Genomic DNA, 230686 nt, shown 5'->3' with positions numbered 1-230686 from the left:
ATGTCATTACATAAGTCGACACACTCATCGCAGATATATACGGACGGGCCTGCAATTAGCTTACGTACTTCGTTTTGATTCTTACCACAAAACGAGCAGTATAAAAGCTTGCCACCTTCGTCCTTGCCTTTGCCGTCGGCCATTCGCGTACCTCTATCACTGCGGCGGCTTACGCCGCCGGAAAAGCTCGTTAGAAAAGCAGAATCCTACCACGCTATCAGGATGTAGGCCGCTTATCCAGCACTGCGTCAATCAAGCCATATTCTTGGGCTTTAGTGGCGCTCATAAAGTTGTCACGGTCAGTATCCCGAGCAACAGTATCAAGATCTTGGCCAGTATGATGGGCTAAAATCTGGTTCAGTTTTTCACGAATACCTAAAATCTCACGGGTGTGGATCTCGATATCAGACGCTTGGCCTTGATAGCCACCCAGCGGCTGGTGAATCATCACACGGGAATTAGGCAAACAATAACGTTTACCTGCTGCGCCTGCTGTCAGCAACAGTGCACCCATGCTAGCCGCTTGCCCAATACATACGGTCGACACATCAGGCTTAATAAACTGCATGGTGTCGTAGATAGACATACCTGCCGTTACAGACCCACCAGGAGAATTAATGTAAAGGTGAATATCTTTATCAGGGTTCTCTGACTCAAGAAACAGCAGCTGCGCCACCACTAAGTTCGCCATGTAATCTTCAACTGGTCCAACCAGGAAAATAACACGCTCTTTTAGCAGGCGTGAGTAGATGTCATAGGCTCTTTCCCCTTTGGCGCTCTGCTCAACCACCATGGGCACTAAACCGCCGGCGTTTTGAATATCAAACTCACTCATTCGTGATTCCTTGCGTCCGGTAAGGGAAAGCGCACCCACATAGGGTGCGCCACGCGATGAAGTTAAGCGCTAGCTTGTTCGCTTTCTTCAACACCTTCATCTTGCTCGGCCTGTTGCTGAGCCGCTGCCAATGCCTGCTGGTATGACATTTCAACGTCTTTAACGTTCGTTTGCTCCAGCAGCTTATCAACAGCCTTCTCTTCCAAGATGGCAGACTTCACTTGGGTTTTGAGCTGCTCATTACCCATGTAGTATTCAACCACTTCGGAAGGATCCTGATACTGCTCTGCCAGCTCTTCAACCTTAGCTTTAATTGCATCATCATCAGCGTCTAACTCATTCGCCTTGATAACCTCGGCTAGCAGCAACCCTACCTGGACGCGGCCTTTCGCTTGCTCTTCGAAGAGTTCATTCGGCAGCTGGCTGACATCAAAGTCCTCACCCAGACCGAACTGCTGTGCTGCCTGACGCTTCATGCCATCAGTTTCTTGCTGAACAAGCGCACTTGGCACAGGAATATCGTTCGCTTTTTTCAGCGCATCCAACACCTGCTGCTTAACACGGTTATCTACCGCTTGGGCCGCTTCGCGGGTCATGTTCTTTTTGATTTCAGCGCGGAATTTCTCTTCATCGCCATCTTCAACACCAAAGCGCGCAATAAACTCAGCGTCTACGGCCGGCAGCGTTTGGCTACTGACTTTATGAACGGTGACTTTAAAGGTGGCTTCCTGGCCTGCAAGATGCTCTGCTTGGTAATCTTCAGGGAAGGTAACAGTGATGGTTTTCTCATCTCCCGCCTTCGCACCGATCAACTGCTCTTCAAAGCCTGGGATGAAGCTGTTAGAGCCAATAACTAAAGCATGGCCCTCAGCACTTCCACCTTCAAACGGCTCATCACCCAAGAAGCCCTGGAAGTCGATGGTAACTTGATCGCCATCAGCAGCGGCGGCGTCTACTTCTTCCCACGCAGCATTTTGCTTACGCAGTGTATCGATCATCTCATCGACATCAGCATCGTTAACCGCCACTACCGGACGCTCAACCTCGGTGCCTTCGATAGACGCAAGCTCAACCTGCGGGTAGATTTCCATAACCGCCACAAACTCTAGGTCTTTGCCAGTTTGGTTTACTTTTGGCTCAATCTGGGGGAAACCGGCAGGATTAAGGCCTTCTTCCGTGATGGCACGCACATAGCGCTCGCGCATCACTTCACCTACCACCTCATTGCGCACGCTGTCACCATAGCGCTGACGAACTACAGCCATCGGCACTCGGCCTTGGCGAAAACCATTCAGGCGAACGTTTTTCGCGGTGTCTATTAAGCGAGCGCTGACGGCCTCGTCGATTTCGGCGGCCGGCACCTGAATAGTGATACGGCGTTCGATCTGGGAGGTCGTCTCGACGGAAACTTGCATGAATTGTCCTCTAGCGGCTGGGCGTTATGTTGATTGCGTAAAATAAGTACAAGGGGGCAATTTTAAGAACCCTAGCGCATCGTGGCAAGCGCCATGCTCGCAAGATGGGGGCATAACCCGCAAATACAAGGGTAATCACTAGCAAAACGACCATTTTAGGTCGTTTTTTGACCACAATGCAGTCAAAATTATTTTTAAACGTTAGGTGAAGCCTTGTAGCCTGACTATTACTTCTAAAAGAGTGGCCTTTAATCGCGCTTCGCCCACCACAAAGAAACAGCATGAAATAGCAAACCACAGGTTGCTGCGTGGGAAATAAACACTTGCCAGCTAATCCAGTCAGTGAACAGGCCATGCCATGCGCCCATTACCAAGGCACCCACTAGCAGCATAAATAGCAAGCGCTGACATAATTTTGGCAGCGCTTTTCGTGCGTCAACCGACAGCATTTTCCACTGAACAGCGGCAGCACCCACCACAATGGCTAGCGCAATAAGTAACAATGTTTGGCGTGTTTCATGCCCTTCTACCATGTAACGAGGTATCGCGGCCAACATCACAATACAAAGCCCGAGAGCAACGCTAATACGTTCCGGAGAAAAAGGGACTCGCTGCATGGTTAAGCAACCTTCAGTTGCTGAGACTCAATCCACTCTTCTACCCACGGAATAGCGGCGTCATCTGCCATAAAAGTTTCCATAGCATCCACTTCCAGCCGCTCACCTAAACGCGTTGCACCATAATCCGCTAATAACGCATCGAGCGCCCTTCCCGCTCCACAGAACGTGTCTCCGTATGAGCTATCGCCCAACGCAATCAACCCATAGCGCAACGATGTAAGCGAGGGACTTTTTTCCTGCAGCCCGCGCACAAAAGAAACAAAATTCCCTGGGTAATCTCCACTGCCCGTAGTTGATACACAAAACAGCGTAAGATCTTGGCTATTGGTCAAATCGTCAATCGTCGGCTGCTCAGAAATATCAACCTTGTAGCCAGCCTGCTCAAATAACGGCTTTACTTGCTCTGCGACATCTAACGCGCCACCGTACATTGTACCGACTAGAATCGTTAGCGTTGGCATGGCCTACTCCTCTGCAATAGTGTCGCACTGTGCTTTGTTCAGTCGACAAATACCCGATGAATTTGGTCAAATATTAACACGACTCGCAAAAACGACACACGCCTTCTCATGAGGCACTATCAATCATTTAGTAGGAAATCTTATGCAGCAGCTCTTTGAGGCATGGATAACACCGATCATGGTCGGTGGCTTAATCGTGTTTATGTGCTTTATTATTTGGGACTTAGCTAAGAAATCCAACGCAGGCAAGTTTGGCACGATCATGCTTTTTGTCGTTCTGGGTGCTGGCATGCTGGGTTATGTCATTAAGGTAGTGATCACTTGGCTCATTGAAGGACGTGGACTTTAGTCCAAAACTTAAAAAGGAGCACCCGAAGGTACTCCTTTTCATTTGCTACCACTCTGCGCATCAGCTCAGCACAACTGTTCGACACACTCACCCACCAACCAGTGCATTGAAGCTTCCCCCACACGTAAGTTAGCTGCTTGTGTAGCGCTCTACCTGCTGCTTTAGCTTTTGACCGGGACGAAAAGTAACAACGCGCCGTGCAGAAATGGGAATTTCTTCACCCGTCTTGGGGTTACGCCCCGGTCTTTCGCGCTTATCACGCAAATCGAAATTGCCGAAACCCGATAGCTTAACCTGCTCATTTTCGCGCAAGCAGGCACGGATCTCTTCAAAAAAAGCCTCAACCATGGCTTTTGCTTCTCGCTTCGACAGCGCGAGCTCAGTGTGTAAATGTTCTGCTAGCTCTGCTTTGGTCAACGCACCCATAAGGCCCCCTCCATGTAGCAAACGCATTGCCAAGAACGTGATAAGCGTCGTGTCATGGCATTATTTAATTATTCACGTAACTATCCACCAAACCTAGTCGCAAATCCTGTCCACAAATCCTATCCACAAATCCTATCCACGTAGCTCAGCATCTAATTCTGTTCGCACTTGCGATACGATAGAATCTACCAACAGGTTGATTTCATCGTCATTTAGCGTGCGTGATCCGTGCTGCCACGTCAAGCCCAATGCAATACTCTTACAACCATCAGCTACGCCCTTACCAGCATAGACATCAAATAGCTTAATGTCTTTCAAGTAATCGCCAGCTTGTGCTTTTGCACAATCAAGTAGTGCCTGAACCGGTATCTCCGCCTTAACAGTGAAAGCCAAGTCACGGCGAACTTCCGGATAACGTGACAGCGGCTCAAAGGCCGGGATGAGACCTTCGCTCAGCGCATCTAAGCGAACCTCAAACATGACGGCATCTACTTTCAGCCCTAGCTTGGCTCGCACTTGAGGGTGCAAGGTGCCAATCCAACCGGCTGGCTTACCATTATGCAACAGCCTTGCAGTTTGCCCAGGGTGTAACGAAGGATGCTCACCCGGCTCAAAACGCCAAGCATCCAGCGCGCCACCAAGCGCCAACAGGCTTTCTAAATCGCCTTTTAGATCGTAAAAATCGACTTGGGCTTTAGCCCCGCACCAACCTTCAGCTTCACGACCTCCGCATACCAGCGCTCCCATCATCGGGACTTGCGAGAGGTTGTCCAAATGGCCATTAAATACCAAGCCGGTTTCAAACAGTCTGACACGGGTTTGCTGACGATTCAGATTATGCTCAAGCGCACGCACTAAGCCGGGGAACAGGCTAGCCCGCATCACCGACAGATCTGACGAAATCGGATTCGCCAACACTGGTGAAATAGCGTCCGGCAACATCACCGTCTGGAGATCAGGCGCAACAAAGCTGTAAGTTATCGCTTCCTGAAAACCGCGAGCTACCATTTGGTTACGCAGCTGGGCTTGGGTTAGCACCGCCTCGTTAGCCGGACGCAGTGCCAAACGCGCCGCAGGGCGCCGAACAGGTAGGTTGTTGTAACCATGAACTCTAGCAATCTCTTCAATGAGATCTTCTTCGATCGCCACGTCGAAACGCCAACTTGGCGCTGTGACTAACCAGCCATCTGCCTGCTTATCAACCGCAAGCCCTAAATGCTGCAGAATGTCAGTTACATCTTCAACGGGCAGCCGCTTCGAAAGCGCACTCTCTAAACGCGCCTCGCGCAATACAATGTTACGCGGTGCTGGCAGGTGTTCGCCACTGGACGACTCAGTAACAGGGCCAGCCTGACCACCACATATCTCCATTAGAAGCTGAGTGGCACGCTCAATCGCCACACTGGCAAGCGCCGGATCAACGCCACGCTCAAATCGATGTGATGCATCCGTATGGAGACCGTAAGAACGCGCCTGCCCTGCAATAGCCAACGGCGTAAAATAGGCAGCTTCCAAGAAAATCGTATCGGTTTTCTCACTTACCCCTGAGTTCTCGCCCCCCATAACACCCGCCATTGCTAGAGGCCCTTCATCATCAGCAATAACCAGTGTTTCAGGTCTTAGCGCTACTTCCTGACCGTCCAACAAGGTCAGACGCTCTTCTTTACGCGCTAAGCGAACGGTAATACCGCCGTGAAGATTGTCGCGATCAAACGCATGCAACGGCTGGCCTAGCTCTAGCATCACGTAGTTAGTCACATCAACGGCAGGGTCAATGGAACGAACACCGCTACGCCGGAGACGCTCCACCATCCACAGCGGGGTTTCGACGCTAATATCGACACCCTTAATAATGCGCCCCAGGTAGCGCGGGCACTGCTCCGGCGCTTCAATACGCACTGAAAAAGTATCGTCAATGCTAGCTTCAATAACCGCAATCTCAGGCCCACTCACCGGAAGACGATTGAGCACGCCCACTTCTCGAGCCAGCCCCTTGATACTTAGGCAATCACCACGATTCGGCGTGAGATCAACTTCAATGGTCATGTCATCGAGCTGCATATACTCTCGAAAACTTAGACCTACCGGCGCAGAGGCGGGCAGCACAAAAATACCAGGAGACGTCTCTTCCTCAAGGCCTAGCTCTGAGGCCGAGCAAATCATTCCGCGTGACTCAACACCACGCAATTTGGCTTTTTTGATTTTAAAGTCGCCCGGTAGAATGCCACCCACCTGAGCAAACGGAATTTTTTGACCAACATCGACATTGGCAGCACCACAAACAACCTGCACAGGCTCACCGGTACCATCATTAACAGTACATACGTTGAGCTTATCAGCATCTGGATGCTTCTCTTTAGTCAGCACCTCTGCAACCACTACGCCACTAAACGCGGACGCAACAGCCTCAATAGCATCGACCTCAAGGCCTGCCATGGTAATTTGATCGGCAATTGCCTGTGTATCAAGCTGCGGAGCCACCCAGTCACGCAGCCACTGTTCTGAAAATTTCATATTGATTCCCGTCGTTGGCAGCGGTCTTAGGTAAATTGGCGAAGAAAACGCAGATCGTTCTCAAAGAACAAACGCAGGTCATTGACACCGTAGCGCAGCATCGCAAGCCGCTCGGCGCCCATACCAAACGCAAACCCTGTGTAACGCTCAGCATCAATACCCGAATGCCGGAACACCTCAGGATGCACCATCCCACAGCCCATAACCTCCAACCAGCCGCTATGCGAGCAGACCCGACAACCATCACCGCTACACATCACACACTGAATATCGACCTCTGCGGAGGGCTCAGTGAATGGAAAGTAAGAGGGACGGAAGCGCACTGAAAGATCATCGCGTTCAAAAAACGCCTGGAGGAAATCTTCAATAGTCCCCTTAAGATCTGCAAAGCTCACACCTTCGTCAACCAACAGGCCTTCCACTTGGTGGAACATTGGGGTGTGGGTGAGATCTGAATCACTACGGTAGACACGACCGGGGCAAACAATACGGATCGGCGGCTCACTACTTTTCATGGTACGCACTTGAACTGGCGATGTGTGAGTACGTAACAAGCGTGTAGCATCGAAATAGAAGGTGTCAGCCATACCACGCGCTGGGTGATGAGCGGGTATATTTAGCGCCTCGAAATTATGGTAGTCATCTTCAATTTCTGGCCCTACAGCCACATCGTAACCAATCCTGGTAAACAAGCCTTCAATACGCTCAAGCGTGCGGGTGACTGGATGTAGGCCGCCATTCTCCTGACCACGGCCAGGCAGTGTCACGTCAATTTTTTCAGCTGCCAAGCGAGCGTTAAGCGCTTCACTTTCGAGTTGCTGACGCTTTGTATCAATTTCAGCTGCCAGGGTTTGTTTCGCCTGATTAATTTGCTCACCGGCGGCAGGACGCTCTTCTGCTGATAGCTTTCCTAAGCCTTTCAACAAGGCCGTCACTTCGCCCTTTTTACCCAAGTAACGTACGCGCAACTCATCTAGAGCAGGGACACTTTGCGCCGCATGAATAGCATCGCGAGCCTCTGACACCAGAGTAGGAAGATGGTCCATCCGATTCACTCCGAATTAAGCGATTTCCATCTCGAAAGATGGCTGGCATGTTGAAGGTGACAAAAAAACAGGGGAAGAGCGGCTGCTCTTCCCCTGCATGGGTCACACTGAAATGACCTCTGACACGTCACACTGATTTAACTCAGTGCAATGTGCCTTATTGGGCAGCCTTGGCTTTTTCCACGATAGCCGCAAATGCAGCTTTCTCGTGTACTGCCAGGTCGGCCAATACTTTGCGATCAATTTCAATACCGGCTTTCTTCAGACCGCCAACAAAGCGGCTGTAAGACATGCCATTGATGCGCGCACCAGCGTTAATACGCTGAATCCACAGAGCGCGGAATTGACGCTTGCGGTTGCGGCGGTCACGGTAAGCATACTGACCGGCTTTGATAACAGCCTGCTTGGCTACGCGGAAAACACGCGAACGGGCTCCGTAGTAACCTTTAGCCTGCTTCAATACTTTTTTATGGCGACGACGGGCAACTACGCCACGCTTAACACGAGTCATAACACACTCCTGACTTTATGACTGAGGCTAAATGCACTCAGATAAGAAAATTCGACCTTACAGATTCGGCAGCATGCGCTGAATCAGCGCTTTGTCAGAAGCATGGATCTGCTTCATACCACGTAGCTGACGCTTACGCTTGGTCGACTTCTTGGTCAAGATGTGGCTACGGAAAGACTGCTTGTGCTTGAAGCCATTGGCGGTCTTTTTAAAGCGCTTAGCAGCGCCGCTGTTGCTTTTGATTTTCGGCATGAGAAAACTCCGCTCGATATTTTTTAGAAAACCCAGGGCCGATCAGCGCTTTCACGCTGACCCGTTAGCTTCGCCGTTGGATCACTTCTTCTTCGGGGCAATAATCATGATCATCTGGCGTCCTTCCATTTTTGGGAAAGACTCTACCGCTCCGATCTCTTCCAGGTCTGCCGCGATCCGTTCCATTAGCTTACGACCAATGTCCTGGTGCGCCATTTCACGACCACGGAAGCGCAATGTGACTTTGCCCTTATCACCACCTTCTAGAAAGCGCGTCAGGTTTTTAAGCTTGACCTGATAATCGCCTTCGTCAGTGCCAGGACGGAATTTGACTTCCTTGACCTGAATTTGCTTCTGCTTTTTCTTTTGAGCCGCTTTCTGCTTCTTCGTCTCAAAAACAAATTTGCCATAATCCATAATCTTACAAACGATTGGATCGGCATTCGAAATTTGCACGAGGTCTAAACCGGCAGCTTCTGCACGCTCAAGCGCTTCGGTGGTGGGCACAACGCCCAACTGTTCACCTTCAGCATCGATCAAACGTACTTCTTCTTCGGTAATTCTCTCGTTCATTGGTGGGCGTTTGTCTTGTGGACGCCCGCGCTGATTGCTTCGCTTGATTGCTCCGTCTCCTTAGGCAATTGACGATGTCGCCAGGGCTGCTCGCTCTGCACTGCAACGTTCGATGAATTCATCGACTGTCATTGTGCCGAGGTTTTCGCCGCTGCGAGTTCGCACGGCCACTGAGTCAGCTTCGACTTCCTTATCTCCCACCACAAGGAGATAGGGAACTTTCTGTAACGTATGCTCACGGATTTTAAAGCCGATCTTCTCGTTCCTCAAGTCCGCTTTAACTCGTAAGCCATTTTTTTGCAGCCGTTGCTCCAACTCAAGCGCATAATCACGCTGCGCATCAGTAATGGTCATCAACACAGCTTGCTGAGGTGCCAACCATAGCGGCATCGCACCAGCATAGTGCTCAATTAAGATTCCCAAGAACCGCTCAAAAGAACCTAAGATAGCACGATGAAGCATCACTGGGGTCTTTCGTGTCCCATCTTCATCAACGTATTGCGCGCCTAAGCGCCCTGGCAAATTAAAATCTAACTGTAGAGTACCACATTGCCAAACACGATTCAGGCAATCACGCAGAGCGAATTCAATTTTCGGGCCATAAAAAGCCCCCTCTCCTGGCTGAAGCTCCCAATCAAGCCCTGTCGCATTGAGCGCAGCTTCAAGCCCCTGCTCTGCTCGATCCCACATCTCTGCTTCACCAAGAAAGTCCTCAGGTCGAGTTGACAGCTTGAGTTCAACATCCTCAAAACCAAGCGTTTTATAAACTTGCAGGGTAAGCGCAATAAATGCTTCTGCTTCTGCCTGAATTTGACCTTCGGTACAAAAAATATGCGCATCATCTTGAGTAAAGCCACGAACGCGCATCAGACCATGCAATGAGCCCGACGGTTCATTCCGGTGGCAGCTACCAAACTCTGCTAAACGTAACGGTAAATCGCGGTAGCTTTTCAGTCCCTGATTAAATACCTGTACATGACAGGGACAATTCATAGGCTTAACAGCATACTCACGTTTTTCTGACTCAGTGGTAAACATGAGCTCACTGTAGTGCCCCCAGTGGCCCGATTTCTTCCACAACGAAAGATCTACTACTTGCGGCGTTTTAATCTCTTGATAACCATGCGCTCGCTGAATTTTCCGCATGTAATCTTCCAATGCCTGGTACATCGTCCAGCCATTGGGGTGCCAAAAAACCATGCCTGGCGCTTCTTCTTGCAAATGGAAAAGATCCATCTTGCGTGCCAATTTGCGATGATCTCGCTTTTCGGCCTCTTCTAGGCGCTTCAAATAAGCTTTGAGCTGCTTCTTATCGCCCCATGCTGTACCGTAAATACGTGTCAGCATGGGGTTTGAGGCATCTCCACGCCAATATGCGCCAGCTAACTTTGTTAGCTTGAAAGCTTTCAGGTGACGCGTATTCGGCACGTGCGGCCCACGGCACATGTCGGTGTATTCTTCGTGATGATACAAACGTATTGTTGCACCCTCAGGTATATCGCGAACAATTTCCTGTTTGAACGTTTCGCCACGCTCAATAAACGTTTTCATCGCCTCGTCGCGATCAACGTACTCACGCACGACATCGTAATCACGCTCAATAAGTGCTTGCATGCGTTTTTCGATAGCTTCCAAGTCGTCAGGCGTTACCGACTTGCCGAAATCAATATCGTAATAAAAACCATCGTCAATTACTGGCCCAATGGCCATTTTGGCATCAGGATATAGCTGCTTAACCGCATGTCCAATCAAGTGGGCACAGGAATGGCGGATAATCTCAAGCCCTTCGGGGTCACGGGCGGTAATTATCGCCACTTCAGCATCTTGCTCGATCAAATCAGCAGCATCGACCAATACACCACCAATCTTGCCAGCCACACAGGCCTTGGCCAAACCAGGGCCAATGGATTCTGCAAGCTGCATGATAGAAAGTGGTGCTTCGAACGTTCTTTGGCTGCCATCCGGCAATGTTACTATGGGCATTAAGTATTCCTTGAGCGCAGTGGTGATCCATACCAAGGATCACATTTCGCTATCAATGATCGAGAGTATTAGGTGCTTTTTGAGGGTTGCCCAGCCTACCAGAATTTAGCAAGCCGTAAAATAAAACGGGAGGCATAAGCCTCCCGTTCCGTACTTAAAGGGCATTAATCACTGGCACAATGGCCCACCCCTTTAATGAAAAGCGATGCGTGACTTAGTTCCACTCATCCATTTCTACACGACGGTTTTGTGCACGACCCGCATCGGTATCATTGCTAGCAACCGGACGCTCTTCGCCGTAGCCAACAGCACGCATACGGTTGACACCTACGCCACGCTGGGCAAGGTAAGCAGCAACGGATTCCGCACGACGCTGCGACAGGTTTTTGTTGTACTGAGCAGAACCGCGAGAGTCAGTGTGGCCTTCAATACTCACACGCACATCAGGATTATTGACCAGGCGCTCTGCAACACCGTCCAGAACACTTCGTGCTTGGGCAGTTAACTGTGCAGAGTCAAACTCAAAGTTTACGTCCTGCAACACAACGCTGTCAGGGCAACCCAGTGAGTTAACTGCAACACCTGCAGGAGTATTGGGGCACTGATCGCGATAATCCGGCACGCCGTCGTTATCAGAATCGAGTGGGCAGCCATTTGCATTAACAGCTACACCAGCAGGAGTTCCCGGGCACTGGTCACGGTAATCTGGCACACCGTCACCATCGGAGTCCAGCGGGCAGCCTTCAGCATCAACTGCAACACCTGCGGGCACTTCCCCATAGCTTGGGCACTGCGGTGCTACTGGCTCAGGCGTACGGTCTGCACATAGCAGGCCACCGATCGCTGCACCAGCAGTTGCGCCAATAGCGGTATTTTCATCTTCGTCAGAATTGCCGCTAGTAGCGTAAGCAATACTGCCGCCGATAACACTGCCTGCCAATCCGCAAACGAAGGGATGTTGATACCAATCGCGGTCGCTACTTGCGCTGGTTTGACCAGATGATTGTGATGCTGAGCTGGCACAGCCTGATAAACCTACTACCAGTGCAGAACCGATTAGCAAGCCAGTCGTTGATTTTTTCATGCAAGACTCCTTCTTGATCCAATGCTGACATGGTCATAAGACCAAATCTATCCCAATGCTTCTAATTTGCGAGAGCATCCATTTTTCGCTGCTCAGCATCATGGCAATATTGTACTTTCACCATAAGGCTGAACGTTTGCCTATGATTAACGTTTAATCACCAGAAGGCAACAATGCCGAGATATCAACTTCTTGCCAATACCGACATTTTCAGCATAGCAAAATTGACGCAATAAGCGTCAAAAAACATAGGTTATCGTACTTATAGCCCCCTATGCTCGTTAAACAAGGTTAATGAAGGCCAGCAGATCCTTTAGACCTCCAGTCAATTACCTTTTTCGCTGCCTCAAGTACGGCAGGACGCATTTCATTCTCAACCGCAAGGCGCTCTTTATCTTCTTGCATTCGCTCTCGTGGCGTCAATTGCTTACGTGCAGAATGAGTTTTTAAATGCCGAGTACGATTGTATACCTCTGCAAACGCTTGAAAGTCTGGACGCTCTGTTAGGCTGGAATCAATAATCTCAAGCAAAACTTTGCATCGCCAAGACCCTTCTGTAATGTCAACTTGCTCTTGCACAAGCGCGCTAACTACAAAATCAAGATTTTCCAGGCTGTTTTGATGGGCACGACGCTCTTCATCCAGCCGAAATGCTTCTCGACGTTTAACCTCTTGGCGAAGTTTATAAGCATAAAAACCAAGCGCTGCAATGACAATAATTGCAACGATGAATAACAACAACGCTCCTGTGGAACTCATAACGCTCCTTTCACAACGGAGAGGTAGAAAGCTTGACGACAATTGTACTCCCTATTACCCCAATGAGACCACTCTCACTATTTCTTCACCTCTGCTTCCGCATAAAACTAAGGATTACACAGCAACGTTTTTCATTATCCACTCCGTAATAACCATTATTATTTTTGACGAAGCAAAACCTCTAGTTACCATCGTACGTCGAGAAAACCTGAGATGACTTTAGATAATTCACTTCATTAAGATGCTGATTAGAAGGATATTTCCAGCACCAGACAGCCCACCCCATACTCAAGGTCAAGGCAACCGCTCCAGCGGTATGTAACAAAGCCAGCCATAGAGGAAGCCACAACAACACATTAGCAATGCCAAGCGCGACTTGGGCAAAATAAGCAATTACCACCAAGGTGAGCGCTCGCCCAACAGACGCAGCCGCACGATATCGCCACCATAGCGCTAACAAGACAATTCCGAGTAGAAGCGCTCCAATACGATGTATAACGTGAATTGCAGTACGTGCATCGGCATGTAGCTGCCCGTGTAAATAATTAGGACCGACCGTTTGTGTTAGGTGGAAGCCTTCACTTATATCCATTTCTGGCCACCACTGCGTATTACAGGTCGGGAATCCTTGGCAGGCAATACCTGCATAGTTGCTGGTTACCCAGCCCCCTAAAGCAAGCTGCAAAACTAATATCAACACGCCTATTACCCAGAGCGCATTAGCATTCTTAAATAGAGAGGTATAACGTGTGGGAGAAGAAGTATGGTCGGTAGAGGTAGGTACAGGCCTTGTCAAGCTGAGCCGAATTCGCAAATGCACCCAAAAAAACAGCATCAGTACACTTAGCCCACCCAACAAATGTAAAGTAACCACTTGTGGCCAAAGCTTTAGCGTCACTGTAAAAGCGCCAAACGCGCCTTGAAGCAGAATAACAACGAGCAAGGCAATACTTACTTTCCATGGAAACCCTGGACGCTTGCGCAATGAAAAACCTAGCGCCACTACGCTTAGAACAATAAGCCCTAAAAAACTTGCTACATACCGATGAGCCATCTCTACCCATGCTTTAAAAGGCACAAGAGGTACATCAGGATGTCGTAGAGCAGCATGCTCGGCATCAGGGACTAACAGCCGCCCATAACAGCCTGGCCAGTCTGGGCACCCCAAACCAGCGTCAACTAAGCGCGTCCATGCGCCAACTAGAATCACTAACGCTGTAAGCACAGTGCCGACCAAGGTTAAACGTTTCAGCCATTGTAAGCGCCGCTCAGTAGAATATGGCACGTTGCTTCCTTACGACCTGCGAGGTCGAGCATGCAGAGTAACGGTATATTGTTCGCTATAGCGGATTAACCTTAAACAAATGACGTATATCATCGAGAATATCAGCTGCGGGCACTGCATTATTAAATGACAACGCTGGCCTGCCGAAAGGATCCATTAGCCAGACGCTATTTTCTTCTCGCCATGCAGGTTCCACTCGCCAACGACTAACCTTTTCACCTGGAAGCTCTTGCGCACTCCCGCCTATTCGCAGCCGCTCTAACCGAGGGGCTTCTCGACCTAACGCTCGATGCAGACGCCACAATTCATCCATGCGCTCATCACAAAGAGAAGTACAGTCAAACACTAGTGTCCATGCATCATTTTTTTCAGGTTGAGTACTCAGAGGCCAATCATCTAGTGCGGGTACGCTGACATGCACTTGACCATGGGCAGTATCTTCACTAGGTATGCCTATTTGCCACGTCAACATCATCCACGCAGTAACAATAGGCGCCGCGAATGCTGCAAATATAAGCAACAATTTAACTCGCGGATAACGAACTGGCTGGCGTTGCTCCATGCTTTCCCCTCAGTAACCTGTAAGACTATCTTTTGTAAGACTATCTTTGCGCAGGCGACGCCCCCCCAACACCATGACTACTGTCGCAGCAAGCGCCAACCCCCACCATTGAAAAGCATAGCCAAGATGGCGACTAGGAGGCATCACGTTAGCTTCCCACCAGGGTGCAAACACCCCCTCACCCTGGTCAGCATGTAGCCAGCCGGTGTAAGTGAAGGCTGGCAGTGTTGACTCCCACGGGGTTAAGCTGATCTGCTGCAGTCTTAGCCCTTCCTTGTTTTTGCCATATAGCGGTCCGCCGGAGCGCGCAACCTGCCACTCGCCTGAAACGGTTACGCTGCCCTCTGGAGTGTCCGCTTGTGGCGCCGCCCTACTTGGCCCTGTCTCAATAAACCCTCGCTGAATAAGCCACAACTGATCAGAACTGTCTCGGAAAGGCGTTAACACAGCCACGCCCAGGCGCCCGTCCACAATGCGGTTATCCAGATAAAGCGTGTGATTAGCAAGGTACTCTCCTTGTAAATGCAGCTCAGATCCCTCTTCTGGCATAGCAGTAGGCGATTTAACCAAAGGCGCTGCCTCCCGAGCGGCTAACAAAACTCGCTTGTCAGCGGCACGCTCCCACTGCCATAGTCCTAGGAAGATACCTAGCGAAACTAATACGCCCCAAAACACACACCAGACGTATAGACGTTGCGACCCAAAAGAGGTTTTCGTCATGTGGTTAAAGCTGCTCATTGGCCTAGTTTTTATTGGAATAGTCGCTAGCTTAGCGGCCGGCGCAGGTTTTTTATTAAAGGATGACAGCAGCTCGCGACGGCTACTAGCATCCCTTAAATGGCGCATTGGGTTAACATGTCTACTCATGGCCTTGTTAGTGTTTGGCTTCTGGTCGGGAGATTTAGGCTAATTGATTAGAAAACGTATACAAAAATAAATAACCCAACCCATACAACATCTACAAAATGCCAATACCAACAAGATGCTTCAAAACCAAAATGATGATCTTGGGCAAAGTGCCCTTTATGTATACGTATCAGCATGCTGGTTAAAATTAACGTACCTATAATGACATGAACGCCGTGAAAGCCCGTTAGAATAAAGAAAGTAGCGCCGAAGATCCCTGCTTCAAGCGTAATACCATAATGGTTGTAGGCTTCATAATATTCGACGCCCTGAATCATAATAAAACAGCAGCCCAGCAATACAGTACCTGCCAGCCAGTTTCTGCACGTCTTACGTTCGCCTAATTTCAAAGCTTCATGTGCAACCGTCAATGTAATGCTCGACGTTACCAAAATTAGTGTATTGACGAGCGGCAATTGCCATGGACTTAAGACACTATCCGGGCCAGCCACCGACGAATCAGGAGGGTTTAACAACGGCCACTGAGCGACAAAATCAGGCCAAAGCAACGCAGAAACACCTTTTGCTCCTTCACCACCTAACCAGGGTATAGCGAACGTTCTTACGTAGAACAGGGCACCAAAGAAAGCCGCAAAAAACATCACTTCAGAAAAAATAAACCAGCCCATCCCCCATCGGAACGAGCGATCCATCTGGGCATCGTACAATCCGCTCATTGACTCGTGAATAACATCTCTGAACCAAAACCCCATAACTGTAATGACACAAGCCATACCGATTAGCATGAGCGGGGTACCCGTGTCGTACACAAGTTTAATTCCTGTACCCACCATCATAGCCCCGAGCGCCAGCGAGCCTAGGATAGGCCATCGACTCGTTGCAGGAACATAGTAGCCGCCACTCATATCGAATCCCCTATCGTTTTGTTGTCATTCTTCGAGATGTCTTTTACTAAGTGATGAACCGGATACAAGGTATATACCAGCGTTATCGTATTAATATCCTCTGGAAGGTCACGCGCCAGCTGGAATATCAGAGGAATCGTCAAACGCTCATCCCCTTGAAGCTGCTGCTCCTGGAAACAGAAACAGCTTACTTTTCTTAAATGCGTCGTAGCGCTTGAAGGAGAAACGCTAGGTACAGCCCGCCCCCAACTTTCGACATGACTGTTGTTAGTAAACGTAAAATCAACTTCAGCTGTTTGGCCCGGATGCACTCGCATTTGGCGGTTTTCGACGCTCATTCGCCATGGCAACCCCGCGCTACCTCGGGTAATGAACTGCACGGTAATATAGCGGGACTGATCAACTTCTTCATGAATAATGGCTTTAGCCGTTGTATCCACTTTGCCATTAAGGCCCGTCACACTACAAAACACGTCGTAAAGAGGAACCAGTGCGAATGCAAAGGCAAACATCCCAATTAGCGCCGCCACTGTACGAATGACTGTCCGTTTAACCCCAAGTGATTGCACCGTATCGTTGACTGCCATATATCCCCCTAGACCATTTTGCTGATGGGCAGCTAATTAGTCATGGTGATGAGTACGGTTAAATACTGGCGGTGTTTCAAAGGTGTGCAACGGTGCCGGACTGGGGACGCTCCACTCTAGGTCTTCTGCACCTTCCCAAGCTTTTGCAGGTGCTTTTTTACCTCCTCTCACACACATCACCACAACCAATACAAACATCAGCTGTGACGCACCAAAAAAGAAGGCACCAATGCTGGAGAGCATATTGAAATCCGCAAATTGTAATGCATAGTCGGGGATGCGCCTTGGCATGCCCGCCAAGCCTGCGAAATGCATAGGGAAAAACGTTAGATTAACGCCAACAATAGAGCACCAGAAATGACATTGAGCAAGTCGCTCGTTAGGATAATAACCTGTCCATTTGGGTAGCCAATAATAGACGCCAGCCATAATGGCAAAAATAGCACCGGGTACTAGCACATAATGAAAATGCGCCACGACAAAGTAGGTATCGTGGTATTGGAAATCCGCAGGCGCAATTGCCAACATTAGTCCTGAGAAACCGCCTATGGTGAACAGAACCACGAAAGCCAAAGCAAACAGCATGGGCGGTTCAAAACTGATCGAGCCGCGAAACAGCGTGGTCACCCAATTAAACACTTTCACGCCTGTGGGCACGGCAATCAGCATGGTCGAGTACATGAAAAACAGCTCCGCTGTTAGCGGAAGACCGACGATAAACATATGGTGTGCCCACACTAAAAATGACAGCAGCGCGATAGCTGCCGTGGCATACACCATAGACGCGTATCCAAACAAAGGCTTACGCGCGAAAGTAGGTATGATGGCTGAGACAATACCAAAAGCTGGCAAAATCATGATGTAAACTTCAGGATGGCCAAAGAACCAAAATAAGTGCTGGAAAAGCACTGGATCACCACCACCCGCGGCGTCAAAGAAACTGGTACCGAAGTTAATATCCATCAGCATCATGGTAATAACGCCCGCTAGCACAGGCATTACCGCAATCAATAGAAAAGCCGTAATTAACCATGTCCATACGAACAGCGGCATATCCATCATGCGCATTCCAGGTGCGCGCATATTCAGAATGGTCGCAATAATATTTATAGCCCCAAGAATCGAGCTAATGCCTGCAATGTGCAGGGCTAAAATAAAAAATGTTGTGGAGGCAGGTGCGTAAGTCGTCGATAACGGCGCATAAAATGTCCAGCCAAAATTAGGCCCACCGCCCGGCATTAAGAGCGTAGAAAGTAGCAATGTAAACGCCACCGGAAGCAACCAGAAACTAAAGTTATTAAGCCTGGGCAGCGCCATATCCGGCGCACCAATCTGAAGCGGAATCATCCAATTGGCTAGCCCAGTAAACGCTGGCATTACCGCAGCAAACACCATGATTAATCCATGCATGGTGGTCATTTGGTTGAAAAATTCTGGCTCTATAAGCTGTAAACCAGGTTGAAATAGCTCGGCTCTCACCACTAGGGCAAATATGCCTCCAACAAAAAACATGGTGAGAGAAAAAATCAGGTAAAGAGAACCAATTTCTTTATGGTTGGTGGTCAGAACCCATCGCAGTATCCCTTTGGGCTGAGCCGCATGGTCGTGATGAGAATGACCGCCAGCCGCTGCAGTAGAGCTGTGTTGCAGCGAGTGTTGAGGAGGTAGTTTGGGCGCCATGAGCATCTCCGCCTGATTTATTGTTAGTACCTTAAATTATTGTGCGATACGTTCGGCCACCGTAGCTGGCTGCACCACATCACCTGTCTCATTGCCCCAAGCATTGCGGGTATAAGTAACAACAGCGGCTATTTCGACAGGGTTTAACGTACTGCGGAATGCCGGCATAGCAGCGCCAGAAACACCGTTAATAACCCGATTCATATGCCAATCTAAATCACTAATCAGTTGATTATTATTGGCTAGTGCAGGAAATGCTGGTGGCGCCCCCTGGCCTTCGCTTTGGTGACAGGAAGAACAGATAGCCTGATAAACGGTCTCTCCCCGCGCCATCAAATCCTCCATCTCCCACTCCCGGTCAACCCCCATAGCCTCTTGCTCTGCGGCTTCTTTTCGTTCTGCCAACCATGCTTCGAACTCTTCTTCTTCCATCGCATGCACAACCACTGGCATAAACCCGTGGTTAACGCCACAAAGCTCAGCACACTGGCCACGATAGATGCCCGGTTCATTAATTTTCACCCAATTCTCATTGATAAACCCAGGAATCGTATCCTGCTTAACGGCTAGTTCAGGCACCCACCAAGAGTGAATAACGTCATCCGACGTCATTAAAAAACGCACTTTACGATTAATTGGCAGTACCAATGGCTCATCTACGTCTAATAAATAGTGCTCATCTCTCGCCTCCTCGCCACGAATTTGTGCTCTTGATGTACTCATATTGGAGGTAAACGCAACATCTTCACCAAGGTATTCGTAGCGCCAGCGCCATTGTTGGCCAGTAATCATCACATCTAAATCAGCTTCTGAAGAATCGTACATACTCTTCAACGTCGCCGTCGCAGGCACGGCCATGCCAACCAAAATCAGAATAGGAATAGCGGTCCAAAGAATTTCAACAGAGGTGTGCTCATGAAAATTCGCCGCTTTTTCCCCTTTTGAGTGTCTGTATTTAAATAGTGAGTAAAACATCACCCCAAACACAATCACCCCAATGACCACGCATACCCAAAAAATCGCCATATGCAGACCAAAAATATCTTGGCTGATATCGGTGACCCCAACAGGCATATTCCAGCTATTAGCATGAGCTTGAGTGATACTGAAGGCACTGGTAATGGTTAGCAGCCATTGCCACGATAGATGCATAGAAACCTCCGTTATTATTGTTGTTCTCGCCAATCCGTTTACTTAGGTCAGGATTAACTGATTAACGTCAGTATAGAAAACATGTGGCATTCGTCACGCACAACTATCGTGGGGTGTATCAACGCTTCATCGCGACGCAATCACTGCAATCCCAACCAAGATCAAAACAAATACGAGCGTGATCACAATTCCCACTACAATAAAGGCAGCGGGGTTACCGCTAGAAAAATCCTGTTGCCGCTTGAGGTCATTTTGTACGCCTAGCAGTGCTGAAAGTACTGATTTAACGACTGACCACATTGAGCCTCTCCTCGTTATCACGTATCGCGTTGCCTAAATGAGCAACTCTTCTGCAGAGCTTTAGCTATAGTTGAAGATAGGAGAACCTGTGAAGAATGCCTCACAAATTGAAAAACTCGATAGGAACCTACTATGGACCATACAAACAAAAAGCAGCCCTCATCCGTCAACGACACGAACCAAGATATCGCAGCTTGGTGGCAGCATTACTGCCTATTGAGCACCATGCCAATGGTACGTTGTCAGATTGCGTGGCTTGAGAGCGTGACAGAAGCCATGCAGCTGGAGGCCGAGCTTTTCCAAGCTATCGCTAAAAGTAGCGAAAAACTGACGCTATGCCTGACTGATGACAAAGAAAACTGCAGCGCTAAGGAACTCACTGAGCATTACCAAGAAATGGTCAAAACGCTTACCGACGCTAACCTTGAGCGTTTTGCTAAGGTATCCCAGCTTTCCCATGAGTTTCGACGTAGTCTTTGGGAAGAAATCTAACAATTTGGGATTAAGCTTGCGACTTACTGTCGTGCCATTCACACTACGCACGCTTTGCTAAGAGCAGCTTTTGACTGGTGATGGAGCCTAATATGCCCAAATGTCGTGGATTTATTTCGTTGTTCTCATTAATGACCGTGGTCTTAGTATCGTTGACTGGCTGCACAACTTACACTTGGCCGGATGGCTCGCAGGAGACTGTGCTGGGTGTGCCTCCAGAAGAAGAAAACCGGCGTTATGAAGAGCAACGTGCCGACGGAGTACGCTATCGCGTGCCAGGTAAAATACCTGAAGAGCAAACGCAATGACCTTCTTCGATCTGGCTTCTCTTTAAACGGTGTTATTAACTTTACCTTCGTTTCGTAGATGCCGTTGCTTGAGCGGTAATTGGATCTTCTGGCCAGGGGTGTTTAGGGTAGCGGCCACGCATCTCTTTACGCACCTCTGGGTAGCCATTCAACCAAAAACTGCGTAAATCCTGAGTAACTTGAAGCGGCCTTTTTGCCGGTGAAAGCAGATGAATGACAACAGACACATGACCGTCCGCTACGGCGGGAGTATCCTGCCAACCAAACGCTTCCTGTAACTTCAAAGCAAGCACTGGCGGCCTTCCTGCTAGGCAGGACTCATAATCAATTGTTGCTTGATTACCACTAGGAGCCATTAATGCCGATGGCGTTAAACGCTCAAAACGGGTTTGCTCATCCCAGCTGAGTGTTGCCATTAAGTAGTTATGGAACGGCATTTTTTCTAGCTGATTGAAACGTGTAATACCCGTCATGTAGGGTGCCAGCCAAACATCTAAGCTGTCTAATAGCGCGCTTTCTGACCAGTCAGGCCATGCATTAGAATAAATACTCGCCACTAGCGCCATTCGCCCCTGTAATTGCTTAACCTTGCCATTAAAAAGCGCTGCTGGTCGTTGCTTTAGTGCTCGCAGCAACGCCTGTTGGACCGCCTCTCCTGATAACTCCGCTAAAGGCCGACTTGCCAACACAAGTTCACCATGGCGCTGAACAGCTTCACCAAGCAGCTTTCCTTGGGCATCTGACCAAGTAACACGCTCCTCCCACTGTTGAGTTGCCGGGTAAAGGTCATTAAGCGCTGTCTGAGCAATCGGTTCTGCCAGATAAATTGCTGCCTCACTACTGGCACTCTCTACGCTAACGGCGACGATAAATGCTTCATTCGCTAGGGGGTGGCTAACGGAGAGCGTGGCAGTTTTGCCATTGGCAAGCTTGAACCGACCTGGACTGATGAATTGACCAACGCGATCCGGGTAAGCCATCGCCAGCAGATAGCTAAGCGGCTCAAGCGGTAGCTTATGTGGCACCTGAAGGCTAGCCATGTCCATAAGACGCTTGGTTTCTCGTTGCCAGTGAGGAAATCGCCAGGGTTGGCTGAGCCGCTGAGCCAGCGCATCTCTTAGCGAGCCACTGACACGCTCTCTACCCTCTAGCAGAGCTGCTAAAGCACAGGCAAGCGGTAATGCATTCAATGACACTGCCTTTGACAGCATGACCGCTAAACGAGGTTCAAGCGGCCAACGCGCACTTTGCTTACCTAGTGGTGTTAATAAACCCGCTGTATCAAGAATGCCAAGCTGACGAAGCAAAGCCTGGCTACTTTGCCATGCACCGCTAGGCGGTGGTGTCATCCAAATTAACTCTTCAGGCGATCGCGCTCCCCATACGGCAACCTCAAGCGCAAGTTTTGATAAATCAGCTTGGGCAATCTCAGGTTCACCGTAAGCAACCAGTGGCTGCTCTTGAGACCACAAGCGATAACATACACCCGGCTGTTGCCGCCCTGCACGACCACGACGTTGATCAGCGCTGGCACGATTGACACGCCGAGTAGTTAGTCGAGTGAGCCCAGTTCGCGGCTGAAACAACGGCACACGCTCCAAGCCAGCGTCAATGACCACATTAACACCATCAACTGTCACGCTGGATTCCGCAATGGCCGTCGATACAATCACCCGCCGGCGAGTTTCGTGTAACTTCAATGCTGCTTGCTGCGCCTCGATAGGCATGCCGCCATGTAATGCGCACACCTCAATATCAAAGGTGCTATTTTCCAGCATTTGCACTAGCCGTGTTATCTCTGCCACCCCAGGTAAAATCACCAACACGTCGCGGCTATCGGCATTCGCCAAGGCTTCGGTTACCACTCGGTAAGCGGCAGTGTCTAACGCTTCATCACTGCTAAAAGGGCGATAATAGGTTTCAATTGGGAATTCACGCCCCGTACTTTCAATCACGGATGTATCGCTGCCCAATACGCTTTTTAACGCAGCAACATCTAACGTCGCAGACATCACCATCAGTCGTAAGTCATCGCGAATGCTTTGCTGAATATCCAGCGATAGCGCCAGCCCAAGATCTGCTTCTATGCTGCGCTCATGAAACTCATCGAAGATGATACCGGCGACGCCTTCGAGCAACGGATCGTCTTGCAACATACGCGTCAGGACGCCCTGGGTGACCACCTCCAAGCGTGTTTGCGGGCCCGCTTTGCTGTCCCCTCGCATACGATAGCCAACTGTCTTACCGACAGGCTCATCAAGCTGCGCGGCCATAAAGCTTGCCGCCAAACGAGCCGCTACCCGTCGAGGCTCTAACAACACTATCTTCTGGCCCTGCGCCCACTGGCTGTTCAGCAAGGTCAGCGGAACGCGGGTTGTCTTACCCGCTCCCGGCTGGGCGATTAAGATTAGGCGGTTATGTGCAGAGAGAGCCGCCTGAATCGGCTTGAGGTGCTGTTCAATTGGAAGTGTAGACATCGCCAATATGGGCATAGCAGCTAAACTGATGAGTCGTTTGATAAATGCGACGCTGAAATACCGCATCCTTTCAAAATAACATGCTCAAGGAAACGGCAAATAGACTCGAAATCCGTTTCGCTGAGCACTTCAGTCCCTAATATTCCCGTTACCTGCGCACTGTATTCCGTGTAATGTTGGGTAGCCGACCAAATCAAGAATATAAGCCAGCGTGGATCGACATCATCCATTTTCCCTAGCTGAGACCACTGGTGAATAATTTCTGCACGGGAAACTACCCACTCTTTCAACTCACCAGAGAGATAATTACTCAAGAAAGGCGCACCAGCCAAAATTTCGGCGGCAAATAGCTTTGAACCTTCGGGGTAACGCTGGCCCAGCATCATCTTGGTGCGAATAAAATCGCTTAATACCTTAGCTGGATCACTGTCAGGTGTTATGTCTTCAAGTACCGCATTCCAACGGTTCATCATTCGATTAAGCAGTCGTACATAAAGCAGCTGCTTACTGCCCATGTAATAGAGAATATTCGCCTTAGGAAGACCTGCTATATCGGCGATTGCCTGAAGGCTGGCACCACGATAACCATGTTGAGAAAACACCTGCTCCGCAGCGCTCAGTATGGTCTGTTCAATGCGATCTCTGCTGGCATTTTCATGGTTAGCGGTATCCGCTGTCATTGATTAAGCTCCTTTAATAAGCGCTTTTGATAAGCACCAATGGTCAGCCCATGGGACTTATTACATATAATTGGTTTATCTACGCCGGCCGCGTAAGTGCACAGACAGCCGCATTAGCAACAAATTCTTGCAAGGTGCGCTCTTTTGTCTCAAGCTAAACAATATTGACCGATCGGTCAGAACAATCATAACGGAGTTTGGCATGGCTACGATTGAGTTCCTGCTCAACGGCACCCCCAAGCAGTGTCATGTACCCCCTGACACCAGCATTCTAACGCTGTTGCGTGATCATTTGGGCATCACTGGCACAAAAGAAGGCTGCGCATCGGGTGACTGTGGCGCTTGTACAGTCGCAATCAACAATCCAAGCGACACGCAAAACCGCTTTTTAAGCGTCAACGCGTGTATTACCCCGGCTCATCAACTTCACGGTCAGCACGTCATTACCGTTGAAGGGCTTGCGACTGAAGGCAACTTGCACCCAGCTCAACGCGCAATGATCGAGTGCCATGGCAGCCAGTGCGGATTTTGCACGCCAGGAATTGTCATGTCCTTGTTCACCTTGCATGCCAACCAACAGCAGCGCCCCTCGCCTCTTACACCAGAAACACTTGAAGCCACATTAGGTGGAAATTTATGCCGCTGCACGGGATACCGACCGATTCGTGACGCCGCATTGAGTATGCAAGATTTCTCTTGGGAAGCACCGCAGTGGTTCGATGCGTCTCAGCCAGCCAGTCACCCGCTTCATGTACCGGAGTCAACCGCAAAGAGTGAGCCACTCTTTGTACAGCCAACCACCTTGGCTGAGTTGGCCGACGCAAGATATCGCTATCCTGATGCACGCCTTGTGGCTGGCGCAACAGATCTATGGCTGGAAAGCACTCAGCGCCTTACCGCATTGACCCAGCTTATTGATACCACGCGTGTGGCTGAATTGCGCCAAATTGAAGAGGCGACATTCCAAGCTCAACCAGGTTGGTGGGTAGGCGCTGGGGTTACGTACTCGCAGCTTGAGCCCTTATTAAACAGTCACTTTCCTGCGTTTGCACACCTCCTTCACAGGCTCGGCTCTCAACAAGTTCGTAACCGGGGAACGCTCGGCGGAAACATCGCCAACGCTTCGCCAATTGGAGATACGCCACCTGTACTACTGGCGCTCAATGCATGGGTAGAACTTACCAGCCACGTCAATACTCGCCAGCTCTTGCTGAGTGATTTTTTTATCGACTATAAAAAAACAGCGCTGGCGGCTGATGAAGTCATCAGCCGTATTTTTATACCTCAACTGGCTGAAACAGCCACACTAAGGGTTTGGAAGCTTTCTAAACGGCGCGAGGATGACATAACGGCGGTATTAGGTGCGTTTTGCTACCGTGTTAATCAGGGTGTGATGGAGGATGTTCGCATTGCCTTTGGCGGTATGGCTGCAACTCCCAAGCGAGCTAGTCAAACAGAAGCTGCGCTAGAGGGCCAGCCCGTTTCCAAAGCTAGCTTTCAAGCAGCCCAACAAGCCCTTGCTGAAGAGTTTCAGCCAATGAGCGATGTACGGGGCAGCCAATACTACCGAGAACAAGCCGCTCTCAACCTATTGGAACGCCTCTACTTATCGCTTTCGTCACCCAACCAGGAGGTGATGCTCCATGCGTACGCTCACTAAACTTGATGGCGACAGCAGCCGCGCTCGTCGAGAGTTACATAACCACATCCAAGGGTCAGGCCCACTTGCTCGCCATACTGTCGATAGCCACGGTCAGCGCCAAGCAGGCACCGCTAGCTTCCATGAAAGCGCTGAAAAACACGTTACCGGCAAGGCTGCCTACATTGATGACCTCAAAGCACCGGCAGATGCCCTGCATGTAGCTCTGGGGCTTTCTCCTGTCGCACACGGCACATTGACCGCACTTGATCTCGAAGCAGTTAAACAAGCGTCTGGCGTTGTCGATGTCATCACTTTTCACGATGTGCCCGGCCATACAGATATCGGCCCTGTGTTTCCAGGCGACCCCATTTTTGTTGATCAAGAAATTAGCTACGCAGGCCAGTGTATTTTCGCCGTTGCGGCTACCTCGCTTCAGGCTGCTCGCCGAGCGGTAACGCTGGCCAGGTTAAGTATCGATGAACAACCAGCAAGCCTCGACCCTGTTGCTGCTGCCGAACGCAATGATGTGGTTCGCCCTACCCACGTTCAGGAGAGAGGCGATTGGCAAGCGGAACTGCGCCAAGCCGAGCAAACGGTTGAGGGCGAGCTTTTCATCGGCGGACAGGAACATTTTTACCTGGAGGGGCAAGCATGCTTGGTTCTGCCCACCGAAGACGAAGGGGTCATTGTTCATACCTCTAACCAGCACCCTAGTGAGACCCAGAAACTTGTCGCTGAAGTACTGGGCATTCCCTTTCATGCCGTCACCGTTGAAGTGCGCCGAATGGGTGGCGGCTTTGGAGGCAAAGAAACCCAAGCATCCCCATGGGCATGTATGGCAGCCATCATTGCCCGCAGAACCGGAAAAGCCACACGTATACGGCTACCGAGAAGTGATGATATGCGCGCGACCGGTAAGCGTCACCCCTTTCATAATCGCTACCGACTTGCAATTGATTCGCAAGGCATCATCCAAGGCGGAGAGATAACGGTTATTGGTGACTGTGGCTACTCGCCGGATCTTTCGGACGCCATTGTTGATCGGGCAATGTTCCATGCCGACAACGCATACTCAATAGGCAATGCTCGCGTCACCGGTCATCGAGCTAAGACCCACACGGCTTCTAACACGGCTTTTCGGGGCTTCGGCGGCCCTCAGGGCATGATGATTATCGAAGCTGCAATGGATGATATCGCGCGCAAAGTCGGTGAAGACCCTCTCACCATACGCAAACGAAACTTCTATCGCGACGGGCGAGACGTCACCCACTACGGGCAGTCAGTGGATCAAAAGCAGTTGCTGCATACGCTGGTTGATACATTGGAAACCAATAGTGATTACTGGGCACGCCGTGCGGCGATTAAGGCATTTAATAGCAACAGTCCCATTATTAAAAAAGGGCTCGCGCTGACGCCAGTAAAGTTTGGCATCTCATTTACCGCCCAGCACCTCAATCAAGCCGGTGCTCTGCTGCATGTTTATACCGATGGCAGCATCGTGATCAATCACGGCGGCACTGAAATGGGCCAAGGGCTGCACACCAAGATTTGTCAGGTAGTGGCGCGCGAGCTTGGCTTGGATTTAGATAGCGTGCGGATTAGTGCAACTCGCACGGATAAAGTACCCAATACATCCCCTACGGCGGCTTCAAGCGGCGCCGACCTCAATGGCATGGCAGCGCGAGATGCCGCCAGTAAATTGCGCGAAAGGTTGTTCGACTTTGCCGCGATACATTTTGAGGGCGGATTAGATCGAGAAGGTATGCGCCTGGAAGATGGCATGCTGATTGCGGGGATTAATGAGAGCGAGCGTCGCATCCCCTGGGGAGAGCTTGTTCAAACGGCCTACCTCAACCGCATCTCGCTTTCAGAAAAGGGTTTTTATGCGACACCATTGATTCATTACAACCGTGCAACGGGCCAAGGCCGCCCTTTTTATTATTACGCGTTTGGAGCAGCCGTTGCCGAAGTAAGTGTTGACACATTGAGCGGCGAATATTTAGTTAACCGCGTTGACGTGCTGCATGACGTTGGCAATTCGCTAAACCCTGCCATTGATATTGGCCAAGTAGAAGGTGGCTTTATCCAGGGAATGGGCTGGCTAACCAGTGAAGAGCTTAAGTGGAGCGATAAAGGTGTGCTGGTTAGCGACGGGCCTGCGACCTACAAAATACCCACGTTTGGTGATCTTCCCGCTATTTTTAACGTTGAACTATTGGAAGGCCACCCAAATTCCATGGCAAGCCTATATCGTTCTAAAGCCGTTGGTGAGCCACCGTTTATGCTTGGTATCTGTGTTTGGTATGCACTACGTGATGCACTTTCAAGCTTAACCGATTACCAACAGTCTCCCCATCTCGACACTCCCGCAACCCCTGAGCGAGTGATGTTGGCTGCAAACGCAATTAGAGAAAAAGCGCTATGACACAGCCCTCAGCAGAAACTTGGCACGCGGCACTCGATCGATTGCAGCGTAGCGGTGTTCCCCACGTGTTGGCCACTCAGGTAACCAGCGCGGGCTCAACCCCGCGTGAGCCCGGCGCGCGCATGGTGATCACCCAAGAGGCTGTCTATGACACGCTAGGTGGAGGCACTTTCGAGTGGCAAACTATCCATGCTGCTCGAGACTTTTTACAGCAAGGCCGCGCTGGCTTTCACTTAGAGGCATTCTCGCTAGGTGGCCGCAGCGGCCAGTGCTGTGGCGGTTATGTCAATGTGCTGCTGGAAGTGTTTCCTGGTGCCGCTACCAATATCGCTTTATTTGGTGCTGGCCATGTCGGACGAGAGATCGTAAAGCTTAGCGAACCGCTACCCTGGCAAGTACACTGGTTTGATAGCCGAGCAGATGTATTTAACGAACGCGATCAGCAGCAATCCCGACTCAGCTGCCATACGCTGAGCAGTGCACAAGAGGGAACTTCAGCCCTGCCGCCCTACTGTCATGCATTGGTATTAACCCACAACCATGATGAAGATTACGCCCTTATCACCGCTTTACTACAGCGCCATGACATCGCCTCGATAGGGCTAATCGGCTCTGATAGCAAATGGGCAAGCTTCCGAGGACGACTGCAGCGCGAAGGCTACACCGCTGAAGAAATAGAGCGTGTACGCAGCCCCATTGGTTGTATTCATAACACTAAACTTAGCAACAAAACCCCCTATGCGATTGCTTTGACGGTGGTAACCGAACTGCTTTGGCTAACGGACAAGCCAGCCTCACTAGACATGCGCGGCCTTGAGCCGAACGCAATACGTGCACTTGTTGACGATACGAAAACGACTCAGAGTTAATATGAATTCCTCAATCGATACGCTCATCCGCGCTGAAATTGTCAGCTTTGCACGCGACCCAGGTAATGATGACCTACCTCAGCCAGGTAGCCTAGAGCATTATGGCGACGGGCTACTGTGGCTAAAAGGCAGTCATATTCAGGCTGTCGGCCACTATGGTGATCTCGCTGATCAACTGCCAAGTGACGCCCATGTTATTGATTATCGCGGCAAGTTGATTATGCCCGGTTTTATCGATACTCACGTTCACTATGTTCAGCTAGACATCATGGCTTCCTACGGCCGACAGCTGCTTGATTGGCTAAATGACTATACGTTTCCTGAAGAGTGCCGTTTTGCCAATCATGCGCATGCTGAAGCGCTATCGAACGCTTTTCTAGATGAAATGCTTCGCGCGGGAACGACAACAGCCCAAGTATTTGGCTCAAGCCATCCTGGCTCAGTGGATGCGTTCTTCACCGCCTGCCAAAAACGTCAGCTACGCATGCTGGTCGGTAAAGTATTAATGGATCGCAACGCGCCTGACGCCCTAATGGATGGCGTATCTGGAATTGCAGACAGTGAGCGGCTTATTCAAGACTGGCATGGCAATGGCCGACTAGGTTATAGCGTCACACCACGCTTTGCGCCCACCTCTACCAAAATGCAAATGGATGCTGCCGGCGCCCTCTTACGCAATGACTCTAGCTTGTGGCTACAAACTCATTTGGCCGAAAACAGTGGGGAATTAGACTGGGTAGCCGAACTATTTCCTGGTAGCCGCGACTACTTAGCCGTTTACGAAGAAGCGGGGTTAGTCGGCCCTCGCAGCACCTTCGCGCACGGCATTCATCTGAATAACGATATGCGTAAACGCCTAGCGGACCGAGGCGCCAATATTGCCTTTTGCCCAAGCTCCAATCTTTTCTTAGGCAGCGGATTATTTGACCGAGAGGCAGCTAAGCAGACCGGTATGGCATTTACCTATGCTAGCGATATCGGCGCAGGCACCGATTTATCAGGGTTTGGAACGCTTAAGGCAGCCTACCAAGTGGGCCAATTAGGGGGACAGCCTCTCACCGCATGGCAAGGTTTTTACGGTTTAACCCATGGCAATGCAAAAGCGCTTTCCCTAGATACCCATATCGGCCAGCTTGCCCCTTCGTACGAGGCTGATTTTGTAGTCATTGATCCTCATGCGACATCACTGTTGAAGCGCCGTATCCAACACAGCAAAACACTCGGCGAGCGTTTATTTGCGCTGATGATGCTCGCTGATGATCGCGCTATCTATGAAACTTGGGCCGCTGGCGAATGCCAGCACCAACGGGATTAATTTTCAAAGTTAACTCGTCATTCCCGCAGGCCCTTAGCGGGAATCCATGTTGAACTGAGAGGGTTCGGCCTGCTGCAGGTCAAGGTGGATTCCCGATAACCTCACTCGGGAATGACTGTGCGGTGCACGCTTCGGCAGGTGGCCGCTTTGTGATAGGGGCCAGGGGGTGCTTTTTTCTTCCGCGCAAACAAAAAACCCAGCCGATGGGCTGGGTTCTTTGTTAAATAAGTGCCTGACGATGATCCGGGCGGCGCTCCGCTACTCTCCAGGGGAGACCCCTAAAAAGCAAAACCCCGACCAAATGGCCGGGGTTTCTCAATAAGTGCCTGACGATGACCTACTCTCGCATGGGGATACCCCACACTACCATCGGCGCTAAGCGGTTTCACTTCTGAGTTCGGCATGGGATCAGGTGGTTCACGCGTGCTATGGTCGTCAGGCGTAACTTTTAATGCATATCATGCTGAACATGTTACTGATGTTTTGTGGCGTCTCTCGTTTCCTGTCGCTGACAGGAAGCGCGTATCCGGTTTTCATTATCACTACGACCAGACCCCTTGGGTGTTATAGGGTCAAGCCTCACGGGCCATTAGTACACGTTAGCTCAACGCCTTGCAGCGCTTCCACACCGTGCCTATCAACCAGCTGGTCTCGCTGGGCCCTTCAGGAGGCTCTAGGCCTCAGGGATGTCTCATCTTGAAGGGGGCTTCCCGCTTAGATGCTTTCAGCGGTTATCCCGTCCGCACATAGCTACCCGGCAATGCCACTGGCGTGACAACCGGAACACCAGAGGTGCGTCCACTCCGGTCCTCTCGTACTAGGAGCAGCCCTTCTCAAACATCCAACGCCCACGGCAGATAGGGACCGAACTGTCTCACGACGTTCTAAACCCAGCTCGCGTACCACTTTAAATGGCGAACAGCCATACCCTTGGGACCGACTTCAGCCCCAGGATGTGATGAGCCGACATCGAGGTGCCAAACACCGCCGTCGATGTGAACTCTTGGGCGGTATCAGCCTGTTATCCCCGGAGTACCTTTTATCCGTTGAGCGATGGCCCTTCCATACAGAACCACCGGATCACTAGAACCTGCTTTCGCACCTGCTCGACGTGTCTGTCTCGCAGTCAAGCACCCTTATGCTCTTGCACTCACTGCACGATGTCCGACCGTGCTGAGGGTACCTTCGTGCTCCTCCGTTACTCTTTGGGAGGAGACCGCCCCAGTCAAACTACCCACCACACACTGTCCTCGATCCGGATAACGGACCTGAGTGAGAACGCCAATGATGCCAGGCTGGTATTTCAAGGTTGGCTCCCCTCGAACTGGCGTCCGAGATTCAAAGCCTCCCAGCTATCCTACACAGGCAACATCAGCGTCCAGTGTGAAGCTATAGTAAAGGTTCACGGGGTCTTTCCGTCTAGCCGCGGGTACACCGCATCTTCACGGCGATTTCAATTTCACTGAGTCTCGGGTGGAGACAGCGTGGCCATCATTACGCCATTCGTGCAGGTCGGAACTTACCCGACAAGGAATTTCGCTACCTTAGGACCGTTATAGTTACGGCCGCCGTTTACCGGGGCTTCAATCAAGAGCTTCGGACGAATCCTAACACCATCATTTAACCTTCCGGCACCGGGCAGGCGTCACACCCTATACGTCCGCTTGCGCGTTAGCAGAGTGCTGTGTTTTTACTAAACAGTTGCAGCCACCTGGTATCTTCGACCGGTTCGGGCTTAGAGAGCAAGTCTCGTCACCCTACGCCGGCGTGCCTTCTCCCGAAGTTACGGCACCATTTTGCCTAGTTCCTTCACCCGAGTTCTCTCAAGCGCCTTGGGATTCTCACCCTGACCACCTGTGTCGGTTTGGGGTACGGTCGCACATGATCTGAAGCTTAGAGGCTTTTCCTGGAAGCGTGGCATCAATGACTTCCTGACCGTAGTCAGTTCGTTTCGTGTCTCGGCCTTAAGGCATCCCGGATTTACCTAAGATACCAGCCTACTCACTTTCACCAGGACAACCAACGCCTGGCTCACCTAGCCTTCTCCGTCCCCCCATCGCAATCATGTCCGGTACAGGAATATTGACCTGTTTCCCATCGACTACGCCTTTCGGCCTCGCCTTAGGGGCCGACTCACTCTGCTCCGATTAGCGTCGAACAGAAACCCTTGGTCTTCCGGCGAGGGAGTTTTTCACTCCCTTTATCGTTACTCATGTCAGCATTCGCACTCGTGATACCTCCAGCAGACTTCTCAATCCACCTTCATCAGCTTACACGACGCTCCTCTACCGCTCATCCTAAAGGATGAACCCGTAGCTTCGGTACCTGGTTTAGCCCCGTTACATCTTCCGCGCAGGCCGACTCGACTAGTGAGCTATTACGCTTTCTTTAAAGGATGGCTGCTTCTAAGCCAACCTCCTAGCTGTCTGAGCCTTCCCACATCGTTTCCCACTTAACCAGGATTTCGGGACCTTAGCTGACGGTCTGGGTTGTTTCCCTTTTCACGACGGACGTTAGCACCCGCCGTGTGTCTCCCACGCTTGCACTCACCGGTATTCGGAGTTTGCCTCGGGTTGGTAAGTCGGGATGACCCCCTAGCCGAAACAGTGCTCTACCCCCGGCGGTGATACGTGAGGCGCTACCTAAATAGCTTTCGAGGAGAACCAGCTATCTCCGAGCTTGATTAGCCTTTCACTCCGATCCACAAGTCATCCAAATCTTTTTCAACAGATCCTGGTTCGGGCCTCCAGTTGATGTTACTCAACCTTCACCCTGCTCATGGATAGATCGCTCGGTTTCGGGTCTATATCCAGCGACTGTGTCGCCCAGTTAAGACTCGGTTTCCCTACGGCTCCCCTAAACGGTTAACCTCGCCACTGAATATAAGTCGCTGACCCATTATACAAAAGGTACGCAGTCACAGAACAAGTCTGCTCCTACTGCTTGTACGCACACGGTTTCAGGATCTATTTCACTCCCCTCTCCGGGGTTCTTTTCGCCTTTCCCTCACGGTACTGGTTCACTATCGGTCAGCCAGGAGTATTTAGCCTTGGAGGATGGTCCCCCCGTCTTCAGTCAAGGTTTCTCGTGCCCCGACCTACTCGATTTCACATGATCAGATTTTCGACTACGGGGCTATCACCCACTATGGCCGCGCTTCCCAGCGCATTCGCCTAATCAGTCACATGCTTAAGGGCTGGTCCCCGTTCGCTCGCCGCTACTAGGGGAATCTCGGTTGATTTCTTTTCCTCAGGGTACTTAGATGTTTCAGTTCCCCTGGTTCGCCTCTTACGCCTATATATTCAGCGCAAGATACTCATCTTATGATGAGTGGGTTTCCCCATTCAGAGATGCCCGGGTCACAGGTTGTTTGCCACCTCGCCGAGCCTTATCGCAGGCTTCCACGTCTTTCATCGCCTCTGGCTGCCTAGGCATCCACCGTGTGCGCTTCATTGCTTGACCCTATAACCCGAAGGAGTCTGGTGTCTCGCAATGATAACGATTGCCGGATACGCTTGAGACGTATCACAAAACAATTACGTATAAACGTTTTAAAAAACGTTTATGTCAGCATGATATACATTGTTAAAGAGCGACTGTTCGATGAACAGTGATAAGGCAACGCAATTTCGGCGCTTGTCTTATCAATGGTCACAAAATATCAACAAACGGTTGGTAAAATACAACATAATGGTGGAGCCAAGCGGGATCGAACCGCTGACCTCCTGCGTGCAAGGCAGGCGCTCTCCCAGCTGAGCTATGGCCCCATTTTTTTGCCGACCTAACCTCTTGCCATTAATTTCTGTGAGACAAGGCAAAATGCAACGACGTATAGCCTGCTATACGAGGAGCATTTTAACGCAGTATCACAGAAATTTGGTGGGTCTGGGCAGACTTGAACTGCCGACCTCACCCTTATCAGGGGTGCGCTCTAACCAACTGAGCTACAGACCCAAGAGGGGATCGTGCTTAAACCGTTTGCTCTATTATCTGATCAGGTAATTCATTGTGAGCGCTTACCGCGAGGATGATGCATCGTTTAAGGAGGTGATCCAGCCGCAGGTTCCCCTACGGCTACCTTGTTACGACTTCACCCCAGTCATGAACCACACCGTGGTGATCGCTTTCCCGAAGGTTAAGCTAACCACTTCTGGTGCAGTCCACTCCCATGGTGTGACGGGCGGTGTGTACAAGGCCCGGGAACGTATTCACCGTGACATTCTGATTCACGATTACTAGCGATTCCGACTTCACGGAGTCGAGTTGCAGACTCCGATCCGGACTGAGACCGGCTTTTCGGGATTAGCTGACTCTCGCGAGCTCGCAACCCTTTGTACCGGCCATTGTAGCACGTGTGTAGCCCTACTCGTAAGGGCCATGATGACTTGACGTCGTCCCCACCTTCCTCCGGTTTGTCACCGGCAGTCTCCTTAGAGTTCCCGGCATTACCCGCTGGCAAATAAGGACAAGGGTTGCGCTCGTTACGGGACTTAACCCAACATTTCACAACACGAGCTGACGACAGCCATGCAGCACCTGTCTCTGCGTTCCCGAAGGCACCAAGTGATCTCTCACAAGTTCGCAGGATGTCAAGAGTAGGTAAGGTTCTTCGCGTTGCATCGAATTAAACCACATGCTCCACCGCTTGTGCGGGCCCCCGTCAATTCATTTGAGTTTTAACCTTGCGGCCGTACTCCCCAGGCGGTCGACTTATCGCGTTAACTTCGCCACAAAGTGCGCTAGGCACCCAACGGCTGGTCGACATCGTTTACGGCGTGGACTACCAGGGTATCTAATCCTGTTTGCTACCCACGCTTTCGCACCTCAGTGTCAGTGTCAGTCCAGAAGGCCGCCTTCGCCACTGGTATTCCTCCCGATCTCTACGCATTTCACCGCTACACCGGGAATTCTACCTTCCTCTCCTGCACTCTAGCTTGACAGTTCCGGATGCCGTTCCCAGGTTGAGCCCGGGGCTTTCACAACCGGCTTATCAAGCCACCTACGCGCGCTTTACGCCCAGTAATTCCGATTAACGCTTGCACCCTCCGTATTACCGCGGCTGCTGGCACGGAGTTAGCCGGTGCTTCTTCTGCGAGTGATGTCTTTCCTAATGGGTATTAACCACTAGGCGTTCTTCCTCGCTGAAAGTGCTTTACAACCCGAAGGCCTTCTTCACACACGCGGCATGGCTGGATCAGGCTTTCGCCCATTGTCCAATATTCCCCACTGCTGCCTCCCGTAGGAGTTCGGGCCGTGTCTCAGTCCCGATGTGGCTGATCATCCTCTCAGACCAGCTACGGATCGTTGCCTTGGTGAGCCATTACCTCACCAACTAGCTAATCCGACATAGGCTCATCCAATAGCGGGAGCCGGAGCCCCCTTTCTCCCGTAGGACGTATGCGGTATTAGCCTGGGTTTCCCCAGGTTATCCCCCACTATCGGGCAGATTCCTATGCATTACTCACCCGTCCGCCGCTCGTCAGCGGGTAGCAAGCTACCCCTGTTACCGCTCGACTTGCATGTGTTAGGCCTGCCGCCAGCGTTCAATCTGAGCCATGATCAAACTCTTCAGTTTAAAATCATTGTGATGCTTACTCGTCACTCGAAAACGTGATGTTTACGAACAACAAAAGCGCATCAAACTTGGCTCAAGGTTCAAACGAATTCATTCAACTATTGTTTAAAAACTTACGTTTAAAAACTGTCGTTCTCATGACCGCTTGCCTTGATATTTGGTGATTTATCACCCTCATCGGCAAGCGCCCACATGAATTACCTGATCAAATTGTTAAAGAGCTATCGAATGGCGTTGCCGTTCGATGTGGGGCGTATTCTACTCATTTCTATTTATTCGTCAACACTTTTTTATCTTGTTGAATGACCACCTAGAAAGAAGATATGCGACTACTTGAGAATACCGTTTGTCTAGTAGGAACTTCATTACGGGCAGCGACCAAACCTATGCTGGCCGACGGTGAAATGGGAAGCGATTTACATAAGCCATTATCAACACGAGGTCGGCGCTTCTTTCATACCAACTCAAGACGTTGCAAAAGTTCTTGGCGACGTGACTCATCAACAAACGCTTCTTCGATTGCATTACGGTTCAGCATGCGGAATACCTCCGCACCCCAGCCAAATGCTTCAGCACAGGCAACATGATTTGTCAGCAACCCACCTCCAAAATAAGCCGGGTCGTCTGAGCTAATTGTCACCTTAAGATTTTCTTTCAATAACTGGGGAAGAGGGTGATCTCGAAGATCATCAACCACTTTCAGACTGACATTAGACAGCGGGCAAACCGTTAGTACGATTTGACGCTCCCTGAGCCGTTTAACCACTGCGTCACTTTCGAGGCAGCGAACCCCATGGTCAATTCGCTGAACATCGAGAAGATCCAGTGCTTCAGCAATATATTCAGCAGGCCCTTCCTCTCCTGCATGGGCAACACGCACCAAGCCAAGTTCTTTGGCTCGCGCAAACAGTGCCTGGAACTTTACCGGGGGATTATCACGCTCTGCGCTGTCTAAACCAATTGCATCTAAAAACTTCCAGTATGGAGCAGCGTTTTCAAGCACGCTGAGCGCTTCTTCAGCCGGACGATCACGCAAAAAAGCCATAATCACACCAACAGACAGATCAAGCGTTGCCTCTGCCTCTTCTTTCGCATGAAGCAATCCCGCCATCACAACGTCAAGAGGAATACCACGCTGGAGATGGGCCTGAGGGTCAAAATGCATATCAATGTGCACTACCCCTTCCCCACGAGCACGCTTGAAATAATCCATCGCCAAGTCATAAAAATCCTGCTCTGTACGCAGCACATTCATGCCTTGGTAATAAAGATTTAGGAACCCCTGTAGGTCATCGAACTCGTAAGCTGCTTTTGCCTCTTTAACCGTAGCATAAGGAAGCTCAATACCATTTCGCTTGGCAAGCTCAAACATTAACTCAGGCTCTAGTGAACCTTCGATATGCAAATGAAGCTCTACCTTAGGCAGCTGAAGAAGAAATTCATGCATACGAAACTCCTGTCATTAGGATAAATTATTTCCAACATTATCAAGAGTATCCGTATTTAACTTCCCCCCAGCAAGTCGCCAGTGATAGTTAACGCCAGGCAGCAACGACGGGCATTCTACTTGGTGAATAAAATAGATCGCTGTTCGACCAGTGAGCCAATGATCAAGAGATTTAGCAATATGCATAGCGGTGAAGGCATCCACACCGGCAAAGGGCTCGTCCAAAAGCACGACTGCTGGATCACGCAAGAAAATACGAGCCAATGCCACTCTACGTGATTGCCCTCCTGAGAGCTGCTGCCCCTTTTCGCCGACTTGGGTCATAAGCTGATTTGGTTGCTGCTTTACCCAATCCTTTAGGGCAACTTGAGAGAGAGCTTCCCACAGTTGATCATCGCTTGCCTCAGGGTTCGCGATACGCAGATTCGCCGCTAACGATCCATCAAAAAGATCAATCTGCTGCGTGAGCAAAGCAAAATTCTTGGCACGGCTTTCCACAGTAACGTTAGAAGGCGCACAGTTGGCAACGCAAACCTGCCCCTCTGAAGGCGATATTCTACCCATAACAAGGTTAGCCAACGTTGACTTGCCTACCCCTGAGATACCTGTCACTACTGCTCGCTCTCCGGCAGGCAAGGTAAATGAAGTCTCAGACAGCACCGAATAGGCTGTTGCGGGATAACGAAAAGAAACATTCTTAAACGCCACTGAATGCCCGTGAGAAGCATCAGGCAAGGCCAACGACGGCGCCTCATTCATTATGCTGCTCAGTGCATTTAATCGCCGAGCAGCGCCATAGCTAGCACCGACTTTTAGAAAGGCGTTAGGCAGCGTAGTGAATACTTCATTTATACCCAGCACAGCGATAACCACCATAACAATGATAGGCCCCGACACGTGACCAGCCTCTACAATGAAGCTGCCCAGCCATAATACGCCCACCAACAACATACCGGTCACCGCTAATACTAACGCATTGCCAATGGCCGACTTATAAGCAAGCTGACGCTGATTACTTAGCGCCTGGCCTTCGTGTTGATTAATCCGTGTACGGTACCAAGGGTTGGTCTGGTAACTCATTAGCTCAGCCGACGCTTGTACTTGATCAAGCACTAGACGGCGTAACTCTTCTTGGTCGCTAACTTGCTGGTGGCTATTACCAAACCCCAACCATGCATAACCAAGCGTCACTACAAACCATAGTACGCTCAACACAGCGGCTATCAAACCACCCAACACTGGCACCCAAATAGCGATAAAGCCAGATATAACAAAGATGCTCAATAGCCCAACTAACGGAGGGATAAGCAAGCGCAGATACAAGTTGTCAAGCGTATCAATATCCGACGTTAAGCGACTTAGCCATTCACTCGCGCGGCGGCGCTTAAGGGTTGCTTCATCCAACCTTGTTAAATCCCCAAACACGCGGTAGCGCAAATCAGCTAACAATGTCAGTACGGTATTGTGGTTGTAAAGACGCTCCGCGTAACGCGCCACCGTTCGCAGCAGTGCAAAAAAACGAATACCGCCACCGGGAACATAAATATCCAAAGTAACGGGCAACCCAGCTGCCAACGCTATGCCAGCCAACGCACACGCGGTAATAAACCAACCAGAAAGCCCTAACAGTGCAAGACCTGCCAGGAGCGTCACCAACGCTAATAATGCACCTATAAAAAAGCGCTGACGACGGCGCAGCATTATGAGCAGCCAGGGTTTCATATCGCGATAAAACTGACTCATACCGTCGCCTCAATAAGCTGGCCAGCTTCACAAGTAAAATGGCGATTAGCAACAGCCACCACCGCAGAGTGATGCGTTGCAATAACTAGCGTACGGCCTTCCTTTGCCCAATCCAACAGTGCCTGAATGACAGCCTTCTCAGTGATAGCGTCTAGGCTTGCCGTCGGTTCGTCTAACAAAACCAGTTGCGCCTCGCTAAGGTAGACACGCGCCAGCGTAAGACGTTGCGCTTGGCCACCAGACAGTCCGACACCACGCTCGCCTACCAGACTTTCCAGACCATTAGGTAGCTGGGATAACAACTCACCCAGCCCTGCCCGTTGCAGTGCTCGTACCATTGACGCTTGGTCAGCCTCAGGAGCGGCTAAGCGCAGGTTATCGGCAAGACTTCCCTGAATAATGCAAGGCGTTTGATCCAGCCAGGCGACCTGACCACTGTGGCGATACCGGCACTCACCGCTGCTAGGCATCATAAAACCAGCCATTAAGGCTAGGATGGATGATTTACCGCTACCTGATTCACCGGTAATAGCAACCACGTCACCACGCCGGATGGTAGCGTTCAGGTTGGACAAGACCGTGGCACGCCCCTCATATCCAACACTAGCCCCGCAAAACTCAATAACTGCATTCTCCGAATGAGGCACTGACGTGGCTGAAGGGACCAGATCTGACTCGTTGAGTATTGCCACGATACTTTCAGCTGCCCCTAATGCTGCTGCGCGGTCATGATAGTGCTGGGATAGCGTTCGTAGAGGCTGAAAAAACTCTGGTGCCAGCAATAAAACGGCTAGCCCAGTGAAGAGGGTTAGAGAAGAGGATGGCCCATAGTCGATATAACCAAGTAGACCAAAACCGACATACATGGCCACAACTGCAATCGCCACGGATGCAAAAAACTCAAGCACCGCTGATGATAGAAACGCTAGACGCAGCGTGCGCATACTTAGTCGTCGATAGTCATCAGTGGCATACCAAACATCTTTTTGTGCTGACTTGGTATGGCCAAACAGCTGGAGCGTCGTCATCCCTCTAACTCGGTCTACAAAGTGAGCCGACAAACGCGACACGGCCATGAATTGATCACGATTCAAACGCTCAGCGCCCATGCCTACCAACGCCATAAATAGCGGGATAAGTGGTGCTGAAAGCAATAAAAAAATGGCCACGAGGTAGTCCAGCCATCCAGCAATGCAAAGGATAAGTAGCGGTAAGGCGACGACAATCCTCATCTGAGGATAAAAACGCGCGAAATAACCGTCTAACGCGTCAATATGCTCTACCGCCTGATTCGCTATCGCCCCACTCTGTTGGCGAGTAAGCCAAACGGGCCCAAGCATCGCCACCTTATTTAGCAACTCCTCTCGCGCATGCTGGCGAATACGAAGACTTGCCTCTGCACTACTGGCTTCTTGCATTGCTTGAAGTAGTGAGCGACACAGTACCACTGCCACCAACCCCAAGAAAAAAACTGTCAGTGATGCCGGTGAGCGACCATGAATTACAAGCTGATCAATGCACCATGCAAGCCCCACCACTAGTAAAACCGTAAGCCCCCCTGCAAGCACGCCACCTATTGCGGCTAGCGTGAGCTTTTTGTGCTCACGCCGAGCAAGAGATTTCAACCATGAGCGTGAAGTTAAGGGTATTACCTGATCTGATTGAGAGGTAGCCATAAGGTTAGTGGCACTCCGCACTTGATGGTCGCGCCTTGCCAGCAATGGATACATCCAAGCTAAAGACAACTGCACACACCTTTGTCCAAAATAGCGAAAGACGGTCCCAAGCTGGGTTTTGGGTTTTAAAGAAAAGCCCATGGAGTAATGCTATATAGGAGACCAGCCCGATAGTAAAAACTGGAAAAATTGCATGGAAATATTCCACAAAGGCGAACTGAATTCGCGATAGCACGCAGAGGGCAAGCTCCATCACACTCTCCTAAGACCTGGATAAGCATCCCACTGCGGGGCCACACAAGCTTAGTTAAGCCTTACTGGTGCTGCACTTTAGCAATGAGCATGGGCTCTAGGCACGATGCAGCAACACAGCAACTAAGCCTGAGATTCGAATGTGTTGTCATTTGATGCTGTGACAAACGTTATACACTACTAGCGCTTCTTCAAAACTGTGTCGCATTGACGCAGTTAGGACATCACGACGATGCTAACCATGTAGCCAGTGTAAGCAATGAACATAGAGAGCAGCACGCCACCCTCGATACGGTTTATACGCCGTGGGCGACCCCGCCAAGAGAAAGCAAAGAACACCATCATGAGGGTCATAAAAGTCATGACGCTCCAGTCACGAATTAGCACTTCGCGCCCTACTTCAATGGGTGTAATAAGGCCTGCAAGACCTACCACAGCCAAACTGTTAAACAGGTTAGAGCCTACGACATTACCCAGCACCATATCATGCTCTTTGCGCCGTAAAGCGCTGATAGAGGAAGCAAGCTCTGGTAAGGACGTTCCTATTGCTACGACGGTTAAGCCAATAATTAAGTCACTAACCCCAAAAGCCACCGCTATTTCGACCGCCCCCCACACTAAGATGCGCGAGCTAGCGATTAACAAAACTAGTCCAACTAACGTCCACATAAGCGCCTTGCCACGGGACATGGCTTTACTATCCAGCGCTTCTGAAACTTCACCCACTAGCGGATCATCTTGCTGCCCTCGTGAACGAACAATACTAACCCCGATAAAGAGCGCCAACGCGCCTAGCAGTAAGACTGCTTCTCCACGAGAAATCCAACCGTCATAAAGCATATAACCCGTCAGAAGCATGACACCTATCAACAGTGGCATCTCCTTGCGGATCACACCGGAGTGCACCGCTAAAGGAGCTAGTAACGCGACAAAACCTAAAACAAGGCCAATATTAGCGATATTTGAACCATATGCGTTACCTACCGCTAAACCAGGATTTCCTTGCATGGCCGCCAACACTGACACCATCATTTCTGGTGCAGAGGTGCCAAAACCAATAACCAGCATGCCAATTAATAGAGGCGATAGCCCTAACCACCTAGAGGTAGCTGCAGCACCATCGATAAATTTCTCGGCGCTCCATACGAGAAGCACCAATCCCAAAACTACAGCCAAAAAAGGGAGCAACATTATTTCATTTCCTTAATAACGTAATGTTAGGCACTATCATTAGGCACCATTGCCGAGGCATCCTTGTCTAACTAGTTGGTTAGGTCAAGTGCTGTTTTGGCGGGGCGAAGATAAATCTCGATTTGACAGTAGTATCTGCCCACCGTACTAATTTGGATTCCTCAACGTATTGAGAATTTGCTGTTGCCTCATTTTCAGTTTATTAAACGACCTTCTTTGCAGGTGAACTCACCACAGGTCGACTGCCATCCTCCCGAAACACGCGCCCAGCGTAGACGCTTACGCGCCTGTCACGAGTGTGACTGGGTTTCTGCACTTCCTCCGCTCGGCTCCGGAGAGAAAGCATCCTGCCCACGCTGTTCACATGTGCTGGTAAAGCGACATCGTTATCCTGCTCAGAGAAGCATGGCGCTAGCGCTTTCATCCTTGATAGCACTACTTGCAGCAGTGTCATTTCCGTTTGTGAGCTTTAGCATCAGCGGCATTGGTAATCGTATAGAACTTTCACAGACAGCCACTACGCTCATCTCTTTTCATCAGCCTGTTGTCGCTATCGCTGTCATTATGACCATTGTTGTGCTGCCCGCTATTTATCTAATCGGCGTGATCTGGCTTCAGTTTGGCTTACTTCGCGGCCATCCAATGCCGTTTAGTCGGGACATCGCTCGTTCACTAGCGAGGCTTAACCCATGGATGATGGCGGATGTCTTCATCGTTGGGGCACTGGTGAGTTTGATAAAAATAGCTGGCATGGCACAAGTTGAATTAGGCATCTCCTTTTGGGCATTCAGTGTATTTGCCATCCTCTTACTGTTAACGACACAATCCATTGATTCAGATTGGATGTGGTTCTCTTTAGAGAAAGAACCCCTCGCGCCAGAAGGCACTCTTACAGGAACGACAGCAGCAAGCCAGGGAGTAACCGGCTGCCCAACTTGCGGCCTAATTAATCGCCTTAGCGAGCATGGCACGGGGCACTGTCGGCGGTGCCAAGAAAAGCTCCACCCACGATTACCACACAGCCTACAACGCACCTGGGCACTGCTTTTTGCAGCAGCGGTGATGTATATCCCTGCTAATGTATACCCTATTATGACCACGACTAGCTTAGGGCACTCATCACCCTCAACGATCATTGGCGGGGTTGTCCAACTGGTTCAAATGGGCTCCTGGCCCGTGGCCGTGGTTATCTTTGTAGCGAGCGTTATTGTTCCCGTTGGCAAGCTAGTCGCATTGATTTGGCTCTGTATGGTTATAAAGCATAGCAACGAGCTAAACGCACAAAGCCGAACTCGACTTTATCGGCTGACTGAGTTTATAGGCCGATGGTCAATGGTTGACGTATTTGTGGTTTCAATATTAGTAGCTCTGATTCGCGCGGGGTCTTTAATGTCAATTACACCAGGGCCGGCAGCGCTCGCGTTTGCCGCCGTCGTTGTGTTCACAATGTTAGCAGCCATGACGTTTGATCCGCGCTTAATTTGGGACACACCAACTCCTCGCTCTACACGCCGTAAAACGGCCACCAAGGAAACTGTTGATGGCTAATGATTCAACACCAAATAAAGCCGATACCAACGACAACAACGATTTACATCGTGCGAAGTCATCACCGCAAACACGGCTCTCTCCGATTTGGATCGTGCCAATCGTTGCTGTTGTGATCGGACTGTGGCTTGTCTACGACAACTACGCCAGCCGAGGCACGCTCGTTACACTAACAATGGACAGCGCGGAAGGTATCGAAGCGGGCAGCACGCTTATTCGCAGCCGCAATGTTGAAATAGGCAGAGTCCAAAACGTTCGCTTATCTGATGATCTTTCCCACGCCGTTATGACCGCCCGCATCCAACCAGAAGCGGAAGCTATGCTTAGGGAAGATAGCCGATTCTGGGTAGTAAAGCCGCGCATCGGCCGCGAGGGCATTAGCGGGCTGGGCACGGTATTGTCGGGTGCCTATATTCAGCTAGAGGCAGGTAAGTCTGATGAACCTGAGCGCGAGTTTACGGTAAGTGATACACCACCGGTTGCCCCAGCTGGGCAGGCTGGTTTGCAAATCAGCTTAGTCAGTCAACTGGGTAACTCACTTCGTATAGGCGACCCTGTTTCTTACCAGGGCTATACCGTAGGACGAGTTGAAGATACTCGGTTTGACGCGGAATCTCGCACAATGCACCACCAAGTATTTATTGAAGAACCCTACGGCCAGTTGGTAACGGATAGCACTCGATTTTGGACATCGAGCGGTGTTGATTTTCAACTAGATGCTGATGGTGTACGTGTCAACGTGGAGTCTCTTGAAGCGTTACTGGGAGGTGGCGTTACGTTTGGCGTGCCAGAAGACTTGCCGATGGGGCAACCCGTAGAGCCCAATGCACGCTTTAATCTCTATGCGGATGAAAATACTGCCCGGGAAGGAACCTTCAATCAGTATTTAGAGTACGTGCTATTGGTTGATGATACCGTTCGCGGGTTATCGAAAGGTGCGCCCGTCGAATTTCGCGGAGTAAGAATCGGTACGGTTGCGTCGGTGCCCTGGAATTTTACCGCTCCACAGCCCGACTCACGTTCTCAGTTTGCCATCCCGGTGCTGATTCGAATCGAGCCTCAGCGACTGGGCATTGAGAATGCCGACATCGACATAGAACAGTGGGACTCGCGCTTTAAGCGCCTTTTCGGCTTAGGGCTGCGTGCATCACTCAAAAATGGCAGCCTATTAACGGGTGCACTTTTCGTTGATCTTAATTTTCAACGCGACTTGGCTGATGAATATGTCGCCGAAACGTTCTCCGAGCGGACAGTATTCCCTACCGTCGCTGGCGGCTTTGCACAGATCCAAGCGCAGATAACCAGCCTGCTTGAGAAATTAAACGCGCTTGAAGTTGAGCCATTACTTGCAGGTTTAGACCGAAACTTACAAGCATCTGAAAGTGTGCTCAACGAGATACGCCAAGTAAGCACTTCCATCAACCAGTTGCTGAATGATCCCGATACTCAGGCAGTGGGCGGAAACGTAAATGCGACTCTTGAGGAGCTACGTAACACCTTGCAAGGTGTATCGCCATCATCTCCAGCCTATCAGGATTTAACAACGGCTATTCAACGGCTGGATCGCTTAATGCGCGACTTACAACCACTTACTCGCACATTAAATGAAAACCCAAGAGCGCTTTTATTCGACAACCTGGATACTCAAGATCCCGTGCCTCGCGCACCACGCTAAGAAGGAGCTTACTATGCGCTGTAAGGCAGTCCGCTATTTATCACTATTTGGCCTTTGCATTCTGCTAAGCGCTTGCGCTAGCAGTGTCACACCACCCTCTCGCTACATGCTACCAAGCGAAAATGCAGTGAGTTCACCAAGCCAGCCGATTGGCACACTGCAGGTGCGATCACCACGTTTAGCACACTATCTAGATGTGGACGGTATCGTCATGCAGCTTGATGACATCACCCTAAATGAAGCCCGAGAACACCAATGGGCGGAAAGTATTGGACGCCAATTAGAACGTGCATTGCGTGCTCAACTATCCCAAGAGCTCGCGTCCATTCAGGTCGTTCATGCTGATGGCAATGCACCTGAAGCGCTCACATTACTACTTGAAGTTGATCAATTTCAGGGGCGGCACGATGGGCGAGCGGTCACCAGTGGCCAATGGCAGTTACGCGGCGCGGATAATAACCTACTTGCGCTAAAAAGTTTTTCTGCAGAGACCGAGCTACAGCAGGACGGCTACCCTGCTCTCGTTCGCTCACTTGGCGAAAGTTGGGATAAGGTGGCCCTGCAAATCGCCAATGAGATCCGCGAAGGAAATTATTTTCAGATGTGACATCAGTAAGGCATCCAACCGCTATGTTAAACGCTGAAATGAAGTATCCATGATATACTAAAGGAGTCATCTTTCAGCATCACCACGTCACCCCCGATTCGAGCCAATGTCTATTTCACCGTCTTGATCGGCAAAAAAATGACCATCGCGGCATCGTGCTTTATCTGGCAAACTTCGCTGCCGCGAAGGTGTACCATCCTCGCTTTTTGAACATTACGCTCAGTAACGACGGCGCCAAGCGACGTCACTTACTAAGCGATTGCGGAGAACGCATGAGCTTTTCTGAACTTGGTCTGCACGACGATTTACTACGCGCGGTTACCGCGCAGGGCTATACGCAGCCTACCCCTATTCAACAAAAAGCTATCCCCGTTGTACTTGAAGGTCGCGACATGCTCGCCAGTGCCCAAACTGGCACAGGCAAAACCGCTGGCTTTACGTTACCCATGTTACAGCGGTTAGCGAATGGAAAACGTCCCGGCAAACGCCAAGTACGCGCGTTAGTGCTCACGCCTACGCGCGAGCTTGCTGCCCAGGTAGGCGAAAGCGTAACCGCTTACGGCAAGCACCTCTCTTTACGCTCGCATATTATTTTCGGCGGTGTTGGCCAACAGCCACAAGTGGATGCACTCAAAGCGGGGCTTGATGTATTGGTCGCCACGCCAGGTCGGCTACTAGACTTGCATCAGCAGGGCCACGTGGATCTATCGGCCGTCGAAATCCTGGTGCTCGACGAAGCTGACCGCATGCTCGACATGGGATTCATCCATGATATCAAGCGCCTATTGCGTTTAGTGCCAAAACAGCGTCAAAATCTGCTGTTCTCTGCAACATTCTCCAACGACATACAATTATTGGCGCAACAGTTGCTCAACAATCCCGCGTTAATAGAAGTCGCACCTCGCAACACGACCGCTGAAAAAATTGAGCAAACCATTTACCGAGTAGATCGTGATAAAAAACGCGAGCTGCTGGCCCATTTAATTCAGCAGCATGGCTGGTTTCAGGTACTCGTTTTCACACGCACCAAACATGGCGCAAACCGCTTAGCAGAGCAGCTTTCTAAGCAAGACATACCTGCCATGGCCATCCATGGCAATAAGAGCCAAGGGGCTAGAACACGTGCTCTTGGTGCTTTCAAAAGCGGTGATTTGCAGGTACTTGTCGCCACTGACATTGCCGCTCGCGGGCTAGATATCAACGAACTTCCCCATGTCGTTAATTTCGACTTACCCAATGTGGCAGAGGACTATGTTCACCGTATTGGACGTACCGGCCGAGCGGGCAGCGATGGAGAAGCAGTTTCGCTCGTATGTGTCGACGAACACGGTTTGCTGAGTGGGATTGAGCGTCTTATCAAGCAAAACCTGCCTAAACGTATCGAACCCGGTTTTGAACCTGATCCCAACGCTAAGCCCGAGCCGATTGAAAATGGCCGCCGTGGTCAGAAGCAGCCCCGCGCCAAGCGTAAACCGGAAGGACAAGCAGCCAATACTGGCGGTGAACGTCGTCGTCGCGCCCGTCGCTAGCCCTTTGCTTAGGAATATGCGAAGGTTATCGCTTCGCGTATTCCGCTGGTACAGCTTAACTTATTCATGGAGTGATTATGGCGTCGTCTCAACTTATTAACGATTACCGCCAGTGGCTTACCTTTCAACGCCAGGAGCAACTAAGCCGTGAGCACCAAGGTATTTCACAGCGGCTAGAGGATGCCCGAGCATCGGCTGGGCAGGTACTGCAAGCGTATCGCAGCATGGCAGAAAAAGCCTCTACAGAGGGCGCTTGTTATCGCACTCTTTTCTTACGTGAACGTAATGATAACGAATCGCTACCCTGTGAAGGATGGTTATTTGTACGACGGGTACTTAGCGAAGAGAGCAGCACGCGAGTACGGGTAACGTTACTTGAAACCTTTACGCTGGAAGACGGCATTATTACGCCTGGGGATAAACCTGCACGTAAATTAACCCTCGAAATCTACGACAAGCTGAATATTGATAAGGGGATGCGTACCGAGGTGCGCGTAGACTGCTTAGACACGCAGCAAGATTATCATTTCATTACCCTGCTTGATGCGGTACGCGGCGACTTACGCCCCCACCTCAAGTAAATGCCAGCATGGCTTCTCGTCGCACATACACCTTTATTGTTCTGATGTTCGTAGTAGGGCTTAATTTACGCCCTGCTATGTCATCAGTTGCGCCTCTGCTTTCCCGACTGCAAGAAACTGCGGGATTAAGCCCTGCATCAGCGGGCATTTTAACCACATTACCCGTGCTTTTTTTAGGCTTGTCAGCCCCACTTGCTCCCCTATTGGCTAAACAGTTGGGCAGCGAACGGGCCCTGAGTAGTGCACTGCTTTTATTAACCTGCGGTTTAATCTTAAGAGGCATGCCAGTGCCTGGCGCACTTTTTATTGGCTCCGCAATGGCAGGCAGTGCGATTGGCCTTGCAGGCACCCTTCTACCAGCGCTTGTTAAACGAGAGCTGCCCCACAGCGCCGATCTGCTGACTGGTTTATACACCATGGCGTTATGTTTCGGCGGTGCATTAGGCGCTGGTCTTAGTGTTCCGCTAATGCAATGGTTAGGCAGCTGGCAGTTGAGTCTAATGAGCTGGTCACTGTTAGCATTAGTAGCCCTGGCACTATGGATGATCAGCATGCCAACGGCTCAACACACCCCGCTCAACCCAAGAACCTCTGCTTCGCTCGCCCAATTAATGCGTAAACCACTCACGTGGCATGTCATGCTGTTCATGGGCATTCAGTCTTCCATGGCTTACATTGTGTTTGGTTGGCTGCCCACCTTATTAGTCTACAGAGGTTATGATGAAGCTGCGGCCGGCTGGACAATGGCCATCTCAATCATGTGTCAGCTAGTTTCAGCACTGGGCGCACCTTGGCTAGCCCGCTTAACCCACGACCAACGCCCTGCCTTACTGCTAGTCCTTTTTAGCACCGCACTAGGGCTTTGGATGTTGCTTATTGCGCCATTAGCCTGGAAGTGGCCCGGCGCGGTACTTCTGGGCATTGGACAAGGCGGCAGCTTTAGCTTAGCGCTCAGTCTGCTGGTGTTACGAACGGCTAACTCACGTCTTGCGGGGCAGCTTTCTGGCTTAGTACAGGGTGGCGGCTATACGTTGGCAGCGCTAGGCCCATTTGGGGTTGGTCTAATGCTGCAAGCCGGAGCAGAGTTAGACCACATAGCATGGCTGCTTATTCTGCTAATTGTTATTTGTTGCGGATTTGCCTTATTGGCTGGGCGTAACCGCCAATTAGACGATCATAGTGGTGAGTTGTTAGTACATCGCGGTTAGCAGTCGCACATGGCAATACCTGCCTCAGTTTGCAGCACCTGCTTCAATAGCATACTGAGCCACGGACACTTAAGCACAGGCACTTAGGCACAAGTACTTAGACACAAGTACCTAGACGCTACGATTGAGAAGCACCCCTTTAGATTCGCCCAATTCAGGAAACGGCTATGAGCATCACTTCTCCCCTGGCAAACGCCGCCCCCACTCAAGAGCGTGTACTGGTCATCTATACTGGCGGCACCATTGGCATGCAGCCAAATGTAAAGGGACTAGCCCCAGGGGGGAACTTTCAAGATCGCATGGCAGACGCACTAAGCCAGCTTCCTATACTGCACCAACATGCCCTTCCCGCTTATGACGTGCTTAGTTATGCGTCATTGATCGACTCAAGTGCAGCGACGCCGCTGACTTGGCAACAGATTGCCAACGATATTGCAGCCCACTTAGCCAACTACCGTGGATTTGTCGTTATCCACGGCACAGATACCCTAAGCTGGACCGCGTCGAGTCTTGCCTATCAGCTACAGGGGATTGACCGCCCGGTTGTATTAACAGGCTCTATGCATCCTCTTGAAATGATTGATAGCGATGCGATCGGCAACCTTTACGGAGCATTAAGGTTTGCTGCAAACGTTGAATTACAGGAGGTGGCGATCTACTTTTCAAATCGCCTTCTGAGGGGTTCACGAGCGATTAAACAGCATACAGAATCCTTAGATGCATTTATCTCACCAAGCTATCCCTGTATCGGTGAACGCGTTGGCGAAGACTTCATTTATTACCCAAGTCGAGGTTTAGGATTTCAACAACGCGGCGCGCCCCGCTTTGAGCTTTCAGACTATCAAGCCGTCTCCGATGGCGCCGTTATCAGACTAGCATTGTGGCCCGGCATATCGCCTTGGCAATTGGAAGCTCTGCTCGGTGATTCGCGCGTAAAGGGGGCTCTACTGCAGCTTTGGGGAGCAGGTAATATACCCAACGACCCTGCACTCATTGATGTCATTGCTAACGCCAGTGGCGAAGGAAAACTGCTGGCCGCGATTAGCCAGTGCCCCCAGGGCAGCATTCATATGGGCGAGTACGCAGCGGGCCATGGCCTAGCAGAAGCGGGCTTACTGTCTGGAGATAACATGACGCCGGAAGCCGCTTTCACCAAACTCGTTCACCTATTGGCTCAACCCCTTTCCATGGACATTCGACGCCAGCGATTTTTAACGTCACTTGTCGGCGAGCGCTAAACGCCGCACGTCGATCAATTCGCACTGGCGTAGTCACTTATACACGCTATGTTTAAACATACGTTAATAACCAAAAAGGAAAGCAGCGTATGGAACGGCCTGTACACCATTTTAGCGAGCTATTTGAACAGCTCGGGCTACGCTCGGATGCAGAATCCATTGAGCACTTTATTCAGCGCCACTCCCCCCTACCTAAAGAAATGCCACTCGCAGAGGCTCCCTGCTGGAACGAAGGCCAAGCTGATTTTCTTCGTGAGGCCGTGGAAGATGATGCTGACTGGGCCGAAGTTGTCGACCACCTTGATGCCTCGATGCACAAACGAGCTTGATTGCTGTTAAACGTCTCTTTGCGCGCCGCTCACTAACGGCGCCAATGTAGCCATTAACTATTGAGGCGAGCTTCAACGCGCTCAAGAATTTGCCTGCTCACTTTTCCCACTAATGGCTTTGCAGCACGGTTCACCGCTTTTTCCACCAATCGATTACGGATTTCATAACTCAGCGTAAGTGATACCTCTGTCCCCTCCGGCACTTCACGCAATTGATAACGACCTTGATTTTTAACGCCTTCCAATGATTCCCATGCCAGCACATAAGGTGGCTTGATCTCGGTTACTGCCACATCAAATGACCAATCCATACCCACCGCGTGGACATGCCAGCGATAACGGTTATCGCCTAAGGTATCAATTGATCTAATCAGATCAGAATAGTCAGCAAAATCTTCAACTCGACTCAGCAGTTCAAACACCCTTTCAGGCTGAGCATTAATAATTTCGCTATGTTCTATGGTGGCCATGGATTCATCCCTTACGACTAGAAGGATTAGCTTAGCATGTTGACCCATGCACATACCGAACGGAAAATGGTACCAATTGCCGCTACCACTGGCCAGGCAAGCCCGCATTGCGTAAACTGCCGTCCTTCCGGACCGGACCCCGGAATCTCATTTAGCGCGACGCTAAAGCACTCAATAAATTCTCCGGCCAATGAGTAATTATTATGTCGTTACCCCCTACCTCTGGCGCAGACGCGTCATCTACCGTTGTGATTTATTCCGGCGGCATGGACTCCTATACCGTTCTTCACCGCGCAATTAAAGAAGGGCTCGAGGTTCATGCGCTCTCATTTGATTATGGCCAACGCCACGCCAAAGAACTGGACATAGCGAAAGCAGTTTGTAAGCAGCACAATATTCCCCATCAAGTCGTTGATATACGTGCTATTCACGGTTTAATTGATAACTCAGCGCTGACCAACCCAGATATATCAATGCCTGAGGGTGACTACGCTGCTGATAACCTCACTACCACCGTTGTCCCTAACCGCAATATGATTCTGCTTTCGTTAGCCATTGCTAAGGCAGTTAATATCGGGGCGGGGCGTGTCGATTACGGCGCCCACGGCGGCGATCATATTCTCTACCCTGACTGCCGCCCTGAATTTGTTCACGCAATGAATCAGGTCGCTGGCATCGCTAATTTTGAACCGATAACGCTGCATGCACCTTATCTAGCAGCGAGCAAAGCCGATATCTTACGCGATGGCTTAGCAATGGGCTTGAACTACCGTGATACCTGGACCTGCTATGAAGGACGCCCACTGGCTTGCGGCAAGTGTGGCAGTTGCCGTGAACGGCTGGCGGCGTTCGCAGCCAACAATACTTCAGACCCACTGGCGTATGAATCTACCCCTGCACAGGTTACCGGCTGATGTATCACGTCAAAGAAGCCTTTTATACCTTGCAGGGCGAAGGTGCACAGGCAGGCCGCGCCAGCGTATTTTGCCGCTTTAGCGGCTGCAATTTGTGGTCTGGGCGTGAAATCGATCGCGCCAGCGCAAAATGCTCCTTTTGCGACACCGATTTTGTCGGTACGGATGGCATTAACGGTGGGCGCTTTAACACACCACGTGAACTCGCTGATCACATTAAAGCCCTTTGGCCAGTTCATGCGGGGAGAGCAACGCCCTACGTGGTATTCACTGGCGGCGAGCCATTACTCCAACTTGATACCCCGCTGATCACGCTACTACACAGCGATGGATTTGAAGTGGCCGTTGAAACGAATGGAACGGTCATACCACCACCAGGAATTGATTGGCTATGTGTTAGCCCTAAGGGCACTAATCCACTGGTGGTCACCCATGGCGATGAGTTAAAGCTGGTTTTCCCACAATCTGCAGCGCCACCCACTCAATTTGCCAATTTGGACTTCAACCACTTTTTTTTGCAGCCGATGGACCACGGCATAGCGCAGAGAAATCACGCGACGGTTCAGGCAACCACCGAGTATTGCATGGCTAACCCCCAGTGGCGGCTATCGCTTCAAACGCACAAAATTGCAGGATTTGAGTAATGGCGTTATTTGTAAATCGTCTCAGCCATATTGATGTTTCACTGTGGTGCCCTACAAAAGGGTTGGTAGGCTGTAGCTGGCAAGTAGATGCTCAACTGGATGGGGAGCTAGGCGAAGGTGGTATGCTTTTTGACTTCGGGGAAGTTAAGCCTTGGATCAAACGCACACTCGATAGTGGCCTAGACCATACGCTGCTCGTACCTATCAACGCGCCCGGCATTAAGGTTACTGACTGCGCTGAAGGTATCTGCATTAGAACAGCGACTCCTTACGAAATGGAAGTTCGCGGGCCAGCCCAAGCATTTACCTTGCTCCCCTGGGATACCATCACTGTTGAGCGTGTCACCCACTATTTAAGCTCACAGCTGACAAAGCAAGAGCAACGGCCAGCCAATGTCCACAGTGTCACACTAACGCTTAGTGACGAGCCTATAGACGGCGCTGCCTATGGCTACACTCACGGACTGAAACGGCATCTCGGCAACTGTCAGCGGATTGCCCATGGCCACCGCTCGCGCCTGTTTATCTGGCAGCATCAGGCACGTCAGCCAGCGCTTGAGCAGCGCTGGGCAGCATGGCTGGATAATCGATATCTGCTTGAAAAGGCCGACATTGAAAGCCAGATTGATGAAAAGCTGACCTGCCGTTACCAGTCTGCACAAGGCACATTTTCGATCACGCTGCCTCAAGAACGCTGCTGTGTACTGCCCAAGCCGACAACCGTCGAGAATATTGCTTTATGGCTTGCCAAGAGTATTGCAGAGCACAGCGGCCATAAAACACTGGTTCAAGCATTTGAAGGAATTGATAAAGGCGCAACGGCAGAAGCCTCGCCATGAGTAGTCACGTTTTCGCAACAGACACCGCCGCCTGCCGAGCAGGCTGCGGTGCTTGCTGTATTGCACCGTCGATCACCTCTTATATACCCGGCATGCCAAATGGCAAACCGGCGGGCGTTCGATGCGCACAGTTAAGTGATGACAATCTATGTAGGTTATTTGGCGATCCTAGTCGTCCTGCCGTGTGTGAGCGGTTCGACTATGATGCTGATGTGTGTGGCGAACACCGAGAAGAGGCGCTCGCCACACTTAACTGGCTGGAAACAACAACTCGTTAGTCACCCAATCAGGTTTCGTTTTCAACACTTACCGCGTGGGGCAACCGTCTATCAAGCAGGCTAACCCAGCGAACAAGCACTGGCGCATCGCTATGGCTCACTTCACTTAATAAGCGTCTAAATGCCTCTTTGGCCTGCAAGTCGTTTGGTGCAATACGCGTCAACCAAAGCTCGAGCACTGCAAGCTCCTGATGGCGATTGCCATGCTCACGGGCCTGATTAATGGCCATTTCAGCCAGCGCTTTCACTTCATTAGCAGGGTGACCGAGCAAATCACGCACTTTAGCTAACTGTGTTGCCAACTCAGGTAAAAAGAGCGTTGTGCGCTCTTTGGCAATGACCAGGCACTGGTCCAGATAATCTTCAGCTGCTTTTAACTCGCCAAGCTCAATACACGCATCTGAGTACCACAGGACCGGACGCTGATAGCGATCACGTCCATTCAGCTCTGCCATCTGATCCAGGCTGTCCCGCACCTGCACCAAGCCCCCCTGATCGCCCGCAAGAGCTCGCTGCCAGCCAAGAATCCCCTGGGCAGAAATCTGCCACAGTTGCAAATCGGGCGTACCCGTCATTGCAGCAGCACGCTCAGCGTGTCGTGCTGCTAGATGTACATGGCCAAGCTGCCGATAAAGAGCGGCGGAAAACATCAACGCCATGGCAAGCGTACCGGGATGGCCAATTTTTTCAGCTAATCGGATGGCGGAAGAGATATGCCGCTCTGCGCGTTGGTAGTCACCACGCAAGCAGAGCGCCCAACCTTGGAAAGAAGCCGCGGTTACTTGCGGGTGATCAGAGAATGGCAGCCATTCAATCATCATTTGCGCATTGAGCGGGTCAATTTCGTCCAGATGGTCATGCGCTTGCTGAATGCGTCCAGCCCAGTATTCGCAATGCGCCCGCGCATAATCTGCCAGCCTTTGGTAGCGCGGATCTTCTAAACGCCCAGCAATGTCTGCCAGCGTCGAGGCAAGCGCAAATGCATCGGCGTGGGCATAGCGCTGACTTCGGCCAACCCATAAGCCCCACTTAACCAAAAATATTTGCTCAAGGTCTTCGGGATCTTCCGTGGCGGCGCCACCCGACTGGCGGAGCAACTCCCTCGCACGCACGAAGCTCTCATGCGCAGTGGGCGAACCATGTCCCTCTAAGGCGAAGGCCGCTTGGCCTCGCACGGTCAGCAGGCTCACTTCGCGCTCAACTTCATGATCCACATGACGCAGGCTAGCAAGTCCGAAGTCTGCCATGCGCAGTGCCGTACGGTTAGCACTCACCTTGAGGGCTTCCCGTGCGGCCAGTTCAAAGTAACGAGCACCCCTGGCGTAATGGCCACTGCGGCGTAGGTGAGTTGCAAAATCACCTGGGTGGCGGCTAATCCATACAGGGAAGCGCTCTTCAATCAGCGTGACTACCTGCTGATGAAGCTTAACGCGCACGTCCCTAGGACATGAAAGATAAGCGGCTTCTTGCAGCAGTTGGTGGCTAAACTGATGCTCCTGCTCGCCCCCGTCTTTATCCACTGGTTCGATAATTTCCAGTTGACGCATGTGCTCAATTGCTTGGGACAGCCGCAGCTTTTCCCAACCACTGCACTCTTGCAGAAAATCAAGACGGAAACGCTTGCCTAATACCGCCGCTACGTGGGCAATTTCCCGATCACCTTCCAACTGGTCAATTCGGCTAGCCAGCAGTCCTAATAGCCCTTTGGGCAGCTCATCAAACTGTACACTGCGACCTTCGCGGCGATCCATATCTAAACGCCGACAAATCTCTTGCATATACAGCGGCACCCCGTCGCAACGCTCAATGATTTGATTGCGTAGCCGCGGGCTTAAATGAATGCGATACCGGCGGGATAACTGAGAAAGCAAGCGAGACGACTGCTGCGCATCCAGCCTTCCAAGCGTAATTTGCTGATCCCAGTGCAATTTGACCGGCAGTGACTCTCGGCCATGGTGACTGGCGACCAGCATAAAGGCAGTATTGATCGGCAACCGAGCTTGTAGCCCTGCCAACACCTTGAATGAAGGTTCATCAAGCCATTGCAGATCATCAATCATTAGTACCAATGTCCGTGAACTGGCCAGATGATCGATTAAGCGGTGTAACAGCTTTACAACTAGCTCAATAGCCTCACCATTCTGAGTTAACTGAGCAACTTCTTGAACATCACGCACACCGAGCGCTTCTTCAAGCAGTTGCTGACGTTCATCCTCCAGAGGCTCTAAGGAGAGCGTTTCTTGCAGTTGGCGAACAGCTTCACAAGTTGGCGTAGCTTCAACATACCAAGCGAGTAGAGTACGTGCGACACCGTAGGGCTCTAGCACCGATAGCCGCGTCGTTGGCTGCCAACAAATGGCAGCATCACGACTCAGTTCTAACTGGCGAAAACCCACCATTAACGCAGATTTACCCATCCCGGATGCACCACGTACTAGCACGCTCTGGCGCAAGCCAATGCCTGCCCTCGCCAACGCGTCTCTTAGCGTGCGTAGTGATGTTTCTCGACCCACTAAACTGGGAGGTAGCGCATCCCTACCGCCCTCATTCACTCCCAGCACTAATGCTCTCAAGCGGACGCGGCCATCGCTAGCCACTAAGCGAGATACCAACCGCGGCTGCAAATCAAGTGCAGGCGGCATGTGCTGGCTGGCTTCTTGAGAAATTACCAACTCGCTACCTTCTGCGGCACTCATTAACTCCAGTGATACTTGGGTTACTTGGCCAAGCGGGTCAGCTAGCTGACGTTCAGGTAGATAAACCACTCTTCCGCTATTAAGACCTGCGGCGAGCTCAAATTTTGGAGGATCACCGTCACCGACCCAGTGACGCTGGGACTCTAAAGGCAACGCCAGGCGGCAGTGTTCATAAAGTGCAACCAGCTCTGCCAACTGATGAGCCGGACCATGGGTACCAAAGCAGGCCAAGCCAAGCCCACCTGTTGCGCCCGGCAACCAGAAGCCACCCAAGTGATGACACTGCTGTTCTAACCAGCGCAGTAGCTCTAATTGAAGCGCCAAACAGTTACGAGTAGCCGCGCGATCTTGCCAATCACCTTGTAACTTAAGCCGGATAGCCATCACAGATAACTGGCGCAGCTCAATTTCATCTTCGCGAAGAGGCTTACTATCCGCGGCCAACACGCGCGAAAAAGCGCCTTGCGGGCTCAATACACGCGGATCATGGTGACCATCTGACCAATAATTAGCTAACTGTAGAAAGCTCGGTTCGGGCTGCTGTCCAGAAAGTGCTAACAACTGTAAATAGCTGTTGTACTGTTCATGGGCAGCAGCCATCTGATTTTGCTCAGCCAACTGACGTACTAGGCGCTCATGGAATGGTCCGTAGCCAGAAAAGCGGCTGACTAAACCTTCCAATAAATTGTCAGGTACATCGGAGTGGGCATCTAACACCTGCTCAGCGAAACGGATAACACGCTGACGCCACTCGTTGCGCACCTGAACTAACCAGCGCTGAAATTCGCTGCAGTTGGCAAGCTGGAGTTCTTCTATCAAATCCCCCTGATAACACGACATCACCTCTTCAAGGTTCGCCAAATCTCGAGGGCCTTCCAACAATTGCTGTAATTCGTGCAAGTCAACCCGCCAGTGGGCGGGCAACTGAAAAGCGATGGTCTGGCGAGATACGTTCAACACTTGCTCGGCATTGTCCCCCATCGACTGACGCAGACAGTGAAGCGCATGACGTAGGTTGGTTCTGCCCGATGACAGCCCCTGGTCTGGCCAAAGTAACTCTGCGAGGGAAGCTCGGTTGACCGGCTGTCGGTGCAGCAACAAATAAACGAGCAGCGCTTTTACCTTGTCATAACTGAAGTGCGTCAGCACATCTTCTCCTTGTGATAAAGAGAAATGGCCAAACAGGGTCAGTTGGTCTGTCTCACGAGCATCGCGCATGATACATATCCTACCTAGACTAGCGGTGGCTTAAGCAGGCACACCGCTATGAAAACGAAAAGCCGTATCTGGCGAAGTAATCAACTCCGCTTCACGCGCCACAAAAAAGGCGATTCTGTCATCTATTGATGCCGATGTTTGCTGTCTTGCAAGCAGCAAATAGTCTTCAAAGTGACGGCCTTCTGACTTCACTAACGTGCGATAGAACTTGGCAAGCTCTTCATCTAAATAAGGAATTAAGCGCGCAAAGCGCTCGCAGCTACGTGCTTCAATGAGCGCACCAATAATTAACACATCAATTAAACGGTCAGGATCATTGCTACGCACATGCTTGCGCAAGCCTTCGGCATAGCGTGACGCAGTAAGGTGACTATACGCCACGCCTCGCTTCTCCATTAAGCCAACTACCTGCTCAAAATGCAGTAGTTCTTCTCGAGCCAGCTGCGACATCTTGCTTAATAGTAACGGCTGATCAACGTAACGATAGAGCAAGCTCATTGCCGTTGAAGCGGCTTTTTTCTCACACTGAGCGTGGTCAATAAGAAGTATCTCTGGGTTATCCAGCGCCCATTGCAGCCAAGCATCAGGCGTTGAGCAAGCAAGAAACTGATGGAGACATTCTGGCAGTAAATCATCCGCTTGAAGCGCATGACCTACAGGTTGCAACATATTTAATTGTATCGACATAACACCATTACCAAGCGCTTATCTCACTATTGTACAACATATAAACGCCCTGGGCGTTTGTTCCCTGCCATTACGCTCGCTGTTGAAAGAGCCGTAACAGCACTTTTTATATAGCACATATCTAATATAAAATTACGCTTATATTGCAGCTCCACACCACAATACCCGCGATTCAACTGCCGTAGTGATAATAATACGACGAAATAATCAAACAGTATGGTAACGCGGCATCACAATAATCACACGTGCCCTCACCCTCAATTACGCCTGTTCGGTAAAAAACTTCCACCCGCTGGGTTAATTAAGAAAAAAACGCGCTATTAAGAAACCCCACACCATCTCCTCAACATAAAGTACAAGGTCCTCAGGAGCTTGCCGCCTTAACATTGTCGACAGTTTCCCGTAGAATCCATTTCATCCACCAGACGCTGTTTGTCAAGCGTATGTCACGTGTCCGAGCACATACTCAATACCGTGTGGGTATGCGCTCGTCACCATTAAGAAGATGAGAGGGCCCCAACGTGCTTGAAGCTTACCGCCAACATGTCGAGGAACGCGCTGCAGAGGGCGTACCGCCCAAGCCCCTGAACGCCGAACAAGTCGCTGCCTTAATTGAGCTACTTAAAAATCCGCCGGCAGGTGAAGAAGAGTTTATTCTTGACCTAATCACCAACCGAGTACCCCCAGGCGTTGATGAAGCTGCGTATGTAAAAGCAGGTTTCTTAACCGCGATTGCTAAAGGTGAAGCCACCTCTCCACTGATCGATAAGATCCATGCCGTCAAACTTCTCGGCACCATGCAAGGCGGTTATAACATCGTCTCCATGGTCGAACTATTAGACAATGAAGAACTTGCTCGAGAAGCTGGCGAACAGCTCAAGCATACCCTTCTCATGTTTGATGCGTTCCATGACGTTGAAGAGCGCGCCAAAAATGGCAATGCGGTTGCTAAAGACGTTATTCAGTCTTGGGCTGCTGCAGAGTGGTTCCTCTCCAAGCCTGCACTGGAAGAGAAAATCACCTTAACCGTCTTTAAGGTTCCTGGCGAAACCAATACGGACGACCTCTCTCCTGCGCCTGACGCGTGGTCGCGCCCAGACATCCCGCTGCATGCCAATGCCATGCTCAAAAACGAGCGCGAAGGTATTGAACCCGAAGTGCAAGGCACGACTGGCCCGCTGAAACAAATTGAAGAAGTTAAAGCGAAAGGCTTCCCCGTTGCCTATGTAGGCGACGTCGTTGGTACTGGCTCTTCACGCAAGTCCGCCACTAACTCTGTACTCTGGTTCTTCGGCGACGACATTCCTTACGTGCCCAATAAGCGCGCTGGCGGCTTCTGTTTTGGTGCCAAAATCGCACCGATCTTCTTCAATACTATGGAAGATTCTGGTGCACTGCCGATTGAAATGGATGTTGCCAAACTGGAAATGGGCGACATCATTGATGTCTATCCATACGAAGGTAAAGTGTGCAAGCACGGTACCGACGAAGTACTGACAACCTTCGAACTTAAAACCCAACTGATTCTTGACGAAGTGCGCGCAGGTGGACGCATTCCGCTGATTATCGGTCGTGGTTTAACAGGTAAAGCGCGTGAATCGCTAGGCCTTGAGCCTTCTGATGTTTTCCGCCTGCCAGACCAGCCGGTTGATACTGGCAAGGGCTTCACCCTTGCTCAAAAAATGGTCGGTAAAGCGTGTGGCATGGACGGCGTACGCCCCGGCATGTACTGCGAGCCCAAGATGACCACCGTTGGCTCTCAGGACACAACAGGGCCGATGACCCGTGACGAGCTGAAAGACTTGGCGTGCCTTGGTTTCCAGGCCGACTTGGTCATGCAGTCATTCTGTCACACTGCGGCCTATCCAAAGCCTGTCGATGTGGATACGCACCACACACTGCCTGACTTCATCATGAACCGTGGCGGCGTCTCTCTTCGCCCCGGCGACGGCATCATCCACAGCTGGCTGAACCGTATGCTACTGCCCGACACAGTGGGTACCGGTGGTGACTCTCACACCCGTTTCCCGCTGGGCATTTCGTTTCCAGCAGGTTCTGGTCTGGTAGCGTTTGCTGCTGCGACTGGCGTTATGCCGCTGGACATGCCGGAATCCGTACTGGTGCGCTTTAAAGGTGAGCGCCAGCCGGGCGTGACTCTGCGCGACCTGGTTCACGCTATTCCCCTCTACGCCATCAAGCAGGGATTGCTAACCGTTGAGAAATCCGGCAAGAAGAACGCTTTCTCTGGCCGTGTATTGGAAATTGAAGGTCTTGAAGACCTGACCGTCGAGCAAGCTTTCGAGCTTTCCGACGCTTCAGCAGAGCGCAGTGCAGCAGGCTGTACAATCACGCTGTCTGAAGAAAGCGTCACCGAGTACCTTAAATCCAACATCACACTGCTGAAGTGGATGATTGCGAATGGCTACGGTGACGAACGCACTATCAGCCGTCGTATCGAAGGTATGGAAGCATGGCTTGAGAACCCAAGCTTGATGCGTGCTGACAAAGATGCTGACTACGCCGAAGTCATCGAAATTGATTTGAGCGAAATTAAAGAACCCGTTCTTTGTGCGCCTAATGATCCAGATGATGCTCGTCTGCTTTCAGACGTTGCCGGCGAAAAAATTGATGAAGTATTTATCGGTTCGTGCATGACCAATATTGGTCACTTCCGTGCAGCCGGTAAACTACTTGAAAAACAGCCTGCGGGCAGCCTGAAAACGCGCCTTTGGCTGGCGCCGCCGACCAAAATGGATCAGCACCAGCTTACCGAAGAAGGCTATTACGGCATTTATGGCCGTGCTGGCGCCCGCATGGAAATGCCGGGATGTTCACTGTGTATGGGTAACCAGGCACGCGTTGCAGCGAAAAGCACTGTTGTGTCTACGTCTACACGTAACTTCCCGAACCGCTTAGGTGATGGTGCCAATGTATACCTCGCCTCAGCGGAACTCGCAGCCGTCGCTGCCGTGGAAGGCCGCCTTCCAACAGTGGAAGAGTACCAGCGATACATGAGTGAATTTGACGCACTCGCTGGAGAAATATATCGTTACATGAACTTCCACGAAATCGAGGAGTATCAAAAAATCGCCTCGAACGTGATTCCGGTTGCTCAAGAAGCTTAATGCTCTTTGCAGTACCGTGAACTTATCGCCGATGCTCGCAACATCGCAAGAAGGATGACAATGTCTCCTTTTTGAGCCGATGACCGAACGCCCCAACCTGCTTGCAGGCTGGGGCGTTTTTTTATGGCCGCCTGACTTTCATCAATGGGTCTTCATGGGCTAATTTTGAAGATAATGCTTCATAGGAGCGTGTAATGACATATGCAACCCCTTTTGTCACACCAGATTTATGTGATGCGAATCCTGACGTAATAGTACTTGAACCGATGTTTGCTAATTATGGTGGCGTCGACAGTTTTTACGGCCCTATTCGTACCGTTAAGTGTTTTGAAGACAACTCAATGGTTAAGCAAGCTGTTGCCGAACCAGGTGATGGTGCAGTGCTAGTTGTGGATGCTGGCGGGTCACACCGCTGTGCCATGCTTGGTGATATGCTCGCCGAGCAAGCCGCTAAAAATGGCTGGGCTGGTGTGGTGATGTATGGCTGTGTACGAGACGTCGATATTCTTGTCACACTGCCACTTGGCGTTCAAGCGTTAGGTAACCACCCGCGCAAGAGCGAAAAGCGCGGCGAAGGACAACGCGATATACCTATTACCTTTGCAGGCGCCACGTTACACACTGGACAATGGCTTTACGCAGATAACAACGGCATTATTATCGCCGAAAAACCGCTTGAACTTTCCTAAGGCAAAGGCTTGCTAGGTGTGGTACTTAGTGCCACCCTGGTAATTCAACTCTGACAAAATTGTGACCATGCAGCCGCTTAACCAATTGGGCTACACCCTACTCCACACTCTGCGCGACCATCTTCGTCCTCTCATTGCCTATCACCTGCTCTTCACCCTATTAGCCTCTGCTCTTGTAGTGCCATTGATTGCGTGGATCTCTCGGGCCTTACTAGCGCAACTCAACCGAACAGTCGTCACCAATGATGCGCTGATTACACTGCTATTTAGTCCACTGGGCTTAGTTGCGTTGCTCGTGGGTCTTGGCTTTGCATTCTTACTGATTTATTGGCAACAAGCAGGCATGCTGCTGGTGGCCGTCAGACCTAAAGACAACCACTACCGACTCGCTTTTGAAGCACTGTGGTTAAGCACACGCCGTTTGCCAGCACTCGCGGGTCTGGTCATTCTTCAGGTAGGAGCCCACTTGTTGCTTTTAGCCCCTTTTATGATGGGCTTAGCGTGGCTTTATGATGTGTGGTTAAGCGGTATAGATCCCTACTATTTACAACAAACCCGCCCAGCCTCGCTGTGGTATTTTATTGCTTGCGCACTGCCGTTACTGGTTATCTGGCTTGGGTTTGCTGCGTGGCTCTACCTGCGTTGGTTACTAGCGCTACCGTTAGTAGCGTTGGACAACTGCCCCCCTTTCCAAGCACTTAAGCGTAGCGTGCGCTTAACTCGCGGCTGGCATCGTTCGATTGGTGTGGCGGTCTTGACACTGCTGATCGTCATTATCAGTCTGCCGATTATCTCTACATGGCTATTTGATAGTGTCGTGACGCCCCTGTTATGGGGACTACCCGAACATAATGCCGTGCTGATTCCAGCGATGTTGGCTTATTTAACCAGCTACGTACTGGTTACGTTAACCATTACATTTTTAGGTATTGCCACCAATGCCCTCCTATCAGCGTGCTTATACCTGCAACTGGCTTTTCGAGAGACACGCCCTTCGCCTCGGTCGGAACACGCCCATCCTGGTCGCCTTGCGTGGGCGATTGAACTAAGCGTACTGCTACTGGCGGGGCTACAAGCATGGTGGATACTCAACAGCTTTGAAATACGCGATAACGTAGCAGTCATCGCCCACCGAGGAAGCTCGATGGTAGCGCCGGAGAATACCTTATCCGCGATAAGACAAGCGCTTGAAGACGGTGCCGATGCTGTAGAACTGGATGTTCGCCTGAGTGCTGACAACCAGGTGCTTCTTTACCATGATCGCAGCTTGGCCCGGCTAACAGGCGATCGGCGAGAATTTGATTCACTCACTAGAGCAGAGTTGAGCAAAGTTGATGTCGGCAGCTGGTTTGGCGATGCCTTTCAAGACGAAAGGATTGCTGGTTTGGATGATGCTTTGGCGCTAGTGCGAGGACGCGCAGGCTTAATGATTGACATGAAGCCCTCGCCTGGCGACGAAGAGAGGCTTGCTCGCGCCGTATTAGCAACCCTTGAGACAGAAAGTGACATTCGTTATCGCTGCTGGGCAACCCAGGATAACGCGCTCAATGCGAACGCGAACTGCGGGTTTCCAAATGTATTCCTAGATATGCGCATGGCGACCATGTCACCCAGTATGGTGACTTATTTAAAACAGCAAGCCCCCGAATTACGCATTACCTTACTCGCCCAACTGATCTTGGCTGGCACGCTGGATCGACGCCAATTCGATGCTTTAGGCCTGCGTCATAACCGTATCACACCACAAGAAATTCGATTGGCGGCGCTTTATAACTACGAAATACACGCCTGGACAGTCAATGACCGAGCGCGCATGTCGGCACTGATTGATCTTGGGGTTGATGCGATAATCACTGACTATCCAGACCGTTTGAGCGAGCTAATAGAAGACCGCCGTGCGCTGAGCGACGGCGGTCTAATGCTGGTAAAACTGCGCAACTGGCTACGCCAATAGCAAAAATCTCTTTATGATTCCCAGTCGCCCGGCCAATGGCCGGGCGAAGATGAGCAACTCACCCCACTATGTCACTCACTGGTGTTGCGAGCCAGTCCTGCAAGCTGACAGTATTATTCGATGGTTTCACCCGCCAGCATAAACCAGGTTTCAAGCACCGCGTCTGGGTTTAAGGAGACAGAATCAATTCCCTGCTCCATTAACCACTTGGCCAGATCCGGATGATCAGAAGGGCCTTGACCACAAATGCCAACATACTTGCCTTGCGCTTTGCAGGCTTTGATGGCCATTGCTAATAGCTTTTTCACCGCTGGATTTCGTTCATCAAACAGATGCGCAACGATACCCGAGTCACGATCCAGACCTAGCGTCAGTTGGGTCAAATCATTGGAACCAATCGAGAAACCATCAAAGTACTCGAGGAACTCATCAGCCAGTAGTGCGTTAGCCGGTAACTCACACATCATGATAACTTTTAAGCCATCAGGATTAGACTCACCGCCCCGCGGTAAGCCATTAGCCGCTAACAACTCTACGACCTCGCGCGCTTCATCGGTTGTGCGGACAAAGGGCACCATGATTTCAACGTTATCAAAGCCCATTTCTTCACGAACCCGCTTCAGCGCTCGGCACTCAAGCTCAAAACAGGGCCTAAAGGCATCCGAGATATAACGCGAGGCCCCTCTGAAACCAAGCATTGGGTTCTCTTCACCGGGCTCATAAAGCTTGCCACCAATGAGGTTTTCGTACTCATTTGATTTAAAATCAGAGAGCCTTACGATCACTCGCTGAGGATGGAAAGCAGCGGCCAGGGTTGAGATGCCTTCGACCAGCTTATCAACATAGAAACTGACAGGATCATCGTAACCGGCAGTGCGCAAATCGATGACCTGCTGAAGATCAGCAGGCAGCGTGTCGTAATCCAACAGCGCTTTGGGGTGAACACCGATCATACGGTTAATGATGAACTCCAGCCTAGCAAGGCCAACCCCAGCGTGGGGTAAGCCAGCAAAGCCAAATGCACGGTCTGGGTTACCCACATTCATCATAATTTTGAAGGGGATCTCCGGCATCGCGTCGACACTTGAGACCTTGCAGTCAAATGCCAGAAGCCCTTCATATACGTGGCCAGTGTCACCTTCGGCACAGGACACCGTGACATCAATGCCTTCTTTAAGCTGAGTGGTTGCATCCCCGCAACCGACCACCGCAGGTATGCCCAATTCCCGCGCAATGATGGCCGCGTGACAAGTTCGTCCACCACGATTAGTAACAATCGCTGATGCACGCTTCATGATCGGTTCCCAATCCGGGTCGGTCATGTCGGTTACCAGGATGTCACCCTCTTGAACCTTGTCCATTTCTTCTGGGCTAAGTACTGTTTTTACCGTGCCACGCCCAATCCGCTGACCAATCGCCCGCCCTGTAATCAGCGTGCGTCCTTTTTCACGCAGGTGGAAGCGTTCTAACTTTCCTCCTTCCTGTTGTGAAACAACGGTTTCAGGACGTGCTTGAACGATGTAAAGCTGACCATCATCACCATCCAGTGCCCACTCGATATCCATCGGGCGCTGGTAATGTTTTTCAATGGTCATGGCTTGCCGTGCAAGATCCATGATCTGCTCATCGTTAATACAGAACCGACCACGATCATTAAACGGCACATCAACAGTTTCAACTGATTTACCAGCACTGGCATCTTGCCCATAGATCATTTTGATCAATTTAGAGCCTAGCGTCCGGCGAAGCACCGCGGGACGGCCAGCCTCAAGCGTGGGCTTGTGCACATAAAATTCATCAGGATTGACAGCCCCCTGGACGACGGTTTCACCAAGCCCCCAGGAAGCAGTGACAAACACTGCGTCGCGGTAACCAGACTCGGTATCCAGCGTAAACATAACCCCAGAAGCACCTGTCTCTGAACGCACCATCTTCTGCACACCCGCAGACAGCGCCACATTCTCATGGGCGTAGCCGCGGTGAACGCGGTAAGAGATCGCGCGGTCGTTGAATAGCGATGCAAACACTTCGTGCACCGCCTGTTTAATATTGTCAAAACCTTCAATATTGAGGAACGTTTCCTGCTGACCAGCAAAAGACGCATCAGGCAGATCTTCTGCCGTGGCCGAGCTGCGTACGGCAACTTTCAAGCTGGGATGCTTAGCCTGAAGCTGCTCATAGGCACCGCGTAAAGCATGTTCAAATGCAGGGGGAAGTGGCGTATCAATAATCCACTGGCGGATAGTCTTGCCAGCCTCTGCCAACGCCTTAACATCATCGACATCAAGGCGAGCAAGGGTGGCGTTGATGCGGTCATTTAGCCCTTCGTGAGAGAGAAACTCACGATAGGCATGGGCCGTCGTGGCAAATCCACCCGGCACTGTCACGCCCACACCTGATAAATTCGAGATCATTTCGCCAAGCGAAGCGTTTTTACCACCCACACGTTCGACGTCTGCCATACCTAGCTGATCGAACCATAGAATGTACTCTTCCACGCAACCCCCTCGCTTTTAGACTGCTTTGCGACCTGACAGGCCGACTCTAATTGACCATGTCACACTAGCATCGCCCTGCCGCATTCGCCATTGGTCTAATAGCGAACGGAGTGGAGGATTTTTACAACAAAGTGCAATAAAGGGCTTTTTATGTAGTCTTAATGAGGTAATTTTTATTAAATATGCGTTAAAACGAACTGCAATGTGAATGGCTTGGCAACGATTGTGCTAACCCACGCCTCACCCCACAATAGCAACTTTATTTATTGACGGATTTAGCGATGAAGCGAACAGCTTTTTTTATTTCTGATGGTACTGGCATTACGGCAGAAAGCCTTGGGCGTAGCCTGTTAGCTCAATTTAGTGATGTTGAAATTAATATGCTTACAAAGCCCTACATTGATACGCTGGAAAAGGCTCAAGCTTTAGCGGAAATAATCGACTCTACCGCCGTCCGTGACGGCCATCGGCCGATTATCATTGATACCATTGTGGATCAGGATATCCGTAACGTCATTCGACAGGCCTCAGGTTTCAAGGTGGATATCTTCTCTACCTTTTTAGAACCCCTAGAGCAAGAGCTAGAAACACACTCCTCTTACAGCGTCGGCAGAACGCACTCGATTGGTAGCGATGATGTCTACATGGATCGCATCCATTCCGTCCATTTTGCACTAGATAATGATGATGGCGCACGAACGCACCAATACGATAAAGCCGACATTATTCTGGTTGGCGTTTCACGTTGCGGAAAAACACCCACCTCTCTTTATCTAGCGCTTCAATTTGGTATTCGAGCAGCTAACTACCCATTAACTGAAGATGACCTGGATGAAGATGGCAGTTTAAAACTACCCAAGGCACTGGCTCCTCATAGACACAAGCTGTTTGGTCTGACAATTGATGCTCGCAGGCTAGCAGCAATACGCAACGAGCGCCGTCCAAACAGCCGCTACAGTTCAATGGATCAGTGTTTGCAAGAAGTTGAACAGGCTGAGTCGCTATATCGCTCGATGCACATCCCGTTTATCGATACGACACGCTTTTCAGTAGAAGAGATATCAACCCGAATGATTGCGGAGACAGGCCTAGCCAGGCGCTTCTCGCCCCGCTAGGCCAGAACATCACATGCCCTTGGGAGCAAATATTCCAGGGGCATTACGCCAGTAGCCTTTATAATCCATGCCAAAGCCGAACACGTAACGATCTGCAACCTCTAGGCTACAGTAATCGGCTTTTAAGCCAGGCACCGCTTTACGGTCATGCTGCTTATCCACCAGCACGGCCGTTGTAACGCTCGCCGCTTGGGCTTCCTCGCAGTAGGCAAGAATAGCGGCTAACGTAGAGCCTTCATCAAGAATGTCATCGACGATGACTACGTGGCGCCCTGCCATGGGAATTTCTGGAGAAACACGCCAAAAAAGTTCGCCACCACGCAACTCATTGCGATAGCGGGTCGCGTGCAGATAATCAACCTCAAGAGGGAAACCTAATCGAGTTAGCAGGTGCCCTGTAGTGATCAAGCCGCCATTCATAACACAGTAAAAAACCGGCAACTTATCCCCTAGATCTTTGCTAATTGCCTCGGCCATTCGATCCAGTGCGCGCTCAACTTGTTCTTGAGAAATTAAGCAGTCAGCGTTATCCATCAGCTCACGCATTGAGTCAAGCGACTCAAGCGCCTCTTTATCCAGTTTGGACATCGGGTTACTCCAAGAAGAGGTTAACTAGTCAGTGACTTAAAAACGAAATAATTTAAGAAAAGATGGGGTTAGTTCGCCAACGCTTCTAATTTGGCATGGGTACGACGCCAGCGGCCAAGCGCCGTTAGCGCATCCACATCTGGACGGGCTCGCCCATAGCGTAGCTTGATTGGTCGTTTGCTGTGTAATCCTTGGCATGCTTCAACAACGTCTAACGCTGCAGAGCGGTCATTACAGACCAATAGCATGTCGCATCCTGCGGCAAGGGCAGCACTGGCGCGCTCCTTCGGGTCACCCGCTTCATGAGCACCCGCCATGCTTAAATCATCTGAAAAGATACAACCTTTAAACCCCAGGGACTCTCTTAACATTCCCAACCAGCTAGGTGAGAAGCCAGCAGGACGTGAGTCAAACGCACTATAAATAACATGGGCAGGCATAACACCATCAAGCTGAGTAGCAAGCTGGCTAAACGGAACAAGATCGCGCTGTTTAATAAGCGCCAGCGGACGGTCATCCACAGGTAACGCCACATGGGAGTCAGCGGCAACGCCACCATGGCCAGGAAAATGCTTACCTACCGCCGCCATACCCGCTTCATGCAAACCGTTGATAAAACACTGACCCAGCGCAGCGACGTGTGCAGGGTCGGTGCTGAAGCTACGATCACCGATAACGCTAGAGATGCCACTTTCGACATCTAAAACAGGCGCAAAGCTGATATCCAGACCGCAAGCAGCCATTTCCATCCCCAGCAACCAACCCGCATCTTTTGCTAGTGCAAGACCGGATGCCGAATCCTCAGCGAATTGATCACCAATGCGTGCCATGGCTGGCATGCGAGTAACGCCTTCTTTAATTCGCTGAACGCGACCGCCTTCTTGATCAATACCAAGTAACAGCTCGCCGCGGACACGACGAATATCACTGCAAAGCTTTCTAACCTGGTAAGCATTCTCGACATTTCTAGCGAATAAAATGACACCGCCCACAGCAGGGTCCATCAAAAGATGTTTTTCAGCTTTGGTTAATCGCGGCCCTTCAAGGTCAAGCATGACCGGGCCTAAAGATTGAGTCATTGTGATGGATCCAACAAAAGGGCCGTCAATTTTAGTTGATCAATCTCTCGTGTCAAAAAATCAATAATAAGCTGCCTACGCTTAGCCATTATGAAGCCAAACAGGTGTGCCCGGCGGCGCATGCTCAAAAAGATAAAGCAGATCGTCATTGCGCAACCGAATACACCCATGTGAAGCAGCCACACCCATCGGTTGATCAGGTGGCGTGCCATGAAGGTAGATAAAGCGACGCTGAGTGTCGACATCCCCGCCGCGATTCCCTCCTCTCTCTAAACCACAGAGCCACAAAATGCGCGTTAATATCCAATCACGATGAGGGAATTCCGCCGCAAGCGCCGACGTAAACACCTCCCCAGTCCACCGTCGCCCCCGAAAAACAGCATTATCAGCTAAACCGCCACCTATCGATGCGCGGATATAATGCCATCCCAGGGGGGTTTGACCACTACCTTCCTGCTGTCCTACACCTTTCTCACCGGTGGATACAGAGCACGTGTACTGCAGCGTACGCCCTTGCCACCAGCATAGCTGCTGCTGTTTGATATTGATTTCTATCCAACCACCATTCTGCGGGGGTAGTTCAGCTAGCGTGGGCGTTCGCATAATGTCCTTCATCAGCAGCAGGCGGTAGCGGAGCATTCATGGCAGCAACCACGACAGGGCGTAAACGTCTTACCAAATCCCTGACGGTTACTTGCTCATTATAGTCTTTCGCAGCAATGTCTCGCAGCGCATCTAGACCCGACAGCGTAAAAATCACGGTGCCCAACATGAAATGCAGTCGCCAAAAACGCTCAGCATCAGGTAAATCTGGCGTTGCCTGGCGCACGAGTTCAGTAAAGCGGGTAAATACGTCTCCGTACTGCTGTTGGATATAACGGCGTAAATGCCCTTGTGCCTGGCTATACGCCAATCCTAGCAGACGCATAAACACCTTCAGGCTATTGCGCTCAGCAGGCACTGCCAGCACCGTGCTTGCCATTGTTTCCAACAGCACTTCAAGCGGAATCACATCACCGTTGTACTGCGCTTCCAGCTCATCAAGCGCCGTATGAAAACGTTGCGAGAAGGGGTCTAAATAGCGCGCAAACACCGCTTGGATAAGCGCTTTTTTAGAACCAAAGTGGTAATTGACAGCCGCCAAATTGACCCGCGCTTTACTGGTGATATTGCGTAGCGATGTTTCGGCAAAACCACGCTCGGCAAACAGCACCTCAGCGGTATCGAGGATACGTGTTACCGTATCAGATTGCGCCATAGCGCCCTCCAGAAAACGAGTGTTTAAAACATCGTTAAATACTATGCCATAACGCTATTTGGCTCAATCACTTATCTTTAGCTTTTTACCCAACGCTCAAATACACCCTAGGCCCCTATTCAAACGCCTGCCATCAGACGCTCCGTCGACAGAGCCCCTCAGACTTACCGTTCTTATCTCCACTCCTGACACCATTCGCATAACGACTCCCATGCCATAGCGAAACGCTCTAGCATGTACTGGACAGAGCAACATACTGTATACTTAACCACATACTGTTTAAGCCGACATGTAGCCACTGTCTTGTTTAATTTTTTGGAGTTTGTTATGTCGCGTCCACTTACTGCTCGTCAACAGCATGTTTTTGATTTTATTGTTAAAACGATGTCTGAATTTGGCTATCCGCCAACCCGCGCAGAAATTGCCAAAGCGCTAGGCTTTCGCTCCCCTAACGCTGCTGAAGAGCATTTACGAGCGCTTGAGCGTAAAGGTGCCATCCGCATCATTCGCAATACCTCGCGGGGGATTCGACTGCCTAATCAGGAACCGCAGGATGTCAGTGATGTCTCGGCAACAGCGCCTGCCGCCAACGTAGAACCACTACCCAATGGCTTACCTGTCATTGGCGAAGTGGCCGCAGGAAGCCCGATTCTAGCAGCGGAACACATTGATCGTTATTGCCCACTCCCCGCTGAATACTTTACCCCCAAAGCGGATTACCTTCTTCGGGTGCGAGGCTTGTCAATGAAGGATGTTGGCATACTGGAAGGCGACCTTCTTGCCGTGCATCGCACCGACCGGGTTCGTGATGGCCAGATTGTGGTGGCAAGGCTAGAAGATGAAGTAACTGTAAAACGCTTTAAACGACAGGGCCATACGGTGACGCTGATTGCTGAAAACAACGACTTTGCGCCCATAGAAATTGACCTACGCACGCAGCAGTTGGATATCGAAGGGGTGGGAGTTGGTGTCATACGTGGCGGTAACGGCCAAGCACTGGGATAAGCGAGTAAGTGTAAATGCCGGTGAGGCACTCGATAGAGATACTCACCGGCTATCGCAATGTTACTGAGAGTCTATATAGCGACGATCATTAAACGTAGCTACCCAACTCGGGTGATACACCAATAAAATACTGAGCAACATCCCTGTGATGAAAGCCTCGGAGGGCATTAACAGGGGTAAGAAGCGCGCATACTCTTGGGCTAAGTACACAGCTTCAGAGTCGGTACCCGCCACCATGATTAGCAAGACCGCCGACAACCCTCCTGCCAGTGTTGCCAGCGCTGCGCCAAAAAAGCCGCATACGAATAGAAAGATCATCAAGTTATCCGGCAGGCGCCGATCTACCCATCGCCATACCAAACCGGTAATGACCGCAGGTACAATGCCGGTTACCAATACATTAGCGCCTAGTAACACCCATTCGTTGCGGCCAATAGCTGACATCGCAACATTAATCAGCACATTGCTGATTAATGCGAGAGGCATTTTGAATACCAACGTCATTAAGACAGTGAATACTAAGTGCAGGGTTAGCCAATCGACTGCCTGAGCACGCAGTTGCCACATCAACACTACAGCGAGCGTCGCGGCTAACCACCGATGCTGAAGAGCCACATCGCCTATCAGTACTCGCCAAGGGCGCAGCCATATCATCCATGCAAGTACGCTCAACGATACCAACCACGTCAGCAACAATGCCCAGGGAGCTAAAACACTTTGCGCGAAAGACATGGATGCCCCTATCTACCCGTCAGCTAACGACAAGCCAGCTGTAAAATTGAATTGACTAAAAACTCTGCGTATCTAAACAACATGCTTAGCTGAACACCACGGTCTTATTGCCATGGATTAATACTCGGTCTTCTAAATGCCATCGTAAACCACGCGCCAATACCGCTTTTTCGACATCGCGCCCAAAACGCACGAGATCCGTTGGCGTGTGGCAATGACTTACCCGATGAATATCTTGTTCAATAATCGGCCCAGCATCCAGTTCTTCAGTGACATAGTGACAGGTAGCACCGATTAGCTTAACGCCACGCTGGTAAGCTTGATGATAGGGCTTAGCACCGGCAAAAGAGGGTAAGAAGCTATGGTGGATGTTAATCACCCGTCCCGCGTAACGTGAGCAGAGCGAAGGTGGCAAAATCTGCATGTAACGTGCCAGCACAACGCAGTCAGCCCTTGCGCTATCAATCTGAGTTTGCACCTGCTCGAAAGCAACCTGCTTGTTATCAGGATCTACGGGCACATGATGGTAAGGAATGCCATACCACTCAGTGAGTGATCGCATATCCTCATGGTTTGAAATAACCCCGACAATATCGCAATCAAGCTCCCCAGCCTGCCAACGATAAAGCAGATCAACCAGGCAGTGAGACTCCCGCGACACCATCAACACCACACGCCTACGCTTTTGAGTATCGACGAGCGACCACTGCATATTGAAGGCTTTAGCCACCGGCTCAAACGCACTACGTAACGCCTCCGCCGACATACCCAACGAATCTGCCAAAATTTCGTATCGCATGAAGAATCGGCCAGTCTCAAGATCAGAATGCTGGCTTGCTTCAGTGATAGAACCACCTTGTTGAGCAATAAAGCTTGAGACACGCGCCACAATGCCCACTTGATCAGGGCAAGAAACCACCAAACGGTAATAATGAGACATAAATAAACACTCTTGACATATTTTAACGGCACGTTCGACAAGCACCTACCAGCGGTAGGTAAGCGGTATATAGGCGAAATAGTGTACCTTATGCTTATCAAGGAAGCACCGCAGCCAAATGCCACGATGATTGTTACCCGCCCCTGCCTTCCCGTATAGTTAAGGCCTTACTTTTTAGGCTTTTCATTACTGATGCACCCACCACGCGTTCAACTTCGTCCCCGCCGTCGCCCTCCCCTGCGCCTACTGCCGCTAGGTGGGTGTGGTGAAATTGGAATGAATCTTACGCTGTATGGATACGATGATGAGTGGATCGCCGTCGACTGCGGCATGATGATTCGCCAAGATCTACCTAATTCTCCACTGCAGGTGCCCAATACAGATACATTAGCAGCACTCAACATTACCCCAAAGGCACTCTACATTACCCATGGCCATGAAGATCATATTGGCGCCGTGGCGTGGCTCTGGCCTAAGTGGAATTGCCCTATTTTTGCAACGCCGTTAGCGGCGGGATTGCTGCGCCATAAGTTTGCAGAACATCAGCTTAGTAGCGCCGCTATAAACGTTGTGGAACCGGGTGATGCAATGGAGCTCGGCCCCTTCACGCTGCGTTACCTTCAAGTTACCCATTCGATTCCTGAAAGCTGCTCAATCCTAATGCAGGCAGGCGACTATCGCGTGCTACACACCGGGGACTGGAAACTAGACCCTAACCCGTTAATTGGTTCGCCCATTAACGCTGCTCAATTTCGTGCGCTCGCGCCTATCGACCTCGTCGTAGGCGACTCCACTAACGCCCCGATGCCCGGCCATTCAGGCAGTGAAGGCGATGTTGCAAAAGCACTCGCTCACACCTTGAAGCAGTGCAAAGGCCGCGTGGTGGTATCTTGTTTTGCCAGCAACCTCGCCCGCGTATTAGCGATTGGGATTGCTGCCCAACAGTGCGGCCGACGCGTCAGTCTGATGGGCCGTTCAATGGAACGCATGGTGAGTGTCGCGAAGGGCCTAGGGTATCTAGACGACTTTCCGCCGCTAGTACCGCCCCATGACTTAGGTTACCTGCCGCCAGAAGAGGTGGTGATTATTGCTACGGGCAGCCAGGGCGAACCACGTGCAGCACTGCAACGCTTAGCACAGCGGAGGCACCCGTTTGTGGATCTTGAGCCAGGCGATAGCATCATTTTTTCTGCCAAAGCCATACCAGGCAACGAGCGCCCTATTGAACAACTGAAAAAACGCCTAGTGCAGCTTGGGGTGTCAATTTTCGATGAGATGAACCACCCAGAATTACACGCTACTGGGCATCCTGCCGAAGATGAGCTGAGAAAACTGTATCAATGGATTCGGCCGAAAACATTGCTGCCGGTGCATGGGGAGGCGCGCCATCAGGCTGCCCATCAAGAGATTGCCACCAGTCTCGGTATTAACGCCCCGCTCGCACCGGTAAATGGCGACATGTTGATGTTCGACAATCTAGGCTTACGCTGCGAAGCACGCTATCCCCAGCCGCCCTGCATCGTTAATCAGAACAGCGTCGTGCCTCATCCAGGGCTCGATACCGGCTCTCATTCATCGCGGCGCGGCAGTTTGTTCTTAGCGCTTCCCGTTACGGCTACCGACACTGGCTGGTGCCGCATTGGTCGTTTGATGCTGGATGCCAGCGGTACCAGCCCACTCGATGAAGATAGTTTCAGCGAATGGCTAGATGATCAGTTATTAGAAATAGCAGCAGAGACATTGGCCGATTTGCGTCAAGCACTGCAACCGAGGCTCATTCATTGGCTAGCCAATCACCTACAGCACATGCCAGACGTACATTTACAAATAATGGCAACCGAAATGCCCTCTTCAGAAGCCATTAGCGATAGTTAAAGCCATTGGCGATAGTTAAAGCCATTGGCGATATTAATGCTATTGGCAATATCGTCTACCAGCGTTCTGCAGCTTGCTGATCAGTATGCCGCTCTTTTACCCAGTAAGCCCCCTGACGGGAGTGCTCTTTCTTCCAAAACGGCGCCTGGGTTTTTAAAAAATCCATAATAAAGTCGCAGGCTTGGAAAGCATCGCGGCGATGAGCACTGGCCACCAGCACCCGCACAATAGGGTCTCCCGGCGTCAAATCACCAATGCGGTGAATAATCCGCACGGCCTGTAAATCCCAACGCCGATAGGCCTGCTCACCAATCTGCGTTAATGTGCGCTCGGTCATCCCTGGGTAGTGCTCAAGAGTCAGCCCAATAACATCAGGGGATTCATTAAAGTCACGCACAAATCCCGTGAAGGTAACAATAGCGCCGATATCGGTGCGCTTGCGCAGCGCACTTTCATAGCCATCATCCATTTTAAACGCTTCTTCTTGAACCCTGACAGCAATATCCAATTCAGTCTCTGTAATATCAGCCATCTGATTACCCACCCGTCACTGGAGGAAAGAAGGCCACTTCATCCTCATCGGTAAGGCGCGCACTATCGTTGGCCATCACTTGATTGATAGCACACAACGTGCGCTGCTCTGACAACACATTAAAGCGTGCATCCATAGCGCTTAACGCCGCTTTCAACCCCGCCACATCTCGACTCGGCAGTTGATCAAGCCCAATGGCAAGGTCACTCTCTTCCACCCGCTCACGCAACTCAGCAAGAAACTTAACCCGAACGCAAGGGGATGCACATCGCTCGCCTAAGCGAACCTCTCCCGCAACGCCACCGCCAGTCACAATTGGTTCTGGCACACCTCGTTGATAATCGCCACGAACACCGCCCCGCTTACTTTCCAATTGAATGGCGTCAATGCGCATCTCTTTATCCACCGCTTTACACATATCGTAAAGCGTCAGACAAGCTACTGACACGGCTGTCAGGGCTTCCATTTCCACCCCGGTCTGTCCGTTAAGGCGGCAAAGCGCGGAGACTTCAACACAGCCGTTAGCGTGATCAATATCGAAATCTACAGAGACTTTTGAAAGCGCTAATGAATGGCACAACGGGATCAACTCATGCGTGCGCTTTGCTGCCTGAATACCCGCAATGCGCGCAGTCGCCAGCACATCGCCTTTGGGCAACTCGCCATCACTCAACAGCTGCAACGTTTTAGGCTGCATAACGATACGCCCAGACGCTACCGCCTCGCGGCGAGTCTCTCGCTTATCTCCGACATCGACCATGTTGGCTTCGCCGTGTTTATTGAGGTGAGTTAGCTGCATATCGTTACCTATTTAATCAAGCCACGGTGTTATAAAAATACTGATTTGGGAGCTGCTAATTTAGTTAGCCACAGCATTGGGTTGAGCATTCATCCACTCGATTACCCACTCAGTGATCGCTTCAATATTATTCAGGTCCAGCCGCTTAGCTGTTGGGCGAATTGATGGAGGCAGCGAACCACTTGACGCTACCGCCTGTACCCAGTCACCACTGACAATGGAAACATCGCCAATTCCTGCACGGTACAGGACTAGCTTAGGAATTGGCCACGCCTTAAAGCCTTCGACAATGACCAAATCTGGCGCCTGGGTAATCATCAGTGACAAGAGGTAGCCAAGGTCCGGTTCTGCTTGGCCAGGTGTCTCTTGCATCATGGCAAAACGCTCTCGGGATGCAATCAACATAGGCGCAGCGCCAGCCTTACGAAGTTTATAGCTATCTTTTCCTGGCTGATCGACATCAAAGCTATGGTGGGCATGCTTTATCACCCCCACCCTGAGCCCCTTTTCGCGCAGGCGAGGCAAAAGCTGCGCTAACAGAGTCGTCTTACCAGTCCCACTCCACGCGGCAATGCCGAGTACAGGAAATGGACTATCAATTGCCTCTTCCATTAACAACTCCCAATGACCAACCGGTAGGTATGATTGAGTGGCTATTCGCCCTCTTTCTCAGCGGGTAACAGCCAGTTTAGCGCAATGCCAACTAACGCAGCTAAACTCACGCCCTGGAGGGTGAACTGACCACCTCCAAACTGCATTCCACCTATCCCAAATACTAAAATTAACGAAACCACCACGAGATTACGCGCCGCAGTTAATGACTGGCCTGCACGCACCAGGGTATTCATACCAACCACTGCGATCGAACCAAACAGCAGCGTCATAATACCGCCCATTACAGGGCCTGGAATAGTTTGCAGTAACGCGCCCAGCTTGCCTACAAAGGCCAGTACAATCGCAATCACTGCGGCGATGATCATGTACATGGGGTTGAATGCCTTAGTCAGCGTCACTGCCCCCGTTACTTCTGAGTAGGTTGTGTTGGGAGGACCACCAAACAGCGCAGCCGCCATTGTCGCCAGCCCATCGCCTAACAAGGTGCGGTGAAGACCTGGCTTCTCTAAATAGTTTTTGCGTGTCACTGAGCCTATCGCCACCATATCGCCGATATGTTCCACCGCAGGAGCAATCGCGACAGGAATCATGAACAAAATAGCCGCCCAGTGAAAACTCGGCGCGGTAAAGTTTGGCAATGATAGCCAAGCAGCATCACGCACCACAGTGAAATCGACAACGCCCATAACAAGCGCTAAGCCATACCCCACTGCGATACCACCCATTATCGGCACCAAGCGAAGAATGCCACGCCCGAAGACAGCTAATATCAGCGTTACCAGCAAACTGGCCATGGAAAGAAAGATCGCTTGACCATAGCCAATGTTATCGCTTGTCTCTCCTGTTGCCATACTGACAGCGACTGGCGCCAATGCTAAACCAATCACCATAATGACTGGCCCGACAACAACAGGCGGTAACAGCCTGTGCAGCCAAGCAGTGCCTTTAACACGTACTACTTGAGAAATGGCAACGTACACCACCCCTGCTGCCATTAAGCCACCCAGCGTGGCTGACACGCCAAAGCTTGCTATCGAGCCTTGAATGGGAGCAATGAACGCAAATGATGACGCCAAGAATACCGGCACCGTCTGCTTGGTAATTCCGTGAAACACCAGCGTACCAATACCCGCGGTAAATAGTGCGACACTGGGATCTAGACCAGTCAGCAGTGGAACCAATACCAGTGCACCAAAGGCTACGAATAGCATTTGCGCACCTGTCAGCAGCATTTTGGGCCAAGACTCATGACTTGCTGAATGTCTCATCTAAACGTTTCCAATGTTTTCGTTGTCGGTGGTTAGCCAAAAAAATGCCCCCAACGCGAAGCGTAAGGGGCATTGTTAGTCGGAGTGCTTAGCGCGTTCCGAAGATCTTATCGCCTGCATCTCCCAAACCAGGCACGATGTAGCCATGCTCATCTAGCCGGTCATCAACGGATGCGGTGTAAATCTCAACATCTGGGTACGCATCCTGAACACGCTTAATACCCTCAGGGGCAGCTACCAGCACGATGACTTTCATATGCTCACAACCACGCTCACGCAACATATCTAACGTCGCCACCATTGAGCCACCGGTCGCAAGCATCGGGTCGATGACAAGTGCCATGCGCTCTTCAATATCATTGGCGAACTTGGCGAAATAAGGCACTGGCTGAAGAGTCTCTTCATCACGATAAAGACCCACTACGCTGACGCGTGCGCTAGGAATTAGATCAGTTACGCCCTCCAGCATACCTAAACCAGCTCGCAGAATTGGCACAACCGTTACTTTTTTTCCCTTCAAGCGACGCGTCGCAATAGGCTCGTTGTTCCAGCCTTGAATCTCATGATCTTCGAGCTCTAGCCCCTTTGTTGCTTCATAGGTCAGCAGCTTAGCCACTTCACCAGCCAGCTCTCGGAAGCTCTTGGTGCTTAAATCAGCTTCGCGAAGCAGTCCCAGCTTATGTTGAACAAGCGGATGATTAATGGCGTAGACACTCATGGGACTTCCTCGCTGCATGGGATTCAGGATGGCGACCTAAGTCGCATCGACAAGCTTACAAAATTGCGCGCCATTCTACCCGCAACTGACCAGTAGGTTAAGGGGTTTCCGGCAATTGCCACTCAATCGGTGAACGCCCATGCTCTGCTAAAAACTGATTGGCACGGGAAAAGTGATGATTGCCAAAAAAGCCTCGATGCGCCGAGAGTGGCGAAGGATGCGGGGATTCCAACACCAAGTGGCGCGACTGATCAATCAGGACTTTCTTCTGGCGCGCATGACTACCCCACAACAAGAAAACGCACGGTTCAGCGTACCGACTGACGGTTTCAATCGCGCAGTCGGTGAAGTGTTCCCACCCCTTGCCACGATGAGAAGCGGCATTACCCTGCTCAACCGTTAATGCGGTGTTCAGCAGCAGCACACCCTGGTTTGCCCAAGACTCCAAAAAGCCGTGTCGCACGGGCGTAAACCCCACATCAGCAGCTAATTCTTTATAAATATTGACCAAAGAGGGGGGCACTTGGATACCCGGCTGCACCGAAAAGCACAACCCATGAGCTTGATTTGGGCCGTGATAGGGGTCTTGCCCTAGAATAACGACTTTCACAGAGGCTAAAGGTGTCAACTCAAAAGCGCGAAACCAATGCGATGAGTGCGGGTAGATAACTTTTTTGGCTGATTTTTCTTGGGCCAAAAATGCTTTCAGGGCTGACATATAGTCAGCCTGAAATTCTTGCCCAAGCCATTGATTCCAATCGTCGGGTAGCGGGTTAGCCATATTACTTCTTCAGTTGATCCGCCAGCGGCTCAACATAAGCAATGCCCATATCCCAAGGGAACTGGATCCAACACTGCTGAGCCACTTCGGTAAGGTATTGGTCAACCAGAGGGCGCCCTTCTGGTTTGGCATACATTGTCACGAAATGCGCCTTAGGCAACATTTCACGAACGGCACGGGCAGTTTTACCGGTATCTACCAGATCATCAACCAATAGCCAACCATCACCATCATGGTCAACGCCCTTCATGATGTCTAAACCGCCTTGATCCATATGATCATAGCTTTTGATACAAACGGTATCGATCAAGCGGATATTAAGTTCACGGGCGATAAGCGCCGCAGGTATTAATCCACCACGGGTAATCGCGACGATACCTTTGAAATCTCGTTCAATTAACTGATGGCAAAGTTGACGCACGTCGCGGTGCAGTTGATCCCAGGAAATGGTGAAGTGCTGATGATAGCGTTCGCTGCTCATAAGAGGCGTTACTCGTCTTCGGTGAATGAACATACCGCGAATACGCTATAGCCAGCGTCGCGAATTTTCTGGGAACCGCCCAGCTCAGGCAGCTCAATAATAGTTGCAGTTTCCACCACGTGCCCACCAGAGCGTTGAATTAGATTCGCTGCTGCAAGCATAGTACCGCCAGTGGCTATCAAATCATCCATCAGCAGGATACGGTCATTTTTCTGGAAAGCATCGGCATGAAGCTCAACTTCAGAGTGGCCGTACTCAAGCGTGTAAGTCTCACTGATCGTCTTGAAAGGCAGTTTGCCCTTCTTGCGAACGGGCACAAAGCTGCAGCCCAACTCATAGGCCAAGGGCGCACCAATGATGAAGCCTCGGGCATCAATCGCCGCGATGGCATCTAAGTTCATTTCCTGGTAGCGATGCACAAAGCTATCAATCAGCTTACGAAAGGCAGCACTATTTTGCAGTAGCGGTGTGATATCACGAAAATTTACGCCCTGCTCTGGCCAGTCAGGAACCGTGCGAATAACGGACTTAATGTAGTCGCCGTAGATGCTCATCGCGTCTCTCATTGATTAAAGATAAAGCGGGTAATTAACCCAGGAAAAGAAATTTTGCTGCAAACAGTAGCGCCAGCGTTATGACGGCGGGGTTCAAATCGCTGAACCGTCCCGAAAGCGCTTTAATCGCAACATAGCTAATAAAGCCAAGCGCAATTCCCTCAGCAATTGAGAACGTCAGCGGCATAGCCAGGGCAGCGATCAGTACCGGCGCAGCGTCGGTTGGGTCTTCCCAGTTTGCGTGGGCTAAGCTACCCGCCATCAAAACGGCCACGTAAAGCAGCGCCCCTGCTGTCGCATAGGCCGGAATAGAACCTGCTAACGGCGCAAAGAAAAGGCTAATTAAAAACAGCACACCAACCACAACCGCCGTTAACCCCGTACGACCACCGGAAGCGATACCCGCAGTTGATTCAATATAGCTAGTCGTTGTCGAAGTACCCAATGCAGCACCCGCCATAGACGCGGTACTGTCGGCCATCATAGCGCGACCAATGCGCGGCAGCTTGCCATTTTCATCCAGCAGTTTGCCGCGGTGGGCCACCCCTACCAACGTGCCTGACGTATCAAACAGATCCACAAACAAGAAGGCAAAAATGACGCTTAGCATGGCCACATCCAGTGCGCCCATTAGATCCATTGCCATAAAGGTAGGTGCAATCGAAGGCGGCATCGACATAATACCGCCATACTGGTTATGGCCGAACAGCATCGCAAGGATCGTGATACCCAAAATACCGATCATTACCGCACCGGTCACACGCAGATAAGAAAGCGCCGTAATAACGAAAAAGCCCAGTAAGGCGTAAAGTGCGGGTGGCTGGGATAGATCACCCAGTGCCACATAGGTGGCTGGATTAGCGACCACAATACTGGCATTTTTGAGTGCGATCATCGCAAGGAATAAGCCAATACCCGCGGCAATCCCCAAACGCAATGAGAGTGGAATAGAATTAATGATCCACTCGCGGATTTTAAAAATACTTAGCAGGAAGAACGTCAGGCCGGAGAAGAAGACAGCCCCCAATGCCGCCTCCCAGGTATAGCCCATTCCCAGCACCACCCCGTAGGTAAAAAAGGCATTCAGCCCCATACCTGGTGCTTGCGCGATCGGATAGTTTGCCCAAAGCCCCATGACAAAACAGCCAATGGCAGCGGCGATACAGGTAGCCACAAACACCGCGCCGTAATCCATCCCCGCTTCCGAGAGAATGCTCGGGTTGACGAAAATGATATAAGCCATCGTAAGAAACGTGGTGAATCCAGCGATCACCTCGGTCTTTACGTTGGTCTTCTGCTCGGTGAGCTTGAAGTAGTTGTCCAGAAGTTTCATGTCGTTTTTATCCTTCGCGCTTACGCTGAATGCGTCCCTTGATGCGAGAAAAGCCGCACATACTACCTAAAGGCTCTACGCGTTGCGAGTGCCCCGTGTGCCGCTAGCGTTGATGGGAACTCCCCCACCTATCTATTATGAATAGCAAACTTCAGGCCATGAGCTAACCGATCGGTCAACGGTAAGACAAAAAACACGACTAAAGACGACTCGCTAACACCCTTTCAACTGTTTCAACAATCACCTGGGTTTGCGGATCAATCTCGATATTGACCCTGTCGCCTAGCAACCGGTCTTTTAAAACTGTACGCGCCAGCGTCTCTGGTATCAGATTGACGCTAAACTCCACCCCCGCACTATCGCTGGCGGGACGTACGTCACCTACCGTCAAGCTGATACCATCAACACCAATGTACCCTTTCTCGAATACAAACTTAGCGACTCTCTCAGGCAGTGAAAACCAAAGCCGACGATTGTTGGGTGCCTCTTCGATTGCCACCACATTGGCCATACAAATAATGTGGCCTGACATGGAGTGCCCACCAATTTCATCACCAAAACGCGCCGCGCGCTCTATGTTGACGCACTGACCTGGTGCAATTGCACCAAGATTTGTCAAACGCAACGTTTCACGCATCAGATCAAAACTGACATTCTCACCTTCTATCGCGGTTACCGTCAGGCAAACACCATTATGGGCTACCGACGCACCAATAGTGAGCCCTTCACGCAACGCCTCCGGCAATGCGACTACGTGGGTGCGAAACTCTTCCAGCTCTTTAACAGCGACGACCTCAGCCACGCCTTGCACAATGCCAGTAAACATATTGCTACGCCCTCTTTCTCAACGCATTAAAGTCAAAACAGGTCCTAAAATTCTGTGCAAGCTTACTACTAATACCCAACCCGTGTGCAGCCAGAAGCCTTGCTACAAACGTTGAAACGGCTTTTTTCTGATAACAAGCGCCGCATTAGCACTCATCAGAATCAATCACTAACAAAAATCATTGACTCAGAAAATAAACCTGAATTATCGCATTAAAACATGAAATAGAACGGCGCTAATTGACAAGACACCCACCACTCTTTAGACTTTCGCCGCAAATGTAATGACGCCGATTTGTACCCAGATTGCGGGCGTCCACCAAGCCAATGGCTTGGTGAAGTGCAGCTAAAAGGGTGTGTCCAGCGTTGATGGCCACCCGCAAGGGTGGCCTTTTTTTATTTCCCGCCCTACGCTTGCTCCCTCGCACTCCGTCTTCGGCCTACCGTTAAGGCAGACGCTATGATTGAAATTAGCAACGTTAGTAAAACCTATGGCACTGGCAATAGTGCCGTTCATGCCCTAAAAGATGTCAATTTAACGATTCCCAAAGGCACCATTCACGGCGTTATTGGTCTTTCGGGCGCAGGCAAGTCGACCCTTATTCGCTGTGTCAACCTACTTGAACGCCCAAGCACTGGCAGCGTATCAGTCGATGGCCAGGAAATGACCCGCCTTAGTCGCGGCGAATTAAACCGTGCCCGACACCGCATTGGAATGATTTTCCAGCATTTCAATCTGCTAACAACGCGTACTGTATTTGATAATGTGGCACTTCCCCTTGAGTTAATGGGCGAAAGCCGCAGTGCTATAAAGGATCGCGTATTGCCGCTGCTGGAGCTGGTGGGCTTGTCTGATAAAGCCAAACAATACCCAGCCCAGCTTTCTGGTGGTCAAAAGCAGCGTGTCGCCATCGCCCGCGCCCTGGCCAGCAAACCCAACGTCTTACTGTGCGATGAAGCCACTTCCGCACTAGACCCCCAGACCACCAGTTCGATTCTTGAGCTGTTGAGAGAAATTAATCAGCAGCTCGGCATCACCATTTTGTTGATCACTCACGAAATGGAAGTTGTGAAGTCTATTTGCCATCGAGTAAGCCTCATCTCCGATGGTGAGCTAGTAGAAGACGCCGAGGTCGGTGATTTCTTCACTGCGCCTATCACACAGCTGGGTAGGGAGTTCCTGAACGACTTTTTGCAGCTAAGCCCACCTAAAGAACTGATCGAGCGTTTAAGCGATACACCGAGCGAACATACTCATCCCGTCGTTCGGCTAACGTTTTCCGGTGATGCTGTTTCGACGCCGCTTATTTCACGCTTAGCGCGGGAGTGCAGCGTTGATGTCAGCATCCTCCAGGCAAAGGTCGAGTCCATTCAAGACCGCACCCTAGGGCTGATGATTGCAGAGCTGCTCGGCAGCCCCGCTCAAACTCAGGAAGCAATGGCTTATTTAGAAGCACATCAACTACAGGTAGAGGTACTTGGTCATGTCCAGCGCAATGTTTGATCTTATTTTACAAGCCACGCTGGATACGCTCTACATGGTGGCTATTTCAGGCGTGATCGCCACCCTGCTCGGCCTGCCACTTGGCGTCATGCTCTACGTGACTCGCCCTGGTCAGATATTAGCGATGCCAGCACTCAATCAAGTACTAGGCATTGTTACCAATGTTGGCCGCTCAATTCCGTTCATCATTTTGATGGTGGCGATTATCCCGTTCACCCGCATGCTGGTCGGCACCTCTATTGGTATTAATGCCGCCTCAGTGCCGTTAACTATTGCTGCTATTCCATTTGTAGCTCGGCTAATCGAAGGTGCGCTTAACGAGATATCCCCGGGGCTTATTGAGTCTGCTCAATCAATGGGCGCAACGCCTTGGCAGATCATTACCAAGGTACTGATCCCTGAGGCAAGGGGCGGCATTATCACGGGGCTGACGATTACGTTAGTGACACTGGTCAGTTACTCTGCCATGGCGGGCGCCGTAGGTGGCGGTGGCCTGGGCGATTTAGGCATTCGCTATGGCTATAACCGCTTCAACCCCACCATTATGTTAATTACCGTCGTTATACTGGTGGTGATGGTTCAAGGTTTCCAAAGCCTGGGCGACTATTTAGTGCGTAAAAGTGATCGCAAGTGACGATAGTCTGCACCTTTTATCGGCATAGTCGAATATAACCAAAACGCATTAGAATTTTATTTCTTATTGCCGCATAATCACATCCAACATTTACTGTGCCACAGGAGTGACACCATGCAAAAACTACTTATCGGCAGCCTGACTGCCTTAGCCCTTGCAGTTAACGTTGCCAACGCAGAAACACGCACCATCAAAATGGGCACTGTGGCAGGTCCGGAAACCGAAGTCATGGAAGTGGCAGCGCGAATTGCCAAAGAAGAGTATGACTTAAACGTCGAGATCATTGAGTTCACCGACTACGTCACGCCGAATGCTGCCCTCTCCGATGGCAGCTTAGACGCGAACGCTTATCAGCACGAACCGTACCTGCAGGCTATGGTCAATGACCGTGGATATGATCTTGCCATTGCGGGCTACACTTTTGTTTACCCGATCGGCGCATACTCTGAGAAATACGACAGCATTGAAGAACTGCCCGACGGCGCTCAAATCGCGCTGCCCAACGACCCATCTAATGAAGGGCGCGCACTCATTCTGATGCACAACCAGGGCCTGATCACACTTAATGATCCGAGCAACCTGGAAGCTACCCCCATCGACATCGCTGAAAATCCCCGCAACTTCCGTTTCCGCGAAATTGAAGCTGCACAACTACCCCGTGTACTACCAGACGTCGACATGGCGTTCATTAACAATACGTTCGCCCAACCGGCTGGCTTGAGCCTGAGTGACGCGATAATCAAGGAAGGCCCTGAATCTCCCTACGTCAACTTGATTGCGGTACGGGGCGGAGACGAAGATCGCGAAGAAATCCGTCAACTTGTTGACGCTTATCAGCGCGACGAGGTCATCGAAAAAGCAGAAGAATTGTTTAAGGGCGCAGCTGTACCCGGCTGGATCGAATAAACAGTACGGTTTTCTCTATCGATATAATCAGGCCAGCCTTAGGGCTGGCCTGATGTGTTTAATCCTATAAGGAATTCGTATGCATAGTGTTGATTATGCGTTGCTTAATCGGCAGCTTGAAGCTCTGCTAGACACACGTGATTGGCTAACCAACAGCGCACAAACCTGTGCCTTTATTCAACATGCCCTGAGCGACATCAACTGGGTGGGGTTCTATTTGCAGCGCCAGCCCAACCAACTCAGCCTTGGCCCATTTCAGGGCAAACCTGCCTGCCATCCAATCCCCTTCAGCAAAGGCGTTTGCGGGGCTGCTGCCCGCCAACAAGCTACCCAACGGGTTGATGACGTTCACTCTATTGCTGATCACATCGCCTGCGATGCTGACTCTCGCTCAGAGCTCGTTGCTCCCATCGTGATCGACAGCTATCTCTGGGGAGTGCTCGACCTAGACAGCCCCCAGCACGCACGCTTTAGTCAAGAAGATCAGGCGGGTATTGAGGCACTGGTGGCTACGTTTATTCGCCAGACTGACCTCCCTCTCTTTATCGACTAGCTTTATCGGTTGGCCATAAAAAAAGCCCCATGCTAAGAGGCATGGGGCTTTTAAGTATTTGGTAGGACCAGGCGGATTTGAACCGCCGACCTCCACGATGTCAACGTGGCGCTCTAACCAACTGAGCTATGGTCCTAAATATAACTAATCAGCTGCACGTAATATGGTAGGACCAGGCGGATTTGAACCGCCGACCTCCACGATGTCAACGTGGCGCTCTAACCAACTGAGCTATGGTCCTGCTGTGCAACGGATGCGTATTCTACGGCTTCATAGCTGAATTGCAAGTAGTTTTTAGCATTTTGAAATGACGTAAATGAATTAACTCCCCTCAATTTTAATGTCTTATCGACACTTATCTACGGTTACCGCTAAGCTAAACGTAGATTAACCACTATTCACGGTTAAACCAGGAGGCAAACCTTGCTTGGGCCTTTGCTAGGATGCATCGCCATCTCATTGTTACTCGCCACACTGATTGCCCGCGTGCCTATGCGCTGGTGGTGGGTGCGCAGTTTTGAATTTCCCCGACTGCAAATTGCCGTAATGGCTTTAGCGTGTGGCTTAGCTAGCCTGTGGTTACTAGACCCAGGGCCGTGGCGAGTTACCGCGACACTGGTCTCACTCGCCACGCTAGCGCTTCAACTGCGCTACATTTTGCCATGGACAAAGCTCTGGCCTGTGCAGGTAAAAGCCGCCCATAATGCCCCTAAAGACCAGATGATTACGCTGCTAATCGCCAATGTACTGACACCAAACCGTCAGTCAGAAGAATTACTGGCGATGATAACGCGCCACCAGCCCGACATGATTCTCACGTTAGAATCCAACCAATGGTGGCAAGAACGACTTGACCCAGCATTAGATGCGCTGTGGCCTTATAGCGTTAAGATCCCCCTAGATAACCTTTATGGCATGCACCTCTATTCTCGCCTAGCACTGAAAGATACTGAGATTAAGTGGCTTATCCAGGATGACATACCTTCGATTCACACCCAGGTAGAGCTTAAAAGCGGCCAGCATATTCGCTTATTTGCCGTTCACCCAAGACCACCAGCACCCAATGAAAGCGAAAAATCTTTATGGCGTGACGCAGAGCTGTTGTGGATTGGCAAAGAGATACATCGACACCCAAAGGCCACTATCGTTGCCGGCGACCTGAATGATGTTGCCTGGTCACGTACAACACGCCGTTTTTGTCGCATAGGGGGTATGCTGGACCCACGCCGTGGTCGCGGCTTGTACAGCACCTTTCACGCTAATTACCCCCTATTGCGCTGGCCTCTCGACCACGCGTTTGTAAGCGAGCATTTCACCCTCGTCAACATGCAGCGACTTGGGGCGTTCGGATCTGACCACTTCCCTATATTAGCCACTTTTTGCTATCGGCCTTCGCGTCAAAATGAACACGAAACGCCCGACGCCAGTGCAGAAGAGCGTCAAGAGGCGAACAAAACCATTCAAAAGGGCAAAACGGAAACGCAAGAAACCTAACCGCCTACCCTCTTAATATCTCAATAGAGGCTACTCAGGTACGCCTCCTTGCGTTAGTACTGCAGGGTCTAGCAAACGTTCGAGCGTTGAGCGATCTAGGTCGGTCTCTTCCTCCGCAACGTCGATGATTGGGCGCCCAGCTTGATAGGCTTTTTTAGCCACCGCGGCGGCGGCGTTATAGCCAATCACGCTATTAAGAGCCGTGACTAAAATAGGATTCCGTGCGAGCGGCCCCTGTAAATTATCGTCACGCACTTTGAATGTGGCGATAGCACGCTCACCCAACAAGGTGGCTGTGTTACTCATCAATCTAATCGATGTGAGAAGATTCGAAGCCACTAGCGGCAACATCACGTTGAGCTGGAAGTTTCCACTCTGACCCGCCACTGTTACCGCGGCATCCAAACCGATGACTTGCGCTGCCGCTTGGGCGGCCGACTCAGGAATCACAGGATTTACCTTACCCGGCATAATGGAACTACCAGGCTGTAGTGCCTCAAGTTCAATCTCGCCCAGCCCCGCCAACGGCCCCGAATTCATCCAGCGTAAATCGTTAGCGATCTTCATAACCACACAGGCCAACCCTTTCAACTGCCCCGATAACTCTACGGCAGCATCCTGGGATGCCAAACTGGCAAAAAAGCTATCATTAGGCACAAAAGGTAGGCCCGTTTGCTGACTTAAATCGCTAGCCATTAGCTCGGCAAACCCCTCAGGCGCGTTAATACCGGTGCCCACCGCCGTGCCGCCTTGCGCTAATCGACACAGCCTTGTCATGGCGCTATCAAAACGCTCGATGGCCTGCCCCACTTGGCTCGACCACGCTCCTAGTTCTTGATCCATACGCAGCGGCATGGCATCCATCAGATGAGTACGACCTGTTTTAACAACATGGGCCAGCTCACTCGCCCTACGATCAATCGTGGCCTGCAGCGTCACCAATGCGGGACGAAGCGTTTCATTAACGGCTATCGCTGCCGATAGGTGAATGGCCGTTGGGATAACGTCGTTACTCGACTGCCCCATATTAACGTGATCATTTGGCGTTACTTCGACCCCTTTACGACTGGCAAGCGTCGCTAGCACTTCATTGACGTTCATATTGGTCGACGTACCAGAGCCTGTCTGGAAAACATCGATAGGAAAATGCCCATCATGCTGGCCACTAATCACCGCCCGAGCCGCATTCTCAATCGCCTCCGCGCGGGGTTTATCTAACAAACCCAACTGACAGTTACTCCGCGCAGCAGCGAGCTTTATCCGCGCGACAGCGTGAATAAATGCCGTGGGCATGGGGGTATGCGAGACAGGGAAGTTGTTGATAGCCCGTTGGGTTTGAGCGCCATAAAGCGCATTTGCAGGCACATCGAGCTCACCCATGCTATCCCGTTCAATACGTGTGTCCATCCTGGCACTCCTTTTTAAAAACGGCTTAGCTAACGCCACTCACATCACTAGCGTCACGTTTCCCAACGATTATTTTAGTGATAACGGTTATCTATACGCTTAGCCTAGCCCTACCGGCGCGTTAGGTAAATCCGCGCGTATCATCGACTCACACAGCCACACTCACACGATCCTTAAATTCACTTCACCACAATGTTGCACTGCACAAAAACCCCTGTTATGCTGCAACGCAAGATAACTAGATATCAGCTGCGGTGGATGCTTAACAAAACCGTTGCTGATCAACCAACACTAACGGCACCGTCAATCAATGGGCCGATTAGTGGGCAATGGAACAGGAGTGTTTACCATGCAAACATTTAACACCAACGAAATGACTCAGCAGTTCGACAACATGTTCATGGCACCTGTGCGTGCATACATGACGCTAAGCATCGATTACTCTGAAAAAATGCTTAACGCACAGTTTGATGCCAACAAATCTTACGTAGATACCGGCATCGCCCAAATGCGTCAGCTGATGAGCGTGAAAGACGCCAACGGCCTGCGTAGCTACATGGAAGGCCAGCAAAAAGTGGCTAAAGAACTAGCTGAACGTGTAAAAGGCGATGCAGATAAAGTCGTTGCTCTTCAGCAAGACTTTTTGCAGAAAGGCCAAAAACTGACAGAAGATAATGTTAAGCAAGCGCAAGCTGCTGCTAGCAAAATGAGCAAAACTGCTTAATCCTGTTAGTTATTGACTTGCTGTCATTAAAACGCCCCTGCCAGATCACTGGCAGGGGCGTTTTATCAATTGCGCTTTACCAATTAAGGGCAGACTTAACGAAAGGAATAGTCAGCTTCCGTTTAGCGGATAACGATGCTTGATCAAGCGTTTCCAGCGCATGGCACAAATCCCCCAACTCCCTCGGCCCGCGGTGCATAATGTAGCGCCCTACGTCATCAGGCAACTGCATTCCACGTACGTTGGCGCGAAGCTTTAACGCTGCTAGGCGTTCGTTATCATCCAACGGATGCAGATGAAACGTAACTCCCCAGGTTAGCCGTGACGCCAAGTCCGGCAATGCAACGTCTAATTGACGTGGGGACGTATTGGCGGCAATCACTAAGGCTTTTCCCGCATCACGCAGCCGATTAAAGGCATGAAACAGAGCCTCTTCCCAACGCTTACGCCCTATCACATATTCAAGATCATCAATGGCGACGAGATCCAAACGTTCGATATCCTCCAGCATCAGCGGTGGAAAATGACCAAGGTCTGCCAATGGAAGATAAAGTGCCCGCTTATCTGCATCCGAGGCGGCATGACACGCCGCCTGTAAAAGATGGCTACGGCCACTGCCCGGCGCGCCCCATAAATATAAGAACGGCTCAGCATCTGACTTAAGCTGCCGGCTCAGGTACTCCATTAATGAAGCGTTTGCTTGTGAGGCATAGTAATTATTAAATGTCGCGTCGTCTCGCAACCCTACCCCAAGCGGTAGCTGTGCCGGTAATCGGCTCATGGTGACTCCCTTTCGTCGTGACGACCCAGTCCATCATTGTAATGTTGCTGTTCTTGCGGACGTTGCTCGGCATCATAGAGAGCACTGCCTTTATAGCGGTCTTTAATTTCCCTTAAAAGCACCATAATGACCGCTGCGGCAGGCAATGCTAAGAGTACGCCCGTCAGACCGAAAAGATGACCGCCCGCCAGTACCGCAAAGATAACCGCAACAGGATGCAAACCTATCTTATCGCCTAACAGCTTAGGCTGAAGTATGACACTTTCTGCCGCCTGACCGATACCGAATACCGCGATCACGCCCAGCACAGCCCACCATGTATCAAATTGGAAAAGCGCCACGATAAGCGCCACCACTAACCCCACAATAAAACCAAGGAACGGCACAATACTGACAAGCCCAGACACAACACCAATCAGCAGGCCGAAGTTCAGCCCCATCAACGTTAGGCCCGCCGCATATATAATGCCTAAACACAGCATGACCAGTAACTGCCCACGTAGAAACGCTGATAGAACTTCATCACAGCGCTGAGCCAAACGGGAAACATCGCTTGTCCATTGACGAGGAACTAAATCAGCAAGACTAGAAATCAGCCTGCTCCAATCAAGTAGTAAATAGAACGTTACGACAGGAATCAGGGCGACGTAGGTAACCCAGGAAACGAAAGCCATCCCAGAACGGCCTATTTGACTTAACGCCTGAGCTGCATAGCTACCCGCATCACGCCAGTTTTCGATCAAAGTTTCTCTAACGTTCGTTAGCTCAGCGCCCAAATCGTAACCCGTCCACTCCTGAACTTGCGGCGCTAATATGTTCTCAATCCAGTTGAAGACACTCGGCAACGCCTCTCCCAGCTGTTTTGTCTGCTGCACAACCAGCGGGATCAAAATAAGCAGGCTTAAAATAAGGATCAGTAACAGGACAAAAAAGACGCTACTAACTGCCCAGGGCCGCTTCATGCCTAACCGCTGGAAATAATTAGCAAGCGGGTCAGCCAAATAGGCCAAAATTAAACCCGCAATAAATGGCATCAGTACCGCATCTAATAAGTAGAGGCAGCCCACCAATACCACCAAAAAAACAACGCCCCACCATGAATGTCGCATGCTCTTTATATCCCTCCTGGAAAGATGGTTAGCGCCCTTAGCGTACTGAATAGTAACAAAAGTAGCGTATTGAACATCGGTTAACGCCGCACATCGATGCGACTTACGTCTCTGGGTGTTACAATCCGTTCCGTTATCGCCCCAGCACTGGCCATTTCGCCAGCACTACCCGTATTGCTATAGGCTTCACAGGATCTGTCATGACCGATACCTCCACTTCTCAGGCCACTCCCTCACTCAGCTATAAAGACGCAGGTGTCGATATTGATGCCGGCAACGCGCTAGTTGATCGCATCAAACACGTTGCCAAACGCACGACACGCCCTGAAGTCCTGGGTGGCCTTGGCGGGTTTGGCGCACTGTGTGAGCTTCCCGCTGGTTATAAACAGCCAGTCCTGGTCTCCGGCACGGATGGTGTCGGCACTAAACTGCGTCTTGCCATGGACCTTGGTAAGCATGACACCATTGGCATTGACTTGGTCGCTATGTGTGTCAACGATTTGATCGTTGCCGGTGCTGAACCACTGCTATTCCTTGACTACTATGCCACGGGTAAGCTGGATGTGGATATCGCTGCAGATGTCGTGACCGGCATTGGCGCTGGTTGCGAACTGGCTGGTTGCGCACTAGTAGGCGGCGAAACTGCGGAAATGCCCGGTATGTACGAGGGCAATGACTACGATTTGGCAGGCTTCTGCGTTGGCGTTGTTGAGAAGGCCGATATTTTAGACGGCAGCAAGGTAGCCGAAGGCGATGTACTGCTGGGATTGGCCTCTTCTGGCCCGCACTCCAATGGCTATTCACTGATTCGCAAAATTCTGGAAGTTAGCAACGCTTCACTCAATGATACTGTGGATGGGCAGCCGCTTGGCGACGCGTTAATGGCGCCGACGCGTATTTATGTGAAGTCGTTACTGTCGATGATGCGCGACACAGATATTCCCGTTCACGCGCTCTCCCATATTACGGGTGGTGGTTTACTGGAAAACATTCCCCGTGTTCTACCCGATACCCTCGCAGCCCACGTTGATCTTTCTACCTGGCAACGCCCAGAAGTATTTAACTGGTTACAAGCCCAAGGCAATGTCAGTGAAACGGAAATGCACCGCGTACTGAACTGCGGCATCGGCATGGTGGTTGTAGTTCCCCAGGCCCAAGCTGAAGACGCTATGGCGCATCTGCAAGCTCAAGGCGAGACCGTATATCGAATTGGTCAGATTATTCAGCGCCAGGAGGAAGCCGTCGTTTTGGAGAACCTTCGCGCATGAGCAGTACCGACTTCAATAGTGGCACGTTCAACGACACCATAAACGACATGGCGCCAGAACCAGCAGCGGCGCGACGTATTGTGGTGCTAATTTCTGGCAGTGGCAGTAATTTACAGGCGCTGATTGATGCACAAAGCCATGATCGACTCGGCGGGGAAATCGTCGCTGTTATTTCCAATGAGCCGGATGCCTATGGCTTGAAGCGCGCCTTAGAAGCGGGTATTGAAGCCGTTGCGCTACCTCATCGCGAATATGACAGCCGCGATGCTTACGACGGAGCGCTAATCAAAGTCATCGAACGTCATGAGCCTGACTTGATTGTTTTAGCAGGCTTTATGCGCATTCTGACGCCCCGCTTTGTGCAGCGTTTTTTAGGCAAAATGCTCAATATCCACCCCTCACTGCTGCCCGCCTATCAAGGGTTAAATACCCATGCTCGAGCGCTGGCAGATGGTGTCAAACAGCATGGCTGCAGCGTGCACTTTGTCACTGAAGAGCTAGATGGTGGGCCTGTTGTGCTGCAAGCAGAACTGAACGTTACAAATGAAGATACCGTTGAGACGCTGAAGGAGAAGGTGCACGCTCGTGAACACCTAATTTTCCCAATTGCCGTGCAGTGGTTTCTGCAAGGCCGCCTGCAATATAGCGCTGAAAACGCCACCATGGATGGGCATCCCCTGCCCCCCCATGGTATGCGGCTCTCCCACACAGATGCTGCAGAAGAGCTAGACGAAGAGTTTGACGAAAACACGTAAACGTCACTGTTCTGACCATAAGAAACGCCTTACCGCTATTAGCGCGTAAGGCGTTTTTCGTTTAGCTTGCGGATATTAAGTGCGAGGCAGCGTAACGCCTCGTTGACCCATATATTTACCACCGCGATCTTTATAAGATGTTTCGCACATCTCATCAGACTCAAGGAATAGCATCTGAGCTACCCCTTCATGGGCATAAATCTTGGCAGGCAGGTTGGTAGTATTTGAAAACTCAAGCGTCACATGCCCTTCCCACTCTGGCTCAAGCGGCGTTACGTTGACAATAATGCCACAGCGCGCGTAAGTGGATTTTCCAAGGCAAATCGTCAGCACACTGCGCGGAATACGAAAATACTCAACCGTGCGTGCTAATGCGAAGGAATTCGGCGGGATAATACACACATCCCCCTTAACATCGACAAAGCTTTTGTCATCAAACGCTTTGGGATCGACAATAGCCGAATGTATGTTGGTAAACACTTTAAATTCATCGGCACAGCGAACATCGTAACCGTAGCTCGACGTGCCATAAGAAATAACGCGCTGATCATTCACATAGCGCACCTGCTCAGCTTCAAACGGTTCAATCATGGCATCGCTTTGTGCCATGCGACGAATCCACTTATCAGATTTAATACTCATTTGTTACGTCATCACTCGCTAAAAGAAATAGTGGGGCCGCCGCTATGGCTGGCATTTACCGATTGCGCCACTTGTTTGGCAATATCTGCAAACGTGCGACTCACTGAGCTATCGGGTTCGGAAATCACGCTGGGGCGACCAGAGTCAGCTAGCTCACGAATAGAAAGCGTTAACGGCAACCGCCCAAGAACTGTCGTATCATACTCTTCCGCGATGCGATCGCCGCCACCGGTACCAAAAATAGCCGCTTCGTGGCCGCAATTTTCACAATGATAAAGACTCATGTTCTCTACCACGCCAAGCACTGGCACATTGACCTTACGGAACATCTCAATGCCTTTGCGGGCATCAAGGAGCGCAATATCCTGAGGCGTGGTGACAATCACGGCGCCTGAAACAGGCACTTTTTGCGCCAGCGTCAGTTGGATATCGCCGGTACCTGGCGGCATATCAATCAGCAGGAAATCCAGATTATCCCATTGGGTTTGTGTCAGCATTTGCTGAAACGCACCCACGACCATCGGGCCACGCCAGACCATCGCCTCACGGGTATTAACCATAAAGGCCATCGACATCGCTTGAAGGCCGTGCGCTTCTAGCGGCAGAAACTTATTGTCCTCCGTCGCCTGAGGCCGTACGCCTTCTTTAACACCCAGCATTTGCGCTTGGCTAGGGCCGTAAATATCAGCATCCAGTACGCCAACACGATACCCCTGGGCAGAAAGCGCTAGTGCCAAGTTCACAGTAACGGTCGATTTGCCGACCCCACCTTTCCCCGATGCCACTGCTACTATATGTTTTACACCGTCCATCAATGGCACTCCTGTCTATTGCGACTAATCTATCCGTGGTTTGAATGATACTCCTAGGCGGCCTATTTCTAAACCAACATACAATCTAAACCAACATACAAAAAGCGGATGCAGGGGGTACCTACATCCGCTTTATTACGCTAGCAATCAGCGCACGATCAAGTGTATAGATCAGTTACTGTTTTGTTGATCCTGCTCTTCAGAACTTGCTTCTTCAGCTTGCTCAGAACCATTTGAATCAGCGTTGTCACTCTGCTCATCAGTAAGAGAAGGCACTTCGTCATTCGCCGCATCGCTTACATGCAAACGACTCTCCAAAGATGAAAGCTCGTCACGCCAATCACTAAGCTGGGTTTCCAAGCGTGCAAGCTGCTCTTCACGGGCTTCAATATCACTTTCAACATTGGCTACTTCTTCACGACCAATATCCAGCGCGACCATAAGATCATCCATCTCGCTGCGCACTTGGTCGAGGCTCTGTTGCTCTTCTTCACGCAGTTGAGTTAACGAATCAACCTCGCTTTGCAACTCATCCCGCTCACTGGTGAGCGAGTCACGCTCGCTTTGCAAATTATCTAATTCACTTTGAACGGCTGACACCTCTTCCTCAGTACCGGACAGTTGTTCGCTAGCTTCACTAATCTGGGTTTCTAAACCCGACAGTTCCTCTTGAGCGGCACTAAGCTCGTCAACGGCCTCCTGACGCTCTTGTTCAGCTTGCTGACGTGCCGACTCCGCTTCTTGGCGGGACTCTTCGGCACTTTGACGAGCTTCTTCAGCTTCCTGGCGAGCAGACTCAGCTTCGTCACGCGCGCTTACCACTTGATCACGTTCTTCTTTGAGTGCTTGCAAATCGGTTTCAGCGCTTTCCACTTGCTCACTTAACGTATCGACTTCTTGCTGAAGTGCATCACGCTCAGCTTCTAGTTCTTCAAGACGCGATTGCACCGCACTTGTATCACGCTGAGCGGACTCTAGATCGCTTTGTGCCTGAGCCTGCTGCTCTTCCAGCGATGCCATTTCCTCACGCATTACACTTAAATCGGTCTCAGCTTGCTCGACTTCTGCAATCCGCTGGCTAAGCTGGTTATTATCTTGCTCGACGCTGGCTAACTGGCCTTCTAACGTTTCGACACGCTCTTGCCGTGTGCCCGAGTTCGATTGCGCCATAATTGCCCAAATAACAGCAATGGCGGCAATACCAGCAATGCCTTTGACACGGTTGTCTTTAAAAAGCGTTTTCATGCCTGGCTTACTCGCTGACGCTTGATTATCCGAGTGGTTTGCTTCTGGCATACTGCGTCCCTCTCTTCTTTTTTAGGCTACCGATATCAGCAGCGTTGATAGACATTTAGCACCTGACATTCTTTTACTAGCATACACATCTAGCAACATCTAGCCAGCGATCAACGTATATGACTAACGGCCCATACGGTTACCCGTTTGCTGGTTAGCCTAGTGTTTACTTTCCTTAAAGCCTATCGCATCGGCAGCGGCAACCTCAAACCAAGAAAGCGTGGCATGTAATGACACAACACTGCCAATAATCAATAATGTAGGCGGTGTAATCTCACCTTGGTGAAATGCCTCAGGCAGCTGTTGCAAAGAACCAATATGCGTACATTGGTGCTGTGTTGTGCCCTGTTCAATCAGCGCCAAAGGGGTACTGGGTGCGAGACCATGGTCCATCAAAGCCTGGCAAATGGCCTCTAAGTTACTCAGCCCCATATAAAATACCAAGGTTTGTCCAGGGCTAGCTAACGCTTGCCAATCAAGCGTGCTCTCTCCATGTTGCAAGTGGCCCGTGACTAAGCGAATTGACTGCGCATGATCTCGGTGTGTCAGAGGAATGCCCGCATAAGCTGCACAACCGGATGCCGCGGTAATACCCGGGATGACTTCTACCGCCACATTTTCAGCCATGAGCGTTTCTAATTCTTCTCCACCTCGGCCAAAAATGAAGGGATCTCCCCCCTTGAGACGCACAACTTGCTTACCTTGCCTGGCCCAAGCCACCAATGTTTGGTTAATTTCATTTTGAGGGACGCTGTGCAACGCCTTCGCCTTGCCAACGTAAAATCGCTCAGCCTTAGGCCCTATCAGGGCTAGCACTTCATCGCTAACGAGGCGGTCGTAGAGCACCACTTCTGCTACCTGAAGCCGCTTATACGCTTTCAACGTCAATAGCTCTGGATCCCCTGGGCCAGCACCTACCAAACTTACCAAACCACCGCCAACTTTTTGAGCGCTAGCCGAATGGCCTGTCTTTATAGTGGCTGCCTTTACTTCGCTCAAAGAAACACCCCGACAATAAAAAATGATCCAATCTATTAAAATGCAATAGGCCTTCCCGTGTCGCGCCAAAGTTTCTATGGAAGACACTTAACGTCACACTAAAATTCTTTTATAGAATATATATAGATCAATTGATTTTAAAAAAAGCAAGCATTGTCAGTAATGGCTTACATATTAGTTACGTTTTTAGGGCTAACCTTTACGATTAACTTTTATTTGGCATATGCTTTGGAGCTTCACGCATGCTCGTGAATGATACAGCCCCAGTACCGCACAGTACTGATAGTCTGATATCCCAGATACCAGGGGTTATTTTTCAATTCTATCGATCACATTGCGGCCGTATGCACTTTCCCTATCTGGAAGGCGGGGGCGAGGCGCTGGCACACATCGACCGACAACAATTAGCGCATGACGCTGGCCAACTTATTGAACACCTAACCGGTCACGATCACCCCAAAATCATGTCGTCTATTGAGCGATCTGCACGCTGGATGCTACCGCTCACAACTCGCTTCCGCCTCCCCTTCCCTAAAGGAAAACCGCACTGGATTGCGGTAAGTGCTAACCCTTCCCCGGCATCCAATGGTGTTCGCTGGAGCGGCATCATGATGGATATTACTGATCAAGTCGCTGAAGAGCAGCGACTAAGAAAACTCTGCGACACCGACCCTTTAACGGGATTGCCTAACCGTCGCAAACTCATGGTGCACTTAACGCACCTAGCCTCATTAAGCACGCGGCATGGGACGCCTTTATCTATCATGATGGTAGATATAGATTATTTTAAACAGCTCAATGATCGTTGGGGACACTTGCAGGGCGATAGCGTACTTGAACAACTTGCCGTGCAAACTCAGCAACTCCTGCGCTGCGAAGATATGGTGGCAAGACTTGGAGGTGAAGAGTTTATGGTCGTGTTGCCGCTTACACCGCTGCAACAATGCCATAAACTCGCTGACCGTCTCCGACATGCCATCGCAAGCTACGATTTTGGAATCGGTGCCGGCCAAGTAACCGTGAGCATTGGTGTAGCGGAGTATCGGTGCGGTGAGCCTTTAGCCAACTTAATAGAGCGCGCTGATCAAGCTCTATACAGCGCGAAAGAGGTTGGTCGCGACTGTGTATGCCTTCTACCCTAATAAGAGCAATTTTAAAAGGAGGCAACACATGACAACGCTTGCTCAGAAAACCTGTGAACCTTGCAGTAGCAACGCCATACCGCTCACTTATAGCGCATGCCAACCCCATCTAGAAGCACTTTCAGAGTGGCAGATTGTTGACCACGATGGCATCATGAAGCTGACGAGACAGTTTACGTTTCGCAACTTTGCCGATGCCCTGGCATTCACCCAGCGCGTTGGCGATATAGCAGAGCAGGCTGGGCACCATCCTGTCATTGTTACTGAGTGGGGTAAAACCACCGTGACATGGTGGTCTCATGCAATAAAGGGCCTGCATCTTAATGATTTCATTCTTGCCGCCAGAACCGACGAGGTAGCCGAATAAATGTTTGAGCAAATTGAGCGAGTCCCAGGAGATGCCATTCTCGGGCTGATCGAAGCTTTCAAAAAAGACACCAATCCCCAGAAAGTCGATTTAGGGGTTGGCGTATATCGCGATGCACAAGGCAATACGCCGGTCATGCGCGCTGTCAAGGAAGCAGAAGCTCGCCTGCTCAAGAATGAAACCACCAAGACCTATATTGGCTCTCACGGTGCCCCTGCTTACGGTGATGCTGTGCTGCCTATGGTATTAGGTACAGATTCTTCCGTATTGAAAGCCAACCGCGCGAGCGCTACCCAGTCTCCTGGTGGAACAGGTGCACTACGCTTAGCCGCTGACTTTATTGCTCACCAGCTTCCTGGAAAAGGAATCTGGGTCAGCGATCCTACTTGGCCAAACCATCACGGCATTTTCACCGCTGCAGGTATCGAACTTCACAAGTACCCCTACGTTGATGCTGACAACCGCCTTGATTTCGATGGTATGTTAGCAGCACTGAAAAAGATTCCTGAAGGCGACGTTGTGGTACTTCACGCTTGCTGCCACAACCCGACCGGCTTTGACCTGTCCAAAGATCAGTGGCAAGAAGTAATGGCGGTACTGAGCGAGCGCAAACTACTGCCATTGGTTGACTTTGCTTACCAAGGTTTCGGGGAAGGCCTGGACGAAGATGCCTATGGTGTTCGTCTGCTGGCCGAAAACCTTGATGAAGTTATCATCACCAGTTCCTGCTCAAAGAACTTTGGCATTTACTGCGAACGCACTGGCTGCTTGATCCTGATTGCAAAAGACGCCGAGCAGATGGAGAACGTTCGCTCTCAGGCTGCCATTGTGGCCCGTGAGAACTACTCTAACCCTCCCGCCCACGGCGGCGCGATTGTTAGCGAAATTCTCCACGACGCTGAGCTGTCTGCAATGTGGCGTGAAGAGCTGACCGAAATGCGTGATCGCATCAATACGCTGCGTCGCGACTTCGTTGAAGCCCTTAAGCCTTACGGCCTTGATGAAAAGTATGCATGCGTTGCAGAACAGCGTGGCATGTTCTCTTACACCGGTTTAACCCCCGAGCAAGTAGACCGCCTGCGTGACGAATTCGGTATTTACATGGTGCGCTCTGGCCGTGCCAACGTTGCAGGATTCTCACACGAGAATTTACCTTACCTCGCTAAAGCCATCGCTGCCGTTAACGAATAACGCCAGTGAGTTGTTAACCTTAGTGTCAACAGCTAAAACGCCCAGGCAAATTGCCTGGGCGTTTTTGTAGATGAATTGAAGATAAGCCACTGAACAGGCAAGCGATTGTTATGTACAATTGCCCGCTTGCCGCCAGAGCCTGGGGCGCCCGTGCGGCGTCCGCTACAACGCAATGCTTGACCGATCAGTCAAATCTTCGGCACACTCAGCATAGCCTTGTATACAACACACCATAACTAAGAGGCCTATCATGGCGGCTGTCGGCACTCACTATCCGTGGTACAAAAAAGAAGATACCGACGCGTTCTTCGCGCTGTTTCAAAACAATATTGCCAACTTTGTCATTATCGCAATTACCATGCTGGGCATGGGGTTCCCCACATCCATTGTGTATGGTCAGGTGTTACCTGGTGCCGCAGTGGCAGTCATGGCAGGCAATTTTTATTACGCATGGAGTGCCGCTAGGCTCGCACGCAAAGAAAACCGCAGCGATGTCACCGCGCTCTCCTACGGCATCTCCACACCGGTCATGTTTGTGTTTCTATTCGGCGTATTGCTCCCCGCCAAGCAGTTAACCGGTGACGCGGAATTAGCCTGGAAAGTTGCCGTGGCCGCCTGCTTTATTAGCGGCGCAATAGAAGCCTTGATTAGCATTATTGGCCGCTGGGTGCAGTATCACCTCCCACGGGCGGCCATGTTGGGCGCTGTTGCTGGCGTCGCACTCACCTTTATTGCCGGTGAGATGCTATTTAAAACCCTGGAAATGCCTATCATTGGACTTCTGGTGCTCGGCATTATCATTGTTGGTCTTGTGGCCCGCGTCAGCATGCCATTTAAGCTACCGACATCGCTGTTTGCCATTGTGGTCGGTACTGCGATGGCATATTTGATTGGCGATGCGGGCAGTGAACGCTTTAGCGATGCTTTTACACATTTAGGGTTCTACCCCCTACTGCCTAATTTGGCATGGTATGAAGGGCTAGGCTTGCTGTTTACCGGCATGCTGGCCGTACTTACCGTCGTGCTCCCCATCACCCTCTATAACGCTATTGAAACCATGAATAACGTTGAAGCGATGGAAGCGGCTGGCGATAAATACGATGTGCGCGAGTGCCAGGCAGTGGATGGAGCAGGCACGATGATCGGCGCTCTATTTGGCGGCGTATTCCCGACAACTGTTTATATCGCAACGGTGGGCGCGAAGTGGATGGGGGCAGGACGAGGCTACAGCATTTTAAACGGTGCCGTTTATGCCCTCGCCACCATGTTTGGTCTGATCGCTGCCTTAGCGGCCATTATTCCGGTCTCAGTAGTGGCCCCTATCTTGGTATTTGTCGGCATGTCGATGATAGCCACTGCATTTCAAGCGAACGATACCCGCTATTATCCGGCCATTGCGCTGGCGATGCTGCCCTACTTTGCCAACTACGTAATGACACGCTTCAACCGGGGTGCTGGTGACGTCGTCAGCGATATTTCCAGTGCCATTGTTGTCATGGGACAAGGTGCGATGTTTATGGCCATCTTCCTAGGGGCCATGACAGTATCGGTGATCGATCATCAGTTCCGGCGTGCAGCCGCATTCGCCGCCATTGCGGCAGGCTTCTCATTTGTAGGACTGATGCACGCCCCAAAACTGGCCTTCAACGCGGCGCCTGAATTTGTCATGGGTTACTTGGGCATGGCATTACTGTTTATGTACTTCTCGTTCCAGGAAGCCCCCAAGAAGCACTAAACTGCATTACTTGCTGAATCCCGCCTGCCGATGCGGGCGGGATAAAATGCGCTTGAGCACTATCCAAGCAACCATACCTGCCAACACGTTACCCAATGCCGCACCAGCGGCTAAGCCTGTCCAGCCAAACAACTGCGCACCCAACCATAAACAAGGTAGATAGCAAATAAACAAGCGTGCGCTTGAAAGCAGCATTGCTCTAAGTGGCCAGCCGAGAGCGTTACCTGCAGACACCACCAGCATACACACGCCCAGCGCAGCATAACTTGGCAACAAAAAGCGAATTAGCAGCGCGAGCTCACTTTGCACCTCCTGGTTCCCGGCTAACACCATAGCCACCCAGGGTGAAGCCAGCGCCAGCAACAGCCCCAGGCTAAGCTGCCATATCAACGCGACATTCACTGCCAAGCGCATCAGTTGCTGAATCTGTCCCCAGTCGCCCGCGCCATAGCAACGCCCAAGCCATGGTGGTAGCGACATCGTCATCGCCAATATCACCATCAGCGAAACCGTTTCTAGGCGGCTGGCAAGTCCCCAAGCCGCCACTTGGGTATCTCCTAGGCTAGCAACAGCCGCAATCGCCAACATCGCCGCCAGTGGCGGCATCAACTGGCTAACCATAGCAGGAGCAGCAATACCGGTAAAAAGCCGCCACGAGCGCCTAGCTTCTTGCCATAGTGCGGTATTCGTCGTCCACTTTCGATGCTTTAGTTTAATACTGCTGAATAACAGCCCCACAAAAAATGCAATGGCGGTCGCCCAAGCCGCGCCCGCTAGCCCCCACCCCTGCCAAGAACCAATACCAAAAATAAATAGCGGATCCAATCCCAGATTAACAAGGCTACTAAGCACCATCATCTTACCTGGCAGCCGTGTATCGCCGTGAGCACGAAACACGCTATAGATAAAATAGAGCAGCGCGCCTAGCCAAGCCGAAAATAGCTGTGGCCCCCAGTAAGCGCGAATATAGACCAGCGCGCTATCATCGGCACCTAGCAACCTGAATATGGGTACTTGAAGAAACCAGAGCACTACAGTTAATAGACCGATGACAAGCCCACCGGCAATTAGCACCAGACTACCTAACCGCTTCGCTCTACTCTCTTCTCCAGCCCCTAGAGCTCGGGAAATCAGCGCCGCAATCGCGATCCCCATTCCCACTTGAATACCAATAATCAGAAATGACAAAGGAAAGGTAAACGACTGAGCGGCCAAGGGCGCTGTTCCCAAACGGGCAATAAAAGCACTATCTACAAGCTGGAAACCCAATAGCGCCAACACGCCAATGGCCATCGGCCACGTTTGACGCCATAAGGTTATCGCCAGCTCGCGTTGCTGCATAATGACCGCTGCCAAAGAGAAATCCTCAAAACAGAGTAGATAACGGTGAACGCCACCTAGTTAACAATACTTACAACCTACGAGATGTAAGTTGTTTCTAGTAACTCCCAACGCAAAAGCGCCATCACCCAGGCAAGGGTGATGGCGCTTTTTGCTTACACTCGCTTACTGACGAATGCCTTCAAACGTCACGTAAAGCTCCAGCTCGTGCATTGATTCTGGGAAGTCGCTCATATCAATGCCGAAATCACCCAGTGTTAACATGGTGCTGCCTTCAAAACCTGCACGGTAATTGCCCCAGGGGTCATCACCTTCACCCATTAAGGTAACAGGCATTTCAATTTCTTGTGTCTCACCATGAAGCGTTAGCTCACCGGTTACGACGCCTTCATTTTCACCCGTTGATTCAAAACCTGTTGAAGTGAAAGTTGCCGTAGGATATTCGCTGGCATCAAGAAAATCGCTGCTCAAGAAGTGACGATCACGCTCTGCATGATTAGTGTTCAGGCTGCTCACCTGCACTTCCATTTCTACAGAAGAGGCCTCTAAATCTTCTGGGTCATAAGAAAATTGACCGTCAAACTCTTCGAAAGTACCCAGAATATAGGAAAAGCCGAGGTGGCTAATTTTGAATTGAACAAAGGCGTGCTGGCCTTCAGTGTCAATTTGATATTCTGCTGCTTGCGCTTGGCTGAACGTAGCTAGCGAAGCGGCGGCAATTGCAGTAGCAAAAGCGGTTTTCTTTAACATCGTGGAAATCTCCTTTATTTTCCTAATAAACACTACGAGCAAACTATCAGCGCAGTGGACAAAAAAATTCCATTACCGCTTGCGGCCATGAGCAGGGTTAACCATCCGCACGAGTGTCGAGTGGCGATCCCACCAATGGTGCTTCATCGCGGCTAGCGCGTGCCCTGCGGCCAATACCATAAGTGCCAGGGCGCTGTACCAGTGAACATCGCCTGCCAGACTAGCTTGATCAGGAAGCCCGTGGAGCAGCGCTGGCACTTCAAACCAATCAAACACACTAATTCCGCGCCCGTTGGCAGTAGAAATCAAATAGCCACTAACAAGCACTAACAATAACAAGACATATAACATTATATGCCCAGCATGGGCAGCTAGACGTTCAAAGCGACTACCCTCTGCATGAGGCGTTGGTTGAATCAAGCGCCATAGTAAGCGAGCAAAAGTTGCTATTAACAACAAAATACCAATCGAGCGATGTACCCACGGTGCTTGGTTATACCATGTATCGTAGTAGCCAAGATCTGTCATCCACCAACCTAGAGCAAACAACCCTACAATGGTTAATGCACTAAGCCAGTGAAGAGCAATACTAATGACTCCCCATCCACTCTGCGTGTTCCGCCACATCCTTGCTTTCCTCGTTCTAAACAGCGATTGTTCATGCCCGCTGTAAGCACATTGCTATATAAAGCATACCGTCTTAATGATCAAAGCACTGCTGAAAAAAGCAGAACATACCATTCGTAAAAAACGTTTGTTAAAAACATTCCTAAAGTCGTAGTTAAAAAACGCCGTCAGCGAAGCAAGCAATAAAAAACCGGCCACTGATGGCCGGCTTATCAAAACGCTATTTGAATCGCTCAGCCAGCCGCCAAAGCATCCAACCCAGTAGCAAGATCGCGCTGAATGTCAGCCTGGCTTTCCAGCCCCACCGCTACGCGAATCAGCCCTGGCATGATGCCCGCAGCATCTTTCTGCGCATCAGAAAGACGCCCATGGGTGGTGGTAGCCGGATGGGTAATCGTCGTTTTAACATCCCCTAGATTGCCAGTGATGGACAGCATGCGCGTTGCATCAATCACTTGCCAGGCTCCCGCCTGCCCTCCTTTCACTTCAAAACCCAACACGGCACCAAACCCTTGCTGCTGTTTTTTGGCAAGCGCATGCTGAGGGTGGGCTTCTAAACCACTGTAATACACTTTATTAACGGCCGGGTGTTGGTCTAACCAGAGCGCCAAAGTCAGCGCATTTTCGCAATGCGCTTTCATGCGCAACGACAAGGTTTCAAGACCTTTGGTGAAAATCCACGCATTAAAGGGACTCAGGCAAGGCCCGCAAGTACGTACCACACCAAACACTTCTTCCAATACGTCGTGTTTACCAACCACCGCGCCACCCACAGCACGTCCCTGGCCATCCAGATACTTCGTTGCTGAATGGATAACCAAGTCAGCGCCAAGTGCAATTGGCTGCTGAAGTGCCGGTGTTAAGAAGCAGTTATCAATCGCCAAAAGTGCACCACTACGCTTAGCAAGTTCAGCTAATGCTGGAATATCTGCGACTTCAGACAGTGGATTGGAAGGTGTTTCCGCAAACAACAGTTTAGTATTTGGGCCGATGGCCTCTTCCCAGGCAGAAACGTTAGATAGCTCTACATAACGAGTCGTGATGCCAAATTTTCCCAGGTATTTGTCAAACAAACTCACGGTAGAACCAAACAGCGACCGAGATGCAACAATTTCATCGCCGGCACTTAGCAGTGCCAACGCCGTCGATAAAATGGCCGACATACCCGAACTTGTTGCCACGCACCGCTCACCACCTTCAAGCGCCGCCAAACGGCGCTCGAACGTATGCACAGTAGGATTAGTAAAGCGCGAATAGACGTTGCCCGGCTCCTGCCCCCCAAACTTGCGCGCGGCTTCAGCCGCGCTTTCGTAAACAAAGCTTGAAGTGGGAAAAATGGGCTCGGCATGCTCTTGCTCAAACGTACGGTGATGGCCCGCGCGAATGGCAAGGGTCTCTAGCGACCAATCATCCTGGTGACTATCATCATGCATGGCTGAGCACCTTTTAAAACGTCAATAAAAGTTGTAATACGAGCTATTAAGCGGCATTAGTCGTCAAGATCATCATCATCTTGGTTATGCATATCCACTAGCGCATGGTCGCCCGCACTTTGATCTTTAGCCGCGTCATTACGACTCGCTTCAAGCACCGCCAAGTAGGCATCATCAATATCGCCAGTGACGTAGTTACCGTCGAAGACTGAGCAATCAAACTCATCCATCTCAGGATTAACCTCACGGCAAGCTGCTTTCAAATCTTCCAGGTCTTGATAGAAAATTCGATCTGCACCAATCAGTTGGCCAACCTCTTCTTCTGTGCGGCCATGCGCAATCAGTTCTTTTGCTGCTGGCATATCAATGCCATAGACATTGGGGTAGCGAACGGGCGGAGCAGCAGAAGCGAAATACACTTTACGAGCCCCTGCATCGCGAGCCATCTGAATAATCTGCTTACAGGTGGTTCCTCGCACAATAGAGTCATCCACCAGCAGCACATTTTTGCCTTTGAATTCGACATCAATGGCGTTCAATTTTTGACGCACCGATTTTCTACGCTGCGTTTGGCCCGGCATAATAAACGTACGGCCAATATAGCGGTTCTTCATAAACCCTTCGCGGTAGGTCACACCCAAGTGCTGAGCCATCTCAAGGGCAGAGGTGCGCGACGTATCGGGAATTGGAATGACAACGTCAATATCGTGATCAGGCCATTCGTTAAGAATGCGGTCGCCAAGTTTGCGTCCCATCTGCATACGCGTGCCATACACGTAGGCACCATCAAGAATAGAGTCGGGGCGCGCCAGGTAAACATGCTCAAAAATACAGGAAGTCAACACAGGTCGATCAGCACACACCTGGGTGTGAATCTGTCCCTGCATGTCGACGAAAATCGCTTCACCTGGTGAAAGGTCACGCTCCAGCTCAAAGCCACCTACATCTAGGGCGACGGATTCCGAAGCAATCATGACCTCCTGGCCCTCGTCACTTTGGCGAGTACCAAATACCACGGGACGAATACCATGAGGATCCCGAAATGCCACCATGCCAAAACCGTTAATGATCGCGACCGCCGCGTAGCCGCCTTTGCAGCGCCGGTGCACTCTACGAACGGCATCAAAAATATCCTCGGCTTCCAGGTGCAGACCCTGCTTACCCAGCTCATGGGCAAATACGTTTAGCAAAACTTCAGAATCAGAGCTGGTATTGATGTGACGAAGGTCAGTCGAGAAAAGTTCTTGCTTTAACTGCTCAGAGTTAGTCAGGTTACCGTTGTGAGCCAGCGCAATACCGTAGGGAGAATTGACATAAAACGGCTGAGACTCAGCTTCACTAGAGGAACCAGCGGTTGGATAACGTACGTGACCAATGCCAAGGTTACCTTTTAGGCGAGCCATGTGGCGGGTATGGAACACATCTCGCACCAGCCCGTTACTCTTGCGCAGTAGGAAGCGTCCCTCGCTCCAAGTCATCATGCCGGCAGCGTCCTGGCCCCGATGCTGAAGTACGGTCAGAGCATCGTAGATTCCCTGATTTACCGCCTGCTTGGCCAGAAGGCCCACTATACCGCACATTCAAGTTACCTCGCTTTAGTGCCATGGTTCACCGTAGCAAACCCGTACGTTCATCAAACGAATGTGAGCCACTGCCTATTTTTCGATCGCAAAAGCGGGCATTGGTAGACAGCGGCTAACTGTATTACTAACTAAACATCACGTCGCGTTGAGCCAACATTAAGCAGTGTCTCACTGGCCACCATTCTCAGATGTTGGCGTAAAAGGCTGTGGAACTAGCTCTTCCTGAGCGCGGAAATCTGGCAACGAAATATCGCGAAGCGAGTCAGGTGCTTGTGGCAGCTCCCGCTCCCATTGATCTAACTGGCTTACCGCCCAATCGCGCAGCTCAATAAACGTCGGCCGTAGCTCAGCTTCTTGCCAAGCCTGTAGCTCAGCTAAGGGCGTTAGTGTAATAAGGACGGTTGCCACCAATAAAATGACAGCGCCACGAGCAAGCCCAAAGGCAGCTCCCGCAAAGCGGTTAAGCAACCCCATACCGACCCACTCTACCGCCGCATGAACAAGGCGGATCACAATCCCACAAAGTAAAATGACTGCAAAAATCACTAAAATAAATGCCAACACTAAGCGCGCATCGAAACTGTCGATGAACCCGCTCATTAGATCCGCCACCGGCTCTGCCAAGACCCGCGCTACCAACAAGGCGACTACCCATGCGGCCAGCCCAAGAGCTTCCCTGACAAATCCGCGCGTAAAGCCGGCCAACATGGAAAGTGCCAGCACCGCCAGGAAAAGCGCGTCTATCCAAGTAAGTGCCATAAGTTAATTTCTCACTCGCACTAACAAGCCCTGTACATTGGCACGCTGCTTAATAATCGCCATCGCAGACTCACCATCTTCAGACGTCGCATATGGCCCAACATAAACAGAGGTGAGGTTATTATCACGCTCGCGTAGATAGGCACTAAACCCCGCCTGAGTAAGCTGATCACTTAGCCGCTGCGCGTTATCCGCATTACCAAAGCTTCCCACTTGAACGGCCCACTCGCCTTGGGAAGAAGATGTTGGACCAGCAGCATTCGATGATGTGCTAGAAGAGCTGGCAGAAGAACTTGTAGACGCGTTATCACGGTTATTTGCAGCCATTAACTCAGCAATTGGATCATTTGCTCCAGCACTCTGCGCGTTAGAGCTACTGGCTTGACCGGTTTGAGGCTGCCTTGGATTGGCATCAATTGGCACACTATTGACCGCGCTATCTACAGAACGACCTTCACTTGAGGACGTGTTGATGGATGACGGCATTTGCGGAGCCGGAACATCTTGCTGTGTTGCCTCTACAGGCCGTTCAATAACAAACGTAGGCTGAGGGCGCTCTTCTCGGGGAGCAGGATCACTCATCAACCACGGCACGAAAATCGCCAGCAACGCGAGTAAAATGACAATACCACTGATGCGTTCCGTTTTACCGTATTTCATATCCCTCTCCATCAAGCTTAGCGAGCACAACGGTTAGGCCGATTAAGCTTGCGGCAGTGTTATTTCCAACAAGGCCGCAACTGTAAAAAACGAGCCGGTAACTAACACCCGGTCGGAGGGTGCCAACTGCTCAGCCATTATCTGTACTCCGGCCTCTGGGGAACTGGCGCAAAGATGCACACGTCCACCCAAAGATGTGATACGCCCCGCCAGCTCGGCAGCTGACCGACCACGCTCGCCCTCCAACGCCACGCATACCCAGTCAGTAATGCGGGGTAGCAAAGCACTAATAACACCATCAGCGTCTTTATCATTGAGCATGCCGATCAACGCCCACTGCCGACCACCCTCAGGCACCGATGGGAGTCGCCTAGCGACATAATCGGCTGCATGAGGATTATGCCCGACATCCAAGCACCACTGCCCTATCCACTGCATACGTCCTGGCACTTGCACCCCATGAAACGCACGGCGGCATGCGTCTGCATTCACCACTAATCCGCTAAGTGTCAATGCTTGGAGAGCCGTTGCTGCATTATCAATTGGCAAACCGGGATCAGGAAGGCCTGCCAGAGAAATAACCTCTCCCTGGCAGTTCAGCCCACTCCAGCTCCATTCAGACAGGCTATCAGCGGCAGAGTCATCAGTAATTGAGTGGCTAAAAGCTTCACCAAGACAGTAAACAGGAGCGGCAATTGCATTGGCAGCCTCTGCTACACTGCTGGGAAGCAGTCGACTGCCCAATACAGCGGGTTTTGCAGCACGAAAGATGCCTGCTTTTTCTCGGCCAATTTGGGCAATATCAGACCCCAAAAAATTGGCATGATCCTGAGCAATGGTGGTAACAATAGCAACGTCTGCATCAATGATATTGACAGCATCTAATCGCCCACCCAGACCAACTTCGAGCAGCGCTAAGTCGAGGTTTTCCTGTGCTAGGCACCAGAGGGCGCACAGCGTTCCCGCCTCAAAATAGGTTAAGCTAATTTCAGGCGTTTGTAGCCTAGCTTCCTCTACGCGAGAGAAACCAGTCATTAGCCGCTGGTCGTCAGCATGGTCACCATTGATCGTGACACGCTCGTTATAGCGTACTAGATGGGGCGAAGTATAAGTCCCCACCCGCAAACCGTGCGTGCGTGCGACAGCATCCATCATGGCAAGGGTTGACCCCTTGCCATTCGTACCTGCCACCGTAATCACCTGTGGTGCAATCGGGCTGTTTAGTAACCCCATGCGCTTGGCAACTTCTGCTACGCGCTCAAGCCCCATATCAATCCCTACGGGGTGTAGGGTTTCAAGGTAGTGCAGCCATTCGGCTAAAGACCCTGGAGTTAAAGAGTCAGAAGCTAAAGATTCAGGGGCTATAGACTTAGGCATTGCGGGTCGAATCGTCGCTCTTAACGGTGCTGGCTTCGCTATGCGTTTCAGGCGTATCAACGTCTGTTGCATCTACAGCATCGGCTATTGGCGCTTCATCAACCAACGGCTCGTCAATCGATGCGTCGTCACTGACATCACCTTCGGTAGGTAGCGCGATATTATGAGTCAGCTTACGCAGCACACCACCAACACGAGCACGCATTTCATGACGATGCACAATCATATCTACGGTGCCGTGTTCCAGCAGAAATTCACTGCGCTGAAAACCTTCCGGCAGCGTTTCACGGACGGTTTGTTCAATAACGCGCGGGCCAGCAAAACCAATCAAGGCATTGGGCTCGGCGATATTTAGATCGCCCAGCATCGCTAGCGATGCGGATACCCCGCCAAACACTGGATCTGTCAGAACAGAAATGTAAGGCACACCCGACTGCTTAAGCTTTTCAAGCGCTGCCGAGGTTTTGGCCATCTGCATGAGTGAAAACAGTGCTTCTTGCATCCGTGCCCCACCAGAAGCGGCAAAGCAGATCAGCGGAAGTCGCTCTTCAAGGGCAATGGTTGCCGCGCGGACAAACTTCTCGCCCACAACCGCCCCCATTGAGCCACCCATAAAGGTAAATTCAAAGGCAACAGCCACAACCGGGAGCCCGTCTAGCTCACCACGCATAGCGACCAGCGCATCTTTTTCACCGGTCTCTTTTTGGGCAGCCGTTAAGCGGTCTTTGTATTTTTTAGAGTCGCGAAATTTCAAGCGATCATTAGGCTCAATCTCAGCCGCGATCTCTTGTCGCCCCTCTTTATCCAAAAACCAGTCCAAACGTTTACGCGCGGTCAACCGTAAATGGTGGTCGCACTTGGGGCAGACGCTGTGGTGCTTCTCAAGCTCAGGGAGATAGAGAACCGCTTCGCACTTGGGACATTTACGCCAGAGGCCATCGGGCACGCTGGCGCGACGGTCTTTACGCTGGATACGCCCCATGGAGGGCACAATCTTGTCTAACCAGCTCATATCAAAAAGTTTCCGTATACGTCATGCTTAGCAACGCCAAGCTTGATGAGTGTCGTCAATCAATTCAGTGTAGACGATGAGGGAATGCGCTTAGGCATCCATCGCGGTGCGCATTTCGCCCAACACGCTTTTAAGCTGACCAGCAATGGTTTCAGGTGCGTCAACGCTCTCTGCAATGCGGTTCACTAGCGCACTGCCAACAATCACACCATCAGCGACTTTCGCCACTTCAGCGGCAGTCACACCATCGCGGATACCGAAGCCAACACATAATGGCAAATCGGTCATTTCGCGCAAGGGCGCGAGATGCTCTGCCACATCGTCAGCATTGAGTGTAGCAGCACCGGTAACGCCCTTAAGCGAAACATAATAGAGATAGCCCTCACCGTGGGCGCATATTGTAGCGGCACGAGCATTGGAAGTGGTAGGCGCAACCAAGAAAATCGCTGCTAAATCGCGGGCTTTTAACAGCGGGCCGAACTCATCAGCCTCTTCAGGCGGCATATCTACCACGAGCACGCCATCAACGCCAACGCTTGCCGCTTTATCAGCAAACGTTTCATAGCCAATCCGCTCTATCGGATTGAGATACCCCATCAACACGATAGGCGTTTTAGCATCCACTTGGCGGAACTCAGCGACCATATCCAGCAGGTCAACCAAGCGAGTGCCCTGCTTAAGCGCGCGCTCACAGGCCTTTTGAATCACCGGGCCATCGGCCATTGGGTCTGAAAACGGCACGCCAAGCTCAATAATATCAGCCCCCGCCTCTACTAGGGCATGCATAAAGCCCACAGTGTACTGAGGCGCAGGGTCACCGGCGGTAATATAAGGAATCAGGGCCTTACGACCCTGCTCTTTTAATTCGGAAAAACGCTGGTCAATACGGTTCATGCTAGCCCTTAAAACTCAATGCCATCGATGTTCGCAACGGTCATGATATCTTTATCACCACGACCAGAAAGGTTGACCACGATATGCTGGTCAGGGCGCATGGTCGGTGCCAGCACCTTCGCATGAGCAAGCGCATGGGCCGATTCCAATGCTGGCATAATCCCTTCCATGTGCGTCAGTTCACGAAACGCTTCCAGCACTTCTTTATCGTTTGCGGCTACGTAGTTAACTCGCCCAACATCTTTCCATAGCGCGTGTTCAGGCCCAACCCCTGGGTAGTCGAGGCCAGCAGAAATCGAGTGCGTGTCAGACACTTGTCCCGCTTCGTCAGACATCAAGTAAGTTCGGTTGCCATGCAAAACACCACGCGGCGCATTAGTCGAAAGCGGCGCGGCATGTCGGCCTGTTTCGATACCATCGCCACCGGCTTCGACACCGTACATCGCCACCGCATCATCTTCGACGAAGGGATAGAATAGGCCCAAGGCGTTGGAACCACCGCCCACACAGGCAATTAGCGCATCTGGCAAACGCCCAATTTGCGCTAATGACTGTTGGCGCGCCTCACGCCCCACTACCGAGTTGAAATCACGCACCAACTGCGGATAAGGGTGCGGACCCGCCACGGTGCCGATAATGTAAAACGTGTTATCAACATTGGTGACCCAATCACGCAAGGCTTCATTCATTGCGTCTTTAAGCGTACGAGTGCCTGATTCGACCGGAATTACACGTGCACCCAACAGGCGCATACGATAAACGTTCAGCTTCTGGCGCTGAACGTCTGCCGCCCCCATATAAACGTCACATTCCAGGCCTAAGCGAGCTGCCACAGTCGCCGTAGCAACACCGTGCTGGCCTGCTCCGGTTTCAGCAATAACCCTGGGCTTGCCGGTTTTTTTGGCTAACAGCGCTTGGCCAATGGTGTTATTAACCTTGTGGGCACCTGTGTGGTTCAAGTCTTCACGCTTCAACCAAATTTGCGCGCCACCTAACGACTGTGACCAACGCTCTGCATGGTAAAGCGGCGAAGGACGCCCCACATAATGGGCAAGATCACGGTCAAACTCAGCCTGGAAATCGGGATCATCACGCAGACTCAGGTAGGTCTGCTCTAACTCTTCCAGGGCAAAGCTCAGGGTTTCCGACACAAACCGGCCGCCGTAGGGGCCAAAATGACCACGGGCATCCGGCATTCGGGTCAGGTCGCTGAACTTGGTTTCAGTCGCTGAGACAGTCACAGGCATACCTCACAAGATCGCCAGAACAGGCAAACAATAAATGAACTAACAATGAGGCGTAGTCACCCTGTCGGGTACGCTACGCAATGAGCTTAATGGGCGCAGGCTAACGCCACATTTTGAACAAAAGATGCCATTAACTCGGCATCTTTTATGCCATGAGATATTTCTATACCACCAGAGACATCAATAGCATAAGGCATTACTTGGTTAACCGCAGAAGCCACATTATCAGCCGTTAACCCACCAGCCAGGATAACAGGTTTTTCTAAGGTTGCGGGGATTCTAGACCAATCAAACGTCTCTCCCGTTCCCCCTGGGATACCAGGTCGATAGGCATCTAATAGCAGCGCCTGCGCAAGCGAGTAGTCAGCCGCCGCCTGATGCAGGTCGATATCATCACGCATGCGCAGTGCTTTAATCCAAGGCCGTCCAAACTGCTGACAGAACGAGGCAGGCTCTTCACCATGAAACTGAATTAAATCCAAGTAAGGTAAGCACTGCTCAATGAATTCAGCGGGCTGATTAACAAACAACCCCACACGCGTCACAAAGGCAGGTACTTCCACTGCCAACTCTTCCAGCACAGCAGGCGTTATGCTGCGGGCGCTCTTAGGCCACATCACGAAGCCAAGCGCATCCACACCAAGCGATGCTGCCAGCGCGACGTCCTCATGGCGAGTTAAGCCACAGAATTTAATCCGTGTACGACCAGAACGCGCGTTCATAATGGGGTCTCCTGCTGCTCTGAAGGCGCTGACTCTTGGTTTAAAGGCGTCTGACTCTTAAACGTCAACTTGCGCCGTGCCGCAATGCGCGGATTATCAGGTAACTGACGTTCCCCGGTCCACTCACCGGTAAATGCGAGCAGGTTGGGGCCTAACGGCTCTTTGGGCAGATCAAATCGTTCGTCATAAAGTGAGTCTACGAAATGAAGGCCACAGGCTGGTGCAGTGACATCGCCTTTTCGGCGATTCTTCAGTGCCAGCAGGCGCGCAATGTGCCCTTCATCTTGTGAGCCGCGCCCTACGCTGACCAGCGCCCCCGCAATATTGCGAATCATGTGGTGCAAAAAAGCATTGCCCTGAATATCAATGACCACTATTGGCCCATAGCGTTTCACTTCTACAAAGTGCATTTGCCGCCAAGGCGTTTTGGACTGGCAGCCCGCCGCTCGAAAGCTGCTGAAGTCATGTTCGCCTACTAAAGCCTGTGCCGCCCGATGCATAGCATCGGCATCTAGCGGATCTCGACACCAAGTTACGTTGTGGCGTTCTAACACCGGACGGCTAATTTGATTCAACAAAATATAACGATAGCGACGCCCAAGTGCGCCCAGGCGGGAATGGAAGTCATCGGACACAGGTTTTACCCAGCGCACAGCGACGTCTCTAGGAAGGTTGGTGTTGCTGCCAAAAATCCAGGCTTTTTCAGAACGCTGAACAGGCGGGTCAAAATGGATGATCTGACGGGTGGCATGCACGCCAGAATCGGTTCGACCACTGGCATGAATACGCACTGGGGCGCTGGCCACTTTTTCCAGCGCATCTTCCACCGCTTGCTGAACTGAAGCTGCGTGCTTCAAACGCTGAAAGCCGCAAAAGCGCGTACCATCATATTCAATGCCCATCGCTAGGCGCCCCGTTAAGGGCTTTGTTTCGTCAAAATGGTAAAACAGCGTCATGAAGCCACGTCACATAGAAGATAGTTAGGATGTGCCATTATCCCGACGTCGTGGCTCAAATGCCACCTCTTCGATTTCCCAGCGTTCCTCGACGCTCTTCCGCCCATATTGGCTGCTCCCCATGACTGAAGGCGAAGACGTCTCCTGCCGTTCGGCCTCAACTATCGGTACTGGCTTACTGTTAGCCGGTACTGTATCGGCTGTTGATGAATCCCGCGCTGGTGGTTCTGTAGTAGATGAAGACGTAGTAGGTGAAGACGTAGTAGGTGAAGACGTAGTAGGTGAAGACGTAGTAGGTGAAGACGTAGTAGGTGAAAACGTAGCAGTTGGCATCGTATCAGCGTTATAAACTGATGAAGTGGGCGGAACATCTTCCCACTGCCGTTCGCGACGTCTGCGAGACCATACTAGCGCTCCCAACAAAAGCGCTAACGCAGTACTAGCAAGCGGCCATTGATAGGCGGTAATGCGCTCAACAATCGTGTCTGACGCACTCTGCGAACGGTTCAGGTTAGGCATCTCGTTAGGTGTATGGCTGTTTGCCATCAGCGCGGCACTCCCCGCCAGCGCATCTGATATTTTTTGAGCTTGCTGAAGCTCGCGCTGAGACGCACTCAATGCTTGTGTTAGCGACACCACCTCTTGACGCAGCATGACTAGCTCATCACGCATTTCTTCGCGCTCGTCAAGCGCCGCTAGCAGCCTATCCTGGCCCTCCAACAGCTGTTCAGCGAGCACTTGCTCGATGGCGACAGCACCAGATGCTCCCTGGGATGGATTAGCGCCTTGATCGTCACTTTCCAGGGTTGGCTCGCCCGCCTGCTCCGGGCTCGAATCACCAAGATCTTCAGGCATTTCTTGAGGCTCAACCTGACGGCCTAAAGGCTGACGCATCGCTTGAATCGCCGGGGCAGCATTGCTGGACGTTCGTGACGCAACCTGTTGACGGGTAGGGATATTGAGCGTCTGGCCCGCACGGAGTTCATCCACATTGCCAGTGGGAAACGCAGCGGGATTAGCTGCTAAGAGCGCCGTCATCATTTGTTGAATGGTTACATCGGCTGGCTTCACCCTTGCGGCAACGCTCCAAAGAGTATCGCCACTGGCTACGTAGACAATATCGCGTGCGGCCGATGCCATAGAAGCGGCTGCGCTGCTGGTCGCTTCGGCCGAGTCAATGGCGTCAACAGGGCTGCCTAACGCGTATTCAGGTGGATCAAACAACAGCGTTAAAGCGCGCGTCTGCCGCCCTTCTGGCGAAGAAATCGTTAACAGTAGATCCAACCATGGCTCATGAACTGCCTGGGAAGAGCGCAGCAAAAGTCGATGCCCAGCTGGCTGCTCTTGAACCTGAACACTGATACTTGCCGTAAGGGGTGTCCACTCCAACCCCAGCGCTCTAAACGCCGATTCGTTTGCCAGGTCGACACGTAAATCACTCAGCGCGAAATGCTCGCTTTCCTGAAGCGGCACAGTGGCCTCAAGCGGCGCATCTAACGGCGAACTTACCGTTGCCTGGCCCAACCCAAGCGCCACTGCCAGCGGGCTAATAGCGCTCAGCGATAGCCCCAACATCCCTGTTAACTGTTTTCTCATAAAGGCCTCTGCTGCCTTTTATTTGGTTGCGGCCAAGCCACACTTTCTTACATTTACTTAGCAAAATCACACACTGCCTCCTTTTTACCACACCCAGAGAATAAAAAAACGGGAAGCTGCGAACAGCTTCCCGTTTTAATCAACGCTTTTATTTAAGCGTGGCGAGCTCTACTGCTCGCGTAAAATCTTCAGCATACGCTTGAGCGGCTCGGCAGCACCCCATAACAACTGGTCACCAACACTGAAAGCTGACAAATATTCGCCGCCCATATTCAGCTTGCGAAGACGACCGACCGGTACTTGCAGCGTGCCAGTCGCAGCAGCGGGCGTTAGGCCAGCAACTGTAGCGTCTTTGTCGTTCGGGATCAGCTGAACCCACTCATTATGCTTAGCAATACGATCTTCGATCTCATCAAGCGGCACATCCTGCTTCAGCTTAATAGTGAACGCTTGGCTGTGAGAACGCATTGCACCGATGCGCACACAAAGGCCATCGATGGGGATCGGGTTGTTTTGCAAACCTAAGATCTTGTTAGTCTCAACGCTGCCCTTCCACTCTTCACGGCTTTGGCCGTTATCAAGCTTGGTATCGATCCATGGCAGCAAGCTACCCGCTAGCGGTGCACCGAAATTATCCGTGGGGAAGTCACCACTGCGCATCGCAGCAGTCACTTTACGGTCGATATCCAGAATCGCGCTAGAGGTATCTTTAAGCTCTTCGCCTACGCTGTCGCGCAGTTGACCCATCTGGTTCAACAGCTCGCGCATGTGCTTAGCGCCTGAACCGGAAGCTGCTTGGTACGTCATGGAAGTCATCCACTCGACCATGTCTGCTTCGAACAAGCCACCCAAGCCCATCAGCATCAGGCTCACGGTGCAGTTGCCGCCGACAAAGGTTTTAGCACCCTTCGCTAACTGGTTATCGATCACCTTACGATTGACCGGATCCAGAATAATGGTCGCTTCGTCTTCCATACGCAGGGTGCTGGCCGCATCAATCCAGTAGCCTTTCCAGCCCGCCTCACGTAAGTCTTTATAAACCGGCTTGGTATAGTCGCCACCTTGACAGGTCACCACCACGTCCAGTGCTTTTAACGCATCAATATCAAACGCATCTTTCAGTGGAGGCACGTCCACGCCGATATCGGGGCCAGGCTGACCAACTTGGGAGGTGGTGAAAAATACCGGTTCAATACCGTTAAAATCACCATCTTCCTGCATGCGCTGCATCAGCACTGAGCCAACCATGCCACGCCATCCCACGAAACCGACTTTCAACATGTGAAGTCCTCCAACTAAGAATGAGAGCGATATTATACACAAATATTAGACACAACGTCGGCCACCCTTAGGGTGGCCGACTGTTAATACCTTTCAGCGTCAATTAGTTAGCACGCTTTACACATAATTTAATTTTTTGCGAAGGCCGCCAATACGGCATCACCCATCTCATCGGTAGAGACACGGCGCGTTCCTTCAGAGGCGATGTCAGCAGTACGCAAGCCATCATCCAACACACTGCCAACAGCGGCTTCAATGCGCTCAGCCATGGCGGTTTCATTCAATGAATAGCGCAACATCATCGCGACCGACAGCATCATCGCTAACGGGTTAGCAATATTCTGCCCAGCGATATCCGGCGCGCTACCGTGGCAAGGCTCGTACATGCCCTGCCCACTCTCGTTTAGCGATGCTGAAGGCAACATGCCAATAGAGCCGGTAAGCATGGCAGCGGCATCGGAAAGAATATCGCCAAACATATTGCCCGTCACTACCACATCAAACTGTTTCGGCGCGCGCACCAGCTGCATGGCGGCGTTATCCACGTACATATGGGAAAGCTCAACATCCGGGTACTCTGGTGCCAAACGCTCCATCACTTCACGCCACAGAATAGTGACTTCCAACACGTTGGCTTTATCTACCGAGCAGAGTTTTTTGCCGCGCTTCTGAGCCATTTCAAAGGCGACGCGACCAATACGCTCAATTTCGCTTTCAGAGTAGATGTAGGTGTTAAAACCCACCCGCTCGCCGTTGCGCTCTTCAATGCCACGTGGCTGGCCGAAATAAATGCCACCGGTAAGCTCGCGGACAATCATAATATCCAGCCCAGCCACTAACTCCGGCTTCAAGCTAGAAGCGCTAGCCAACTGCGGATAAAGCATGGCCGGACGCAGGTTGCCGAACAAACCTAAGTTTTTCCGCAGACCTAACAGGCCTTTTTCAGGACGCTTGGAAAGGTCTTCGAGTGTATCCCATTTGGGGCCACCAACAGCGCCCAGCAAAATAGCACTGGCTGCCTTGGCTTTTTCAAGAGTTTCAGCAGGCAGTGGCTCACCGTGAACATCGTAAGCAGAGCCACCGACAAGGCCTTCTTCGACGTCGATATCCAAACCAGCTTCCTGGCAGGCCTTCAGCAAGCGAGCCGCCTGGGCCGCAATTTCAGGGCCAATACCATCACCCGGCAGCAGTAATACCTTATGAGTCATGCAATTTCCTTAGCATTTCAAACGTTAAAGGTGAATGAACACTTACGCAGGCTGACGGAACAACCACGGGCGCTGCTGGCGGTGTTTTTCTTCAAACGCGCGAATTGCGTCTTCGTCCTGCAGAGTAATACCAATATCGTCCAAGCCGTTCAGCAGGCAGTGCTTACGGAACGCATCCACCTCAAATTCGAGAATTTCGCCACTGGGCGTAATGACCCGCTGATTTTCTAAATCTACGTCTAATTGATAGCCTTCACTGCCTGCCACTTCCGTAAACAGGCGGTCAACAACATCTTCTTCCAAGGTAATCAGCAGGATGCCGTTTTTGAAAGCATTGTTGTAGAAAATATCGGCAAAGCTTGGCGCAATCACTGCTTTGAAACCAAAATCTTCCAGCGCCCACGGGGCGTGCTCACGGGAACTACCACAGCCAAAGTTGCGGCGCGCCAGCAATACTTCAGCACCTTGGTAACGCGGTTGGTTCAACACAAAATCTGGGTTCAGCGGACGCTGCGAACAGTCTTGTCCTGGCTGGCCTTCATCCAGGTAGCGCAGTTCATCAAACAAGTTCACGCCAAAGCCTGTGCGCTTAATCGACTTCAAAAACTGCTTCGGAATAATCAGGTCGGTATCGACATTAGCACGGTCAAGCGGCGCTACGATTCCTTCTAAACGTTCAAACTTTTTCATGGCTTAGGCCTCCTGCGCGTGGCTAGTGTCGTTAGCGGGTAAGGTACGTACATCAACAAAGTGACCAGCAATCGCTGCCGCCGCGGCCATCGCAGGGCTCACCAGATGTGTGCGACCACCGTAACCCTGGCGACCTTCAAAATTGCGGTTAGACGTTGATGCACAGTGTTCACCAGCGCCCAACTTGTCGGCATTCATTGCCAAGCACATTGAACAACCCGGCTCACGCCACTCAAAGCCAGCTTCAATAAAGATTTTATCTAAGCCTTCTGCTTCTGCCTGGCGTTTCACCAAACCAGAACCCGGCACCACCATGGCAAGCTTAATAGAGCCAGCAACTTTATTACCTTTCGCTACCTTGGCCGCTTCGCGTAAATCTTCAATACGCGAGTTAGTACAGGAGCCGATAAATACTTTATCGAGCTTGATATCGGTAATTTTCTGGTTTGCCTGCAAGCCCATATATTCGAGGGCGCGCGCGTGACTGCGCTGCACGGTGTCATCCAACGCGGCTTGGGGGTCTGGCACTTGGCCGGAAATACCGGTGACCATTTCCGGGCTAGTCCCCCAACTGACCTGGGGCTCGATCTCTTCAGCTTGCAGAGTAACCACTTTATCGAACTGCGCGTCGGCATCGGAAACCAGAGTGCGCCAGTCGGCTACGGCGGCTTCCCACTGCTGTGCGGTGGGCGCAAAGGGACGCTCGGCCAGATAATCAATCGTCGTGTCATCGACGGCAATCAGGCCTACACGGGCACCCGCTTCAATGGCCATGTTGCATACGGTCATGCGGCCTTCCATAGAGAGCGACTCAATCGCACTACCGGCAAACTCAATGGCATAGCCCGTACCACCAGCGGTGCCAATCTTGCCAATAATCGCCAACACCACGTCTTTAGCGGTCACGCCCAGGCCAAGCTCACCTTCTACGCGCACCTGCATGTTCTTCATTTTTTGCGCCAGCAAGCACTGGGTCGCCATAACGTGTTCAACTTCTGAGGTGCCAATACCATGGGCCAAGGCACCAAACGCACCGTGGGTAGCGGTGTGGGAGTCGCCGCACACCACGGTCATACCGGGCAACGTTGCGCCCTGCTCTGGGCCTACCACGTGAACGATACCCTGGCGCGGGTCGTTGATTTTGAACTCTTCGATGCCGTACTCAAGGCAGTTATCGTCCAAGGTTTGTACTTGGATTAACGACACCGGGTCTTTAATACCGCTATTGCCTTCAGCGCGCTCTTTTACCGTCGTAGGCACGTTGTGGTCAGGCGTTGCCAAGTTAGCATCCAAACGCCAGGGCTTGCGATTAGCCAAGCGCAGTCCTTCAAACGCCTGGGGCGAGGTGACTTCGTGAAGCAACTGGCGGTCGATATAGATCAACGCCGTGCCGTCGTCACGCTGTTTCACCAAATGTTGATTCCAGAGTTTGTCGTAAAGCGTTTGACCTGACATGTTGCTCTCCTGGGCATTGCCCTGCTAGTTCGGTATGGCAGCCTCTGCGTGCTGCTTATGTGGCTATATAGGCAGTGTCACGCGAGTCGCGCATAAAAGCAATTCATGTTATTCATAGATTAGATTCCAAACTGGAATACTTATTCAGTAGCACCTATTAATTACCTAGTTAGAAATACCTGTTCAGGGAGTCGCAAGTGGATACTCAAAGCCTGCAAGCATTTTTGGCCGTTGCCGAAACCCAGAGCTTTTCCCGCGCGGCGGAACAGTTGTATTTAACGCAGCCTGCAGTAAGCAAACGCATCGCTACTCTGGAAGACCAACTTGGCACTCGGTTATTTGACCGCATCGGGCGGCGCATTGCGCTGACCGAAGCGGGCAATGTATTACTTCCCAAAGCACAGCACATACTGTTTACCGTGGAAGACAGCCGCCGAGCACTCGCCAATCTTTCCGGCCAAGTAGGCGGTAAGCTAATGCTAGCCACCAGTCACCACATCGGCCTACACCGACTGCCACCGCTTTTAAAGCAATACACTCATCGCCACCCGGAAGTGGCGTTAGACCTGCACTTTCTGGACTCAGAGCTAGCCTACCAAGGCGTGGTCGACGGCACGCTGGAGATGGCAATAGTCACTCTCGCCCCCCACCCCGTTGAACAGCTTCACGTGGTAGAGCTATGGCGCGACCGGCTGTGTTTTGTCTGCGCCACCGACCACCCACTGGCGCAGCGTACCCGCCACACCAGCAGCCCGCTCAGCTTGACTGAATTATGTGAATTCAATTGCGTGCTGCCAGGTGCAAAAACCTTTACTCGCACCTTGATTGGCCAACGTTTTGCCGAAGTGGGCCTACAGCTTCCCGTCAGCATGGCAACAAACTATTTAGAAACGCTGAAAATGATGTGTAGCGTGGGCCTGGGCTGGAGCCTGCTACCTGAAAACATGATCGATAGCGAACTCATAGAGCTCAATGTAGACACCGCCCCCATCCAGCGCCCGTTGGGATATCTCGTCCACACCAGTCGTACGCTTTCTAATGCCGCTAAAAAAATGATTGAAGAGCTGGAAAGCGCCCGCCACGCCACTCTCAACATTTAGCCGCACGCACCAGTGTTGCGGGAAAGCGATACGCGAGCCTACCAGGCACCTGTGAGGCGATGCCTGGACAACTACAAAGCGCCACTCGTATCAATGGCATCTCTGATCACACTTCCCAGTTCAGCTATCGCGGTATTTCGTTCTTCAAAGGATGCGTCAGTTTCGGTGATATAAAACGCCACAATGGTAGGCTCGCGCTCAGGCGGCCATATAACAGCGGTAATCGATCTTGAACCAAAACCACCGGCTCCCGTCCGATCTCCAATCACCCACTCATCAGGCATTTGTGACCTAAACAAGCCATCAGCCACTTCATTATTAACCAACCATTCACGCAGTTGGTTTTTCGACTGGGGCGATAACGCGTTTCCCACTACCAGCTTCTCAAGGTTACTTACCATTGCATTGGGCGTGGAGGTATCACGCTCATCATGTGGAGCAGCCTCGTTTAACTCTGTCTCCCAACGGTCCAAGCGCGTGACACTATCCCCCAGCTCTCTAACAAACTCCGTCACGGCCTGTGGTCCACCAATCGCCTGTAAAATTAGGTTAGCCGCCGTATTATCGCTAGTTGTCATCGTCGCTTCACAGAGCTCAAAAAGCGATATCTCCCGATTATCCGCATACGCTTCAGTAACGGGTGAATAAGTGACAATGTCAGAAGCAGATACCTTCACTCGTCTTTCGAGTTGCTCATTTCCTTCATCTACACGCTGCAGCAGCGCTGCACATGCTAAGGTTTTAAAGGTGCTGGACATGGCGAACAGCTGGTCTGCGTTGTATTCCCAACGCTGCCCAGTTTCCAAGTCATAGGCTGCAAAACCAACGCGTGCATCCAACTGTCTCTCTATACGATCAACCTCTGTAAGCAAATTATCATCCTGAGCCATCAACACAGAAGGAACCGCTATTAAGCAAATCGATATAACCCAGCGCGAAACTCGTTGTTTGCAATCCACTTTCATCATCCTTTTAAAATCATAAAATCTATAACGAGAGGTAAATTGATCACTTCGCCTATCTATATGGCCTATAGAGAGCTCTCTAAGGCCTCCAGGATAAAACCCGCTTTGGCAGCCGTATATGCTTCTCTATCTGACTTAAATTCTGCCGCCCATAACCGCTTATTCTTCTCATACCGTTGGGCTAGCTCAGCATTGGTAAGTAGTATGTTTCGAAATGCCAAGCGCTGATCCCACTCACGGCTACCGTAGACCATGAGGTGTAAGTGATGCGTCCTACGCCCCTCGGCCCACCGCATAAGCCAACGCCGACCAACTAGCGAAGCGTTGAACGCCATTGATGTTGCATAGCCTGCGCGGCACAACGGTTCCATTAATTTGTCGGCACGTGACATCGAATCCACGCCAGCCAAGATATCGATAACTGGTTTGGCAGAAAGCCCCGGTACGGCTGTACTCCCAACGTGTTCGATCGCCAAAAAATCATCTGGAAACAAATCAAAGAGACGCTCTCGCTCCTCCTCGAACATTCGTTGCCAGTTAGCATCAGATGGGAAGATTACCACTTCCTCATTAATCGCCCTGTTAAGGGACTCTGCTTCATCCATCGTCGCTATCCCTTGCTCTATCAACCTGATCAAAAATCACCATGGCCATGCACTCCCGTCCGGTCACTGTGGCGCCGAACCAGCCCCACCAAGGCTCCTGCGTTGGCACTTAGTGCCTTAATACGGTAGGGCAAGTGTTTTTGTTCAGGCTATCCAAAGCCGAGCTGTGAAATTTGCAGCAGCTCGACCTCATAGAGCTTTCTCTTGGCTGGCACAGCCACGTTGTTAAAAACACGGGTGTTGGTAATAGGACAAACATTTGACAAACACCAAGCCAAATAACCAGGTTCCCAGCCATTTGAACAAGCAGCCTTCACTTATGAAGGCTGCCATTAATGTATCTCTTCAACATCCACAATTGCTACAGCCCTATTTTCAGAAGAATCCCTTTTCACAGCTTACATAGTGATCCGGTAGTATCGGCCATACTCTTCATCCTTGGTCGCGCTATGCACTACCTGCCAGCCTAGCTTTTCGGCTACTCTCATACTGGCCGCATTATCCTCTGCGATGAAAACCTGGACAGTCTCCCAATCAACCTCGGTGGCTAGCTTTTCCACGACCAGCTCACAGGCCTTGGCGGCGATACCCTTCCCCCAAAACTCAGCTCTAATGAAATAACCGAAATCCATGACACCGTTCATCTCTTTGATGCCGCAAAATCCGATGAATTCATCACTATTTACATCTGCGATAACAAAGCGAGATGGGTTGGCAAGCGCACGCTTGAACCATAAATCAGACTCGTCCTCTGTAAGAGCACGACGAGGCCCCAGAAACCTCATCACTGTAGGATCTCCCAGCATAGATATAACTGCCAGCCTATCTTTTACGTGAAGGTCTCTAAGTTTTACTAAATCCATAATCAAAAAATTCGAATTAAAATCGATAATAAAACAACATACACAACATAAAGTTCAATTTTATCAAATGCTTGCGAATGCAGATAATAAAACCGCAACACAGCTATACCCTACTCCTACCACTGCAGGCAGTGTAGACATTGCAAACCCTGGCGCTCTCCATAACACATTACGCCTGTAACCTATCCAAAACATGACGCGACCAGCAACAAAAGATGGGCAGCAAGCTCAATAATTGATAAGGAATTAAAACAGATAGCGCCAGTATATTAATAGCGAATATCATAAGCTGTTCATGAGTATTAGATAGAACTCTTAGATCAACCTTCATCCCCTCTGTATTTGCTTCACACTTAGTGGGATCCGCTGACGGGTTTCCGTAACGTTGAGAGCCGATTCTAACAATCATCAAAAAAAACAGTGCAACAGGAAAAACAAGGCACATTATTGCGAGCTTTAGTCGCTCTACTACGACAACCTCCTCAGCAACTTGAGGCAAAAAACTATAGAAAGAGACAAACACCACTATTGTTCCAACAAATCCTAGCAGCATCCCCATTTTAACTGTTCTATTATCGCTTTCTTGAGTCATACTCTAGTTCCTTTTAGGCCATAATGAGACTTTAAGCATATGACTTCAAAGCACTAGCAACGCGGCTAAAACGGTACCAAAAGCATCTAAATCGGCAATATGGAGTTTATGTCAACGCCCGCTCGACAACCTCGACATTGAATCCCTCAGACTCTTCAGGTGACTCAAAGAAACCCGTTACCATCCTGAAAACTTCCTCGGTATCGAAGCTCGCCCGCTCAGGCTGCTCCCTTTGGCGCTGTTTCAGCTGTTTTAGACAAACCTCGTCTTCTGCCATCACATAGTACAGTTCGTGAGATATCCCTCGTTGCGAGTAGATATCCTTGAACCATGCCCTTTGCTTCCTGGTATTGCCGGGGAAATCTAGAACCACAGTGGTGCCTGCCAAGAGTATTTGCTCAACGTGTTTCCTAAGCAATGGCTTAAGGCGTGACGAGTAACTGATGTAGTCGTTGAAATCGTTGATTTCGCCTGGGAAAAGAGTAGCTAACCAGTCGTCCTCTGAAAGAAGCACGGCGCCGCGCTCACGCGCAATGCTGACAGACAGCGTGCTTTTTCCAGCGCCCATCTTTCCACAGAAGAATATCAACGTTCCGTAAGAACTCATTATCTGCTCCTTTAATTACGCCTACTGCGTTTCTAATCCCTGCATCCATAACAGGCTTAATTGCTCAGCAGAAATGCCTAAAGTCGCTGACTGAGACTCAAATTGTGTTCCAAAAACTCTCTCGGCTACCTGTCTTCCAACGGCTTGAGCTGAGGACGTCTTAACTATTCGCTGTTGATAAAAACTTGTCAGAACACTTTCCAACTCACCTTGCTCTCCCAAAAGCCTGACAAAATGCCACGCATCTTCCAGCGCCTGACATGCTCCCTGCCCAGATGTTGGTAAAGACGCATGGGCCGCATCTCCAATAATGACAACATTGTCTTGATGCCAATAAGGCAGGGGATCAAGATCATGAACAAAAATGCGATTGAGCGATGCTGCATCATAGAATTTCAGCACGTTGCGTACCGGGTCAGGCCAGCACCGAAAACGCTGATGCAGCTCATCATACCAAGTAGATAAGGGCCGTTGTTTATCAATATCGGCATTCCATGCGCCAGCCCAGAAACATAGCCCATTATTCACAGGGACAATTCCAAACCGCTCACCCAAGCCACGAAAATCATGGATGGCGTTATCTAAAACCCCCTCATTCAACTGACTGATACCAATGATGTTAATGAACCCTTGGTAACGGGGGCTCACCTTTTCGGCATATAACGTGTGACGCACCACCGAATTCATTCTCCCATCGGCTCCTACTACCACGTCAAACTCTTGCTTTAATCGGTCAATATCCTGCGCCGTCATTGGGCAACCAAGGTGTATTTTTACACCCAAATCATCCAACCTCTTGGCCAGTATGCCCATAAGATCACGGCGCAATATTGTTATACTGGGGAAACCACTCAGCAGGTTCACTTCCTCAATATCAAGCTCACCCTGCCAAACGCCAAATTGATCAAACTGACGCATTAAACGGGGAGCACCACCCAGGCGTTTTAGCTCTTTTTCCACCCCCATCTGTTGCAGTACAAAAATTGCATTTGGCCATAAAGTCACGCCAGCACCAATGGACGAGACCTTACTGTCACGCTCATACACGCTCACTTGATAGCCTTGTTGTGTGGCGAGTATTGCCAGCGCTATTCCAGCAACCCCTGCACCAACAATGGCAATACGATTAGTGTTTTTCATCGACCCTACCTCAATAGTTAAATTCGGTAGAGATTGTCACAAATCCACTCACAGGGATAAACACGCTATTATTGCGTTATTAATCCCATTTTCTGAGAGAATCTATGATTGAGAAAATCGAACTTCAATGGCTACTTAGCTTTCAGGCGGTATATGAACAACTAAGCTTTAAGCGTGCAGCGGAGCAACGTCAATTGCCAACATCCAATGTCAGTCGCCATGTCGCGTTATTGGAACAACAACTTAGTTTGCGACTATTGGAACGCACCACCCGTAAGATGATTCCAACCGCCGCAGGCAAGCAACTTTATCAGGCCATCACGCCGCTCACACTGGCGATGAATGACGCACTTGAAGAAGCCTCACTACACGGTGACGCCCTATCCGGCCACCTTAAGATCATCATGCCTGACCTCCCCTTTCTGGCCGAAATCACCGCAAACTTTTGCCTCCAGCATCCTCAAATACAACTAAGTTGTGACACCCAATTAAACCCTTCGGAAGGTTTGTTAGAAGGATTCGACCTGGTGTTACGCTTCGGTAGAGGGCCATTGGAGGATTCTGGCTGGGTCGCTAAAGAAATCCAACGCTGGCCGAGTTGCGTAGTTGCCGCACCGCAACTTCTTGAGCATCACCGATTGCCGGGCTCACTGGATGAACTGAGCAAAGCGCCCTGCATTACCAGCCTGTCTGTCCTACAAGGCATGCCCTGGCGATTCAAGAATAACCAGACCATTCAGGTGCAATCCAGCTATAAGGTCAACAGTGGCTACATGGCTAAAGCTGCCGCGCTGAAGGGGCTTGGCTTTGCTATTTTACCCACTCATGCATGCCAAGCAGATATAGAAAATGGATCGCTTATCAAGATTGATCTTAACTGCCAGCCAGAGGATCTCGTGTTATATGCGTTTTACTCGGGAAAAAAATACCCGCTGGAAAAAGTGAGAGTATTTTTGGAACACCTGAGATTAGCAATTATGGATCTTGATTCAGATGGAAATAAAGTCTCGTGATGACCTCACCCATATCAGCTTCCACCTGCTACTCAACGTCAGCCTGAAGACATATGTATGGTAGTGACGCTATAGCCACACCCAAAAGCCAGCGACTGGGCTGCCATCATAAACGGCGCGTGGAACAAGCGTCCGGCGGCGAACTGATGGCTTTGCCAGCACTGATACTACTCCGCAACCTCTTTTAGCAGCGCGGGGAATGAGTAACTCGTAACCACAGTCCGCGAACTGCTGTGTCTGGTTAAGTTTCAGCCGTCCAGACTTCAAACTCATCACCATTGACGATAATGGCTTGCGTATTACTAATTGGGCAAAGGTCTATTTTTTCATCATAGCTAGTGATTATGCCTTCAACGACTTGCTCGAAAGGAGCGTTGGTATGGTGTGGCACTGGATAAAAGCCAACCATGCCTAATGATGAAAAAGAGCCTACATTAGGTGCCGCCGTGAAATCGTCCATATCTTTCACATACTCGATGTTACGCGACATAACAATAGAGCCGGCAGACTCTCCGATATACATTTTCCCTGAACTTATTTGTTCCTTTATTATTTTATCTGCACCAGTTATCTTCAGTTCTTGAAGTAAAAAGAAAGTATTTCCACCAGTGACATAGATATAGTCATTTTTTTGAAGCTTGCTGTTTATTTCTTCACTTGGAGCAGTTGAAATCTCAAGCTCATCAACAATTAGTCCACACTTCTCGAGTGCTTTTCTACCTGCGGCCACATAAAAATTGACCTCTTCGACTAGGCTTGCAGTAGGAATGAATGTAACCGTTTTTCCTACACATTTTGCGCTGGTAAATTTCACAAATAGGTCTGCAACATCTACGAAAGATGAAGCTAAAAACATTTTTTTCATTCGACTTCCTTACTGTCTAAATGCTGTCATTATAGTGGCTCAACAGGCTGTAGAAAATCCATTTTCGAGCCATATCTGCCACCTTCCATGTTGGTTAGTTTTGGGGGAAAGGTCATTGATTAACGATCATCCTAAGAGAAGCTCAATAAGCCTTTGCTATCAGATACGATCCGGCTCCAACCATTAAACCACCAGCCGTCACTTTAAATGCTCGTTCTGCTCTATGGTTAGTGCCAAATGACGCAACGACCCCCGCAAAATATGCATAGCCTAATTTGACACCACCAACGGCGACTATGGTTATCATCGCAATTGCTGCGATATCCAATGTCCGGATAGTGGCCAAATCAACAAAAGTAGGGAATAAACTCGCGTAGAAGAATATTGCCTTTACATCACCAAGGGTGAGAAGTAGACCAGAGAAAAAGCTTGCTGATAATTTCGATACTGATCGGCCGGAATGCTCCACCTGCAATGGAGCTTTCGATCTCATAAGACTTATACCAAACCAGATCAAATACGCGCCTGCCAAATATCTCAGTATCAAGAAAAAACTACCCACAGCTTCTGCCAGCGCAGTCATCCCTAAAACAGCTAGCAATACCAAGATAAGATCACCGGCTACAATTCCCGCCGCAACGGCACAGCCGTTCGAGAATCCGGCAGAAGAAGCGCGAGCAACGACCAAAGCGACACTAGTGCTGGGAACTAGCGCTAAAGCTGCCATCACTGTAAACAGAGCTAATATTTCAACTAAACTCATGGCAATTCCAGGTCTAACGCTTGGCTTTGCGACTTGCCAGAGCGCAACGTAGGTGCATCTGCCAACAGCCGCTGGTTATGTGATGATAGCTCAATCTGGCAGCCCCTCGAACTTTGGCACCTCCCCTAACTCCCCATCCCAAGCAGCTTTGCTAGATAAAAAGATGTGTGCAGTTGGCAACATAGTGATTTCAGTGTCCAAACACCCAGCAGGAACGACGAGCAAACCCGCGATCTGAGTATTGGGTAATGCTGAACCACACAACTTACAAAAACTCTTATTATGACGAGAGCCTGGAAGCGCAAAGGAAGTCACTGCATCGGCACCTGACTGCCAAACCAATTTAGCTGAATTTGAGAATAGATTTGCCGCATGAGCCGAGCCTGTATCTTTTTGACAGTGCTGACAATGACACAGGTAAAAGCTGTCAAACTCGCCTTTTACCTCAAATCTCACGGTGCCACACAGGCAAGAACCAAAATAATCAGTCATAAGAACTCCTTTCACGGCCTCACATAACGCCGTATTAATGTGTGACCAGCGCTTGCCATACTTGAGCGAAGCGAAGCCGACAAGCATTTGAAACCACTCCTAAACGCCTTGTTTTGCGATTTTACGTGCTTTAATTGAGTACAACAGTAGAACCTGTAAAGTAACCCTCTGTTTGAATAGGACAGATGCTGGTTAACCGATGAATGTCTAGTGCCCCAGACCAACTTGCAGGGAGCAACCCGGTCTGGCAGTGATTAACAATCACACCAAGAGAGCCTCAATAGGCGACCGAAGGAAGTACCCTTGCGGTATTTTTGCTGTAAGCCACCAACAGCCAACGATGATAGATGAACTAGGATCAATGGCTCAGGGACTTTATATTGACCGCTTACGCGGCCAATAAAAATACGGTGGGCCTATTAACGAGCAGAAAGCTCATAGGGGTTAGGCTTACATTGCTTATAACCTCTAGGACTCATCGTCCTTGCCATCCTTCCTTATATATCTATTAATTTTTTTGAAGATTTCATAATCGTCTTCCTGAATTCTTTTCTGTAATTCAAGTATTTTCCTCAACTTTTCAGCATCAAAGGATGATATTGTATTTGCACGCTCTGTAAACTCATTGATTCTGTCTCTGTCAAATGAGGAAACCCTATTTACACTTTCTAAGATCTCTCTCATTCTATCACTATCCAAGGAGGATAGCTTATTCGCACGCTCTACAATCTCTCGTAGTTCTTCACTGTTGAATGTTGAAGTTCTATATTTGTCGGCCATCTCAGAAAGCTGCTTCGAAGTTAAATTATTTGAGCTTTCGGAAACGTGCGGCGTACTTGCATCCTCAATCGAACTTTCACTTACATCAACAGCCAAGTTAGACTTCCCATCCTCTAAGAACATCGAGGTGCTGTACGTATGAAAGTTTCTAATGTTGGACTTTCGGTATATTTCGGACTGAAGCTCAGCTAGAGGCCCAATAGTTTTTTTACCATTTGAGCTAATTTTATACCACCAATCGTCTTTGGCATCATCAGTGATAAAAATAATATTTTCAACAATTTCACTTTTTCCTTATGAATTATTTGATATCATAAGATCAGGTCTCCATATTGCCTTTCATAATACAATCCATCATTATAAAAGTGTGTATCATCGTCATTACTTTCTTTTCCCGAATCTTTAAACCCAGGGGGAATTTTCTTTTTAAAGCGCTCCTCTCCCTCTTTGTAAAAATCGTCTAACCACTTTTGGTCTTTAGGTTTATCGCCAACTTTTCCATCAAAGAAATCATTAAGTTTGTCTCTTATCTCATCGTGATGATCTTATACATGGTTGCTCACTATCCCAGCACTGGACTGACTTCCTATAATTTGATATGGATTTATTTATTTCTTTTTCTAATTTTTCAGTATTTTCAAACAACTTTGGAAAACGTCGCTTAAGGGCTAATTTTTCAAAACCACCCTTGAAGACTTTCTGAATTTTTTCCAAGTTGCTTTCAATGTCATTAAATACAATCCTTTAATTCCTAATAATATTTAATCTACGCCTTTGATATTCCAACCCAACGTGATAAGGAATCCATAACTTTTCATTTATAGCTTGAAGAATACTGAAAAAATCCTCTCTTGTTTGTTTAGCATATCCATACAAATTAAGAAGAACATTTGTATCAAACACAAAAATAGTTTTGTCATCTTTCCATAGCTCCTCCAATACGGATTCGTCTATATTGTAATACCCCTTAAATCGTCTTTCATCTACAGTCCTTGATAAACTCTTTTTGGTGAATTTGCTAAGAACACTCTTAATGCCCCATTGTAAGCCTAACGAGGCTGTAGAAAAAACCGATTTTGGACCATCTCCACCTCCTGTGATCCTAATTCATTTACTCAGTCAATAATCTCGCTGAGTAATCTTAATATCGGCATTTAGCCACTTGGACGCCCAGATAAAGCTTGTTGAAGACGGCCTTTTGCTCTTAAAAAGCAACTTACCCCGCTCTAAGCCCTTCATGACGCGGCCAAATGACCACCATTCGCCAACTTCTCAATATTATGCACCAAGCAGTTGAGCTGACACTGACCTTGCACTTTTTTCTTACCCCGTAGACTGAACCGGTTCAGTCTTTACGTCGTGCTAATATTGCCGAATATCGGCTCCACTACCGATATGCGATGTTTGTAGATCTACTTTCCCTGGGAGTGGAACTGCATCGCAAGAAATGACTTTGAAAATGATATTAGTCTCGCAGCATCACTGCTTCTCGCGGCTGGAGGTGATGCCTTTGGAGTAGGAAAACAGGATGGCCGGATCGTAGGCCAGCCGACCCGTCGTATCGCTGCGGTACTGGGGATGGAAAACTGTCAAGTCGAGCTTATGTTCGTTCAGGTAGTGCACAGCGTGTTCAAAGGTGCCTGGCTGGAGCTGATCTTGGTAGTTGATCACCACCTTGGTGTTCTGATCGTAGTTATAAGCCTTGAAGCGCGGCATGCTGACCACTCCTCGTATGTTTCCTCGATCCTACCAAAACTTAGCCGTCAGCGGATTTTTATACGGCCTCAACGCTCACAACAAGGTCTGGCAAACGCGCTAGCGTTTGACAGCCCCAGCAACTGCAGGCTGCGATTGCTTGTTCTTGTTAGGAGCCGTTCTACGCTTGAGCTCATTGTAAAAGTAACCTTCTTCAGGTTCTTGACCAAAGGCAATGTGTCTCATCATATTTATCATCATGATGGTGCCTACTTGAATGCCACTTTCATCAATTTCTTGGTCATCATAATCAGGGCTAAGACTTAGCTCATAGCTGACAACCCAAAATACGCCAATTTTATGTGTTGCTTCTAGTAGCGTGCTAAATATATGGCCGTTAACTTCGTGGTTTGGGTCTGATATGAACACAGACATATTGTTTGCAATTTCATATCTATGTTCTCGTGCTTTATCAAATTTATATATGTCTTGATCATTTATTGCACCTAGCTCTTTGAACCAGAGTAAGGATGCTTTTAGAGGTCTTTTATTAAAGCTCAGGACATCATTAAAGTATTCTTCGTTTAATACCCCCCTTTCCATGCCCCAATTATCTGTGAAGAAGTCCTTTGGCTTGGAGACAGTAAATTATCTGCACAACTCATATGCAGAAATGTAAACGGAGGCACTAATCAGATTTTCCCGAAGCACAGTTGGATTAGTTAATTTTTCCCAGGACTCCATAGTGTGTGCTCCTAACTATATGCATCGGACTTTACCATCATTCTTAGTGGCCATGATCGGCAGAGAACGACCGACATTCGCAAAGGCTGGCGCCTTCCATTGTTGCAGTTTGTTGCGACATAGAAGCAGTTCGAGCCTGCCTCTATGTGGCGTTCAGTTTTTGAGTGGGATGTAAATTTCGGTCACGCTATCCGGGTGCATGGGGCCTAGGAAGCGCTCACCGCTGTATTCGAACTCCACCCCTTCGTCTGGCTCCATTCCGGCAGCAGGCAGCCATTCACTGTAAGCGGCGCGGAAGGTTTCCGGCAGCGTAGTGACTGCGCCGTGATGCTCTACCTTTGCGTAATAGCGAGCGGGTATCTGCAACTCCACCATACTGGGCACCAGTGGTGCTTCGGCATTCACAGGCAAACCTGCGACATAACGCCATTGACCGTCATCCAATGGCTGACAGACACCGAAGGTGCCGACCGGATCGTGCAAACGATCAATTTCCTTCTCCCGTGGAAAGAAGCGTTCCCACATCTGGCCAATAGTGCCTTCGTCTTGCTCTTGCCAGCTCATCCCCATGATTCGCAGCGATGGATAATAGATTCGCTCAGGTGTTTGCATCGCCGGCATGCAACGTTCCGGCTGAGCCAGGTAGCGAATGAGTTGGTCGAGCACTTGCTGGTCGCGGGCGATGGAACTCTTGAGCTTGCGAGCATGCACTTCCAGGGACTCACAGAGGCTTACGACACTGTCCAACCCGCCACTGTTCGCCAGTATGCGGATATCCTCCAGTGGCATACCAAGTTGCTTGAGCCAGACAATTCGCCCCAGGGTAATGATCTGTTCGGGCCGGTAATAACGATAGCCGTTGTCGCGTCCAGTCAAGGTCGGGGTGAGCAAGCCAATACTGTCATAGTGGCGAAGCGTCTTGGTAGTAAGCCCATGACAACGGGCCATTTGTCCGATGGTAAGCATGGTAACTCCTGTTTCCACTGGTAAAAACGTAGCTTATTCCTTACCCTAGGGGAAAGCTCAAGCCCCCATGCTTCGCTCTCCCTGGATTATGGCTGGCGTCAGACCTTAACTTTACAGATTTAGCATTGACCGACTATCTAGTCCGCTCTTTGGCTGTCGTCTCTTGTGCTTGTAATGGCCTACCGGATACAAACGGTGGTCACCACGAACGCACATATCTGGTCAGTGGCAATGCAACTGGGTGGTCATGTGCGATGCAATTACGCATCCATGCATGGTCATTGCTCACTAAGTTCGACCTTTCTCCCATCAGGGTCTTGAGCAACGTAGATCTGCCTGCCGTTTAATTCATGCTGGCTGACAGTTTTCACATGGGAGAGAACCTGTTGTGTACCATTTAACGAAAAACCGACTCTGGAATTGTCCAATGCCTCGTTCTTCGCCAATGGATAAAGCTCAAACACAAAACCTGCATCTTGCGAAGAGTAGTGCGTAGGTCCGTCGCCGTGCCTCTCCTTGACGAAGTTGAACCCTAGCAGTTCATAAAACTGCTTACTCGCTTCCAATTCTTTGCACCGCAAGACGAACAGGTTGATTTTCATTGCTCACCCTAAAGACCATAACGAGACTGTAGAAAAACCCGATTTCGAGCCGTTTCCGCCGCCTATCATCCTATTTTATTTACTCAGCAAGTTATCTTTCTGAGTCATCCTAATATCAGCACTCAGCCATTTGAGCGTCCACATTAAGCAAGTTGAAGACGACTTTTTGCTCTTGCAAATCAACTTATCTCGCTCTGGGTCTTTCATAACGTGGCCAAATGACCATTATTCGCCAACTTCTCAATATTATGCACCAGCCAATATAACTGCCACTGTCTCTGCACTTTTTTCTCACCCCGAAGGCTGAAGCGGTTCAGTCTTTTCGTTGTGCCAATATTGCCGAATACCGGCTTCACTACCGACATGCGGTAGCTGTAGGTCTGCCCTCCCTGAGAGCGGAACGGCATAGCAGAAAAGAGCTTTGAAAATAATGCTGGTCTCGCACCACCACTGCATCCCATGGCTGGTGGTGATGCCTTTGGGCAAACAGGATGATCTTCAACAGGATGGCCGAATCGTAGGCTAGCCGTCCGGTCGCGTCGTTGCGATACGTGGGATAGAAAACTGACAAGTCGAGTTTATGCTCGATCAGGTCATGTACTGCGTGCTCAAAGGTGCTAGGTGAAGTTGATCACCACCATGGCATTTTGGTCGTAGTTATAAGCCTTGAAGCGCGGCATGCTGACCACTCCTCATCTTTTTTCCCAACCCTATCGAAACCATCGTGCCGTAAACACTTGAAGCAATTCAAACCCAAAATGCCAAGCGTTGGAAATCCGTCTTAAATGCTTTGTTATGGGAAATTTAGACGCGCCTGATCATCTTAATGTGAGGGACTCCCGTACTCTTAGCAACGTAGGATTGGCCTGAAGCCTTAAAGCCCAACTTTTCATACATTGATACGGCATGTAGCCTAGCATTTAAATAAATTTCTTCAGCTCCCTTTTCAAGCGCTTCATGTGTCAGTTTCGTTAGGACACTTGTACCTAAGCCCTGCCCTTGCATGTCTGGACGGACTACCATCTGAGATATCTTAAAGATTCGTGGAATTTCTTCGCTTAGTCGACCATATGCGCACAACGAACCATTCTCTATTGCAGCGATATGAAAACTACTACTCTCGAGTGCATCAAACAATATTTCTCGCGGAAGGCCAGAAGCTCGGAAAAATAAGTCATACCGTAAATCCAATGCATCTTTGTATAGCTCGTCCGTGCTTTCTAAGTATATAAATTCCATTTTGTCTCCCTTGCCCATAACACCTGAGTTGAGTGGCGTTTGTGAAGCAGACGCAGCCTGCGGAACAAACAACCGTTTCCAACGATTTGATACTCATTGAGCCTTCTCCCTCTCTCAGCCTGCTTGGCTAAGGTTTACCTCCTGCTCCCAACAGATCAAGTACAAAGCCGAATCGGATAGTAAGACCTATGGCACACCCAGGGTAACAAAATTGGTAATGCTCATCTCAAGTGGGCTTTTTCTGAGGCTACTGTACTTTATCTACGCGGCAATCCAGGTACACAGGAGCTATTGCAACGCCTCCAGAAACGCGTGAGTAACGCCAAAGCCTTATCGGCTCTGGCTCATAAGCTGGGTGTACGGTCTATTTCATGTTAAAAAACAATAAGTAACTTCAGTCTCTAAACTCGGCTGCTACTGAAGATGGGGTGACGTCGTCTGGTTCAACCAAATGGTAGACTTCTGCTTGCAGTTTCAATATCTCAGGCCAAGCTGTTTCCACGATAGATTCTATTGACATATTCTGACCTAAAATACTTTGGACATAACAGCGTGTTCTAGCTCATTAGTCCGAGGATATGCACTTGATGACGTCACTCAGGTACAGCTTAGAGCTACCGCAGCGCTTTCGGCTTGTTAAAAAAAGCACGCTACCGCCCCGGTACAACTGGGCTGCGTTAACATGCTCCACTGGCGACCGTCTGTATTTTTCTTGCCTGATACTGCGTTAAGCAAACTATATATTTTTGACATTACTCAGTTTTCTTCGACATGGCAAAGTCCTTTCGCGGGTGCCTCATTCACTCGTTCCTCGCGATACTCGTTACCGCGCGCTACAAGTTGCTTTGATTGGTTATAACGGCGCGGCTAGTGTTGGCGGCATTATCATCGCGCGCTGAAGCGCCCTCCCACAATAATTCGAGGCCTATGGGCAGCAGCACGCACCGCACTACATGAATGCACTTATTGTTACGTTTATGCGAAGTTTCCCGCGCCTTCCGCTAGCCAATTGTTGAAAAGCCGATTAGCCTGCTAACTCAACCAGCAAGGGATTGAGATGCAAGAGACAACGATGCGGCAGCGGGTGGCGGGTGTTTTGATTCTGCTTGGGCTGTTTGCTCAAATTATTGGCTTTATCGGCGTGGTGCCGACGGCGCAGGCAGTGAGCTATGTGCTGTGGGCAGCGGTGGCGCTGCTGTGGCGGGACATTCCGCGCCGTTCGCGCATTCAGGCGGGGGTATTGATTACCATTGGAGTGCTGATGCTAGTGGTGGCACGGGTGATTTATGGTGCCAATGTAAATTGGCCTGCCATGCTTCAAGGCAATGTGTTTGTGGCCACGATGCTGGTGGGCGTTAGCTTTATTTCGTTGATTGGCACCCAGGGTAATAAGCGCCCACCGGGCAAACGGGTGACCGGTGCAGATGGCGTGCTGCGCACGTGGCTGGGAGTGCACTTTCTTGGCACTATTCTGAATCTTTCGACGATTTTTATGGTGGGCGACCGCTTAGCTAGGCGCTCTCCGTTAACCATGCCCCAGCTGTTGGCCTTAAATCGTGGGCTTTCAAGTGCGGCATTGTGGTCACCCTTCTTTGCCTCTATGGCGGTGGTGATTGCCTTGGCGCCTGAAGTTCAGTACGGCCAGATTGCGCTGATAGGGTTTCCGTTGGCGATGCTATCGGGGCTATTAACCACCCTAGAGTTGAGGCGTCGGTTTGATTTAACCGAGGTCGACGGCTTTTCACTTTCGCCACGCAGCCTGTTAATGCCGGCGAGCATGGCAGCACTGGTGATGCTGTTTCATTTTTGGCTGACGCCGTCGCTCACCATTGTCAGTATTATTACCTTTTTACTGCCAGTGGTAGCGGTGCTGAGCAACTTACGGGAAGGCACACGCTTTACCCTGCGGCGCATTCGCCAACACACCACCACACGACTACCCGCCATGCGCGGGGAAATTTCGCTATTTTTAGCGGCGGGCTTATTAACGCTGGGGCTTTCTACCCTGGTAGCGGCCGCAGCAGGTGACGAATGGACGCTATTTGCTACCTTTGGCATGTGGCAAGCCATGGTAAGCTTTGCGGCGATTACACTGAGTGCGCTGGCGGGATTACACCCGATCATTGGCGTTTCCGTGCTGGCATCTATTTTGAATTTAGCCAGCGGTGAGCAAACGCTGTTTGCCTTTGTTGCGCTGAGCGCTTGGGCGGTGGGTACCAGCGTTGGGCCGTTATCTGGCATAAACCTTTCGCTGCAGGGGCGCTACGGAATCAGCGGCTACCGCATGATGAAAAACAATTTACTGTATGCCGCCATGATGAGCCTGCTCTCGCTGGGCGCGATCGCAGGCCTGAGCATCTGGGTCAATTAAGTGATGAGTGCGCTAGCCTCTTAGGTTTCGACGATTTTACTGGGAAAGCGGTAGAAATAGCGGTGGCCACACTGGTGGCATGGTTCCAGGCGCGAGACGCTTTCTAGCATCACCTGGGCATCGCAGTGTACGCACGCCATCAGGCCCGGCGCAGCAACTTCACCTTCGCAGTAGTCGGCGCGGGCGGCTTCCAGGTCATCTTCGAAGCGTTCGCGCTCCACCACGCTGCGGTCGGCGATTGAAAGCAGCGATTCCGCCACACGCCGTGAAAGGCTGTCGATATCAATGCCCAACCAGCTAGCAACCTGCTTACCGGTATCTGCCATGTAGTAGCGCATATCTTTCAGGTCACGCTCTACCCAGGCACGCAGCAGTGCTAGCTCGTCTTTGGTGTACTCTTCCAGCTCCGCTTCAAAAGCAACGGCGTCGTCCAAATCCTTTTGTAGATTATCCCAGGTAAGATCGTTGGCCCCGTCCTGCATGCGTTCTAGCAGGCGCTCGTAGCCTTCGCGCAAACGGTGATCGTTATGTTGTTCCATGGTACCTCTCCTTTTGTCGACCCAAGGTGCGGCCTATCATCGGCTAACCGTTCAAGGATACACCTGCATAGGATACAATCGACGTTACTTATCTGACAGCCGTCATCCATTATTCACTTTGCGCCCTTTTTGGGCGAATTACCCCAAGGCATTGAAAACACCGATGGACGCACATTACAGCCCCCGTGAGATTGAACGTGACGCTCAGCAGTACTGGGATAAACACCAGTGCTTCAAAGCAGTAGAAGACGCTAACCGCGAAAAGTTCTACTGCCTATCCATGTTCCCCTACCCCAGCGGCAAGCTGCATATGGGCCACGTGCGTAACTACACTATCGGCGACGTTGTGTCCCGTTTCCAGCGCATGCAGGGTAAAAATGTCATGCAGCCCATGGGCTGGGATGCGTTCGGTATGCCTGCGGAAAATGCCGCGATTCAAAACCAGGTACCGCCCGCGAAGTGGACCTATCAAAACATTGATTACATGCGTAACCAGTTGAAGGCACTTGGCTTTGCCTACGACTGGAGCCGCGAATTCGCTACCTGCGATACCAGCTATTACCGCTGGGAGCAGTGGTTCTTTACCAAGCTGGTCGAAAAAGGCTTGGTCTATAAGAAAATGTCCACGGTGAACTGGGACCCGGTTGACCAAACGGTACTGGCTAACGAGCAAGTGATTGACGGCTGCGGCTGGCGTTCTGGTGCACCGGTAGAGCGTAAAGAAATCCCGCTGTGGTTCTTGAAAATTACCGACTACGCCGACGAGCTGTTGGCAGATCTTGATAATGTCGAGTGGCCCGAACAGGTCAAAACCATGCAACGCAACTGGATTGGTAAATCCCGCGGCGTTGAGATGACCTTTGATATTCAGGCGGAAGACGGCAGCGCCTGCGAGCCGTTGGCGGTGTATACCACCCGCCCGGATACGCTGCTGGGTGTCACCTACGTGGCCGTCGCCGCTGGTCACCCCCTGGCCAAGCAGGCTGCCGCACAAAACAGCGAACTGGCGTCATTTTGTGACGAGTGCGCCAAAGGTGGCACGTCGGAAGCCGAAATGGCTACCAAAGAAAAGCTGGGCATGCTCACCGGGCACAAAGCGATTCACCCGCTTACCGGTGATGAAGTGCCGGTGTTTGTGGCCAACTTCGTATTAATGGAGTTTGGCACCGGTGCGGTTATGGCGGTACCTGCCCACGATCAGCGCGACTGGGAATTTGCGACCAAGTACGGCGTAGAACTCAAGCCTGTGGTGGCCGATGCCAACGGCAACCAGCCGGATATTTCCGAAGGTGCTTATGTTGAGCACGGCACGCTGATTAACTCAGGCGAATTTGATGGCCTGGAATTCCAGGCGGCGTTTGATGCGATTGCCGCGAAGCTTACTGAGCTTGGCCGCGGTGAAGTAAAAACCAATTACCGTCTGCGTGACTGGGGTATTGCACGCCAGCGTTATTGGGGTGCGCCAATTCCTGTGAAATACGGCCCGGAAGGCCAAACCGTGCCGCTCTCTGATGATGAGCTGCCGGTAGCACTGCCCATGGAAGTCACCGTGGATGCTTCTGGTTCACCGCTGAAGAAGATGCCCGAGTTTTCTGAACTGGGCGATGGCTGGGTGCGCGAAACCGATACCTTCGATACCTTTATGGAATCGTCCTGGTACTTCGCCCGCTTCTGCTGCGCGGATAACCACGAAGCAATGTTGGACGAGCGCGCCAATTACTGGCTGCCCGTTGACCTGTATATCGGCGGTATCGAACACGCGATTCTGCATCTGCTCTACGCCCGCTTCTTCCATAAGCTGCTGCGCGATTTCGGCATGCTGGATTCCGATGAGCCGTTCCAGCAACTGCTCACCCAGGGCATGGTCATCGCGGAAACCTTCTACCGCTTTAAAGATAACGGTGGTAAGGAGTGGTTCAACCCCGCTGATGTAGAAGTAAAACGCGATGAGAAAGGTCGTCCGTTAAGCGCTGTTCTAATCAGCGACGGCCTGCCGGTGGAAATGGGCGGCATCGAGAAGATGTCTAAATCGAAAAACAACGGTGTTGATCCTCAGTCGATGATCGACAAGTTTGGTGCCGATACTGTCCGTCTGTTTATGATGTTTGCCGCACCGCCCGAGCAGTCACTGGAGTGGTCGGATTCAGGCGTTGAAGGTGCGCACCGCTTCTTGAAACGGATTTGGCGTCAGGTGACCGAGCACCTTGCTGCTGGTACACCGGGCGAACTGACCCTTGATGCGTTGAACGACGACCAAAAAGCACTGCGTCGTAAGACCCACGAGACTATCAAGAAAGCCAGCGATGACATTGGCCGCCGCACCACCTTTAATACCGCCATTGCCGCAGTCATGGAACTCTCTAACGCAGTGGCCAAGTTCGACGATACGTCCGAGCTCGGCTTAGCGGTCAGTCGCGAAGCGCTTGAGGCATGCGTGCTGCTGCTAGCACCCATTACACCGCACCTGTGCCACACGCTGTGGCAACAATTAGGCTATGACCAGCCCGCCATTGAAGCTCAGTGGCCGAAGGTAGATGAAGCCGCGCTCACCCGCGACAGTATCGAACTAGTCGTGCAAGTGAACGGAAAACTGCGCGCGCGCCTAGAAGCCCCGGCCAGCGCAGATAAAGCCGCCATCGAGCAACTGGCGATGGAGAACGAAAACGTCCAGCGCCATCTGGAAGGTAAAACGGTTCGTAAAGTCATCGTTGTACCCGGTAAGCTGGTTAACATTGTGGTGAGTGGATGAAACCATCCCAACACGTTACACGCCGTCGTTTCCTCGCTACCAGCATCGCCGCCTCAGCGGCGGTGCTGCTCAGCGGCTGCGGGTTTCGCCTCCGCGGTTTGGATTCAATGCCGCGCTTGCCTGCCCTGTCACTAGAGGGTGACGACAAAAGCGCCCTGGCCCAACAGCTACGCATCCGATTACTACAGCAAAGCAGCGAGGTTTCTGATGGCGCCCCCTGGCGGGTCACGCTGGGCTCACCAACGCTTCGCCAACGCCGTATTGGCAGCGAAGGACGCGCCAGCCAAGAACATGAGCTAACGCTAAGCACGTCTCTCTCCGTACAGCAGCGAGAGGACAATGCTTATGTGCTTAATAATGCAACGATAACGACCGATACACGCATTCGGGTCAGCGATGATGATCTGCTCAATAGAGAAACCCTCTTTCAAGAAGCTGAACAAACGCTAACGCGACAATTGGCTGAGCGCATTATCGAAAGACTGGCGAACCTTGAGGCCATTCAGTGAAGGTATTTTCGGATCAGCTTCCCGCGGCCTTAGCAAAAAAATTGCCTAAGGTGGTGATTGTTGCCGGTGATGAGCCACTGCAACATCGTGATGCCTGTGATGCCGTGCGCTCAGTCGCGCGGCAAGCGGGTGTCGAAGAGCGGGAAGTGCTTGATGTAGAGCCTAATTTTGCCTGGGGTCGGCTGCTGGAAACCGCCAGTAACCTCTCTTTATTCGCCTCTAATAAGCTTCTGGAACTTAGGCTGGGGACGCACAAACTCGGCCAAGATGGCAGTAAAGCACTGGCAAAGTATGCTGAATTGATGGATGGCAGTGACGACTTACTGCTGATCAGCATGGGCAAGTTAGACGCCAAGCAACAAAAAAGCGCTTGGTTTAAAGCACTCGATAAACACGGTTTATTTGTACCTGTATGGCCCGTTGATGCTTCGCGCTTAGGCTACTGGCTGAGGGATCGCGCATCGCTGCATGGTTTGCAAATCGACCTAGAAGCGGCTCGCTTATTGGGTGAGCGCACCGAAGGTAATCTGTTGGCCGCTGATCAAGAGCTGCAAAAACTCGCGCTGATTCATCCACCTAACACTCGCCTTAATGTTGAAAGCATTGCCCAAGGCGTGGAAGACAGCACCCGCTTTGATGTGTTTAACCTTGCGGATGCCTGTTTAAAAGGAGAGCCAAGCCGTACCTCGCGTATCGTTAATGGGCTGCGCAGTGAAGGGGTTGAAGCTCCCATCGTGCTTTGGGCACTCAGTCGCGAACTACGCACCCTGCTATCGCTACACCAGCATTTGGATCAGGGACAAAGCTTTGAGCACGCGTGTAAAACCCAGAAACCAATGATTTTTGATAAACGCCGCCCCGCTTACCAAAAAGCGATCAGTCGCCTATCAATGAAACGTTTACACAAACTCCTGCTGATGGCCCAACGGTTAGATCTTGCTGTGAAAGGGGCTTCTGCGGTGCCCTTATGGCCAGGACTACATGACCTAGCCATGACCATGGCGGGTGGCAAGGGGCTTTTAGCTGAATCCCCTTGGACCTACCGCATTAGTGCAAATAATTAGCACTTTTCGTTTTCGCCTTAAATCCAGTACGGTTTATTTCTATACTATTGATTCAGGTTACAAATTAGTTTGCTCCCCGATACGTCTAAGGATGAAGACAATGAAAAAAGTGCGCGCTTACCTCTCAAGCTTACTGATCGCTGCGTTAGTCATTACCAGCCTACCTGTTGCCGCTGCGCCCACAGCCCCGCAGAGTATGGACGCTACCTCTACAGACTTAGTCTCTACAAACTTGGTCTCTACAAACTTGGTCTCTACGCAATCTGTTTTAGCAGGCGACCGCGCAGGTGCTGACCGCGAGCGTATTAATGAAATTCTCGCCCGTGCAGATGTGCAAGAAGAGCTCCTCAAGCAAGGTGTTGATCTAGATGACGTTGAAGCCCGCGTTGCCGCACTAAGCGATGCAGAAGCGCAGCAAATGGCCGAACAACTCGAACAGCTGCCCGCCGGCGCCGGCGTGATTGGCGCCCTGTTTGCGGTATTCGTTATCCTACTAGTGACTGACATTCTCGGCCTGACCGATGTTTATCCGTTCACTCGCTAATTTGACTGCCATGATGAAACACCTTTTAAACGCCCGCTTTGCGGGCGTTTTACTGCTTGCCCTACTGCTGCCCACTCTGCTTAGCGGCTGCGCCCGCAGCCCGGTGCTACTAGAAAGCACTAAAGCTAGCCTAGCACCGCAAACTGAGCTTACCGAAGTACCGTTTTACGCCCAGACGGCGTATCAGTGTGGCCCAGCAACGCTGGCAATGGTGCTCAATCACCAGGGGGTAGATGCAGGGCTTGAGCAGTTAATCCCACAGGTATTTCTGCCTGGGCGAGAGGGTAGCGTCCAACCTGAAATGCTAGCCACTGTGCGCCGTTATAAGCAGTTAGCGATCCCCGTTCGTGGCACCATGGATGCATTGCTTGGCCACCTGGAAGCAGGTGACCCCGTGGTGGTGATGCAAAACCTCGCTTTGCCAGCTTTCCCGATGTGGCACTACGCGGTGGCCATTGGTTTTGATTTACCTAATGAAACGCTGATTTTACGTAGTGGCGAAATCGAACGACATACGATGTCGTTTAGCCGCTTTGATGCTACCTGGGCACGCAGTGAGCGCTGGGGATTTGTGGTTAGCGAACCTGGCAGCCTGCCCGAAGGCGTTACCGCCCGCAATGCACTGGAAGCCATTAGCGCTTACGAGGAGCAGCATGGGCCTGTTGCAACACTTTCCAGCTGGCAAGCTTTTGTAGAACGCTTCCCAGCCAATCCGCTGGGTCAATTTGCACTCGGCAATGCGCTATACGCAGCTCAACAACCTCAAGCAGCGCTGGAAGCCTTCGAATCAGCCACACAGCTTGACCCTGCCATGGGCGCTGCATGGCTCAATGTAGCCATACTCAGGCTTCAGAAGGAAAATAGGGAGGGTGCGCGCGAAGCACTCACTCAGGCTGCCACCTTAGACGGTGACTGGCAACCACGCGCGCAGCAACTGCTGGATGGTTTGTGAGGCGTGAGTATGGGGGCATAGCCCCCATGCTTAAAACATTTTAAAACACTCGGTTTAAGCCATTTTGCGCCGCCACCCGGTACGCTTCGGCCATGGTGGGGTAATTGAAGGTCGTATTGATGAAGTACTTCACGGTATTCGCATCCCCTTCCTGCTGCATAATGGCCTGGCCGATGTGCAAAATTTCCGACGCCTGGTCACCAAAGCAATGGATACCTAAAATCTCCAACGTATCTTGGTGGAACAAAATCTTCAGCATTCCCACCGTATCGCCGGTGATTTGCGCACGAGCAGTATCTTTAAAGAAGGCCTTACCCACTTCGTAGGGCACTTTGGCTTCGGTCAGTTCACGCTCGTTGGGGCCGAAAGAGCTGATTTCGGGAATAGTGTAGATCCCGGTGGGTACATCGCTAACGAAGCGATACTCTTTTTCCAGTAACTCGTTACAGGAGTTTAATCCCTGGTCGTAGGCAGCACTGGCGAGACTCGGCCAACCAATCACATCACCTGCAGCGTAAATATGCGGAATCGCGGTGCGGTAGTGCTCATCAACGCTAAGCTGGCCTCGGCCGTTTGCCTCTAAACCAATGTTCTCAAGTCCAAGGCTATCGGTATTACCGGTACGACCATTCGCCCAAAGAAATGCATCGGCGCGGATTTTCTTGCCTGACTTCAGATTTACGGTTACGCCGGCTTCATCACCTTCGACACTTTTATAGTCTTCGTTATGGCGGATCAGCACACCGTGTTTACGCAGATGGTAGGAAAGCGCATCACTGATCTCATCATCCAAAAATGACAGCAGACTATCGCGGTTGTTGATCAAATCAACCTTAACACCAAGACCCGAAAAGATAGAGGCGTACTCGCAACCGATCACACCTGCCCCAAAGATCACCAGTGTCCGCGGGGTATGGGAAAGGCTGAGAATCGTATCAGAGCAGTAAATACGTGGATGACGAAAGTTAATATCCGCCGGACGATAAGGCCGAGAGCCGGTAGAAATAACAATTTTCTTGGCTACCAGCTCTTCCACGCCTTCCTGCCGGTCTCGCACTACCACGGTATGCTCATCTTTAAAACGCGCCACACCATGAAACAGATCAATGCGGTTGCGCGCGTAAAACGTTGTGCGCATTTCGACCTGTTTATCGATGGTGCCACGCGAGCGCTCCATCACTTTAGGAAAAGAAAACCAGCGGGGTTCACCGATATCGCGGAACATGCGGTTGGTATTGAACGCCATGATCTGTTTGACCTGATGGCGCAGCGCTTTTGAAGGGATTGTGCCCCAGTGGGTGCAGTTACCCCCCACCTGGGCCTGCTTTTCAATAATCGCCACTCGCTTGCCATGCTTTGCGGCGTTAATAGCAGCGCTTTCCCCAGCGGGACCAGTACCTATCACCACAACATCGTAATTGTGAACGGCCATACGACTTGGATCTCCTTATTCCTGACTTAAAAGCGCTCTCAACAATGGCATTTACATAAACGCTCGCGGTGAGCGAGCGTCTGAGCAGCCAATTGCTAGATTAACGACGCGTTGCGTCATAACCTAGGTCAGCTCCACGGCTTTCATCGCTACGCCGACGTACACTTCCACGCTTGCGGTTTTCTTCTTCACAAACCTCATCTTTGCCGCCGCAGATGTCACAGCCTTCTTTTAGGCCTAACTGATTTAATCCACCACAGGAACCGGCAATAGGCTTGCGGCCCATTAATACGCCAACGGCCATTGCCGTCATTACCAGCGCCATAAAACCAAATACCAGTAGCCAGATTGTCATGTTCACCTCCCAGCATTGCATTAACTGCTCACCTGCCGACAACGGTCATGTCGTTAAGTGCCGTAGAATTTTAATGCCTATTGTACCTCAGCCACTTCAAAATGATCAGGCAACTCATCGTTTTTCAAACATTCACATACAAACGGGGCTGACCAAAAGGCCAGCCCCGCTCATGCCCGAAGGCAACTTACACAATCACGTTGTTAACCGCCGAAGTCATCCAGCAGGATGTTTTCCGGCTCCACGCCCATATCGAGCAATAGCTTGATAACAGACGCGTTCATCATGGGCGGCCCACACATGTAGTACTCACAATCTTCAGGAGCTGGGTGGTCCTTCAGATAGTTTTCGTACAATACATTGTGGATAAAGCCTGTCGGCCCTTCCCAATTATCTTCTGGCTGCGGGTCAGAAAGCGCCAGGTGCCACTCAAAGTTCGGGAACTCTTCGGCTAGCTGATCATACTCTTCGTTGTAGAAGGTTTCACGCCAGGAGCGCGCACCGTACCAGAAAGTAATTTTACGATCTGACTTCAAGCGTTTGAGCTGATCGAAAATATGGCTACGCATTGGCGCCATACCCGCACCACCACCGACAAAGATCATTTCCGCATCTGTGTCTTTGGCAAAGAACTCACCAAACGGCCCCATAACGGTAACCTTGTCGCCAGGCTTCAAACTGAAGACATAGGTCGACATAAGGCCCGGCGGGTGGCTTGTACCCGGAGGCGGCGTCGCGATACGAATGTTGAACTTGAGGAGGCCCTTTTCATCCGGGTAGTTAGCCATGGAGTAAGCGCGAATAACTTCCTCGTTATTCTTATGGGAAATTTTGAACATATCAAATTTTTCCCAATCGCCACGATACTCTTCTTCGATGTCAAAATCGGAGAACTTAATATCGTAAGGCGGCGCTACCAGTTGCACATAACCACCGGCGCGGAAGGCAACTTCCTCACCTTCGGGCAGCTTCAGGTTCAACTCTTTAATGAAGGTCGCGACGTTAGGATTCGCGGTAACTTCACACTCCCACTTCTTAACGCCGAAGACTTCTTCAGGCACTTCTACTTTCATGTCCTGCTTCACAGGAACCTGACAAGACAGACGCCAGCCTTCTTTCTTTTCACGCATAGTGAAGTGAGACTCTTCCGTCGGCAAAATAGAGCCGCCGCCCTCTTCTACTCGGCACTTACACTGAGCGCAAGAACCGCCGCCACCACAGGCAGAGGAAAGAAAGATTCCGTTTGCAGCTAGGGTGTTAAGAAGCTTACCACCAGCCTGAGTCTGCAGGGTGTGCTCGGGGTCGCCGTTGACTTCAATCGTCACGTCCCCGCTACTCACTAGCTTGCTGCGCGCTGCCAGAATGATCGCCGTTAAGCTAATAACGATGATCGTGAACATGACAACACCGAGCAAGATGACAGATGTATCAACCATGTCGGTTTCCTATTGCTGAAGGTTTTCTATACCTCGGCAGCCTGAGCTGCCGAGAAAACCGGCTCCGATTAAAGCTGAATGCCTGAGAAGGACATAAAGCCCAACGACATTAAGCCAACGGTAATAAACGTGATGCCAAGACCCTGAAGACCGCCAGGCACGTCGCTATACTTCAGCTTTTCACGGATACCAGCCAACGCTGTAATCGCAAGCGCCCAGCCAACACCAGAACCGAAACCGTAGATTACGGATTCACCGAAGTTGTAGTTACGCTCAACCATGAACAGTACGCCACCTAGGATGGCGCAGTTAACGGTAATCAGCGGCAGGAATACGCCCAGCGCGTTGTATAGCGCAGGAACATATTTATCGAGAAACATTTCCAGAATCTGAACAAGTGCGGCAATAACGCCGATGTAGCTCAGAAGACCCAGGAATGAAAGATCGATGTTTTCAGCACCGCTTATGCCAGTCCAAGACAAAGCGCCTTCAGCCAGCAGCAGGTTGAACACTAGATTGTTGACCGGAACCGAGATTGTCAGTACGACAATAACGGCAATCCCGAGACCAAATGCAGCGGAAACCTTCTTAGATACCGCAAGGAATGTACACATCCCCAAGAAGAAGGCCAGTGCCAAGTTTTCAACAAAAACCGAAGCAACGAAAAGGCTTAGATAGTGTTCCATGTTACACGGCCTCCTTCGGCTTGGTGTTGTGCTTCATTTTGAACTCGTTCTCTTCTACCTGCTCAGGATTGACTGAACGTAAAACCCAGATCAGCAAACCGATAATAAAGAAGGCAGAGGGCGGCAGGAGCAGCAGACCGTTGGGCACATACCAACCACCATTCTGCACTGTTGGCAGGATGGTAAAACCAAAGATACTGCCAGCACCCAGTAACTCACGGAAGAAGCCAACGACCATTAAGATAAAGCCGTAGCCCAAGCCGTTTCCGATACCGTCAAGGAACGACATGCCCGGCGTATTGGACATCGCAAAACCTTCCGCACGACCCATTACGATGCAGTTGGTGATGATCAGACCCACAAATACTGACAGCTGCTTAGACATTTCATATGCGTAAGCTTTGAGGATCTGGTCAACCACGATAACCAGCGACGCAATAATGGTCATTTGAACAATGATACGAATCGAAGACGGAATATGGTTCCGGATCAGCGATACGAACAGGTTCGAAAAGGCCGTCACAAAAATAACCGCTAGCGCCATTACCAGCGATACGCTCATGCTGGTGGTAACCGCTAGAGCAGAACAGATCCCCAAAATTTGTAGCGCAATGGGGTTGTTCTTAAAAATCGGCGCCGTTAAAACACTTTTTGCATTTACATCCGCCATGATCAGGCCCCCTCAACGTCGTCGAAGTCGGTATCGGTGTCTTCGGCATCTTCTGGTTCAGTACCACTACGGAAGTTAGCCAAATACGGAGCGAAAGCCTCTTCGCTGAACCAGAACTGCAACATGTTGGTCACGCCGTTACTGGTTAGCGTCGCACCAGAAAGCGCATCAACCTCGTACTCGTTGCTTGCGCCGCCTTTGGTCAGGTGGATTTCCGGTGAGAGGTCGCCCTCTTCGTCGTAAATCTTCTTACCTTCCCATTGAGCTTGCCAACGCGGATTATTTACCTCAGCACCAAGACCCGGCGTTTCGCTGTGGTCGTAGTAAGTGATACTGACGATGGTGTTACCGTCGCCCTCAACCGCGAGGAAGCCCATCATGCGGCCCCAGAGGCCCTGTCCACGAATGGGCAGAACAATCTGCTCGGGATTTTCAGCATCACCGACAAGATAAACAGTCGCGAAGTTTTCAACACGAGACAGACCTGCAATGTCGCGATCGCCGGATAGCGTACGACCCGTTGCAGGATCACTCGAGGCTTCGAAACCATCGAAGGTTGCTGGGTCGAACTGATCGGTGTACTCACCAGTATCAAGCTCAACTACACGTGCAGTAATTTGCGTGCGGAACGCTTCCTCAACATCCATGCCGGGCTCATAAAGACCTGCCACGTTAAGAATGTTGGTTTTACGATCCAATTCCTGGTTGAGCTGCTGCATAGGGCGCAGCGCAACGGCAGCCGTCGAAACGATTACCGAGCACACGATACACAGCGAAAACGCTACGATCAGGATCTTCTTGATGGAGTTGTTACCTTGTGCCATTAGGCATTCTCCTCGGCCGCTACGCCAGTCCGCTTGAGACGGCGTCTAATATTGGCCTGGACGAACATGTGGTCAATCAGCGGTGCAAATAAGTTAGCGAACAGAATGGCCAGCATGATGCCCTCAGGAAAGGCCGGGTTTACCACGCGGATCAGCACGGTCATCACACCGATCAACGCACCAAACACCAAGCGCCCCTGGTTAGTCATGGAAGCAGACACAGGGTCCGTTGCCATAAACACCATGCCGAAAGCGAAGCCACCAATCACCAAATGCCAGTACCAGGGCATTGCAAACATGGGGTTGCTGTCAGAACCAATCAGATTAAACAGCGTACTGGTGACGACCATGCCCAGAAGAACACCCAGCATGATTCGCCATGATGCAATACGCGTCCACAACAGCACTGCCGCACCAATGAAGATCGCCAGTGTCGAGACCTCACCCACTGAACCAGGGATAAAGCCAAGGAAGGCATCCCACCAGCTCATGGTATCAGTCAGCGCGCTCATACCGTCTTGGAACGCCATGGAGAGCGCCGTTGCACCCGTATAGCCGTCGGCTGCTACCCATACCGCGTCACCGGAGATTTGCGCTGGATACGCGAAGTAGAGAAAGGCACGGCCAGTCAGCGCAGGGTTCAAGAAGTTCTTACCCGTGCCGCCGAAGATCTCTTTACCGATTACCACACCAAAGGTAATACCCAAGGCAACCTGCCAAAGCGGAATCGTGGCCGGCAGAATCAGCGCAAACAGCACGGAGGTCACGAAGAACCCTTCGTTAACCTCATGGCCGCGCTTGATGGCGAACAGTACTTCCCAAAAACCACCCACCGCAAACGTGACAAGATAGATAGGCAGGAAGTAGGTCGCACCTAGGACAAAGTTAGCCCATAAACTGCTGGGGTCATGTCCACCCGCCAGGGTCATCATGATCGCTTCACGCCAACCGTTCATTGATGCATAGCCTGCATCAATGGCGGTGTTGGCCTGCCAGCCAGCGTTCCACATACCGAAGAACATCGCCGGGAAAGTACACAGCCAAACGGTGATCATGATGCGTTTTAGATCGATACCGTCACGCACGTGGGCGGTGGTTTTTGCAACACTGGGGGGAGAGTAGAAAATAGTATCTACCGCTTCGTAGAGCGGGTAGAACTTTTCGTACTTACCACCTTTATGGAAGTGCGGCTCGAGATTATCGAGTGTTTGTCGAATACCCATCATCAGGCCTCTTTCTCGATCATGGTGAGATTGTCACGCAGGATAGGGCCGTACTCGTATTTGCCGGGGCAAACATAGGTACACAGTGCCAAATCCTCTTCGTCTAACTCAAGACACCCAAGTTGCATGGCAACTTCAATGTCACCCACGATCAGCGTGCGCAGCAGCTGTGTTGGCATAACATCCAGAGGCATAATGGCTTCATATGCACCGATCGGCACCATGGCACGTTCAGAGCCATTGGTTGACGTGGTTGGTGCATAATTGCTCAGGCCTTTAATCTTAGAAATGTAAATGCCCATGACTGAGTGCCGATTAGCGCCCGTAGACATCCATCCCAAGAAGGTGCGCTTGTTACCTTCCTCAAGCAAGCTTACTTGGTTATGGAAACGTCCCAAGTAAGTCAAGCTCCCTTCAGCAGAGGCACCAGAGAACACAGAACCTGAAATAACACGGGTGTCATCGGGTTTGATGACCTCACCTGCTAAGAGTTCCTCCGTACTGGCACCAATACGGGTGCGCAATAAACGAGGATTTTCAGCACGCGGGCCGCCGACAGCAATGATACGGCTCGTATCAAGCTTGCCTTCTACAAACAGCTTGCCGAACGCAATCACATCCTGATAACCGATGTGCCACACTTTTTTGTGCAGGGCTACCGGTGAAAGGTAATGAATATGCGTTCCTACCAAACCTGCCGGATGCGGGCCAGCAAAGCTCTCAGTCTTTACGCCGCTGACATTACCACCAGGAATGGAAGCATTAGCTCCCGTACACAGAAAAACGTTGCCCTCGGTCAGGCGGGTTAGCACCTTGAGGCCGTCTTCAAATGCTTGGGAGTTTTCGTTGATCACTACCGCAGGGTCAGCGCTAAGTGGATGAGTATCCACAGCAGTAACAAAAATATCGGTAGGTGTGCTGTCGATAGCTGGCGTGCGAGAGAAAGGCCGGGTGCGCAAAGCAGTCCAAAGCCCTGACTCAACCAGTTGATCAACAACAGATTGACGTTCAAGCTGCCCTAAAGCGTCACGATCATGAGAAGCAAATGTCATCGCTTCTTCATTTTCATCGACTTTAATAACGACAGACAGCAGACGTCTCTTTTCGCCACGGTTAATAGCAACTACTTCACCGCTGGCGGGCGCTGTAAAGCGTACACCATCAATTTTCTTATCGGTGAAGAGTAATTGGCCCAGTTTGACCTTATCCCCTTCCTGAACTTCCATCGTCGGCTTCATGCCAACGTAGTCGGTGCCCAGGATTGCCACGTGGCGCACAGGCCGCGCATCTTCAATACGCTGCTCGGGCGCTCCCGTGATGGGGAGATCCAGGCCTTTTTTGACTTCGATCATAGTCTCGCCCAGTTGATGGATCGGATATACGAAGGTAAGGGGTTCGAATGCTTATTTCTGTTCAGTAAATTTTTATTGTCTGTTCAGATTGTTACCAGTCAGGCTCAAGCACGCTTGAACCACCCCGAAAAATCCATCGTATTATAAAGATAAGCGCGGCCAATGACCACATCCCTGACAGCCTCCTAAAGTGCTATAGACGCTTGAGCTGATCTCGCTTTCAACACAAAAAAAGCCACCCGGAGGTGGCTTTTGGCACAACTTAGCGGTTAAAAGCGCATTAACTGCTGCTTAAACGCCATTAATGCTCAAACAGCTTAATGCGGCAGCTTCAAAAACTTCACATTAGACATATGCTGAAGAATACGAATAACTTGGCAACTATAGCCAAATTCATTGTCATACCACACATAAACGACGGCGTGGTTACCGTTTGCGATGGTGGCTTTAGCATCGACAATACCCGCATGGCGATTGCCAACAAAGTCAGATGATACAACTTCTGCTGAATCCACGAAGTCAATCTGCTTCTGATAGGAGGAATCAATCGATACGCGACGCAGATAATCGTTCAACGCCTCTGCATCAGTGCCCTTTTCCAAGGTTAAATTCAAAATAGCCATAGAAACATTGGGCGTAGGCACGCGAATGGCGTTACCTGTGAGCTTACCTTCAAGTTCAGGTAGCGCTTTTGCGACCGCTTTTGCTGCACCTGTTTCGGTCAATACCATATTCAGCGCCGCACTACGCCCACGACGGTCGCCTTTGTGGTAATTATCGATAAGGTTTTGGTCGTTGGTGTAGGCGTGCACGGTCTCTACGTGGCCTGTCACTACACCATATTCATCATTTAGCGCTTTTAGCACTGGCACGATGGCGTTGGTAGTACAGGACGCTGCCGACACGATACGGTCATTATCGCCAATCGTTTCATGATTAATGCCGAATACGATATTTTTGATATCGCCTTTGCCGGGGGCCGTTAACAATGCTTTCTTAGCGCCCTTGCACTCAAGATGCTGACCCAATCCAGCCTCGTCGCGCCAGATACCGGTGTTATCAACAATCACCGCGTTGTCGATACCGTAAGCAGTGTAATCAATTTCACTAGGCGAGTCGGCGTAAATAACCTGAATCACGTTACCGTTGACAATAAGTGTACGCGCTTCAACATCGACAGTAATTGTGCCGTCGAAAGGCCCATGTACCGAGTCACGACGCAGCAGACTGGCGCGTTTCTCAAGGTCTTTTGCCACATCGCCGCGGCCACGAACGACAATGGCTCGCAAGCGCAACAGATTGCCGCCGCCCGCTTTTTCGACCATTACACGTGCCAGCAAACGACCGATACGACCGAACCCGTACAGCACAACGTCTTGAGGCTCACCTTTGCTGCCGTTTGGCTGAAAGCCATCAATGATCTCAGCAAGTTCTTTACGCAGGAAAGCATCAAGGTCACCACCGCCCTGGCGTTTAAAATTAACCGCCAACTTTCCAACGTCAACATGGGCAGGGCCGAGGTTCATCTCACTCATCGCTTTTACGATGGGGAACGTATCTTCAACAGATAGCTCAGTGCCTTCAATTTTGCGTACAAAGCGGTGATCTTTGAGGATGCGAATGACGGACCGCTTAATCAAGGAACGACCAAACATAGTGGCGACAACATTATTTTGGCGATACAGCTGACCCACTAGCGGAATCATTTGCTCAGCCAGAGCTTCGTTGCTTTGCCATTCCTGAAAAACGTTTTCGAGAGCTTGCTGACTCACGTGCGGCCTCATTGGGTAGTGAAAAGAAATTTCCTGGAGCATTATCCTGGGCTTACCTACATGCCGCAATGAATGGATAGTCGCACAACATGTAGGGGTATTACAGAAAAAGCGGATTGACTACAAACCACAATAGTGTATCGGAACCACAAGGCTTACTTAACTACTAGTGGTTGCTTTGCGCAGGCCTCTGCCTGAAAGTACTGATCGTGTATGATCCAGATTCCGTTTCAGCGCAAAACGATACCGTGACTATGTCCTCTTTTTCTCTGCTCGAACCGCCCCAACCCAAAGGGATTCGCGACACGCTCTACCTAACAGCGCCGCCGGGCAGTGCAACTGCCCTGGCGCTGGCTCAGGTCGCGTTAAGCGCACCATTATTGGTTATTACGCCGAACACTGCCAGCGCACAGCGCCTGGAGCAGGATCTGGCATTCTATAGCAATGTTCCCGTTCTACCCTTTCCAGACTGGGAAACACTGCCTTATGACAGCTTCTCCCCGCACCAGGATATTATCTCGTCACGCCTACGCACGCTGCGCTTACTGCAGGATGGCGTACGCGGCATTGTGCTGGTGCCAATCAATACGCTGATGCAGCGTCTGCCTCCCGTATCATACATCGCTGGGCGCGTGATGACGCTAAAAGCGGGCGCTAAGCTAAATCGGGAAACATTTCGCGAATCACTATCGCGGGCAGGTTATCGTGCCGTAGAAACGGTCTACGAGCCTGGCGAATACGCCATGCGCGGCGCAATTATCGACCTTTTCGCCATGGGTATGGATGAGCCAATTCGTATCGATTTGTTTGATGACGAAATCGATACGCTACGCCATTTTGACCCTGGCAATCAGCGCTCGACCAATAAAGTCGATGTGATTGAGCTACTCCCAGCTCATGAGTATTCACTCAGTCGCAGCGCTATTGCTTGCTTCCGAGAACAGTTTGAAACGCTTTTTGATGTTGATCCGCGCCAGTGCCCTCTCTATAACGATGCACTGAAAGCCATCCCCTCCCCGGGCTTGGAACAATATTTGCCACTGTTCTTCGACGAAACCGCTTCTTTATTTGAGCACGTTACCGATGACACCCGTGTAGCACTGTTGCCTAGTGTATTCGAAGCAGCTGAGCAACACTGGCAGTCCATTGAATCACGCTACGAGAATTTGGGTGTTGATCCAACACGCCCCCTTTTACCACCGCTTCGCGCGTTCATTCCCGTTAATGACGTTTTTTCGGCGATAAAAGCCCGCCCCCGAATCGAACTAACCGAAGACAACACGCAACGCCATGCCCTGGCGCCGAAGGCCCAAGCACTACCCTCGCTGGCAATTAACGCTCGCGCCAAGCAACCCCTTAACGAACTGGCTACCTTTCTGGATGCACAGCAAGCTACGCGGGTACTGTTTGTTGCCGAGTCACGGGGACGCAGAGAAGCGTTAGAAGAAGTATTGGCGCCGCTTAAATTAAGCCTGCCCCATATTGACAGCTTCCAAGACTTTTTAAGCAGCACTGATCGCATTGCCATTACTGAAAGCTTGGTAGGCAGCGGCTTGTGGCTTACCGAACCGAATGTCGCGGTAATCAGCGAGACTGAGCTCTTTGGCGATGTCGTGCGCCAGAGTCGGCGGCGAGAAAAAGCGACCGACGACAACGAATTGGCCGTGCGCCATTTATCTGAGTTACGAGAAGGCGCACCGGTTGTTCACCAAGCACATGGCGTCGGCCGCTACTTGGGGCTGGAAACCCTTGAAGCTGGCGGTCAAGCTAACGAATTCCTGGCGCTTTCATATGCCGACGGTGCCAAACTTTATGTCCCGGTCGATAGCCTGCATCTTATTTCTCGCTATAGCGGCGCTGATGACGAACTCGCTCCGCTGCATCGGTTAGGCTCAGATCAGTGGGAAAAGGCACGCCGTAAAGCGGCTGAGAAAATCCGCGACACTGCCGCTGAGCTACTCGACATCTACGCCCGGAGGGAGGCTCAGGAAGGGTTCATTTATGATACGCCGGGCGATGAATACGTTCGCTTCTCTGCCAGCTTCCCATTTGAAGAAACCCCTGACCAGCAGGCAGCCATTGAAGCAGTAATAAGCGACATGATCTCTCCTCAGCCAATGGATCGCGTCGTTTGTGGCGATGTAGGGTTTGGCAAGACCGAAGTCGCCATGCGTGCTGCATTCCTAGCCGTTCAGACTGGTCGCCAAGTAGTGGTGCTTGTGCCCACTACGCTATTAGCTCGCCAGCACTTTGAAAACTTCCGCGACCGCTTTGCCGACACCGCTGTGAATATTAGCCTTATTTCACGCTTCACAGGCGGCAAGGAAATGACGCAAACCTTGGAAAGCATCAAAAATGGCCAAACCGACATTGTAATCGGTACTCATAAACTGCTGTCTAAAAGCGTTGAGCTGCCCAAAATGGGGCTTTTGATTATCGACGAAGAGCACCGCTTTGGGGTCGCGCAGAAAGAGAAACTCAAAACGCTGCGCGCCGAAATCGACATTCTGACGCTAACGGCAACACCGATTCCGCGCACCTTGAACATGGCCATGAGCGGCATCCGAGACCTGTCGATTATTGCCACCCCACCAGCACGGCGCTTATCGGTCAAAACGTTTGTGCAACAGCGAGATAGCAGCGTCATTAAAGAAGCCCTGCTGCGTGAAATATTACGCGGCGGACAAGTCTACTTTTTGCACAATGAAGTCAAAACGATTGAAAACGCTGCCGAACAAATCCGCGAACTGGTGCCAGAGGCACGGGTTGCTGTCGCTCACGGCCAATTACCCGAGCGCAGCCTTGAGCGAGTCATGTCAGACTTCTACCATCGTCGCTTCAATGTGCTGGTGTGCTCTACCATTATCGAAACCGGCATTGACGTGCCCAGCGCCAACACTATTTTGATTGAGCGCGCCGATAAGTTCGGCTTGGCCCAGCTACACCAGCTGCGTGGCCGTGTTGGACGCAGCCACCATCAAGCATACGCTTACCTACTAACGCCGCCCCCCAAGGCAATGACACGAGATGCCGTGAAACGTCTGGAAGCGATTAGCGCCTCTGATGATCTCGGTGCTGGCTTCACCTTAGCAAGCCACGACATGGAGATACGTGGCGCAGGCGAGCTTCTAGGCGACGAGCAGAGCGGCCAAATGGAAACCATCGGCTACACGCTTTACATGGAAATGCTGGATCGCGCGGTGAAGGCTATCCGTGCGGGCAAAACGCCTAACATTGACGCCCCCTTCAACACCGGTGTCGAGATTAGCCTCAATCTGCCGGCGCTGATTCCTGACGACTATATTCACGACGTACAGCAGCGCCTGGTGATGTATAAACGTATCGCCAATACCCAGAGCGACGCTGAGCTTAAGGAGCTACAAGTCGAGCTTATTGATCGCTTTGGGCTCCTTCCTCAGCCCTTGAAGAACCTGATACGTCAGACTAGGCTTCGCCACCGCGCTGAAAAACTGGGTGTAGCGCGCATTGAAGCCGGTGAGAACCGTGGACGAGTGCTTTTCAACGGCTCTACCCAGGTCGATCCGTTAACCCTTGTGACGCTCATTCAAAAATCGCCACAGCACTACCGACTGGATGGCTCAGACACTTTACGATTTGAATTCCCAATGGAAACCACCGAACAGCGTTTTGATAAAGTCGAAGCTCTGCTTACAACACTCAATCAAAAAGTAGCGGCGGCGTGAACCTTGGGGCAAACTTGTATGAAAGCCCTACGCACGGCCCTCTAACTGCCGCCCTTGACAATGCTAGTTTGCAGCAATGTGGCGCATAAATTAATTAGGAACCACCATGAATATTCGTAAGTTATATAACGCCTGGGGCCCGACGAGCTTAGCTGTCTTACTTACAGCAAGCCTCTCTACCCCTATTTATGCACAGTCTTCAGCCGATACAGCTGAAGGCTCAGCCCCTGCTACAGAAGAGGCGCTTACCAGCGCTGACCAGCTCGCTGAGCAAAGAGAACTACCCCGCGGCCATTTTCGTCTTCCTGAAGAAGGCGACATTATTGGAGAACACTACACCGTCGTCGTAGAAGATCCTGAAGACACACTCATCGATATAGCGCGACGCCATAACATTGGCTACGAAGAGATTCGCATGGCCAATCCAGGCGTCAGCATGTGGGTACCTGGGGAAGGCACAGAAATCGTTATACCTGCGCGCTATATTTTACCGCCTGCACCCCGCGAAGGCGTGGTCGTAAATTTGTCTGAACTGCGACTCTATTATTATCCGGCTGACAACCCTGGCATTGTTGAAACCTATCCCGTCAGTGTTGGCCGTGAGGAATTTGCCACACCGATCGGCATTACCCGCACGACAGTGAAGGTAAAAGATCCTGCCTGGGCGCCGCCAGCCTCTATGCGTCGTGAAGCAGCTGCACGTGGCGAACCAGCCCCTTCTATTGTGCCTGCTGGCCCCAACAACCCGCTGGGTCGTCACGCTATATTGCTGGCGATGCCTAGCTACCTGATTCATGGCACCAACCGCCCTGAAGGCGTGGGCATGCGGGTCAGCCGCGGCTGCATCCGCATGTTCCCCGAAGATATCAAGTCGCTCTACGAGCGCATGCCTACCGGCACTCAAGTCAACTTGATGGATGCACCGTTTAAAGCAGGCTGGGCAGCGGACGGCACACTGTTTGTGCAGTCTTACCCTCAGCTTGAAGAAAACGTTGGCGATTTTGAGCCACTGCTTAATGCCATCGAACGAGTAAGCGAGCTTGCTGAAGACCAAGCAGAAGTTGACTATGCCCAGGTAAAACTAGCAGTAGAAAATCCGGATGGTCGCCTTATAGCGCTTTATGGCCCCCAAGCACCAGCACCAGCCCCTGTTGAAGAGCCTGTGGAGCTTGATGGATTATTAGAAGAAATTGAGCTCACAACAGCGACACAAGCCGAGGAAGAAGCATAACCTTAGTCAAAATAAAAAAACCCCGCCGAGGCGGGGTTTTTTTACATCTACAGCAACCCTAAGTTTTAACACTTAGAGCCCAGGCAGAATTACTTCTGCATGGAACGCTGGAACATGCGGTTCATTTCTTCACGGTTCTGCTGAGACATCTGCAGAGCAGCTTGCGCATCGCGCTGAGCTTGGTTAGCAGTGTTCATTGCTTGTGAAGCCATGCTGCGTGCTTCTGCGGCGTCAGCCTGTGCAGATTCAGCAGTCATGCGAACTTCTTCCAGGGCGCTGGTAGAAGCACAGCCAGCCAGGATTGCCAGTGAAGCAGCAGCGGCAGTCATCTTCAGAGCAGTCTTCAGAGTCATAATGTTCTCCTTGAGTCTTCCTTGGGTACAACGTTAAGGGTATGACAAATTTAAGGCTAAAGCGTTAGCTCAATTTTGTCTACCTGCGGTGCAGGTTCTTTACAGCGACTTGTACCATGGCATTACACCAATGCACGCAAGTCAAACGCTGTTTTATAATAGACCACAGCGGTTGTCTATAGCCACGTATTTAAAACCTTTAACTTCCTTCAACGACATAGCTTATCGGATCACTACGCGAGTGCCAACACCTACCAGCGACGCAACGCGTTCAATTTGCTCGTTGGTGACAGCAACACAACCCTGAGTCCAGTGGTACTGGCCATGAATATCTGGATCACCCTCGCCAATACCATGTATGCCAATGGCACCGCCCAATGCCGTATTCTGCGGCGGTGAGCCGTGGCGCTGATAGTGATCAAAATAAGCATCATAATCCGCTTGGGAATAAATGCCTTTTTCGAGCGCCATCCTCGCATGAGGTGGCGTAGGATAATCGATACCAATAAAGATATGCCACTGACTTTCGTAATTAAATCGATTAATTCGAAACTCGCCAAGTGGTGTCACATTATCACCGCGGATCCGCTGGGTTTTCGCCCCACCTCGCCCAAGGGATATGGGCGCGTAGTGCTCAACCAACGCATTACCACGGTAGACACTCAACGTGGCGTCTTTATCATCAATTAATACCCAAAGTTCATTGCTGTGACGCGGAATACTCGCACGCGAAAGCAGCGTCTCAACCAGATCTGTGGGCTCATAATTATTTAAGGTACCGGAAGTCGCTGCACTGGCCACAGCAGGCCAGCCCAGCGCCAACGCTAAAAAACGGCGACGGTTTACAGGCATCATTATCGTTCTCTATATAGGCCAGCATCACCAGCCAACAAAGCATTTGTGGCGGTTGTTATACCTTATTCTCACACCAAATGTCAGTGCTTTCAAAAAAGCAAAAAAACAAGCCAGTGCGCCAATATGGCAACCGCGCCATTATTAAACGCTATCTAAATCACTTCAAATGCCTGCCTAGATATCTTCGAATTCTTGCATACTCGTTACTAGCTTGCGCGCTTCAGCATGATGCCCTTCCGCCAAGGCGTTAAAAAAAGTTTCCTCTGGCTCTATTTTTGCCCGTGATGCACGATGCTCATAGAGATCCTGTAGCTTGCGATGCGACTCAACCGCTACACGAGTCAGCTCATCAATTGAGTCTGCAATCGTTTGTTGAGCAAGTGCCTCAAGGGCTGGAGGCTGAGGAAAGTCATTAGGGTCATCAAACCATATTTCCAACACTTCTTTATGATTAAAGCCATCACTAAAAAGCGCCTCCAGCCCAGTCTTCATCCGGAGTTCTCTGTCGGCTAAATACGTTAACGCCATGACAAGACGTTGTTGGTCGCTTGAATTAGCTGCAGCACGATACTGACGCGCCATGCGCCCATGATAATCCGCGGCCCATTCAACGAAGTCTTTGACTTGGTTATAGCGCATCTATATCTCCTCTTGCGATTGACTCTCTCTAGGCAATACGTTTGTCGTTATAATTACCACTCTTGGCTAGTTTCACGTAACGCAGCAATATCCCGTTTTGCAGCATGAAGGTTAGCTAACAGCTGGTCAGCAACACTCACTTGGCTGCCGACAGCGATCATTGAGGGGTTCTGCACTGCGCGTTTACTAGCCCCCTCGTCACTGTGCAGTTTCTCAATTTGCCCTACCAGCCAGTGCAACCAGCTATCCGGCTGGTGCAACATATCTCTTAAGCGCTGCAGCTCAGCAACGGCAGGCCCCTTCTCATTAAGGAGCACTTGCCAGCCATGCTCGTTAAGACGCGCATGCTCGGTCACTTCTTTGAGCAGCGAGTTTAATGCCAGCTCAAAGAGCGCCAAGGCGCTCTCTTCAATCGCCATTTGACGAGCCTGAGCATGTTCGTCATTACCTGCTGGAAGACCAACCAAAAGCTCAGCTTGATAAAGCAGTTGGTTGGTACGAGAACGTGGGCTCACTTGCGCTTATCCTCCACGTGCCATTTACCCGCCTCAAATGTCGCCTTCCAGCCGGTTGCTTTACCTTCTTCATCGGTCATCACGTACTGCTCTTTATTTTTCCGTGAGTAGCGAATTTGCGCAGGACGGCCATCCGGGTCTTCGCTGGGCGCCTTTAAGATAAAGTGATACTTTTTCGGTAGTTCGTCGGCGTGGGCTTTTAGCTCTTTTACCAGCGGCGGACGGGTTTCACGATTTTTAGGAAACTTGCTGGCCGCTAAGAACAAGCCACTGGCACCATCACGCAGCACGTAGTGATCCTCTACCTTCTGGCAGGCCAGTTCCGGCATGGGAATGGGGTCCATTTTGGGCGGTGCCACTTCACCACTACGAAGCAACTTGCGGGTGTTTTTACACTCACTGTTGGTGCAGCCGAAATATTTGCCAAATCGACCTGACTTAAGCTGCATCTCAGAACCACACTTATCGCATTCGATAATGGGGCCGTCGTACCCTTTGATTTTGAACTTGCCCGCTTCCACCTCATAACCATCACAATCAGGGCTATTGCCACAAATATGCAGTTTGCGACCCTCATCGATGAGATAGTTATCCATGGCGGTTCCGCACTTCTGGCAACGACGCTTGGCACGGAGTGCGTTGGTTTCTGCTTCTTCGCCTGCATCTTCTGCAACAGCTTCTTCACCAGGGATTAAATCAATGGTGGTTTTACAGCGCTCTTTGGGCGGCAAGTTATAACCACTGCAACCCAAGAACACACCGGTGGAAGCCGTCCGAATTTGCATTTTGCGACCGCAACTTGGGCAGTCAATATCCGTAGGAACCGGCTGATTAGGGCGCATTCCTTCGTCGCTTTCGGCTTTGCTAAGCTCCTGACTGAATTCACCATAGAAAGCATCCAGCAAGGCTTGCCAGTTACGCTCGCCTTCCGCAACTTCATCCAGGCTATCTTCCATCCGAGCCGTAAACGAATAATCCATCAAATCGGGGAAAGACTCTTTCAGCCGTTCGGTGACAATATCACCCAATTTTTCAGCATAAAAACGGCGACTTTCTAACTTCACGTAACCACGATCCTGAATCGTGGAAATGATGGCAGCATAGGTAGAAGGACGGCCAATGCCCTGCTTCTCGAGCTCTTTTACTAAGCTGGCTTCCGTATAACGCGGGGCCGGTTTAGTAAAGTGCTGTTGCGGGTCAAGCTTTTCAAGCGCCATCGCCGTGCCCTTCGGCAAATCAGGCAGGCTTTGGTCTTCATTTTTACCTGATGGCTTCATCACCCGCGTGTAACCATCAAACTTGAGCACTCGCCCTTTGGCGCGCAAGTCGTAGCCATCAACCTCAACACTCAGCGTACTGGAAAGGTACTCAGCAGGCGTCATCTGACAAGCCACAAATTGACGCCAAATCAGCTCGTAGAGACGCTCTGCATCACGCTCCATTCCAGAGAGGTCACTGGCCTTGCGCTCAACGCTAGAGGGCCTGATCGCCTCGTGGGCTTCTTGGGCGCTCTCCTTGCTGCTGTAACGGTTAGCAGAGTCTGGTAAATAGCGTGCTCCGTACTCATCACCAATAAACGAGCGAACACTCTCTACCGCATCCTTTGAAAGATTGGTGGAGTCGGTACGCATGTAGGTAATGTAACCAGCCTCGTAGAGACGCTGAGCCATGGTCATGGTTTTCTTAACAGAGAACCCTAACCGGCCACTGGCAGCCTGCTGCAATGTTGAGGTAATAAACGGCGCAGTAGGCTTGGAGCTCGTCGGTTTGTCTTCACGGGAGGTAATCGCAAGCTTGGCTTTGCGCAGTTGCTCAATGCGTGCAAGCGTGTCCTTTTCGGAGGTAGGACGGAAGGGTTTACCATCCTGACGCACCAACGCAAATCTAACCAGCTCGCCATCCGGGGAAGCGAGATCTGCATGGACATCCCAAAACTCTTCAGGAATAAACGCACGAATTTCGCGTTCACGCTCAACGATCAAGCGAACCGCGACAGATTGAACACGACCTGCTGATAAGCCCCTGGCAATCTTGGCCCACAGCAACGGTGAAAGCATAAAACCAACAACACGATCCAAGAAGCGGCGCGCTTGCTGCGCTTCTACCCGGGGAATATTTAGCGCCCCTGGCGACTTAAACGCATCCTGAATGGCATTTTTGGTTATTTCATTAAATACAACGCGCTTATAACGACTGTTATCACCACCAATCGTCTCGCGCAAATGCCAGGCAATTGCTTCCCCTTCGCGGTCCAAATCCGTTGCGAGATAAACAGCATCAGCTTTTTCAGCCAGCTTCTTTAATTCAGCAACGACTTTTTCCTTACCAGGGAGCACTTCATAGCGCGCTTCCCAGCCGTTATCCGGGTCAATGCCCATCCGCCGAATTAACTGATCATGAGCCTTACGTTTTTTGTACTCTGCTTTCTCTTCCGCCGACATCTTGCGTGTTGCCGCAGCCTGGCGAGCGCGCTCCTTCGGGTCGGAGGCTGCCTTACCTGAGCCGCTGGTCGGCAGGTCACGGATGTGACCCACGCTCGACTTTACGATGAAATCGTTGCCGAGATACTTATTGATCGTCTTCGCTTTCGCAGGCGACTCGACGATGACCAGTGACTTGCCCATAGTGCTCCACTTTCCTAATGCTCAGGCGCTATCGCCCATGCTCTGAATACGTTGTCGCCTATCGTTACCACTTGACGACCATGAGAAAAATGCGCCTACCCTACCCCAGGCCTGCAACAAGCGCCAGTAACAACCGACGCATAAGTAACAAACTAATGCTGAAGCGCAAGGTGTCTATCCGTACTATTTTTCATAATGAAGTAGCTAGACACTAGACTGCCAATACGCAGACGGCAACCCAAAATACGGAAACAAAAAAACGCCCCTGTATCAAAACAGGGGCGCAGACAAACGCTACAAAGCTTAGCGCTTGCGCGGTGATTTCCTACGCGACGCCGCTCTTGGCTGAGGCTTGCTTGCTTCTTTAGCTGCATCTGCTGCTACATTATTAGTAGCAGGAACACTTTCAGTAGATGCGCGTTGGGTAGCCTCCTTTTCCGTCGATACTGTCTCTGTCGACACGCTTTCAGCTAGAGAGCTTGCAGCGGTTTGCGTATCAATAGCCGCCTTCTGGTCACCTGCTTGCTTAGTGTCAGTAGCGGGTGCGCTCAAGGCTTTTGGCTGAGTAGATTTTGGTTGAGCGGCTTTCGGCGGCCTCGCTTGATCAAATAGCATCTTCACCTGCTCAAAACGCTCTGCTGCGTGCTCGGATAATTCACCACTCGCAGCGAACACATGTTTAAGGTGCTCGATATGCCCGTCGATGTCACTGCTGCTTTGCCCTTTTAACAGCTCGGGCAATGACGATAGCGCTCGCTCACGATCTAATTTCAGGATAAAGAACTGATCGCGTACCAAACGCTTAAATTCACTCAACGTTGAACTAGGCTCTAACTCAGCACGGGAAGCACGTAACCGTTTGAAATTGCGCTCATCTGTCGCTGGCGCTCCACCTAGCACATAGATAACTGAGCGCATGACGGCTTCATGAGCGCCACCCTGGGCTATTTTATTGCGCAGCTCATTTTTGCGGTTTTCAACAAAACGTTGATGCTCTGGCTCGGCTCCAGGACGACGACGATGCACATGCGCATCGCCATACAAACCTACCGCTGCTTGCAGTAGTGGCTGTCCGTAAATGTCCATAAACAGCCTTTCCGTCGTGCTATCGCGCCAATCTCGCACTGCATTGAGATTGGCGACGATTTGATCGGAGCACATCGTTTCTAATGCTTTGAAAACATTATCTTGACCTACTTGCTGACGATTGCAGCGTACTGCTTCAGCCATCACCGGCAGCGGAACAGTCAGCGGATTACGATCAGATAGAAGCTTGTAGCCTAACCGGATAGGATGCATACGACGAATCCAGCGTGCCGCTTCTGGCGTCATCATGGCCTGCACCCAGGGTTGAACGTATAACCGATAGAAACCAAGGTTGATTTCGGAAATACGTGCAACCGTTGCAAACCGACGATCATCCTCTGGGATATGCATTACATCCTGATCCAGCTCCTCAAAGTTACGCGATGTAAACTCAAGCAAATAATCACGCTCAAGTAACTCCGCATCATCTCGCTCGCTGACATGCGAGACCGTTGTCTCATACAGTCCGGGCGGCATAACATCGATATAGTCCATGTTGGCCGTGAACTCAGCATGCTCTTTGCGCGACACACTACCGGAAACAAAGATCCCTAAGTGCCCTGTTGTGTCGTGCATGCAGTACACGATCGTCTGCTCGTTGGCGATGATATCTTCTTCGCCTTCGTATAAATCACGAATCCAACCCAGTGCCTGGGGCGGAGGCGTTATATCGTCACCACGCGAGCAGAATACGACAACAGGTGAGCGCACATTGCGAAGATCAATACGGCGGCCATCGCGAGTCACCAGCTGGGCCGTTGAGAGACGATTACCAACAAATAGGTTATCGACAATATATTGGATCTCTTGACCACCTAAAACAACGTGACCACCCCACCAGCGCTCGAACTCTAAATAGCGTTTGGATTCGGTATCAATGTTGTCATACAGATGGTATTGCTTTTTCCAGTAGGTATTGGCTGGATTGAGACGCTCGAAGTTCTGTACTAGCCAAGCACCATCAAACAGGCCGTTACCAATGTCGCTAGTTAAAGCAGTAATCCAGCTTCCACCGGTCATGCCACCGGTATAGCGCATGGGCGCTTTACCGTGTTCCCCGGCCCAGTAAGAAAGCGGCGCACCGGCAATAAGAATCGGACCAAACACATCCGGCTCAAGTGCCGCAGCCATCATTATTTGCCAACCCGCCTGACAGTTCCCCACCACCATTGGTTTTTCAGCTGTTTCTGGGTGCAGAGCGATAACATGACGCAAAAACGCAATTTCCGCTTCTACCACATCCTCAACGGTTTGCCCCGGTTCAGGAAAAGGCAAAAAACCAATAAAATAGCAAGGGTGACCAGCCTTTAGAGCAACCCCAAGCTCGCTATCAGGCTTGAACCCGCCGATACCAGGGCCATGACCTGCTCTGGGGTCCACGACAACAAACGGTCGTTTCTCAGGATCAATCTGAATATGGCTGGGGGGAAGAACTCTCAGCAGCTCATAATTGGTTGGATGGGGAAGCGTGCGTCCATCCATGAGCACCTCTGTATCAAATCCAAGCACGTTCGGCTTGGTTTGCTCCATATGCTCAAGATATTGATTTCCGCGTTCGCGCATAACATCCCAATACAGGACGCTACGCTCAATACTGTCGCGCCAATAGCCCGCTGCTGCCCGTCCGAATCCGAACGGATCTACCATGCTAGCAAAGGCCTCGCCGACCGGTAATGGAGCCATTTGATCAGACGCTCCTGACCACAGGCTTTTCAGCGCGCTGCCAGGCAACAAAGGATGAGCGAGAAAGTTCATAAATTCTCCCATTGGGTTGATGCAAAGCATCCGTCCCGAAGCGTTGATGCTGCAATGCAATATAGTTTAGGCCACTCGCTGCATAACGTCGATGCTTACCTTTGCAAATTCATCATTGTTGTCATAAAGACGCCGCACATCATCGGTGGTAGCATTTCCAGCGTAATGCTGAGACTTTTTGTTTTGTGGCACTTTCTATCTTCGGAGGGTGTATACCTAGAGGTTGTTATGTCATCCCTTACACTACTCAACCGTTTGACCTTCCGACAATTACAGGTATTCCAGGCAGTTCACCGCCAGCGCTCCTACTCGCGCGCAGCCGAGCAGCTAGGACTTACACAACCTGCGGTTAGCGCACAAATTCGTCAGTTAGAACTCGCTCTTGGTCAGCCGCTGTTTAAATATGCCGGTAAAACTCTGCACGTGCTACCTGCCGCGGATACCCTAGCGCTCTCCACACGCGAAATTTTCGGACAGCTCTCTAGACTGCAAATGAATCTCTCGGAGATTAATGGCAGCATTAGCGGTGAGCTGAACATCGCGGCAGTCTCCTCAGCCCAGTATGTGGTGCCTTATTTACTAGCACGGTTTCGAGCACGCTATCCCGACGTACGTATTCGTCTAAAGGTATGCAACCGCAGTCAAGCGCTGGAAAGACTGGCAGAACAAAAAGATGATGTCGTGATTATGGCCATGGTGCCTGAAGACGACGACCTGGTAGTCATGCCCATTCTTGAAAATGAACTCATCGCTCTCGTATGGCCAGACCACCCACTACTTCACATGGAAGCACCAACATTAGCCGACTTTGCGCGCCATTATGTATTGATGCGTGAGCCAGGTTCTGGGGTGCGTATCGCATTTGAGCAACTGGCTGTTGACCAAGAAGTCGGCCTTCCCCACCGCATTGAATTAGGCACTAATGAAGCCATTAAACAAGGCGTTATGGCCCACTTAGGCGTTGCCGTCTTGCCCCGCTTGGCGGTTCAACTTGAACTAGAACAAGGGCTGCTATCAGCGCTCCCGCTACCTAACTTCCCTATTCGGCGCTCGTGGTGCACGGTGTATCGTCGCGATCATTTTCCGACACCAGTCGCTGATCTTTTTTTACGCTTTACACGGGAACACCTGCCAGATTTTCGTCGGTATTTCCAAGCCCCATCTAGCCCACTACCTAGCCACGGCGTTTCCTGCCTACCTTTACTGTCACTATAGTGGGCTATCGATTGGCTGGACTGTCTGTTTGGCGGTTCGATGAAGAGGGCTTAGTGTCTTGTTAACCAACAGATATGTTACATTAGCCTACTACCTACGTATCATTCAGAATCTTCAGGGTTTGGCATGTATTCGCGCAGGCGATCCAACTGTCAACGCCATGGCATTTAAACGCCATCGCCACAGCATATGGTTAGACGCCACGACGTTTGGGCATTGCCTGCCGCACAGTAGAGAGGCTCTTTCCTATGAGCAATAACCCCACAACGCGCGTCCCTAGCGGCGAAAAATTCCGCAATGAGCATGGCATGTCGGTCATTAAAGACGGCATGAAACAGCGTAAAACGTCGTCAGATGAGGCGTCTCCCAGTCTTGACCGTAAACCTAAATGGTTGCGCGCACAGATCCCTGGGGGCGAACGCTTCGAAGCCGTCAAAAAGAATGTCTCTACACACCGTCTTAGCACTGTTTGTGCAGAGTCGCACTGCCCTAACATGGGCGAATGCTGGAGCAATGGCACCGCCACCATCATGTTAATGGGGTCTGTATGCACACGCGCCTGCCGATTCTGTGCAGTGGATACAGGCAATCCGAAAGGCTGGCTGGATCTAGATGAGCCGGAAAACACAGCAAAATCAGTCGAGTTGATGGGGCTGCGCTACATCGTATTGACCTCCGTTGACCGAGACGACCTGGACGACGGCGGCGCTACGCACTACGCCAACTGTATTAAGGCTATCAAATCCCGCACGCCGGAAGTAGTTGTAGAAGCCCTAACACCCGACTTTGACGCTGATAAAGCCGCCATTGAGCGGGTAGTCGATTCGGGCTTGGAAGTGTTTGCACAGAACGTAGAGACGGTAGAGCGACTAACCAGCAAAGTACGCGACCCACGTGCAGGTTATCGCAAAACGCTGAATGTCTTAGCGCATGCCAAACAGTATCGGCCAGATATAATTACCAAAACAAGCTTGATGCTTGGATTAGGTGAGACAGACGAAGAGATTCTTAAAACCTTTGATGACCTGAGAGAGATTGGCGTTGATATCGTGACGCTTGGACAATATTTGCGCCCAACCAAAAACCATCTAGCCGTAGAGCGCTGGGTCACCCCAGAAGAGTTTGATCGCTATCGTGTGCTTGGTCTTGAAAAAGGCTTTATGGAAGTGCCGTCCGGGCCGCTGGTTCGCTCTAGCTATCGCGCTGACCGTGTTTTTGAGAAAAACAATCTTGGTCTCGCGTCGCCTGCTGCGGTTCCTGGTCATGAGCCTGACGCTAACCGCATTCCTGCGTTTAACGTCGGATAAATCGTCTAGGCTAGCTGCACGCAATTGGCACAGCTAAATCAGTTCCAACAGTGCCTTGCGTGCAGATCGCTTATTATTGGGTAAAGGATACATCCACCAACTGACGATCCAACCGCTGAGCTAATGCAGACGCTAGTTGACTCCCCACTTGGTGAGCGACAGGCAGCGCCACTAAATCAGCCAATCGCGTTACCTGCATACCTGCATAGCCACAGGGATTGATGCGCCCAAAGGGGGATAAGTCACCGTCTACGTTTAGCGCAACCCCGTGATAGCTTGCGCCCCGCCGAATTCGTAACCCTAGCGAGGCAATTTTCGCCTCACCTTGCTGCGTGTCGACATAGACGCCAGGTGCATCTGGTTTCGCCCAGGCAGAAACGCCATAAAGCGCAAGTACGTCAATCACCGAATTTTCTAGCGCAGTTACTAGCTCACGAACACCAATCTTGCCACGCCTAACGTCCAGCAATGGATATAATACAATTTGGCCTGGGCCATGGTAGGTTACCTGCCCCCCACGATCCGTTTTCACGACAGGGATATCACCTGGCATTAACACATGTTCGGGCTTACCCGCCTGCCCCTGAGTAAAAACGGGATCGTGCTCAACTAGCCAGAATTGATCAGGCGTTGTCTCGTCTCGCGTGTCGGTGAGTTCGCGCATCGCGCTCCACACAGGCAAGTAGGCACGATGGCCAAGCTGATGCAACTCAATAGGTTGACTAGCCAAGGTCATACCACCATGTGTACGCGACCTGTAGCCTTCAGATCATCAAACAGCTGGCGTAATTGCTGTTCGCCAGTGGCTACAATAGTGACACGCACAGATTGAAAACGGCCGTTACGGCTGTCGATGACTTGAAGCGACGTCTCATCAAACTCTGGGGAATGTTTAACAATCACTTGGCACACGCAGGCTGGAAAATCATCAGCAGCATCGCCAACCACTTTCAATGAGTAATCACAGGGAAAAGTGATTTTAGGTGGCTCGTTTACTTCAGGCTGACGTAAATCTCTTAGCCCATTTTTCGCGCCTTTTTTCATAGCTCGCCTTTACACGGGAATATATAGATACTTCTGCTCAGGGTACGAGTGCAGTACAGCCTTATAAGATTAATAACTTAAGCGCAAAATACTAAAAATCCTGCGCTTAAGCTAGTGGCTACTTATCAGTAAAGTTGCTAATCAAACCACTGAAGAAACGCCTTACTTGGTCAAATAGGCGCTTAAACAAGCCACCCTCTTCAACATTTTCTAGCGCCACTAGCTGGCGCTCACCAACCATTTCTTCACCTAAATATACTTCTAACGTACCGACATCATCACCCACGGCAATCGGCGCTTGAAGATCGCTATCCAGGTTCAAGCGAGCACGCAACTCTTCATTACGGTTGCGCGGAAGTGTCATAAACACTTCATCATCAACGCCAACACGCAACTCATTACTATCACCGCCCCATACCCGTGGCGTTGCAAGCACTGCACCACGCTCATAGAGCTTCATCGTTTCATAGAAACGGAAGCCGTAGCTGAGTAGCTTTTGCGTTTCCTGCGCTCGCGCCTCTTCTGAGTTAGTGCCCATCACAACTGAAATTAGCCGCATGCCATCACGCTCGGCCGAAGAGACAAGACAGTAGCCCGCCTCCGTTGTCCAACCGGTTTTCAAACCATCGACACTCGGGTCGCGCCATAGCAACCGGTTACGGTTTGGCTGGTCGATGCCACCAAACGCGAAGTTGCGTTGAGAGTAAATAGTATAGTGCTCAGGGTAGTCGTTAATAATATGCTGTGACAACAACGCCATATCGTGAGCGGTGGAGTAGTGATTATCGCCAGGAAGACCTGTCGGATTTTGGAAATTAGTATTGTGCATTCCTAAGCGCGTAGCATGCTGATTCATCAAATCGGCAAATGGCGTTTCGCCACCAGCTAGATGCTCTGCCATCGCCACGCTAGCATCATTACCCGATACAATAATAATGCCATGCAGCAGATTATCGACCGAGACTTGATCGCCTACCTCGATGAACATCTTGGAGCCACCGGTACGCCAAGCTTTCTCACTGATATTAACCATATCAGTCAAGCTAATTGTGCCGCGATCTAACTCACGCTCGACCAAATAAGCGGTCATGAGCTTGGTCAGGCTGGCTGGCGGTAAGCGTTCATCAGAATTATGCTCAGCAAGAATACGACCGCTGTTGGCATCCATCAGAATCCATGAGCTCGCCGCTAGCTGAGGAGCGGAGGGAATAATCGTTTGCGGCTGAGGTATCACCTGAGCTACGGCCGGTGAAGACACCACGGCAAAAACCGCAAACAAACAAAGCCCAGCGGTACGGCGAATAGACATCAATACATTCATCTCTTACTTCTCACAACAAAGAAAAAACGTCAACGAAGCACGTTATTTTAGCTAATAAATGGGGTGAACTATCTCACGATAAACACTTGTGGGAAGCCCGCCCGACGGAGTTCTTCACGTGCTTGGGTTTCCTGATTAGGGCTCACTGGCCCAACCTGCACACGATGCACATCTGCATCACTCATCACCCGTACTTTGTGCGGGAGCTCACTAACCAAACGTTGCTGCAACTGCTGGGCTCCTTCTTCACTGCCCAGTGCTGCAATTTGTAGATAAATCGCGTCATCCGCTGCCATTGGTCGCTGAACAGCAATATCTGGAACAGGGCGTGCATTCATAGTAGAAGATGCCGAAGGCACCTCATCGACTGGACGGCTACTCCTACCTTGCTGAGCCAGCCATTGTTCAGGCTCGATAGCCTCAACCCGGACGGCGCCAGTACCATTATCTAAAAAGCCTAGCCGTGCAGCCGCTGCATAGGAAAGATCTATTTCACGGTCGCTATGAAAAGGCCCCCTATCATTGACGCGCACGATAACAGATTGACCGCTGTCTAAACTGGTGACACGGGCAAATGTTGGCAGTGGCAACGAACGGTGAGCCGCAGACATTTTATACATGTCATAAATCTCACCGTTTGATGTGGCATAGCCATGAAATTTTTCACCGTACCAAGAGGCCGTCCCTTGCTTCACGTAGCCCGCAGCATCTGGCAGCACATGATAGGTTTCCCCCCACACTTCATAAGTGGAGCGATTACCGGAACGCGATGGCGGCTCTATGCGAGGCTCAGCGTTTGGCACCTTGCTCACATCCGGCGGCTCTAACGGATACGCGTCGCCCGTCATTGCATAGCGCTCCCCGGACGACGATGCACCGCCACTACTTGCTCCACTGCTGAGCGCCCCGCTCGCACTTTCAGCAGGCTTACTAGCAGGCTGATTGGCGCTATTTTGTTGAGCTTCATGGCTGGCACAGCCGCTAACCAACGCCATGATGATCACCGCACCACCTATGCCACGAGCCTCAGACAGCACTGTTCTCATATTTAGCCCTCAACCTGCCGTGCAATCGCTTCTGACAGCTCTGTCACCGCCATTGCATAGAGATGGCTGTGGTTATAGCGGGTAATAACGTAAAAGTTATATTCCCCCAATCGATATTGGATACTATCATCGGCAAGCTCGAGCCTTAAAGGCACCACAAGTAACTCTGGATCAAGCGCACTTTGTGGTTCAATGCCAGCTTCAATCGCCTCAGATACAGTCACATCAGGCTTACTGGTTTGGTTAATAGGAAGCGTTTCAGGCGCTGAATCAGGGCCATCGGCCTCATGATAAATTGCCCCATCACGCTGCCAACCATGTACAGCAAAGTAGTTCGCCACGCTGCCAATGGCATCAACCGGATTCTCCCATAAATCTCGTTTACCATCACCGTCAAAATCGACGGCATAGGCTTGATAACTCGTGGGAATAAACTGGGGATACCCCATTGCGCCTGCATACGAACCATAAAGCTCGTCAACCTCAACGCCTTGCTCATGAGCGATTTTCAAAAAAGCCGCCAGTTCGCCCCGGAAAAAGCCACCACGGACAGGATGGTTGAAGGCTAATGTTGCCAATGAGTCTAATACAAGGTGACGCCCTTTATGCTTACCGTAATAGGTTTCAACACCAATAATGGCAGCAATGATCTCTGGTGGGACACCATACACATCCTCAGCCCGAGCAAACGCATCCTCATACTCACTGATGAAGTCGGCTCCCTCCTCAATACGTTGCTGAGTTAAGAAGATATCGCGATACTCATACCAACGTAAGCGACGTTCAGCCGCACCTTCCATCGCGTCCAAAACAGATTGGCTAAAGCTGGCTTGATTCAGGGCATCTGTTAGCCATTGCCGAGGAATTCCTTGTTCTGCTAACTCGTCAACTAGCTGTTGAGTACCTTCGTGCTGCTGAGGATCAAAAGGCGACGCGTCGTCAGCCCATGCAACCGTGTAAGCACACGCCAGTAACATAGCCGCCATGCAGCCGCTTGCTTTATTTCGGGCCCATTTCATTAACTAACCACTCCTGTGAAAAAGCACCGCTACTTATCTATTCGATACTAGCGCGGCAACAACCGCCGATGGGCATGTATTGACATGAGAATACCGAACCCTGCCAGCAAGGTCACGCTAGAAGTCCCGCCATAGCTCACTAGCGGCAGCGGTACGCCAACAACTGGCAAAATACCACTTACCATGCCGACATTGACAAACACATATATAAAAAACGTCAGGATAATACTGCCTGCAAAAAGTCGCCCGAAGGTGTCCTGAGCAGAGGTTGCCAGCCAAAGACCTCGCCCCACAATCATGACATAGAGGGATAGCAGCACGAGCATTCCCACCAGACCAAACTCTTCACCCAGCACGGCAATAATAAAATCCGTATGGCGCTCAGGCAGGAATTCTAATTGAGACTGAGTACCCTCAAGCCAGCCTTTCCCCCATAAGCCACCGCTGCCTATCGCTGTTGTTGATTGAATAATATTCCAACCCGACCCTAAGGGGTCGCTATCTGGATCCAGGAATGTTAAAACCCGTTGACGCTGATAGTTGTGCATATTCATCCATAGAACAGGAAGCCCTGCTGCAATTAAGGCAGCAATCAAACCAATTAGGCGCCAGGACAAACCTGCCAAAAGCACGACAATAACCGCCGCGCTGGCCACTAAAAGCGACGTCCCAAGATCCGGTTGAATAGCTGTAAGCACCACCGGCAAGCCGATTATCACCGCGCATACAAAAATATGCTTGAAACGTGGCGGTAATTGGCAACGATTCAGATAGGCAGCCACCATCAGTGGCACCGCTAATTTCATCATTTCAGATGGTTGAAACCGAATAACACCCGGTATTTCAAGCCACCGCTTTGCCCCCATACCCACATCACCCGCTATTTCAACTGCCAACAACATAGCTAGACCCAAGCCGTAAGCCAAGGGAGCCCAGCGCAGAAACGTGGAAGGCGATAATTGGGCAATAACCACCATAACAGCGATGGCAACACCAAAACGTATAGCTTGAGCAATCACGGTATCAATACGCTGCCCGGAAGCGCTATAAAGCACTAATAGACCACCACCCATCAGCAACAGCAGCAAACCTAACAGCCACGGATCAAGGTGAATCCGCTCCCAGATGCTTTTGCGCCGAGCAATACCACTATCGGGTGGGCGTACTGGATAACGACGTAATGGGCGAGAGAGGGTTTGCCATGACCTCATTAGTTACCCTCCACGTTGGCAGTATCTTCTTCCAATACTTCTTTAACTTCTTCAACGTCTGGCGCATCGTCTCTTAATATCCATGCATCGGTCATCGCACGCGCCAAATGAGCGGCATGCGTACTCCCGCCTCCAGCATTTTCAACAATGACTGAGACCGCAATTTGAGGGTCGTCGATTGGCGCAAACGCCATAAAAAGAGCGTGATCGCGTAAGCGCTCCTCAAGTTCTGCGGCGTTGTAACGCTGATCTTGTCCAAGCGAGAACACCTGGGCGGTGCCTGATTTCCCCCCCATACGGTACTCTAGCCCTACTCCCGTACGGCGTGCTGTACCTTCATTACCGCTAATAACTTTTTCCATGCCACTGAAAACACGGTCCCACCAGTTGTCATTATCCAACTGAATATCGGGCAGCGTATCCGGCAAATCCAACGCTAAGGGCTCTTCACCTATTGCTAACGCAAGACGTGGCTTTACCCAATGACCGCGATTAGCCAATGTAGCCGTTGCACTAGCCAGTTGTAACGGAGTTACTTGCCAGTAACCCTGCCCAATTCCCACAGAGAGTGTTTCACCGGGATACCAAGGCTGATTAAAGCGTGCCCGCTTCCAGTCACGAGACGGCATCAGGCCAGTGCTTTCACCTTGCACGTCATGAGCAACACGTTGGCCAAAACCAAAGTTGGTCATTTGTTCATGCAGATTATCGATACCCAAATCATGAGCTAAGGTGTAATAGTAAGTATTGTTTGAAACAGCAATAGACCGCTCCATGTCTACCCGACCATGCCCCCAACGCAACCAATTACGATAGCGACGAGAGTCATTGGGTAACTGATAGAAACCAGGATCATTAATCGTGCTATCGGGAGTGATAACACCCTCGACCAGCCCCGCAAGCGCCAAAAAAGGTTTAATGGTCGAACCTGGCGGATAATGGCCACGAATTGCTCGATTAAACAGCGGGAGGTCGATATTTTCCTGCAAGCCGCGATAAGAAGCGACATCAATTCCCGTCACGAACTGATTACTATCAAAGCCAGGCGTCGATACCATGGCGAGGATTTCACCCGTCCCAGGAACGATCGCGACGATAGATCCACGCCTGCCATCTAACAGCTCGTAAGCCAGCATTTGCATTGACTTATCAAGCGTTAAAGTAAGGTTTTCCCCAGGTACCGGATCAGTACGACCAAGCTCTCTAAGTACACGCCCACGTGCATTCGTTTCAACTTTACGCAGCCCCGCCTGCCCGTGCAGTTCCGTCTCGTAAAAGCGCTCAATCCCTGTTTTACCAATAAAGTGTGTTCCCGCATATCGCCCAGCATCTAGGGTTTGCATCTCTTCTGCGTTGATGCGCCCTACGTAGCCCAGTGAGTGGGCCATCATTTCGGCATCAGGATAATAACGAAGAAGCTGTGCCTCTACTTCAACCCCTGGTAGACGATGCCGATTCACCGCTAACCGTGCGATTTGGTCTTCGCTCAAATCACTCATTAAAAGCGCAGGCTGAAACGGGCGTTGGCGTTGCCGGGAACGGACATTGAACGCTTCAATATCATCTTCGGGCAAGTCTAGAAGCTCAACTAACAGCGCCAGCGTTTCATCTAAATCATCAACGCGTTCGCGCACCAACGTGAGGTTATAGGTAGGGCGATTTTCGGCAAGGAGGACGCCATTGCGGTCATAAATCAAACCCCGATTGGGGGGCAGCGGTTCGACACGGACGCGGTTTTTTTCGGAGCGAGTACTGTATAAATCGTGCTGAACGATCTGCAAGTATGCTAATCGTCCAGTCAGCAATCCCGTCAAAACAACCACCACCAAAACGGCAAGTAGCGCCCTGACACGAAAAATACGCAATTCTTGCTCAGGGTTTTTAAGCGTGTCACGGCGCTTAGGCATGGGTAACGATGACTCTCAAATCAGACAAAAAGCAATTATCGATGATAGGGATGACCTACTAACAGTGTCCACGCCCGGTAAAGTTGCTCAGCCAGCATTATGCGTACCAGTGGGTGCGGCAACGTGAGAGGCGATAAAGACCACGCTTTATCCGCCATTGCTGAAAGGGATGGCTCTAAGCCATCTGGTCCTCCCACCAACAACACAATATCTTTGCCCAACATGCGCCAAGCGTCGGCTTCGTCAGCAAGTTGTTCGGTACTCCAGGTCTTACCCTTAACCTCAAGTGCCACGATATACTCGTCGCCACGAAGCTTGTCACGTATACGCTGAGCCTCTTGCGCACGCGCTTTGGCTATATCAGCATTTTTGCCACGCAGACCGAGTGGAATCTCTTCAATTTCAAGCGAGAAGTCTCGAGGCAGCCGTTTGCGGTAGGTCTCAATGCCCTCCTCAACCCACGCAGGCATTTTGGTGCCCACCGCTAACAGCCGGATCTTCATGACATCGTGGCTCGCTCTTCAAACCGTTTGAGCGACTCACTAATAGCCCCAGCGTCATTGGGTAGGTCTGCCCATAAGCGCTCAAGATCATAGAGGGCTCTCGCTTCAGGCAACATAATATGGACAACCACATCGCCTAAATCGACCAATACCCAGTCAGCATTATCGCCACCTTCAACACCTCGGGGCGCAAGGCCTGACGCTTTGGCCTTTTCCACAACATTTTGCGCTAAGGCAGCCACGTGGCGAGTAGACGTACCACTGGCGATCAGCATCAAATCAGTAACTTCAGTCAGTTTGGAAACATCTAACTGCGTAATATCTCGTGCTTTAAGTTCTTCTAGGGCATCAACCGCTAGATTTTTAAGTGTATCGATGTGCATGGCTCCTAAAGGCAACCCCTTGTTGTCGTAAGCTCAGCAAAAGCAAGCTCAGTGATATTCAGTCAATTAGCCGGCCATTGTAACGGCTTCTTTCCTGACTGCCAGCGCTATTCACCAGAATGATAGAAACCATGCCGCAGAATGGCTTCCTCGACGGCCTCAGGCAGTAGATAACGAACGCTTTTGCCCTTTTCTAAACGCTCTCTTATATAAGTAGCCGAAATCGCCATCATGGAGGGCAAGGCCAGCGTCAGAACATTACCATTAGGGCTTCGCATCAGTTCATCCACACTATCGACTTCACGATTACCCACCAGTTCCCTTAATTCCTCAGGCCACCGCGCGTTATAGCCAGGTCGAGCGATCACAACGAGATGTGCTAAAGAGAATATCTGATTAGCTTTGTGCCATTTGGCTAACCTTAGAAAAGCATCGAACCCGATAATCATCACTAGACTCGCGCTATCGCCATACGCTTGCCGCAGCTCGGCAAGCGTATCCACGCTATAAGAAGGCCCTTCGCGGCGCAGCTCCCGATCATCAGCCATCACACCTGGCGTGTCGCTAATACCTAGCCTTAACAACTCAAAACGCTGTTCCGGTGACACCTGAGGCGTATCACGCAGAGGCGGCTGAGGTGCGGGAATCATGTGTAAACGATCAAGCTCCAGGGCTTCACGAACCTCAACGGCACTTCGCAAATGCCCCAGATGTACAGGATCAAATGTGCCCCCCAGCATGCCTATTCGCATGGGTGTTGAACTCATTGCCTGATTTGCCCATCACCAAAGACGACATATTTTTGCGTTGTAAGCCCTTCTAATCCAACCGGCCCTCGCGCATGCAGCTTATCGGTTGAGATACCAATTTCTGCGCCCAGTCCATACTCAAAGCCATCAGCAAAGCGCGTAGAAGCATTTACGATGACTGAGCTTGAGTCGACCTCAGCCATGAAGCGTCTCGCTAGACTGATGTCTTGAGTCACAATGGCATCAGTATGATGGGAGCCATATTGCTCGATATGCTGAATCGCCTCATCCATACCATCGACGACTTTAATCGCTAAAATAGGCGCAAGGTACTCAGCGCCCCAGTCTTCTTCGGTGGCCAACGCCACTTGGGGCAGCAATGCTCGTGTACGCTCGCAACCACGTAGCTCTACATGGTGCTCGGCGTAGGCACGAGCCAACTCTGGCAGCACGATATCAGCAATCGGCGCATCCACCAGCAGCGTTTCCATCGTATTGCAGGTGCCATAGCGATGCGTTTTCGCATTTACCGCGATGGCCAGCGCTTTAGCGGGATCTGCCGTAGTGTCGATGTAAACGTGACAAACCCCATCAAGGTGTTTAATAACCGGCACCGTTGCTTCGCGGGAAATGCGTTCGATCAGAGACTTACCACCTCTTGGAATAATGACGTCGACGTACTCGGGCATACTAATCATCGCACCCACCGCAGCGCGATCGGTGGTGGCAACAACCTGCACTGATTCAGCTGGCAAGCCAGCGTCAGCTAGCCCCTCTTGGATACAACTACTAATCGCCGCATTTGACGCACTGGCCTCAGAACCTCCGCGCAGCAAGCAAGCATTACCCGATTTTAAGCACAGGCTTGCTGCCTCAAGGGTAACGTTTGGGCGAGATTCATAAATAATGCCAATAACCCCTAGAGGCACGCGCATTTTGCCAACTTGAATTCCGCTTGGGCGATAGCGCATATCGTCAATTTCGCCAACGGGATCAGGTAGTGCAGCCACTTGGTGAAGACCTTCGACCATGGCATCAATTCGCGCATCATTAAGCGCCAGACGATCAAGCAATGCAGCGTCTAGGCCGGTTTCTTTGCCACGCTGTAAATCAAGCGCATTAGCTTCTAGTATTAATTGTTTAGATGCCGTCAGGCGCGATGCCATTGCTTCAAGCGCACGATTTTTCAATCCTGTATCAGCACGACGTAGCTCTCTGGCGGCTGCCCTAGCGCCTTGACCGAGCACCTGGATATAAGCGGGCACATTCCCCGCAGCTAATTGCTGTAGGGCTATGTTTTGGTGTGCGTTTGAACCGCTCATACTTTCTCCCTGTCTTATTGCGTATGCAAGGCAAGTTGCATTCTATGGTAGTGGTACTAGGTGTTTGGCAGTATGTTACGCCATTAGGGCGTTATACTGACGCTACTAATGATTACATTTCGACGCCCACGCCTAGTCAAAGTGCTCCATGGGCAATCCTGAATTAAAGGTGAATAGTAAGCCACCATGCAAAGCAAGTACAAAATACGCCTATTAAGAGCCAACTTGTTCGCAGCGGCGTTAGCATTAGCGTCCTGGACATATATGGCGCAGCCCGCGGCCGCGCTAGTACTTTGGTTATCTGTAGGCTGGCTTTTTGTTACTGCACTATTGCTCGATTTTAGCCATCGTCGTTCTAAAGGCCTACCTTGGCAAGCACTCTCCGGGGCGCTACTGCTGGGGCTTATTGCCGTGGCTCCAGAGCGCCATAGCTTTTTAATATGGGCTTGGGCGGCAATGTTTATGCTGCCTCAGAAACGCTGGGTGGCCGTGTTCAATACCTGCGCTGCGTTGATTAGCTGGTCATTCATTGCCCCCCTTCTTAACTTACCCGAAGCGCTACTACTGTTGGCGGCATTGATCACGCTAGGTGTGCTGTCCAGTGCAAAAGCGTGCCAGTTAATCGATATTAACGGCTCCATTCGCAAACGCCTTCGGCTAATCCCCGGATTAAATCTATGGCCAAGTGGACAGCTGCTGAGAGACCTGAGCCGAGAACAAACCCGATCTGAACGTGAAGCCATCTATGCAGAGTTGTTAATTATCCAAGTAAAACGCCATCAGCTTTGGTCGGCGGCGCAAAAATTATGCAACCTCATATACAGTTTTGAACACGTTTATCGCTTAAATAATCAGACGCTTGCCGCCTTGACCTTGTCGCATAACCCAAAGGAAGCCGCCCACCGCCGCAAGCTTCTCTGTGCAGGCCTCCCAGAAACACAGCACTCCCACCATCTACCACTAATGGATATAGAGCTATCAGGCCTATCCATCGAAACGCTGGTTCAGCCCCCGCCTCAACAACGGGAAGGTAACGATGATTGATCAACCGCGGCAAAGACACCTGATGGCTTTTGCCTACACTGCCAGTGTGATCCTAGTAGCGGGGTACACATTCTGGCTTTATGGCATGGGAAAATATCACGACCTTTTAGTGCCAATGTTTGTGACACTGCTGCTACTTACTGCGTTGCTAATGCACCACAGTCAGGCGTTAAACCCTGTTCTTCCCCGTGCTATTTTGCTGGGTAGTAGTTATATCATTACCCTGGCTGCCTTCTACAGTCATCCTAGCATCTCGACAATTTGGATCGGACTGCCCACGGCCGCTGCATTTTTTTTACTACCGCTATCGAACGCTTTCTTGCTAACGGTATTTTCCAGCCCCTTGTGGTGGCTACTAACCCGTCACAGCGATGCATCCTCAGAGATAATTATTGCTTATACCGCTCTCATTCTGCTGATGGCCTTACCACCATGGGAGCACGCACGACAAAGAGCATTGCTGAGGGCGACAGACCCAAACGACAATGATTGCAATGCTTACCATATTGATACGCTAAAAGAGCGGCTTCACAATGAGTTTCTGCGCGCTGCAATGCTTAACAAACGCTTGGCAGTCTTAGTGATGCATTTACCTCAGCTTGATATGGCGGAAGAGCAATTTGGCTCACGCGCGCAAACGGCACTGTTGGGCGCTCTCTGTAACGAAGTCAATAGCCGTTGCCGCGACCACGATCTGTTAGGCCGGGCAGACAACGCCACGTTCTGGCTAGTACTGCCCGACACAAGTGAGAGCGGTGCTATGTTGGTGCGCGAGCGGCTTCAACGCGCACTATCACAACGTGTTCTAGTGGAAACTGGGCAGCTAGAAACCCGCATTGCTGTTTGCCTACCATGCCGAAATGAGAGCTTTGAACGCTATATAAATCGCTTGGAAGCTCGTGCAAAAGCATTATCTATCGCCTAATGCGGATTAAATGGAGCAGTATTTTTCATGGCTGATACGCTTTTTGCCCTGCCACTCTCGCCAGTCATGTTATTACTGCTGGTTGCACTGATTTCACTGCTTGAATCCCTTGCGCTGGTTGGCTTATTGGTCCCTGGTGTTGTGTTAATTACCGCAGCTTCGTCCGTGGCGGGACATGAAGCCATTGGCCTGCCATGGCTAATCGGTGCTGCGTTAATAGGCGCAATTTTGGGGGATAGCATTAGCTACCTGCTTGGCTATCACCATCGTGAACAGGCCACTAACCGCTGGCCTTTATCCATGCACCCAGAATGGCTGGAACGCGGCGCACGTTTTTTTAACCGTTATGGTATCCATTCAGTATTTATTGGCCGGTTCGTAGGCCCAGTCCGCCCCATTATTCCACTTATTGCAGGTATGATGCGGATGCCAAAGCGCACTTTTTTGTGGGCTAATATCACCTCCGCAGCCCTGTGGGCCCCCGCTTATGTGTTGCCTGGCTACTTACTAGGAAGAACCTGGCAACAGCACCTCAACCTCCCCCCAAATATAGAAACGGCAATCATTACATTAAGCGTCAGTATCGTCGTGCTTGCAGTGATTTTTTCCTGGGGAAGAGCCCAGGTTGGACGCCACGGCGTCATCTACTTAGCGACAGCACGTCTTATTCGCCGCATCCCCTTTATGCGTCGGTCATGGCTCTCAATGAGCCTTAATGATGAAGTGCCGCTAGCCTCTCTACTGCTGTTTTTGATCACGTTGGCAAGTGTCTCAGCCTGGACTCTGCTAGTAATCAATCATCAAGGTCCGCTGGCAATAGACCTACAAGCACAGCGACTGTTTAGCTGGTTAACCAATGAACCACTTCAGTTAATCAGCTTAGTCTTAGCTAAAATAGGCGATGCACTTGGGGTTAGCGCACTACTTTTGCCTTTGGTAGTTTGGCTGATCCATCATAAACGCATCGATGCTCTCTGCCATTGGGTCTTTGCCATCGGTGGCGTTGCGCTGCTCAACACAATAGGAAAAATGGTTTTTGAGCGTGCTCGACCAGTAACACCGGAGTACTTAATTGGCTCATTTTCATACCCAAGTGCACACACCTCCACGACGGTTGTTGTTGTAGGGCTAGCAGCGGCTTTCATTGCAGCAGAATTGCACCGCAAACAACGAGTTTGGGTTTATTGGCTGGCCATTATCTTAGCAACACCCATGGCGTTATCGCGCTTGATATTAGGCGTTCATTGGCTAAGTGATCTCATCGGCGGCGCGCTCTTGGGCTTGCTGGTATGCGCCCTCATTCGGCTGAATTGGCAGCGACGCGTTAGAGCTCCTTTACCTCATTGCCCGTGGGGCAGACTAATGGCATCCACCATCGCGCTGGTAGTCCTGCGAATTATCCTGATGCCACCTGTCTAGCCATTCGGTGCTATCCCAGGGCCAGCCAGACACCCACCCCAATCATTAGTGTCCCTGCAATACGGTTAAGCAACCGTACATTGCCGCTTTTGCCTAGCACGTTACGCAGCGTTTTCCCCCCAGTGGCGTACACCAGCATGCTGGCAAACTCGATCACTAAAATAACCGCAATCAGCAGGGTTAACTGAGGCGCAAGTGGCCGACTGCCATCTAAAAACGGCGGCAACAGCACCATGAAAAAGGCCCAGCCTTTAGGGTTGGCCACTGCCGTGACTAATCCCTGAGTAGCCAACTGCACTCTCCCTGCAGCAGGTCCGGCATTCAGTTCGGCAGGAATAGCCATACGCCCTCTAGAGCGCCACATCATAATGCCCAAATAAGCTAAGTAAGCGCCGCCTACCCACTTAAACGCAATGAACAGCTCTGGCTGTCGTAGCATTAACGCGGCCACACCAGCACCTGCAGCGGCGGCCACAATACCAACACCAACTAACTCGCCTATCATCATCCACAGCGTTCGCTTCACTCCCTGGGTCATGCCCAGCACCATGGCCAGCGTCATACACATTCCCGGCGTTAGTGAAACGAACAAAAAAGTGGGTACAAACACTGACAGCGTCGCCCATGACATCATCATTACTCTTCCGTGCTGTTTACTTCGTTATCTGTATCGTTCGACGTGGTTTCATGGCCCTCTCCCCAACGCGGTACAAGGCAGTGGGCAATACCTAACTGATTGAGTATCCGGGCGACCACAAAGTCGATCAAATCTTCTATCCGTTCTGGGCGATGATAAAAGCCGGGGGCCGCAGGCAAAATCACGACACCCAGGCGGCTTAGCGCCAGCATGTGCTCTAGGTGAATAGGGGAAAATGGACTTTCACGCGGCACCATGACTAATGTCCGCCGCTCTTTGATGGCAACGTCAGCGGCACGCTCAATTAAGTTATTGCTCGCGCCAGTTGCGACGGCAGACAACGTACCTGTAGAGCAGGGACAAATTACCATCGCAGAGGGAGCGCCGGACCCCGATGCCACGGGCGCCATCCAGTCTTCACGCCCAAAACAGCGGATTTGACTGGGCTTGGCACCACTCTGCTCAGTAAGCGCCTCTACTAAGCGTTTTGGCTGAGCGGGTAACGACACATCCGTCTCAGTGGCAATAACCATGTGTGCCGCTTTGGAGATCATTACCCACACTTCATGCCCTGAGGCCACCAGTACGTCGATCAAGCGCAGGCCATATTGCGCCCCTGAAGCACCTGTCAGCGCCACCGTCACCGGAGGTTTAAAGTCTGTCACTCAGTTTGCTCCTTGGCAGATAGCGCACTCAATAGACGCTGGTGAACGCCCTCGAAACCACCATTAGACATAACAACAATACGGTCGAGTGGTGACGCTTGAGTAACAACCGCCTTAACAAGTGCATCTATATCGCTATATAGCTCAGCGCTCTCGCCTTGTTCAGCCACTAACGCCTCCATTGACCAATCAAGCCCTGCCGGTTGAAACCAGAACACTGCATCCGCATCAGCAACGCTCTCGTTTAGTCGGGCACGTAGAGCGCCTAAACGCATGGTGTTGGAACGAGGCTCAATCACCGCGAGTAGTCGCCCTTTGGTGGTGGCTGCGCGCAACCCTTTTAACGTCGCTGCAATTGCTGTTGGATGGTGGGCAAAGTCATCAATAACTTGTACGCCGTCCACTTCACCGATGATTTCCTGACGCCGACGGGGCGTTTTAAAACGCGCGAGAGCGGCACAAGCGCGAGCGAGATTCACACCGCAACGGCTCGCTGCAGCAAGTGCCGCGAGTGCATTGCGCGCGTTGTGCTCACCAGTTAACGCCCACTCGACCACGCCGTCCTCTTCGCTGTTTGCCCCGATGTGGAGTACCTGAAAACGACTACCATCAGCACGTTCCAAACGCAGTTGCCACTCGCTGCTCTCTAACGTGCCGAAATGCTCGACCGACGACCATGCCCCCATTGCCAGAACACGCTCCAGCGCTGGCTGTTGATCAGCAACCAGCAAGCAGCCTTGGCTCGGCACAGTTCGCACCAAATGGTGAAACTGGCGCTCAATCGCTGCAAGGTCAGGGAATATATCGGCATGGTCAAACTCCAAGTTATTCATCACCGCAATCTGGGGGCGGTAGTGAACAAACTTAGAGCGCTTATCAAAAAACGCCGTATCGTACTCGTCAGCCTCGACAATAAAGGGGCTGTCGTGATGACCTAAGCGTGCCGACACGCCAAAATTACGCGGCACGCCGCCAATTAAAAACCCAGGCGTTAAGCCAGCGCTTTCCAATAGCCATGCTAAAAGGCTGGCAGTGGTGGTCTTACCGTGAGTACCTGCAACAGCAATGACTTGCCTGCCAGGCAGTACATGTTCAGCCAACCACTGAGCACCTGAGGTATAGGGCAAACCGCTATTTAGCAGCGCCTCGACTTCGGGATTACCCCGCGATAGCGCATTTCCTACAATGACAAGTGCAGGTTGCTCAGCAAGGTTTTCGGCGCGATACCCTTCCATCAAGGTGATCCCTGCCTCTTCCAACTGGGTACTCATGGGAGGATAAACGTTCGTATCTGAGCCGCTCACCTGATGCCCTAACTCCCGCGCTAGCAAAGCCAGGCTCCCCATAAAAGTGCCGCAGATACCCATAATATGCAGACGCATAGGTGAAGCGCTCCTTACTTAACCAGTTAACTAAGCTGCTGAGACTAGCATGCAACGTTAACTTGCTCATCTAGTTCAAGGCAGGTCTTGGCTTTAAAGCTAGCGCCTAAGCTCGTTCAGAAGTGACAAAACGCCCAGTTTGATGCAGGATGCGGCTACCTTTTTGCTCATGATCTTTTAGATACGGTCATTCATACACATCCTAGCGCTGACCAATTTCAGTGTTGCCGAGGGAGCTTACAATGCGTGTTTTAATTCGCTATTTCTTCAGAGGTGTTCGCCTTATTCTAGCCCCCGTCATGTTGATCTCAGAGAAGCTTTCAACCCCGAAATCGGTCGAGCGTACCGAGGAAGAGCAAGCGAAAGTCGATGCCGCCTGTGAACACTTGGCCCTCTACCAGTTCCGGACATGCCCTTTCTGTATCAAAGTACGCAAAGAGATTGCTCGGCTGGGCCTAAAGATCGAATTGCGCGATGCTCAGCTAGATCCTGTCCATAAAAAAGCCCTTCAAGAAGGCGGTGGCAAAGTCAAAGTTCCCTGCTTAAAAATTAATCATGAAGACGGCCGGGAAGAGTGGCTCTACGAGTCAGATGCCATTAACCGCTGGTTACACCAACATTTCGCTTAAAACACATTTATACAGATGCCGCTATTGAACAGAAGCGCCTAAATAGCGGCTCACACTCCCTACACCTTCGTCTAATCTCCTTTCCTCTTAATGCCGTGCCCAGCCCTGTCATTCAGCAGATGAATGATACCTCTCATTATTTCGATTGTATGACGCGCCCCCCACTCTCTATGTTTAAAGAGAACAGAATATTGTTAGAACAGCTTGCAAGCTGACCGTGTCTGTTTTGCTGGTTTTCAAACGCAGCTGGTTTTTAAGAACACTTAGTTTTTAAACACACTAGCTTTGGCCAGCAAAGTGAACAATAAACAATACAAAGGGAAACATTATGACGTTTAAGAAAACGCTACTGGCTTCTGTTATTGGTGCTGTGGTTGCAGGCACGACGATGCTGCCCATGACCGCGAGCGCAGAAACCCTGCGCATTGGTTACTCTGCCGATCCTGAAACCCTCGATATCCACGAGCAGTTATCTGGCGGCATGTTGCGCCTTTCACACTTAGCGTTTGACCCATTGGTACGTTGGACAAAAGATTTCGAGTTTGAGCCGCGCCTGGCGACCGAATGGGAACAGGTAGACGAAACCACGACACGCATGACGCTGCGTGAAGGCGTCAAGTTTCACTCAGGTAACGATTTCACCGCCAAAGACGTGGTATGGACCATTGAGCGCCTGAAAGAGAGCCCCGATTATCGCGCTATTTTTGAGCCCGTCGCAGGCGCCGAAGCAGTTGACGATTACACTGTCGAAATTACAACCACTGAGCCCTACCCGCTACTGCTCAACCTTGCGACTTACATTTTCCCGATGGATAGCGAGTTCTACACGGGAGAAACGGACAGCGGCAATGAAAAAGCAGAAATCGTCAAAGCGGGCAACTCATTTGCATCGCGTAATGCATCGGGCACAGGCCCATTTATTATCACTGAACGCCGCCAGGGTGTCCGCGTTGATTTTGAACGCTTTGAAGATTACTGGGATACCGAAAGCGAAGGCAACGTTTCTAAAATTGTCCTGACACCTATTGCTGAGAATGCTTCACGCGTGGCGGCACTACTGTCAGGCGGCGTTGACTTTATCGATGCCGTACCGCCCAACGACCTGGACCGTGTTCGCGAAGCCGATAACGCCAACCTGGTAGAAGTGGATGGTACGCGCATCATTGGCTTCCAAATGAACGAAGAGCGCGTTGAAGCCTTCCAGGATGCACGTGTGCGTCAAGCTGTTGATCTGGCGATTAACCAAGAAGGTATTGCCGACCGCTTAATGCGCGGCTTCGCGACGCCAGCAAGCCAGTTCTCTCCCGCAGGCTATTCCGGCCACAACCCTGACTTAGTGCCTCGTTATGACATTGAACGTGCCAAAGAGCTGATGGCAGAAGCGGGCTACGAGGAAGGGTTCAGCGTTGACATGATCGCGCCCAACAACCGCTATGTGAACGATGCTCAGATCGCTCAAGCAGTGGCAAACATGCTGGCACAAATTAACATTAACGTTAATCTGCGCACGATGCCCCTCGCTCAATACTGGCCTGAGTATGACGAGCGCGCTTCCGACATGGCGATGATTGGCTGGCACGCTGACACCGAAGACACCGCCAACTTCTTCCAATACCTCTCTTTCTGTATTGATGAAGAGACTGGCGCTGGCCAGTACAACTACGGCAGCTACTGCAACGAAGAAATCGACGCACTTGTGACTGCGGCAGATAGCGAAACCGATCTCGAAAAACGCAATGAAATGCTGCGTGAAGCCGAAGCCATGCTTTATGAAGACGTGGGCTACATCACGCTGCATTGGCAAAACCTCGCCTACGGTGCAGCTGACGGCGTTGATATCGAGCCGGTTGTTAACGCCCTAGACTTCCCCTACCTAGGCGATCTGGTAATTAGTCGCTAACTACCACGCTTACTTTTACACGTGCAAGGATGCTTCGTTCCCCAGAGCTTTGGGGGACGAAGCGTTTTATGTGGTAACAGCCTCATCACAGGCTTCACCCTTACTTGCAATTAACTCTCTATTAAACCTATGACATAGGTGGCGTACGCCATGATTGCTTTTTTAATCAAGCGCCTGATGCACGCGATATTGGTGATGTTTGTCATCAGTGTACTGGCCTTCGCCATCCAGGATAACCTGGGTGACCCTGTACAACAGATGGTCGGTCAGTCGGTTCCCGAAAGCGAGCGTGAAGCCATTCGCGAGCGCTTGGGCTTAAATGATCCGTTTTTAGTTCAGTATGTACGCTTTGCGAAAAACGCCGTTCAAGGCGATTTTGGCGACTCTTATTTTTATCGTGAACCTGCGCTGGAGGTTATCGCCCGGCATTTGCCCGCAACCCTTGAACTGGTGTTTGCGGCTACGCTGATTATTGTGCTTTTCTCAGTACCGATTGGCGTTTATAGCGCAATAAAACCTCGCTCTCCTATATCACGTTTTTTTATGGGCGCTTCGATCATCGGCATTTCGATACCGGTGTTTTTGACCGCCATCTTATTGATTCAGATTTTTGCGATTGGCATCACTATCACGCCGTTTCCTGAAAGTACCAGTTGGGGAGCTTGGCTCAATGGTCTGCTATCGACAGAAGGCAATATGCCGTCGTTTGGTCGCGGCTATGATTTAGTACATGTGGTAGGCCACTGGGACACTAACTTAGCCACCTGGAGTGGTTTACAACACCTAGCATTGCCCGCGATTTCACTCGCATCGATTATGTTGCCGCTGTTTATCCGCCTGATTCGCGCTGAAATGATGGAAGTGCTGCAGTCAGAGTACGTTAAGTATGCCCGAGCCAAAGGCATTTCAATGCGACGCGTTTACTTTGTGCACGCGCTTAAGAACACCATGCTGCCGGTTATCACCGTTGGCGGCGTACAGATCGGCACCATGGTGGCTTACACCATTTTGACCGAAACCGTTTTCCAATGGCCGGGCATGGGGCTGATGTTCCTTGATGCGATTAACCGAGCCGATATACCGCTGATTGTTACCTACCTGATGATTGTCGGCGTCATTTTCGTGGTGACGAACACCATTGTGGATTTGATCTACGGCTTCGTTAACCCCACCGTAAAACTAACAGGTAAGCCCGCATGACAACGCCCACAACAACGACTGCACCCAGCCGCTGGGAACGCCTGCGCGACTCCTATTTATGGTACAGCTTTAAGCGCGACCGCACGGCTCAACTGTGCCTCGCAGTATTTATTTGCTTAGTGATCGCAGCGTTTTCAGCCCCATTGCTAGCCCCTACCGATCCTTATGATCTGGCTCAAATCGACATTATGTCGTCCGAGCTGCCACCCTTTTGGATTGATGGTGCCGATGAGCGTTACAGCCTAGGCACCGATGCCCAGGGGCGCGATTTATGGTCGATTATTCTCTACGGAACCCGCGTATCGCTACTGATTGGCTTTGGCGCGGTCATACTTCAAGCACTGCTCGGCGTAACGTTCGGCTTAATGGCAGGCTACCTAGGCGGCCGCGTCGACGCGTTGTTAATGCGCTTGGCCGATATCCAGCTGTCATTTTCTACCCTGATGGTCGCTATCGTGGTGGGCGCGCTAGTGAAAGCCACTATGGGCAGCGCGTTTTACAGCCAATATGCCGTACTCATGCTTATTTTGATTATTGGGTTAGCCGAATGGCCACAGTATGCACGTACGGTGCGCGCCTCAGTGTTGGCTGAGAAAAACAAAGAGTACGTTGATGCTGCACGCGTCATGGGGCTACGTAGCAAACGTATTATGTTCCGCCATGTACTGCCTAATACCATGTCGCCGATTTTTGTTATCTCAACAGTGCAAATTGCCAACGCGATTATTTCAGAGGCTGCGCTGTCATTTTTAGGCTTGGGAATGCCCGAAACCCACCCATCGCTTGGGTCACTCATCAAATCGGGCTTTGACTATATCCAATCGGGGTCTTGGTGGATCACCCTAATTCCTGGAGCAGTACTCATTGTGCTGGTGCTGTCTATCAATCTATTGGGCGATTGGCTGCGCGATGTCATGAACCCACGACTCTATAAAGGCTGAGGACACCATGGCACTACTTGAAGTCTCTCAACTCGATGTACGCTTTGCCCTTCGCCAAGGTGAAGTGCGCGCTCTACGCGATGTCAATTTCACCCTGGAGCGCGGCGAGCGCTTAGGCATCGTAGGCGAGTCTGGCGCGGGTAAATCCGTGGCTGCCTTCTCGCTACTTAACCTAATCGCCAAACCCGGCTTTATAGCAGGTGGCAGCATTAAATTTGAAGGTCAGACGCTTAACACCATGTCCGAGCGCGGTCTGCGAAAAATACGCGGCAACCGCATCTCGATGATCTTTCAAGACCCGATGATGACGCTAAACCCTGTGCTTTCGATTGGTGAGCAGATGGTCGAGTGTTTAAAAGCCCATCGACGGATCTCCACCAAAGAAGCACGCGCGATTGCCTTGGACAAGCTGCAACAGGTACAAATCCCATCGCCAGAAACACGCTTGGATCAATATCCCCACGAGCTTTCTGGCGGTATGCGTCAGCGTATTATTATCGCCATCGCCCTACTGCTCGACCCCGATATTATCATTGCCGATGAACCGACTACCGCCCTGGACGTGACCATCCAAGCGGAAATCATGGCGCTGTTGCTTGAGCTATGCGAACAACACAACGTCGGCCTGATTCTTATCACCCACGACCTGGGGGTAGTGAGTCAGGTCACCCAGCGCATGCTGGTTATGTACGCCGGTCGCGTTATTGAGCAAGGCCTCACACGGGAAATCATCAACGATCCTCAGCACCCCTATACCCAAGGGTTGATCAACGCGTTACCGCAAATGGCGACCCCAGGTGAAAAGCTCAACCAGATCCGTGGCAGCATGCCGTCACTCTCTAACTTACCTAGCGGCTGCGCGTTTCATCCTCGCTGCGACTTCATCAATAGGGCAGATGGTCAACCACGGCCTGCCTGCACCCAGCAAGTGCCTGAATTTGTCGAATCCGGCAATTGCCGTGTCGCCTGCCATATGGTGGCTGAAATGCTTGAAGATCGTCGCCTGAAGGAGGAAACACAATGAGTGCTCAGGTCGAAACTCGCAACGCTACGCCCACGCAAAATGAAGAGAGCAGCGAATCGTTGCTACAAATTCGTGGCCTTAAGAAGCGCTTTTCATTATCAGGGGATTTTTTGGAACAGCTGCGCTTTAAAGGCGGCAAGCTGGTGCGTCATCAAGAGCATGTACACGCGATTAATGGCGTTAACCTTGATATCAAACGCGGAGAAGCACTGTGCGTGGTCGGTGAATCTGGCTGCGGTAAGTCCACCGTGGCACGCACGGTAATGGGCTTACTTACCCCCACAGAGGGTGAAATCCGCTATGACGGGCAGCGCATTGATAATTTGAGCTCTCGTCAGCTATTGCCTTATCGCAAGCGCATGCAGATGATTTTCCAAAATCCTTATGCCTCGCTTAATCCACGGATGACGATTCAGCAAACGCTGGAAGAACCACTGCGTTTGCACCACCCAGACTGGAACCGAGAGAAGATACTCGACAAGGTCCAAGACGTTATGGGGTCCGTGGGGATAGACCCCGATTGGGGCAAACGTTTTGGGCATGAGTTTTCCGGCGGTCAGCGCCAGCGTATCGCCATAGCACGCGCCCTAGCCGTTGATCCTGAGTTTATTGTTGCCGACGAGCCCATTTCGGCACTGGATGTCTCCATTCAGGCGCAAGTGCTCAACCTGCTGATGGAGGCACAACAAGCTCGTAACCTGACCTATCTATTTATCACCCACGATTTGGCAGTGGTTGAGCACTTTGGTACCCGCGTAGCGGTGATGTATTTAGGCACGGTGTGTGAAGTGGCCACAACGGCAACGCTATTTGCTAAACCGCGCCATCCCTATACCCAGGCGCTACTATCCGCTATTCCACGCTTAAAAGATGATCGCCCCCAGCATATTCGTCTTACCGGAGAAGTGCCTACGCCGGTCAACTTACCGAGCGGCTGCGTATTCCATGGCCGTTGCCCCTATGCCAACGCCCGCTGCCGTCAGGAAATCCCTACCCTGCAAACGCAGGATGACGGCACTCGCGTTGCGTGCCACGCTGTTGAAGAAGGCCGCCTATGACGCCAATTTTAACGACAGCATCACGTTTGGCAGCACGACGAGGTAAGACATGGAAATTCGCTGGCTAGAAGACTTTATCGCCCTGGCCAGAACGCGACACTTCTCTCGCGCAGCGGATGAGCAGCACGTTACACAGCCCACCTTTTCCAGGCGCATTAAATTGCTTGAGGAAGAGATGGGCGTGACCCTGATCAACCGGCAGACGTTGCCACTTTCGCTAACCCCCGCGGGAGAAGAGTTCCTGACGCTGTGCGAGCAGGTAACTGATCGCGTGCGCTTAACGCGTGACCGCGTGCGCGAAATTAGCGCCGGGCAGCAGCGCCGCATCATGGTGGCTGCTCCACAGAGCTTACTCCCGCAGTTTTTGCCAGAATGGCTTGCTGCTACGGGCTGGCAAGAGCGCATACAGCCCTATTTACGTGCAACTGGCTGGGTGGCAAACGACTATTTTCAAGCACTTGGTCGGGCAGAGTGCGATCTTGCTATCTGCTATTGGCCAATCGGGCGTTGCGATCTAGATATTGATACCAGTGCCTGCACGTATCGGGTCATTGGCCACGAGCGTTTGATTCCTGTCACAGGCCTAGATGCGAATGGCACACCTTGCGCGTTGCTACCCGGCTCGCGACAGCAGCCAGCGCCATGGCTGGCCTATCCAAAGCGCGGCTTATTGGGCTCAGCAGTAAAGGCGCATCTCGCTCGCTTACCGCAAAGCACCTACCTCACGGCGCAAAGTGAAAATCTCTATGCGGCAGGTATTAAAGAGCTGGTGCTTCTCGGCTATGGCATGAGCTGGTTACCCGAACGCAACATAGCCGCTGAGCTCTCCAACGGCACATTAATCAGAGCCGGCGATAGCCGCTGGGATGTCCCGATGGAGCTACGACTATATCGGCACCAAAACCAGCATCACGCAGAGCTGGATAGCCTGTGGAGTGAGCTTGCTCTACCACGCAGTTAAGCCCGCAGTTAAAGCAATAGCCCGACTTGATGCCGTACCCTGATCCACTAGCCAAGCCGCCATTGATAAAAGGACACCACCTGCATGTCAGCCTCTTTGTTTAACTTGCAGCGCGAACACTTAGCGCATTTACAGCAAGCTTATGCAGACCTGTTAACCAGTCACAGTCTCGATAGCTTAGCCATCTATAGCGGCCACGCCAGCGCACACTTTGGCGACGACCAAACGTCAACCTTCCAAACTTACGGCCATTTTATGCACTGGGTAGGCATGGCCGATATTCAGCACAGTTGGCTGGTGATTCAACCCGGCAAGCGCCCGCAGCTGTACCTGTATGCGCCAGCAGATTTCTGGCATTTGCCTACTCGCCTGCCTGAAGAGCCATGGGTAACTGAGTTTGATATCCACCTGTGTAGCGAAAAGACCACACCAACGTTAGCGGGTCGCGCGGCAGTGATCGGTGATATTGAGGCCACCACACGTCAAGCACTAGACGCGCAGTATCAGCCCGAACCGCTGGTTAGGGATCTAGATGAACTGCGCATGTTGAAGACCGCTTATGAAATAGCCTGCTTAAGCGAAGCCAACCGGCTTGCTATAGCAGGACATCAAGCCGCGCAGGCTGCTTTTATTGGCGCATCGGCTGAGTTAGATATTCAACTGGCCTACCTAGCTGCCAGCAGACAGCGGGAGTCTGATGTCCCCTACCAGAATATTATTGGGCTAAATGATCATGCGGGCGTATTACACTACCAACACTATGACCTAAACAGTCCCACGCAACGACATAGCCTATTGGTTGACGCTGGTCGCCGTTTTCGCGGTTACTGCGCTGATATTACACGCACTTATGCAGGCCCTGACGCACCAGGCATCTATCGTGATTTAATTGACGGCATTCATCATGTAAAAGACAAGCTGGTCGAAAGCGTTGCTCCAGGCGTCGAGTTCATTGCGCTACATGAGCAAATGCATCGTTTGCTGGCAGATATCCTTATTGCCAATGACCTCTTTCAGGGCAGCGCAGAACAGGCAATTGATGAGGGAATCACGCGTGCTTTTTGCCCACACGGACTAGGTCATTCGTTGGGGCTGCAGGTTCATGATGTGGCAGGGCTTCGCCATCCAGATGGAACGCCCTCACCTGCTCCTGAACAGCACCCAGCGCTACGCTTAACCCGTACGCTGCGCCCTGGCATGGTAGTAACGATAGAGCCTGGGTTCTACTATATCCCTATGCTGCTGGCCCCATTGCGCGACAAGGCACTACCGATTAACTGGAAAGTCGTTGATTCGTTAGCCAACTGTGGCGGCATCCGTATTGAAGATAACGTCGTTGTCACAGAGAGTGGCTTCAAAAACTTGACCCCCTGATCAACAAAACGCCCGACCCCAGGATTAACTTCCCAGGCCGGGCGACTATCAGATCGCGGGCAAGATCACCCTGCGCACTTCTCGTTAGAAGCGGTAGGTAACGCCACCACCGATAGTAACGGGTTCCATGTTTACTTTACCGACCTTGTTACCACCCGCATTGATGTCAGCATTCACGTCTGCATAGCTAACGTAACCATTTAGCATGATGTTATCGGTAACCGCTAAATCAACCCCCGCCTGACCGATCGCGCCATAGCTTTCATCAACGCTTAAGCCAGTGGGCTCGCCTGAGAAGCGAGTATAGTTCAAGCCAACGCCTACATAAGGCTGAACCTTAGAGTCTAAACCGCCCATCGGATAGTAGTTAACCAACAGATTAATCGGCAGACGGTCTACACTGCCTGCGCTGCCACCAGGGCTGGTGTTGAGGTCGTGTTCGAACTTCTCGGAGCTGTTCAGTTCAGCGCCAAGCTTATCGGTGAACAGGTAACCCGCGCCAAACGTAAATCCTCGCGCGCTTTGTACGTTTAGATCTGCCGCGCCAACATTGCCATTTCCAGAACCCGTATCCGTTTGGGCGACACCACCACGTACGAAAACGTCACCTGCTTCGTAAGCGAGTGCTGCTTGGCTGGCGATCAATGCGCTAGCGGTAAGAACAGCAGCAGAAACTAATTTTAATTTACTCATCAGGGTCATCCTCTTACATCTTACTCGGGATTGGTGCCGGTAACTCCAGCTACCTATACAATATATACTAATCGAACAGCGTTTCCAAACTTGTTGTGTTATTTTAATATAAGTTTTACATATCAAGCTCTGTCGGCGGACAGAATCGGTTATAAAAATCAAGCACAAAGGGCAGATATAAAAAAAGTCCCCCGAAGGGGACCCAGGTGGAGCACGCCAGCTCACTCAGTGTATCGCTTACCAATCTCTGTCGGGGCGATTTAGCAAAGAAGGAAGAGACGCCTATTTAACGCTGGGAACTCTGTTCATTTGCTTCTTACCTAATACATAGCGAACTGCGTGCCAATTTAATTTTTAATGAATTAAAACAAAATCTTATAAAAAATAAAAACTAAATACTTATCGCAAGGCGTTGTTGCCAATGCCAAAGCGCACCATCTATGAGCATGACAGGCTGATTTTGCCTCATAACGAATCGCTCTATTGGAAACTCCGTTTAACGTTGAGCAGAGAAGTGCTTCTAGCGTGATCGGTTGATCTCGTCTTCAGCACATGCTGCTAAATCTTTTAACACCTGACGCTGCTGCTCATTTAAACGCCGTGGCACGGAGTCAATAATACAAAGCGTTCCTATCCTGAAGCCATCCACCGTTGTCATTGGTATGCCCGCGTAGAAGCGTATGCCTCTATGTACTTTTACCAAAACAAAGTCTTTAAAACGGCTGTCTTGGCTGGCATCTTCAATCTCAAAAATTCCTTCTTCCTGAATGGCATGGGCACAAAACGACTCTTCTCGACACGTTTGGGTAAGCGCGATCCCTTGTCGGGATTTAAACCATTGGCGATCTTCATCGACTAACGTTACCAGCGCAGCCTCTACACCAAAAAACTGGATTGCCAGCCGAACAATCCTATCGAAACGCTCTTCTGGCGGGGTATCCAAAAGCGCTAGTTGGCGCAGTGCCTGTAGCCTTGCTTGCTCACCCTTTACCATGGCGACACCCTCTTCTTAGGTAATGGATAGCGTCATTCATGCAGCAATGCTGCTTAGATCGTTTTGATTAGTAAAATGTATGCATTAATTCAGCTTTTGTCGCCGGTTACACTATTTTTACATTTACGTTTCATGAATTATAAAAATTATCTTTTTGTTATCAATTAGTTAAAAATCTTATTATTAAATCAAAATTTACAATCAAAAAAGGCCATCATAGGATGGCCTTTGGTCGTTTCCTGCAACGGCGCTAGGGCGTGACGATTATTTTCACCTGCGCTTTATCACTCAACAGTGCCTCGAATCCCTCTTCAACAATATCTGCTAGCGGGATGCGTTGGGTTACCATATCTTCAGCGCGGAAGTAGCCTCGCTGCATTAGTGCCATTACCGCCGGATAAACATGGCGATAGGCAATAATGCCCTTCATGGTACGCTCTTTAATGACCAAATCGTTGGGATGGAAACTGGCCTCTCCTTCCCAAATACTGACCACGATTACTTCACCGCCTTCGTGAGTGCTGTGCAAAGACTGATTCAGTACGGCCGGAATCCCGGTCACTTCGAACGCTACGTCAACGCCACCGTTGCTCAACATTTGTAGCTTCGCCACTGCATCTTCTTGCTGCGGGTCCACTACGATAGCACCAAGCGCTTCGGCCTTAGCTTTACGTGAAGGAGCTACCTCGACGGCGTAAATTTGAGCGGCGCCTGCTGCTTTTAGTGCCTCGATGGTCATTAAGCCAATCGGGCCCGCGCCAAATACCGCTGCGCTATCCCCTGCCTTCAAACTACTTTGACGAACGGCATGCAAAGCAACCGCCGCTGGCTCTACCAGTGCCCCTTGCTCGAAGCTGAGGTCATCCGGCAGCTTATGCACCATGTGCTCCCCCATCACGGTGAACTCCGAGAAGCCACCGCCGCCGCCAGAAAGGCCATGGAAACCCAATAGTGGCGTGAGGTTGTAGCGCTCCATCTGATAAGCACCGTTCTGGTTAGGTGAAAGAATCGGCTCGATAGCGACGCGATCCCCCACTTTCACCCGAGTTACTTTGTCGCCTACCTCTACCACTTCACCAGCGAATTCGTGCCCCATGATAATTGGTGCTTGCTCACCGCTAATGGGGTGCGGCTTATCGACCGGAATAAAAATCGGCCCAGCGGCGTATTCGTGCAAATCGCTACCACAAATACCACACGCCGCCACCTTAACTTTTACCTCATGAGGGTCGTTAATCGTCGGTATCGGCATTTGCTCAACACGCAGATCTTTCGCTGCATACCAAACCGCTGCCTGCATTGTTGACTGGCTCATTAGCTACCCCTTAGTTATGCAATTTGTGTCTTATGCTCTGTGATGAACTGGCTGCAGGCCATAGACAGGGGTATCTAGCCCTTCCATGCGTGCTTTTAACTGCAGCGCCAAATAGCGTGAGTAATGCCGCGACTGGTGTAGGTTGCCACCATGGAACCACAGTGCCTCTTGCTGAGTGGGCTTCCACATATTGCGCAGCTCTCCTTCCCATGGGCCCGGGTCTTTGGTGGTGTCGGAACCTAGCCCCCAACACTTGCCGACTTTATCGGCCACTTCTTGAGAAATAAGCCGCGCCGCCCAGCCATTCATCGAGCCATAGCCGGTGGCATAGATGATCAAGTCAGCATCAAGCTCGCTGCCATCAGTCAGCGTGATGGAGTGCGGATTAATGTGCTCAATGCCTACGCCACTGCGCAGTTTGATATCGCCACTGGCCACCAAGTCGCATGCACCTACATCGATGTAATAGCCCGAACCGCGACGTAAATACTTCAAAAACAGCCCTGATTCATCGTCACCGAAATCGAGCATAAAGCCTGCGCTCTCAAGCTTTTGGTAAAACTCAGCATCGCGCTTTTTAATCGCTTCAAAGGCGGGGCGCTGAAAATCCGGTAATACTTTGTACGGAATCGAGGCAAACACTAGATCGGCTTTCTCATGGGTTAAGCCATTCGCCACAGCCTCTTCCGAATAAAGTGGTCCTAACACCTCTTCCATCAGTGAGTCTGACTTCACAATATGAGTAGATGAACGCTGCAGCATGGTGACATCGGCATCGTGCTCCCATAGTGCGGCGGCAATGTCATGGGCCGAGTTATTAGAGCCCACGATGACGCATTTCTTACCTTTATAGGCATCCGGCCCCGGGTGCTGGCTAGAGTGCTGCTGCTCACCTGCAAAGTTTTCTGCCCCTGGGAATTTAGGCACATTCGGCATACCAGACATACCGGTAGCCATTACCAACTGCTTGGGCCGTAGCGTGATCTCTTCGCCGTTGCGCTTAACCTTAACCACCCACTCGCCTGCGGCTTCGTCATAGCTAGCATTCTGACACTCGGTGGAACTCCAATAATTGAGCTCCATCACTTTTGTGTACATTTCCAGCCAATCGCCCACTTTGTCTTTCGGGGCGAATACCGGCCAGTTATCTGGGAAAGGGATATAGGGAAGGTGGTCGTACCACACTGGATCGTGCAAGCAGAGCGACTTATAGCGCTTACGCCAGGAGTCTCCCGCGCGCTCGTTTCGCTCAATGATGATCGTTGGCACACCCAGTTGCCTTAACCGTGCGCCTAAACCAATACCGCCCTGGCCACCGCCAATAATCACGCAGTAAGGCTGCCGGGTATAGCCCAGTTCCGCTTCTTCACGCTGCCGTGACTCCAACCACGTTTCACGCTGCTTATTGGCACCGTGCTCAGCCCCTTTGGGACGATGGTGATTGCACTGCTCGGGGTAGTCGTTCAGTGCTTGCATGGTGGTTAACAACGTCCAGCACTTGCCTCCTTTAAGGCGCAAATAGCCTTTACCACGGGCAACCGCGGTATTGAAAGTAAACCACGCATCGTAGACGTCGCCGTTTTCAGTGGCCTCGCCTTCTAACTGCCAGTCCGTAGGCTGTGCGTTATTGAGCGTGGCATTGAGCATGGCCTGAATTTCATCTTTGCCTTCGCAGGTTTTTAAATTCCAGGTAAACGTAAGAAAGTCACGCCAGTAGCACTCGTCTCCAAACAGAGACAGCACTCGCTCAATATCCTGGGTTTGAAGGGCAGTATCAAAATCGTGCAGCCACGCTTGAACAGTATCCGTGGGGGTTTGCTGGACTTGTGCCGTTATCTTTGACATAGCGGGTACTCCATGTGCATTTGTTATTGTTGAGTTAACTGTGATGCACACAACCCTAAGCAGTTACCGTGCCAAACAGCCTGAAAAGCACATCAACAAGCTGAAAAATAAACAAAAATACAGCCTTAACGAGATACAAGACAGTGATAAGGCGTAGCGAGGGTCTTTTGCCATGGATGGCAAAAGTAGCGCCCAGGGAAGGGTTTACAGCGCCCTCGCCGAGCCTTATCACCTACTGAGTAACCAATAGAGAGCCATGTACACCTGTCACGCCGTTTACAGCTTGACGTTACAGGTGTAACGCACGACTAACGGCGTAAGCAGACCACGTTGACTCTGGAGGTAAAGCGCATAGGCTGAAAGAACAATAACGACAGCGCCCAACGAGTAACGCCATGCTGCATTCCACGCTTGCACCTACACGGCTTCAATCTGAACAACGTCGACATATCGAGCATATTTTTCAGCTCGGTGAAGGGCTAGATACCCCCAGCTTGCCTGCCCAAGCCACCATTCGTCGTTCCTGGCTGCGCTGCCTAAATGAGTATCAGCTAGACCCCACTCATCCACGCCCAGCGCGGGTGGTGCCGCAGCAAACATTGATTGAGCACCGCGAGTCTGTTGATGAATTACTGCATGTCGCCCGCGCCGGGGTCGATCAGCTTTATGGGCAAATAGCGCAACTTGGCTACGTACTACTCGTCACCGACCACCGCGGCATTACCGTTGAGTTTCGCGGCGACCCCAACCAGGACCAGCAATTACGCAAAGCAGGCCTCTACCTGGGGGCTGACTGGGATGAACGCTTTGCTGGCACCTGCGCTGTTGGCACCTGCTTGCATGATCGCCAGGCGATTATCTGCCACCGCCAAGAACACTTCGATGCATCCCATATCTCGCTGACCTGCACCGCCGCTCCTATTGCTGACCCTCAGGGTAATGTGATGGCCGTGTTAGATATCTCCGCGCTGCAGTCGCCTACCCAGCACGAAAGCCAGAATTTCAGCCTATCGTTGGTAACGCTTTATGCGCGCATGATTGAGGATGCCTATTTTCTGCAGCGCTACCGCGACTGCCTGATGGTGCGTCTAGATACTTCGCGGGAATTTGTGCACGTCAACGGGCGTGGTTTAATCGCCATTGAAGAGAATGGACAGGTCATCGCTGCCAACGCCGTAGGCCGCGAGCTAATCGCCGAACACCAGCACCGCTGGCCACCTTGGTCGGCAAATCACACCCCAATGCTTGGCGAACTATTTGAGTGCGAGATCGCCGATATACTCAGCATTAATAGCGGTACTGATGATCAATTGCGTGCCTTCCGCGCTCGCGCCAGCAACACCATCCACTTTATTAGCCTGTTGGAGCCCCGCCGCCCCCGCATGGCGCAACGGGCAACACCGCTTACTTCTGAACTGCCGGAACCCTTAGCTCGGCTGGGTGCCGACGACCCTGCGATGCGCAAAGTACAAAAACTAGCCGACCGCTTGCGCAATGAAGCTAACGTGAACGTGCTGATTAGCGGCGAAACCGGAACCGGTAAAGAGGTGGTTGCACGGGCGCTGCACGAAAGCGGCAACCGCGCCAAACAACCGTTTATTGCCGTCAACTGTGCGGCCATTCCCGAGTCACTGATTGAAAGCGAACTGTTTGGCTACGAACCTGGCGCCTTTACCGGCGGCCGCTCAAAAGGGATGCGCGGGCTTATTCCACAGGCTCATGGAGGCACGCTGTTTTTAGACGAAATCGGAGATATGCCGTTAGCGCTACAAACCCGACTGTTGCGCGTGCTGGCCGAACGGGAAGTCATGCCGCTAGGGGCTAACACGCCAGTTAAAATCGATATTCGTGTTATTACGGCCACCCATCGCCATATCGAAGAAATGATCCAGCAAGGGGAATTCCGCGAAGACCTCTATTACCGGCTAAACGGTGCTCAGCTGCGACTACCCGCGCTACGCGAACGCGCCGATAAGCTATTTGTTATTCGCCGCGTGTTTGAAGATGTCGCCGCCGAACGCGCCACGCAAATATCGCCGCGTCTACGCGCAGATGCTATCAGTGCGCTGCTCGCGTATTCATGGCCCGGCAATATCCGTCAACTTAAAAACGCTCTTGCTTTTGCCCTGGCCACTTCGGAAAGTGACGAAATCACCGTTCACGATCTGCCAGAACAGTGCCTTAGCCAGCGAATTACCCGCAACGCGTCGGCCCAACTTGAAACGAACGCCAACGAAGCCCTTTCAGGTTCACTTATCGATCTGCTCAAGCAACATCACTGGAATATCAGCGCGGTTGCCCGTGAGCTAGGCGTTTCGCGTCCCACGGTATATCGGCAAATGCAGCGCCAAGGAATTGTGCCCCCCAACTGGCAGGGCTGATAGCCAATTGCTCTATCCACTAGTTGGCCATGGGGTTTACCCTCACGTACACTTGTTTGAATCTATTTTTAAACAACTCGTTTCGACAAGCCGAGGCACTCCCCATGGCGTTTGATTCAACCTCTTCTTACATCGCAACTGATGCACTCAAACAGGCAGTCAATGCCGCGGTTGTGCTACAGCGTCCATTACTCATCAAAGGTGAACCCGGTACCGGTAAAACACTGCTGGCCGAGGAACTCGCTGAATCCCTGGGCACTAAGCTGATTACTTGGCATATCAAGTCCAGCACCAAAGCCGCTCAAGGGCTTTATGAGTACGATGCGGTCAGCCGCCTGCGCGATTCCCAGTTGGGCGTTGAAGGGGTGGAAAATGTCGGTAACTACATCAAGCCCGGCAAGCTGTGGGAAGCTTTCACCGCAGGCGAGCGTGTGGTACTGCTGATTGATGAAATCGACAAAGCGGATATCGAGTTTCCCAACGACCTGCTGCAAGAGCTGGATCGTATGGAGTTTCATGTTTATGAAACCGGTGAAACCATTCGCGCCGAACAACGCCCAATTATCGTGATTACTTCGAATAACGAAAAAGAGCTACCCGACGCTTTCCTACGTCGCTGCTTTTTCCATTACATCGAATTCCCCGACCGCGAAACCATGCAGGCGATTGTGGATGTACACTTTCCGGATATCGCCCCCAAGCTGGTCGGCGAAGCCTTGGAAGTGTTCTTCGATCTGCGCAACGCCCCAGGGCTCAAGAAAAAGCCCTCTACCTCAGAGCTGGTGGATTGGCTCAAGCTGCTAATGGCTGACGAACTGGCCCAGGAAGCGCTGTATAACCGCGATCCGGCCAAAGCCCTACCGCCGATGGCGGGCGCGCTGGTTAAAAACGAGCAGGATACTCACCTGCTAGAACGCCTGGCGTTTATGATGCGTCGCCAAAAGAGTACGGGGCGCTAAGCCATGTTTATTGGTCTGTTTGATGCCCTCAAACGTGCCGGTGTGCCCGTTTCTCTGCGCGAATTGCTCGACCTGCACGCGGTGGTCGAACATGGCGTCGTGTTTGCCGATATGGAAGCGTTTTATCAAGTGGCGCGTACGGTCATGGTCAAAGACGAGCGCTACTTTGACCGCTTTGATCGTGCCTTTGCCGCCTGGTTTAAAGGCCTTGAAGACATGGATTCGGCAATCGAGGCGCTCATTCCCGATGAGTGGCTGCGACGCGAATTTGAAAAGCAGCTCAGCGACGAAGAGAAAGCCAAAATTGAGTCGCTTGGTGGTCTTGAAGAGCTGATTGAGACCTTTAAAAAGCGCCTGGAAGAGCAAAAAGAGCGCCACGCGGGCGGTAACAAGTGGATTGGCACGGGTGGCACCAGCCCTTTTGGAGCGTATGGTTACAACCCCGAAGGCATACGTATTGGCCAGGATGGTTCCCGCCACCGTCGCGCTACCAAAGTTTGGGACGAGCGACGTTTTCGCGATTACGATGACTCGCTTGAACTGGGCACCCGCAATATCAAAATGGCCTTACGGCGGCTACGCAAGTTTGCCCGCCAAGGAGCGCTGGACGAATTTGATGTAGACAGCACTATCCGCGAAACCGCACGGGATGCAGGGTTACTCAACATTCAAATGCGCCCCGAACGTCATAATGCGGTTAAAGTGCTGCTGTTTTTAGATGTCGGCGGATCGATGGATGATCATATTCGCGTCTGCGAAGAGTTATTCTCAGCGGCACGTTCCGAATTCAAACACTTGGAACATTATTACTTCCACAACTGCCTCTACGAAGGGGTTTGGCGTAACAATATGCGGCGCCGTAACGAGCGCATCCCGACCATGGATGTGTTGCACACTTACGGCGAGGACTATCAGGTGGTGATTGTCGGTGATGCCGCCATGTCGCCTTACGAAGTCACTCACTCGGGTGGCAGCGTGGAACACTTCAATGATGAACCTGGCGGCGTGTGGCTAAAACGCTTGGCTGATACGTTTCCACGCTTGGCGTGGTTAAACCCCATGCCACCCCGTGCCTGGGAGTACACCTACTCGACCCAGTTAATTCGTGACGTTATCGATGACCGCATGTATCCCATGACCATGGAAGGACTGGAAACAGCAATGCGCGAGTTAGCTAAGTAGCAATTCGTCGAAAAGGACAGTATTACTATCTCATCTGAAATTTTAATCAAAAAAAACAGCGCGTTCGATAGAACGCGCTGTTTTTGCAAACCTAATCGACTAACACTTCCCACTAAGTCATGCGTGACAGCACATCGTGGTTAGTCAATTTTCGATGCAAAATTGCCATCACCACATGTCCCACAATCAACGCCAGCAGTGCCCAGCCGAGTTCACCATGCAACAAACCGCCAAGCTCGGTCATCCAGGCAATTTTTTCACCATCAAAGCCTGGCATTAGGTTAAACCCAAATACATCCAGCGCACGACCTGAACCGTACTGGCGAATTAGTGCAATCGTAGGCACTGCGATCATCAAACCATACAGTGCCAAGTGCCCCCACGTTGCCATCACACTAACCGAGGTCGGGCGGCGAGGTGCGTTGATTAACGCCCAGACGCCTCGCACGACCACAAGCGCCAGGAGCACCACGCCCACTTGGCTGTGAGTGCCCCATAAAAAAGATTCGAGCGGAGTGTCTTCGAAAAACACCCGCGCCGCAGCACTGCTGAATTGCCATACAAATAATAGTGCCATCCCCCAGTGAAGCAGGCGACTGACTATCCCATAGCGTTTATTAGTATCCATCATTGCTAGCGCCATACACCGCTCCTCAGCTTAAGTCATCAACAATAAGGCTATTTTAGCGAGCTTAGCGAACAACATCATGACAAGAGCATGGATTTTTGTTGCCAATAGCGGAACACGCTGTTCCAAAGAAAAACCGGCAGGCCTATTAAGACCCACCGGTTTTCAAACCGCCCAATAGTTACGCAAGCGTTGTGTTAACTGCTGGTTAACTAACGGGCTGGTTTTTCTTCTGCTTCACTCACCAACTCCTTTTCGACCGCCATATCTTCTTCTACATGGATAGGCTCTTCAGCCTCGTCATTGGCGTGTCTCCGCGAACGGTGTTCAATCATGAAGTACAGAATCACCCCAACACCGAGCCCCCAGGCTGCACCGTGGGTGGCCAACACTACACCCATAATCCCGGCAACGCCCATGGCGGTGGCATTCTTAATCTGCTCAACCGCTACTGCAATGCATAGGTAACCGGTAATCAGCAACGTAATCGACAGCGCAATTGGCAACACCGGGCGGAAAAGCGTTACCAACGGCAATAAGAACAGTGCCAGGAACCCGACAATCCAAAACACTGATGCTCCTGAGTAGATGGTATCCATCGCCCCGCGGCCATAGCGGTAGCGTTCTGCAATGGTTGCCATCGCCCCGGTAAAGAGCGGCCCGGCCAGCCCAGGGTAAGGGGCAAACATGGAGTGCATCAGGTTACGCAAACCGGTAATTAGATGAACGCGATCGACATTCACCTCAATTTTTTCATCCGGGCGTAAATGGTCGACACGCTTGATCAGGCTTTGACCAACAATAATGTCACCAAATGCGATGATATACGCGATGATAGCCGTTGGGATTGCCGCAACCAGTAGATCGATACCCGGCGCACCAATGGTAAACGGTAGATACGCCCAGATACCGGCAAAATCGGGTATCGCAATGCCCCACTCAACCGAAGGCATCGGGTATTCGGCAACTCCCCAGCCAATCGCCATGGTGATTAGCATCCCCGGCACCATGCCGTAGGCGGCGATATTGCGTGCCCAGCGAAACTTCTCAGTCAAGTCACGAAATGACAGTGAAAACAGCACATAAAGCGTAATTAAACCGCCAATCCCCAGCGAAATAGGCGTTTCGTACAGCCTGCCCCCAACGCTAATCTCGCCGCTAATTGCCGCAATGCCTGCGCCGAGTAAAATGCCTGCTTTAATTGAATCCGGCACGCTATTAACCAGCGTTGTTCCTAACCGAGTTACCGCCATAAATAGAAAAATCGCGGTGACCATGAGCTGCAGCGCTACCATCGCGCGGATTGCTTCTGGTCCCGGTTCAAACTGGCCAATAAACAGCAGTACCACAGGTATCGCGGGCGTGATCCAACCGGCCACAAACGGAACACCCAACAACGGGGGAAGAATAAAACCAATGCCGCACACGACGACGTAGGCCAACGCCACTTCATAAGGAAGCCCTAGATATTGTTCTAATAGAGGAATCATCCCTAGCCCGATAACAAACATCACCAGCGCTTGGATGGTCTCAGGTATTTCCCAACGGAAATGAATAAAGGGTAGGCGAACTTTGAATGGGCCAACCGGCCAGTAGGGATGTTCTTCCCCATACTTTCTTTTGAGCAGCACGACGATTCCTCACGGTGTCTGATTGTTCATTATTGAATCCTTGTGAGTATTGTTTTTGTTAGGTACGTGCTTTTTACTCAGCTATCCACCAAGTTAATATTCGACTTTTCGTGCATACCCCTTTATGGCTGACCCAAATATTGTCGACATGCCGACTGGAAAATAATCCCCTATGGGTTAAATGGATGCAAAATACGCTTAAAAACCGAAAAAATCATTCAAACTGTCGACAACACAGCAATAAAAAAACGACGCTTACGTAAACGTCGTCTTTTAGTCTTAGCTATATAAGAAGTGGCGTAATAACACCTAAAGATCAGGAGCAGCAGGTGCTGAGGGGTAGTCACCGTACCGTTATCCATCCACTCACTGAGTGTTCTATCGCCTTACAGGGTAGCTGGGAAGCTGTTTAAACCTGACAAAAAAGCGTCTTTAGCCTCAGCAAATGCAGTGGGGTCATGCTTAAATCGGCGCAGTATTAGCGCCTCATCCAGGCTCAACGTGGGCGTCAGTTCATCGCTATGCTTAGCAGGATGACGTGCGCCTAAACCAACACGTTGCCCATTTTCCCCATCAAACCAACGCTTAAACCCGCACTGCTGATAGAACGCTTCTTGGGTGGCATCGCTTACCTCAACGCGCAGCGGGGCTTTGAGGCTTAACTCGCTGATTAAACGCGCTTTAGCACCATCAACAAACTCGCAAGCGTGGGTTACCGTCATCCCCTCGCCAGCCTCATCCAACACCAGCAATGCTAGCGCCAGGGGTTTACCATCGCCATCGACACCCGCCAAAAGACGGGCTGCCTCTTGGTCAAACAGCACGTTTTTCGTGCCGGTAAAAATTACCAGCGGCGTTAACCCAGCTTGCTGACCGTATACCTTGGCACACAAGGTTGCCAAACACGCATTACGCGGGGCGCTCTGACTAATATGAACTACCTTCATTACGCTCTCTCATGAGAATTTAAAATCACATCAACAACGGGGAAACCTTAAAAGTTGGCCAGCCTAGAGCAAAGCTATCGATAGCACCACCCTCTGCTCCCAAAGGAACTACACTCTAGTAGCAGAGTCGCACTAAGCGCGACTCGCTTATTTGTCGCTAAGGAGAGCCAATGCCACAGTATATCGACGATCCCACGTTACCCAAACCGAGTTTCCCTGGTAGTCACATGGTTATCGATGATCATTATGTGTTTATTTCAGGGCTGACGGTTATGGATCTTTCTAACGGCAAAGCCACTCGTGGAGATGTCAAAGAAGAAACACGCCTCGTCATGCGCGAACTTGAACGCATGTTAAAACAAGAGGGAGGCAGCTTGGCGGATATTGTTAGAGTCGACATTCATCTCGCAGACTTAAGGCAGATCAATGCATTAGACAGTATCTACGCGGAGTTTTTTGAACCGGGCCGCTACCCAGCACGCACCTGCACCGAGTCACCAAATATTTGCGGGGGCAGCACCGTCGAGATTACTTTGATGGCAAAGCGCCCACCGCAAGAATAAACACTCAGCATTCTGGGCGCTTAATGCGCCCCTACCATCGCCAACACCGCATCAATATCCAAGTGCGCTTCCAGCGTATCAGCCAGTCGATCAAGCGCTTGCTCGCGGTGGGCGCGATAATCGACGGGTGCCGCACTTGCTAGCCCTAACGTAGTAAGCAACGCTTGGCAGGCTTCAGGGTGGTCAAACAACCCATGCAAGTAAGTGCCCATCACTTGGCCATCGATACTGATAGCGCCATCCACGTGGCTACCTAAATCAAAAAGCGGCCGATTGAGTGCAGCCCCGTTGCTCACACCATTGTGGATTTCGTAGCCCGTTACAGCCGCTTCTTGCCCGACCATAACGCCGCTGACATTGCGCAGCTGCTTGCCCGCGACCATTCTCGTGGATACCTGCAACAACCCCAAACCTGCTACCTTCCCGGGCGCGCCTTCCAAGCCGTGCGGGTCATCTATCCACTCACCCAGCATTTGAAAACCACCGCAAATCCCCAGCACCTTGCCACCGTAGCGCAAATGGCGAGCAATCGCGTCTCTCCAGCCCTGGCGTGTTAGCCAGGCTAAATCACTGACGGTGCTTTTGCTCCCCGGCAGTATCATTACATCAGCAGGTGGAATCGGTTGGTCTGGCCCTACAAAGGTAAGCGATACCTGGGGATGTAAGCGCAGCGGATCAAAATCTGTATGATTGCTGATACGCGGCAGCGCGGGAACAATCACCTTCAGGGTGTGATTGGCTTTTTCAGCGTGAACCCGGCCAATGCTATCTTCAGCATCCAGCAGTAGGCCCTGTAAGTAAGGCAAGGTGCCCAGAACTGGCTTGCCAGTACGCGCTTCTAACCACTCAAGCCCCGGTTCTAAAAGGCCAATATCGCCCCGAAAACGGTTAATAATAAATCCTTTCGTGCGTGCCTGCTCGCTGTCGCTTAATAGCGCCAGCGTTCCTACTAGCTGAGCAAACACACCGCCGCGGTCAATATCGCCTACTAACAAAACCGGACAGTCGGCAGCTTCGGCAAAGCCCATATTTGCGATATCGCCTTTACGCAGATTGATTTCCGCCGGACTGCCCGCGCCTTCGGCAATGATCACATCAAAGCGGCTTTCCAGGGCCTGCCATGCCGCCATGACGCTCTCTTTCGCCGTGCGCTTAAACGCGTGGTAATCCAGTGCATCCATGTGGCCATGCACTTTACCGCGTAAAATCACTTGGGCTCCGCGATCCGTCTCCGGCTTTAATAGCACCGGATTCATATCACTATGGGGAACCACACCCGCCGCCTGCGCTTGTAACGCAGTGGAGCGGCCAATTTCACCGCCGTCGCTAGTGACCGCACTATTGAGTGCCATGTTTTGCGGTTTAAATGGCGCGACTGAGATACCACGGCGCTTTAACACGCGACAAAGCCCAGCAACCACCGTGCTTTTGCCCGCATCCGAGGTGGTGCCCTGAATCATTAATGTGGTCATGCCCGTCGGCTCTTGCTGAAAGTAGCCGAACTGTAGCCGCCGAACAGCTAGTTAGCAACGGACAAGACCTCTCAACAACGTGCATAGGCCATGGCATTTCGGTATCAACCGCCAGCAGACAAGCCTGCTCGTTTCCGCTAGGGTAGCGCCTCATGCTGCCAAACGAATTCGTATTACATGCAAGAGTTACTCAATAAAATTGCCGCCGAGCTTGCCCTTGAAACCGAGCGCGGAAATGTCGCTGACTATATTCCCCAGCTTGCCCATGTGGACCCCAGCCAATTCGCTATCAGCTTAGCTACGGTAGACGGCCAACGCTTTTCTGCAGGCTGCGCCACTACGCCGTTCTCAATCCAGAGCATTTCCAAAGTTTTTACGCTAACCATTGCGTTGGGCAAATGGGGGGATGGATTGTGGTCGCGGGTCGGGCGTGAGCCTTCTGGCGACCCATTCAACTCTATCGTGCAGCTTGAGCATGAAAGCGGTAAACCACGTAATCCGTTTATAAATGCCGGGGCGATTGCGGTTGTTGATGCCATCATGATGGGTCACGAGCCTAAAGAGACACTGGCGGAAATTCTTAGCTTTGTGCGCTATATCGCCGACGATAACAGTATCTGTTTTGACCATCAGGTAGCGGCTTCCGAAATGCAGCACAAAGACCGCAACGCTTCTCTGGCTCATTTTATGAAAGCCTTTGGTCGCCTACGCCATGATGTCGATAAAGTACTCGGCACCTACTTTCACCAGTGCGCAATTGCCATGAGCTGTGAACAACTTGCTCACGCCGGGCTGTTTTTGGCATCGGACGGTGTCAATCAGCCAAGTGATTTACGCGTGGTATCGCCCCAACGAGCGCGACGGATTAATTCATTGATGATGATGTGCGGCCACTACGATGCGTCGGGTGAGTTTGCGTTCCGCGTTGGTCTGCCCGGTAAAAGCGGCGTTGGCGGTGGAATTTTGGCTATTGCACCTGGGCGTGGTTCGCTTGCCGTATGGTCACCGGGGTTGGATAAATACGGCAATAGCCTACTGGGTACACGCGCCTTGGAAATGTTTGTTCAAGAGACCGGCTGGTCGGTATTTGGACACTAAGTCAGGGCTAATGCGGCTCAAGCTGAGGAGAATGCTGCGCCGCTTCCCAGGCCTGGAGCTGTTGCTTGGTTTCAATCCCCCAGCGATAGCCGCCTAGCGCACCACTTTGCTGAATCACTCGATGGCAAGGAATCAACAGTGCAATAGGGTTAGCACCCACCGCATTTCCGACGGCTCGAGATGATTTCGGCATGCCAAGTGCCTGGGCAATTTGCGAGTAGCTCGCCAACTGCCCTTCAGGAATAGTGAGCAGCGCGCGCCATACAGCAATCTGGAAATTAGTACCGCTCACGTGGAGCGATAGCGTGGCAGGTGTCGCTTTTGTGGTCGTTTCTGCAGATGTTGTAAACAGTGCCTCTACCGCATAACGGGTGGCATCAGGGCGATGGCATAGCGTACTGCGTGGCCACTGTTTTACGAGTTCTGCCAGCAACGCTTCCTGGCTGGTAGATGCCACAAAGGCCATCCGACAAATTCCTCTCGGCGTCATCGCCACCAATATCTCGCCGAAAGGTGTAGGGTGCACGCCATAGGCAATCTCAACCCCCTCCCCTTGGCGCTTAAATTCACCCGGCGTGACCGCTTCTAGCTGCACAAAGTGATCATAAAGCCGCGAGCCACCGCTTAGTCCTAGCGCATGCACGGTGTTGGTAAGACTTTCTGACGATGCGATCAGTTGTTTGCCCCGCTCCAAGGTCAGCGCCTGTAAAAAACGCTTAGGACTGATACCCGCATAACGACAAAACAGCCGCTGGAAATGGTAAGCACTCAAATGCACCTGAGCCGCCACCGTTTCCAAACTTGGCTGGCTAGCGGCATTGGCCACCATGTAGGACATCGCTTTTTCGATACGGGCATAGTCATTCATAAAGACGTTCTCACCGGAGCTAAACGAGGAAAAGCACAGGGCTCTCTGAGCATAGGACAAGCTTAACCAGACCGTGTCATCCGGCCTACCCGAATCTTGCGCAATATCGCGGCATCTCAATTTTGTTCAATACTCTTTTCTCGCGCTCTTGCAAGCTCTTGATTCTGTTTAGGAGGACAACAATGAGCGTTTCACTACTGTTACCGATGTCAGCATTTGCCCTTGCCGCGTCTATTTCACCAGGTCCCGTCAACCTTGTTTGCCTGAGTAGCGGCACCCACTACCCTATTGCCAAAGGGCTTATTTTTGTCACGGGGGCGACCCTGGGGTTTCTAGTGCTTTTCCTAGCGATTGGCGCGGGGCTCTACTCACTGCTAAACGTAGTGCCACTACTGGAGGAAATATTACGCTGGGCGGGGCTACTTTTTTTACTTTACTTAAGCTATCAGCTTTTCCAACATGATGGCGCTGTTCGTGGCCAGAGTACAGATAAGCCACCAGGCTTTATGACCGGCGCGATGATGCAGTGGTTAAACCCTAAGGCGTGGCTGGCGTCTGCCGCTGGCATTGGGGCTTACACCAGCAGTAATGACCCCTACCAGTTATGGCTGTTCGCTGCTCTCTACCTACCCATTTGTTGGTTGTCATTGGCCAGCTGGGTTTATGCAGGCGCTTTTCTTAGACGCTATATTCACCGTCCGTTCGTTCTGATTACCATTAACCGCACGCTGGCTGCTGGCCTAGCTGCCAGCGCTATTTTCCTGCTGTTTGAGTAGCGGATAGCGATACTGGTTGGGTGTTGCCGCCACTAACCGCTTAAATGTTCTCTGGAAGTGGGGTTGGTCGTTAAAGCCGGCTAATAAAGCCGCATTAACGATCGACTCCCCCTGCCTAAGCGCACGCTGGCCAAGCTGAACACGGCGATTAATCAGATAAGCATGAGGGGTAAGCCCATAGTGCTGCTTAAACGCACGGATAAGATGACCAGCGCTATAGCCGGTTAACTGACATAGCGTTTCCAATGACACATCAAAAGCCGCATTCACGTCACAATAGGCAGCCGCAGCCTGCAAGCCATCCGGCGGCTGCGGCCTAGAGACGGTTGTCTCGTGCGCTAATGCCAGCATCAATGCGGTAAGAAACCCGGTAACCGACGCGTGCTTCATAGAGAGAGTGCATTGCTTATCTAATAAACAAGCCGCCATTTCACAATAGTGGGCATACAGCGCTGGCTGTGAGACCACTGCCGTATCGATATCACTCCAGGTTGGGGAACCAAGCGTGCCTATTTGATAGCGTAAATCCGCTAGCCATTGCGCATCCACATAGAGCATCAAATATGCCCAAGGTTCGTTCTCGATGGGGTTACAGGCATGCACCCAGTCGGGGTTCATCATAACCAAGTCACCGGCGCTAATCGGGTAAGTCGATTCCCGATAGAAAAACGTACTGCTGCCTGACGTAATAGCCCCTACCGACCAGTGAACATGGCTATGAGGGGCGTAGCACACTTGCCTCGCATCACTGATTTTACGCAGTTCGACATAAGGCAGCCGTGAGTCGCGCCAAAAAACAGGCGGCGACCCAGCACGCGGAGACCCAGAATGTGGAGACCCAGAATGTGGAGACCCAGAATGTGGAGACTTAGCACTTGGAGACTTATGGCTCATCTTCTGCTCGCATCATCAAAAAATAGCGAATAGCCTGATAGCTTGGCCTACGCTAGACAATAGCACAACGCACGCACAGTATGGTCGCCAGACAAGCTCTATATAAGCCAGATTGCATAGGAATTCGCAATGCCATAAATGTCAGGAGGACACCATGGCCAATCGAATGAATAACCCAGATCATCGTGATGTGATTACCCTTTTCGCCCGAATGGGCTACGCTTCTCGCGGCATCGTTTATGTATTAGTGGGAGGCCTAGCCACCCTGGCAGCCTTTGAACAAGGCGGCCAAACGGAAGGCAGCCGCGGTGCTCTAGAAAGAGTGTTAACTGCTCCCTTTGGTAAAATCATGCTAGGTCTTATTGCTGTCGGTTTGGTCGGCTACGCTATGTGGCGCACAATCCAAGCTGTCAAAGACACCGACCATCATGGTAATGGTGCTAAAGGCTTAACTATTCGCGCAGGTTTATTAGCGAGTGCCATTACGCATATTCTTCTGGCATTTTTTGCCGCAACGCTCATCTTCCAATTTGCAGGCTCTTCTGGGGATTCCAGCGGCGGCTCGCAAGGCGTAGCAGGTTGGCTGATGCAGCAGCCTTTCGGGCGATGGTTAGTTGGCGGGGTTGGTTTAATTTTGATAGGTGTTGGTATTGCCCATGCAATCAAAGGCTACAAAGCAAAATTCGATAAACACTTTGCGATGCCACCACAAACTCAACAATGGGCCTACCCCATCTGTCGATTCGGCTTAGTGATTCGCGGTCTCGTCTTCGTGATCGTGGGCAGCTTTTTTATCATCGCAGCCTACCAAATTAACCCTAATCAAGCAGGTGGTATGGGAGAAGTGTTCAGCACGCTGCGAAGCCAACCTTTCGGTCAGTGGTTGCTTGCCTTTGTCGCACTTGGACTCTTTGCGTTTGGTCTCTACAGCCTTTTAGCGGCCGTCTATCGTCGCATTAATACTGAAATGTAGAGACATAAGATGCTTTCAACAACACGGACTAAACAGTGGTTTGAGCGCATCAATGGCTCGAAAAACATGCTGTGGCTACTCGGCACTCTATCTTTTTTAGAAACCATTATTTTGCCAATTCCCATCGAGCTGGTGTTGATCCCACTCATGGCGATTAACCAGCAGCGCATTTGGGCAATGGCCACCGCGACGACCCTTGGCTGCCTGATAGCTTCCATTGTGGGCTATGCTGTCGGCATGGTGCTGTACCAATCCATAGGCACATGGTTTATCGAATTTATGGGTATGGAGCAGAGTTATCAGTCGTTCCAAACATTCTTCGAGCAGTACGGTTTTGCAGCGATTTTGGCTATTGGCATACTGCCGATCCCGTTTCAGGTGGCAATGATTACCGCCGGGCTTTCCGGCTATCCGATTATGTTATTTGTGCTGGCTGCCCTGCTAGCCCGTGGGCTTCGCTATTTCGGCCTTGCTTGGCTGGTACACCGCTTTGGCAACCGCGTAGAACTTATGTGGAAGCGTCACGCGCTTAAAACCAGCCTCGCGCTAGGTATGGTGGTACTGGTGGTGGTCGTCGGATTACAGTCGCTGGCTGGGTTAGTAATATCGCATTAATCGCTAAACCGTAGGCCTTCTTCATTCCTCAACTGCCAGACTAGGCCTTATCGCTATTATCCAGCGGTAATGTGCCGTACTCTTTCACCGGCTGAATAGCAAAGTTGCTGCGAATATCGCTCACTCCAGGTAAGCGCAGCAACGTCCCCGTTAAAAACGCCTCGTACGCAGCCAAGCTAGGCACTACCACCTGTAGCAGAAAATCCGATTCACCAGACACCAAATGCGCAGTGACCACTTCCGGCAGTTTAACCACGGCTTCTCGAAAGGCATTAGCTTGCTCTTCATGGTGGCGTTCTACCTTAATGCCCACAAACACCGTTAACTCCAGCCCGACGCTTCGACGATCAAGCTCCGCGTGATAGCCACGAATAATGCCGCTTGCTTCCAAGCGTCGCACCCGGCGTAAACAGGGAGACGGCGACAAATTTACTTTCTCTGCGAGCTCCACATTGGTTAAGCGAGCATCCCCCTGTAGCAACGCAAGAATGCGCCGGTCGGTAGCATCTAACTGACCACTTGGCATAAGTAAGCATTTCTCCACTCTTAGTTGGCACAAAATACCAATAACTGATGTTCCATGAGCGCAAATGGCAAGAAATCACTCATCAGTTTAACGGTACCATGCCCTTTATGAAGTCACTACGTGCAATTTTGAGGGAGCGGCCATGGAAATCGGTCTTTTTATTAGTGCATTAGCCATTGTTTACCTGATTCCAGGCCCAGATATGCTGTTGGTGCTACATACCAGCAGTACGCTGGGCCGTGGGCATGGATTAGCCACAGCGCTAGGGTTAGCCATCGCCCGAGGGCTGCATGTGGCGTTAGCCGGTTTGGGCCTGGCCGCCCTATTTGTCGCCGCTCCGTGGCTTTTTGATGCTGTTCGTTATCTCGGTGCTGCCTACTTGATTTGGGTGGGCGTACAGCTGATTCGTACTAAACGGAGCACCGATACTAACCACCCGCAAGCATCGCTCACCGGTAGCTATTACCTAGCCTGGAGACGGGGTCTTTTAACGAACCTACTGAACCCAAAATCGCTGCTGTTTTGTTCGGTGTTATTACCCCAGTTCGTTCACACCCAACAGGGTGACGTTGCGCTCCAATTTACTCTATTGGGGGCTGTGCTAGTGGGCGTGGGGCTTGTGTACGATGCGCTATATGCCTGCTTGGGAGCGCGGATGCAACGCTGGTTTGCCAGCCATCAAAAAAGGCAAACCCTGCAACGCTGGGTATTTGGAACACTCATTATTGGCTTTGCCCTAAGGTTAGCCTCTTAAACTTAATCAGCAAAAAGCCTGCCTAGGCTGCGTTAATATTTTAAATACCATAATCTCGTTCGACTTTGGCAATGCGCGTCTTAAAGTGCTGGTACCACTGCTGATGGCCTAGTCGCTGAGCTTCCTGATGCTCAGCGTGGGCTTTCCACGCTTTTATTGAGGCCAAATCAGCCCAGTATGACACCGTCACTCCCACCTCATTTCGGGCAGACTCTACCCCCAAGAATCCCGGCTGCTGTGCTGCAAGTTCAACCATTCTTGTCGCCATTGCGTCATAGCCATTATCGATCTCGGTGCGTTGTGAGGTAAAAATAACCGCGTAGTAAGGCGGCTCGGGCGTATTAGCAATACTAGGCATAGCAGCACCACCTTGATTCGTATTGGTTACGGCATCAGTCATTTACAAAAACCTGTTACAAAGAAGCACTACACAGAGCTATTGCACATAATAACCACTGACTCGCCACTCACCATCTTCAAGATGAGGTGTTATGGTTTCTATTCCTCTCGCTTTATTTTCAAACCGAGTATGGAAGATAAAAACCATGTAGTCGCCATCTGGTGCACCCGGCATTGATCGATAGTGAGAGACTTGCACTTTCCGACGTGATTCAACCGCGCCAAACTCATTGCGTGCTAACTCAATGATACGTCTAAGCATGCTAGGCGATAGCGGCGTTTTTAGTAGCGGCGATGAACTCTCCCAAGCTTGTTCAACCTCACCATTATCAATTGATTCTAACCACGCTAGCGCCGCTGCTTCTGCCGTATTAGCAGACGCCTGAGCATAGGTGACTAGGCTAAGCAGCATCGCAGCGAGAAGGTAAGCAGGTGATTTGGGCATGGCTGACTCTTGTGGCGGCTTGTTGGCTTTTAAATCTTAAGTGATTATCGGACGATGACCGAATTTCTTTAACAACAATATTCCCCTCGCTTCTAAAACCTTGCCCGCTCGTTTACTATGCGCCACCCCAATATTTTAGCGCCCACCATTAGGCTACTATGTCCGCCAATCTGTCCTCCAACGCACTCTATACCGATCTATCTGGCTACTACGATTTGATGTGCGTCGATATCGACTATCAAGAGCAAAGCAACGCCATTCGTCGACTCCATCAGATTTTCGGCAACGGCGGGCATGTGCACCTTGATTTAGCCTGTGGCACGGGCCCTCATGTCCGCCATTTTATTGATTTTGGTTATCTCAGTAGTGGTCTTGATATTAACCAACCCATGCTGGATATCGCCGCCAAGCGTTGCCCAGAAGCGCTTTTTTCACGGCAAGATATGAGTGCGTTCGAAGCCAGCGAACCCCTCGATTTGATCACCTGCTTTTTGTACTCGATCCACTACAACGATGGGATTGAAAAGCTAAAAGGGTGTATTTCCAGCGCCCATCGCGCACTAACACAGGGCGGCGTTTTCTATTTTAACGTGGTAGATAAAAACAAAATCAATAATGATTTATGTGTTAAACACAGTGCCAGACAAGATGACAATGTCTTCACGTTCCGCTCGGGTTGGCACTACGGCGGGCACGGCGAAAAGCAATCGCTTAGGCTGAGCATTGAAAAAACCAGCGCAGGCGCCACGCAAGTCTGGAACGACGAGCATCCGATGGTAGCGGTCAGCTTTACGGAATTAACCGCCCTACTGGCGCCTTATTTTGAGGTGCATGTATTTGAGCACAACTATCAGACCATTACCCCTTGGGATAACCTTTCAGGCAATGCGATTTTCGTCTGCGTGAAGCGTTAGCGTCGATAAGGCAGAGAGGCCTTGCACTACCTCTCCTACCGTTACCGTGTGACATAAAGCGTGTGAACTTAAGACTCAGAACCTGCGTCGTTCGAGCCAGGCCGTAGCTGGCGTTGAATACCGAGTAAGAAATTACGCAGCATTTGATCTTTACACTCACGGTAATTTTTATGGCTTGGCTTACGGAAAAAGGCGCTGAGTTCATGGTGGCTCAGCGGTAAGCCCACCAGTTCAAACACTGCCAAGATATCGTCTGCTTTTAAATTCAGTGCAATGCGCAGCTTCTGGAACACCATATTATTGTTTAGTTGTGCTTCAGGCGCAGGCTGCGGGCCTTCACGCTTGCCACGTTTAAAGCTGATAAAGCCATTCAGAAACGCCGCCAACTCTCTATTTTTCATCGTGACAAAAGCGTCATCTTCGTCTTTTTTCAGCCAAGCAGTGACCTGCGCTTGACTCACACTGACGTCAGCCAGTGAGAAGATGTCCACGATGGTGCTGTCTTTTAAATCAAAGGTGTAGCGGATGCGGCGAAAAATATCATTATTCGTCAAAATAGGCTTCCTAGTTGGTCGTTAGCGTTTCAAGCAGCTGATCGATTTCTGCTTTCAGCTCATCATCTTCAATGCCTTCGGCGCTGGCTTTCGCATGTTGCAATCTTTCGATGGCGTCATCCGTTTGACCTAACTGTACTTGCAACGTTGCCATGGAGAAACCGATAGAGGCCATATGGTCTTTCGAGTTCTTAGCAATGGCTTTCTCAAGTGCCTTTTGGTAAATCGGCAGCGCATCCTCTAACTCTTCGGTAAAGTCGGCCAAGGTTTCCCACTGCTCTGGGTGGTCTTTATCGGTGTTTTCGTTATCGGTGCAAATCGCCTGCAACTCGGCATAGAGCGGATCAAACGCTTCTCTGTCATCTTTAGCCGCAGCTTTCATTAGCCGTTCAGCTAGTTCATAAACCGCTTTATATATTTTGGTGTTAATCATTACCAACCACCTTCCTTTCATTAAAACAAACAACAAAATCAACCAACAAGCCGACTTATCTAGGTATCTTCGATAAAAACCATGGAAGCCAGCTTGATAGTTAAAAGTCACGGTAGCGGTATTCCACCATAATCACGCTATTATAGCCTTTGATAGCGCACCACCGGGTGATCATTTTACAGCTTTCGATATCAGCAAGGTGGCTTTTCGCTTCTTGCCGACACTTCCCGCCATCAGCCAATACTTGGCCGAAATTGACCGCTTTTAGACCGCGCAAGGTATCGTTGGCTGAAATGGGAATAGCTAATCTGTAGCCTCACTTCAACACGATGAGATTAGCCATGACCCAGTCTAAAACCGCTCTGCTATTAATTGACGTTCAAGCCTCCTTCCCCGCCCGCGATTATTGGGTAGAATCTCTGGCACAAGCATGGCGCCTCAAGCAACGGGCGGTGCTAGACGCGGCGCAGGCAAATAACATACCTGTTGTGCGCATTTTTCATGAAGCACCCGGTAGCCAAGGCGCTTTTGACCCCGCTAATGGCCTAATTCGCCCGCTTGATGGTTTTGACGATGAAGCGGCGGTGACCTTCCATAAGCGTGTTCATAATGCATTCAGCGATACGGAGCTTGAAAATTGGTTACGCGAACGCGACATTACGCAACTTGCGATTAGCGGTATTCGCACAGAACAATGCTGTGAGACAACCACCCGGATAGCGTCAGATTTAGGTTTTAGCGTTGATTTTGTCAGCGATGCAACGCTAACGTTCCCTATGACGCGTAACGGCATTACATGGTCAGCTGATGATATTAAGGCACGTACCGAACTAGTACTTGAAGAGCGTTTTGCGCGTATTATCAGCACACAAGACTTGATCAATGAGTGGCAAAACACGCGTGAGTGAAGAGCAACAAAACAGTCAACCGCTCCCCAAAAGAGCCAACACCTTGCGGATTGCGGTATTGATGATGCCTGGCCAAGTGCCGCTTGACTTGGTCGGGCCTCTTCAGGTCTTGCAGTGCGCCGACCGGCTTTCAATAGATGTTGAGGTTTGCTATGTCGGCCCAAAGACCGCTATGCCATGGTTAGGCCCGCTGACGCTTAGCGGCATTGACCCGTTACCGGAACAGCTTCCCCCTCAACACCTACTGCTAATTCCAGGACAGTATCGCAATAGCGTTGAGCCATTGGCGCAGCAAGAGTGTGTTAGTTGGCTTAAGGCAAACGCATGCTATGCGGACACACTGATGACAGTTTGCTCTGGAACGCTGTTACTAGCTGACGCAGGCTTGCTGGAGGGGCGACGCTGCACCACGCATCACACATTAATCGAGCAGTTACAGACCAAAGCGCCAAAGGCCAAGGTGCAAAGCGATTGTATTTTTATTGAAGATGGCCGCTATTTAACCAGCGCTGGGATTTCAACCGGTATAGATACCATGCTCTACTGGCTTACCCGCGCTTGCGGCCATTCATTGGCGCTAGCGGTGGCGCGAGAGATGGTGCTATATCTCCGCCGCAGTGGACAGGAGCCCCAGTTGGGAGCCTGGCTTGAGGGCCGCAATCATGTGGATGAACGGCTGCATCGCGTTCAAGATGCAATATGTGCCGCCCCCTCGCAAACCTGGCGTATTGAAACATTAGCGACTCAAGCAGCCATGAGTGAGCGCCATTTTCGACGTCGGTTCAAAAGCCTCACCGGCATGCTGGTGGGTGAATACATTATGGGGTTGCGCCTGCAACGCGCTAAAACATTAATGACCGAGACGCCATGGACGCTAGCAAGGGTTGCCGAAGCATCCGGTTTCGGTGATGAACGGCAACTAAGGCGTATCTGGGCTCGCCATGAGAAAGTACCACCAAGCGTATGGCGCCGGGCCAGTTCTCAAAAGCTGCTGGATTGAGACAATACGAGCTACCATTAGGAAAACATATCGCTGGTTGCCCCCATGACCGATCTTATCTTGCCAAGCAACGCTAATTATCTCAATTTTTGGCATCGCCTACCTGATCAGCGATTAGCCCCGTGGGTACAGTGCCTTTGGTCAATGGGTGGCTCAGGGGATGTTGCTGAACCCAGAACCGAAAAATTCTATCCCGATGCCGGCGCTAGTCTCAGTATCAAGCTTGATAGCTCTCACCCCATCATCACGCTCTGTTTTAACAGGCGCACGTTAATAGAAACACTCGACGCCCACACTCCATGCCTGGGGATTCGCTTTAAAGCAGCAGGCGTTCACTGCCTGTTAGGCTTGCTACCCGAAGCATTCGCAGATAAACCGCAGCGCTTAGATAACGAACTTGAAACACCGGGGTTACAAGGGTTAATGCACGTGGTAGAGCACCTCTACCACCTGGATGCACAACAGGGTTTACGCCTGTTAGAAACATGGTTGTTACACCGACTGAAGAGCCAGCCGCTGGTCAATAGCCGTACCCCCACGATTGTTCAAGCGATTGGAAAACTACAGCTCCCCCCTCAAGAGTTAGGCGCCACACTAGGGGTGACTAGGCGCACCCAGGAACGCAAATTAAAACGCGAGGTGGGCGTTACGCCAGGCCAATTAGTCGCCTATGCCCGGCTAGACCGTGCCCGTCATAGGCTACTTGAAACCGCGCTTCCCCTAGCGGAAATAGCCCTACAATGCGGCTACTATGACCAAGCTCACTTCACTCATGCCTTTCAATCACTCGCCTATGAAACGCCCGCCGCCTATCGCAAGCGTAAACTGTCGCAAATTTACAAGGCGTAAAAAAACCTCGACGTTAAGCTGAGTCCTCAACTTACTCACCGAGGTCACTCACATGTCGACTCGTCTCTCTCAGCAGTCTGTGTATCGCCTTGTCCCACGCCTAGCTAAAAACCTGACTGCATTAGGCAACGTTGCGGAAGATTCAACGCTTAACCGCACCATCGTTCACTTAGTCAACCTGCGTGTTTCGCAAATAAATCACTGCTGCTTTTGCCAACACATGCATTCCCAAGAGGCCAGAGACGACGGCGAGCATCAGGTTCGCCTAGACGTATTACCTGCTTGGCGGGAAGCCTCCTGCTTTAGCACACAAGAACGTGCCGCACTCGCCTGGGCCGAAGCACTCACACTCATCAGCCAACAGCCCTCCATTAGCGACGACACCTATCAAAACGCGTTAACTGCCTTTGGTGAGCAGGGGCTAATTGACCTAACTGCGATTATTGTGCAAATCAACAGCTGGAATCGGATATCGGTGGGCTTTCAGTTTGCCCCGGACATTCGTATCTAAGCCATCTTAGATACCTGACAATAAAACTTCAGATGGGTGAATGGAATGAACAGTGTGACGAAACAGCGTCAACAACTCCCTAACTTTCTGGGTCTCTTATCCAGTTTATGTTTTTTCTTTGGCAGTCTCTTATTCCTACCCAACAGCGCTATCTATGCAACCGTAGGCGTATGGTGTTTTGTGATGGGTTCACTCATCATGTTTATTATTTACGCAATGAGTATTAAAAATACGGGCAAAAGCACGTCTAGTTGAGCCAACACCCGACGCTTCTATAGCCGCTAGGGTTTTAGATACCTAGCGGCTTATAAAAAGGCCATGTGGCCAGCCTCCTTATGCATGGCTCGCTAGCACTTCCAGTTCTCAGTATTCGGCATAACCATCAAACGCTCGCCGCGTTCACAGCATTGCTTTGTAATGCATACCATTGCTGCGGCGCTAACCGGTACAACCTCACTGGGCGACCGTGGAATTCGATAGTATCAAACTGACTAAACCCTGCTTTCTCTGCGACCTTGAGTGATGCACCATTATCAAGCTCGATAATAACCACCACGGAAGCGAGTTGCTTCTGGCTAAATGCCACACTGAGTACCGCTTGCACTGCTTCAGTCGCCAAGCCCATGCCCCAGTATTGTTTAGCCAGCCGATAACCCAGCCCGATTTCTTCTACACTATTAACCTCTTCGGGGCTAACACCGCAAAAGCCAACAAGCTTATCTGTTCCCTTCTCAATCAAAGCCCACGGCCCAATACGGTGAGACGCATAGCACTCCAAACACCAGTCGATAAATCGCCGCGTTGCGGCTTCATCACAAACGCCTCGGATCGAGTGCTTCATGACGTCAGGATCACTGAGGATCTTGGTCAATTCGGGAACATCGTTTAAGGACAACGTTCGTATAACCAGACGCTCCGTTTCACAAATTTGCACTACTTCCTCCCTGTGCAGGATACCCAAAGCCTCTATTGCTGCGGTACTGCTTAGGCAGCCTTGAAAATCAACTTACCTTGTACTTCGTTTGAATAAAATTGTTTGGGAATGCGATCGCTTCGGCTTCTTCAAGCCTAATCGGTTTGTTAAGGCTTCCAAAAAGAGCTATACCGCCACCTAAAAGCACCGGTGCTTTCGTAATGGTCATTTCATCAATAAGCCCAAGATTGAGAAACGAGGTTATGGTTGAACCACCATCTATATAGGCATGTTCAAACCCTTTACTTTCTAGGTCAGACATTAAGTCCTGAACCTCACCAGCGTACATTTCTACCTTGCCTTGCAGGTTTTCAGGAGGCTCGCTGATTGAATGGCTAAGCACGACAATATGAAGGTCACCATAGGGCCATTGGTCAGGCGCTAAATTCATACTCGAAATAACGTCCATGCACTTACGCCCCATCACCATACAATCAACGGAGTCAATAAATCTCTGAAAGCCCATGTCGGGGTTCTCACGCATATCTGCCTCTAAGTTGCCAGCGGTATGAAGCCAGTCAACGCCCCCGTCTGGGGTCGCAATATATCCGTCAGCACTTGTTGCTATATAGACAGAACACTTCATAAACATCCCCGTAATTTACAAACCATGACCAAGTGCCAACTTAATGTGTGTAGAGAACTTTTCGGGACTTTCTTGGGGCAACATATGCCCCTCGCCAGCAACTTCGTTAATCACAGAGTTGGCTAATAAATGAGCGGTTTGTTGGGCAACAAGCCTAAACATATCACGCGTTTCCGCCCCATAACCTATAACGATTGGAGCACTGATTTTGGAGACCAACTCAGCGTTTATGGCTGGCTGCTCTTGTTGATTCAGTTGATGGGTTAACGTGTACGCTTTAGATATCTGCAACGCTTGGATACTTTCGTCCTGAGTAGAAAAATAACCTTTTCTATTGCCTGAACCGTCAATTAGGTGCTCAACCGCTAATTGCATATTTCCAGCATGAAAATTTTCAAAAACCGGACTAAACATGGCGTTGGCATCCGACTGCCAAGCATCCATTTTCTCTCCTTGTAAACAGCCTGGATAACCAGGCTCGTACAGGAACACGTTGGACAACGCTAAGTCATGTGTCACCAGCATATTAATGATGACATCCGCCCCGTAAGACCAACCAACAATATTAATGGGTTTATCTTTCGCCAAGCTCGACAGTAGTTCAGCTAAATCATTGGCATGCGTGTTGAGGCCAAAACCACCTGAGCAAGGTTTACCAAAGTGCCTCAAAGTAACAGAAACCACCTCATAGTCACCTTTCAGGTATTCAATATGAGGAAGCCACATAGCACCATCGGTGAGCGCCCCATGAACCAGTACTAAGTATTCACCGGTTCCCTCTTGAAAATAGTCCATTACAGTCATTCCTAATTCGGTAGCAAGCTTCCCCTGTACTCCAACTAGCACGGGATTGAGAACAAAACAGCACCACCACAGATTGCAATAACATTCGGGTGGCAATCACTGTGACCTGCATGCAGAAAGCGTAATCCTAGCGATTCCAGCGATATTCCATTTGTCGCGCTGTTTTCTCCGCAAGCTCGGGGCTGCGTAACTTGGCGACCAAGTGTAAGCACATATCGATCCCCGCAGAGATGCCACCTGAACTAATGACACCGCCATCGTCTACCCAGCGCACGTCCTCCACCACATCAAGCTGCGGAAACTGAGTTCGCAAATCACGCTGGTCGTCCCAATGGGTAGTTACTCTTCCTTTCAGGCTAGGTTGAGCATTAGCAACTAGGAAGATACCGGTGCACACTGTGGCCACCTGCTGCACTATGGCTGCTTGATCTGCAATCCAGGCCTTTACCTTTTCGTTTGCCATTTCACCCGTGTGCACACCACCGACAATAATCAATACATCGATAGGCGGGTGATTATCGATGGTGGCATTTGGCAACACCTGGTATCCCGCCCGGGCAGTTACTGGGCCGTCTTTTTCAGCAATTAAAAATACTGAAAACGGCGCGTCTTCATCACTGACGCGACTGGCCGTGGTAAAAACTTCAAAAGGACCCGAGAAATCGAGTACTTCTGCCTGGTCGTAGATATAGATGCCAATGTTCATTTGAGGACGTCCTTAGAATCTAAGTCTGCTATTTGCCAACAGTTAAGAGTAAAGCCACCACTGCTCGCCATGCGTTACACCGCGCACAGTTCAACACTCATTAAATTAGCTGGTGTTAAACATTTACTACCAACTTTGGCCAAGTTTGAAGCCACCGCTTGTTGTATATCCGAGCTTCAAAATCCGTTCGTTTTGGCCGTTTTGAATTTAATGTAATGGTGTAGCCAAACAGTGGCTCAACGCCAAAAGGAGCCACAATTATTACCTCTCCGCTGTCATCCAACGCAGCGCCTACAGCAGTTTCTACTTCTACCCAGAAACTCATGGCATCTTCGGTTGACGTATACGGACAATCCCTATTTCGCTCGTGCATTCTTGCTTGGTTCTTTACTGACCAGGGAAAGGTTGAGACACCCATTAACCTTTGCTGAATCTCACGATCACGAAAATCACTTACGTCGTTCGCGTCGAAGTAAATTAAATCAATGTCGTTCAATGGCGTACTCGCTGCAAAGCCATGCAGCTTGTCCCACACCAAATTTCTAACGAACCCAGCAGCGAGACACCAACCCGGCAACTTCTGCGCAGCCGCGATAGTCAGCGCCTCCATGCGATCAGGATCACTCATTATCCATTGCTTGATCAGCGCTTCATGATCCATCGCAACACCTTACCATGGCGTTTTATTCTGATTATCGAAAATAAAACAGTGTATTCATCAACTTGTACGCTGTAATGCTTCGTGAAGCGACTTTAAGCTATCAGGGCCATCATCTAACCGAACACTGCTGCATGACGCTAGTTCCCATGTCGCCGATGAGGTCAAATGTAGATGCAATGCAACGCATGACCCCGTCTCCCCATCGAGCAGTCCAGCTGGGATCCAGACAAGCTCCGTGTCTCTCAATTTATTGGGCACTGAGCTACCACAGGCCGAACAAAAGTCATTCCGATAACCCGTTGGCTTTTGAAAAGAGCGAATATTGTCTTGACCAGAAATCCACTCGAAGCACTCCTCACTTACAAACGTAGCGGCATTCGCTGAAGAACCTGTCGTTTTCCGACACAAAGAACAGTGGCATTGATAGAGATTTGGTAGTTCTCCTTTGATGCTGAACTTCACCTCTCCGCAGAGACACTCACCTTTCATTCAACACTCCTATAAATCCTTCGCATCCAACAGCTCAAACTAACGCCACACTGTGCTAACAATAATATTCCATGACTAACTCTGGATGGCCAGTTTGTTCATCAACTTGCTCACCTAATGAAATAAACCCCTGCTTTTTATAAAAGTTGATACTGGGAGTATTTTCCCGGTAAACCGTTAGTTGCAAGCACTCCCTTCTGCTCTTGGCATCATCAAGCATAGCTGCCCCCACACCTCGTCCCTGTAAGCTTGGCGACACAAAAACGGCAGCCAGTGTATTTCCGTATAAACTGTAGAAGCCAGCTATCTGATTGTCAGACTCAAACACAAAAGTTTCCGAGGCAGGAATATAAACATCACGCATTTCGTTAACCTTTGACGCCCAAAACTCCGCTTCAACAAAAGCGTGCGCTTTAATCGATGCTGAAAGCCAGATCTCCAAAATCTGGTCAATATCCGTCTCTCGGCATTTACGAATCATTTAAATATTCCTTACTGATGGTCAGATGAACCAATGCACTACAGAGACTCGTTTGATAATCGTTGTTTGTGCAGCACAGAGCGAAGTAAATCAGGAAGCCATTCGGGCTTGAAAAGATCAGGGTCGTTATCGAGCAATTCGTCTAAGCTCCACCATTTCCACTTTTGAATCGTACTCTTTTCTTCATCGGTCCACTCTGCAGCGAACACGTCTCTATTAGCAGGCCATTCAACTAAGAAGTACTGTTCAAGCCACCGTGCTGGCACCGATCTCGCAACGGCATAGACGTCATCTCGCTCTCTAACCATTTCACCAACGTTTTGTATTAAGCCTGTTTCCTCATACAACTCACGTTCAGCAGTCTCAACATAGCTTTCACCGGACTTCAGCTCGCCGCCAACGGTCGCCCAAAATGGCGCATGATGCTCATCGTGGTATAAAAACAGGAGCAAACGCCCCTCTTCATCGACAATTACTAGCCTGGATGATTTTCTTATCTCCATTTATAACGCTCCATAACTCCTTTAGACATTGACACCGGCACACGTGACCGCTGAGATATCCGCAATAGGACTCAAAAAAATTGCATGTACTGAAGGGTATTCAACTTATCACCGCTTAAGTTAGCACCAATAGTAAAACCAGCGGCAATCTTTTAAGTATTGATCTGATTTACGAAACCAGCATCATCCCTTATACCAACGCGGTTGCCATCAGGGTCGGCGATGTTGATAGTTCTACCCCAAGCATTCTCGATAATGGTGGTTTGAATACCCCAAGACCTGATTACCCTTAGTGCCTCTTCCAAGTCATCAACGTTGAATCGCAATTTAAAACTACTTTCTTCTGGCGATTTGACGCCTTTCTTTGCCTTACCGCCCTGCTCGACCATCAAATAACCATGACCGAACTCTAAACAGGTTAGCTTAAAGACGCCTTCGTCTCTCTCAAACAGCTGATGCAAGCCAAATAGCTCCCGATAGAAAGCGACACACTCCAAGTAGTGTTCAGTATTAAGAATTACTCCGTAACGGACTACATTCGCTTTCATGAACCCTCCTATTACATAGCGCTAGGCTGAGCTGTCGCTCCAGCAGCGACAGCCTGGGCGAGTTGCTTAGTACTGCCCAAAGCAGAATGAAACACAACGGCAACGTTCATTACACTGACCCTTTCCGTTACTGTACTACTGGTTACTGAGCATCGCGGTTTAAATTTCGCTCGGCTGGGATGTCGCTCAGGTACTCGACAAACTCCACTTCAAAACCCGCCGGATCGACAAAATAGACATTTTTCCGAAACGGCTCTATAGCGCCAGGTTTGGCAATGGCATAGCCCGCGTTATTGAGCCTAGCGACAACGGCATCAAGGTTATCGACCACATATGCAAAATGGGCCAGCCCAACGCTGTGACCTTTCAGATCGCGGTTCTCCCCTTCGCCGTGATCGCTTAACGCCAAGTAATTTTCATCGTCACCAAAGTGCACCCATTTACGCGGTTTGCCATACCACTCGCCATGACCTTCGTCCCGCACCCGCCAGTGTGGAAAAACTGCCCGATAAAAATCCAGCATGGCATCCATATCAGTAACCACCAGATTAACGTGTTCTAAGTACATAAGAGACTCCTTGCGTTAAGTGAGATGTCAGGGTAAAACCTCAACTTAAGTTGAGGTAAAGTGATTTGTAGAAAAAAATGGCAAAAAAAATATGAGGTGAGTAATGGCAGAAGCCGTTTGGAGTGTTGGCAAGGTTGCCAAGCGCTGCGGCATTAAAGTAAGCACCTTGCACTTTTACGAGCAGCAAGGGCTGATCCACAGCTGGCGTAATGCTGGAAATCAGCGGCGTTATAAACCAGAAGTACTAAGGCGAATTTCGGTGATAAAAGCAGCGCAGAGAGTTGGTGTCAGCTTGGAGGAAATAAAGCAGGCCTTTGAATCATTACCAAATAACCGCACGCCAACGGTTGAAGACTGGCAGCAGCTTTCAAAAAACTGGCAGCAAATGCT

General features: G+C 50.9%; 224 protein-coding genes, 4 tRNA genes, 3 rRNA genes and 4 pseudogenes (2 of these 235 cut by a window edge). 78 read left to right on the top strand and 157 right to left on the bottom strand.

What is annotated here, in order from left to right:
- The 5 genes from clpX to ACN06F_RS08335 form a co-directional block, all read right to left on the bottom strand.
- Window positions 1–143 carry the 5' end (the start) of an ATP-dependent Clp protease ATP-binding subunit ClpX gene (gene clpX, locus ACN06F_RS08355; protein WP_038483940.1) on the bottom strand. It extends 1138 nt beyond the left edge of the window, so 143 of the gene's 1281 nt are visible here — the first part of the coding sequence; the start codon lies at window positions 141–143; the stop codon falls past the left edge of the window.
- Between the two features lie 74 nt (window positions 144–217).
- On the bottom strand, window positions 218–835 hold the full coding sequence (gene clpP / locus ACN06F_RS08350) for an ATP-dependent Clp endopeptidase proteolytic subunit ClpP (protein WP_030073154.1): 618 nt from the start codon (window positions 833–835) through the stop codon (window positions 218–220).
- A 62-nt stretch (window positions 836–897) separates the two neighbouring features.
- Window positions 898–2250 carry a trigger factor gene (gene tig / locus ACN06F_RS08345; RefSeq protein ID WP_095602865.1) on the bottom strand — a complete coding sequence of 451 codons (1353 nt, stop codon included), beginning with the start codon at window positions 2248–2250 and terminating at the stop codon, window positions 898–900.
- 248 nt (window positions 2251–2498) lie between these two features.
- Window positions 2499–2867, bottom strand: coding sequence for a hypothetical protein (locus ACN06F_RS08340; protein ID WP_095602864.1), 369 nt, complete (start codon window positions 2865–2867; stop codon window positions 2499–2501).
- Window positions 2868–2869: 2 nt separating this feature from the next.
- Window positions 2870–3331, bottom strand: coding sequence for a flavodoxin domain-containing protein (locus ACN06F_RS08335; protein WP_038483928.1), 462 nt, complete (start codon window positions 3329–3331; stop codon window positions 2870–2872).
- A 142-nt stretch (window positions 3332–3473) separates the two neighbouring features.
- Between ACN06F_RS08335 and ACN06F_RS08330 the strand changes: the two genes are divergently transcribed.
- Window positions 3474–3680 carry a DUF2788 domain-containing protein gene (locus ACN06F_RS08330; RefSeq protein WP_038483925.1) on the top strand — a complete coding sequence of 69 codons (207 nt, stop codon included), beginning with the start codon at window positions 3474–3476 and terminating at the stop codon, window positions 3678–3680.
- A 129-nt stretch (window positions 3681–3809) separates the two neighbouring features.
- On the opposite strand, the gene ACN06F_RS08325 is transcribed toward ACN06F_RS08330, so the two are convergent.
- The 12 genes from ACN06F_RS08325 to ACN06F_RS08270 all read right to left on the bottom strand — a co-directional run bounded on the left by ACN06F_RS08325 (window position 3810) and on the right by ACN06F_RS08270 (window position 15395).
- Window positions 3810–4106 carry an integration host factor subunit alpha gene (locus tag ACN06F_RS08325; protein WP_009724294.1) on the bottom strand — a complete coding sequence of 99 codons (297 nt, stop codon included), beginning with the start codon at window positions 4104–4106 and terminating at the stop codon, window positions 3810–3812.
- A gap of 132 nt (window positions 4107–4238) precedes the next feature.
- Window positions 4239–6620 carry a phenylalanine--tRNA ligase subunit beta gene (pheT, locus tag ACN06F_RS08320; RefSeq protein ID WP_433924999.1) on the bottom strand — a complete coding sequence of 794 codons (2382 nt, stop codon included), beginning with the start codon at window positions 6618–6620 and terminating at the stop codon, window positions 4239–4241.
- Window positions 6621–6646: 26 nt separating this feature from the next.
- Window positions 6647–7666, bottom strand: a complete 1020-nt coding sequence (pheS, locus tag ACN06F_RS08315; RefSeq protein ID WP_038483919.1) for a phenylalanine--tRNA ligase subunit alpha — start codon at window positions 7664–7666, stop codon at window positions 6647–6649.
- A 157-nt stretch (window positions 7667–7823) separates the two neighbouring features.
- Window positions 7824–8177, bottom strand: coding sequence for a 50S ribosomal protein L20 (gene rplT, locus ACN06F_RS08310; protein WP_009097607.1), 354 nt, complete (start codon window positions 8175–8177; stop codon window positions 7824–7826).
- A 57-nt stretch (window positions 8178–8234) separates the two neighbouring features.
- Entirely contained in the window at window positions 8235–8429 is a 195-nt protein-coding gene (gene rpmI / locus ACN06F_RS08305; RefSeq protein ID WP_009724291.1) for a 50S ribosomal protein L35, read from the bottom strand.
- An 81-nt stretch (window positions 8430–8510) separates the two neighbouring features.
- Window positions 8511–9050 carry a translation initiation factor IF-3 gene (gene infC / locus ACN06F_RS08300; protein WP_083003855.1) on the bottom strand — a complete coding sequence of 180 codons (540 nt, stop codon included), beginning with the start codon at window positions 9048–9050 and terminating at the stop codon, window positions 8511–8513.
- Window positions 9051–9062: 12 nt separating this feature from the next.
- Window positions 9063–10985, bottom strand: a complete 1923-nt coding sequence (thrS, locus tag ACN06F_RS08295; RefSeq protein WP_038483914.1) for a threonine--tRNA ligase — start codon at window positions 10983–10985, stop codon at window positions 9063–9065.
- Between the two features lie 214 nt (window positions 10986–11199).
- A complete protein-coding gene (locus ACN06F_RS08290; protein WP_038483911.1) occupies window positions 11200–12069 on the bottom strand; it encodes an OmpA family protein in 870 nt (289 codons plus the stop codon).
- A gap of 291 nt (window positions 12070–12360) precedes the next feature.
- Window positions 12361–12828: a DUF2489 domain-containing protein gene (locus ACN06F_RS08285; protein WP_038483908.1), complete on the bottom strand. Its 468-nt coding sequence runs from the start codon at window positions 12826–12828 to the stop codon at window positions 12361–12363.
- A gap of 181 nt (window positions 12829–13009) precedes the next feature.
- Complete coding sequence (locus tag ACN06F_RS08280) at window positions 13010–14113, bottom strand: COX15/CtaA family protein (protein WP_038483905.1); 1104 nt, start codon at window positions 14111–14113, stop codon at window positions 13010–13012.
- A gap of 55 nt (window positions 14114–14168) precedes the next feature.
- The gene (locus tag ACN06F_RS08275) at window positions 14169–14675 is read right to left on the bottom strand and encodes a hypothetical protein (protein ID WP_231656895.1); all 507 of its coding nucleotides are present in this window, start codon (window positions 14673–14675) and stop codon (window positions 14169–14171) included.
- A 9-nt stretch (window positions 14676–14684) separates the two neighbouring features.
- On the bottom strand, window positions 14685–15395 hold the full coding sequence (locus ACN06F_RS08270) for an SURF1 family protein (protein ID WP_120387002.1): 711 nt from the start codon (window positions 15393–15395) through the stop codon (window positions 14685–14687).
- Between ACN06F_RS08270 and ACN06F_RS08265 the strand changes: the two genes are divergently transcribed.
- Window positions 15394–15585, top strand: coding sequence for a DUF2909 domain-containing protein (locus ACN06F_RS08265; protein ID WP_038483896.1), 192 nt, complete (start codon window positions 15394–15396; stop codon window positions 15583–15585). The genes ACN06F_RS08270 and ACN06F_RS08265 overlap by 2 nt on opposite strands.
- A 4-nt stretch (window positions 15586–15589) precedes the next feature.
- Here ACN06F_RS08265 and ACN06F_RS08260 read toward each other — a convergent pair whose 3' ends face one another.
- The 5 genes from ACN06F_RS08260 to ACN06F_RS08240 form a co-directional block, all read right to left on the bottom strand.
- The gene (locus tag ACN06F_RS08260) at window positions 15590–16447 is read right to left on the bottom strand and encodes a cytochrome c oxidase subunit 3 (protein WP_433924998.1); all 858 of its coding nucleotides are present in this window, start codon (window positions 16445–16447) and stop codon (window positions 15590–15592) included.
- Window positions 16444–17034, bottom strand: a complete 591-nt coding sequence (locus ACN06F_RS08255) for a cytochrome c oxidase assembly protein (protein ID WP_433924997.1) — start codon at window positions 17032–17034, stop codon at window positions 16444–16446. Before ACN06F_RS08255 ends, ACN06F_RS08260 begins: the two co-directional genes overlap by 4 nt.
- 36 nt (window positions 17035–17070) lie before the next feature.
- The gene (gene ctaD / locus ACN06F_RS08250; RefSeq protein ID WP_038483887.1) at window positions 17071–18714 is read right to left on the bottom strand and encodes a cytochrome c oxidase subunit I; all 1644 of its coding nucleotides are present in this window, start codon (window positions 18712–18714) and stop codon (window positions 17071–17073) included.
- Between the two features lie 36 nt (window positions 18715–18750).
- Window positions 18751–19866, bottom strand: a complete 1116-nt coding sequence (coxB, locus tag ACN06F_RS08245) for a cytochrome c oxidase subunit II (protein ID WP_433924996.1) — start codon at window positions 19864–19866, stop codon at window positions 18751–18753.
- Window positions 19867–19992: 126 nt separating this feature from the next.
- A complete protein-coding gene (locus ACN06F_RS08240; protein WP_084183706.1) occupies window positions 19993–20166 on the bottom strand; it encodes a DUF2970 domain-containing protein in 174 nt (57 codons plus the stop codon).
- A 132-nt stretch (window positions 20167–20298) separates the two neighbouring features.
- On the opposite strand from ACN06F_RS08240, the gene ACN06F_RS08235 reads away from it, so the two are divergent.
- Both ACN06F_RS08235 and ACN06F_RS08230 read left to right on the top strand, forming a co-directional pair.
- On the top strand, window positions 20299–20658 hold the full coding sequence (locus ACN06F_RS08235) for a hypothetical protein (protein ID WP_038483881.1): 360 nt from the start codon (window positions 20299–20301) through the stop codon (window positions 20656–20658).
- Window positions 20659–20750: 92 nt separating this feature from the next.
- Window positions 20751–20966: a hypothetical protein gene (locus tag ACN06F_RS08230; protein WP_038483878.1), complete on the top strand. Its 216-nt coding sequence runs from the start codon at window positions 20751–20753 to the stop codon at window positions 20964–20966.
- A 41-nt stretch (window positions 20967–21007) separates the two neighbouring features.
- Here the strand turns inward: ACN06F_RS08230 and hrpB are convergent, their stop codons facing one another.
- Together hrpB and ACN06F_RS08220 are read right to left on the bottom strand one after the other, a co-directional pair.
- A complete protein-coding gene (gene hrpB / locus ACN06F_RS08225) occupies window positions 21008–23443 on the bottom strand; it encodes an ATP-dependent helicase HrpB (protein WP_433924995.1) in 2436 nt (811 codons plus the stop codon).
- A 20-nt stretch (window positions 23444–23463) separates the two neighbouring features.
- Window positions 23464–24123 carry a TetR family transcriptional regulator C-terminal domain-containing protein gene (locus tag ACN06F_RS08220; RefSeq protein WP_038483867.1) on the bottom strand — a complete coding sequence of 220 codons (660 nt, stop codon included), beginning with the start codon at window positions 24121–24123 and terminating at the stop codon, window positions 23464–23466.
- Window positions 24124–24325: 202 nt separating this feature from the next.
- On the opposite strand from ACN06F_RS08220, the gene xdhA reads away from it, so the two are divergent.
- From xdhA to guaD, 4 genes are read left to right on the top strand one after another with little or no spacing between them, the layout of a single operon-like run.
- A complete protein-coding gene (gene xdhA, locus ACN06F_RS08215; RefSeq protein WP_038483864.1) occupies window positions 24326–25783 on the top strand; it encodes a xanthine dehydrogenase small subunit in 1458 nt (485 codons plus the stop codon).
- Window positions 25767–28190, top strand: a complete 2424-nt coding sequence (xdhB, locus tag ACN06F_RS08210) for a xanthine dehydrogenase molybdopterin binding subunit (RefSeq protein WP_433924994.1) — start codon at window positions 25767–25769, stop codon at window positions 28188–28190. The genes xdhA and xdhB overlap by 17 nt, the downstream gene beginning before the upstream one ends.
- Complete coding sequence (xdhC, locus tag ACN06F_RS08205; RefSeq protein WP_038483859.1) at window positions 28187–29059, top strand: xanthine dehydrogenase accessory protein XdhC; 873 nt, start codon at window positions 28187–28189, stop codon at window positions 29057–29059. The genes xdhB and xdhC overlap by 4 nt, the downstream gene beginning before the upstream one ends.
- Window position 29060: 1 nt before the next feature.
- Window positions 29061–30374 carry a guanine deaminase gene (guaD, locus tag ACN06F_RS08200; RefSeq protein WP_038483857.1) on the top strand — a complete coding sequence of 438 codons (1314 nt, stop codon included), beginning with the start codon at window positions 29061–29063 and terminating at the stop codon, window positions 30372–30374.
- Between the two features lie 324 nt (window positions 30375–30698).
- On the opposite strand, the gene rrf is transcribed toward guaD, so the two are convergent.
- The 10 genes and pseudogenes from rrf to ACN06F_RS08150 all read right to left on the bottom strand — a co-directional run bounded on the left by rrf (window position 30699) and on the right by ACN06F_RS08150 (window position 42258).
- Window positions 30699–30814: ribosomal RNA gene (gene rrf / locus ACN06F_RS08195) — 5S ribosomal RNA — on the bottom strand.
- A 128-nt stretch (window positions 30815–30942) separates the two neighbouring features.
- Window positions 30943–33836, bottom strand: a 23S ribosomal RNA gene (locus ACN06F_RS08190).
- Between the two features lie 229 nt (window positions 33837–34065).
- A tRNA-Ala gene (locus ACN06F_RS08185) sits at window positions 34066–34141 on the bottom strand.
- 110 nt (window positions 34142–34251) lie between these two features.
- Window positions 34252–34328 (bottom strand) — tRNA-Ile (locus ACN06F_RS08180).
- Window positions 34329–34414: 86 nt separating this feature from the next.
- Window positions 34415–35949 (bottom strand): 16S ribosomal RNA (locus tag ACN06F_RS08175).
- Together the 16S, 23S and 5S rRNA genes with 2 tRNA genes alongside form the textbook arrangement of a ribosomal RNA operon.
- Window positions 35950–36403: 454 nt before the next feature.
- Window positions 36404–37396, bottom strand: coding sequence for an adenosine deaminase (locus tag ACN06F_RS08170; protein ID WP_038483855.1), 993 nt, complete (start codon window positions 37394–37396; stop codon window positions 36404–36406).
- Between the two features lie 15 nt (window positions 37397–37411).
- Window positions 37412–39139: a thiol reductant ABC exporter subunit CydC gene (gene cydC, locus ACN06F_RS08165; RefSeq protein WP_198349842.1), complete on the bottom strand. Its 1728-nt coding sequence runs from the start codon at window positions 39137–39139 to the stop codon at window positions 37412–37414.
- Window positions 39136–40815, bottom strand: coding sequence for a thiol reductant ABC exporter subunit CydD (gene cydD / locus ACN06F_RS08160; protein WP_253487863.1), 1680 nt, complete (start codon window positions 40813–40815; stop codon window positions 39136–39138). The genes cydC and cydD overlap by 4 nt, the downstream gene beginning before the upstream one ends.
- 49 nt (window positions 40816–40864) lie before the next feature.
- Window positions 40865–41068, bottom strand: a pseudogene (locus tag ACN06F_RS08155) (cytochrome ubiquinol oxidase subunit I); the annotation flags it as partial.
- Between the two features lie 215 nt (window positions 41069–41283).
- Complete coding sequence (locus ACN06F_RS08150) at window positions 41284–42258, bottom strand: calcium/sodium antiporter (RefSeq protein ID WP_120387013.1); 975 nt, start codon at window positions 42256–42258, stop codon at window positions 41284–41286.
- Window positions 42259–42459: 201 nt separating this feature from the next.
- On the opposite strand from ACN06F_RS08150, the gene ACN06F_RS08145 reads away from it, so the two are divergent.
- From ACN06F_RS08145 to ACN06F_RS08110, 8 genes are all read left to right on the top strand, one after another.
- On the top strand, window positions 42460–43806 hold the full coding sequence (locus ACN06F_RS08145) for a paraquat-inducible protein A (protein WP_038486739.1): 1347 nt from the start codon (window positions 42460–42462) through the stop codon (window positions 43804–43806).
- Window positions 43799–45481: an intermembrane transport protein PqiB gene (gene pqiB / locus ACN06F_RS08140; RefSeq protein WP_198349840.1), complete on the top strand. Its 1683-nt coding sequence runs from the start codon at window positions 43799–43801 to the stop codon at window positions 45479–45481. The genes ACN06F_RS08145 and pqiB overlap by 8 nt, the downstream gene beginning before the upstream one ends.
- Before the next feature lie 13 nt (window positions 45482–45494).
- Window positions 45495–46088: a PqiC family protein gene (locus tag ACN06F_RS08135; RefSeq protein ID WP_038483834.1), complete on the top strand. Its 594-nt coding sequence runs from the start codon at window positions 45495–45497 to the stop codon at window positions 46086–46088.
- 272 nt (window positions 46089–46360) lie between these two features.
- The gene (locus ACN06F_RS08130) at window positions 46361–47617 is read left to right on the top strand and encodes a DEAD/DEAH box helicase (RefSeq protein WP_089038216.1); all 1257 of its coding nucleotides are present in this window, start codon (window positions 46361–46363) and stop codon (window positions 47615–47617) included.
- Between the two features lie 77 nt (window positions 47618–47694).
- Window positions 47695–48198 (top strand): hypothetical protein, encoded by a 504-nt coding sequence (locus tag ACN06F_RS08125; RefSeq protein WP_038483828.1) that lies wholly within the window; start codon window positions 47695–47697, stop codon window positions 48196–48198.
- Window positions 48199–48206: 8 nt separating this feature from the next.
- Window positions 48207–49406, top strand: coding sequence for an MFS transporter (locus tag ACN06F_RS08120; protein WP_253487861.1), 1200 nt, complete (start codon window positions 48207–48209; stop codon window positions 49404–49406).
- A 167-nt stretch (window positions 49407–49573) separates the two neighbouring features.
- On the top strand, window positions 49574–50644 hold the full coding sequence (locus ACN06F_RS08115) for an asparaginase (RefSeq protein WP_120387018.1): 1071 nt from the start codon (window positions 49574–49576) through the stop codon (window positions 50642–50644).
- 89 nt (window positions 50645–50733) lie between these two features.
- A complete protein-coding gene (locus ACN06F_RS08110) occupies window positions 50734–50973 on the top strand; it encodes a DUF2789 domain-containing protein (RefSeq protein ID WP_038483819.1) in 240 nt (79 codons plus the stop codon).
- Between the two features lie 53 nt (window positions 50974–51026).
- Here ACN06F_RS08110 and ACN06F_RS08105 read toward each other — a convergent pair whose 3' ends face one another.
- Window positions 51027–51443, bottom strand: a complete 417-nt coding sequence (locus tag ACN06F_RS08105; protein ID WP_038483816.1) for an SRPBCC family protein — start codon at window positions 51441–51443, stop codon at window positions 51027–51029.
- A gap of 203 nt (window positions 51444–51646) precedes the next feature.
- Between ACN06F_RS08105 and queC the strand changes: the two genes are divergently transcribed.
- From queC to ACN06F_RS08085, 4 genes are read left to right on the top strand one after another with little or no spacing between them, the layout of a single operon-like run.
- Window positions 51647–52357 carry a 7-cyano-7-deazaguanine synthase QueC gene (gene queC, locus ACN06F_RS08100; protein WP_198349838.1) on the top strand — a complete coding sequence of 237 codons (711 nt, stop codon included), beginning with the start codon at window positions 51647–51649 and terminating at the stop codon, window positions 52355–52357.
- Window positions 52357–53001, top strand: coding sequence for a 7-carboxy-7-deazaguanine synthase (queE, locus tag ACN06F_RS08095; RefSeq protein ID WP_433924993.1), 645 nt, complete (start codon window positions 52357–52359; stop codon window positions 52999–53001). Before queC ends, queE begins: the two co-directional genes overlap by 1 nt.
- Window positions 53001–53840, top strand: a complete 840-nt coding sequence (locus ACN06F_RS08090) for a 6-carboxytetrahydropterin synthase (protein ID WP_433924992.1) — start codon at window positions 53001–53003, stop codon at window positions 53838–53840. Before queE ends, ACN06F_RS08090 begins: the two co-directional genes overlap by 1 nt.
- Entirely contained in the window at window positions 53837–54118 is a 282-nt protein-coding gene (locus ACN06F_RS08085; protein ID WP_084183702.1) for a YkgJ family cysteine cluster protein, read from the top strand. The genes ACN06F_RS08090 and ACN06F_RS08085 overlap by 4 nt, the downstream gene beginning before the upstream one ends.
- Window positions 54119–54126: 8 nt before the next feature.
- On the opposite strand, the gene ACN06F_RS08080 is transcribed toward ACN06F_RS08085, so the two are convergent.
- Together ACN06F_RS08080 and ACN06F_RS08075 are read right to left on the bottom strand one after the other, a co-directional pair.
- On the bottom strand, window positions 54127–58032 hold the full coding sequence (locus ACN06F_RS08080) for an AAA family ATPase (RefSeq protein ID WP_433924991.1): 3906 nt from the start codon (window positions 58030–58032) through the stop codon (window positions 54127–54129).
- Between the two features lie 30 nt (window positions 58033–58062).
- Window positions 58063–58719: a tRNA-(ms[2]io[6]A)-hydroxylase gene (locus ACN06F_RS08075; protein ID WP_095604116.1), complete on the bottom strand. Its 657-nt coding sequence runs from the start codon at window positions 58717–58719 to the stop codon at window positions 58063–58065.
- Window positions 58720–59240: 521 nt separating this feature from the next.
- On the opposite strand from ACN06F_RS08075, the gene acnB reads away from it, so the two are divergent.
- From acnB to ACN06F_RS08060, 3 genes are all read left to right on the top strand, one after another.
- Entirely contained in the window at window positions 59241–61844 is a 2604-nt protein-coding gene (gene acnB, locus ACN06F_RS08070; protein ID WP_433924990.1) for a bifunctional aconitate hydratase 2/2-methylisocitrate dehydratase, read from the top strand.
- A gap of 194 nt (window positions 61845–62038) precedes the next feature.
- A complete protein-coding gene (rraA, locus tag ACN06F_RS08065; protein WP_095604118.1) occupies window positions 62039–62533 on the top strand; it encodes a ribonuclease E activity regulator RraA in 495 nt (164 codons plus the stop codon).
- A 67-nt stretch (window positions 62534–62600) separates the two neighbouring features.
- Complete coding sequence (locus ACN06F_RS08060; RefSeq protein WP_198349851.1) at window positions 62601–64487, top strand: glycerophosphodiester phosphodiesterase family protein; 1887 nt, start codon at window positions 62601–62603, stop codon at window positions 64485–64487.
- A 113-nt stretch (window positions 64488–64600) separates the two neighbouring features.
- Here ACN06F_RS08060 and ppsA read toward each other — a convergent pair whose 3' ends face one another.
- Entirely contained in the window at window positions 64601–66985 is a 2385-nt protein-coding gene (gene ppsA, locus ACN06F_RS08055) for a phosphoenolpyruvate synthase (RefSeq protein WP_038483803.1), read from the bottom strand.
- A gap of 281 nt (window positions 66986–67266) precedes the next feature.
- Here ppsA and ppsR point away from each other — a divergent pair, with 281 nt between their 5' ends.
- Complete coding sequence (gene ppsR, locus ACN06F_RS08050) at window positions 67267–68100, top strand: posphoenolpyruvate synthetase regulatory kinase/phosphorylase PpsR (RefSeq protein ID WP_038483801.1); 834 nt, start codon at window positions 67267–67269, stop codon at window positions 68098–68100.
- A gap of 9 nt (window positions 68101–68109) precedes the next feature.
- On the opposite strand, the gene ACN06F_RS08045 is transcribed toward ppsR, so the two are convergent.
- From ACN06F_RS08045 to ACN06F_RS08030, 4 genes are all read right to left on the bottom strand, one after another.
- The gene (locus ACN06F_RS08045; RefSeq protein WP_009723414.1) at window positions 68110–68688 is read right to left on the bottom strand and encodes a hypoxanthine-guanine phosphoribosyltransferase; all 579 of its coding nucleotides are present in this window, start codon (window positions 68686–68688) and stop codon (window positions 68110–68112) included.
- Window positions 68689–68756: 68 nt separating this feature from the next.
- A complete protein-coding gene (gene nagZ, locus ACN06F_RS08040) occupies window positions 68757–69767 on the bottom strand; it encodes a beta-N-acetylhexosaminidase (protein WP_038483798.1) in 1011 nt (336 codons plus the stop codon).
- Between the two features lie 81 nt (window positions 69768–69848).
- On the bottom strand, window positions 69849–70370 hold the full coding sequence (locus ACN06F_RS08035) for a L,D-transpeptidase family protein (protein ID WP_433924989.1): 522 nt from the start codon (window positions 70368–70370) through the stop codon (window positions 69849–69851).
- Window positions 70348–71025 (bottom strand): TetR/AcrR family transcriptional regulator, encoded by a 678-nt coding sequence (locus ACN06F_RS08030; protein ID WP_038483793.1) that lies wholly within the window; start codon window positions 71023–71025, stop codon window positions 70348–70350. The genes ACN06F_RS08035 and ACN06F_RS08030 overlap by 23 nt, the downstream gene beginning before the upstream one ends.
- Before the next feature lie 327 nt (window positions 71026–71352).
- Between ACN06F_RS08030 and lexA the strand changes: the two genes are divergently transcribed.
- Window positions 71353–72030: a transcriptional repressor LexA gene (gene lexA / locus ACN06F_RS08025; RefSeq protein ID WP_038483790.1), complete on the top strand. Its 678-nt coding sequence runs from the start codon at window positions 71353–71355 to the stop codon at window positions 72028–72030.
- Window positions 72031–72090: 60 nt separating this feature from the next.
- Here lexA and ACN06F_RS08020 read toward each other — a convergent pair whose 3' ends face one another.
- Both ACN06F_RS08020 and purU read right to left on the bottom strand, forming a co-directional pair.
- Complete coding sequence (locus ACN06F_RS08020) at window positions 72091–72762, bottom strand: energy-coupling factor ABC transporter permease (protein ID WP_095604124.1); 672 nt, start codon at window positions 72760–72762, stop codon at window positions 72091–72093.
- An 85-nt stretch (window positions 72763–72847) separates the two neighbouring features.
- Window positions 72848–73702, bottom strand: a complete 855-nt coding sequence (purU, locus tag ACN06F_RS08015) for a formyltetrahydrofolate deformylase (protein WP_095604125.1) — start codon at window positions 73700–73702, stop codon at window positions 72848–72850.
- 276 nt (window positions 73703–73978) lie between these two features.
- On the opposite strand from purU, the gene ACN06F_RS08010 reads away from it, so the two are divergent.
- A complete protein-coding gene (locus ACN06F_RS08010; RefSeq protein WP_433925114.1) occupies window positions 73979–75577 on the top strand; it encodes a ribonuclease J in 1599 nt (532 codons plus the stop codon).
- Window positions 75578–75632: 55 nt separating this feature from the next.
- Here ACN06F_RS08010 and moaE read toward each other — a convergent pair whose 3' ends face one another.
- The 10 genes from moaE to ACN06F_RS07960 form a co-directional block, all read right to left on the bottom strand.
- Window positions 75633–76109, bottom strand: coding sequence for a molybdopterin synthase catalytic subunit MoaE (moaE, locus tag ACN06F_RS08005; protein WP_120387028.1), 477 nt, complete (start codon window positions 76107–76109; stop codon window positions 75633–75635).
- A 4-nt stretch (window positions 76110–76113) separates the two neighbouring features.
- A complete protein-coding gene (moaC, locus tag ACN06F_RS08000) occupies window positions 76114–76908 on the bottom strand; it encodes a cyclic pyranopterin monophosphate synthase MoaC (RefSeq protein WP_198349833.1) in 795 nt (264 codons plus the stop codon).
- 60 nt (window positions 76909–76968) lie between these two features.
- Window positions 76969–77520 (bottom strand): molybdopterin-guanine dinucleotide biosynthesis protein B, encoded by a 552-nt coding sequence (mobB, locus tag ACN06F_RS07995; protein WP_120387029.1) that lies wholly within the window; start codon window positions 77518–77520, stop codon window positions 76969–76971.
- A gap of 41 nt (window positions 77521–77561) precedes the next feature.
- Window positions 77562–78791: a uracil-xanthine permease family protein gene (locus ACN06F_RS07990; protein ID WP_120387030.1), complete on the bottom strand. Its 1230-nt coding sequence runs from the start codon at window positions 78789–78791 to the stop codon at window positions 77562–77564.
- 88 nt (window positions 78792–78879) lie between these two features.
- Complete coding sequence (gene upp, locus ACN06F_RS07985; RefSeq protein WP_038483772.1) at window positions 78880–79509, bottom strand: uracil phosphoribosyltransferase; 630 nt, start codon at window positions 79507–79509, stop codon at window positions 78880–78882.
- Window positions 79510–79606: 97 nt separating this feature from the next.
- Complete coding sequence (gene ung, locus ACN06F_RS07980) at window positions 79607–80290, bottom strand: uracil-DNA glycosylase (RefSeq protein ID WP_231658650.1); 684 nt, start codon at window positions 80288–80290, stop codon at window positions 79607–79609.
- A gap of 1 nt (window position 80291) precedes the next feature.
- Window positions 80292–80771: a xanthine phosphoribosyltransferase gene (gene gpt / locus ACN06F_RS07975; protein ID WP_009723428.1), complete on the bottom strand. Its 480-nt coding sequence runs from the start codon at window positions 80769–80771 to the stop codon at window positions 80292–80294.
- Between the two features lie 8 nt (window positions 80772–80779).
- The gene (locus ACN06F_RS07970) at window positions 80780–81325 is read right to left on the bottom strand and encodes an adenine phosphoribosyltransferase (protein ID WP_038483768.1); all 546 of its coding nucleotides are present in this window, start codon (window positions 81323–81325) and stop codon (window positions 80780–80782) included.
- A 34-nt stretch (window positions 81326–81359) separates the two neighbouring features.
- Entirely contained in the window at window positions 81360–82658 is a 1299-nt protein-coding gene (locus ACN06F_RS07965; protein WP_433924988.1) for an NCS2 family permease, read from the bottom strand.
- Window positions 82659–82857: 199 nt separating this feature from the next.
- Window positions 82858–83484: a riboflavin synthase subunit alpha gene (locus ACN06F_RS07960; protein WP_120387033.1), complete on the bottom strand. Its 627-nt coding sequence runs from the start codon at window positions 83482–83484 to the stop codon at window positions 82858–82860.
- Between the two features lie 459 nt (window positions 83485–83943).
- On the opposite strand from ACN06F_RS07960, the gene ACN06F_RS07955 reads away from it, so the two are divergent.
- From ACN06F_RS07955 to ACN06F_RS07940, 4 genes are all read left to right on the top strand, one after another.
- Window positions 83944–84987: a methionine ABC transporter ATP-binding protein gene (locus ACN06F_RS07955; protein ID WP_038483762.1), complete on the top strand. Its 1044-nt coding sequence runs from the start codon at window positions 83944–83946 to the stop codon at window positions 84985–84987.
- Complete coding sequence (locus ACN06F_RS07950; protein WP_433924987.1) at window positions 84968–85621, top strand: methionine ABC transporter permease; 654 nt, start codon at window positions 84968–84970, stop codon at window positions 85619–85621. Before ACN06F_RS07955 ends, ACN06F_RS07950 begins: the two co-directional genes overlap by 20 nt.
- A 114-nt stretch (window positions 85622–85735) precedes the next feature.
- On the top strand, window positions 85736–86527 hold the full coding sequence (locus ACN06F_RS07945) for a MetQ/NlpA family ABC transporter substrate-binding protein (RefSeq protein WP_433924986.1): 792 nt from the start codon (window positions 85736–85738) through the stop codon (window positions 86525–86527).
- A 79-nt stretch (window positions 86528–86606) separates the two neighbouring features.
- Window positions 86607–87080: a GAF domain-containing protein gene (locus ACN06F_RS07940; protein ID WP_095604129.1), complete on the top strand. Its 474-nt coding sequence runs from the start codon at window positions 86607–86609 to the stop codon at window positions 87078–87080.
- A 59-nt stretch (window positions 87081–87139) separates the two neighbouring features.
- On the opposite strand, the gene ACN06F_RS07935 is transcribed toward ACN06F_RS07940, so the two are convergent.
- Both ACN06F_RS07935 and ACN06F_RS07930 read right to left on the bottom strand, forming a co-directional pair.
- Window positions 87140–87216: transfer RNA gene (locus ACN06F_RS07935), tRNA-Val, on the bottom strand.
- Between the two features lie 28 nt (window positions 87217–87244).
- Window positions 87245–87321 (bottom strand) — tRNA-Val (locus ACN06F_RS07930).
- Window positions 87322–87503: 182 nt separating this feature from the next.
- Here ACN06F_RS07930 and ACN06F_RS07925 point away from each other — a divergent pair.
- A complete protein-coding gene (locus ACN06F_RS07925) occupies window positions 87504–88574 on the top strand; it encodes an endonuclease/exonuclease/phosphatase family protein (protein ID WP_095604130.1) in 1071 nt (356 codons plus the stop codon).
- Between the two features lie 30 nt (window positions 88575–88604).
- Here ACN06F_RS07925 and ACN06F_RS07920 read toward each other — a convergent pair whose 3' ends face one another.
- Complete coding sequence (locus ACN06F_RS07920; protein WP_231658532.1) at window positions 88605–89981, bottom strand: class II fumarate hydratase; 1377 nt, start codon at window positions 89979–89981, stop codon at window positions 88605–88607.
- A 349-nt stretch (window positions 89982–90330) separates the two neighbouring features.
- On the opposite strand from ACN06F_RS07920, the gene ACN06F_RS07915 reads away from it, so the two are divergent.
- Complete coding sequence (locus ACN06F_RS07915) at window positions 90331–90705, top strand: phasin family protein (RefSeq protein WP_038483751.1); 375 nt, start codon at window positions 90331–90333, stop codon at window positions 90703–90705.
- Between the two features lie 76 nt (window positions 90706–90781).
- On the opposite strand, the gene hda is transcribed toward ACN06F_RS07915, so the two are convergent.
- Both hda and ACN06F_RS07905 read right to left on the bottom strand, forming a co-directional pair.
- Window positions 90782–91486, bottom strand: a complete 705-nt coding sequence (hda, locus tag ACN06F_RS07910) for a DnaA regulatory inactivator Hda (protein WP_038483749.1) — start codon at window positions 91484–91486, stop codon at window positions 90782–90784.
- Window positions 91483–92595 (bottom strand): AI-2E family transporter, encoded by a 1113-nt coding sequence (locus tag ACN06F_RS07905; RefSeq protein WP_038483747.1) that lies wholly within the window; start codon window positions 92593–92595, stop codon window positions 91483–91485. Before ACN06F_RS07905 ends, hda begins: the two co-directional genes overlap by 4 nt.
- Window positions 92596–92795: 200 nt before the next feature.
- Here ACN06F_RS07905 and purM point away from each other — a divergent pair, with 200 nt between their 5' ends.
- Window positions 92796–93863, top strand: a complete 1068-nt coding sequence (gene purM, locus ACN06F_RS07900) for a phosphoribosylformylglycinamidine cyclo-ligase (protein ID WP_038483745.1) — start codon at window positions 92796–92798, stop codon at window positions 93861–93863.
- Entirely contained in the window at window positions 93860–94618 is a 759-nt protein-coding gene (gene purN, locus ACN06F_RS07895; protein ID WP_038483743.1) for a phosphoribosylglycinamide formyltransferase, read from the top strand. Before purM ends, purN begins: the two co-directional genes overlap by 4 nt.
- A 75-nt stretch (window positions 94619–94693) precedes the next feature.
- Here the strand turns inward: purN and dcd are convergent, their stop codons facing one another.
- The 4 genes from dcd to cobA form a co-directional block, all read right to left on the bottom strand.
- A complete protein-coding gene (gene dcd, locus ACN06F_RS07890) occupies window positions 94694–95260 on the bottom strand; it encodes a dCTP deaminase (protein ID WP_038483741.1) in 567 nt (188 codons plus the stop codon).
- 11 nt (window positions 95261–95271) lie between these two features.
- A complete protein-coding gene (gene apbC / locus ACN06F_RS07885) occupies window positions 95272–96072 on the bottom strand; it encodes an iron-sulfur cluster carrier protein ApbC (RefSeq protein WP_051626459.1) in 801 nt (266 codons plus the stop codon).
- A 171-nt stretch (window positions 96073–96243) separates the two neighbouring features.
- Window positions 96244–97368, bottom strand: coding sequence for a kinesin K39 (locus tag ACN06F_RS07880; protein ID WP_038483737.1), 1125 nt, complete (start codon window positions 97366–97368; stop codon window positions 96244–96246).
- Window positions 97369–97527: 159 nt separating this feature from the next.
- Entirely contained in the window at window positions 97528–98298 is a 771-nt protein-coding gene (gene cobA, locus ACN06F_RS07875) for a uroporphyrinogen-III C-methyltransferase (RefSeq protein ID WP_433925113.1), read from the bottom strand.
- Window positions 98299–98609: 311 nt separating this feature from the next.
- On the opposite strand from cobA, the gene ACN06F_RS07870 reads away from it, so the two are divergent.
- The 4 genes from ACN06F_RS07870 (at window position 98610) to ACN06F_RS07855 (ending at window position 102802) form a co-directional block, all read left to right on the top strand.
- The gene (locus ACN06F_RS07870; protein WP_038483735.1) at window positions 98610–99509 is read left to right on the top strand and encodes a GGDEF domain-containing protein; all 900 of its coding nucleotides are present in this window, start codon (window positions 98610–98612) and stop codon (window positions 99507–99509) included.
- A 28-nt stretch (window positions 99510–99537) separates the two neighbouring features.
- Complete coding sequence (locus tag ACN06F_RS07865) at window positions 99538–99876, top strand: 4a-hydroxytetrahydrobiopterin dehydratase (RefSeq protein ID WP_038483733.1); 339 nt, start codon at window positions 99538–99540, stop codon at window positions 99874–99876.
- Window positions 99877–101067, top strand: coding sequence for an aromatic amino acid transaminase (locus ACN06F_RS07860; protein WP_038483732.1), 1191 nt, complete (start codon window positions 99877–99879; stop codon window positions 101065–101067).
- Between the two features lie 250 nt (window positions 101068–101317).
- The gene (locus ACN06F_RS07855; RefSeq protein WP_038483730.1) at window positions 101318–102802 is read left to right on the top strand and encodes a uracil permease; all 1485 of its coding nucleotides are present in this window, start codon (window positions 101318–101320) and stop codon (window positions 102800–102802) included.
- Window positions 102803–102808: 6 nt separating this feature from the next.
- Here the strand turns inward: ACN06F_RS07855 and ACN06F_RS07850 are convergent, their stop codons facing one another.
- The 18 genes from ACN06F_RS07850 to leuC form a co-directional block, all read right to left on the bottom strand.
- On the bottom strand, window positions 102809–104143 hold the full coding sequence (locus ACN06F_RS07850; protein WP_038486733.1) for an MATE family efflux transporter: 1335 nt from the start codon (window positions 104141–104143) through the stop codon (window positions 102809–102811).
- A 165-nt stretch (window positions 104144–104308) separates the two neighbouring features.
- Entirely contained in the window at window positions 104309–104893 is a 585-nt protein-coding gene (locus ACN06F_RS07845; RefSeq protein WP_433924985.1) for a YceI family protein, read from the bottom strand.
- A gap of 72 nt (window positions 104894–104965) precedes the next feature.
- Window positions 104966–105520 (bottom strand): cytochrome b, encoded by a 555-nt coding sequence (locus ACN06F_RS07840; RefSeq protein WP_433924984.1) that lies wholly within the window; start codon window positions 105518–105520, stop codon window positions 104966–104968.
- 233 nt (window positions 105521–105753) lie between these two features.
- A complete protein-coding gene (locus ACN06F_RS07835; RefSeq protein WP_433924983.1) occupies window positions 105754–106953 on the bottom strand; it encodes an O-succinylhomoserine sulfhydrylase in 1200 nt (399 codons plus the stop codon).
- Between the two features lie 56 nt (window positions 106954–107009).
- Window positions 107010–108533: an amidophosphoribosyltransferase gene (purF, locus tag ACN06F_RS07830; protein ID WP_038483721.1), complete on the bottom strand. Its 1524-nt coding sequence runs from the start codon at window positions 108531–108533 to the stop codon at window positions 107010–107012.
- Window positions 108534–108704: 171 nt separating this feature from the next.
- The gene (locus tag ACN06F_RS07825; RefSeq protein WP_038483719.1) at window positions 108705–109295 is read right to left on the bottom strand and encodes a CvpA family protein; all 591 of its coding nucleotides are present in this window, start codon (window positions 109293–109295) and stop codon (window positions 108705–108707) included.
- Between the two features lie 3 nt (window positions 109296–109298).
- A complete protein-coding gene (locus ACN06F_RS07820; protein ID WP_038483717.1) occupies window positions 109299–109955 on the bottom strand; it encodes an SPOR domain-containing protein in 657 nt (218 codons plus the stop codon).
- A 42-nt stretch (window positions 109956–109997) separates the two neighbouring features.
- Window positions 109998–111332 (bottom strand): bifunctional tetrahydrofolate synthase/dihydrofolate synthase, encoded by a 1335-nt coding sequence (folC, locus tag ACN06F_RS07815; RefSeq protein ID WP_051626458.1) that lies wholly within the window; start codon window positions 111330–111332, stop codon window positions 109998–110000.
- Complete coding sequence (gene accD, locus ACN06F_RS07810; RefSeq protein ID WP_038483715.1) at window positions 111325–112344, bottom strand: acetyl-CoA carboxylase, carboxyltransferase subunit beta; 1020 nt, start codon at window positions 112342–112344, stop codon at window positions 111325–111327. Before accD ends, folC begins: the two co-directional genes overlap by 8 nt.
- Window positions 112345–112434: 90 nt before the next feature.
- Window positions 112435–113238 (bottom strand): tryptophan synthase subunit alpha, encoded by an 804-nt coding sequence (gene trpA, locus ACN06F_RS07805; RefSeq protein WP_009723460.1) that lies wholly within the window; start codon window positions 113236–113238, stop codon window positions 112435–112437.
- 8 nt (window positions 113239–113246) lie between these two features.
- Window positions 113247–114485: a tryptophan synthase subunit beta gene (gene trpB, locus ACN06F_RS07800; protein WP_038483713.1), complete on the bottom strand. Its 1239-nt coding sequence runs from the start codon at window positions 114483–114485 to the stop codon at window positions 113247–113249.
- Window positions 114486–114571: 86 nt separating this feature from the next.
- On the bottom strand, window positions 114572–115207 hold the full coding sequence (locus ACN06F_RS07795; protein WP_038483711.1) for a phosphoribosylanthranilate isomerase: 636 nt from the start codon (window positions 115205–115207) through the stop codon (window positions 114572–114574).
- Window positions 115204–116163, bottom strand: coding sequence for a tRNA pseudouridine(38-40) synthase TruA (truA, locus tag ACN06F_RS07790; protein ID WP_038483709.1), 960 nt, complete (start codon window positions 116161–116163; stop codon window positions 115204–115206). Before truA ends, ACN06F_RS07795 begins: the two co-directional genes overlap by 4 nt.
- A gap of 24 nt (window positions 116164–116187) precedes the next feature.
- A complete protein-coding gene (locus ACN06F_RS07785) occupies window positions 116188–117759 on the bottom strand; it encodes a type IV pilus assembly protein FimV (protein WP_433924982.1) in 1572 nt (523 codons plus the stop codon).
- Between the two features lie 168 nt (window positions 117760–117927).
- Window positions 117928–119040, bottom strand: a complete 1113-nt coding sequence (gene asd / locus ACN06F_RS07780) for an aspartate-semialdehyde dehydrogenase (RefSeq protein WP_089038162.1) — start codon at window positions 119038–119040, stop codon at window positions 117928–117930.
- Between the two features lie 128 nt (window positions 119041–119168).
- Window positions 119169–120248: a 3-isopropylmalate dehydrogenase gene (leuB, locus tag ACN06F_RS07775; RefSeq protein WP_038483705.1), complete on the bottom strand. Its 1080-nt coding sequence runs from the start codon at window positions 120246–120248 to the stop codon at window positions 119169–119171.
- 42 nt (window positions 120249–120290) lie between these two features.
- The gene (gene leuD, locus ACN06F_RS07770; protein WP_038483703.1) at window positions 120291–120938 is read right to left on the bottom strand and encodes a 3-isopropylmalate dehydratase small subunit; all 648 of its coding nucleotides are present in this window, start codon (window positions 120936–120938) and stop codon (window positions 120291–120293) included.
- A 3-nt stretch (window positions 120939–120941) separates the two neighbouring features.
- On the bottom strand, window positions 120942–122393 hold the full coding sequence (leuC, locus tag ACN06F_RS07765; RefSeq protein ID WP_038483701.1) for a 3-isopropylmalate dehydratase large subunit: 1452 nt from the start codon (window positions 122391–122393) through the stop codon (window positions 120942–120944).
- A gap of 197 nt (window positions 122394–122590) precedes the next feature.
- Here leuC and ACN06F_RS07760 point away from each other — a divergent pair, with 197 nt between their 5' ends.
- Window positions 122591–123493, top strand: coding sequence for a LysR family transcriptional regulator (locus ACN06F_RS07760; RefSeq protein ID WP_433924981.1), 903 nt, complete (start codon window positions 122591–122593; stop codon window positions 123491–123493).
- 71 nt (window positions 123494–123564) lie between these two features.
- On the opposite strand, the gene bla is transcribed toward ACN06F_RS07760, so the two are convergent.
- The 6 genes from bla to ACN06F_RS07730 form a co-directional block, all read right to left on the bottom strand.
- A complete protein-coding gene (gene bla, locus ACN06F_RS07755) occupies window positions 123565–124458 on the bottom strand; it encodes a class A beta-lactamase (protein WP_433925112.1) in 894 nt (297 codons plus the stop codon).
- Window positions 124459–124523: 65 nt separating this feature from the next.
- Entirely contained in the window at window positions 124524–125063 is a 540-nt protein-coding gene (locus tag ACN06F_RS07750) for a GrpB family protein (RefSeq protein WP_038483695.1), read from the bottom strand.
- A gap of 398 nt (window positions 125064–125461) precedes the next feature.
- Window positions 125462–125926: a GNAT family N-acetyltransferase gene (locus tag ACN06F_RS07745; protein WP_433924980.1), complete on the bottom strand. Its 465-nt coding sequence runs from the start codon at window positions 125924–125926 to the stop codon at window positions 125462–125464.
- Between the two features lie 169 nt (window positions 125927–126095).
- Complete coding sequence (locus ACN06F_RS07740; RefSeq protein WP_433924979.1) at window positions 126096–126518, bottom strand: hypothetical protein; 423 nt, start codon at window positions 126516–126518, stop codon at window positions 126096–126098.
- Between the two features lie 106 nt (window positions 126519–126624).
- Complete coding sequence (locus tag ACN06F_RS07735) at window positions 126625–127125, bottom strand: AAA family ATPase (RefSeq protein WP_433924978.1); 501 nt, start codon at window positions 127123–127125, stop codon at window positions 126625–126627.
- A 21-nt stretch (window positions 127126–127146) separates the two neighbouring features.
- Window positions 127147–128265, bottom strand: coding sequence for an FAD-dependent monooxygenase (locus ACN06F_RS07730; RefSeq protein ID WP_433924977.1), 1119 nt, complete (start codon window positions 128263–128265; stop codon window positions 127147–127149).
- A gap of 104 nt (window positions 128266–128369) precedes the next feature.
- On the opposite strand from ACN06F_RS07730, the gene ACN06F_RS07725 reads away from it, so the two are divergent.
- Window positions 128370–129278, top strand: a complete 909-nt coding sequence (locus ACN06F_RS07725; protein ID WP_433924976.1) for a LysR family transcriptional regulator — start codon at window positions 128370–128372, stop codon at window positions 129276–129278.
- A 241-nt stretch (window positions 129279–129519) separates the two neighbouring features.
- Here ACN06F_RS07725 and ACN06F_RS07720 read toward each other — a convergent pair whose 3' ends face one another.
- From ACN06F_RS07720 to ACN06F_RS07655, 14 genes and pseudogenes are all read right to left on the bottom strand, one after another.
- Window positions 129520–130143, bottom strand: a complete 624-nt coding sequence (locus ACN06F_RS07720; RefSeq protein WP_433924975.1) for a peptidase E — start codon at window positions 130141–130143, stop codon at window positions 129520–129522.
- A 142-nt stretch (window positions 130144–130285) separates the two neighbouring features.
- Window positions 130286–130906 (bottom strand): LysE family translocator, encoded by a 621-nt coding sequence (locus ACN06F_RS07715; RefSeq protein WP_415963964.1) that lies wholly within the window; start codon window positions 130904–130906, stop codon window positions 130286–130288.
- A 90-nt stretch (window positions 130907–130996) separates the two neighbouring features.
- Window positions 130997–131485 carry a GFA family protein gene (locus ACN06F_RS07710; RefSeq protein ID WP_325049579.1) on the bottom strand — a complete coding sequence of 163 codons (489 nt, stop codon included), beginning with the start codon at window positions 131483–131485 and terminating at the stop codon, window positions 130997–130999.
- A gap of 381 nt (window positions 131486–131866) precedes the next feature.
- A complete protein-coding gene (locus ACN06F_RS07705) occupies window positions 131867–132274 on the bottom strand; it encodes a hypothetical protein (RefSeq protein WP_433924974.1) in 408 nt (135 codons plus the stop codon).
- 215 nt (window positions 132275–132489) lie between these two features.
- Entirely contained in the window at window positions 132490–132708 is a 219-nt protein-coding gene (locus ACN06F_RS07700) for a PIN-like domain-containing protein (protein WP_433925111.1), read from the bottom strand.
- 214 nt (window positions 132709–132922) lie between these two features.
- Window positions 132923–133081: a PIN-like domain-containing protein gene (locus ACN06F_RS07695; RefSeq protein WP_433925110.1), complete on the bottom strand. Its 159-nt coding sequence runs from the start codon at window positions 133079–133081 to the stop codon at window positions 132923–132925.
- 332 nt (window positions 133082–133413) lie between these two features.
- The gene (locus tag ACN06F_RS07690) at window positions 133414–133527 is read right to left on the bottom strand and encodes a transposase (protein WP_141239987.1); all 114 of its coding nucleotides are present in this window, start codon (window positions 133525–133527) and stop codon (window positions 133414–133416) included.
- A 133-nt stretch (window positions 133528–133660) separates the two neighbouring features.
- Window positions 133661–133894: pseudogene (locus tag ACN06F_RS07685) on the bottom strand (transposase); the annotation flags it as partial.
- A 99-nt stretch (window positions 133895–133993) separates the two neighbouring features.
- Window positions 133994–134476, bottom strand: a complete 483-nt coding sequence (locus ACN06F_RS07680) for a hypothetical protein (protein WP_217181827.1) — start codon at window positions 134474–134476, stop codon at window positions 133994–133996.
- A gap of 294 nt (window positions 134477–134770) precedes the next feature.
- Window positions 134771–135583, bottom strand: coding sequence for a MerR family transcriptional regulator (locus tag ACN06F_RS07675; RefSeq protein ID WP_038483659.1), 813 nt, complete (start codon window positions 135581–135583; stop codon window positions 134771–134773).
- A gap of 278 nt (window positions 135584–135861) precedes the next feature.
- A complete protein-coding gene (locus tag ACN06F_RS07670; RefSeq protein WP_433924973.1) occupies window positions 135862–136185 on the bottom strand; it encodes a VOC family protein in 324 nt (107 codons plus the stop codon).
- Between the two features lie 203 nt (window positions 136186–136388).
- A complete protein-coding gene (locus ACN06F_RS07665) occupies window positions 136389–136592 on the bottom strand; it encodes a transposase (RefSeq protein ID WP_051626567.1) in 204 nt (67 codons plus the stop codon).
- Window positions 136582–136865 (bottom strand): annotated as a pseudogene (locus ACN06F_RS07660) (transposase); the annotation flags it as partial. The gene ACN06F_RS07665 and the pseudogene ACN06F_RS07660, both read right to left, overlap by 11 nt.
- 124 nt (window positions 136866–136989) lie before the next feature.
- Window positions 136990–137424 carry a GNAT family N-acetyltransferase gene (locus ACN06F_RS07655; protein WP_084183698.1) on the bottom strand — a complete coding sequence of 145 codons (435 nt, stop codon included), beginning with the start codon at window positions 137422–137424 and terminating at the stop codon, window positions 136990–136992.
- Between the two features lie 130 nt (window positions 137425–137554).
- Between ACN06F_RS07655 and ACN06F_RS07650 the strand changes: the two are divergent.
- Window positions 137555–137816 (top strand): annotated as a pseudogene (locus ACN06F_RS07650) (IS110 family transposase); the annotation flags it as partial.
- Window positions 137817–138481: 665 nt separating this feature from the next.
- On the top strand, window positions 138482–139795 hold the full coding sequence (locus ACN06F_RS07645) for a hypothetical protein (protein ID WP_038483657.1): 1314 nt from the start codon (window positions 138482–138484) through the stop codon (window positions 139793–139795).
- 20 nt (window positions 139796–139815) lie between these two features.
- Here ACN06F_RS07645 and ACN06F_RS07640 read toward each other — a convergent pair whose 3' ends face one another.
- On the bottom strand, window positions 139816–140334 hold the full coding sequence (locus tag ACN06F_RS07640; RefSeq protein WP_009723500.1) for a zinc ribbon-containing protein: 519 nt from the start codon (window positions 140332–140334) through the stop codon (window positions 139816–139818).
- Window positions 140335–140497: 163 nt separating this feature from the next.
- On the opposite strand from ACN06F_RS07640, the gene leuS reads away from it, so the two are divergent.
- The 5 genes from leuS to ACN06F_RS07615 all read left to right on the top strand — a co-directional run bounded on the left by leuS (window position 140498) and on the right by ACN06F_RS07615 (window position 146152).
- Window positions 140498–143083 (top strand): leucine--tRNA ligase, encoded by a 2586-nt coding sequence (leuS, locus tag ACN06F_RS07635; protein ID WP_038483655.1) that lies wholly within the window; start codon window positions 140498–140500, stop codon window positions 143081–143083.
- Window positions 143080–143592: a twin-arginine translocation signal domain-containing protein gene (locus tag ACN06F_RS07630; protein WP_120387059.1), complete on the top strand. Its 513-nt coding sequence runs from the start codon at window positions 143080–143082 to the stop codon at window positions 143590–143592. Before leuS ends, ACN06F_RS07630 begins: the two co-directional genes overlap by 4 nt.
- Window positions 143589–144656: a DNA polymerase III subunit delta gene (gene holA / locus ACN06F_RS07625; RefSeq protein WP_038483651.1), complete on the top strand. Its 1068-nt coding sequence runs from the start codon at window positions 143589–143591 to the stop codon at window positions 144654–144656. The genes ACN06F_RS07630 and holA overlap by 4 nt, the downstream gene beginning before the upstream one ends.
- A gap of 100 nt (window positions 144657–144756) precedes the next feature.
- Window positions 144757–145200: a PA2779 family protein gene (locus ACN06F_RS07620; protein ID WP_433924972.1), complete on the top strand. Its 444-nt coding sequence runs from the start codon at window positions 144757–144759 to the stop codon at window positions 145198–145200.
- 10 nt (window positions 145201–145210) lie between these two features.
- The gene (locus ACN06F_RS07615; RefSeq protein ID WP_433924971.1) at window positions 145211–146152 is read left to right on the top strand and encodes a PA2778 family cysteine peptidase; all 942 of its coding nucleotides are present in this window, start codon (window positions 145211–145213) and stop codon (window positions 146150–146152) included.
- A gap of 40 nt (window positions 146153–146192) precedes the next feature.
- Here the strand turns inward: ACN06F_RS07615 and sthA are convergent, their stop codons facing one another.
- From sthA to ACN06F_RS07570, 9 genes are all read right to left on the bottom strand, one after another.
- Window positions 146193–147584 carry a Si-specific NAD(P)(+) transhydrogenase gene (gene sthA, locus ACN06F_RS07610; protein WP_038483647.1) on the bottom strand — a complete coding sequence of 464 codons (1392 nt, stop codon included), beginning with the start codon at window positions 147582–147584 and terminating at the stop codon, window positions 146193–146195.
- Window positions 147585–147684: 100 nt separating this feature from the next.
- Window positions 147685–147939, bottom strand: coding sequence for a (Na+)-NQR maturation NqrM (nqrM, locus tag ACN06F_RS07605; RefSeq protein WP_009723507.1), 255 nt, complete (start codon window positions 147937–147939; stop codon window positions 147685–147687).
- 203 nt (window positions 147940–148142) lie between these two features.
- Window positions 148143–149375 carry an NADH:ubiquinone reductase (Na(+)-transporting) subunit F gene (nqrF, locus tag ACN06F_RS07600; RefSeq protein WP_038483644.1) on the bottom strand — a complete coding sequence of 411 codons (1233 nt, stop codon included), beginning with the start codon at window positions 149373–149375 and terminating at the stop codon, window positions 148143–148145.
- A 68-nt stretch (window positions 149376–149443) separates the two neighbouring features.
- Complete coding sequence (gene nqrE, locus ACN06F_RS07595; protein WP_009723509.1) at window positions 149444–150061, bottom strand: NADH:ubiquinone reductase (Na(+)-transporting) subunit E; 618 nt, start codon at window positions 150059–150061, stop codon at window positions 149444–149446.
- 1 nt (window position 150062) lies between these two features.
- Window positions 150063–150731, bottom strand: coding sequence for an NADH:ubiquinone reductase (Na(+)-transporting) subunit D (locus ACN06F_RS07590; protein ID WP_038483642.1), 669 nt, complete (start codon window positions 150729–150731; stop codon window positions 150063–150065).
- A 2-nt stretch (window positions 150732–150733) separates the two neighbouring features.
- The gene (locus ACN06F_RS07585; protein WP_038483639.1) at window positions 150734–151555 is read right to left on the bottom strand and encodes a Na(+)-translocating NADH-quinone reductase subunit C; all 822 of its coding nucleotides are present in this window, start codon (window positions 151553–151555) and stop codon (window positions 150734–150736) included.
- A complete protein-coding gene (locus ACN06F_RS07580) occupies window positions 151555–152781 on the bottom strand; it encodes an NADH:ubiquinone reductase (Na(+)-transporting) subunit B (protein ID WP_038483637.1) in 1227 nt (408 codons plus the stop codon). The genes ACN06F_RS07585 and ACN06F_RS07580 overlap by 1 nt, the downstream gene beginning before the upstream one ends.
- A complete protein-coding gene (locus tag ACN06F_RS07575; RefSeq protein ID WP_038483635.1) occupies window positions 152781–154130 on the bottom strand; it encodes a Na(+)-translocating NADH-quinone reductase subunit A in 1350 nt (449 codons plus the stop codon). The genes ACN06F_RS07580 and ACN06F_RS07575 overlap by 1 nt, the downstream gene beginning before the upstream one ends.
- Window positions 154131–154447: 317 nt before the next feature.
- Complete coding sequence (locus ACN06F_RS07570; RefSeq protein ID WP_038483633.1) at window positions 154448–155902, bottom strand: glyceraldehyde-3-phosphate dehydrogenase; 1455 nt, start codon at window positions 155900–155902, stop codon at window positions 154448–154450.
- A 254-nt stretch (window positions 155903–156156) separates the two neighbouring features.
- Between ACN06F_RS07570 and mfd the strand changes: the two genes are divergently transcribed.
- Window positions 156157–159606 carry a transcription-repair coupling factor gene (gene mfd / locus ACN06F_RS07565; RefSeq protein ID WP_433924970.1) on the top strand — a complete coding sequence of 1150 codons (3450 nt, stop codon included), beginning with the start codon at window positions 156157–156159 and terminating at the stop codon, window positions 159604–159606.
- Between the two features lie 106 nt (window positions 159607–159712).
- Window positions 159713–160837: a L,D-transpeptidase family protein gene (locus tag ACN06F_RS07560; RefSeq protein ID WP_433924969.1), complete on the top strand. Its 1125-nt coding sequence runs from the start codon at window positions 159713–159715 to the stop codon at window positions 160835–160837.
- An 89-nt stretch (window positions 160838–160926) separates the two neighbouring features.
- On the opposite strand, the gene ACN06F_RS07555 is transcribed toward ACN06F_RS07560, so the two are convergent.
- From ACN06F_RS07555 to ACN06F_RS07530, 6 genes are all read right to left on the bottom strand, one after another.
- Entirely contained in the window at window positions 160927–161190 is a 264-nt protein-coding gene (locus tag ACN06F_RS07555; protein ID WP_009723517.1) for an Lpp/OprI family alanine-zipper lipoprotein, read from the bottom strand.
- A 222-nt stretch (window positions 161191–161412) separates the two neighbouring features.
- The gene (locus ACN06F_RS07550; protein ID WP_038483627.1) at window positions 161413–162045 is read right to left on the bottom strand and encodes a L,D-transpeptidase family protein; all 633 of its coding nucleotides are present in this window, start codon (window positions 162043–162045) and stop codon (window positions 161413–161415) included.
- 174 nt (window positions 162046–162219) lie between these two features.
- A complete protein-coding gene (locus ACN06F_RS07545; protein WP_433924968.1) occupies window positions 162220–162684 on the bottom strand; it encodes a 2-hydroxyacyl-CoA dehydratase in 465 nt (154 codons plus the stop codon).
- Between the two features lie 53 nt (window positions 162685–162737).
- Window positions 162738–163199: a DUF6586 family protein gene (locus ACN06F_RS07540; RefSeq protein WP_038483624.1), complete on the bottom strand. Its 462-nt coding sequence runs from the start codon at window positions 163197–163199 to the stop codon at window positions 162738–162740.
- Complete coding sequence (topA, locus tag ACN06F_RS07535) at window positions 163196–165823, bottom strand: type I DNA topoisomerase (protein ID WP_433924967.1); 2628 nt, start codon at window positions 165821–165823, stop codon at window positions 163196–163198. Before topA ends, ACN06F_RS07540 begins: the two co-directional genes overlap by 4 nt.
- A 303-nt stretch (window positions 165824–166126) precedes the next feature.
- Window positions 166127–168664, bottom strand: coding sequence for a DUF3141 domain-containing protein (locus ACN06F_RS07530; protein ID WP_433924966.1), 2538 nt, complete (start codon window positions 168662–168664; stop codon window positions 166127–166129).
- A 228-nt stretch (window positions 168665–168892) separates the two neighbouring features.
- On the opposite strand from ACN06F_RS07530, the gene ACN06F_RS07525 reads away from it, so the two are divergent.
- Both ACN06F_RS07525 and lipA read left to right on the top strand, forming a co-directional pair.
- Window positions 168893–169879, top strand: coding sequence for a LysR family transcriptional regulator (locus tag ACN06F_RS07525; RefSeq protein WP_038483619.1), 987 nt, complete (start codon window positions 168893–168895; stop codon window positions 169877–169879).
- Window positions 169880–170127: 248 nt separating this feature from the next.
- Window positions 170128–171186, top strand: a complete 1059-nt coding sequence (lipA, locus tag ACN06F_RS07520) for a lipoyl synthase (protein WP_038483617.1) — start codon at window positions 170128–170130, stop codon at window positions 171184–171186.
- A 73-nt stretch (window positions 171187–171259) separates the two neighbouring features.
- Here lipA and lipB read toward each other — a convergent pair whose 3' ends face one another.
- The 11 genes from lipB to ACN06F_RS07465 all read right to left on the bottom strand — a co-directional run bounded on the left by lipB (window position 171260) and on the right by ACN06F_RS07465 (window position 181691).
- On the bottom strand, window positions 171260–171916 hold the full coding sequence (gene lipB, locus ACN06F_RS07515; protein ID WP_231658509.1) for a lipoyl(octanoyl) transferase LipB: 657 nt from the start codon (window positions 171914–171916) through the stop codon (window positions 171260–171262).
- 2 nt (window positions 171917–171918) lie between these two features.
- Window positions 171919–172230: an HP0495 family protein gene (locus ACN06F_RS07510; RefSeq protein ID WP_433924965.1), complete on the bottom strand. Its 312-nt coding sequence runs from the start codon at window positions 172228–172230 to the stop codon at window positions 171919–171921.
- Between the two features lie 118 nt (window positions 172231–172348).
- Complete coding sequence (locus tag ACN06F_RS07505) at window positions 172349–173551, bottom strand: D-alanyl-D-alanine carboxypeptidase family protein (protein ID WP_120387069.1); 1203 nt, start codon at window positions 173549–173551, stop codon at window positions 172349–172351.
- 68 nt (window positions 173552–173619) lie between these two features.
- Complete coding sequence (locus ACN06F_RS07500) at window positions 173620–174597, bottom strand: septal ring lytic transglycosylase RlpA family protein (RefSeq protein ID WP_433924964.1); 978 nt, start codon at window positions 174595–174597, stop codon at window positions 173620–173622.
- Window positions 174598–174599: 2 nt separating this feature from the next.
- On the bottom strand, window positions 174600–175616 hold the full coding sequence (mltB, locus tag ACN06F_RS07495) for a lytic murein transglycosylase B (protein WP_198349806.1): 1017 nt from the start codon (window positions 175614–175616) through the stop codon (window positions 174600–174602).
- 47 nt (window positions 175617–175663) lie between these two features.
- The gene (gene rodA / locus ACN06F_RS07490) at window positions 175664–176827 is read right to left on the bottom strand and encodes a rod shape-determining protein RodA (protein WP_198349805.1); all 1164 of its coding nucleotides are present in this window, start codon (window positions 176825–176827) and stop codon (window positions 175664–175666) included.
- On the bottom strand, window positions 176827–178734 hold the full coding sequence (gene mrdA / locus ACN06F_RS07485) for a penicillin-binding protein 2 (RefSeq protein ID WP_038483603.1): 1908 nt from the start codon (window positions 178732–178734) through the stop codon (window positions 176827–176829). Before mrdA ends, rodA begins: the two co-directional genes overlap by 1 nt.
- A 35-nt stretch (window positions 178735–178769) precedes the next feature.
- Window positions 178770–179237 (bottom strand): 23S rRNA (pseudouridine(1915)-N(3))-methyltransferase RlmH, encoded by a 468-nt coding sequence (gene rlmH, locus ACN06F_RS07480; protein WP_120387072.1) that lies wholly within the window; start codon window positions 179235–179237, stop codon window positions 178770–178772.
- Window positions 179234–179620 (bottom strand): ribosome silencing factor, encoded by a 387-nt coding sequence (rsfS, locus tag ACN06F_RS07475; protein ID WP_038483599.1) that lies wholly within the window; start codon window positions 179618–179620, stop codon window positions 179234–179236. Before rsfS ends, rlmH begins: the two co-directional genes overlap by 4 nt.
- A gap of 107 nt (window positions 179621–179727) precedes the next feature.
- Window positions 179728–180387, bottom strand: a complete 660-nt coding sequence (gene nadD, locus ACN06F_RS07470; RefSeq protein WP_038483597.1) for a nicotinate-nucleotide adenylyltransferase — start codon at window positions 180385–180387, stop codon at window positions 179728–179730.
- Complete coding sequence (locus ACN06F_RS07465) at window positions 180384–181691, bottom strand: glutamate-5-semialdehyde dehydrogenase (RefSeq protein WP_120387073.1); 1308 nt, start codon at window positions 181689–181691, stop codon at window positions 180384–180386. The genes nadD and ACN06F_RS07465 overlap by 4 nt, the downstream gene beginning before the upstream one ends.
- Before the next feature lie 264 nt (window positions 181692–181955).
- Between ACN06F_RS07465 and ACN06F_RS07460 the strand changes: the two genes are divergently transcribed.
- Genes ACN06F_RS07460 through ACN06F_RS07450 form a run of 3 tightly spaced genes read left to right on the top strand, consistent with a single transcriptional unit; the run spans window position 181956 to window position 185079 of the window.
- Window positions 181956–182735 (top strand): hypothetical protein, encoded by a 780-nt coding sequence (locus ACN06F_RS07460; protein ID WP_370687198.1) that lies wholly within the window; start codon window positions 181956–181958, stop codon window positions 182733–182735.
- The gene (locus ACN06F_RS07455; RefSeq protein WP_433924963.1) at window positions 182728–183660 is read left to right on the top strand and encodes a diguanylate cyclase domain-containing protein; all 933 of its coding nucleotides are present in this window, start codon (window positions 182728–182730) and stop codon (window positions 183658–183660) included. The genes ACN06F_RS07460 and ACN06F_RS07455 overlap by 8 nt, the downstream gene beginning before the upstream one ends.
- A gap of 27 nt (window positions 183661–183687) precedes the next feature.
- Window positions 183688–185079, top strand: a complete 1392-nt coding sequence (locus ACN06F_RS07450; protein WP_433924962.1) for a bifunctional DedA family/phosphatase PAP2 family protein — start codon at window positions 183688–183690, stop codon at window positions 185077–185079.
- A gap of 10 nt (window positions 185080–185089) precedes the next feature.
- On the opposite strand, the gene ACN06F_RS07445 is transcribed toward ACN06F_RS07450, so the two are convergent.
- The 3 genes from ACN06F_RS07445 to mpl are packed head-to-tail and all read right to left on the bottom strand — an operon-like array spanning window position 185090 to window position 187763.
- The gene (locus tag ACN06F_RS07445; protein ID WP_198349847.1) at window positions 185090–185713 is read right to left on the bottom strand and encodes a LysE family translocator; all 624 of its coding nucleotides are present in this window, start codon (window positions 185711–185713) and stop codon (window positions 185090–185092) included.
- 2 nt (window positions 185714–185715) lie between these two features.
- Window positions 185716–186381, bottom strand: a complete 666-nt coding sequence (locus tag ACN06F_RS07440; RefSeq protein WP_433924961.1) for a flavin prenyltransferase UbiX — start codon at window positions 186379–186381, stop codon at window positions 185716–185718.
- On the bottom strand, window positions 186378–187763 hold the full coding sequence (gene mpl / locus ACN06F_RS07435; protein WP_433924960.1) for a UDP-N-acetylmuramate:L-alanyl-gamma-D-glutamyl-meso-diaminopimelate ligase: 1386 nt from the start codon (window positions 187761–187763) through the stop codon (window positions 186378–186380). The genes ACN06F_RS07440 and mpl overlap by 4 nt, the downstream gene beginning before the upstream one ends.
- 242 nt (window positions 187764–188005) lie before the next feature.
- On the opposite strand from mpl, the gene ACN06F_RS07430 reads away from it, so the two are divergent.
- From ACN06F_RS07430 to pepQ, 8 genes are all read left to right on the top strand, one after another.
- Entirely contained in the window at window positions 188006–188392 is a 387-nt protein-coding gene (locus ACN06F_RS07430; protein WP_038483583.1) for a glutaredoxin family protein, read from the top strand.
- Window positions 188393–188720: 328 nt separating this feature from the next.
- The gene (locus tag ACN06F_RS07425; RefSeq protein WP_433924959.1) at window positions 188721–190292 is read left to right on the top strand and encodes an ABC transporter substrate-binding protein; all 1572 of its coding nucleotides are present in this window, start codon (window positions 188721–188723) and stop codon (window positions 190290–190292) included.
- Between the two features lie 150 nt (window positions 190293–190442).
- Window positions 190443–191492: an ABC transporter permease gene (locus ACN06F_RS07420; protein ID WP_089038088.1), complete on the top strand. Its 1050-nt coding sequence runs from the start codon at window positions 190443–190445 to the stop codon at window positions 191490–191492.
- On the top strand, window positions 191489–192433 hold the full coding sequence (locus ACN06F_RS07415; protein ID WP_433924958.1) for an ABC transporter permease: 945 nt from the start codon (window positions 191489–191491) through the stop codon (window positions 192431–192433). The genes ACN06F_RS07420 and ACN06F_RS07415 overlap by 4 nt, the downstream gene beginning before the upstream one ends.
- 7 nt (window positions 192434–192440) lie before the next feature.
- Window positions 192441–193457 carry an ABC transporter ATP-binding protein gene (locus ACN06F_RS07410; protein WP_095604194.1) on the top strand — a complete coding sequence of 339 codons (1017 nt, stop codon included), beginning with the start codon at window positions 192441–192443 and terminating at the stop codon, window positions 193455–193457.
- Window positions 193454–194515 (top strand): ABC transporter ATP-binding protein, encoded by a 1062-nt coding sequence (locus ACN06F_RS07405; protein WP_433924957.1) that lies wholly within the window; start codon window positions 193454–193456, stop codon window positions 194513–194515. Before ACN06F_RS07410 ends, ACN06F_RS07405 begins: the two co-directional genes overlap by 4 nt.
- Window positions 194516–194564: 49 nt before the next feature.
- Window positions 194565–195476: a LysR family transcriptional regulator gene (locus ACN06F_RS07400; protein WP_231658502.1), complete on the top strand. Its 912-nt coding sequence runs from the start codon at window positions 194565–194567 to the stop codon at window positions 195474–195476.
- 84 nt (window positions 195477–195560) lie between these two features.
- Window positions 195561–196850 carry a Xaa-Pro dipeptidase gene (pepQ, locus tag ACN06F_RS07395; protein WP_433924956.1) on the top strand — a complete coding sequence of 430 codons (1290 nt, stop codon included), beginning with the start codon at window positions 195561–195563 and terminating at the stop codon, window positions 196848–196850.
- An 84-nt stretch (window positions 196851–196934) separates the two neighbouring features.
- Here pepQ and ACN06F_RS07390 read toward each other — a convergent pair whose 3' ends face one another.
- The 4 genes from ACN06F_RS07390 to ACN06F_RS07375 all read right to left on the bottom strand — a co-directional run bounded on the left by ACN06F_RS07390 (window position 196935) and on the right by ACN06F_RS07375 (window position 201697).
- On the bottom strand, window positions 196935–197543 hold the full coding sequence (locus ACN06F_RS07390) for an OmpW/AlkL family protein (RefSeq protein WP_198361465.1): 609 nt from the start codon (window positions 197541–197543) through the stop codon (window positions 196935–196937).
- Window positions 197544–198063: 520 nt separating this feature from the next.
- Window positions 198064–198537 carry a GAF domain-containing protein gene (locus tag ACN06F_RS07385; protein ID WP_051626454.1) on the bottom strand — a complete coding sequence of 158 codons (474 nt, stop codon included), beginning with the start codon at window positions 198535–198537 and terminating at the stop codon, window positions 198064–198066.
- 250 nt (window positions 198538–198787) lie between these two features.
- Window positions 198788–199852 (bottom strand): 2,3-butanediol dehydrogenase, encoded by a 1065-nt coding sequence (locus tag ACN06F_RS07380; protein ID WP_271911523.1) that lies wholly within the window; start codon window positions 199850–199852, stop codon window positions 198788–198790.
- Between the two features lie 30 nt (window positions 199853–199882).
- Window positions 199883–201697: an NAD(P)/FAD-dependent oxidoreductase gene (locus tag ACN06F_RS07375; RefSeq protein ID WP_038483564.1), complete on the bottom strand. Its 1815-nt coding sequence runs from the start codon at window positions 201695–201697 to the stop codon at window positions 199883–199885.
- Between the two features lie 395 nt (window positions 201698–202092).
- Between ACN06F_RS07375 and ACN06F_RS07370 the strand changes: the two genes are divergently transcribed.
- The 3 genes from ACN06F_RS07370 to ACN06F_RS07360 all read left to right on the top strand — a co-directional run bounded on the left by ACN06F_RS07370 (window position 202093) and on the right by ACN06F_RS07360 (window position 206219).
- Window positions 202093–204078 carry a sigma-54-dependent Fis family transcriptional regulator gene (locus tag ACN06F_RS07370; RefSeq protein WP_433924955.1) on the top strand — a complete coding sequence of 662 codons (1986 nt, stop codon included), beginning with the start codon at window positions 202093–202095 and terminating at the stop codon, window positions 204076–204078.
- A gap of 104 nt (window positions 204079–204182) precedes the next feature.
- Entirely contained in the window at window positions 204183–205037 is an 855-nt protein-coding gene (locus ACN06F_RS07365; RefSeq protein ID WP_095604201.1) for an AAA family ATPase, read from the top strand.
- A 3-nt stretch (window positions 205038–205040) separates the two neighbouring features.
- Window positions 205041–206219 (top strand): vWA domain-containing protein, encoded by a 1179-nt coding sequence (locus ACN06F_RS07360; RefSeq protein WP_198349799.1) that lies wholly within the window; start codon window positions 205041–205043, stop codon window positions 206217–206219.
- A 112-nt stretch (window positions 206220–206331) separates the two neighbouring features.
- Here ACN06F_RS07360 and ACN06F_RS07355 read toward each other — a convergent pair whose 3' ends face one another.
- The 3 genes from ACN06F_RS07355 to ACN06F_RS07345 all read right to left on the bottom strand — a co-directional run bounded on the left by ACN06F_RS07355 (window position 206332) and on the right by ACN06F_RS07345 (window position 209425).
- The gene (locus ACN06F_RS07355) at window positions 206332–206862 is read right to left on the bottom strand and encodes a cytochrome b (protein ID WP_433924954.1); all 531 of its coding nucleotides are present in this window, start codon (window positions 206860–206862) and stop codon (window positions 206332–206334) included.
- Between the two features lie 197 nt (window positions 206863–207059).
- Window positions 207060–208478 carry a xanthine/uracil/vitamin C permease gene (locus ACN06F_RS07350; protein WP_433924953.1) on the bottom strand — a complete coding sequence of 473 codons (1419 nt, stop codon included), beginning with the start codon at window positions 208476–208478 and terminating at the stop codon, window positions 207060–207062.
- Window positions 208479–208864: 386 nt separating this feature from the next.
- Complete coding sequence (locus ACN06F_RS07345; protein ID WP_253487784.1) at window positions 208865–209425, bottom strand: hypothetical protein; 561 nt, start codon at window positions 209423–209425, stop codon at window positions 208865–208867.
- Window positions 209426–209595: 170 nt separating this feature from the next.
- Here ACN06F_RS07345 and ACN06F_RS07340 point away from each other — a divergent pair, with 170 nt between their 5' ends.
- On the top strand, window positions 209596–209988 hold the full coding sequence (locus tag ACN06F_RS07340; RefSeq protein WP_038483550.1) for a RidA family protein: 393 nt from the start codon (window positions 209596–209598) through the stop codon (window positions 209986–209988).
- A 20-nt stretch (window positions 209989–210008) separates the two neighbouring features.
- Here ACN06F_RS07340 and ACN06F_RS07335 read toward each other — a convergent pair whose 3' ends face one another.
- Window positions 210009–211460, bottom strand: a complete 1452-nt coding sequence (locus tag ACN06F_RS07335; protein ID WP_433924952.1) for a cobyric acid synthase — start codon at window positions 211458–211460, stop codon at window positions 210009–210011.
- A 177-nt stretch (window positions 211461–211637) separates the two neighbouring features.
- Between ACN06F_RS07335 and ACN06F_RS07330 the strand changes: the two genes are divergently transcribed.
- Window positions 211638–212558, top strand: coding sequence for a glutaminase (locus ACN06F_RS07330; RefSeq protein WP_038483546.1), 921 nt, complete (start codon window positions 211638–211640; stop codon window positions 212556–212558).
- Window positions 212559–212565: 7 nt separating this feature from the next.
- Here ACN06F_RS07330 and ACN06F_RS07325 read toward each other — a convergent pair whose 3' ends face one another.
- The gene (locus ACN06F_RS07325) at window positions 212566–213426 is read right to left on the bottom strand and encodes a bifunctional transcriptional activator/DNA repair enzyme AdaA (protein ID WP_095604207.1); all 861 of its coding nucleotides are present in this window, start codon (window positions 213424–213426) and stop codon (window positions 212566–212568) included.
- A 182-nt stretch (window positions 213427–213608) separates the two neighbouring features.
- Between ACN06F_RS07325 and ACN06F_RS07320 the strand changes: the two genes are divergently transcribed.
- Complete coding sequence (locus tag ACN06F_RS07320; RefSeq protein ID WP_433924951.1) at window positions 213609–214202, top strand: LysE family translocator; 594 nt, start codon at window positions 213609–213611, stop codon at window positions 214200–214202.
- On the opposite strand, the gene ACN06F_RS07315 is transcribed toward ACN06F_RS07320, so the two are convergent.
- Window positions 214167–215096, bottom strand: a complete 930-nt coding sequence (locus tag ACN06F_RS07315) for a helix-turn-helix domain-containing protein (RefSeq protein ID WP_433924950.1) — start codon at window positions 215094–215096, stop codon at window positions 214167–214169. The two genes, ACN06F_RS07320 and ACN06F_RS07315, sit on opposite strands and share 36 nt — an antisense overlap.
- A 154-nt stretch (window positions 215097–215250) precedes the next feature.
- On the opposite strand from ACN06F_RS07315, the gene ACN06F_RS07310 reads away from it, so the two are divergent.
- Entirely contained in the window at window positions 215251–216069 is an 819-nt protein-coding gene (locus ACN06F_RS07310; protein ID WP_433924949.1) for a DUF1206 domain-containing protein, read from the top strand.
- A gap of 9 nt (window positions 216070–216078) precedes the next feature.
- Window positions 216079–216684 carry a YqaA family protein gene (locus tag ACN06F_RS07305; RefSeq protein WP_120387088.1) on the top strand — a complete coding sequence of 202 codons (606 nt, stop codon included), beginning with the start codon at window positions 216079–216081 and terminating at the stop codon, window positions 216682–216684.
- Window positions 216685–216724: 40 nt separating this feature from the next.
- Here the strand turns inward: ACN06F_RS07305 and ACN06F_RS07300 are convergent, their stop codons facing one another.
- Entirely contained in the window at window positions 216725–217210 is a 486-nt protein-coding gene (locus ACN06F_RS07300; RefSeq protein WP_038483538.1) for an Lrp/AsnC family transcriptional regulator, read from the bottom strand.
- 142 nt (window positions 217211–217352) lie between these two features.
- Here ACN06F_RS07300 and ACN06F_RS07295 point away from each other — a divergent pair, with 142 nt between their 5' ends.
- Entirely contained in the window at window positions 217353–217964 is a 612-nt protein-coding gene (locus ACN06F_RS07295) for a LysE family translocator (protein WP_009723577.1), read from the top strand.
- 40 nt (window positions 217965–218004) lie between these two features.
- Here the strand turns inward: ACN06F_RS07295 and ACN06F_RS07290 are convergent, their stop codons facing one another.
- Together ACN06F_RS07290 and ACN06F_RS07285 are read right to left on the bottom strand one after the other, a co-directional pair.
- Window positions 218005–218322: an antibiotic biosynthesis monooxygenase family protein gene (locus tag ACN06F_RS07290; protein WP_009723578.1), complete on the bottom strand. Its 318-nt coding sequence runs from the start codon at window positions 218320–218322 to the stop codon at window positions 218005–218007.
- 78 nt (window positions 218323–218400) lie between these two features.
- Window positions 218401–218808 carry a DUF4019 domain-containing protein gene (locus tag ACN06F_RS07285; protein WP_433924948.1) on the bottom strand — a complete coding sequence of 136 codons (408 nt, stop codon included), beginning with the start codon at window positions 218806–218808 and terminating at the stop codon, window positions 218401–218403.
- A 170-nt stretch (window positions 218809–218978) separates the two neighbouring features.
- On the opposite strand from ACN06F_RS07285, the gene ACN06F_RS07280 reads away from it, so the two are divergent.
- Entirely contained in the window at window positions 218979–219722 is a 744-nt protein-coding gene (locus ACN06F_RS07280) for a class I SAM-dependent DNA methyltransferase (protein ID WP_433925109.1), read from the top strand.
- 68 nt (window positions 219723–219790) lie between these two features.
- Here ACN06F_RS07280 and ACN06F_RS07275 read toward each other — a convergent pair whose 3' ends face one another.
- The 3 genes from ACN06F_RS07275 to ACN06F_RS07265 form a co-directional block, all read right to left on the bottom strand.
- Entirely contained in the window at window positions 219791–220276 is a 486-nt protein-coding gene (locus tag ACN06F_RS07275; protein ID WP_083003283.1) for a DUF1456 family protein, read from the bottom strand.
- Window positions 220277–220286: 10 nt separating this feature from the next.
- Window positions 220287–220709, bottom strand: a complete 423-nt coding sequence (locus ACN06F_RS07270) for a tetratricopeptide repeat protein (protein ID WP_433924947.1) — start codon at window positions 220707–220709, stop codon at window positions 220287–220289.
- Between the two features lie 100 nt (window positions 220710–220809).
- Window positions 220810–220986 carry a hypothetical protein gene (locus tag ACN06F_RS07265; RefSeq protein WP_433924946.1) on the bottom strand — a complete coding sequence of 59 codons (177 nt, stop codon included), beginning with the start codon at window positions 220984–220986 and terminating at the stop codon, window positions 220810–220812.
- Window positions 220987–221050: 64 nt separating this feature from the next.
- On the opposite strand from ACN06F_RS07265, the gene ACN06F_RS07260 reads away from it, so the two are divergent.
- From ACN06F_RS07260 to ACN06F_RS07240, 5 genes are read left to right on the top strand one after another with little or no spacing between them, the layout of a single operon-like run.
- Window positions 221051–221617, top strand: a complete 567-nt coding sequence (locus ACN06F_RS07260) for an isochorismatase family protein (RefSeq protein ID WP_433924945.1) — start codon at window positions 221051–221053, stop codon at window positions 221615–221617.
- Entirely contained in the window at window positions 221592–222617 is a 1026-nt protein-coding gene (locus ACN06F_RS07255) for a GlxA family transcriptional regulator (RefSeq protein WP_433924944.1), read from the top strand. Before ACN06F_RS07260 ends, ACN06F_RS07255 begins: the two co-directional genes overlap by 26 nt.
- Window positions 222618–222662: 45 nt before the next feature.
- A complete protein-coding gene (locus tag ACN06F_RS07250) occupies window positions 222663–223466 on the top strand; it encodes a helix-turn-helix domain-containing protein (RefSeq protein ID WP_433924943.1) in 804 nt (267 codons plus the stop codon).
- A 52-nt stretch (window positions 223467–223518) separates the two neighbouring features.
- Complete coding sequence (locus ACN06F_RS07245; protein ID WP_089038049.1) at window positions 223519–223977, top strand: carboxymuconolactone decarboxylase family protein; 459 nt, start codon at window positions 223519–223521, stop codon at window positions 223975–223977.
- 45 nt (window positions 223978–224022) lie between these two features.
- Window positions 224023–224232 carry a YrhK family protein gene (locus ACN06F_RS07240; protein ID WP_095604216.1) on the top strand — a complete coding sequence of 70 codons (210 nt, stop codon included), beginning with the start codon at window positions 224023–224025 and terminating at the stop codon, window positions 224230–224232.
- Window positions 224233–224359: 127 nt separating this feature from the next.
- Here ACN06F_RS07240 and ACN06F_RS07235 read toward each other — a convergent pair whose 3' ends face one another.
- From ACN06F_RS07235 to ACN06F_RS07190, 10 genes are all read right to left on the bottom strand, one after another.
- The gene (locus ACN06F_RS07235) at window positions 224360–224911 is read right to left on the bottom strand and encodes a GNAT family N-acetyltransferase (RefSeq protein ID WP_433924942.1); all 552 of its coding nucleotides are present in this window, start codon (window positions 224909–224911) and stop codon (window positions 224360–224362) included.
- Window positions 224912–224978: 67 nt separating this feature from the next.
- Entirely contained in the window at window positions 224979–225536 is a 558-nt protein-coding gene (locus ACN06F_RS07230; protein WP_231658408.1) for a dihydrofolate reductase family protein, read from the bottom strand.
- Between the two features lie 15 nt (window positions 225537–225551).
- The gene (locus tag ACN06F_RS07225; protein WP_231658407.1) at window positions 225552–226331 is read right to left on the bottom strand and encodes an alpha/beta fold hydrolase; all 780 of its coding nucleotides are present in this window, start codon (window positions 226329–226331) and stop codon (window positions 225552–225554) included.
- 136 nt (window positions 226332–226467) lie between these two features.
- Window positions 226468–227046: a DJ-1/PfpI family protein gene (locus ACN06F_RS07220; RefSeq protein ID WP_038483512.1), complete on the bottom strand. Its 579-nt coding sequence runs from the start codon at window positions 227044–227046 to the stop codon at window positions 226468–226470.
- Between the two features lie 115 nt (window positions 227047–227161).
- Window positions 227162–227707: a nucleotidyltransferase family protein gene (locus ACN06F_RS07215; protein WP_433924941.1), complete on the bottom strand. Its 546-nt coding sequence runs from the start codon at window positions 227705–227707 to the stop codon at window positions 227162–227164.
- A 57-nt stretch (window positions 227708–227764) separates the two neighbouring features.
- Window positions 227765–228196, bottom strand: coding sequence for a GFA family protein (locus ACN06F_RS07210; RefSeq protein WP_433924940.1), 432 nt, complete (start codon window positions 228194–228196; stop codon window positions 227765–227767).
- 55 nt (window positions 228197–228251) lie between these two features.
- A complete protein-coding gene (locus tag ACN06F_RS07205; RefSeq protein WP_038483506.1) occupies window positions 228252–228677 on the bottom strand; it encodes an N-acetyltransferase in 426 nt (141 codons plus the stop codon).
- Window positions 228678–228715: 38 nt separating this feature from the next.
- Window positions 228716–229180 carry an NUDIX hydrolase gene (locus ACN06F_RS07200; RefSeq protein WP_038483503.1) on the bottom strand — a complete coding sequence of 155 codons (465 nt, stop codon included), beginning with the start codon at window positions 229178–229180 and terminating at the stop codon, window positions 228716–228718.
- Window positions 229181–229332: 152 nt separating this feature from the next.
- Window positions 229333–229728 (bottom strand): VOC family protein, encoded by a 396-nt coding sequence (locus tag ACN06F_RS07195; RefSeq protein ID WP_433924939.1) that lies wholly within the window; start codon window positions 229726–229728, stop codon window positions 229333–229335.
- A 142-nt stretch (window positions 229729–229870) separates the two neighbouring features.
- A complete protein-coding gene (locus tag ACN06F_RS07190; protein WP_038483497.1) occupies window positions 229871–230296 on the bottom strand; it encodes a VOC family protein in 426 nt (141 codons plus the stop codon).
- A gap of 103 nt (window positions 230297–230399) precedes the next feature.
- On the opposite strand from ACN06F_RS07190, the gene soxR reads away from it, so the two are divergent.
- Window positions 230400–230686: the 5' portion of a redox-sensitive transcriptional activator SoxR gene (gene soxR, locus ACN06F_RS07185; RefSeq protein WP_433924938.1), read on the top strand. The gene runs 190 nt beyond the window's last position; only the first 287 of its 477 coding nucleotides appear in the window; its start codon is at window positions 230400–230402; its stop codon lies off the right edge, out of view.

The organism is Vreelandella sp. 21 (assembly GCF_050995515.1).
GTDB lineage: Bacteria > Pseudomonadota > Gammaproteobacteria > Pseudomonadales > Halomonadaceae > Vreelandella > Vreelandella alkaliphila.
Note: the sequence above shows the minus strand (reverse complement) of the source record. Positions and strands in the feature narration are given on the sequence as shown.

Coding starts and splice junctions, on each gene's coding strand:
- clpP (WP_030073154.1), bottom strand. CDS start 835: ATGAGTGAGTTTGATATTCAAAACGCCGGCGGTTTAGTGCCCATGGTG.
- tig (WP_095602865.1), bottom strand. CDS start 2,250: ATGCAAGTTTCCGTCGAGACGACCTCCCAGATCGAACGCCGTATCACT.
- ACN06F_RS08340 (WP_095602864.1), bottom strand. CDS start 2,867: ATGCAGCGAGTCCCTTTTTCTCCGGAACGTATTAGCGTTGCTCTCGGG.
- ACN06F_RS08335 (WP_038483928.1), bottom strand. CDS start 3,331: ATGCCAACGCTAACGATTCTAGTCGGTACAATGTACGGTGGCGCGTTA.
- ACN06F_RS08330 (WP_038483925.1), top strand. CDS start 3,474: ATGCAGCAGCTCTTTGAGGCATGGATAACACCGATCATGGTCGGTGGC.
- ACN06F_RS08325 (WP_009724294.1), bottom strand. CDS start 4,106: ATGGGTGCGTTGACCAAAGCAGAGCTAGCAGAACATTTACACACTGAG.
- pheT (WP_433924999.1), bottom strand. CDS start 6,620: ATGAAATTTTCAGAACAGTGGCTGCGTGACTGGGTGGCTCCGCAGCTT.
- pheS (WP_038483919.1), bottom strand. CDS start 7,666: ATGGACCATCTTCCTACTCTGGTGTCAGAGGCTCGCGATGCTATTCAT.
- rplT (WP_009097607.1), bottom strand. CDS start 8,177: ATGACTCGTGTTAAGCGTGGCGTAGTTGCCCGTCGTCGCCATAAAAAA.
- rpmI (WP_009724291.1), bottom strand. CDS start 8,429: ATGCCGAAAATCAAAAGCAACAGCGGCGCTGCTAAGCGCTTTAAAAAG.
- thrS (WP_038483914.1), bottom strand. CDS start 10,985: ATGCCCATAGTAACATTGCCGGATGGCAGCCAAAGAACGTTCGAAGCA.
- ACN06F_RS08290 (WP_038483911.1), bottom strand. CDS start 12,069: ATGAAAAAATCAACGACTGGCTTGCTAATCGGTTCTGCACTGGTAGTA.
- ACN06F_RS08285 (WP_038483908.1), bottom strand. CDS start 12,828: ATGAGTTCCACAGGAGCGTTGTTGTTATTCATCGTTGCAATTATTGTC.
- ACN06F_RS08275 (WP_231656895.1), bottom strand. CDS start 14,675: ATGGAGCAACGCCAGCCAGTTCGTTATCCGCGAGTTAAATTGTTGCTT.
- ACN06F_RS08265 (WP_038483896.1), top strand. CDS start 15,394: ATGTGGTTAAAGCTGCTCATTGGCCTAGTTTTTATTGGAATAGTCGCT.
- ACN06F_RS08270 (WP_120387002.1), bottom strand. CDS start 15,395: ATGACGAAAACCTCTTTTGGGTCGCAACGTCTATACGTCTGGTGTGTG.
- ACN06F_RS08260 (WP_433924998.1), bottom strand. CDS start 16,447: ATGAGTGGCGGCTACTATGTTCCTGCAACGAGTCGATGGCCTATCCTA.
- ACN06F_RS08255 (WP_433924997.1), bottom strand. CDS start 17,034: ATGGCAGTCAACGATACGGTGCAATCACTTGGGGTTAAACGGACAGTC.
- ctaD (WP_038483887.1), bottom strand. CDS start 18,714: ATGGCGCCCAAACTACCTCCTCAACACTCGCTGCAACACAGCTCTACT.
- coxB (WP_433924996.1), bottom strand. CDS start 19,866: ATGCATCTATCGTGGCAATGGCTGCTAACCATTACCAGTGCCTTCAGT.
- ACN06F_RS08240 (WP_084183706.1), bottom strand. CDS start 20,166: ATGTGGTCAGTCGTTAAATCAGTACTTTCAGCACTGCTAGGCGTACAA.
- ACN06F_RS08235 (WP_038483881.1), top strand. CDS start 20,299: ATGGACCATACAAACAAAAAGCAGCCCTCATCCGTCAACGACACGAAC.
- ACN06F_RS08230 (WP_038483878.1), top strand. CDS start 20,751: ATGCCCAAATGTCGTGGATTTATTTCGTTGTTCTCATTAATGACCGTG.
- hrpB (WP_433924995.1), bottom strand. CDS start 23,443: ATGTCTACACTTCCAATTGAACAGCACCTCAAGCCGATTCAGGCGGCT.
- ACN06F_RS08220 (WP_038483867.1), bottom strand. CDS start 24,123: ATGACAGCGGATACCGCTAACCATGAAAATGCCAGCAGAGATCGCATT.
- xdhA (WP_038483864.1), top strand. CDS start 24,326: ATGGCTACGATTGAGTTCCTGCTCAACGGCACCCCCAAGCAGTGTCAT.
- xdhB (WP_433924994.1), top strand. CDS start 25,767: ATGCGTACGCTCACTAAACTTGATGGCGACAGCAGCCGCGCTCGTCGA.
- xdhC (WP_038483859.1), top strand. CDS start 28,187: ATGACACAGCCCTCAGCAGAAACTTGGCACGCGGCACTCGATCGATTG.
- guaD (WP_038483857.1), top strand. CDS start 29,061: ATGAATTCCTCAATCGATACGCTCATCCGCGCTGAAATTGTCAGCTTT.
- ACN06F_RS08170 (WP_038483855.1), bottom strand. CDS start 37,396: ATGCATGAATTTCTTCTTCAGCTGCCTAAGGTAGAGCTTCATTTGCAT.
- cydC (WP_198349842.1), bottom strand. CDS start 39,139: ATGAGTCAGTTTTATCGCGATATGAAACCCTGGCTGCTCATAATGCTG.
- cydD (WP_253487863.1), bottom strand. CDS start 40,815: ATGGCTACCTCTCAATCAGATCAGGTAATACCCTTAACTTCACGCTCA.
- ACN06F_RS08150 (WP_120387013.1), bottom strand. CDS start 42,258: ATGTTGCTCCCTTTTTTGGCTGTAGTTTTGGGATTGGTGCTTCTCGTA.
- pqiB (WP_198349840.1), top strand. CDS start 43,799: ATGGCTAATGATTCAACACCAAATAAAGCCGATACCAACGACAACAAC.
- ACN06F_RS08135 (WP_038483834.1), top strand. CDS start 45,495: ATGCGCTGTAAGGCAGTCCGCTATTTATCACTATTTGGCCTTTGCATT.
- ACN06F_RS08130 (WP_089038216.1), top strand. CDS start 46,361: ATGAGCTTTTCTGAACTTGGTCTGCACGACGATTTACTACGCGCGGTT.
- ACN06F_RS08125 (WP_038483828.1), top strand. CDS start 47,695: ATGGCGTCGTCTCAACTTATTAACGATTACCGCCAGTGGCTTACCTTT.
- ACN06F_RS08120 (WP_253487861.1), top strand. CDS start 48,207: ATGGCTTCTCGTCGCACATACACCTTTATTGTTCTGATGTTCGTAGTA.
- ACN06F_RS08115 (WP_120387018.1), top strand. CDS start 49,574: ATGAGCATCACTTCTCCCCTGGCAAACGCCGCCCCCACTCAAGAGCGT.
- ACN06F_RS08110 (WP_038483819.1), top strand. CDS start 50,734: ATGGAACGGCCTGTACACCATTTTAGCGAGCTATTTGAACAGCTCGGG.
- ACN06F_RS08105 (WP_038483816.1), bottom strand. CDS start 51,443: ATGGCCACCATAGAACATAGCGAAATTATTAATGCTCAGCCTGAAAGG.
- queC (WP_198349838.1), top strand. CDS start 51,647: ATGTCGTTACCCCCTACCTCTGGCGCAGACGCGTCATCTACCGTTGTG.
- queE (WP_433924993.1), top strand. CDS start 52,357: ATGTATCACGTCAAAGAAGCCTTTTATACCTTGCAGGGCGAAGGTGCA.
- ACN06F_RS08090 (WP_433924992.1), top strand. CDS start 53,001: ATGGCGTTATTTGTAAATCGTCTCAGCCATATTGATGTTTCACTGTGG.
- ACN06F_RS08085 (WP_084183702.1), top strand. CDS start 53,837: ATGAGTAGTCACGTTTTCGCAACAGACACCGCCGCCTGCCGAGCAGGC.
- ACN06F_RS08080 (WP_433924991.1), bottom strand. CDS start 58,032: ATGCGCGATGCTCGTGAGACAGACCAACTGACCCTGTTTGGCCATTTC.
- ACN06F_RS08075 (WP_095604116.1), bottom strand. CDS start 58,719: ATGTCGATACAATTAAATATGTTGCAACCTGTAGGTCATGCGCTTCAA.
- rraA (WP_095604118.1), top strand. CDS start 62,039: ATGACATATGCAACCCCTTTTGTCACACCAGATTTATGTGATGCGAAT.
- ACN06F_RS08060 (WP_198349851.1), top strand. CDS start 62,601: ATGCAGCCGCTTAACCAATTGGGCTACACCCTACTCCACACTCTGCGC.
- ppsR (WP_038483801.1), top strand. CDS start 67,267: ATGAAGCGAACAGCTTTTTTTATTTCTGATGGTACTGGCATTACGGCA.
- ACN06F_RS08045 (WP_009723414.1), bottom strand. CDS start 68,688: ATGTCCAAACTGGATAAAGAGGCGCTTGAGTCGCTTGACTCAATGCGT.
- nagZ (WP_038483798.1), bottom strand. CDS start 69,767: ATGACTCAATCTTTAGGCCCGGTCATGCTTGACCTTGAAGGGCCGCGA.
- ACN06F_RS08035 (WP_433924989.1), bottom strand. CDS start 70,370: ATGCGAACGCCCACGCTAGCTGAACTACCCCCGCAGAATGGTGGTTGG.
- ACN06F_RS08030 (WP_038483793.1), bottom strand. CDS start 71,025: ATGGCGCAATCTGATACGGTAACACGTATCCTCGATACCGCTGAGGTG.
- lexA (WP_038483790.1), top strand. CDS start 71,353: ATGTCGCGTCCACTTACTGCTCGTCAACAGCATGTTTTTGATTTTATT.
- ACN06F_RS08020 (WP_095604124.1), bottom strand. CDS start 72,762: ATGTCTTTCGCGCAAAGTGTTTTAGCTCCCTGGGCATTGTTGCTGACG.
- purU (WP_095604125.1), bottom strand. CDS start 73,702: ATGTCTCATTATTACCGTTTGGTGGTTTCTTGCCCTGATCAAGTGGGC.
- ACN06F_RS08010 (WP_433925114.1), top strand. CDS start 73,979: ATGAATCTTACGCTGTATGGATACGATGATGAGTGGATCGCCGTCGAC.
- moaE (WP_120387028.1), bottom strand. CDS start 76,109: ATGGCTGATATTACAGAGACTGAATTGGATATTGCTGTCAGGGTTCAA.
- moaC (WP_198349833.1), bottom strand. CDS start 76,908: ATGCAGCTAACTCACCTCAATAAACACGGCGAAGCCAACATGGTCGAT.
- mobB (WP_120387029.1), bottom strand. CDS start 77,520: ATGGAAGAGGCAATTGATAGTCCATTTCCTGTACTCGGCATTGCCGCG.
- ACN06F_RS07990 (WP_120387030.1), bottom strand. CDS start 78,791: ATGAGACATTCAGCAAGTCATGAGTCTTGGCCCAAAATGCTGCTGACA.
- upp (WP_038483772.1), bottom strand. CDS start 79,509: ATGAGTGTCTACGCCATTAATCATCCGCTTGTTCAACATAAGCTGGGA.
- ung (WP_231658650.1), bottom strand. CDS start 80,290: ATGGCTAACCCGCTACCCGACGATTGGAATCAATGGCTTGGGCAAGAA.
- gpt (WP_009723428.1), bottom strand. CDS start 80,771: ATGAGCAGCGAACGCTATCATCAGCACTTCACCATTTCCTGGGATCAA.
- ACN06F_RS07970 (WP_038483768.1), bottom strand. CDS start 81,325: ATGAGCATCTACGGCGACTACATTAAGTCCGTTATTCGCACGGTTCCT.
- ACN06F_RS07965 (WP_433924988.1), bottom strand. CDS start 82,658: ATGAAACTTCTGGACAACTACTTCAAGCTCACCGAGCAGAAGACCAAC.
- ACN06F_RS07960 (WP_120387033.1), bottom strand. CDS start 83,484: ATGTTTACTGGCATTGTGCAAGGCGTGGCTGAGGTCGTCGCTGTTAAA.
- ACN06F_RS07955 (WP_038483762.1), top strand. CDS start 83,944: ATGATTGAAATTAGCAACGTTAGTAAAACCTATGGCACTGGCAATAGT.
- ACN06F_RS07950 (WP_433924987.1), top strand. CDS start 84,968: ATGTCCAGCGCAATGTTTGATCTTATTTTACAAGCCACGCTGGATACG.
- ACN06F_RS07945 (WP_433924986.1), top strand. CDS start 85,736: ATGCAAAAACTACTTATCGGCAGCCTGACTGCCTTAGCCCTTGCAGTT.
- ACN06F_RS07940 (WP_095604129.1), top strand. CDS start 86,607: ATGCATAGTGTTGATTATGCGTTGCTTAATCGGCAGCTTGAAGCTCTG.
- ACN06F_RS07920 (WP_231658532.1), bottom strand. CDS start 89,981: ATGGACACACGTATTGAACGGGATAGCATGGGTGAGCTCGATGTGCCT.
- ACN06F_RS07915 (WP_038483751.1), top strand. CDS start 90,331: ATGCAAACATTTAACACCAACGAAATGACTCAGCAGTTCGACAACATG.
- hda (WP_038483749.1), bottom strand. CDS start 91,486: ATGAGCCGATTACCGGCACAGCTACCGCTTGGGGTAGGGTTGCGAGAC.
- ACN06F_RS07905 (WP_038483747.1), bottom strand. CDS start 92,595: ATGCGACATTCATGGTGGGGCGTTGTTTTTTTGGTGGTATTGGTGGGC.
- purM (WP_038483745.1), top strand. CDS start 92,796: ATGACCGATACCTCCACTTCTCAGGCCACTCCCTCACTCAGCTATAAA.
- purN (WP_038483743.1), top strand. CDS start 93,860: ATGAGCAGTACCGACTTCAATAGTGGCACGTTCAACGACACCATAAAC.
- dcd (WP_038483741.1), bottom strand. CDS start 95,260: ATGAGTATTAAATCTGATAAGTGGATTCGTCGCATGGCACAAAGCGAT.
- apbC (WP_051626459.1), bottom strand. CDS start 96,072: ATGGACGGTGTAAAACATATAGTAGCAGTGGCATCGGGGAAAGGTGGG.
- ACN06F_RS07880 (WP_038483737.1), bottom strand. CDS start 97,368: ATGCCAGAAGCAAACCACTCGGATAATCAAGCGTCAGCGAGTAAGCCA.
- ACN06F_RS07870 (WP_038483735.1), top strand. CDS start 98,610: ATGCTCGTGAATGATACAGCCCCAGTACCGCACAGTACTGATAGTCTG.
- ACN06F_RS07865 (WP_038483733.1), top strand. CDS start 99,538: ATGACAACGCTTGCTCAGAAAACCTGTGAACCTTGCAGTAGCAACGCC.
- ACN06F_RS07860 (WP_038483732.1), top strand. CDS start 99,877: ATGTTTGAGCAAATTGAGCGAGTCCCAGGAGATGCCATTCTCGGGCTG.
- ACN06F_RS07855 (WP_038483730.1), top strand. CDS start 101,318: ATGGCGGCTGTCGGCACTCACTATCCGTGGTACAAAAAAGAAGATACC.
- ACN06F_RS07850 (WP_038486733.1), bottom strand. CDS start 104,143: ATGCAGCAACGCGAGCTGGCGATAACCTTATGGCGTCAAACGTGGCCG.
- ACN06F_RS07845 (WP_433924985.1), bottom strand. CDS start 104,893: ATGTTAAAGAAAACCGCTTTTGCTACTGCAATTGCCGCCGCTTCGCTA.
- ACN06F_RS07840 (WP_433924984.1), bottom strand. CDS start 105,520: ATGTGGCGGAACACGCAGAGTGGATGGGGAGTCATTAGTATTGCTCTT.
- ACN06F_RS07835 (WP_433924983.1), bottom strand. CDS start 106,953: ATGCATGATGATAGTCACCAGGATGATTGGTCGCTAGAGACCCTTGCC.
- purF (WP_038483721.1), bottom strand. CDS start 108,533: ATGTGCGGTATAGTGGGCCTTCTGGCCAAGCAGGCGGTAAATCAGGGA.
- ACN06F_RS07825 (WP_038483719.1), bottom strand. CDS start 109,295: ATGGCACTTACTTGGATAGACGCGCTTTTCCTGGCGGTGCTGGCACTT.
- ACN06F_RS07820 (WP_038483717.1), bottom strand. CDS start 109,955: ATGAAATACGGTAAAACGGAACGCATCAGTGGTATTGTCATTTTACTC.
- folC (WP_051626458.1), bottom strand. CDS start 111,332: ATGCCTAAGTCTATAGCCCCTGAATCTTTAGCTTCTGACTCTTTAACT.
- accD (WP_038483715.1), bottom strand. CDS start 112,344: ATGAGCTGGTTAGACAAGATTGTGCCCTCCATGGGGCGTATCCAGCGT.
- trpA (WP_009723460.1), bottom strand. CDS start 113,238: ATGAACCGTATTGACCAGCGTTTTTCCGAATTAAAAGAGCAGGGTCGT.
- trpB (WP_038483713.1), bottom strand. CDS start 114,485: ATGCCTGTGACTGTCTCAGCGACTGAAACCAAGTTCAGCGACCTGACC.
- ACN06F_RS07795 (WP_038483711.1), bottom strand. CDS start 115,207: ATGAACGCGCGTTCTGGTCGTACACGGATTAAATTCTGTGGCTTAACT.
- truA (WP_038483709.1), bottom strand. CDS start 116,163: ATGACGCTGTTTTACCATTTTGACGAAACAAAGCCCTTAACGGGGCGC.
- ACN06F_RS07785 (WP_433924982.1), bottom strand. CDS start 117,759: ATGAGAAAACAGTTAACAGGGATGTTGGGGCTATCGCTGAGCGCTATT.
- asd (WP_089038162.1), bottom strand. CDS start 119,040: ATGTTGAAAGTCGGTTTCGTGGGATGGCGTGGCATGGTTGGCTCAGTG.
- leuB (WP_038483705.1), bottom strand. CDS start 120,248: ATGACTCATAAGGTATTACTGCTGCCGGGTGATGGTATTGGCCCTGAA.
- leuD (WP_038483703.1), bottom strand. CDS start 120,938: ATGAAAAAGTTTGAACGTTTAGAAGGAATCGTAGCGCCGCTTGACCGT.
- leuC (WP_038483701.1), bottom strand. CDS start 122,393: ATGTCAGGTCAAACGCTTTACGACAAACTCTGGAATCAACATTTGGTG.
- bla (WP_433925112.1), bottom strand. CDS start 124,458: ATGAAAGTGGATTGCAAACAACGAGTTTCGCGCTGGGTTATATCGATT.
- ACN06F_RS07750 (WP_038483695.1), bottom strand. CDS start 125,063: ATGGATGAAGCAGAGTCCCTTAACAGGGCGATTAATGAGGAAGTGGTA.
- ACN06F_RS07745 (WP_433924980.1), bottom strand. CDS start 125,926: ATGGATTTAGTAAAACTTAGAGACCTTCACGTAAAAGATAGGCTGGCA.
- ACN06F_RS07740 (WP_433924979.1), bottom strand. CDS start 126,518: ATGACTCAAGAAAGCGATAATAGAACAGTTAAAATGGGGATGCTGCTA.
- ACN06F_RS07735 (WP_433924978.1), bottom strand. CDS start 127,125: ATGAGTTCTTACGGAACGTTGATATTCTTCTGTGGAAAGATGGGCGCT.
- ACN06F_RS07730 (WP_433924977.1), bottom strand. CDS start 128,265: ATGAAAAACACTAATCGTATTGCCATTGTTGGTGCAGGGGTTGCTGGA.
- ACN06F_RS07725 (WP_433924976.1), top strand. CDS start 128,370: ATGATTGAGAAAATCGAACTTCAATGGCTACTTAGCTTTCAGGCGGTA.
- ACN06F_RS07720 (WP_433924975.1), bottom strand. CDS start 130,143: ATGAAAAAAATGTTTTTAGCTTCATCTTTCGTAGATGTTGCAGACCTA.
- ACN06F_RS07715 (WP_415963964.1), bottom strand. CDS start 130,906: ATGAGTTTAGTTGAAATATTAGCTCTGTTTACAGTGATGGCAGCTTTA.
- ACN06F_RS07710 (WP_325049579.1), bottom strand. CDS start 131,485: ATGCTTGTCGGCTTCGCTTCGCTCAAGTATGGCAAGCGCTGGTCACAC.
- ACN06F_RS07680 (WP_217181827.1), bottom strand. CDS start 134,476: ATGGAAAGGGGGGTATTAAACGAAGAATACTTTAATGATGTCCTGAGC.
- ACN06F_RS07675 (WP_038483659.1), bottom strand. CDS start 135,583: ATGCTTACCATCGGACAAATGGCCCGTTGTCATGGGCTTACTACCAAG.
- ACN06F_RS07670 (WP_433924973.1), bottom strand. CDS start 136,185: ATGAAAATCAACCTGTTCGTCTTGCGGTGCAAAGAATTGGAAGCGAGT.
- ACN06F_RS07665 (WP_051626567.1), bottom strand. CDS start 136,592: ATGCCGTTCCGCTCTCAGGGAGGGCAGACCTACAGCTACCGCATGTCG.
- ACN06F_RS07655 (WP_084183698.1), bottom strand. CDS start 137,424: ATGGAATTTATATACTTAGAAAGCACGGACGAGCTATACAAAGATGCA.
- ACN06F_RS07645 (WP_038483657.1), top strand. CDS start 138,482: ATGCAAGAGACAACGATGCGGCAGCGGGTGGCGGGTGTTTTGATTCTG.
- ACN06F_RS07640 (WP_009723500.1), bottom strand. CDS start 140,334: ATGGAACAACATAACGATCACCGTTTGCGCGAAGGCTACGAGCGCCTG.
- leuS (WP_038483655.1), top strand. CDS start 140,498: ATGGACGCACATTACAGCCCCCGTGAGATTGAACGTGACGCTCAGCAG.
- ACN06F_RS07630 (WP_120387059.1), top strand. CDS start 143,080: ATGAAACCATCCCAACACGTTACACGCCGTCGTTTCCTCGCTACCAGC.
- ACN06F_RS07620 (WP_433924972.1), top strand. CDS start 144,757: ATGAAAAAAGTGCGCGCTTACCTCTCAAGCTTACTGATCGCTGCGTTA.
- ACN06F_RS07615 (WP_433924971.1), top strand. CDS start 145,211: ATGATGAAACACCTTTTAAACGCCCGCTTTGCGGGCGTTTTACTGCTT.
- sthA (WP_038483647.1), bottom strand. CDS start 147,584: ATGGCCGTTCACAATTACGATGTTGTGGTGATAGGTACTGGTCCCGCT.
- nqrM (WP_009723507.1), bottom strand. CDS start 147,939: ATGACAATCTGGCTACTGGTATTTGGTTTTATGGCGCTGGTAATGACG.
- nqrF (WP_038483644.1), bottom strand. CDS start 149,375: ATGGTTGATACATCTGTCATCTTGCTCGGTGTTGTCATGTTCACGATC.
- nqrE (WP_009723509.1), bottom strand. CDS start 150,061: ATGGAACACTATCTAAGCCTTTTCGTTGCTTCGGTTTTTGTTGAAAAC.
- ACN06F_RS07590 (WP_038483642.1), bottom strand. CDS start 150,731: ATGGCGGATGTAAATGCAAAAAGTGTTTTAACGGCGCCGATTTTTAAG.
- ACN06F_RS07585 (WP_038483639.1), bottom strand. CDS start 151,555: ATGGCACAAGGTAACAACTCCATCAAGAAGATCCTGATCGTAGCGTTT.
- ACN06F_RS07580 (WP_038483637.1), bottom strand. CDS start 152,781: ATGATGGGTATTCGACAAACACTCGATAATCTCGAGCCGCACTTCCAT.
- ACN06F_RS07575 (WP_038483635.1), bottom strand. CDS start 154,130: ATGATCGAAGTCAAAAAAGGCCTGGATCTCCCCATCACGGGAGCGCCC.
- mfd (WP_433924970.1), top strand. CDS start 156,157: ATGTCCTCTTTTTCTCTGCTCGAACCGCCCCAACCCAAAGGGATTCGC.
- ACN06F_RS07560 (WP_433924969.1), top strand. CDS start 159,713: ATGAATATTCGTAAGTTATATAACGCCTGGGGCCCGACGAGCTTAGCT.
- ACN06F_RS07555 (WP_009723517.1), bottom strand. CDS start 161,190: ATGACTCTGAAGACTGCTCTGAAGATGACTGCCGCTGCTGCTTCACTG.
- ACN06F_RS07550 (WP_038483627.1), bottom strand. CDS start 162,045: ATGATGCCTGTAAACCGTCGCCGTTTTTTAGCGTTGGCGCTGGGCTGG.
- ACN06F_RS07545 (WP_433924968.1), bottom strand. CDS start 162,684: ATGCGCTATAACCAAGTCAAAGACTTCGTTGAATGGGCCGCGGATTAT.
- topA (WP_433924967.1), bottom strand. CDS start 165,823: ATGGGCAAGTCACTGGTCATCGTCGAGTCGCCTGCGAAAGCGAAGACG.
- ACN06F_RS07530 (WP_433924966.1), bottom strand. CDS start 168,664: ATGAACTTTCTCGCTCATCCTTTGTTGCCTGGCAGCGCGCTGAAAAGC.
- ACN06F_RS07525 (WP_038483619.1), top strand. CDS start 168,893: ATGTCATCCCTTACACTACTCAACCGTTTGACCTTCCGACAATTACAG.
- lipA (WP_038483617.1), top strand. CDS start 170,128: ATGAGCAATAACCCCACAACGCGCGTCCCTAGCGGCGAAAAATTCCGC.
- ACN06F_RS07510 (WP_433924965.1), bottom strand. CDS start 172,230: ATGAAAAAAGGCGCGAAAAATGGGCTAAGAGATTTACGTCAGCCTGAA.
- ACN06F_RS07505 (WP_120387069.1), bottom strand. CDS start 173,551: ATGAATGTATTGATGTCTATTCGCCGTACCGCTGGGCTTTGTTTGTTT.
- ACN06F_RS07500 (WP_433924964.1), bottom strand. CDS start 174,597: ATGAGAACAGTGCTGTCTGAGGCTCGTGGCATAGGTGGTGCGGTGATC.
- mltB (WP_198349806.1), bottom strand. CDS start 175,616: ATGAAATGGGCCCGAAATAAAGCAAGCGGCTGCATGGCGGCTATGTTA.
- rodA (WP_198349805.1), bottom strand. CDS start 176,827: ATGAGGTCATGGCAAACCCTCTCTCGCCCATTACGTCGTTATCCAGTA.
- mrdA (WP_038483603.1), bottom strand. CDS start 178,734: ATGCCTAAGCGCCGTGACACGCTTAAAAACCCTGAGCAAGAATTGCGT.
- rlmH (WP_120387072.1), bottom strand. CDS start 179,237: ATGAAGATCCGGCTGTTAGCGGTGGGCACCAAAATGCCTGCGTGGGTT.
- rsfS (WP_038483599.1), bottom strand. CDS start 179,620: ATGCACATCGATACACTTAAAAATCTAGCGGTTGATGCCCTAGAAGAA.
- nadD (WP_038483597.1), bottom strand. CDS start 180,387: ATGAGTTCAACACCCATGCGAATAGGCATGCTGGGGGGCACATTTGAT.
- ACN06F_RS07465 (WP_120387073.1), bottom strand. CDS start 181,691: ATGAGCGGTTCAAACGCACACCAAAACATAGCCCTACAGCAATTAGCT.
- ACN06F_RS07460 (WP_370687198.1), top strand. CDS start 181,956: ATGGCGCAGCCCGCGGCCGCGCTAGTACTTTGGTTATCTGTAGGCTGG.
- ACN06F_RS07455 (WP_433924963.1), top strand. CDS start 182,728: ATGATTGATCAACCGCGGCAAAGACACCTGATGGCTTTTGCCTACACT.
- ACN06F_RS07450 (WP_433924962.1), top strand. CDS start 183,688: ATGGCTGATACGCTTTTTGCCCTGCCACTCTCGCCAGTCATGTTATTA.
- ACN06F_RS07445 (WP_198349847.1), bottom strand. CDS start 185,713: ATGATGTCATGGGCGACGCTGTCAGTGTTTGTACCCACTTTTTTGTTC.
- mpl (WP_433924960.1), bottom strand. CDS start 187,763: ATGCGTCTGCATATTATGGGTATCTGCGGCACTTTTATGGGGAGCCTG.
- ACN06F_RS07430 (WP_038483583.1), top strand. CDS start 188,006: ATGCGTGTTTTAATTCGCTATTTCTTCAGAGGTGTTCGCCTTATTCTA.
- ACN06F_RS07425 (WP_433924959.1), top strand. CDS start 188,721: ATGACGTTTAAGAAAACGCTACTGGCTTCTGTTATTGGTGCTGTGGTT.
- ACN06F_RS07420 (WP_089038088.1), top strand. CDS start 190,443: ATGATTGCTTTTTTAATCAAGCGCCTGATGCACGCGATATTGGTGATG.
- ACN06F_RS07415 (WP_433924958.1), top strand. CDS start 191,489: ATGACAACGCCCACAACAACGACTGCACCCAGCCGCTGGGAACGCCTG.
- ACN06F_RS07410 (WP_095604194.1), top strand. CDS start 192,441: ATGGCACTACTTGAAGTCTCTCAACTCGATGTACGCTTTGCCCTTCGC.
- ACN06F_RS07405 (WP_433924957.1), top strand. CDS start 193,454: ATGAGTGCTCAGGTCGAAACTCGCAACGCTACGCCCACGCAAAATGAA.
- ACN06F_RS07400 (WP_231658502.1), top strand. CDS start 194,565: ATGGAAATTCGCTGGCTAGAAGACTTTATCGCCCTGGCCAGAACGCGA.
- pepQ (WP_433924956.1), top strand. CDS start 195,561: ATGTCAGCCTCTTTGTTTAACTTGCAGCGCGAACACTTAGCGCATTTA.
- ACN06F_RS07390 (WP_198361465.1), bottom strand. CDS start 197,543: ATGAGTAAATTAAAATTAGTTTCTGCTGCTGTTCTTACCGCTAGCGCA.
- ACN06F_RS07385 (WP_051626454.1), bottom strand. CDS start 198,537: ATGGTAAAGGGTGAGCAAGCAAGGCTACAGGCACTGCGCCAACTAGCG.
- ACN06F_RS07380 (WP_271911523.1), bottom strand. CDS start 199,852: ATGAGCCAGTCAACAATGCAGGCAGCGGTTTGGTATGCAGCGAAAGAT.
- ACN06F_RS07375 (WP_038483564.1), bottom strand. CDS start 201,697: ATGTCAAAGATAACGGCACAAGTCCAGCAAACCCCCACGGATACTGTT.
- ACN06F_RS07370 (WP_433924955.1), top strand. CDS start 202,093: ATGCTGCATTCCACGCTTGCACCTACACGGCTTCAATCTGAACAACGT.
- ACN06F_RS07365 (WP_095604201.1), top strand. CDS start 204,183: ATGGCGTTTGATTCAACCTCTTCTTACATCGCAACTGATGCACTCAAA.
- ACN06F_RS07360 (WP_198349799.1), top strand. CDS start 205,041: ATGTTTATTGGTCTGTTTGATGCCCTCAAACGTGCCGGTGTGCCCGTT.
- ACN06F_RS07355 (WP_433924954.1), bottom strand. CDS start 206,862: ATGGCGCTAGCAATGATGGATACTAATAAACGCTATGGGATAGTCAGT.
- ACN06F_RS07345 (WP_253487784.1), bottom strand. CDS start 209,425: ATGAAGGTAGTTCATATTAGTCAGAGCGCCCCGCGTAATGCGTGTTTG.
- ACN06F_RS07340 (WP_038483550.1), top strand. CDS start 209,596: ATGCCACAGTATATCGACGATCCCACGTTACCCAAACCGAGTTTCCCT.
- ACN06F_RS07335 (WP_433924952.1), bottom strand. CDS start 211,460: ATGACCACATTAATGATTCAGGGCACCACCTCGGATGCGGGCAAAAGC.
- ACN06F_RS07330 (WP_038483546.1), top strand. CDS start 211,638: ATGCAAGAGTTACTCAATAAAATTGCCGCCGAGCTTGCCCTTGAAACC.
- ACN06F_RS07325 (WP_095604207.1), bottom strand. CDS start 213,426: ATGAATGACTATGCCCGTATCGAAAAAGCGATGTCCTACATGGTGGCC.
- ACN06F_RS07320 (WP_433924951.1), top strand. CDS start 213,609: ATGAGCGTTTCACTACTGTTACCGATGTCAGCATTTGCCCTTGCCGCG.
- ACN06F_RS07315 (WP_433924950.1), bottom strand. CDS start 215,096: ATGAGCCATAAGTCTCCAAGTGCTAAGTCTCCACATTCTGGGTCTCCA.
- ACN06F_RS07310 (WP_433924949.1), top strand. CDS start 215,251: ATGGCCAATCGAATGAATAACCCAGATCATCGTGATGTGATTACCCTT.
- ACN06F_RS07305 (WP_120387088.1), top strand. CDS start 216,079: ATGCTTTCAACAACACGGACTAAACAGTGGTTTGAGCGCATCAATGGC.
- ACN06F_RS07300 (WP_038483538.1), bottom strand. CDS start 217,210: ATGCCAAGTGGTCAGTTAGATGCTACCGACCGGCGCATTCTTGCGTTG.
- ACN06F_RS07295 (WP_009723577.1), top strand. CDS start 217,353: ATGGAAATCGGTCTTTTTATTAGTGCATTAGCCATTGTTTACCTGATT.
- ACN06F_RS07290 (WP_009723578.1), bottom strand. CDS start 218,322: ATGCCTAGTATTGCTAATACGCCCGAGCCGCCTTACTACGCGGTTATT.
- ACN06F_RS07285 (WP_433924948.1), bottom strand. CDS start 218,808: ATGCCCAAATCACCTGCTTACCTTCTCGCTGCGATGCTGCTTAGCCTA.
- ACN06F_RS07270 (WP_433924947.1), bottom strand. CDS start 220,709: ATGATTAACACCAAAATATATAAAGCGGTTTATGAACTAGCTGAACGG.
- ACN06F_RS07260 (WP_433924945.1), top strand. CDS start 221,051: ATGACCCAGTCTAAAACCGCTCTGCTATTAATTGACGTTCAAGCCTCC.
- ACN06F_RS07255 (WP_433924944.1), top strand. CDS start 221,592: ATGAGTGGCAAAACACGCGTGAGTGAAGAGCAACAAAACAGTCAACCG.
- ACN06F_RS07250 (WP_433924943.1), top strand. CDS start 222,663: ATGACCGATCTTATCTTGCCAAGCAACGCTAATTATCTCAATTTTTGG.
- ACN06F_RS07245 (WP_089038049.1), top strand. CDS start 223,519: ATGTCGACTCGTCTCTCTCAGCAGTCTGTGTATCGCCTTGTCCCACGC.
- ACN06F_RS07240 (WP_095604216.1), top strand. CDS start 224,023: ATGAACAGTGTGACGAAACAGCGTCAACAACTCCCTAACTTTCTGGGT.
- ACN06F_RS07230 (WP_231658408.1), bottom strand. CDS start 225,536: ATGAAGTGTTCTGTCTATATAGCAACAAGTGCTGACGGATATATTGCG.
- ACN06F_RS07225 (WP_231658407.1), bottom strand. CDS start 226,331: ATGGACTATTTTCAAGAGGGAACCGGTGAATACTTAGTACTGGTTCAT.
- ACN06F_RS07220 (WP_038483512.1), bottom strand. CDS start 227,046: ATGAACATTGGCATCTATATCTACGACCAGGCAGAAGTACTCGATTTC.
- ACN06F_RS07215 (WP_433924941.1), bottom strand. CDS start 227,707: ATGGATCATGAAGCGCTGATCAAGCAATGGATAATGAGTGATCCTGAT.
- ACN06F_RS07210 (WP_433924940.1), bottom strand. CDS start 228,196: ATGAAAGGTGAGTGTCTCTGCGGAGAGGTGAAGTTCAGCATCAAAGGA.
- ACN06F_RS07205 (WP_038483506.1), bottom strand. CDS start 228,677: ATGATTCGTAAATGCCGAGAGACGGATATTGACCAGATTTTGGAGATC.
- ACN06F_RS07200 (WP_038483503.1), bottom strand. CDS start 229,180: ATGGAGATAAGAAAATCATCCAGGCTAGTAATTGTCGATGAAGAGGGG.
- ACN06F_RS07195 (WP_433924939.1), bottom strand. CDS start 229,728: ATGAAAGCGAATGTAGTCCGTTACGGAGTAATTCTTAATACTGAACAC.
- ACN06F_RS07190 (WP_038483497.1), bottom strand. CDS start 230,296: ATGTACTTAGAACACGTTAATCTGGTGGTTACTGATATGGATGCCATG.